207 protein-coding genes, 9 tRNA genes, 4 rRNA genes, 1 other RNA gene and 1 riboswitch (2 of these 222 only partly in view) are annotated in these 230,686 nt (G+C 49.4%); of the genes, 84 read left to right on the top strand and 137 right to left on the bottom strand.

Features of this window, described 5'->3' with window-relative positions; genetic code table 11:
• Window positions 1-1,414: the 5' portion of a transcription elongation factor GreA gene (gene greA / locus SPIBUDDY_RS07055; protein ID WP_013607058.1), read on the bottom strand. It extends 1,307 nt beyond the left edge of the window; 1,414 of the gene's 2,721 nt are visible here — the first part of the coding sequence; its start codon is at window positions 1,412-1,414; its stop codon lies beyond the left edge, outside the window.
• A gap of 227 nt (window positions 1,415-1,641) precedes the next feature.
• Between greA and rpe the strand changes: the two genes are divergently transcribed.
• From rpe to SPIBUDDY_RS07005, 10 genes are all read left to right on the top strand, one after another.
• Window positions 1,642-2,310, top strand: a complete 669-nt coding sequence (rpe, locus tag SPIBUDDY_RS07050) for a ribulose-phosphate 3-epimerase (RefSeq protein ID WP_013607057.1) — start codon at window positions 1,642-1,644, stop codon at window positions 2,308-2,310.
• On the top strand, window positions 2,307-2,744 hold the full coding sequence (dtd, locus tag SPIBUDDY_RS07045; RefSeq protein WP_013607056.1) for a D-aminoacyl-tRNA deacylase: 438 nt from the start codon (window positions 2,307-2,309) through the stop codon (window positions 2,742-2,744). Before rpe ends, dtd begins: the two co-directional genes overlap by 4 nt.
• Before the next feature lie 66 nt (window positions 2,745-2,810).
• Entirely contained in the window at window positions 2,811-3,896 is a 1,086-nt protein-coding gene (gene recA / locus SPIBUDDY_RS07040; RefSeq protein WP_013607055.1) for a recombinase RecA, read from the top strand.
• Between the two features lie 75 nt (window positions 3,897-3,971).
• Window positions 3,972-4,943 carry a segregation and condensation protein A gene (locus tag SPIBUDDY_RS07035; protein WP_245523823.1) on the top strand — a complete coding sequence of 324 codons (972 nt, stop codon included), beginning with the start codon at window positions 3,972-3,974 and terminating at the stop codon, window positions 4,941-4,943.
• A gap of 11 nt (window positions 4,944-4,954) precedes the next feature.
• Window positions 4,955-5,560, top strand: coding sequence for an SMC-Scp complex subunit ScpB (gene scpB / locus SPIBUDDY_RS07030; protein WP_013607053.1), 606 nt, complete (start codon window positions 4,955-4,957; stop codon window positions 5,558-5,560).
• Window positions 5,557-6,309 (top strand): pseudouridine synthase, encoded by a 753-nt coding sequence (locus SPIBUDDY_RS07025; protein ID WP_013607052.1) that lies wholly within the window; start codon window positions 5,557-5,559, stop codon window positions 6,307-6,309. The genes scpB and SPIBUDDY_RS07025 overlap by 4 nt, the downstream gene beginning before the upstream one ends.
• Complete coding sequence (cmk, locus tag SPIBUDDY_RS07020; RefSeq protein WP_013607051.1) at window positions 6,303-6,947, top strand: (d)CMP kinase; 645 nt, start codon at window positions 6,303-6,305, stop codon at window positions 6,945-6,947. Before SPIBUDDY_RS07025 ends, cmk begins: the two co-directional genes overlap by 7 nt.
• Before the next feature lie 30 nt (window positions 6,948-6,977).
• A complete protein-coding gene (locus tag SPIBUDDY_RS07015) occupies window positions 6,978-8,693 on the top strand; it encodes a 30S ribosomal protein S1 (protein ID WP_013607050.1) in 1,716 nt (571 codons plus the stop codon).
• A 70-nt stretch (window positions 8,694-8,763) separates the two neighbouring features.
• Window positions 8,764-9,453 carry a tetratricopeptide repeat protein gene (locus SPIBUDDY_RS07010; RefSeq protein ID WP_013607049.1) on the top strand — a complete coding sequence of 230 codons (690 nt, stop codon included), beginning with the start codon at window positions 8,764-8,766 and terminating at the stop codon, window positions 9,451-9,453.
• 53 nt (window positions 9,454-9,506) lie between these two features.
• Window positions 9,507-10,271, top strand: a complete 765-nt coding sequence (locus SPIBUDDY_RS07005) for a hypothetical protein (protein WP_013607048.1) — start codon at window positions 9,507-9,509, stop codon at window positions 10,269-10,271.
• 111 nt (window positions 10,272-10,382) lie between these two features.
• Here SPIBUDDY_RS07005 and glmS read toward each other — a convergent pair whose 3' ends face one another.
• The 4 genes from glmS to SPIBUDDY_RS06985 all read right to left on the bottom strand — a co-directional run bounded on the left by glmS (window position 10,383) and on the right by SPIBUDDY_RS06985 (window position 14,086).
• Window positions 10,383-12,182 (bottom strand): glutamine--fructose-6-phosphate transaminase (isomerizing), encoded by a 1,800-nt coding sequence (gene glmS / locus SPIBUDDY_RS07000; protein ID WP_013607047.1) that lies wholly within the window; start codon window positions 12,180-12,182, stop codon window positions 10,383-10,385.
• A gap of 71 nt (window positions 12,183-12,253) precedes the next feature.
• On the bottom strand, window positions 12,254-12,859 hold the full coding sequence (locus SPIBUDDY_RS06995) for an ABC-2 transporter permease (protein WP_013607046.1): 606 nt from the start codon (window positions 12,857-12,859) through the stop codon (window positions 12,254-12,256).
• On the bottom strand, window positions 12,856-13,707 hold the full coding sequence (locus SPIBUDDY_RS06990; protein ID WP_013607045.1) for an ABC transporter ATP-binding protein: 852 nt from the start codon (window positions 13,705-13,707) through the stop codon (window positions 12,856-12,858). The genes SPIBUDDY_RS06995 and SPIBUDDY_RS06990 overlap by 4 nt, the downstream gene beginning before the upstream one ends.
• A gap of 1 nt (window position 13,708) precedes the next feature.
• Complete coding sequence (locus SPIBUDDY_RS06985) at window positions 13,709-14,086, bottom strand: GntR family transcriptional regulator (protein ID WP_013607044.1); 378 nt, start codon at window positions 14,084-14,086, stop codon at window positions 13,709-13,711.
• A gap of 107 nt (window positions 14,087-14,193) precedes the next feature.
• On the opposite strand from SPIBUDDY_RS06985, the gene mazG reads away from it, so the two are divergent.
• Together mazG and SPIBUDDY_RS06975 are read left to right on the top strand one after the other, a co-directional pair.
• A complete protein-coding gene (gene mazG / locus SPIBUDDY_RS06980) occupies window positions 14,194-15,030 on the top strand; it encodes a nucleoside triphosphate pyrophosphohydrolase (protein WP_013607043.1) in 837 nt (278 codons plus the stop codon).
• Window positions 15,031-15,037: 7 nt separating this feature from the next.
• On the top strand, window positions 15,038-15,679 hold the full coding sequence (locus SPIBUDDY_RS06975) for a GntR family transcriptional regulator (RefSeq protein ID WP_013607042.1): 642 nt from the start codon (window positions 15,038-15,040) through the stop codon (window positions 15,677-15,679).
• Here the strand turns inward: SPIBUDDY_RS06975 and SPIBUDDY_RS06970 are convergent.
• From SPIBUDDY_RS06970 to SPIBUDDY_RS06940, 8 genes are all read right to left on the bottom strand, one after another.
• Complete coding sequence (locus tag SPIBUDDY_RS06970; protein WP_013607041.1) at window positions 15,668-18,148, bottom strand: TIGR03936 family radical SAM-associated protein; 2,481 nt, start codon at window positions 18,146-18,148, stop codon at window positions 15,668-15,670. The genes SPIBUDDY_RS06975 and SPIBUDDY_RS06970 overlap by 12 nt on opposite strands.
• 13 nt (window positions 18,149-18,161) lie before the next feature.
• On the bottom strand, window positions 18,162-18,929 hold the full coding sequence (locus SPIBUDDY_RS06965; RefSeq protein ID WP_013607040.1) for a hypothetical protein: 768 nt from the start codon (window positions 18,927-18,929) through the stop codon (window positions 18,162-18,164).
• 25 nt (window positions 18,930-18,954) lie between these two features.
• An RNA gene (gene rnpB, locus SPIBUDDY_RS15955) (RNase P RNA component class A) lies at window positions 18,955-19,295 on the bottom strand.
• Window positions 19,296-19,304: 9 nt separating this feature from the next.
• Window positions 19,305-20,123, bottom strand: a complete 819-nt coding sequence (locus tag SPIBUDDY_RS06960; protein ID WP_013607039.1) for a zinc ribbon domain-containing protein — start codon at window positions 20,121-20,123, stop codon at window positions 19,305-19,307.
• 17 nt (window positions 20,124-20,140) lie between these two features.
• Window positions 20,141-22,198 carry an RNA polymerase sigma factor RpoD gene (gene rpoD, locus SPIBUDDY_RS06955; protein WP_013607038.1) on the bottom strand — a complete coding sequence of 686 codons (2,058 nt, stop codon included), beginning with the start codon at window positions 22,196-22,198 and terminating at the stop codon, window positions 20,141-20,143.
• Between the two features lie 22 nt (window positions 22,199-22,220).
• The gene (gene dnaG, locus SPIBUDDY_RS06950; protein WP_013607037.1) at window positions 22,221-24,017 is read right to left on the bottom strand and encodes a DNA primase; all 1,797 of its coding nucleotides are present in this window, start codon (window positions 24,015-24,017) and stop codon (window positions 22,221-22,223) included.
• An 8-nt stretch (window positions 24,018-24,025) separates the two neighbouring features.
• Window positions 24,026-24,466, bottom strand: a complete 441-nt coding sequence (locus SPIBUDDY_RS06945; RefSeq protein WP_041381181.1) for a YkgJ family cysteine cluster protein — start codon at window positions 24,464-24,466, stop codon at window positions 24,026-24,028.
• 62 nt (window positions 24,467-24,528) lie between these two features.
• A tRNA-Tyr gene (locus SPIBUDDY_RS06940) sits at window positions 24,529-24,610 on the bottom strand.
• A 132-nt stretch (window positions 24,611-24,742) separates the two neighbouring features.
• Between SPIBUDDY_RS06940 and SPIBUDDY_RS06935 the strand changes: the two genes are divergently transcribed.
• Window positions 24,743-24,814 (top strand) — tRNA-Thr (locus tag SPIBUDDY_RS06935).
• Window positions 24,815-24,851: 37 nt separating this feature from the next.
• Here the strand turns inward: SPIBUDDY_RS06935 and SPIBUDDY_RS06930 are convergent.
• From SPIBUDDY_RS06930 to SPIBUDDY_RS06895, 8 genes are all read right to left on the bottom strand, one after another.
• Entirely contained in the window at window positions 24,852-25,910 is a 1,059-nt protein-coding gene (locus SPIBUDDY_RS06930) for a LacI family DNA-binding transcriptional regulator (protein WP_013607035.1), read from the bottom strand.
• Window positions 25,911-25,912: 2 nt separating this feature from the next.
• Window positions 25,913-27,205 (bottom strand): 3-phosphoshikimate 1-carboxyvinyltransferase, encoded by a 1,293-nt coding sequence (aroA, locus tag SPIBUDDY_RS06925; RefSeq protein WP_013607034.1) that lies wholly within the window; start codon window positions 27,203-27,205, stop codon window positions 25,913-25,915.
• Entirely contained in the window at window positions 27,202-28,689 is a 1,488-nt protein-coding gene (locus tag SPIBUDDY_RS06920) for a tripartite tricarboxylate transporter permease (RefSeq protein WP_013607033.1), read from the bottom strand. The genes aroA and SPIBUDDY_RS06920 overlap by 4 nt, the downstream gene beginning before the upstream one ends.
• A gap of 12 nt (window positions 28,690-28,701) precedes the next feature.
• The gene (locus tag SPIBUDDY_RS06915; RefSeq protein ID WP_013607032.1) at window positions 28,702-29,145 is read right to left on the bottom strand and encodes a tripartite tricarboxylate transporter TctB family protein; all 444 of its coding nucleotides are present in this window, start codon (window positions 29,143-29,145) and stop codon (window positions 28,702-28,704) included.
• Window positions 29,146-29,153: 8 nt separating this feature from the next.
• On the bottom strand, window positions 29,154-30,182 hold the full coding sequence (locus SPIBUDDY_RS06910) for a Bug family tripartite tricarboxylate transporter substrate binding protein (protein ID WP_013607031.1): 1,029 nt from the start codon (window positions 30,180-30,182) through the stop codon (window positions 29,154-29,156).
• A 203-nt stretch (window positions 30,183-30,385) separates the two neighbouring features.
• A complete protein-coding gene (aroH, locus tag SPIBUDDY_RS06905; RefSeq protein WP_013607030.1) occupies window positions 30,386-30,754 on the bottom strand; it encodes a chorismate mutase in 369 nt (122 codons plus the stop codon).
• A 12-nt stretch (window positions 30,755-30,766) separates the two neighbouring features.
• Window positions 30,767-31,108, bottom strand: a complete 342-nt coding sequence (locus SPIBUDDY_RS06900) for a hypothetical protein (protein ID WP_013607029.1) — start codon at window positions 31,106-31,108, stop codon at window positions 30,767-30,769.
• A 16-nt stretch (window positions 31,109-31,124) separates the two neighbouring features.
• A complete protein-coding gene (locus SPIBUDDY_RS06895) occupies window positions 31,125-31,757 on the bottom strand; it encodes a thiamine diphosphokinase (protein ID WP_013607028.1) in 633 nt (210 codons plus the stop codon).
• Window positions 31,758-31,835: 78 nt separating this feature from the next.
• Between SPIBUDDY_RS06895 and SPIBUDDY_RS06890 the strand changes: the two genes are divergently transcribed.
• Window positions 31,836-33,155 (top strand): DUF1015 domain-containing protein, encoded by a 1,320-nt coding sequence (locus SPIBUDDY_RS06890; RefSeq protein WP_013607027.1) that lies wholly within the window; start codon window positions 31,836-31,838, stop codon window positions 33,153-33,155.
• On the opposite strand, the gene SPIBUDDY_RS06885 is transcribed toward SPIBUDDY_RS06890, so the two are convergent.
• Window positions 33,152-33,721, bottom strand: coding sequence for an L-threonylcarbamoyladenylate synthase (locus SPIBUDDY_RS06885; protein WP_013607026.1), 570 nt, complete (start codon window positions 33,719-33,721; stop codon window positions 33,152-33,154). The genes SPIBUDDY_RS06890 and SPIBUDDY_RS06885 overlap by 4 nt on opposite strands.
• The gene (locus SPIBUDDY_RS06880; RefSeq protein WP_013607025.1) at window positions 33,714-34,166 is read right to left on the bottom strand and encodes a septum formation initiator family protein; all 453 of its coding nucleotides are present in this window, start codon (window positions 34,164-34,166) and stop codon (window positions 33,714-33,716) included. Before SPIBUDDY_RS06880 ends, SPIBUDDY_RS06885 begins: the two co-directional genes overlap by 8 nt.
• A gap of 74 nt (window positions 34,167-34,240) precedes the next feature.
• Between SPIBUDDY_RS06880 and SPIBUDDY_RS06875 the strand changes: the two genes are divergently transcribed.
• The gene (locus SPIBUDDY_RS06875) at window positions 34,241-35,146 is read left to right on the top strand and encodes a hypothetical protein (protein ID WP_013607024.1); all 906 of its coding nucleotides are present in this window, start codon (window positions 34,241-34,243) and stop codon (window positions 35,144-35,146) included.
• Here the strand turns inward: SPIBUDDY_RS06875 and SPIBUDDY_RS06870 are convergent.
• The 15 genes from SPIBUDDY_RS06870 to rsxC form a co-directional block, all read right to left on the bottom strand.
• The gene (locus SPIBUDDY_RS06870) at window positions 35,143-36,066 is read right to left on the bottom strand and encodes a ribonuclease Z (RefSeq protein ID WP_013607023.1); all 924 of its coding nucleotides are present in this window, start codon (window positions 36,064-36,066) and stop codon (window positions 35,143-35,145) included. The two genes, SPIBUDDY_RS06875 and SPIBUDDY_RS06870, sit on opposite strands and share 4 nt — an antisense overlap.
• Before the next feature lie 26 nt (window positions 36,067-36,092).
• Entirely contained in the window at window positions 36,093-37,241 is a 1,149-nt protein-coding gene (locus SPIBUDDY_RS06865) for an ABC transporter permease (protein ID WP_245523821.1), read from the bottom strand.
• Window positions 37,242-37,261: 20 nt separating this feature from the next.
• Window positions 37,262-37,960 (bottom strand): ABC transporter ATP-binding protein, encoded by a 699-nt coding sequence (locus SPIBUDDY_RS06860; RefSeq protein WP_013607021.1) that lies wholly within the window; start codon window positions 37,958-37,960, stop codon window positions 37,262-37,264.
• Window positions 37,944-39,173 (bottom strand): ABC transporter permease, encoded by a 1,230-nt coding sequence (locus SPIBUDDY_RS06855; RefSeq protein ID WP_245523820.1) that lies wholly within the window; start codon window positions 39,171-39,173, stop codon window positions 37,944-37,946. Before SPIBUDDY_RS06855 ends, SPIBUDDY_RS06860 begins: the two co-directional genes overlap by 17 nt.
• Complete coding sequence (locus SPIBUDDY_RS06850) at window positions 39,115-40,077, bottom strand: hypothetical protein (protein ID WP_013607019.1); 963 nt, start codon at window positions 40,075-40,077, stop codon at window positions 39,115-39,117. Before SPIBUDDY_RS06850 ends, SPIBUDDY_RS06855 begins: the two co-directional genes overlap by 59 nt.
• Before the next feature lies 1 nt (window position 40,078).
• On the bottom strand, window positions 40,079-40,954 hold the full coding sequence (ftsY, locus tag SPIBUDDY_RS06845) for a signal recognition particle-docking protein FtsY (RefSeq protein WP_013607018.1): 876 nt from the start codon (window positions 40,952-40,954) through the stop codon (window positions 40,079-40,081).
• Between the two features lie 20 nt (window positions 40,955-40,974).
• Window positions 40,975-42,237, bottom strand: coding sequence for a hypothetical protein (locus tag SPIBUDDY_RS06840; RefSeq protein WP_013607017.1), 1,263 nt, complete (start codon window positions 42,235-42,237; stop codon window positions 40,975-40,977).
• Window positions 42,238-42,240: 3 nt separating this feature from the next.
• Window positions 42,241-43,345, bottom strand: a protein-coding gene (gene prfB / locus SPIBUDDY_RS06835) for a peptide chain release factor 2 (RefSeq protein ID WP_013607016.1) whose coding sequence is annotated in 2 segments (ribosomal slippage) — window positions 42,241-43,275 and window positions 43,277-43,345 — 1,104 coding nt in all. Because the reading frame shifts where the segments join, the coding sequence is not laid out codon by codon here.
• A gap of 20 nt (window positions 43,346-43,365) precedes the next feature.
• Window positions 43,366-45,165: an alpha-amylase/4-alpha-glucanotransferase domain-containing protein gene (locus SPIBUDDY_RS06830; protein ID WP_245523819.1), complete on the bottom strand. Its 1,800-nt coding sequence runs from the start codon at window positions 45,163-45,165 to the stop codon at window positions 43,366-43,368.
• Between the two features lie 105 nt (window positions 45,166-45,270).
• A complete protein-coding gene (locus SPIBUDDY_RS06825; protein WP_013607014.1) occupies window positions 45,271-46,071 on the bottom strand; it encodes an RnfABCDGE type electron transport complex subunit B in 801 nt (266 codons plus the stop codon).
• 10 nt (window positions 46,072-46,081) lie between these two features.
• Window positions 46,082-46,675, bottom strand: a complete 594-nt coding sequence (gene rsxA / locus SPIBUDDY_RS06820) for an electron transport complex subunit RsxA (protein ID WP_013607013.1) — start codon at window positions 46,673-46,675, stop codon at window positions 46,082-46,084.
• A gap of 1 nt (window position 46,676) precedes the next feature.
• Complete coding sequence (gene rsxE / locus SPIBUDDY_RS06815; protein WP_013607012.1) at window positions 46,677-47,306, bottom strand: electron transport complex subunit RsxE; 630 nt, start codon at window positions 47,304-47,306, stop codon at window positions 46,677-46,679.
• Complete coding sequence (locus SPIBUDDY_RS06810) at window positions 47,303-47,860, bottom strand: RnfABCDGE type electron transport complex subunit G (RefSeq protein ID WP_013607011.1); 558 nt, start codon at window positions 47,858-47,860, stop codon at window positions 47,303-47,305. The genes rsxE and SPIBUDDY_RS06810 overlap by 4 nt, the downstream gene beginning before the upstream one ends.
• Entirely contained in the window at window positions 47,857-48,951 is a 1,095-nt protein-coding gene (locus SPIBUDDY_RS06805) for an RnfABCDGE type electron transport complex subunit D (protein WP_013607010.1), read from the bottom strand. The genes SPIBUDDY_RS06810 and SPIBUDDY_RS06805 overlap by 4 nt, the downstream gene beginning before the upstream one ends.
• The gene (gene rsxC / locus SPIBUDDY_RS06800; protein ID WP_013607009.1) at window positions 48,948-50,258 is read right to left on the bottom strand and encodes an electron transport complex subunit RsxC; all 1,311 of its coding nucleotides are present in this window, start codon (window positions 50,256-50,258) and stop codon (window positions 48,948-48,950) included. The genes SPIBUDDY_RS06805 and rsxC overlap by 4 nt, the downstream gene beginning before the upstream one ends.
• A gap of 138 nt (window positions 50,259-50,396) precedes the next feature.
• Here rsxC and SPIBUDDY_RS06795 point away from each other — a divergent pair, with 138 nt between their 5' ends.
• Both SPIBUDDY_RS06795 and SPIBUDDY_RS06790 read left to right on the top strand, forming a co-directional pair.
• Window positions 50,397-51,701 (top strand): ISL3 family transposase, encoded by a 1,305-nt coding sequence (locus SPIBUDDY_RS06795; RefSeq protein ID WP_013605953.1) that lies wholly within the window; start codon window positions 50,397-50,399, stop codon window positions 51,699-51,701.
• A 72-nt stretch (window positions 51,702-51,773) separates the two neighbouring features.
• Entirely contained in the window at window positions 51,774-52,649 is an 876-nt protein-coding gene (locus tag SPIBUDDY_RS06790; RefSeq protein ID WP_013607008.1) for a peptide ABC transporter ATPase, read from the top strand.
• Here SPIBUDDY_RS06790 and SPIBUDDY_RS06785 read toward each other — a convergent pair.
• Window positions 52,646-53,914 carry a tRNA nucleotidyltransferase/poly(A) polymerase-related protein gene (locus tag SPIBUDDY_RS06785; protein ID WP_013607007.1) on the bottom strand — a complete coding sequence of 423 codons (1,269 nt, stop codon included), beginning with the start codon at window positions 53,912-53,914 and terminating at the stop codon, window positions 52,646-52,648. The two genes, SPIBUDDY_RS06790 and SPIBUDDY_RS06785, sit on opposite strands and share 4 nt — an antisense overlap.
• Before the next feature lie 118 nt (window positions 53,915-54,032).
• Between SPIBUDDY_RS06785 and hisS the strand changes: the two genes are divergently transcribed.
• The gene (gene hisS / locus SPIBUDDY_RS06780; RefSeq protein ID WP_013607006.1) at window positions 54,033-55,367 is read left to right on the top strand and encodes a histidine--tRNA ligase; all 1,335 of its coding nucleotides are present in this window, start codon (window positions 54,033-54,035) and stop codon (window positions 55,365-55,367) included.
• Window positions 55,368-55,377: 10 nt separating this feature from the next.
• A complete protein-coding gene (locus tag SPIBUDDY_RS06775) occupies window positions 55,378-57,870 on the top strand; it encodes a helicase-related protein (protein WP_013607005.1) in 2,493 nt (830 codons plus the stop codon).
• A gap of 1 nt (window position 57,871) precedes the next feature.
• Here SPIBUDDY_RS06775 and SPIBUDDY_RS06770 read toward each other — a convergent pair whose 3' ends face one another.
• Window positions 57,872-58,936, bottom strand: a complete 1,065-nt coding sequence (locus tag SPIBUDDY_RS06770) for a 3-dehydroquinate synthase (protein ID WP_041380627.1) — start codon at window positions 58,934-58,936, stop codon at window positions 57,872-57,874.
• 93 nt (window positions 58,937-59,029) lie between these two features.
• Here SPIBUDDY_RS06770 and SPIBUDDY_RS06765 point away from each other — a divergent pair, with 93 nt between their 5' ends.
• From SPIBUDDY_RS06765 to SPIBUDDY_RS06740, 6 genes are all read left to right on the top strand, one after another.
• A complete protein-coding gene (locus tag SPIBUDDY_RS06765) occupies window positions 59,030-60,169 on the top strand; it encodes a cysteine desulfurase family protein (protein WP_155816073.1) in 1,140 nt (379 codons plus the stop codon).
• Window positions 60,166-61,365: a tRNA uracil 4-sulfurtransferase ThiI gene (gene thiI, locus SPIBUDDY_RS06760; RefSeq protein WP_013607002.1), complete on the top strand. Its 1,200-nt coding sequence runs from the start codon at window positions 60,166-60,168 to the stop codon at window positions 61,363-61,365. The genes SPIBUDDY_RS06765 and thiI overlap by 4 nt, the downstream gene beginning before the upstream one ends.
• Before the next feature lie 85 nt (window positions 61,366-61,450).
• Window positions 61,451-64,378 (top strand): acyl-CoA dehydratase activase-related protein, encoded by a 2,928-nt coding sequence (locus SPIBUDDY_RS06755; RefSeq protein ID WP_013607001.1) that lies wholly within the window; start codon window positions 61,451-61,453, stop codon window positions 64,376-64,378.
• Window positions 64,375-65,631, top strand: a complete 1,257-nt coding sequence (locus tag SPIBUDDY_RS16430; RefSeq protein WP_013607000.1) for a 2-hydroxyacyl-CoA dehydratase — start codon at window positions 64,375-64,377, stop codon at window positions 65,629-65,631. The genes SPIBUDDY_RS06755 and SPIBUDDY_RS16430 overlap by 4 nt, the downstream gene beginning before the upstream one ends.
• A gap of 48 nt (window positions 65,632-65,679) precedes the next feature.
• A complete protein-coding gene (locus tag SPIBUDDY_RS15640) occupies window positions 65,680-66,312 on the top strand; it encodes a 6-phosphogluconolactonase (protein WP_013606999.1) in 633 nt (210 codons plus the stop codon).
• Window positions 66,313-66,319: 7 nt separating this feature from the next.
• Entirely contained in the window at window positions 66,320-67,693 is a 1,374-nt protein-coding gene (locus SPIBUDDY_RS06740; RefSeq protein WP_013606998.1) for a glucose-6-phosphate dehydrogenase, read from the top strand.
• Here the strand turns inward: SPIBUDDY_RS06740 and SPIBUDDY_RS06735 are convergent.
• From SPIBUDDY_RS06735 to ileS, 8 genes are all read right to left on the bottom strand, one after another.
• Window positions 67,656-69,137 (bottom strand): phosphohexomutase domain-containing protein, encoded by a 1,482-nt coding sequence (locus tag SPIBUDDY_RS06735; RefSeq protein ID WP_013606997.1) that lies wholly within the window; start codon window positions 69,135-69,137, stop codon window positions 67,656-67,658. The two genes, SPIBUDDY_RS06740 and SPIBUDDY_RS06735, sit on opposite strands and share 38 nt — an antisense overlap.
• Window positions 69,138-69,139: 2 nt before the next feature.
• Complete coding sequence (locus tag SPIBUDDY_RS06730) at window positions 69,140-70,255, bottom strand: ABC transporter ATP-binding protein (RefSeq protein ID WP_013606996.1); 1,116 nt, start codon at window positions 70,253-70,255, stop codon at window positions 69,140-69,142.
• A gap of 12 nt (window positions 70,256-70,267) precedes the next feature.
• Window positions 70,268-72,070 carry an ABC transporter permease gene (locus SPIBUDDY_RS06725; RefSeq protein ID WP_013606995.1) on the bottom strand — a complete coding sequence of 601 codons (1,803 nt, stop codon included), beginning with the start codon at window positions 72,068-72,070 and terminating at the stop codon, window positions 70,268-70,270.
• A gap of 66 nt (window positions 72,071-72,136) precedes the next feature.
• Window positions 72,137-73,288, bottom strand: coding sequence for an ABC transporter substrate-binding protein (locus SPIBUDDY_RS06720; RefSeq protein WP_013606994.1), 1,152 nt, complete (start codon window positions 73,286-73,288; stop codon window positions 72,137-72,139).
• A gap of 185 nt (window positions 73,289-73,473) precedes the next feature.
• A complete protein-coding gene (gene trpS / locus SPIBUDDY_RS06715; RefSeq protein WP_013606993.1) occupies window positions 73,474-74,466 on the bottom strand; it encodes a tryptophan--tRNA ligase in 993 nt (330 codons plus the stop codon).
• Between the two features lie 5 nt (window positions 74,467-74,471).
• Entirely contained in the window at window positions 74,472-74,651 is a 180-nt protein-coding gene (locus SPIBUDDY_RS06710) for an FmdB family zinc ribbon protein (RefSeq protein WP_013606992.1), read from the bottom strand.
• A 21-nt stretch (window positions 74,652-74,672) separates the two neighbouring features.
• Window positions 74,673-75,557 carry a hypothetical protein gene (locus SPIBUDDY_RS06705; protein WP_013606991.1) on the bottom strand — a complete coding sequence of 295 codons (885 nt, stop codon included), beginning with the start codon at window positions 75,555-75,557 and terminating at the stop codon, window positions 74,673-74,675.
• A gap of 4 nt (window positions 75,558-75,561) precedes the next feature.
• Window positions 75,562-78,690 (bottom strand): isoleucine--tRNA ligase, encoded by a 3,129-nt coding sequence (gene ileS, locus SPIBUDDY_RS06700; RefSeq protein WP_013606990.1) that lies wholly within the window; start codon window positions 78,688-78,690, stop codon window positions 75,562-75,564.
• 122 nt (window positions 78,691-78,812) lie between these two features.
• Here ileS and SPIBUDDY_RS06695 point away from each other — a divergent pair, with 122 nt between their 5' ends.
• A complete protein-coding gene (locus SPIBUDDY_RS06695; RefSeq protein ID WP_013606989.1) occupies window positions 78,813-80,171 on the top strand; it encodes a CCA tRNA nucleotidyltransferase in 1,359 nt (452 codons plus the stop codon).
• Here SPIBUDDY_RS06695 and rnc read toward each other — a convergent pair.
• From rnc to SPIBUDDY_RS06635, 12 genes are all read right to left on the bottom strand, one after another.
• Window positions 80,144-80,890 carry a ribonuclease III gene (gene rnc, locus SPIBUDDY_RS06690; protein WP_013606988.1) on the bottom strand — a complete coding sequence of 249 codons (747 nt, stop codon included), beginning with the start codon at window positions 80,888-80,890 and terminating at the stop codon, window positions 80,144-80,146. The genes SPIBUDDY_RS06695 and rnc overlap by 28 nt on opposite strands.
• Window positions 80,891-80,904: 14 nt before the next feature.
• A complete protein-coding gene (gene acpP, locus SPIBUDDY_RS06685) occupies window positions 80,905-81,144 on the bottom strand; it encodes an acyl carrier protein (protein WP_013606987.1) in 240 nt (79 codons plus the stop codon).
• A gap of 21 nt (window positions 81,145-81,165) precedes the next feature.
• Complete coding sequence (gene rpmF / locus SPIBUDDY_RS06680) at window positions 81,166-81,351, bottom strand: 50S ribosomal protein L32 (RefSeq protein WP_013606986.1); 186 nt, start codon at window positions 81,349-81,351, stop codon at window positions 81,166-81,168.
• 60 nt (window positions 81,352-81,411) lie between these two features.
• On the bottom strand, window positions 81,412-81,912 hold the full coding sequence (gene coaD / locus SPIBUDDY_RS06675) for a pantetheine-phosphate adenylyltransferase (RefSeq protein ID WP_013606985.1): 501 nt from the start codon (window positions 81,910-81,912) through the stop codon (window positions 81,412-81,414).
• Complete coding sequence (locus tag SPIBUDDY_RS06670) at window positions 81,909-82,400, bottom strand: hypothetical protein (RefSeq protein ID WP_013606984.1); 492 nt, start codon at window positions 82,398-82,400, stop codon at window positions 81,909-81,911. The genes coaD and SPIBUDDY_RS06670 overlap by 4 nt, the downstream gene beginning before the upstream one ends.
• A gap of 105 nt (window positions 82,401-82,505) precedes the next feature.
• The gene (gene rplS / locus SPIBUDDY_RS06665) at window positions 82,506-82,862 is read right to left on the bottom strand and encodes a 50S ribosomal protein L19 (protein WP_013606983.1); all 357 of its coding nucleotides are present in this window, start codon (window positions 82,860-82,862) and stop codon (window positions 82,506-82,508) included.
• Window positions 82,849-83,601, bottom strand: coding sequence for a tRNA (guanosine(37)-N1)-methyltransferase TrmD (gene trmD / locus SPIBUDDY_RS06660; protein WP_013606982.1), 753 nt, complete (start codon window positions 83,599-83,601; stop codon window positions 82,849-82,851). Before trmD ends, rplS begins: the two co-directional genes overlap by 14 nt.
• Window positions 83,598-84,104, bottom strand: a complete 507-nt coding sequence (gene rimM / locus SPIBUDDY_RS06655; RefSeq protein ID WP_013606981.1) for a ribosome maturation factor RimM — start codon at window positions 84,102-84,104, stop codon at window positions 83,598-83,600. The genes trmD and rimM overlap by 4 nt, the downstream gene beginning before the upstream one ends.
• A gap of 3 nt (window positions 84,105-84,107) precedes the next feature.
• A complete protein-coding gene (locus SPIBUDDY_RS06650) occupies window positions 84,108-84,341 on the bottom strand; it encodes a KH domain-containing protein (protein WP_013606980.1) in 234 nt (77 codons plus the stop codon).
• A 15-nt stretch (window positions 84,342-84,356) separates the two neighbouring features.
• Window positions 84,357-84,611, bottom strand: coding sequence for a 30S ribosomal protein S16 (gene rpsP / locus SPIBUDDY_RS06645; RefSeq protein WP_483475650.1), 255 nt, complete (start codon window positions 84,609-84,611; stop codon window positions 84,357-84,359).
• Window positions 84,612-84,648: 37 nt separating this feature from the next.
• Window positions 84,649-85,983 carry a signal recognition particle protein gene (gene ffh / locus SPIBUDDY_RS06640; protein WP_013606978.1) on the bottom strand — a complete coding sequence of 445 codons (1,335 nt, stop codon included), beginning with the start codon at window positions 85,981-85,983 and terminating at the stop codon, window positions 84,649-84,651.
• A 62-nt stretch (window positions 85,984-86,045) separates the two neighbouring features.
• Window positions 86,046-88,895, bottom strand: coding sequence for a chromosome segregation SMC family protein (locus SPIBUDDY_RS06635; RefSeq protein ID WP_013606977.1), 2,850 nt, complete (start codon window positions 88,893-88,895; stop codon window positions 86,046-86,048).
• Between the two features lie 79 nt (window positions 88,896-88,974).
• Here SPIBUDDY_RS06635 and SPIBUDDY_RS06630 point away from each other — a divergent pair, with 79 nt between their 5' ends.
• Window positions 88,975-89,604: a ribonuclease HII gene (locus tag SPIBUDDY_RS06630; protein ID WP_013606976.1), complete on the top strand. Its 630-nt coding sequence runs from the start codon at window positions 88,975-88,977 to the stop codon at window positions 89,602-89,604.
• On the opposite strand, the gene SPIBUDDY_RS06625 is transcribed toward SPIBUDDY_RS06630, so the two are convergent.
• Together SPIBUDDY_RS06625 and SPIBUDDY_RS06620 are read right to left on the bottom strand one after the other, a co-directional pair.
• Window positions 89,601-90,062 (bottom strand): GNAT family N-acetyltransferase, encoded by a 462-nt coding sequence (locus SPIBUDDY_RS06625; protein WP_013606975.1) that lies wholly within the window; start codon window positions 90,060-90,062, stop codon window positions 89,601-89,603. The two genes, SPIBUDDY_RS06630 and SPIBUDDY_RS06625, sit on opposite strands and share 4 nt — an antisense overlap.
• A gap of 49 nt (window positions 90,063-90,111) precedes the next feature.
• A complete protein-coding gene (locus tag SPIBUDDY_RS06620; protein ID WP_013606974.1) occupies window positions 90,112-90,354 on the bottom strand; it encodes a DUF3276 family protein in 243 nt (80 codons plus the stop codon).
• 120 nt (window positions 90,355-90,474) lie between these two features.
• Here SPIBUDDY_RS06620 and SPIBUDDY_RS06615 point away from each other — a divergent pair.
• From SPIBUDDY_RS06615 to SPIBUDDY_RS06605, 3 genes are all read left to right on the top strand, one after another.
• Window positions 90,475-90,545 (top strand) — tRNA-Gly (locus SPIBUDDY_RS06615).
• A 108-nt stretch (window positions 90,546-90,653) separates the two neighbouring features.
• A complete protein-coding gene (locus SPIBUDDY_RS16010) occupies window positions 90,654-91,841 on the top strand; it encodes an aminopeptidase (protein ID WP_041381164.1) in 1,188 nt (395 codons plus the stop codon).
• 10 nt (window positions 91,842-91,851) lie between these two features.
• The gene (locus SPIBUDDY_RS06605) at window positions 91,852-93,075 is read left to right on the top strand and encodes an aminopeptidase (RefSeq protein ID WP_013606972.1); all 1,224 of its coding nucleotides are present in this window, start codon (window positions 91,852-91,854) and stop codon (window positions 93,073-93,075) included.
• On the opposite strand, the gene SPIBUDDY_RS06600 is transcribed toward SPIBUDDY_RS06605, so the two are convergent.
• The 7 genes from SPIBUDDY_RS06600 to SPIBUDDY_RS06570 form a co-directional block, all read right to left on the bottom strand.
• Window positions 93,072-93,833: a type III pantothenate kinase gene (locus tag SPIBUDDY_RS06600; protein WP_013606971.1), complete on the bottom strand. Its 762-nt coding sequence runs from the start codon at window positions 93,831-93,833 to the stop codon at window positions 93,072-93,074. The genes SPIBUDDY_RS06605 and SPIBUDDY_RS06600 overlap by 4 nt on opposite strands.
• A 9-nt stretch (window positions 93,834-93,842) precedes the next feature.
• Window positions 93,843-95,480 (bottom strand): ABC-F family ATP-binding cassette domain-containing protein, encoded by a 1,638-nt coding sequence (locus tag SPIBUDDY_RS06595; protein WP_013606970.1) that lies wholly within the window; start codon window positions 95,478-95,480, stop codon window positions 93,843-93,845.
• Between the two features lie 74 nt (window positions 95,481-95,554).
• Window positions 95,555-95,626: transfer RNA gene (locus tag SPIBUDDY_RS06590), tRNA-Glu, on the bottom strand.
• Window positions 95,627-95,631: 5 nt separating this feature from the next.
• Window positions 95,632-95,702: transfer RNA gene (locus SPIBUDDY_RS06585), tRNA-Gln, on the bottom strand.
• A gap of 66 nt (window positions 95,703-95,768) precedes the next feature.
• Window positions 95,769-96,302, bottom strand: coding sequence for an adenine phosphoribosyltransferase (locus tag SPIBUDDY_RS06580; protein ID WP_013606969.1), 534 nt, complete (start codon window positions 96,300-96,302; stop codon window positions 95,769-95,771).
• A gap of 11 nt (window positions 96,303-96,313) precedes the next feature.
• On the bottom strand, window positions 96,314-97,333 hold the full coding sequence (tsaD, locus tag SPIBUDDY_RS06575; RefSeq protein WP_013606968.1) for a tRNA (adenosine(37)-N6)-threonylcarbamoyltransferase complex transferase subunit TsaD: 1,020 nt from the start codon (window positions 97,331-97,333) through the stop codon (window positions 96,314-96,316).
• Complete coding sequence (locus SPIBUDDY_RS06570) at window positions 97,330-97,617, bottom strand: hypothetical protein (RefSeq protein WP_013606967.1); 288 nt, start codon at window positions 97,615-97,617, stop codon at window positions 97,330-97,332. Before SPIBUDDY_RS06570 ends, tsaD begins: the two co-directional genes overlap by 4 nt.
• 137 nt (window positions 97,618-97,754) lie before the next feature.
• Between SPIBUDDY_RS06570 and SPIBUDDY_RS06565 the strand changes: the two genes are divergently transcribed.
• Window positions 97,755-97,826, top strand: a tRNA-Thr gene (locus SPIBUDDY_RS06565).
• Window positions 97,827-97,913: 87 nt separating this feature from the next.
• On the opposite strand, the gene ppdK is transcribed toward SPIBUDDY_RS06565, so the two are convergent.
• From ppdK to SPIBUDDY_RS06535, 6 genes are all read right to left on the bottom strand, one after another.
• The gene (gene ppdK, locus SPIBUDDY_RS06560; RefSeq protein WP_013606966.1) at window positions 97,914-100,625 is read right to left on the bottom strand and encodes a pyruvate, phosphate dikinase; all 2,712 of its coding nucleotides are present in this window, start codon (window positions 100,623-100,625) and stop codon (window positions 97,914-97,916) included.
• 368 nt (window positions 100,626-100,993) lie between these two features.
• Entirely contained in the window at window positions 100,994-101,797 is an 804-nt protein-coding gene (locus SPIBUDDY_RS06555) for a gluconate 5-dehydrogenase (RefSeq protein ID WP_013606965.1), read from the bottom strand.
• A 5-nt stretch (window positions 101,798-101,802) separates the two neighbouring features.
• The gene (gene kduI, locus SPIBUDDY_RS06550; protein WP_013606964.1) at window positions 101,803-102,645 is read right to left on the bottom strand and encodes a 5-dehydro-4-deoxy-D-glucuronate isomerase; all 843 of its coding nucleotides are present in this window, start codon (window positions 102,643-102,645) and stop codon (window positions 101,803-101,805) included.
• A 10-nt stretch (window positions 102,646-102,655) separates the two neighbouring features.
• Window positions 102,656-103,393: a GntR family transcriptional regulator gene (locus SPIBUDDY_RS06545; protein ID WP_013606963.1), complete on the bottom strand. Its 738-nt coding sequence runs from the start codon at window positions 103,391-103,393 to the stop codon at window positions 102,656-102,658.
• 155 nt (window positions 103,394-103,548) lie between these two features.
• Window positions 103,549-104,430 carry a sigma-70 family RNA polymerase sigma factor gene (locus SPIBUDDY_RS06540; RefSeq protein WP_013606962.1) on the bottom strand — a complete coding sequence of 294 codons (882 nt, stop codon included), beginning with the start codon at window positions 104,428-104,430 and terminating at the stop codon, window positions 103,549-103,551.
• 232 nt (window positions 104,431-104,662) lie between these two features.
• A complete protein-coding gene (locus SPIBUDDY_RS06535) occupies window positions 104,663-105,118 on the bottom strand; it encodes a hypothetical protein (RefSeq protein WP_013606961.1) in 456 nt (151 codons plus the stop codon).
• 221 nt (window positions 105,119-105,339) lie between these two features.
• Here SPIBUDDY_RS06535 and SPIBUDDY_RS06530 point away from each other — a divergent pair, with 221 nt between their 5' ends.
• The gene (locus SPIBUDDY_RS06530; RefSeq protein WP_013606960.1) at window positions 105,340-105,612 is read left to right on the top strand and encodes a co-chaperone GroES; all 273 of its coding nucleotides are present in this window, start codon (window positions 105,340-105,342) and stop codon (window positions 105,610-105,612) included.
• Between the two features lie 106 nt (window positions 105,613-105,718).
• Here the strand turns inward: SPIBUDDY_RS06530 and SPIBUDDY_RS06525 are convergent, their stop codons facing one another.
• From SPIBUDDY_RS06525 to SPIBUDDY_RS06500, 6 genes are read right to left on the bottom strand one after another with little or no spacing between them, the layout of a single operon-like run.
• Window positions 105,719-107,815, bottom strand: a complete 2,097-nt coding sequence (locus SPIBUDDY_RS06525; protein ID WP_013606959.1) for an ATP-dependent DNA helicase — start codon at window positions 107,813-107,815, stop codon at window positions 105,719-105,721.
• Window positions 107,802-109,163, bottom strand: a complete 1,362-nt coding sequence (locus tag SPIBUDDY_RS06520) for a sigma-54-dependent transcriptional regulator (RefSeq protein WP_013606958.1) — start codon at window positions 109,161-109,163, stop codon at window positions 107,802-107,804. The genes SPIBUDDY_RS06525 and SPIBUDDY_RS06520 overlap by 14 nt, the downstream gene beginning before the upstream one ends.
• Window positions 109,153-110,346 (bottom strand): two-component system sensor histidine kinase NtrB, encoded by a 1,194-nt coding sequence (locus tag SPIBUDDY_RS06515; RefSeq protein ID WP_013606957.1) that lies wholly within the window; start codon window positions 110,344-110,346, stop codon window positions 109,153-109,155. The genes SPIBUDDY_RS06520 and SPIBUDDY_RS06515 overlap by 11 nt, the downstream gene beginning before the upstream one ends.
• Window positions 110,343-111,524: a DNA polymerase III subunit delta' gene (locus SPIBUDDY_RS06510; protein ID WP_013606956.1), complete on the bottom strand. Its 1,182-nt coding sequence runs from the start codon at window positions 111,522-111,524 to the stop codon at window positions 110,343-110,345. Before SPIBUDDY_RS06510 ends, SPIBUDDY_RS06515 begins: the two co-directional genes overlap by 4 nt.
• Window positions 111,517-112,044 (bottom strand): CvpA family protein, encoded by a 528-nt coding sequence (locus tag SPIBUDDY_RS06505; protein WP_013606955.1) that lies wholly within the window; start codon window positions 112,042-112,044, stop codon window positions 111,517-111,519. Before SPIBUDDY_RS06505 ends, SPIBUDDY_RS06510 begins: the two co-directional genes overlap by 8 nt.
• 3 nt (window positions 112,045-112,047) lie before the next feature.
• Entirely contained in the window at window positions 112,048-113,118 is a 1,071-nt protein-coding gene (locus SPIBUDDY_RS06500) for a UDP-N-acetylglucosamine--N-acetylmuramyl-(pentapeptide) pyrophosphoryl-undecaprenol N-acetylglucosamine transferase (RefSeq protein WP_013606954.1), read from the bottom strand.
• Between the two features lie 176 nt (window positions 113,119-113,294).
• On the opposite strand from SPIBUDDY_RS06500, the gene secA reads away from it, so the two are divergent.
• Window positions 113,295-116,060: a preprotein translocase subunit SecA gene (gene secA, locus SPIBUDDY_RS06495; protein ID WP_013606953.1), complete on the top strand. Its 2,766-nt coding sequence runs from the start codon at window positions 113,295-113,297 to the stop codon at window positions 116,058-116,060.
• A 76-nt stretch (window positions 116,061-116,136) separates the two neighbouring features.
• Here secA and SPIBUDDY_RS06490 read toward each other — a convergent pair whose 3' ends face one another.
• Complete coding sequence (locus SPIBUDDY_RS06490) at window positions 116,137-117,255, bottom strand: M23 family metallopeptidase (RefSeq protein WP_013606952.1); 1,119 nt, start codon at window positions 117,253-117,255, stop codon at window positions 116,137-116,139.
• Window positions 117,256-117,296: 41 nt separating this feature from the next.
• On the opposite strand from SPIBUDDY_RS06490, the gene SPIBUDDY_RS06485 reads away from it, so the two are divergent.
• On the top strand, window positions 117,297-118,964 hold the full coding sequence (locus SPIBUDDY_RS06485; protein WP_013606951.1) for a peptidoglycan D,D-transpeptidase FtsI family protein: 1,668 nt from the start codon (window positions 117,297-117,299) through the stop codon (window positions 118,962-118,964).
• On the opposite strand, the gene SPIBUDDY_RS06480 is transcribed toward SPIBUDDY_RS06485, so the two are convergent.
• The 19 genes from SPIBUDDY_RS06480 to deoD form a co-directional block, all read right to left on the bottom strand.
• The gene (locus SPIBUDDY_RS06480) at window positions 118,961-119,953 is read right to left on the bottom strand and encodes a flagellar biosynthesis protein FlhF (protein WP_013606950.1); all 993 of its coding nucleotides are present in this window, start codon (window positions 119,951-119,953) and stop codon (window positions 118,961-118,963) included. The two genes, SPIBUDDY_RS06485 and SPIBUDDY_RS06480, sit on opposite strands and share 4 nt — an antisense overlap.
• Before the next feature lie 8 nt (window positions 119,954-119,961).
• Window positions 119,962-121,341: an ATP-dependent protease ATPase subunit HslU gene (gene hslU, locus SPIBUDDY_RS06475; RefSeq protein ID WP_013606949.1), complete on the bottom strand. Its 1,380-nt coding sequence runs from the start codon at window positions 121,339-121,341 to the stop codon at window positions 119,962-119,964.
• 3 nt (window positions 121,342-121,344) lie between these two features.
• Window positions 121,345-121,881: an ATP-dependent protease subunit HslV gene (gene hslV, locus SPIBUDDY_RS06470; RefSeq protein WP_013606948.1), complete on the bottom strand. Its 537-nt coding sequence runs from the start codon at window positions 121,879-121,881 to the stop codon at window positions 121,345-121,347.
• On the bottom strand, window positions 121,874-122,767 hold the full coding sequence (gene xerA, locus SPIBUDDY_RS06465; RefSeq protein WP_013606947.1) for a site-specific tyrosine recombinase/integron integrase: 894 nt from the start codon (window positions 122,765-122,767) through the stop codon (window positions 121,874-121,876). Before xerA ends, hslV begins: the two co-directional genes overlap by 8 nt.
• On the bottom strand, window positions 122,760-123,620 hold the full coding sequence (locus SPIBUDDY_RS06460; RefSeq protein WP_013606946.1) for a DNA-processing protein DprA: 861 nt from the start codon (window positions 123,618-123,620) through the stop codon (window positions 122,760-122,762). The genes xerA and SPIBUDDY_RS06460 overlap by 8 nt, the downstream gene beginning before the upstream one ends.
• Before the next feature lie 31 nt (window positions 123,621-123,651).
• Complete coding sequence (locus tag SPIBUDDY_RS06455) at window positions 123,652-124,395, bottom strand: TSUP family transporter (RefSeq protein WP_013606945.1); 744 nt, start codon at window positions 124,393-124,395, stop codon at window positions 123,652-123,654.
• On the bottom strand, window positions 124,392-125,294 hold the full coding sequence (locus SPIBUDDY_RS06450) for a tyrosine-type recombinase/integrase (RefSeq protein WP_013606944.1): 903 nt from the start codon (window positions 125,292-125,294) through the stop codon (window positions 124,392-124,394). The genes SPIBUDDY_RS06455 and SPIBUDDY_RS06450 overlap by 4 nt, the downstream gene beginning before the upstream one ends.
• Window positions 125,294-126,535, bottom strand: a complete 1,242-nt coding sequence (gene ftsZ, locus SPIBUDDY_RS06445) for a cell division protein FtsZ (RefSeq protein ID WP_013606943.1) — start codon at window positions 126,533-126,535, stop codon at window positions 125,294-125,296. Before ftsZ ends, SPIBUDDY_RS06450 begins: the two co-directional genes overlap by 1 nt.
• Window positions 126,536-126,562: 27 nt before the next feature.
• Entirely contained in the window at window positions 126,563-127,861 is a 1,299-nt protein-coding gene (gene ftsA, locus SPIBUDDY_RS06440; protein WP_245523818.1) for a cell division protein FtsA, read from the bottom strand.
• Window positions 127,839-128,594 (bottom strand): FtsQ-type POTRA domain-containing protein, encoded by a 756-nt coding sequence (locus SPIBUDDY_RS06435; RefSeq protein WP_013606941.1) that lies wholly within the window; start codon window positions 128,592-128,594, stop codon window positions 127,839-127,841. Before SPIBUDDY_RS06435 ends, ftsA begins: the two co-directional genes overlap by 23 nt.
• Window positions 128,591-129,826, bottom strand: coding sequence for an FtsW/RodA/SpoVE family cell cycle protein (locus tag SPIBUDDY_RS06430; protein WP_013606940.1), 1,236 nt, complete (start codon window positions 129,824-129,826; stop codon window positions 128,591-128,593). The genes SPIBUDDY_RS06435 and SPIBUDDY_RS06430 overlap by 4 nt, the downstream gene beginning before the upstream one ends.
• 4 nt (window positions 129,827-129,830) lie before the next feature.
• The gene (locus tag SPIBUDDY_RS06425) at window positions 129,831-130,766 is read right to left on the bottom strand and encodes an MraY family glycosyltransferase (RefSeq protein WP_013606939.1); all 936 of its coding nucleotides are present in this window, start codon (window positions 130,764-130,766) and stop codon (window positions 129,831-129,833) included.
• Entirely contained in the window at window positions 130,759-132,144 is a 1,386-nt protein-coding gene (locus SPIBUDDY_RS06420; RefSeq protein WP_013606938.1) for a UDP-N-acetylmuramoyl-tripeptide--D-alanyl-D-alanine ligase, read from the bottom strand. The genes SPIBUDDY_RS06425 and SPIBUDDY_RS06420 overlap by 8 nt, the downstream gene beginning before the upstream one ends.
• The gene (locus SPIBUDDY_RS06415) at window positions 132,141-132,485 is read right to left on the bottom strand and encodes an FtsB/FtsL family cell division protein (protein WP_013606937.1); all 345 of its coding nucleotides are present in this window, start codon (window positions 132,483-132,485) and stop codon (window positions 132,141-132,143) included. Before SPIBUDDY_RS06415 ends, SPIBUDDY_RS06420 begins: the two co-directional genes overlap by 4 nt.
• Before the next feature lie 12 nt (window positions 132,486-132,497).
• Window positions 132,498-133,388, bottom strand: coding sequence for a 16S rRNA (cytosine(1402)-N(4))-methyltransferase RsmH (gene rsmH / locus SPIBUDDY_RS06410; RefSeq protein WP_013606936.1), 891 nt, complete (start codon window positions 133,386-133,388; stop codon window positions 132,498-132,500).
• Complete coding sequence (mraZ, locus tag SPIBUDDY_RS06405) at window positions 133,388-133,843, bottom strand: division/cell wall cluster transcriptional repressor MraZ (RefSeq protein WP_013606935.1); 456 nt, start codon at window positions 133,841-133,843, stop codon at window positions 133,388-133,390. Before mraZ ends, rsmH begins: the two co-directional genes overlap by 1 nt.
• 243 nt (window positions 133,844-134,086) lie before the next feature.
• Window positions 134,087-135,682 (bottom strand): glycoside hydrolase family 57 protein, encoded by a 1,596-nt coding sequence (locus SPIBUDDY_RS06400; protein WP_013606934.1) that lies wholly within the window; start codon window positions 135,680-135,682, stop codon window positions 134,087-134,089.
• Entirely contained in the window at window positions 135,682-136,413 is a 732-nt protein-coding gene (locus SPIBUDDY_RS06395) for a DUF4912 domain-containing protein (RefSeq protein WP_013606933.1), read from the bottom strand. Before SPIBUDDY_RS06395 ends, SPIBUDDY_RS06400 begins: the two co-directional genes overlap by 1 nt.
• 90 nt (window positions 136,414-136,503) lie before the next feature.
• Window positions 136,504-137,211 carry a purine-nucleoside phosphorylase gene (gene deoD, locus SPIBUDDY_RS06390; protein WP_013606932.1) on the bottom strand — a complete coding sequence of 236 codons (708 nt, stop codon included), beginning with the start codon at window positions 137,209-137,211 and terminating at the stop codon, window positions 136,504-136,506.
• Window positions 137,212-137,305: 94 nt separating this feature from the next.
• On the opposite strand from deoD, the gene SPIBUDDY_RS06385 reads away from it, so the two are divergent.
• Window positions 137,306-139,645, top strand: a complete 2,340-nt coding sequence (locus tag SPIBUDDY_RS06385) for a DUF3536 domain-containing protein (protein ID WP_041381156.1) — start codon at window positions 137,306-137,308, stop codon at window positions 139,643-139,645.
• Here SPIBUDDY_RS06385 and SPIBUDDY_RS06380 read toward each other — a convergent pair.
• The 9 genes from SPIBUDDY_RS06380 to SPIBUDDY_RS06340 all read right to left on the bottom strand — a co-directional run bounded on the left by SPIBUDDY_RS06380 (window position 139,632) and on the right by SPIBUDDY_RS06340 (window position 148,712).
• Window positions 139,632-139,901: a GNAT family N-acetyltransferase gene (locus SPIBUDDY_RS06380; protein WP_013606930.1), complete on the bottom strand. Its 270-nt coding sequence runs from the start codon at window positions 139,899-139,901 to the stop codon at window positions 139,632-139,634. The two genes, SPIBUDDY_RS06385 and SPIBUDDY_RS06380, sit on opposite strands and share 14 nt — an antisense overlap.
• Before the next feature lie 2 nt (window positions 139,902-139,903).
• Window positions 139,904-141,577 carry a DNA repair protein RecN gene (recN, locus tag SPIBUDDY_RS06375; RefSeq protein WP_013606929.1) on the bottom strand — a complete coding sequence of 558 codons (1,674 nt, stop codon included), beginning with the start codon at window positions 141,575-141,577 and terminating at the stop codon, window positions 139,904-139,906.
• Window positions 141,570-142,433: an NAD(+)/NADH kinase gene (locus SPIBUDDY_RS06370; protein ID WP_013606928.1), complete on the bottom strand. Its 864-nt coding sequence runs from the start codon at window positions 142,431-142,433 to the stop codon at window positions 141,570-141,572. Before SPIBUDDY_RS06370 ends, recN begins: the two co-directional genes overlap by 8 nt.
• A 10-nt stretch (window positions 142,434-142,443) precedes the next feature.
• Window positions 142,444-143,475 carry a DegT/DnrJ/EryC1/StrS family aminotransferase gene (locus SPIBUDDY_RS06365; RefSeq protein ID WP_013606927.1) on the bottom strand — a complete coding sequence of 344 codons (1,032 nt, stop codon included), beginning with the start codon at window positions 143,473-143,475 and terminating at the stop codon, window positions 142,444-142,446.
• Window positions 143,476-143,571: 96 nt separating this feature from the next.
• Window positions 143,572-143,684, bottom strand: a 5S ribosomal RNA gene (gene rrf / locus SPIBUDDY_RS06360).
• Between the two features lie 97 nt (window positions 143,685-143,781).
• Window positions 143,782-143,894 (bottom strand): 5S ribosomal RNA (gene rrf, locus SPIBUDDY_RS06355).
• 72 nt (window positions 143,895-143,966) lie between these two features.
• Window positions 143,967-146,900 (bottom strand): 23S ribosomal RNA (locus tag SPIBUDDY_RS06350).
• 51 nt (window positions 146,901-146,951) lie between these two features.
• A tRNA-Ala gene (locus tag SPIBUDDY_RS06345) sits at window positions 146,952-147,025 on the bottom strand.
• Window positions 147,026-147,169: 144 nt separating this feature from the next.
• A 16S ribosomal RNA gene (locus tag SPIBUDDY_RS06340) occupies window positions 147,170-148,712 on the bottom strand.
• Together the 16S, 23S and 5S rRNA genes with 1 tRNA gene alongside form the textbook arrangement of a ribosomal RNA operon.
• A gap of 458 nt (window positions 148,713-149,170) precedes the next feature.
• Here SPIBUDDY_RS06340 and SPIBUDDY_RS06335 point away from each other — a divergent pair.
• The 4 genes from SPIBUDDY_RS06335 to SPIBUDDY_RS06320 all read left to right on the top strand — a co-directional run bounded on the left by SPIBUDDY_RS06335 (window position 149,171) and on the right by SPIBUDDY_RS06320 (window position 152,154).
• The gene (locus SPIBUDDY_RS06335; protein ID WP_013606926.1) at window positions 149,171-150,511 is read left to right on the top strand and encodes an MATE family efflux transporter; all 1,341 of its coding nucleotides are present in this window, start codon (window positions 149,171-149,173) and stop codon (window positions 150,509-150,511) included.
• 24 nt (window positions 150,512-150,535) lie between these two features.
• Window positions 150,536-151,900: an ATP-binding protein gene (locus SPIBUDDY_RS06330; protein ID WP_013606925.1), complete on the top strand. Its 1,365-nt coding sequence runs from the start codon at window positions 150,536-150,538 to the stop codon at window positions 151,898-151,900.
• A gap of 78 nt (window positions 151,901-151,978) precedes the next feature.
• Window positions 151,979-152,051 (top strand) — tRNA-Lys (locus SPIBUDDY_RS06325).
• A 31-nt stretch (window positions 152,052-152,082) separates the two neighbouring features.
• Window positions 152,083-152,154, top strand: a tRNA-Glu gene (locus tag SPIBUDDY_RS06320).
• A gap of 251 nt (window positions 152,155-152,405) precedes the next feature.
• On the opposite strand, the gene SPIBUDDY_RS06315 is transcribed toward SPIBUDDY_RS06320, so the two are convergent.
• Entirely contained in the window at window positions 152,406-153,671 is a 1,266-nt protein-coding gene (locus SPIBUDDY_RS06315; protein WP_013606924.1) for a cation:proton antiporter, read from the bottom strand.
• Window positions 153,672-153,693: 22 nt separating this feature from the next.
• Window positions 153,694-153,771: riboswitch (Fluoride riboswitch) on the bottom strand.
• 86 nt (window positions 153,772-153,857) lie between these two features.
• Between SPIBUDDY_RS06315 and SPIBUDDY_RS06310 the strand changes: the two genes are divergently transcribed.
• The 3 genes from SPIBUDDY_RS06310 to SPIBUDDY_RS06300 are packed head-to-tail and all read left to right on the top strand — an operon-like array spanning window position 153,858 to window position 157,260.
• Complete coding sequence (locus SPIBUDDY_RS06310) at window positions 153,858-154,922, top strand: M42 family metallopeptidase (protein ID WP_013606923.1); 1,065 nt, start codon at window positions 153,858-153,860, stop codon at window positions 154,920-154,922.
• Window positions 154,923-154,967: 45 nt separating this feature from the next.
• On the top strand, window positions 154,968-156,338 hold the full coding sequence (locus tag SPIBUDDY_RS06305) for an aldehyde dehydrogenase (protein WP_013606922.1): 1,371 nt from the start codon (window positions 154,968-154,970) through the stop codon (window positions 156,336-156,338).
• Window positions 156,339-156,357: 19 nt separating this feature from the next.
• Window positions 156,358-157,260 (top strand): hypothetical protein, encoded by a 903-nt coding sequence (locus tag SPIBUDDY_RS06300; protein ID WP_013606921.1) that lies wholly within the window; start codon window positions 156,358-156,360, stop codon window positions 157,258-157,260.
• Between the two features lie 35 nt (window positions 157,261-157,295).
• Here SPIBUDDY_RS06300 and SPIBUDDY_RS06295 read toward each other — a convergent pair whose 3' ends face one another.
• Complete coding sequence (locus SPIBUDDY_RS06295) at window positions 157,296-158,768, bottom strand: L-fucose/L-arabinose isomerase family protein (protein WP_013606920.1); 1,473 nt, start codon at window positions 158,766-158,768, stop codon at window positions 157,296-157,298.
• Between the two features lie 14 nt (window positions 158,769-158,782).
• On the bottom strand, window positions 158,783-159,481 hold the full coding sequence (locus tag SPIBUDDY_RS06290; RefSeq protein ID WP_013606919.1) for an L-ribulose-5-phosphate 4-epimerase: 699 nt from the start codon (window positions 159,479-159,481) through the stop codon (window positions 158,783-158,785).
• 113 nt (window positions 159,482-159,594) lie between these two features.
• Here SPIBUDDY_RS06290 and SPIBUDDY_RS06285 point away from each other — a divergent pair, with 113 nt between their 5' ends.
• The 5 genes from SPIBUDDY_RS06285 to SPIBUDDY_RS06265 all read left to right on the top strand — a co-directional run bounded on the left by SPIBUDDY_RS06285 (window position 159,595) and on the right by SPIBUDDY_RS06265 (window position 167,923).
• Window positions 159,595-160,863 carry a chloride channel protein gene (locus tag SPIBUDDY_RS06285; RefSeq protein ID WP_172634188.1) on the top strand — a complete coding sequence of 423 codons (1,269 nt, stop codon included), beginning with the start codon at window positions 159,595-159,597 and terminating at the stop codon, window positions 160,861-160,863.
• 123 nt (window positions 160,864-160,986) lie between these two features.
• Window positions 160,987-163,095, top strand: coding sequence for a heavy metal translocating P-type ATPase (locus SPIBUDDY_RS06280; protein WP_013606917.1), 2,109 nt, complete (start codon window positions 160,987-160,989; stop codon window positions 163,093-163,095).
• 53 nt (window positions 163,096-163,148) lie between these two features.
• On the top strand, window positions 163,149-165,179 hold the full coding sequence (gene fusA, locus SPIBUDDY_RS06275) for an elongation factor G (protein ID WP_013606916.1): 2,031 nt from the start codon (window positions 163,149-163,151) through the stop codon (window positions 165,177-165,179).
• A 165-nt stretch (window positions 165,180-165,344) separates the two neighbouring features.
• Window positions 165,345-165,668 carry a helix-turn-helix domain-containing protein gene (locus SPIBUDDY_RS06270; protein WP_013606915.1) on the top strand — a complete coding sequence of 108 codons (324 nt, stop codon included), beginning with the start codon at window positions 165,345-165,347 and terminating at the stop codon, window positions 165,666-165,668.
• A 170-nt stretch (window positions 165,669-165,838) separates the two neighbouring features.
• On the top strand, window positions 165,839-167,923 hold the full coding sequence (locus tag SPIBUDDY_RS06265) for an elongation factor G (protein WP_013606914.1): 2,085 nt from the start codon (window positions 165,839-165,841) through the stop codon (window positions 167,921-167,923).
• Window positions 167,924-168,017: 94 nt separating this feature from the next.
• Here SPIBUDDY_RS06265 and trmB read toward each other — a convergent pair whose 3' ends face one another.
• Window positions 168,018-168,755, bottom strand: coding sequence for a tRNA (guanosine(46)-N7)-methyltransferase TrmB (trmB, locus tag SPIBUDDY_RS06260; protein ID WP_013606913.1), 738 nt, complete (start codon window positions 168,753-168,755; stop codon window positions 168,018-168,020).
• Between the two features lie 8 nt (window positions 168,756-168,763).
• Complete coding sequence (gene mfd / locus SPIBUDDY_RS06255; protein ID WP_245523817.1) at window positions 168,764-172,045, bottom strand: transcription-repair coupling factor; 3,282 nt, start codon at window positions 172,043-172,045, stop codon at window positions 168,764-168,766.
• Window positions 172,046-172,079: 34 nt separating this feature from the next.
• Here mfd and SPIBUDDY_RS06250 point away from each other — a divergent pair, with 34 nt between their 5' ends.
• Window positions 172,080-172,886: an inositol monophosphatase family protein gene (locus tag SPIBUDDY_RS06250; RefSeq protein WP_013606911.1), complete on the top strand. Its 807-nt coding sequence runs from the start codon at window positions 172,080-172,082 to the stop codon at window positions 172,884-172,886.
• Here the strand turns inward: SPIBUDDY_RS06250 and SPIBUDDY_RS06245 are convergent.
• Genes SPIBUDDY_RS06245 through SPIBUDDY_RS06235 form a run of 3 tightly spaced genes read right to left on the bottom strand, consistent with a single transcriptional unit; the run spans window position 172,879 to window position 174,716 of the window.
• Complete coding sequence (locus SPIBUDDY_RS06245; RefSeq protein WP_013606910.1) at window positions 172,879-173,574, bottom strand: queuosine precursor transporter; 696 nt, start codon at window positions 173,572-173,574, stop codon at window positions 172,879-172,881. The genes SPIBUDDY_RS06250 and SPIBUDDY_RS06245 overlap by 8 nt on opposite strands.
• A gap of 4 nt (window positions 173,575-173,578) precedes the next feature.
• Window positions 173,579-174,067, bottom strand: coding sequence for a nucleoside-triphosphatase (locus SPIBUDDY_RS06240; protein ID WP_081454621.1), 489 nt, complete (start codon window positions 174,065-174,067; stop codon window positions 173,579-173,581).
• The gene (locus tag SPIBUDDY_RS06235) at window positions 174,057-174,716 is read right to left on the bottom strand and encodes an ACT domain-containing protein (protein WP_013606908.1); all 660 of its coding nucleotides are present in this window, start codon (window positions 174,714-174,716) and stop codon (window positions 174,057-174,059) included. Before SPIBUDDY_RS06235 ends, SPIBUDDY_RS06240 begins: the two co-directional genes overlap by 11 nt.
• A 235-nt stretch (window positions 174,717-174,951) precedes the next feature.
• Here SPIBUDDY_RS06235 and nrdR point away from each other — a divergent pair, with 235 nt between their 5' ends.
• The gene (gene nrdR / locus SPIBUDDY_RS06230; RefSeq protein ID WP_013606907.1) at window positions 174,952-175,416 is read left to right on the top strand and encodes a transcriptional regulator NrdR; all 465 of its coding nucleotides are present in this window, start codon (window positions 174,952-174,954) and stop codon (window positions 175,414-175,416) included.
• Here nrdR and SPIBUDDY_RS06225 read toward each other — a convergent pair.
• A complete protein-coding gene (locus tag SPIBUDDY_RS06225; RefSeq protein ID WP_013606906.1) occupies window positions 175,413-176,564 on the bottom strand; it encodes a deoxyguanosinetriphosphate triphosphohydrolase family protein in 1,152 nt (383 codons plus the stop codon). The two genes, nrdR and SPIBUDDY_RS06225, sit on opposite strands and share 4 nt — an antisense overlap.
• Window positions 176,565-176,629: 65 nt before the next feature.
• On the opposite strand from SPIBUDDY_RS06225, the gene SPIBUDDY_RS06220 reads away from it, so the two are divergent.
• Genes SPIBUDDY_RS06220 through SPIBUDDY_RS06200 form a run of 5 tightly spaced genes read left to right on the top strand, consistent with a single transcriptional unit; the run spans window position 176,630 to window position 182,237 of the window.
• On the top strand, window positions 176,630-177,103 hold the full coding sequence (locus SPIBUDDY_RS06220; RefSeq protein WP_013606905.1) for a hypothetical protein: 474 nt from the start codon (window positions 176,630-176,632) through the stop codon (window positions 177,101-177,103).
• Window positions 177,104-177,105: 2 nt separating this feature from the next.
• Window positions 177,106-177,636, top strand: a complete 531-nt coding sequence (locus SPIBUDDY_RS06215) for a shikimate kinase (RefSeq protein WP_013606904.1) — start codon at window positions 177,106-177,108, stop codon at window positions 177,634-177,636.
• 1 nt (window position 177,637) lies between these two features.
• Window positions 177,638-178,687 carry a chorismate synthase gene (gene aroC, locus SPIBUDDY_RS06210; protein ID WP_013606903.1) on the top strand — a complete coding sequence of 350 codons (1,050 nt, stop codon included), beginning with the start codon at window positions 177,638-177,640 and terminating at the stop codon, window positions 178,685-178,687.
• Entirely contained in the window at window positions 178,687-180,348 is a 1,662-nt protein-coding gene (locus SPIBUDDY_RS06205; protein ID WP_013606902.1) for a DNA repair helicase XPB, read from the top strand. Before aroC ends, SPIBUDDY_RS06205 begins: the two co-directional genes overlap by 1 nt.
• Complete coding sequence (locus tag SPIBUDDY_RS06200) at window positions 180,336-182,237, top strand: hypothetical protein (RefSeq protein ID WP_013606901.1); 1,902 nt, start codon at window positions 180,336-180,338, stop codon at window positions 182,235-182,237. Before SPIBUDDY_RS06205 ends, SPIBUDDY_RS06200 begins: the two co-directional genes overlap by 13 nt.
• A gap of 1 nt (window position 182,238) precedes the next feature.
• Here SPIBUDDY_RS06200 and SPIBUDDY_RS06195 read toward each other — a convergent pair whose 3' ends face one another.
• A complete protein-coding gene (locus tag SPIBUDDY_RS06195) occupies window positions 182,239-183,723 on the bottom strand; it encodes a type I 3-dehydroquinate dehydratase (RefSeq protein WP_013606900.1) in 1,485 nt (494 codons plus the stop codon).
• A 112-nt stretch (window positions 183,724-183,835) separates the two neighbouring features.
• On the opposite strand from SPIBUDDY_RS06195, the gene SPIBUDDY_RS06190 reads away from it, so the two are divergent.
• The 12 genes from SPIBUDDY_RS06190 to rseP all read left to right on the top strand — a co-directional run bounded on the left by SPIBUDDY_RS06190 (window position 183,836) and on the right by rseP (window position 196,308).
• A complete protein-coding gene (locus tag SPIBUDDY_RS06190; RefSeq protein WP_013606899.1) occupies window positions 183,836-185,782 on the top strand; it encodes an ABC-F family ATP-binding cassette domain-containing protein in 1,947 nt (648 codons plus the stop codon).
• A complete protein-coding gene (locus SPIBUDDY_RS06185) occupies window positions 185,775-186,359 on the top strand; it encodes a Maf family protein (RefSeq protein WP_013606898.1) in 585 nt (194 codons plus the stop codon). The genes SPIBUDDY_RS06190 and SPIBUDDY_RS06185 overlap by 8 nt, the downstream gene beginning before the upstream one ends.
• A gap of 192 nt (window positions 186,360-186,551) precedes the next feature.
• Window positions 186,552-187,574, top strand: a complete 1,023-nt coding sequence (locus SPIBUDDY_RS06180) for a TRAP transporter substrate-binding protein (protein ID WP_013606897.1) — start codon at window positions 186,552-186,554, stop codon at window positions 187,572-187,574.
• A 75-nt stretch (window positions 187,575-187,649) separates the two neighbouring features.
• A complete protein-coding gene (locus SPIBUDDY_RS06175; protein WP_013606896.1) occupies window positions 187,650-188,318 on the top strand; it encodes a TRAP transporter small permease in 669 nt (222 codons plus the stop codon).
• Window positions 188,318-189,736 (top strand): TRAP transporter large permease, encoded by a 1,419-nt coding sequence (locus tag SPIBUDDY_RS06170; protein ID WP_013606895.1) that lies wholly within the window; start codon window positions 188,318-188,320, stop codon window positions 189,734-189,736. Before SPIBUDDY_RS06175 ends, SPIBUDDY_RS06170 begins: the two co-directional genes overlap by 1 nt.
• Window positions 189,737-189,899: 163 nt before the next feature.
• Complete coding sequence (rpsB, locus tag SPIBUDDY_RS06165; protein WP_013606894.1) at window positions 189,900-190,790, top strand: 30S ribosomal protein S2; 891 nt, start codon at window positions 189,900-189,902, stop codon at window positions 190,788-190,790.
• 11 nt (window positions 190,791-190,801) lie between these two features.
• On the top strand, window positions 190,802-191,653 hold the full coding sequence (tsf, locus tag SPIBUDDY_RS06160; RefSeq protein ID WP_013606893.1) for a translation elongation factor Ts: 852 nt from the start codon (window positions 190,802-190,804) through the stop codon (window positions 191,651-191,653).
• Between the two features lie 60 nt (window positions 191,654-191,713).
• Complete coding sequence (gene frr, locus SPIBUDDY_RS06155; protein ID WP_013606892.1) at window positions 191,714-192,268, top strand: ribosome recycling factor; 555 nt, start codon at window positions 191,714-191,716, stop codon at window positions 192,266-192,268.
• Window positions 192,269-192,967, top strand: coding sequence for a polyprenyl diphosphate synthase (gene uppS, locus SPIBUDDY_RS06150; RefSeq protein ID WP_013606891.1), 699 nt, complete (start codon window positions 192,269-192,271; stop codon window positions 192,965-192,967).
• 5 nt (window positions 192,968-192,972) lie between these two features.
• Window positions 192,973-193,803 carry a phosphatidate cytidylyltransferase gene (locus SPIBUDDY_RS06145; protein WP_245523816.1) on the top strand — a complete coding sequence of 277 codons (831 nt, stop codon included), beginning with the start codon at window positions 192,973-192,975 and terminating at the stop codon, window positions 193,801-193,803.
• Between the two features lie 7 nt (window positions 193,804-193,810).
• Entirely contained in the window at window positions 193,811-194,926 is a 1,116-nt protein-coding gene (gene dxr / locus SPIBUDDY_RS06140; protein WP_013606889.1) for a 1-deoxy-D-xylulose-5-phosphate reductoisomerase, read from the top strand.
• Entirely contained in the window at window positions 194,923-196,308 is a 1,386-nt protein-coding gene (gene rseP, locus SPIBUDDY_RS06135) for an RIP metalloprotease RseP (RefSeq protein WP_013606888.1), read from the top strand. Before dxr ends, rseP begins: the two co-directional genes overlap by 4 nt.
• Here the strand turns inward: rseP and dnaB are convergent.
• The 6 genes from dnaB to rpsF are packed head-to-tail and all read right to left on the bottom strand — an operon-like array spanning window position 196,298 to window position 200,383.
• Complete coding sequence (dnaB, locus tag SPIBUDDY_RS06130; protein WP_013606887.1) at window positions 196,298-197,683, bottom strand: replicative DNA helicase; 1,386 nt, start codon at window positions 197,681-197,683, stop codon at window positions 196,298-196,300. The two genes, rseP and dnaB, sit on opposite strands and share 11 nt — an antisense overlap.
• A gap of 4 nt (window positions 197,684-197,687) precedes the next feature.
• Window positions 197,688-198,260 carry a 50S ribosomal protein L9 gene (rplI, locus tag SPIBUDDY_RS06125; RefSeq protein WP_013606886.1) on the bottom strand — a complete coding sequence of 191 codons (573 nt, stop codon included), beginning with the start codon at window positions 198,258-198,260 and terminating at the stop codon, window positions 197,688-197,690.
• Window positions 198,261-198,272: 12 nt separating this feature from the next.
• Window positions 198,273-199,241: a motility associated factor glycosyltransferase family protein gene (locus SPIBUDDY_RS06120; protein WP_013606885.1), complete on the bottom strand. Its 969-nt coding sequence runs from the start codon at window positions 199,239-199,241 to the stop codon at window positions 198,273-198,275.
• Window positions 199,242-199,256: 15 nt separating this feature from the next.
• The gene (gene rpsR, locus SPIBUDDY_RS06115; protein ID WP_013606884.1) at window positions 199,257-199,547 is read right to left on the bottom strand and encodes a 30S ribosomal protein S18; all 291 of its coding nucleotides are present in this window, start codon (window positions 199,545-199,547) and stop codon (window positions 199,257-199,259) included.
• 42 nt (window positions 199,548-199,589) lie between these two features.
• Complete coding sequence (locus tag SPIBUDDY_RS06110; RefSeq protein ID WP_013606883.1) at window positions 199,590-200,078, bottom strand: single-stranded DNA-binding protein; 489 nt, start codon at window positions 200,076-200,078, stop codon at window positions 199,590-199,592.
• A gap of 23 nt (window positions 200,079-200,101) precedes the next feature.
• On the bottom strand, window positions 200,102-200,383 hold the full coding sequence (gene rpsF, locus SPIBUDDY_RS06105) for a 30S ribosomal protein S6 (protein WP_013606882.1): 282 nt from the start codon (window positions 200,381-200,383) through the stop codon (window positions 200,102-200,104).
• A 507-nt stretch (window positions 200,384-200,890) separates the two neighbouring features.
• Here rpsF and SPIBUDDY_RS06100 point away from each other — a divergent pair.
• Entirely contained in the window at window positions 200,891-202,216 is a 1,326-nt protein-coding gene (locus tag SPIBUDDY_RS06100) for a Mur ligase family protein (protein WP_013606881.1), read from the top strand.
• Here the strand turns inward: SPIBUDDY_RS06100 and SPIBUDDY_RS06095 are convergent.
• Window positions 202,182-203,216, bottom strand: a complete 1,035-nt coding sequence (locus tag SPIBUDDY_RS06095) for a lipid II:glycine glycyltransferase FemX (RefSeq protein WP_013606880.1) — start codon at window positions 203,214-203,216, stop codon at window positions 202,182-202,184. The genes SPIBUDDY_RS06100 and SPIBUDDY_RS06095 overlap by 35 nt on opposite strands.
• A 74-nt stretch (window positions 203,217-203,290) precedes the next feature.
• The gene (gene metG, locus SPIBUDDY_RS06090; protein WP_041381147.1) at window positions 203,291-205,507 is read right to left on the bottom strand and encodes a methionine--tRNA ligase; all 2,217 of its coding nucleotides are present in this window, start codon (window positions 205,505-205,507) and stop codon (window positions 203,291-203,293) included.
• A 131-nt stretch (window positions 205,508-205,638) separates the two neighbouring features.
• Here metG and hflK point away from each other — a divergent pair, with 131 nt between their 5' ends.
• The 3 genes from hflK (at window position 205,639) to SPIBUDDY_RS06075 (ending at window position 208,372) form a co-directional block, all read left to right on the top strand.
• Window positions 205,639-206,622, top strand: coding sequence for an FtsH protease activity modulator HflK (hflK, locus tag SPIBUDDY_RS06085; RefSeq protein WP_013606878.1), 984 nt, complete (start codon window positions 205,639-205,641; stop codon window positions 206,620-206,622).
• Window positions 206,619-207,623 (top strand): protease modulator HflC, encoded by a 1,005-nt coding sequence (gene hflC / locus SPIBUDDY_RS06080; protein WP_013606877.1) that lies wholly within the window; start codon window positions 206,619-206,621, stop codon window positions 207,621-207,623. Before hflK ends, hflC begins: the two co-directional genes overlap by 4 nt.
• Before the next feature lie 77 nt (window positions 207,624-207,700).
• Window positions 207,701-208,372 carry a haloacid dehalogenase-like hydrolase gene (locus SPIBUDDY_RS06075; protein WP_013606876.1) on the top strand — a complete coding sequence of 224 codons (672 nt, stop codon included), beginning with the start codon at window positions 207,701-207,703 and terminating at the stop codon, window positions 208,370-208,372.
• On the opposite strand, the gene SPIBUDDY_RS06070 is transcribed toward SPIBUDDY_RS06075, so the two are convergent.
• On the bottom strand, window positions 208,354-210,009 hold the full coding sequence (locus SPIBUDDY_RS06070) for a hypothetical protein (protein ID WP_013606875.1): 1,656 nt from the start codon (window positions 210,007-210,009) through the stop codon (window positions 208,354-208,356). The genes SPIBUDDY_RS06075 and SPIBUDDY_RS06070 overlap by 19 nt on opposite strands.
• On the bottom strand, window positions 210,006-210,746 hold the full coding sequence (locus SPIBUDDY_RS06065) for an ABC transporter ATP-binding protein (RefSeq protein ID WP_041380613.1): 741 nt from the start codon (window positions 210,744-210,746) through the stop codon (window positions 210,006-210,008). The genes SPIBUDDY_RS06070 and SPIBUDDY_RS06065 overlap by 4 nt, the downstream gene beginning before the upstream one ends.
• Before the next feature lie 219 nt (window positions 210,747-210,965).
• Here SPIBUDDY_RS06065 and SPIBUDDY_RS06060 point away from each other — a divergent pair, with 219 nt between their 5' ends.
• A complete protein-coding gene (locus SPIBUDDY_RS06060) occupies window positions 210,966-212,186 on the top strand; it encodes an argininosuccinate synthase (RefSeq protein WP_013606873.1) in 1,221 nt (406 codons plus the stop codon).
• A gap of 84 nt (window positions 212,187-212,270) precedes the next feature.
• A complete protein-coding gene (locus SPIBUDDY_RS06055; RefSeq protein WP_013606872.1) occupies window positions 212,271-212,741 on the top strand; it encodes a nucleoside deaminase in 471 nt (156 codons plus the stop codon).
• A gap of 1 nt (window position 212,742) precedes the next feature.
• Here SPIBUDDY_RS06055 and SPIBUDDY_RS06050 read toward each other — a convergent pair whose 3' ends face one another.
• Complete coding sequence (locus SPIBUDDY_RS06050) at window positions 212,743-213,069, bottom strand: ArsR/SmtB family transcription factor (protein WP_013606871.1); 327 nt, start codon at window positions 213,067-213,069, stop codon at window positions 212,743-212,745.
• 173 nt (window positions 213,070-213,242) lie between these two features.
• On the opposite strand from SPIBUDDY_RS06050, the gene SPIBUDDY_RS06045 reads away from it, so the two are divergent.
• Together SPIBUDDY_RS06045 and SPIBUDDY_RS06040 are read left to right on the top strand one after the other, a co-directional pair.
• Complete coding sequence (locus SPIBUDDY_RS06045; protein ID WP_013606870.1) at window positions 213,243-214,538, top strand: citrate synthase; 1,296 nt, start codon at window positions 213,243-213,245, stop codon at window positions 214,536-214,538.
• Window positions 214,525-215,190 (top strand): HAD family hydrolase, encoded by a 666-nt coding sequence (locus tag SPIBUDDY_RS06040; RefSeq protein WP_013606869.1) that lies wholly within the window; start codon window positions 214,525-214,527, stop codon window positions 215,188-215,190. Before SPIBUDDY_RS06045 ends, SPIBUDDY_RS06040 begins: the two co-directional genes overlap by 14 nt.
• Here SPIBUDDY_RS06040 and icd read toward each other — a convergent pair.
• The 3 genes from icd to SPIBUDDY_RS06025 form a co-directional block, all read right to left on the bottom strand.
• Window positions 215,182-216,411 carry an NADP-dependent isocitrate dehydrogenase gene (gene icd / locus SPIBUDDY_RS06035; protein WP_013606868.1) on the bottom strand — a complete coding sequence of 410 codons (1,230 nt, stop codon included), beginning with the start codon at window positions 216,409-216,411 and terminating at the stop codon, window positions 215,182-215,184. The genes SPIBUDDY_RS06040 and icd overlap by 9 nt on opposite strands.
• A complete protein-coding gene (locus SPIBUDDY_RS06030) occupies window positions 216,411-218,348 on the bottom strand; it encodes an aconitate hydratase (protein WP_013606867.1) in 1,938 nt (645 codons plus the stop codon). The genes icd and SPIBUDDY_RS06030 overlap by 1 nt, the downstream gene beginning before the upstream one ends.
• Before the next feature lie 61 nt (window positions 218,349-218,409).
• Window positions 218,410-219,597, bottom strand: a complete 1,188-nt coding sequence (locus SPIBUDDY_RS06025) for an MFS transporter (RefSeq protein WP_013606866.1) — start codon at window positions 219,595-219,597, stop codon at window positions 218,410-218,412.
• A gap of 82 nt (window positions 219,598-219,679) precedes the next feature.
• On the opposite strand from SPIBUDDY_RS06025, the gene SPIBUDDY_RS06020 reads away from it, so the two are divergent.
• From SPIBUDDY_RS06020 to trhA, 6 genes are all read left to right on the top strand, one after another.
• Window positions 219,680-220,144 (top strand): divergent PAP2 family protein, encoded by a 465-nt coding sequence (locus SPIBUDDY_RS06020; RefSeq protein ID WP_013606865.1) that lies wholly within the window; start codon window positions 219,680-219,682, stop codon window positions 220,142-220,144.
• A gap of 91 nt (window positions 220,145-220,235) precedes the next feature.
• Entirely contained in the window at window positions 220,236-220,985 is a 750-nt protein-coding gene (locus tag SPIBUDDY_RS06015; RefSeq protein WP_013606864.1) for a basic amino acid ABC transporter substrate-binding protein, read from the top strand.
• 175 nt (window positions 220,986-221,160) lie between these two features.
• A complete protein-coding gene (locus SPIBUDDY_RS06010; RefSeq protein ID WP_013606863.1) occupies window positions 221,161-221,943 on the top strand; it encodes a basic amino acid ABC transporter substrate-binding protein in 783 nt (260 codons plus the stop codon).
• Window positions 221,944-222,110: 167 nt separating this feature from the next.
• On the top strand, window positions 222,111-222,971 hold the full coding sequence (locus SPIBUDDY_RS06005; protein WP_013606862.1) for an amino acid ABC transporter permease: 861 nt from the start codon (window positions 222,111-222,113) through the stop codon (window positions 222,969-222,971).
• Window positions 222,964-223,707, top strand: coding sequence for an amino acid ABC transporter ATP-binding protein (locus tag SPIBUDDY_RS06000; RefSeq protein WP_013606861.1), 744 nt, complete (start codon window positions 222,964-222,966; stop codon window positions 223,705-223,707). The genes SPIBUDDY_RS06005 and SPIBUDDY_RS06000 overlap by 8 nt, the downstream gene beginning before the upstream one ends.
• Before the next feature lie 125 nt (window positions 223,708-223,832).
• Window positions 223,833-224,498 carry a PAQR family membrane homeostasis protein TrhA gene (gene trhA, locus SPIBUDDY_RS05995; RefSeq protein WP_013606860.1) on the top strand — a complete coding sequence of 222 codons (666 nt, stop codon included), beginning with the start codon at window positions 223,833-223,835 and terminating at the stop codon, window positions 224,496-224,498.
• Here the strand turns inward: trhA and SPIBUDDY_RS05990 are convergent.
• Window positions 224,485-225,171, bottom strand: coding sequence for a TlpA family protein disulfide reductase (locus tag SPIBUDDY_RS05990; RefSeq protein WP_013606859.1), 687 nt, complete (start codon window positions 225,169-225,171; stop codon window positions 224,485-224,487). The genes trhA and SPIBUDDY_RS05990 overlap by 14 nt on opposite strands.
• 9 nt (window positions 225,172-225,180) lie before the next feature.
• Window positions 225,181-225,852: a cytochrome c biogenesis CcdA family protein gene (locus tag SPIBUDDY_RS05985; RefSeq protein WP_013606858.1), complete on the bottom strand. Its 672-nt coding sequence runs from the start codon at window positions 225,850-225,852 to the stop codon at window positions 225,181-225,183.
• A gap of 62 nt (window positions 225,853-225,914) precedes the next feature.
• Between SPIBUDDY_RS05985 and SPIBUDDY_RS05980 the strand changes: the two genes are divergently transcribed.
• From SPIBUDDY_RS05980 to SPIBUDDY_RS05965, 4 genes are read left to right on the top strand one after another with little or no spacing between them, the layout of a single operon-like run.
• Window positions 225,915-226,703 (top strand): RsmB/NOP family class I SAM-dependent RNA methyltransferase, encoded by a 789-nt coding sequence (locus SPIBUDDY_RS05980; protein ID WP_013606857.1) that lies wholly within the window; start codon window positions 225,915-225,917, stop codon window positions 226,701-226,703.
• Entirely contained in the window at window positions 226,700-227,818 is a 1,119-nt protein-coding gene (locus tag SPIBUDDY_RS05975) for a DUF362 domain-containing protein (RefSeq protein WP_013606856.1), read from the top strand. Before SPIBUDDY_RS05980 ends, SPIBUDDY_RS05975 begins: the two co-directional genes overlap by 4 nt.
• An 11-nt stretch (window positions 227,819-227,829) precedes the next feature.
• Entirely contained in the window at window positions 227,830-228,312 is a 483-nt protein-coding gene (locus SPIBUDDY_RS05970; protein WP_013606855.1) for a COG2426 family protein, read from the top strand.
• 6 nt (window positions 228,313-228,318) lie between these two features.
• A complete protein-coding gene (locus SPIBUDDY_RS05965) occupies window positions 228,319-230,337 on the top strand; it encodes an ATP-dependent helicase (RefSeq protein ID WP_013606854.1) in 2,019 nt (672 codons plus the stop codon).
• On the opposite strand, the gene SPIBUDDY_RS05960 is transcribed toward SPIBUDDY_RS05965, so the two are convergent.
• Window positions 230,334-230,686, bottom strand: the final stretch of a protein-coding gene (locus SPIBUDDY_RS05960) for a hypothetical protein (protein WP_013606853.1). The gene runs 847 nt beyond the window's last position; the window shows 353 of its 1,200 coding nt (coding positions 848-1,200); the start codon falls outside the window, past its right edge; its stop codon occupies window positions 230,334-230,336. The two genes, SPIBUDDY_RS05965 and SPIBUDDY_RS05960, sit on opposite strands and share 4 nt — an antisense overlap.

Below are 230,686 nucleotides of genomic sequence, written 5' to 3'. Positions count from 1 at the left end.
TCAGACTCTTGATCTTGTCGTAGAAATCCTTTTCACCTCGGAATACAGAGAGTTGCTTCTCCTCGTAACTTACCGGAGTAGAGCGCAACAGATACGTGTCTGTTTCATTATTGGAAAGATCGAAAAGGGGATTGGTCATCAGTTCTTTCTTTGCCTTATTGAGCCAAGGAGTCCATTCCTTGGCATCAAGGATGGAAGGAACAAGTTCGTTCTTCATTTCCTTGAGGTTGATTTTCCCACCGTTGCTAAGCATCAGCGTATTCAGCGTCCAGGGAATATCCTCTTGTACTTTTTTGTTCAGTTTCTCTCTGGGCAGAGCACTCTTCAGAACCCAGATATGACTCTTTGCAAGGGCCTGAAGACTCTTGAACGCCATTGCGGTGGAAAGACGGGCCCCTTCCTTGGAATTCTGACCGGCAAAGTCGACAATTACATCAGTCTCATCAATTGAGCGTATTCTTCCGATGCGGTTTGTGCTGTTCTGGAACACAAAGGTTCCCTTATCAAAAGCAATATTCGTCTCAAAGTCCTCGATACTGTGCAACACATCGCGGGTGAAATTGCTTGTCAGAGCACTGCTTTCGAGGCAGTTCTTCAACCGTGAATGATTCTTATACTTGGACTTGTAGCTCCTGATCAGATTCTCTCTGGCAAAGGTATCTTCACGATCGAGGAGAAGCATTTTCTTCTGGCACTCAATCTGCCGATCAATATCGTCCTTGTTTGCAAGTTCAAGGTCGCGCAACAAAGCAATGGAAGTACTTTTGCTGATGACGGACACCTGGTCTGCAACAGACATGAAATATCCAAAATTCTCGCCATCAAGCTCAAGCAGCGATGCAAAAAGACTACGTACCGACGTGACGTCCTTACGTTTGACCAGACGATGAACGGCCTTCTTGTAAAAACCGACGGCCTTATCCTTGTTGCCTTTCTGGTTTGCGTGTATTGCGAGGTGCCTGACTATGTCAATTTCTTCATAATCAACCTTTACCAAACGTTCCCACAATGCAAATTTTTCCTCCTCTTTCCCTGTCTGCTCGTAGCATGAGGAAAGGAGGCGTAAAGCGTGCTTGTTTTCACCGCGGCTAAGGATTTTGGCGCAAAGCATTTCCACTACATTCCACTTCTTATTCTCCATGAACATCTCAATCAAATTGAGAAGCTGAAGATAGTCATCAGCACCTTTTCGTTCCAATTGGATGGAACCACTGAGGTACATGGCAATGATACTATTGCGCTCTCGCTCTGCGAGGTGCTTGTCACATAGGTTTTTCGCCTCGGTTTTCTGCTCCTCATCCAACTCTTTGATTTGCGTATCTAGAGTCTGAAAGCTGTTGACCGTATAGGTTTGCACCGTAGTTCTTGTCCACTGCTCTTCTTTCAGTAAGTTCTCAATCTCCTGGAATCCCATGGCTTCCTCCAAACATATTTATCCATATTCTCAGACGTAAAAGAAACCGGGCAGACCGGGTCATAGTCTGCTCGGGTTTGTCATTTAAATCAGCGTAATTAACTATACCATGCTTTGAAAAAACTAGCAATTGATTTTCAAAAAGGCCCAAAACATATTAACAAATATATAGTATTTTTGCGATAAATGACATTGCAAAACAGCCGGCTACCTGCTATAACAGGAGTATGGAAAAAACTTCTCTGATTATAGCTCCAAGCATGCTTTCCGCTGATTTTTCCCGTACTGCCGAGGAAGTTGAAAGCATTAACAAAAGCGGTGCACAGTGGGTTCATCTTGATGTCATGGATGGCATGTTTGTACCCAATATTACATTCGGCCCAAAGTTCATCAAGGACTTGCGCTCTCATTCTGATTTGGTATTCGATACTCACCTCATGGTGGATAAGCCAGAACGCTATATTACCCATTTTGCGCAGAGTGGCAGCGATTATATCACCGTACATGCAGAAGCTTCCGTTCATTTGCATAGAACGCTTCAGATGATCAAGGACAGCGGATGCAAAGCCGGGGTTTCACTCATACCATCCTCGTCGATTACATCAATCCTGCCCATCCTGGATATGGTTGATCTAATTCTGATAATGACAGTCAACCCAGGATTCGGCGGTCAAAGCCTTATTCCCTCAACCTTGGAAAAGATCAGTGAACTTGCATCCATCAGAACCCAAAAGGGATACAAGTATCTCCTGAGTGTCGACGGTGGCGTCAACCTATCGACGGTAAACATGATCGCCGAACGTGGTGCGGATGTTGCTGTTTGTGGTAGCGCATTTTTCTGCGAACAAGACCGCTCTGGTTTTATCCAGGCGATGTGGGACAAAGCTAGGCAATGAAAGCAGTCATCCAACGAGTTAAGAATGCTCACGTTACTGTTGACCAACACATGGTTGGGAGTATTGAGCATGGCTTGTTGGTATATTTGGGTTTTGGGAAAAGTGATACACACCAAAATCTTTCCTGGTTATGCCAAAAAATAGTGAAGCTACGTCTTTTCTCCGATGACCTGGGCAAGATGAATAAAGCACTCGATGAGGTGGGCGGACAATTATTGGTAGTAAGCCAATTTACGTTGTTGGCTAACCTGCGCAAGGGCAATCGTCCTTCCTATGATGATGCGGCAGATCCCAAAGAGGCGGAAGCCTTATACGAAGCGGCTCTGTCACTCTTTAGGGCAATGGGATATACAGTGGCCAGTGGTCGTTTTGGAGCACATATGGACGTTTCCTACACGAATGATGGACCGGTTACCTTTGTGCTGGAAGCATGATGTGAAGCAATTACGAACAGCCTCTTCCTTGTAAGGAAAGGGCTGATAGAGCCTGAGGAGCATACTATGGCAAAGAGCAAAGAGACGTCGTTTCCTACCGACCTTAATCAGAAACGAGAAGCATTGGAAGCAGCAAGAATCCAGATCGACAAGCAATTCGGCAAGGGTTCACTGATGAAGCTGGGTGACAGCGATGAATCCTTGGATATCGGATACATTTCCTCAGGTTCATTGTTGCTGGATGAGGCTCTGGGTATCGGCGGATACCCCAAGGGTAGGGTAATTGAGATCTATGGACCGGAAAGCAGCGGTAAAACTACGTTGGCCCTGCATGCAATCGCCGAAAGCCAAAAAGCAGGGGGCATCGCAGCCTTTATCGATGCAGAACATGCAATGGATCCCAGTTACGCCAAGAAGTTGGGAGTAAATATCGATGAGTTGTGGATCAGCCAGCCGGATAGTGGAGAGCAAGCTCTTGAAATTGCAGAATCCTTGGTTCGCAGTGGAGCCGTTGACATCATAGTTGTTGACTCGGTTGCTGCTTTGACTCCCCAGGCGGAAATTGATGGGGATATGGGTGACAGTCATATGGGCTTGCAAGCCCGCTTGATGAGCCAAGCGCTCAGAAAATTAACCGGCCTTTTGAGTAAAAGTAATACCACAATAATTTTCATCAATCAGATTCGTATGAAAATTGGTGTAATGTTTGGCAATCCTGAGACCACTACCGGTGGTAATGCCTTAAAGTTTTATGCTTCGGTGCGCATCGAGGTTCGCAAGATTGAATCGCTGAGCAAGGGTGCTGATGATATTATCGGCAACCGCGTTCGCATCAAGGTTGTGAAGAACAAGGTATCCCCCCCATTCAAGAAAGTTGAATTGGATTTGTTGTTCGGTGAGGGTATCAGCTACGTCGCAAGTGTTCTGGATGCTGCGCTCAAATACGAGATGCTTGAAAAAAGTGGCTCCTGGTACTCTTTCAATGGAGAGAAAATCGGGCAGGGCAGGGATAAGACTTTGGACTTCCTCAAGGATAATCCGGATGTTGTTGCCGACTTGGATGTAAAGTTGAGAGCTCTCATGTTCCCTAAAAAGGTACGAGAGTCCAAGAAAGACAGAGAAGCAAAAAAAGAGGCAGCCGCTCTAGAGTAAGGAAGGTTGAAGGAAGCGTTCGTCAAGAACGCTTCCTTGTCAATGTGTCTCTGCTTGGGTATACTCGTTCAAAGGGTGATCACAGTGCAGAATCAAGAGAATGAAAAAGAGATACAAGGGAGTGGGAAGACGTTTCATACTCCCATTTTTGATGGTCCGCTGGACCTTCTTCTTTTTTTGATTCAAAAGAGCGAAATCAACATCTACGATATCCCCATCAGTGATATCACCGAACAATTCCTTGCTTACATAAAAAATGAGAAATTTACGGAACTTGCTGATCTTACGCAATTTTACAAAATGGCTGCAGATCTTCTCTATATCAAGAGCAGAATGTTGCTCCCCGTCGATCTTGAGTTCGATGAGGAGTATCAGGATCCAAGACAGGAACTGGTAGAACGGCTGTTGGAGTATCAAAAGTTCAGGAAATATACCGAATTACTCACGAATACGTCAGGTTCCTCAGAGTTGTTCATCAGTCGCAAGAGTTCTCAATTCCGTTTACCTTTTGGCGATGAAGAACTGTTTTCCGAGGTTTCCTTGCAGGATCTTCTTGCAACATTTTCCCGTTTGATGACTACCATAACACCGAATAAGGTGTTCAATGTGTATGAGTCTGTTACCGTCAATGAGAAAATTGCCTTGATGCAGGAATTGTTTGAAACCAAGGAGTACATCAGCATCGAGGATATTATCATTCACCTGGATGTTGCACTCCACATAATTTGTTCCTTTATGGCAATTCTTGATGCGTGCAAGCTTCGCATGATTATGTTGGTGCAGACAGAGCCCTTCGGCCCTATACTTATTCGACGACGGGATGAGGCTTTCGCACTTGATTATGACCAGCTGTATGATGGGGATGCGGACCAAGAATTAGAGGTTCTTACTGATCTTCCCATAACCGAAGAGGAAGAACTGGAGTTTTTTGCAGAAGATTCTCAGCAAGATGCAGATTCTTCATGTACAACTACTGACGACGGTCGCGTTTTTCTATATGATGATGAAAGTGAGGTTGAGCAAATCAATCTCGACGATGAAGAATAGGAGCATTGGTAGTGGATAAGAAGAGGCAAGCCGGCAATGAAATGCTGCAGCAAGGCCCCCTCTTGAGTACAGAGGCCCGTTTAGTGGAAGTTATTCTCTTTTTGGAGAATGAACCAGTGAGCTTGGAAAAGTTGATGAAAATGACCTCCTTCTCGCAAGAGACAGCTACGGCTGCTTTGTCGGAAGTCAAAGAGCATTATGCACTCTTTCTCCATGGGCTCGATCTTGTTGAGAGCCAAGGTTCCTATCACTTTCTTCCGTCTTCCGATTTACACGATAACTTGCGTTCCTGTTACGGCAAGCGTGTCGATAGGCGCCTTTCCCGTGCGGCTCTGGAAACCCTCTCCATTGTTGCCTACAGCCAACCGATCACCCGTAGGGAGATCGACAATATCCGTGGGGTTGCCAGTGACACAATCATCCGGCTGCTGAGGGAACGGGAGTATATCAAAGTGGTTGGCCGAAAGGACGTTCCAGGCCATCCCTGTTTGTATGGAACGTCAAGAAAATTCCTCTTCGAATTCAACCTGAGCAGCATAAGCGCTCTACCCAAGCTTTCGGATATTGACCGTTTGCGGTTTGAAACGGAGACGACACAGGAGACTGAAGAAGTATGAAACTAGAATATCCGATCCGCCTACAAGCCTATATGGCTAAAAGTGGCTGTGGTTCACGCCGGTTCTGCGAGACCCTGATCACAGCAGGAAGAGTCACAATCAACACAAAGCGTGTGACCGAACTTGGCACCAAGGTCAATGAGGAAGATGTGGTCATGGTCGATGACCAGCTCATAGAACCCGCCGATAGGACGTATTACTACGCCTTGTACAAACCACGTGGGTATGTCTGCACAAACTACGATCCCAATGAGAAACTCTATGCCCGCGATCTCATCGATATTGCCGACAAGAATCTGCTCTTTCATATCGGTCGACTCGATAAGGAATCCAGTGGTCTCATTCTGTATACGAATGACGGCGATGTTGCCCAGAAGATAATGCATCCATCACGTGAGATTGAAAAAGAGTACTTGGTCAGTTGCTCCACCGAAGTAAGAAGGGAAGACCTTGAAGAGGCTCTGAAGGGCATTTATATCGATATCCCCCAGCCATATCGTATCAAGCGTTTTGAAATTCTTTCCAAGAAGTGGGTAAGAATTATCCTTACTGAGGGAAAGAACCGAGAGATTCGAAAAATCTTCAGTTACTACGGGTATGATGTAAAGCAGCTCGTACGCATGAGAATCGGCTGCATTGAACTTGGGGAAATGCAACCCGGGCAATATCGTGCACTTTTCTCCTCCGAGATTGAAGCGATGCTGAAAGGTGAAACAGAACCGGTCAAAAAGAGAAAAGTCACATGGTAGTGGCGATAGACGGACCTGCAGGGGTAGGCAAGAGCACCATTGCCAAAATGATTGCGCAAGAGTGCAATTTTTATTATCTGAACTCGGGCTCTTTTTATAGGGCCTATACATACCTGCATGTGCAAGAGGGAAAGGATCCCATGGATTTTCCCTCAGTGCTCCAAACCGCCAAACACTATGTCCTTACCGTTGATGAGGGACACATCTGTGTCGATGGCAAAAATATCGAGGACCAATTGCATACCAGGGATGTTGATCGATATGTTGCAAAAGTTTCTGCATACCCTCCTTTGCGAGAGTTTGTGAATGAACAGCTTAGAAGAATTTCCAAGGATATTGATGTCGTGGTCGAGGGAAGAGACATTACTACGGTTGTGTTTCCTGATGCAGAACTCAAGTGCTATTTCGATGCCAAGCCTGAAGTACGGGCCGAACGAAGGTACAAACAGCATCCCGAAGGCCAAGATTATGAATCAGTGCTCAGAGAGATCATAGAACGAGATCATATCGATAGAACAAAGCCTGTAGGGGCTCTGCAAGTGGCCCAAGGGGCTCTCTATATCGATACCTCGTACTTGACTATGGGGCAAGTTTGTGAGAAAGTGTTATCTGCTATTTTTACGCTTAAAGGCGAGTAAATAGGTAAATTTAGGATCAGGAGAAATCAAGTGGCTGAAGAACAAGAAATGGATGAAAAGAAGACCAAAATGCAGGATATGCTGCAGGAGGAGTATCTTAAATCTCTTGATGGAATCGAAGACGGTCAGCTCGTGGCCGGTACTGTTGTCCAGGTAAACAACGAGTATGTATTCGTGGATGTCGGTTACAAGAGCGAGGGAAGAATCTCTCGTGATGAATTCGCATCTATTCCCGAAGTTGGTGAAGAAGTAAAAGTCGTCATCATCAATAAGGAAGGGAAGGGCGGCCAGATCGTCGTTTCCAAGAAGCGCGCCGATTTCAAGGAACGCACTGATGAATTGAAGGCTGCGTCTGAAAACCGGTCTCCGATTTTGGGCAAATTTGAGAAAGTAATCAAGGGTGGCTTCGAGGTTGATCTCGGAGGCGAGTACAAGGGGTTCTGCCCCCTCTCCAAGGCTGACGTTGTTCGTGTCGAGGAACCTGAGACATTGATCGGAGTAACAGATTACTTCATCATTGACAAGTTCCACGGCGGTACCAAGCTCAAGAGCGTGGTAAATAGACGTGAGTATCTTGACCAGAAAATTAAGGAAAATAAAGAAAAGTTCTTCTCAACCGTACAGATCGGTGACGTTGTCGAAGGTGTGGTCAAATCATTTACCTCCTTCGGAGCTTTCATCGACCTTGGTGGTTTTGACGGACTGTTGCATATCAACGACATGAGCTGGGGCCATGTCACCCGTCCCAAGGATTTTGTAAAGAAGGGTCAGGTTGTACAGCTCAGACTCATCAATATCGATCCTGAGACACAGAAGATTAATCTTTCGCTGAAGCACATGCAGGAAGATCCCTGGACAACCTTCGAGCAGAAGTACAATGTCGGTGATACCATCAAGGCTCCGGTAACCAAGATTACCACCTTTGGTGCTTTCATTGAGATTGAGCCTGGTATCGAGGGTCTTGCCCACATTTCCGAGCTGTCTTGGACCAAGAGGGTCAACAACCCCAAGGAAGTCCTGGATGTAGGTGATGTTGTCGAAGCAAAGGTTCTTGGCTATGACTTGGATAAGAAGCGTGTTTCCCTCGGCCTTAAGCAGCTTGAGGAAAACCCATGGGATACCATTGTTGATCGTTACCCTGTCGGAATGACACTCTCCAAGCCGGTTGTGAAGATCACCAATAGCGGTGCATTCGTCAACCTCGAGGAAGGGATTGACGGTTTCTTGCACATTGATGACATTTCCTGGACCAAAAAGGTCAAGAACATGGCTTCTTTCTGTGCAGAAGGTGATGTGATTGAAGTCGTAGTCATCCGCGTCGAACCCGAAAACCGCAGAATCCGCCTTGGCGTAAAGCAGCTTGAGGGCAATCCTTGGCAGACTCTTCGCCACGACTATCCGAAGTTCAGCACCATCAGCGGTGTTATCACCAACGTGACTGACTTTGGCGTTTTCGTAAAGGTCATTGGCGACATTGAAGGCCTGATCAGCAAGTACAACTTGGTTGGACCGGATGAAGAGTATACCGATGAGATCCTCAAGAAGTTCGTAGTTGGTGAGCCTATCACTGCTATGGTTGTAGAATGCAACCCCACTACTCAGAAGCTTTCTCTCTCCGTCAAGGAGATGGTCAAGCGTTCTCAGCAGTCTGAGATTGCAAAATACATCCATGAGGATAATGACAGCGATACCTTCTCCCTTGCAGACATGATGCGTTACAAGGATGAGGACAGGGAAGACAACTAAGGTTGTGTTCCACCATACCAGGCGGCACATTGCCGCCTGTGTTTTATACCCTTGATAACGGAGAAGAACCATGAGTAAAAACAAAAAGGATTCAGCTGAAATTACTTTGACTGAAAAAATCGAAGGATCATTGAATAGCTTTCTAGCTCGTAACAAGAAAATTGCCATTATTGTTTTGGCAGTTGTTGTTATCGGTCTGGTAGTACTGGGAATCGTTACTTCGGTCAATCAGAAGACGTTGCAGACGCAATTCAACTCGATTGATTTGCTGGAAACATCCTATTCTGAACTACTGACCATGGGCTCTGAGGATGAGGGTTATCAGGCAAAGTACGATGAACTCGTCGCTGGTTTGAATGACTTGGCCTCCAAAGGCAAAAACTATCCCAGTCTTAAGGCTCAATACTTGGTTGGTATGGTAGCTTTTGAAAAAGAGGAGTATCAAAAAGCTCTTGATAGCTTTGTCTCCACTTACACGAATGCAGGAAAGATTTATCTTGCATCCTTGGCATTGAACAATGCCGCTGTAAGTGCTGAAGAGCTGGGCAATGACTCCTTGGCACTTGAATACTATACCAAAGTCATTGATGAATTTGGTTTGACTGCTGCCGAAGCTCCGAAAGCCTTGTTCGGACAAGCTCGTCTGCAGGAAAAGAGCGGTAATACCGATCTTGCTAAAGCAACATTCCAGCAGCTTGCTGACCAATTCCCAACTTCGGAGTTTGCCAAGATTGCAACCAATAGACTTGCACTTTTATAAGCAAACGGGGTAGGGTAGACTAGAACCCACCGTGAAGAGAGGAGACAGATGCCATGAAGATGAGAATACACATTCTTCGATTGGTGTCTGTCTTTTTTCTTGTGCTGGTGCTGGTTGGTTGTGGGATTGCAGTAATTTTTTATATTGATTCATACATCGATACTAATGAAAATGATACCCCGACAACCCTATCTGGTACGTATAGAGTAACAAATGACAGTTTTAACAATATAGCTCTCATCGAGGATGATACTGGACCCTCCCTTTGGCTTGGATATGTTGTCAGTGATTCATCAACCTTATCTGCTTCCGGTAGTATTATTTCCAAATTCAATGAAACATATGTAAGAAGACCAAACGGGCGTACCATCGATCCTTTCTCCGAATCAGATCCAGCTGTACTTACCTTAAGTGATAATTCATATGCACTCTTTCAATTTTCAGATACCAATCGATTAAACGATTATGCCGCGCCTTTGTACCATGCCACAGCAGTCGATCATACCAGTCCCGAAGACACATTCACCATCACAAAATCAGATGTTGATGCTACGCATGTTCAGTTTACCCTTGCTTTTGATAACGCAAAATTTGTCAGTCATATAGATGATGGAATACTTCGTAGATATGACGGAACCCAATTTCGCAACGATGTACCGTATAGTGAAAAAGGGTCTTTTCCTGATTACTTCTATTCTAAAAATCCTTCGAACGAGTTATATTGTCATATTTTTGCTGCCATAACGGTAACTGAAGGTTCTTTCTCCAATATCTATTGGACAAATTTGGCATATTTGGGAGTATTACAACTCGATTAAGCCCAATAGGGTACCTACTCTCTTAAAAATCGGATTCATTATAATCTGTGTATAATATATATTCTGTTAACTAGAAACCTTTCCAAACAATACTGTCTGGAATTCTCTTGGTTATTCAACAGTAACAGACTTGGCCAGGTTTCTCGGCTTGTCGGGATCGTTGCCCTTGAGCACTGCACAATAGTATGCGTACAGCTGGCTGACAATCACACTGAGGATCGGACTGAACAACGGATGGGTCTGCGGAAGCCTGAAAATGGCATCGGCCGTATCATCAAACGTATGAACATCCTCGAAGGTAATAACCAAAGCTGCTGCGCCTCTGGCTTTCACTTCCTTGATGTTGGAATCCATCTTTGCATACAAGGATGGCTGGGTGCACAATGCAACCACCAAGGTTGACGTATCCACCAGAGCAATCGGCCCGTGCTTCAGTTCACCAGCTGCAAACGCTTCACTATGGGTATAGCTGATTTCCTTGAGCTTCAATGCACTTTCCAGGCTGATCGCAAAATCGACAAGCCGACCCATAAAGAATACTTTTGTCTTGTTGAACTGGCTGGATGCGAATCGTTGTATGTCCTCTTGTCTGTCGATGAGCAATTGCGTTTTTCCCGGCAACAGTTCCAAAGCCTCCAGCAAAGCAGATCGTTCTTGCTTGGCAACCAATGCAGCGATGGTAAAGAGACTCAGCAACTGCGTTGTAAACGCTTTTGTTGAGGCTACAGCGATCTCTGGACCAGCTTGGGTATACAGGACCCAATCCGCCTCTCTGCTTAGCGTGCAGCCCACTACGTTAGTGAGCGCTATGGTAGGAACTCCCAGTTCCTTGAGCAGACGCAAGGAAGCAATCGTGTCAGCTGTCTCACCGCTTTGGCTGATCAGAAGACAGACTTCTCCTTCCTTGCGAATATGCAATCGGTAACGGAGCTCACTGGCAACAAGCACTTCAACAGGAAGGCCTGCAACCTGTTCAATAACATACGATGCAACCATGGCAGCGTGGTAGGCCGTACCACAGCCGGTGATCAGCAGATGCTTGCAATTCACCAGGAGATTCTCAACCTGTGTAGGAAAAGACAGTGAACCATCTTTGTACCGCACGCGAAGCGTATCACGCAAAGCCTTGGGTTGTTCACAAATCTCCTTAAGCATGAAGTGCTCATACCCGCACTTCTCAGCTGCTTCCATATCCCACTCGATCGTCTGGATTTCCCTCTCGATCTCATCACCATCGAGATTGTAAATATGCACCTCGTCCTGAGTAAGTGTTGCCACCTCCATATCCTCAAGGTATTGCACCTTCCTGGTATGGCACAGAAGCGGCGGCACATCGCTGGCAAGCATGGTTGAAGAAGCTCCGCGTCCGATTACCAAAGGGCTGTCCTTTCTTGCCACAACCAACATTTCCGGGTGTTGCTTGCACGCAACCGCTATGGCATAGGATCCCTCAAGACGCTTTACGGCTTCAGTTACAGCAAGCAGCAAATCACCGTTGTAATGAAAGTCGATCAAATGGGCGATAACTTCGCTGTCCGTCTGGCTGACGAACGTAACCTGATGGCGTTCCAACCACGTGCGAAGCTGTGCATGATTCTCAATAATACCGTTGTGTACAACTGCAATGCTCTTTGACACATCGGTATGAGGATGGCTGTTCAGGTCTGAGGGCTCCCCATGGGTTGCCCAACGGGTATGGGCAATGCCGCACTTGCCCTGTATGGGCTTTTGCTGCACAAGTAATTCCAAGTTTGAAAGACGACCCTTGATCTTACGTACCTGTAGTTCGTTCTTCTCATCGACCATAGCTATACCGGCAGAATCATACCCGCGGTACTCAAGCTTTCGAAGCGCTTCCAAGAGAATGGATGAAGCTTCCTCGGTTCCGACATATCCCACAATGCCACACATACTCCACCCCCATACGGTCTCTTTAAAGCTGTAGTAGCATGAAATGTGCTGTTTCTACTAGAGTTTTTGCATCATGAACCTGAAAATTCCTTATTTTTCATAATGGAAACAGACAAGGTATAGCTGATAATCAGACAAACTACGGCGATACTGGGCAACACAAACGCCAAGGAAGGTATTGAGTTATTTCCTTGGAGCGGAGAAAGTGCCGCTCCAAATGACATCAGCACAACCATAACCAAAATATAGTACAGCCTACTCTTCTCAAAACCAAATTTAAGAATCAAAGGATAGTTGATTGCTACAAAGAAAGCTCCAAACGTGAATTGGGTTATTGCACTGCCAATCAATTCATGCATCGGCAAGGCCCTTGCAATCATACCAATTGCAAATATGACTACAATCGAAAGGCCGATGAGTAAAAGTGCCAGAAAATATTTACTTTGTATGATGTGTTTTCTGGAAAATGGAAGTGCTGCAGCAAAGGCCTCCCAACCATCGCTTTGGTCGTAAGCCAACGTAGTGAAACTGAGCATGAGCGGCATCATGGTCGCCATGATGGTATTCACCAGCCCACCCTGGACACCTGCAAGAAATGCAAAGATTGCAATCGCCAAAAGCATGATTCCGCTGCGCTTACGCATCAAAAACAAATCCTTGAGCAGCAAGGCATTCATACTGTACCTCCTTTCCTAGATAAGAGAATGATCAGCTCTTCCAGATTCAGTCTCCGTGATTCAACAAAAGCAGGCACATCCTCTGTTTTCATCAACAGTTCCACTTGGAAAGAGCCCTCACGTCTTGCGAGTATTGCATCGCTGTCCATATCTAATTCTTTTTGATGCGTGGTTTTTACCAAACGATACTGCTCAAGCAATTCATCCTTTTCGCAGGTGAACCGAATCGAGCCCTGCTCCAGGAATGTGACATAATCACAAAGCTTTTCCAAATCGCTGGTAATATGGCTGCTGATGAGAATGGAATGGTTCTCATCCTCCTTGAACTCTGAGAGAATGGTGATGATCTCATCGCGTGCAAGCGGGTCCAAACCACTCGTGGGTTCATCGAGAATCAACAACGATGCATGATGACTGAGCGCGATAGCCAACTGAAGCTTCACCTTCATACCGCGGGAATACTTTCGATACTGCTTTTTTACATCCAACTGAAACTGCCTAAGTAATGTTTCATAGTAGTCTTGGTCCCAGTTGTCATACACGCGCTTCAGAACTGCAGCGATTTCCGATGCATTCAAGAGACTGGGAACCGATGCATCTTCAACAATGAAACCGATGTTCTGCCTAACCTCGGCATCGTTGGCAATCCGGTTCGATCCCAGAACCGATAGTTCTCCCGAATCAGGAAACAACAAACCAAGCAGCAACTTGATCGTAGTCGTCTTACCCGACCCATTTGCTCCTATCAAACCATGTACAGTTCCCCTAGTCACGGAAAAATCCTTGATATCCAAAATAAACGATCCATAGGATTTTTTTACCTGACTGCATAGTATGGCACTATCCATCTTAGCTCTCTCCCTCTCTGAGCAGCTGATACATCATTCCCAATTCCTCTTCGCTAAGTCCTATGAACTGTGCTAGCAGATGAATCGAACGCATATGCTCCTCAATTTTTCTCAAATATTCTTCTTTCAATTGTTCATGACTGCGAGTCGCAACATAGCTCCCCTTGGCAGCTATAGTCTGTATGTACCCTTCCCGCTCAAGTTCATCGTATGCACGCTTGGTAGTGATCACACTGATGCGAAGTTCCTTAGCCAATGAACGAATCGAGGGCAACAATTCACCTTCTTTGAGAATGCCAGAAACTATTTGGGCACGCATTTGCTGGGCTATCTGCTCATAAATTGGGTCTGGATTAGCATTTGAAAGGATTATGTCCAATGGTTGCTCCTTCTGTATATGTACAGTATATACAGTTATAACATCATGTCAAGAGGTTCAACTATTTCCTGTTCTCAAGATTGCCGGGAACAGGTATACTCGTATGCATGATTGACTTCACCCTTGAAAAGAAAACAACCCTTAGTGATGCCCTGATGCAACTCTTTGCTATCGTCAGCCTGCTACGCAGTGAACAAGGCTGTCCATGGGACAGGGAACAGAGCCCCAAACAAGTCTCTACCCATCTCATCGATGAAACCTATGAGTACCTCGATGCTATCCTTTCTGATGATGACGAGGGACAACAGGAAGAACTTGGTGATGTGTTGCTCAATGCCATGATGCTCCTGGAAATGCATCAAGAAACAGATGCAAGTGCAAGCATAGAAGCACTGAATCAGGTTTGCGAGAAGCTTATCCGCCGACACCCGCATGTCTTTTCCGACCAAAAAGTCTCAAACAGCAAAGAAGTCATCGATGTATGGAATGCCATCAAACAAAATGTGGAAGGAAAGACTCATGAGAAAGACGATTTCTTCAGCCGGGTTCCCCCTTCCCTTCCCCCTTTGGAAATGGCTAATGAAATCCAGCAGAAAATTCGTAAGGTTGGCTTTGATTGGCCCGATGCCCAAGGGGTATTTGAGAAAGTTGCAGAAGAACTTAAGGAAGTCAACACTGCTTTTGAGCATCAACAGGACAAGAACGAGGACCTGGAGATGGAGTTGGGAGATTTGTTGTTTGCTGCGGTGAATCTTGCCCGCTACCTTGGATTCAACCCCTCATTGGCACTTCATCGATCGAATCAGAAAATGAAACGACGCTTTAATGCGTTATACAAACGTTCCCAAGACCAAGGCATTGCATTGCATAAGGACAACCTGAGTGAAATGGATCGGCTTTGGGAGGAAATCAAAGCAGATGAACGATCACAAAGCGAGGAGTGAGCAAGTGATGGAACCACTGCAACCCAACCGACCAAAAAAACGGGAAACGAGTGCCATCTATGAACGCATTGCAGTCGACATTGCAAAACGAATCTCAAATCATGAATTTGCCGAGGGAGTCAAGCTTTCCGGTAGAACTCTGCTCAGCGGCGAGTATGGAGTCTCACCGGAAACCATCCGTCGGTCATTTGCCCTGCTTGAAGAACAGGGTGTTGTTGAGGTAATGCAAAACAGCGGAGTACGCGTTCTGAGCAAAAAGCAAGCTAAAGCTTTTATGGAAACGTATGAAAAGCACGATGAGTCAAAACACCTGCTTCATCGCATGCGAATTCTTATGGATGAACATGAAGCATTGGACCGAGAGTTATTTTCTCTTGCCAAGGATTTATTCTCCATACATAGCCACTTTGCCGAGTCAAATCCTTTTCCCCTTTTCAGCTATGCGGTACCTCAGCAAAGCAAAGCTATCGGCAAGTCCTTGGGTGAATTGCGATTCTGGCAGGAAACGGGAGCTACAGTGGTAGCTATACGGAGGGAGGGGTCCATCACCCTCTCCCCGGGTCCGTATTTCCGTCTGCAAGTAGAAGACACGCTGATGATGGTAGGGCCTCAGGAGGCCCTGCCACGTATCGAACTTTTATTGGTCTGATCCTTGCTTTTGCATCATTGCAGTGAAGAACTCAGGATAGGAAACACCCCAGGAACCTGCATAGAGCGCTTTTCGGGTAATGCGTAGCCGACTCGCCAGTTCGAACTTGTCAGTTTCATTGCCGAAAAGCAACTTTACCAGATTCTTCTCACCTTCCAGCCGCACAGAGAACAGCGTATCGCCTTCCTTATGCACTACGATATCCTTCATGTCCTGCATACAAAACGATTCCAGCAACAAGCGGCTTTGCTCATCCTCTCTGGTATCAATCGTATAGAGGCTTCCCTTCAGATACTTTGCCAAGGAATGTTTCTTTTCGAGTCGTAGGAACAGGACCTGGTCAAGCTCATACCCTGCGTTCAAGGCTGCCTGTAACTTTTCTTTCACTGCCTGCTCGGTAAGATCAGGGCCATCGATAAGCTCGGCAAGCATCACCTCCTGTTCACCGGCTATGCCGACAGAGAGAGGATTGACAAACTCAAGCTTGGGCTTGGGATTGAAGCCTTGGGTGAACTGCACCCCTACTTTAGATCGCTGAAAAGCCATTTCAAAATTGCGCATGGCATGAATGTGACTGATATACAGTGATTGCCCAAAGCGACGGTAGGTAATTACCGCTTGTACGGTTTTTGCTTGTACCTCAATCTTTGGTTCGATAACCAAGGATTTGTCTCTCACCTGTTCAAGAATCGGATCCTTGTGGGTGGTGTCAACAACTTCAGCAACTTTTGAGCAGACTCCGCAAAGATGATCGCACGATTCTAGGCATCTCTCGGTCAAAAGAAGGCTCTTGGCCATCTCATACTCATCCTTGAAGAATTTCTTGCTTACCCGCATGCTCACCGAGTCCCAAGGAAGGTCCTCCTCCAAACCATATGGTTCGAATATACAGGAATTCGGATCGTAATCAGCCTCAGCTATAGCTTGCATCCAGAGATCGGCCCGCATATGTTCATCCCAGGCATCGAGGCGGCATCCCTTCTGGTATGCTTTCTCGATTACATCTGCATAGCGCTCATCACCGCGGCTGATCAAACCTTCCAGATAGCTGATGTTCGGCTCATGGTAACTCACCTTGCAGCCCCTGATGCGTTCGTTGATCGCCTTCTTCAGCGAAGAAAGCTGTTCATACGACTGCTGGGGAGTTATCTGGCTGCACCATTGAAATGGTGTATGGGGCTTTGGAATGAAGGTTCCGATATTTATATTCATTGAAAGGCGGGTAGCATCGTAAATCGCCCCCACATAATCGACGATTGCCTGGTTCTCAACTTCCCGGTCGACAAAAGGAAGACCAACCATGAAGTAGAATTTTGCCAGTTTCCAACCACGACTTTTAGCCTCACGGGCGATTTCGATCACCTGCTCCAGTGGCACTTCCTTGTTCATTGCACGTTGCCAAGCTGCCTTGGGAGTCTCAATGGCAAACGTCAAACCACTCTTGCGAACTTCGGAAAGCTGTTCAAGTATCCCCAGCGAGAACGTGTTGACTTTCAGACTGGGAAGAGAGAAGGAAACATGACGATTGGAGTATTCCTTGTTCAGCGTCTCAATCAACTCCTTGATATAGGGATGATCGCCGCTTGAAAGCGAAGAGAGGGTTACCTCACGATAGCCGAAATCGCTGACGTGCTGCTCAACCTGCTCAACCATGGTGCTGTACAATTTCTGCCGATAGGGCTTGTAATACTGCCCTGCATGGCAAAAACGGCAACTATTGGGACAGCCGCGCATAATCTCCACCACACCATTATCCTGGGCTACCTTGAAGTTGGGTACCACATAATGACCATAGGTATGGGAACCAGAAGAAGCGAAGGTAGTGTCAATGAATCGTGATGCTAGCTTTTTACCCGGGTACCAGAGATAGGAAAGCTCCTTAAGCAACGCTATCTTCTCGGCTCTTGTCTTGTGTTGCTTTTTCGCATCAATCAGCAGTTGTGTCAAATCCTCCAGCCCACCTTCAGCTTCCCCGATGTAGACAAAGTCCATGAAGGGGGAAAACGGAAGAGGATTGGTTACGGCAGGACCTCCACAGATGACAATCGGATGTTCATCGGTACGGTCGCAAGCGTGTAGTGGGATTCCTCCAAGTTCGAGGACTTGCAGGATGTTTGTTGCACATAGCTCATAGCCGATGGAGATTCCAAGCATATCGAGCTGTGAAAGCGGCATATGCAAATCCAAGGTATAAAGGGGAATCTGTTTACCCCTCAGCAATTGTTCAAAATCAGAAGCAACAGAGAATACTCGGTCGCAGTAGACGTCTTCCATAGTGTTGAGCAAGTCGTAAAGGATTCTCACTGCATTGTTGCTCATTCCTATCTCATATAAATCAGGAAAGCAAATTGCTGCGTGAAAATTCACTTTTGACAGATCTTTGTCTCCATAATGGAATTCCCCACCCGTATAGCGGGCAGGATTCTGAATCAACAACAGGTCATCGGCAATCGTATCTAAAATCTGCATATCATATCCTTGTTCATGGTAATGGTTGGGCCAAGCTTTGGTACTTGTTTGCCTGGACCCTAAGATCAGCTTGGCTTGCGAATCGGGCAAGAGAAGCATACAACACCTGTTTCTGCTTCTCATCAAGGTTCTTACGCTCATACGTAATGGCGTAGCTGTAGTAATCAAACGAACGCTGCATGCCCAGCTCGGTACTGCTGACAGACAAGAGCAGATTTACAGCATCCCCAATAGGCAACGCATCGAGTGCCTGCATGACCAGCGAGAAAGAAGCCTGCGCTTCAATCAACACTTTTGCATAGGAAAGGCCATCGAGTGTCCCTTTCAAATACGTTGAGAACACTCTATGGGCATCCTCAATCCTTTTGTCTGCAAGCAATGCTTGGTACAATTCTTTTGCTGTTGTCTCGTTCAGTGCTTGTTGTTCTTCGAGCAAGAGACCCATCTCGATGACCAAAGCCGAATCTCCTGCACGATTTCCCACCAGGACAGCCAAGTTCTTAGCGGCTTCTGAAGAGCCTTGTGTCCCTGCCAAAGCCAGATAAAGCCTCAAACTTAATGCCGCTTCTTGTACGTTGCCTTGTCGTTCTTGTGCCAATGCTACATAAAAGAGCGAACTTTTCTGGTACGTTCGGGAAAAATCGTCAGAGGCTATACGTTCCAAAAGTTCGAACTTGCCTTGCAGTGCAAGTTCCTCAAGGTTCGATTCAGATTTTTGGCAGCCTACAAAAAGCAAACAAAAGGAGAACAGAAGAAGGGTGCAATAACGCGTTCTCATCATCTTCTGTTCTCCTATACCATCAAAAAAAACAAGGCAGGCAATAAGCCGGGTTCTGTATCGGATGATCATCTATCCACGCTTCTTGTTACCAAGACGCTGTAGCAACCGACCCGCAGGCTCAAGGCGGACAACCCAACCTGCTGCTTGGTTTTGCTCCTGACGAGGCTTACCCTGCCACCCCTGTTACCAGTGGTGCGGTGGGCTCTTACCCCACCATTTCACCCTTACCGAATAATCGGCGGTATATTTTCTGTGGTGCTCTCTATAGCGTCGCCGCTCCCGGGTGTTACCCGGCATCATGTCCTATGGAGCCCGGACTTTCCTCAAGCGGTCTTTCGACCGCCCGCGATCATCTCGCCTACCTTGTAAAAAAGCCTAGAGAAGGTCGTCGAATTCGCTGGAATCGACAAAGTCGGAAAGTCCGCCTTCCTCGATCTCAACATCCTCGATTCTCTTGCGGAACTGCTCATCTGCTCCCTCAACCTCTTCATAATAGAGAATGCGGCTGCAGTACGGGCAGAACTCAATGTCCTTTGCAGAACGGACATCGTTTACAAACTGAATGGGAAGCACAATGTGACATCCCTGACAGACCAAACCGTGAATGGGCACGATACCCTTGCCCTTCTTGTTCTTTACAATATTGCAAAACTTATTGTACAGATCTTCGGTGATATCACCGGTGATGTATTGTACGCATTTAGTCTCGAGCTTTGAAAGCTGATTTCTCTTCTCGGAAAGCAAGGCTTCAATCTTGCTGGCCTCGTTATCTACTTCCTGCTTCTGCAATATCATCAGCTGCTCTTTTTCCGTAAGACGGTCACCAAACTCATGGACCTGCTTCTCTTTGACGTGCAACTGCTTCAAAAGGTTTTGTTCCTTGGCTGCAGCATCCTTGATTTCCTTCTCAAGCGCTTCAAACTCACGCTGGGTGGAAATCAATTCCATCTGCTTCTCAGAATTTTCACGGGCATGTACGGCATCATCGTACTGGATGCGCAGACTCCTCAAGTCATCCTTGGCAGCTTCACTGTGAGCATGTTCATCAATATATTCCAAGTTGATCTTGTCCAGCAGTTCCTGCTTGACCTTCAGATCTCTTGGCAACTTGACAATCTCATCCTCAAGGGCAAACCGCACAGTCAGGTCTTCCTGCAATTGGCTGAGTTTTGCAAATACTTCTGCTTCTTCCATCATCTTCTCCCTGTATCTCAAATGAAATCCTTCAATTTTCTACTACGCTTAGGATGTCTGAGCCTTCTGAGTGCCTTGGCCTCGATCTGGCGGATACGTTCCCTAGTCAACTCAAAATACAATCCAACTTCCTCCAGTGTCAATGAATATCCGTCCTCTAGGCCGAATCTCATCTTCAGGACCTCCTGCTCACGTGCCGGAAGCGTTGCAAGTACATCCTTAAGTTGCTCCTGGAGCAACGAATAAGCGGTCTGGGTGGCAGGATTCTCCACTTCCTTGTCCTCGATGAAATCTGAGAGCAAAGAGTCTTCTTCCTCACCTACCGGAGTCTCCAGACTGATAGGTTCACGGGCGACATTCTTGACTGCCTTTACCTTGCTCTCAGTCCAGCCAAGCTTCTCAGCCACTTCCTCATCGGTAGGTTCGCGACCCAGCGACTGCATCAACATCCTCGACTCCCTGACCACCTTGTTGATCTGTTCGATCATATGCACGGGAACACGGATGGTACGGGCCTGGTCGCTGATTGAGCGAGTAATCGCCTGACGGATCCACCATGTGGCATACGTGGAAAATTTAAAGCCCTTGCGGTATTCAAACTTCTCTACTGCCTTGATCAATCCAATATTGCCTTCCTGAACCAAATCGAAGAAATGGAGACCACGGTTGGTATATTTCTTGGCAATGGACACTACAAGCCTGAGGTTGGCACGGATCAAACGATCCTTGGCATCCTTCATCATCTTCTGTCCATACTTGATCTTGGTTGAGTGCTGGAGAATATTTTCACACGTCTCCTCGAACTGATACTCAATCTGTCTCAAATCCTTATCGGTAAGTTGCAACTCACGGATAAGATCCTTGATGGTATCACTGGAAAGGTGGAGTTCCTCTTCAATTTTTGCACTTCTGGACTGGGTGGCGAGGTCACGGCCAAGCTGTCGCAATTCCTTGGCGGAGGAGATATGCAATTTATTCTCAAGCTGTTGCTTTTTCTCCTTGTAGGAGCGGATCCTATTTTCTGCATCGACGAAATCGTGGGTGAACGAAGTAATCTCCTCAGGCTGCAGATCTACTTTTGCAAGTTTTTTCAGCAATGCTATGCGAGTCTTGATCAGCGTCTCATCATGCAACACATCCTCGCCGCTGCTGATCATTTGCTCTTTCTTTACAATATAATTCTTCAGGCTGGCCTGAACATCCTTCAGCTGTTCCCGGTAAAACTGGGTGAACCGCTTCTGGTTGGTAACCAACTCCTTGTAGTCCTTGGCGTTGTACTCTTCTTCCTGACCTTCAATCTTGGTATTGAGTGTTTTGATGATATCATAGAAACGGGTAATCATTACCCCGCTTTCCTGAATGACTTCCTTGATGATCAGAGCACCATCTTCCATCTTCTTGCTCAGTTCAACTTCTTGGTCAGCAGTAAGCAGATTTTCCTTGCCGATTTCTCGAAGATACAGGCGGATCGGATCGTCACCGCTTGAATCACTCTTATCTGTTCCTAGAATTGTATTGTGGCGGATATGGTCGATATCCCCGTCATGGTCATCGAGGCTGGAGATGTCTACAAAGTGGTCACTGCCACCTACGGTATCATCATCGGTGCCCATGCCGCTCCAGGGATGTTTTATCGAGGGAGATTGTTCATCCTCATCATCAAGGACAACATCGTCTTCCTCTTCATCATCCTCGCTTTCCTCGCTGCCGCCCTTCTTCGATTCTGGTTTTTCATCGTGATGATCAGCAAAGTTGTCAAGCAGCACATCAACAGAGAGGTCATCCTCCAGATCATCTTCCAAAAGGTCGACGTCATCCGGTTCCTCATCCATGTCCGTATCAATCTCATCCTCGGAAGGACCATCAGAGAAAAGCGCTGCAGAAGGCACTTCATCGCTTTCAGTGACGACTATTTCCAACTCACTGAGGGTCTGCATGATTTCATCGACAGCCTCATCCGTGGCATTCTGTGGAGCAAGAGCCTTTCTGATGTCCTCTTTCGTCACATGTCCGGTCTCTGCTGAACGCGCCACCATGTCTTTGACTATGGCCTGCGAAATGTTTTCATCAAGCATCTGTATTATCTACCTACCCTGTTTAAATATCCTGCTCGAGAGCTTTTCTGAGCTGCGCAATCTTTGCGTCAATCTCAGTTTTCTCCCGCAGCAATTCTTCGATTCCCTCATCCCCGGTACCGTCAAGCAGACTGATATCCAAGAGCCGTTTATTACTCAAACGCTTTTTTTCGTACGTCCTTAATTGAATTCGATTCACCGCTTCATTAATCACCCTTTGAGGTGCAAGCTTGAACTCCTCCATGGTAAAGGATGAAGCGACATCACTGCGAAGTTGCTCATCTCCTATCATCTGCAGGATATATTCATCATGCTTCCCAACTTCTTCCCTGGCAGCTTCCTCCAATACGTCATACAGCGCTTCTGCTTCTGCATCTTCCAAGTCTTCAACAGCGATTTTGTACCGCGTTTGCAGGTACAACTCCCTATTGTTGACCAATGTCAACATCGCATACAAATCCACGGAAATTATTGCAGGATTGAGAGGTTTGACCCGCATCTCCCCCACAGTCGCAACCACCTTGACTTCGGCAGGAGCGTTCCGTGAATAATCGTCATGAATCGACGATTCGTCAACATTCAACACTGCAGCCAACCTCTTGATTAAGTCTTGCTTCTCAATAGATGATGCAGTGGCGTCCAAATATGGTCTCACAGCGTTAAATACTGCGGATTTGCCTTTGGGCGTCAGTATATCATACTGGTTTACGGCATTGTTTACAAGATAACGAAACCCTTGCTGTGGCTGTTGTAAGGCTCTTTTCAGTGCCTGCTCTCCCTCAAGCTGCACAAGCTCTGATGCATCCTTGGCATTGGCAAGTGTCAACACCGAATTCTCCATTCCCAAATTCTGTGCAATCACCAACGATTTGGCGGTAGCACTTTGCCCGGCCTTATCGCTGTCGAAGAGAATTTCCACTGAAGTGCAATACCGTCTGAGAAGCTTGGCTTGCTCTTCGGTAAAGCTTGTCCCCAAAGGAGCCATGGCATTGGTGAAGCCGCTTTGATGTAAGGCAACTACATCGAAGTTCCCTTCGCATAGGATTGCCTTCTGCCCTTTCTTGATTGTCTCAAGGGACTCAAACAAACCGAATAAATGATGTTTTTTACTATAAATCGCAGTTTCAGGAGTATTGATGTATTTGGCTTTGGATGTGAAGGTTAGGTCGCGGCCGCCAAAGGCAACGGTTTTACCCTGCCAGGAACGAATCGGGAACATCAGACGATCACGGAATAAGGGATAGGCTGCATTGTTTTGGCTGAACAAACCGCTTTGGGCCAGCAAATCATCACTGTAATGCCGTTTCTTGAGGAACGAATACAACCACGAACTGTCCTGCGGTGCATAGCCTAGGTTGAAGGTCTCCCACATGTTCTGTGCAACATTTCGCTTGCGTAAATATTCACGTGCATGTTCCCCTTGCGCAGAGGAAGTCAAAAGGAAATGAAAGGAACCTGCTATCTTGTCATACAAATCATAGAGTGTTTCGTTGAGGTCACGGGACTTTTTGTCCTCAGGGCTCTCTTCAGCAATTTCAACGCCTGCTTTTTTTGCAAGAATCTTTACCGATTCAATGAAAGGGACCTTCTCCATCTCCATGACGAAATCAAACATGGAACCACCTTTCTTGCAACTGAAACAATAATAGAACCCTTGATCGTCAACAACTGAGAATGAGGCGGTTTTTTCTTGGTGGAAGGGACATAACCCCCACAACCTTCCCCCACGAGCGGAGAGTGTCACATAGTCTGAGACTACTTCACTGATGGGAATGCGTGCCTTGATCTGCTCAAGGACTGAATCAGACACTTTTGCCATGGAATACCCTACAAACGGATAATCGGTTCTTGACCGGTCTGCTGACGAAGAATCTCATCGATTTCCGCCTTCGAGTAAACCTTGCCTTTACCGATTCCAGGGCACGATGCCTTCTCTGCTTCCCAACTCTCTTCGTTTTCCATTACGCTCCTCCAGAAAGGATAGGTGCGACATTGCCTAGGCCGTGCGTTATAGACCGAGCAACCCTGTTTCGTAAGGAAAATACAGTCGTAATTCTCTCTCTCCAGTAAACTGACCATGTGAAAGGCTCCCATGTTTACCAGACGACAATAGGTGCGGATGAACTGATCCTCTTGCATCGAAGTAAAGGCGCATAGTTTTTCCAGATCCTCTTGAGAAAGGAATACATAACCCGGCTCACAACTGCAACAATAGTTGCAACCTTGAACACAGGTAAATGCCAGACCTTTCTCATAAAAACAACGCATTAGCACCTCTTTCTTCATAGACAACGGAAAAGAGGCCTTCCTCAAAGAAGAAGGCCTCCAAGTGGAGAGAGAAGGATTCGAACCTTCGAAGGTGTAACCAACAGATTTACAGTCTGCCCCCTTTGGCCGCTCGGGAACCTCTCCATGCCAAAAGACAAAGGTACATTACAAACTATTATATCTTTTGTCAACCGCTGTTGAAAAAAAACTGGTATCACAGACTTTTTCACACGACTTGACAGAGAGTTTTTCTGCCGGTATATTGCAACAGTCCAAGCCGACTTAGCTCAGCGGTAGAGCACGTGACTTGTAATCTCGGGGTCGTCAGTTCAATCCTGACAGTCGGCTCTCAAACGGCATATCAGAAATTTCTGGTATGCCCTTTTTATGGCAACTCCCGCATCCGCGATGAACTACGAATCTTCAAAGTTGGCTGGAGTACAATATCCCCACCATGCTTACCAGCCATACGTTCCCATATCTGCAAAAATGCTTTTGTTCCAAGAAGACGCGGATCCTGATGGATGCTGCTGAGTGCCGGTCGGGCAATCTCAGCGAGAAAAGAGTCATCATAGCCGAGAATTGAGACCTGTTCGGGAACAGCAATGCGCTGCTCATCCAAAGCTTGCAGTACGCCGGCGGCAACTGCATCGTTGCAACAGATGATGGCATCGAAGTCACAAAGGCGAGACAAAAATTCTTTTGCTGTAGTATAGCCGCTGGAAAAATCATAGCCCGTCATGCATAGCAGGGATGGTTCCAGCGAAATTGAGTATTCTGCCAAAGCCCGCCTATACCCTTCCATTCGGTCAAGCGAGGAATAACTGCCACGGTTGGGATGGTCCAGGTATGGTATCAGCTGATCCACACCATCCATCGGACTCTGCCAGAAACTTGCGAAGAATGCTATATGCCGATGGTTGCTTCTAAGCAAATACTTGGCAGCGAGATACCCTCCTTCCACATTGTTGTAATAGATATGATTTGCATGTTTCAGATAGTCTCTCCGATACACTATCAGCAAAGGGAAATCCGGTGCAAAAAGCGTTGGAAGCAAGGTTGAGGCGGCGTCGGAGAGCGGACAGAAAAGAAGCGCCGAAACGCCAAGGGAAGCTGCTTGGATTAGGCATTGGGCTTCCTGGTCGGCACTACCATTCGCTGAGTACACAACTACATGGCAACGTGCCCGATTCGCCTCCTTCATAACCCCTTCAACCACGGCTGAAAAAAAGTGGTTTTCCAAGTTTGGTACAAGTATGGCAAGCAACGATATCTTCTGCTTCTTGACCGAAGGAACATATCCAAGCTTTTTCATTGCCTCCCGAATCAAGTTTTCAGAAGCAGCGTCGACATTGCGTGCATTATTTATCACCCGCGATACGGTCGCAATGGAAAGTCCGGCCTCTTTGGCAACATCGGTTATTGTTACTTTCTTGGTATTCAAAGCTACTCCTCCTGTATGGACAGGTCAGCACCACATTCGGCCAATTTTGAGAAAAAGCCTGGGAACGATACATCGGCACACTGCGCATCGGTTACTACAATCTCACCCTGAGCAGCCAAACCAGCAACTACGAGCGCCATGGCAATGCGATGGTCATCCGACGAGGACACAATACCCGATTGAATCCGAGTCGGTCCTTCAACTACCAAACAATCGTTTTCCATCCGCAGGTTGCAACCAAGTGCATTCAGTTTCAGAGTCATTTCCTCAACACGGTCGGTTTCTTTCTGCCTGACGTGTTCCAAATTGATAAAAACCGTCTGTCCTTCAGCCTGAGTGGCCAAGACGGCCAACGCAGGCAGGGCATCAGGTATGTCGGACAAATCAATCGTCAAACCACCCTGCAAGGGAGCATTCCCCATAATGCGTAACTCCCCTTCTCCCTGCCTCTGGATATTGGCCCGAAACGAAGTGAGTATTTCTACAATCCGCTTATCACCTTGGGAGTCTGAAAAATCCAGGCCGGTAAGCACCAGATCGGAGTTGGTTATTGCAGCAGCCACCAAGGGAAACGCTACAGCAGACCAGTCGGCTGGAATCAGAAAATTCCCACCGTGATACCTTTGTCCCCCTTCAATGGTGAACCGAGTGTACTGTTCAGGGTTTTCCACCTCTACACCAAGTCGTTTCATCCAGTCAAGCGTCAGTTGGACATAGGGTTTTTCCAGTGCATTGTGGACATGTATGACGGTAGTGCGCTTGGCTAACGGGGCTGAAAGCAAGAGGCTTGAAACATACTGACTGTTCTTTCCCTCTATGGAAACCTCACCACCCTGCAAAAGACCTTTGACCACCACTGGTGGACAGCCTTGCTTCGGTCTGGTTAGGAAAGCAGTCGCTCCCAAGGTATTGAGTGCCTCGACCAGACCCAGAATCGGTCTTCTTCGAATTTGTTCATCACCGGTAATAACCGTATAGCCATCTACCAGTGCGGCCACCGATGTAAACAGACAGGTGGTGGTCCCCGAGTTTTTCGTATCCACCACATCTTGCGGAACCAGCAGATTCCCTCCCCTGCCTTGCACAACCCAACGTTGCTGACTTTGGTCGACAATCGCACCAAACGCACGTGCAGCGCGTAAGGCACTCAGTCCATCGCCGCTGGCCAGCGGGTTCTCGATGCAAGTCTGCCCTTGGGCAAGCGTGGCCAACAATACCGATCGAATGGTATGACTTTTGGAACCGGGGACTTGGATTTTCCCCTTCAGGGGACCTGGTTTTACCTGTACATTCATGGATGATTCCTCTTACGCGTAAAAACAGAGCTGTTTGAAACAAGGGTGCCTAGCACAAGAAGGAGAAGGATAATCGTTATCGGCCTTCCAAACAAAGCAAAAAGCACGTGATCTTCGCTGGAAGCAAGACTGACAGCCCGTCTGAAGTTGGAATCCATCATACCACCCAGTACGATGGCCAGTGTCATCGGAGCTACAGAATAGGAACGACGACGCATGGCAAAACCCAATAGACCGAAGAAAAGCATCAGAATGACATCGAATATCCTATTGTTTGCTGCAAACGAACCAATGACGCACAAGACAGTTACCAAGGGAAGCAACACCCGTTTGGGAATGGTGAGCACTTTGCTGATCCTCGGGGCAGCCAGGTATCCCAGCAGCAACAAAAAGAAGCTTCCAACAAAACCGCCTGCCACAATGGCCTGAAACATATCACCACTGGTTTGAATGAACATAGGACCGGGACGCAGACCATGCACATAAAAGACCGAAAGAATAATGGCTGTTACCGCATCACCGGGAATTGCCAAGGTAAGCATGGGTATCATAGCACCCCCGATACAGGCATTATTGGCCGTCTCACTGGCAACAATGCCTTCCACGGCTCCTTCACCAAACGGTACAGAGGGGTTTTTGACCACCCGCTTGGCCTGGCTATAGGCCAGAAAGGCAGCTACAGGCCCTCCGGCGCCGGGCAATGCTCCTACAAATACACCGATAGTGGCATACCAAAGAGAGAGAGGAAAATGGCGAAGCAACTCTTTCAATCGAATAGGCGTTTTTGATACCTTACTCACTTCCCCGTCTTCAAGTGAAGAAGAGATGCTCATCAGGACCTCAGAGAATCCAAACAAACCCACCAAAGCCGGAACAATGTTGATACCAGCCTGCAGATTGCGTATTCCAAAGGTCATACGAGCAGTACCCATGACCGAATCGATACCGATCATACTGAAAAGCAATCCCAAAGCTGCACTGATCAAACCTTTGGAAAATTGTTTGCTGGTCAGCGAGCCTACGGTGGTCAACCCGAATAAGGCAAGCAGAAAATAATCCATCGGAGTAAAGCGCAGGGCAAGCGAAGATATTGGTTTTGCTACGAGAAACAGTGCTATGAAGCCAAAAATGGTACCTACGAAAGAGTACACGATAGCATAAGACATTGCAGCATACGCCTGTCCACGCTTTGCCATGGGAAAGCCGTCCAAGGTGGTCACCACCGAGGAGGGAGCTCCAGGAATATTGATCAGTATTGCTGAAAGCGCTCCTGAGAAAACACCAACAACATACACGCCCATTATGGTCGCCAGTGCATCGCTAGTCTGCCACGAGTAGGTAATCGAAACCAACAAGGCTGTTGCCATGGAAACCGATAAACCGGGTATCGCTCCTACAAACAAGCCGGCCACCGACCCGACAAAAACCAAAAGCACAAAACGAATATCCAAAGCAAACGAAAGAATTCCCATCAGATCAGCCATTACTCCACACTCCTAAGGCAACATAACATGCAGAAGCATGGCAAAAAGCACATACAGCACCACAGGGAATACCAGAGACAGACCTATGGACACTGCCCATCGCTTTTCCCCCAAGTAACGTATGATACACAAAAGAAAGAGAAAGGTACTGGCAACAAAACCGAGAAACCCCATGCTTGCTATATACAGTGTTGTTGCCAAGATCATGACCAAGGTTGGCTTACCTTGGAATTCTTCATCTTTGTGTGCAGATTCCCCCAAACCCTGTCTCATTATTGACAGGGAAAGGGGAAGCAAGAATAAGGCAATCAACAGGGGGAATAGATACGGGGATTGTCTCCACTCAATGTCTGCTTGCATATGATGTACAAGTGCATATACACAAAGACCACAAGCAAGAAGAAGGAATCCAATCCCTTCAAAAAAGGTCGTACTGCGTTTCTGATGCGTTGCCATGCAAGCTCCTAATAATCCAATTTCTTGATACCGAACTTTTCAGGACTGATTTTTGCAGCCCCATTGTCATACAACAGCCAAGAAACAAGTGACTCCCATTCTGCATAGAAAGAGCGCATGGAATCTTCATCGGGATATTTCTCATAGAGTTTATCCAAAGAGTTGGCTGCTACAAAATCCTTCCATCCCTGTTCTTGCACAGCTTTCTTGGCCGCAGAACGCAAAGCATCAACCACCGAAGCAGGAACATCGGCCTTTACCAGCAAGGAGAGCGGTGTAAAGGGATTATCCAGATACTTCTCAGAGCCGACCAGAATTTCCGACAGCGTTGGAACCTCGGGATGAGCTGCAAGTCTCTGCAACGCAGAAATACCCAGCAATTTAAGATCCCCGCTTTCGAGGTATCCGGTCACCGTAGAGTAGTTTGAATTGGTAAATTCAACTTGCTTGCCCAACACAGCCACAATGCAATCAGCTCCACCCGGGTAGGCAGTCAAAGCCATATCCAACCCCATTTTGTTGTAGATGAGGGCCTGAACGTGTCCAGAGCCACCGGGGCCTGTATAGGACATTTTCACCTTACCAGGTCGGTTCTTTATGTCATTCACCAAATCCTCAAGCGTCTGATACGGAGAGTCCTTGTGTACAACGATGACTTTTGGGTCATTGACAGCCACCATGATGGGAACGAAATCATCGTAACTCATTTCACTGAGGCCCATGACACGCTGGGTGCCCAATGACTCTGCGGTGAAGAGAACGGTGTACCCGTCACTCTTTGCATCCAGAACTGTTCTCGCTCCAATGGAACCGCTTGCCCCACCCTGATTGATTACGGTAATACTTTTGCCGAGGTGTTTTTCCAACTGTATGGCCAACTGTCTTCCACTGATGTCTGTAGTACCTCCTGCACCATACGGAACTATCATGGTGATAGGTTTCTGTGGATACGCGTTTTCCTCGTTTTCAGCAACCCCTGTTGCAAACAGACCCAAGGTACAGACGAGCATGAGAGCGATAACAATACGACGATGCATTGGAGCCTCCTAAAGAATTATGTGTAAATTATCAATTATTATGCTTGTTTTTAAATATTTATGCAATATTCATCCAAATATTTATCATCATTATAGCTAACTTATGGATTAATAATGAGTAATTGACATAACTTTTTACCAATATGATTGTAAATTTACATATTGTTGTACAATAAAATGCCATAGAGTGAGAATTTTTTTAGTTATTTCAATAAATCGGGACGCAGACGCTCAGCCCCATCCAGGAATACCGGCTTAGTATGCTTTGAATGGTAATTCAGTATGAGAAGCATGCGGATAACCTTACCAAGCATTCCGTCGATTTCCAACTCTTGCATACAAAACAGAGGGGTACTGCTGCAATAGCCCCCTTTACGAAGCCCGGTTGCTGGATTCCTGCTCTTCAAATCACTGGTCTGGGTGATGAGCAAACTCACAACATTTGTCTCGGATAGTCCATTTTGTTCAAGAATGGATGCATAGAGCTTACAGGCGGCAGCCTCAATGAGAGCCGGTTCATCACGCTCTACACAGATTGCTCCACGAATGGCACATATGGTTGGTTCTTGCATACTACTCCTCACTCAACTGACGATCAGACCTCGCTGGAACAAGGTCTCCAAAATGGCTACCACAAAACTCAAGGCAAGTATGCAGAGCATTCTTACCATAGTCAGCAGCACGGCAGAAAGCGGGAATACCCGGTCCGCCGCCCACACAATACAGGAAAAGACCAATATCCAGAAGCCGAACAACAAACTGGTCCAGCTGATGAAATACAAGAAAAATTGGAGAAGGGAAACAAAGTTTTCTGTCACAGAAAAAAAACTGCCCAACAAGTACACAAGAAAGAAAAATAGATATAACAGGAGTGTGTAGGTATGTACCCGGCTGGAGAACGCCAGCAAGCGTCTGGTCTGCAACATAGACAGAGAATACCATCTACCTTGGCTTGTCTGCAACCGGGAAGCTGACAAAGAGCATTCCCCCTTGCTTGGCAAATACATCCAAAAACGTATCGGTTGTACGGTTCGAGAGAGAAAGGGTTCCCATCGACAACCGATAATTTTCCAGGGGCCACTGCAACTGTTTCGCTGTTACCGAAACATCCTTGGAAAAACTTGCAGGAAAGAGGCTGACATGCTGGCCTGCCTTCAGACCCTCAAAACGCTGGTACCCTCTCACAAGATGCACAGCCTCATATCCTGTATACCATGCTTCAGGCGGTCCGTAGAGATCGAATAGGGCAAAGGTAGCAAAGAGGTGATCCATGCGAAACCCTCCCCCCCCAATCAGCAAATACTGCTGAAAGCCTTTGCTCAGTACCTTTTTTATTGCAAGCTCGGTGTCGCTCTCATCCTTGTCCCTCAGGCTTCGCTCATGGGCTTTGCTTTGTATTTCGGATGGGAAGAGGGTTGAATCAAAATCCCCGACGCACAGGTCAACCGATAAACCCAATGCACGTGCAGTATCATAACCGCTATCCGCTGCTACGATGTAATCACCATCCTCTATAAGTCCAAAAGGGAGAAGACTCGGAGCTCCTCCACCTGTGCATATAATCGCTTTGCTCATATTTTCTCACTTTATGTTGCGATTCAAGCAATATTGGAATAGTATATTACCACATCCATAAATCAAAGAGGTTATAGCATGTCCAACGTTGCTCAACATCTGGCCCAGTATGCACTCAAATGTGCCGATATCATGATTCCCAAGGCAGGAACTGACTTAACCAAATGGGCAGTCGTTGCTTGTGACCAGTATACTTCAGAACCCGAGTATTGGGAACAAGCAGCCGAGTATGTCAAAGACGCCCCGTCGACGCTGAATCTGATTTATCCAGAAGTCTATCTGGAGGAAGAGCAGCCACAGAAACGCATCCAATCAATCAATGCCACTATGCAAGAGTATATGAAGAAGAAAATCTTCACCACGTATCCAAATTGTTTTTTCCTCGTACACCGTACGACTAAGGAAAATTCACAAGGTCGATGGGGTTTATTGGTCACCCTCGATTTGGAACAGTATGATTATGCCAAGGATTCCCGCACCCTGATCAGGGCGACCGAGGGTACCATTCTCAGCCGTATTCCTCCCCGAAAGGAGATCAGACGCAATGCTCCCCTGGAAGTTCCGCATATCCTGGTTTTAATCAACGATGAGAAACGCTCGGTTATTGAACCCTTAACAAAGAAGATAAACGCCCTGCAACAGGCTTACGATACTCCTTTGATGGCAAACGGTGGGCACCTCAGCGCTTGGGTGGTCGACAAGGAAGAAGATCTTAGCGCAATTGCCCTGGCCGTCGAGGCGATGTATCAAAAGCTGGATCCATCAAACCCTCTGCTTTTTGCCATGGGAGACGGCAATCACAGTCTTGCAACAGCAAAAAGCTGCTGGATGGACATCAGGAAGGGACTGAGCGAAGAGGAAATGCAACAGCATCCCAGTCGGTATGCACTCGTTGAACTGGAAAACATATTCGACCCCGGCTTGGAATTCGAGCCCATCCACCGTGTATTGTTCAACCTGGACAAAAAGACATTCTTCCATGAAATTGGGAAAGTCTGCCTCGAATCCACGAGCACGCCTGTCTCAAATCTGAAGGAAGTCGAAAGTCTCATCAATCTGCAGGATGGAAAACAGAAATTCGGGTACTGTGATGAAACAGGCTATTATGTTGTAGCCATGGCAGAGCCCAAAGCATACATTGCTGCCGGTACGTTGCAATTGGTGATCGATTCCTTGCTTGAGCAGAAGAAAGCTACCGTGGATTACATTCATGGCGTTGAAGTAACTGCCAATCTGGGAAAGAAAAAGGGAAATATCGCCCTCATTCTTCCCGATGTTTCCAAAACCACATTCTTCGATACCATCATCAGCGACAACGCTTTACCAAGAAAAACCTTTTCCATGGGAGAAGCGCATGAGAAACGGTTCTATATGGAAGCTCGCAGAATTCAGAACTAACTGAGCAGGGCGGATGCATCATAGGCACCGCACCGAATAAGCTCATAGGGTTCTTTTGTACAATCGATCAGGGTGGAGGGAGTATCCCTTCCTCTATCCGGATCGATGACAATGGCTTGCACCTTTTGCTTGTAGGTAAATATGATATCGGTGATGCTGGTGATGGCGAATCCCGCATCGTTTACGCTAGTTGAGTAGATAGGCTTTCCGAGTTTGTTCAGAATCTGCTGGGTGAAGGGGTCGTCGGGAACCCTGATGGCAGTACTCCCCTCTCCGTTTTGATTCTCCAAAATGACTGTAAGAGCACAAGGCCAATGCTTTTCAAGAACTGGGGGAATCTTGCACAAATGATGAGCCTGCATAAGAGTGGCGAGAACGATAAACTGATGCTGCCCTTTCTTTTGCTTGAGCGAGCACAGTTTTTCCAAAGAAGTATTGTATTGACCGCTCAAACCGTAAATCGTATCACAAGGAAGAACCAGTATTTTATTTTCCTGTAAGAGCCTTACCACTTGGTCGACAGTAGTATCCACTGTCTTGTAGAGCAACTGTGCTTCTTCAACCATCCAACCCACTCCGCTTTCTCCGTTTGCGTTTTAGCAATGCATAGCATACCGTAAGAAGGCTTGAAAATGCTAGTGCCATAAAAAATACAATGAGACTGGACAATCCTTCAAAAGAGAGTCGTCCTGAAGGCGCGGGTGCTGTAATCGGTATATCCAAAGCAGCGTCTTCTCCTCCATTTTCAAAATAAAATACTTGTTCCCCCTCAGTCTGGTAGCCATATTTGAATGCGGCATCCCGAAGAGCGTCCCGCCCGCCCATGAGTTCTCGTTGCTCTTGCAAGGAATCCACCTGCAATGAGAGAACCTGTTGTGAATAGCGCAGCCGCTCAATCTCGGTACGCAAGGCTTGATTATGTAAAAAACCGCCTTTCCCAAAAACTGAGAGCAGCAGAGGGAAGGAAATACCTAGGCTCAAAGTGAATATCAACGGGAATTTTCTTGTCATGCAATCCTTCAACCTCTATAATAATTATGATACTATAGCTATAGTATCGGTGTAAAGTTTGCTTGGAGGTTGCGATGTCTGAAAACAAACACTATGGACGGCAAATCATATTGAGCTTGTTTCTTACCGTTTTTCTTTTGCTTGCAGTCCTCTATCTGGCATCGAGATTTCTCCTTCCGCTGTACGACATCAATCAAGAGTTGCTGTACGGCATGCTCGTCAAACTTTTCCCACTTCTCATCGGACTGGTAATGATTGAGATCGGTGTCATGGTTGCCAGGCGCAGGGACGAGGATTATGCAGATCAGGTGGACAAGCTGCCACCGAATGCCTATGACAAACCATTTTACAAGCTACCCAATGACGACCCTTCCCATTTACATAGTGAGCAGCTCGCATTCGGTCAACAAAAAGTTGAACCTATCCAAGAAAGAATGCAATCATCTGATATACAAGAAGAGAAGCTTGAAATAGACCCGATAAAGCCAATCCAGCCTGTATTCAGCGTACAAGAAGCTCCTAAGGCTGTAGTTCGTAGTGAAGAGGAACCAGTAGTTCAGAACGTTGCAACGGTTGAGAAACCGGTTATGCCCATTGTTGAGGAAATCGTCTATAAAACTGACTTCGATACGATTCTTTCTGTAGAACTGGATAATTCGAAGGATATGGATTACGACCTGACCTTGGTCCTGATAGAAGTAACTGAAGGTCCCGCTTCCTTGATCGCAAACAAATTGATGATGCTGAGCGGGGAATTAGCCTATAGCTTTTCTCTGGAAGGAGGGAAAATTGCCATGGTCCTTCCCTTCTACAATGCAGATGAATCTCGTTCCTTTACGCTTGGCATGATTGAAAGTTGCAAGAAGGAGTTCTCGGGCTCTTCACTGCAAATTGGGTTTGCTTCACGGAATGGAAGAATGATTGACAGCAGGCAGTTGCTTCATGAAGCGGAAGCTGCCTGCAACATCCAGGAAGACTAGTCTTTCAACGGAATATCAAAACACATACGGTCTTTGGTCAGGATTGTCGGACCAAAGACTTTTTTTGCATCCTTGAGCAAGTATTTTAGCTCGCGGTCGCTGTATCGGGGGCTGTAATGCAACAAGCCGAGCTGCGCAACCTCAGCTTCCTTGGCAATACGGGCAGCTTGATCGGCTGTCATGTGCTTCTTCTCATAGGCCGTCTCAGCCATATCGGCAGTAAACATGCCTTCGCAGAGTAAGAGATCACTCTTTTTTACATGCTCAGCAATTGAAGGAAGATACACGGAATCGGTGACATAACTGAATTTCCGTCCTTCCCGCTTCGGTCCGATTACCTGATGGCTTTCTATGATCGTTCCGTCGCCCAGGGTAATCGAAAGTCCTTTTTGCAGTTTTCCCCACATCGGTCCCATGGGAACTCCCAACTGTTGGGCCTGCTCGGGATGAAATTCCCCCGGACGATCTTTCTCCTGCATTACATATCCCACACAAGGTTTTGTGTGATGCAAAGGGAAGGCAGAAATGGTGAAATCATCAGTCTCGAGGATAACGCCGCTCTCTGCAACCTTCACAACAATTTCATAGTTGATATACATATCCAGAATACGTCGATTGGCATCGATATACTCCTTCAGTCTTGCAGGGCCGTAAATAGTCAAGGGTTCATTTCGGTCGACCTGGCTTGAAAGCATCAGGATCCCTGGAAGTCCGGTGACATGGTCGGCATGCATATGACTGATGAATATGGAATGGATCTTCTTCCATTTGAGATTCAACATCTTCAACGAAACCTGGGTCCCCTCTCCACAATCGAAGAGAAAGAGTTCCCCATCCCGGCGAACCATAGCACTGGTAAGATACCTATTGGGAAGAGGCATCATGCCGCTGGTCCCCAGAACAAATACTTCAAAATTCATGCAGTCAGTATAGCTGAAAACCACACTTAGTCAAAGTGTGTACAGGAAAGTGGTTCAATTACCTTCACCCTTCTGAGACTCCACTGCACTGAAGCCATGCTTACACCGACCAATACCAGAATAATGGTGAGAATATCCTTCGGGGGAATGACTATGGAAAAATCCAGCAGATAATAGGAAAGGGAGGGGATCGACTTCTCTGCTACATAGGCGAGAATCGGGCCGAGGTTGCTTGCCAGCACGATACCCAACACCGTTCCCGCTATGACCGAAATAAGAGTAACCAGCATAACTGTTGAGAAATATACGTTTCGGATGAACACTTTTCTGGCCCCAAGCAGCGTAAGCATTGCGATTTTGTGCTTGTCATCCTCCACCAACTCCCGGGAGAGTTCACTGATGAAATACCCGCAGAGTATGGCCACCACCATCATTACCCCAAGCACAGCCTGCCGACTCGTATTGAGATTCGTAGATACGCTGTAGTTCTCCTCATCCCAGGAGGTTACCATATACCCTTCGAGGGCAAGATGCTGCTTGATGGTTTCAGTCAGAGTCTGTTCCACCAGCAACTCATAGTAGGTTTCTTCTTTCCCGGCAAAGAGTCTGTGCATGAGATCGTAATCACAAAAGACTAAGTTTGCATCAAGTTCCTGGTAGCCGGAGTCATAGAGATTGCGAATCACACACAATTGCGGACGGATACTACTTTGATTGACGAGCATGAGGGCTACCCGGTCCGAGATACCCACGCCCAGTGATTCAGCCAAGGTTGTACTGAGCAGGATTTGCGGGAGATTGGTTGTTTCGATGTTCTCTTGCTCTCCCATCGTGAGTTGGGAAAGACGCATAGCATTGAAATAGGAGGGGCCTACCCCTTTGAGGCGTACCATTTTGTTTGCTTTTGGGCTGTAAATCAGAGCAAAGCTTTGTGCTACCAACTGGGTATCGAGCAGTCCCTCGATGGGAGCAAGCTCAAGACCCGGCTTTTCATGCAGCTGCAGATGGCCATTTCCCAAGAGTGCGTACTTGTCGGCTATGCCGCGGCTCATAGACACGACAAATATCTGGGCAAACACCAAGGAAGCAACGACCAAACTGATGAGTAGGACATTGAAAAGTATTCGTTTTTTTGCTGCTCGGCTTCCTCGATACCCTAGTTTTCTGGATACCATGAGGTGTAGGAGAGAACCTTTCAAGCGTCCACCTCCAGATTTCGGTTATGCAGGTGGTACACTATGTCACACCGGCTCGCAAATGCATTGTTATGGGTGATAAGCATGAGAGAGAGTTTGCGCTTTGAAACAAGGTCAAGAAGCAAATCCTCCACCAACTGAGCATTTCGTTCATCCAAAGAGCCGGTAGGCTCATCGGCAAAAATGACCGCAGGCTCATTCACCAATGCTCGAGCAATAGCGACCCTCTGCCGCTCACCACCGGATAACTGATCGCTGGTGTGATAGAGTCGGTCTTCAAGACCTACCGTCTGCAGCAACTTCAAGGCACGTTTTTGGGCTTCTTTCTCGGAATATCCAGCAATCATGGCAGGAATCTGGACGTTCTCCAAGGCATTGAAATCGTCGAGCAACAAACTGCTCTGAAAAATGAATCCCATCCGCTTACAGCGCAACATACTCAGCTTCGCATCATCCAAATCAGAAAGTTGCCGGCCTTCAAACAACACGTGCCCGCCATCGCATGAGAGCAAGCCTGCACTGATTTGTAAAAGGGTAGATTTTCCGCTTCCACTTCGCCCGGTAATGGCAATACTGGTAGATTGACAGAGACAGAGATCCACCTGCTCAAGAATTTGGATCGGCTGGCCACCCCTCAAGGTTGCAGGAAAACTTTTTGAGACCTGTTGTAGCGTCAATACTTCAGCTGACTTCATCATGCGCAAACATCTCCATAATATCGGCTTTCAGAATTCTATGCGTCCCTTGCAGCGACGCCAATACGCTGAAAACCAGGATTGAGACTACCAAAATAACCACTTCGTAGGTTCTGATTTCAAGAATGAGATGCACACCCATGGATTGATACACCAGCTGCGAAAGCATCGGATAGAATGCTACCGCCGTGTAGGACACAAGCAGACCTAACACGCAACCGATGAGGGTAACCAACAACGATTGCAGGATGAACAACGCTTGGACTTTCTGCTTGGTCAAACCCATGGAACGAAGCATCGCTATCTCCCGCTGTTTAGCAAGCAACAGACGTCTGCTGCTGCTTCTGATATGCACAAGCACGACAATTACCATCAAAAACAGCATAAGGGTCATCATTTTTTGCTCAAGTTCCATGGCACCATATAAGGAAGCATTCACCTCTTTATAGGTAGCAACGTCGGCATAGCCCAGATCTGCTATCTGCCTTTTTACCTCAAGCACATCGCCTGAAGTGAAAATTCCCACTTTAAGCGGTGCATCAGGATTCAACGAAAGCAAGGTCTCTACATCACAGAGGAAGGTAGAACGGTCGAAATCATAACTGGAGGTGTAGTACAGCGAACCGATTACCATGCTTCGTTGACTTGGAATTACAGTGGCCTGCCTGCCTTTCTTCAGCAACGTCACCTTTATCTCATCCTTAAGGCCGTGAGTACGGCTGTTTGAGTAAGAAGAAGCAAGCATGCCTGGTACAAAAAGCTCGCCACGGTAACTGTTCAGCTGGGAAAGAAGCCTACCCTCTGCCTCAAGGCCTCGAATTCGTCCGGCTATTGTGCTGCCGTCGGCGGCTTGGGTAATGACGGGAATGTCGGCATAGATAAAAGCTGCGTCCACTGATTCCAGCCCTTCTATCTCCAATGCAGCCTGAAAGGCTTTGTCCTCATCATTCGTCGCAAGTGCAACTTGTACGTCAAAGGATTCAAATGTCCTGATATCCTCAAATTGATCGCGTTGCAGTGCCTGCATGAATGATAAAACTGCAATGATTGCGAACAGGCAAAGAGCAAGGCCGATAGTTATTCTAATACTGGTCCCCCGATGCCGGTTCTGTTTGGAGAAGGCATAGCGGGTGCAAAGGAGCAGCAGTACTCGCATGTCAATAATAGACGATGGAAAGAACGCGTTTTCCATCAACTGCATAGGTGACGTCAGCATACGGTTTCCCCTCACTATAGAGAGTCTGTATACTGCTTCCATCTTCATTGTATCGGGTATGCTTCACGCTCTGGCCCTGTATCTCCTCAATCGCTGAAACAAGGGACCCACTCTCGTACATCTTGATCATCACCCTACCATCCATTTCCGTAATTCGTTGCTCAGTGAGGTCTCGACTTTCATTATACCGGTATTCAGTGAGATAGGAAGGAGTTTTGGAAGAAACCAACAATCCTTGGGCGTCGTACCGTTCCAGGATTTCACCCTCAGGTTTTCTTCTGATGAGGGAGAAACTGCCATCCTCGTAGGTGACAACCGAAATTTCTTCCGCTTTTTCCTCCCCTACCCAGAACTCGGCAATTGTTCTCCCATTATCCAGAGTGGTAAACAGCTGCCCGCCATCCTGATCATAGAAGGAAAAGTAAGCAAGTTCCTTGAGCATCCCAAAGGTACGCAGATTGCTTTGCCCAGGGGTAACCGTAAGGATTGATGACAGAGACCCACCGGCGTAGCTATAGATTCTGGCACTCTCAAGCTGTCCACCAATCAACGTAGTCAGCTGCGAGAGAAGGCCATCGGTTGCGTAATGGTAATACACAACAGCCGAACCCGATTGCATCTGCATCAAGAGACCATCCTGATACACCTCGACCAAGTCAGGTTTTCCATCTGCATAGCGCGTAACCTGTACCTGACGGCCTTCCTCATCGAACGTCTGCTTTGTCCACACCAAACCATCGGGTCCATACAGCTGGGTCTGATTTGGCAGCAGGGCCAAACGGAATGCACCCTCGCCTGTCCAGACACCCCTGTCTTGGCCGATACTGTTGGAAAGCCGTAGACTTCCAGCAATAAGACTGCCAAGACACAAGAGTATGGCGCAAGCGAGCAGTAGACGTTTCATCTTATTCGGTAAGCCCCACCAAGGTATCCAAGAATTCATCCTTGTCAAAGAGATGGATATCCTTGTATGTTTCTCCGGTCCCGACAAAGGCGATGGGGATGTCCTGCTTCTCGCCGATTTGTACCAAGGCTCCGCCTTTGGCAAGACTATCATATTTGGTGAGGATCAAGGCGTCGAGCTTTACTGCTTGGTTGAATAGTTCAGCCTGGCTGATGCCATTCTGCCCGGTTGTAGAGTCGATAACTAAAAACTTCTTGTAATGGACATCGTCAATTCCCCTACCCTTGACAATTTTATCAATTTTGGAGAGCTCACGCAGCAGGTTTTCCTTGTTGTGCATCCTTCCTGCAGTATCGACAAGAATGAGATTCTCGCCTTTGGCCTGGGCTGAGGTAATGGCGTCAAAGACCACCGAGCCGGGGTCACTGCCGCTTTTCTGTTTGACGATTCTACATCCAAGCCGCTGGGCATGAACTTCCAACTGGTCGATGGCTGCGGCACGGAAAGTATCTGCTGCAGCAAGCAACACTTGCTTGCCTTGATTCTGGTAGTACTTGGCTAGCTTGGCTATGGAGGTGGTCTTCCCAACCCCGTTCACCCCAAGGATGAGGAAAACCGTCAGACTTTTAGGATCGAGATTTTCATCGAAGGTTCGAATTTTGTCTGCAAGCAGACGCTTAACCAGCAATTGCAAATCCTTCTGCGTCTTGGTTTTCTCACTTTTGGCAAGCTTTCGCACCTCTGAGGTAATATCCATGGCAAGCTTTGCACCCAAATCTCCCTCGATAAGGAAGTCCTCAAGCATTTCAAAGTAATTTTCATCAAAGGTATTCATTCCAAAGAGCGCTTTCAGTTTCGCTCCAAATCCTTTCAGCATATATAACTCCTAATTACAATTTACATGCCCGAGTCTGCTCGGGATGCATATGAAGCAAGTTCCATAACCAAGGCGACCGAAGAGACAAGTGCAATCGAGCTGGTTCCCACCAGGCCCACCTGCCAGAGGGCATTTGAGGTATCGTACATCTTTGACAAAGAGGCACAACCCACATAGGCTCCAAACAATAAGATAGTATTTCTCAACCGTTTATAAAAGTCCTTCTGACTGTCAAGCAAGAGTACTTCGTCAGAGAGAAGCTCGTTTTTGAGCTGTACCGTCAAGGAGCGGGTTGGTTTGTCAAGCTGGAGTATACGGTTCGAGAATCCTTTTTTGGTTCCCGTGAGAACCAATGGATACGTAGGATCGGCAAGCGAAATGGAAAGGCTTGTCCCTCTCTCTTTTCCGTCAACAAACCAAGTCACAGAGCCGCTTCTTCCCTGAATGTACAAATCTGGATGCTGCACCTTGGTTAATGCAAACGTCATCCGCCGAATCTCGCCGGGTTCCAACCTCACCGAAAGATTCTGATTTGTGTAGCCAGCAGCTGAGATACTAAGGTCATGGTTACCGCTTTCAAGAAATAGTGGGGATGAATCGACAGGAATCTTTGCTCCATCCACCAGAATGGAAAAGGAAGCAATCCCCTTTTCAAATACCAAAGCGCTCAGTGTAGGGGCTGCCATCACCTTGAAAATTTGTGCCTCCAATTCTTGGACAAGGCTCTGATAGGCACCGTATTGCACCAGTCGATCGAGCACCACTGTCCTGGATGTGGAAACGAATTCGATTCTCACCCGTTCAAAATCACCTAAGTTCTGAGACTGTAAAAGAAATAGAGCATCGTACTGTTGTCTTTCTTTGTACCAGGCCAAGGCCTCTTCATCAAAACGAAGCAACAACGAGACATCACCATCGTAGGCTTCGATGGAATATTCACATACAATATTTTCTGGGATCTCATCGGGGTAAGTTTGTTCATTCTTTGCAATTGAAGCTAATTTCTTGGCATCTTGATCTTGGTATGCACCGTGCAACTGTAGTGCATCAGCCTTGAGCAACGAGGACTCTTGTTGTTCGAATACGGCTTGTTTGCGTTGTGCATCAAGAAAGATAGATTTGCCATAGGTTCTTGCTGCAGTTTCTACAACATCTGAGAGGCCTTCAAGCTTCGGGTCAAGCGCAACAAGACCAACCCGAAAGGTTGGACTTGCCGCTGCAACTACAACAAGGGGAAAAACGGTTAGCATAAGGAGTGTCAGCAAGGCATAGCGCCTGGCCATAAGCTACTCCTCCTTTTGGGCCCATTGGAGATAGCCTTCAATGAAATCCCCGATCTCCCCATCCATGACTGCTTGGATGTTACCTACGGTCACGCTTGTCCTATGGTCTTTGACCATGGTATAGGGCTGAAACACATAGGAGCGTATCTGGCTTCCCCACGTAATTTCTTTCTTCTCAATAGCGTCCTTCTGATGTTCTTTTTCCTTCAGCTCACGATAATACTCATAGAGTCGGCTTTTAAGCATCTTGAAGGCAACGTCCTTGTTCATAACCTGACTGCGTTCATTCTGGCATTGAACGACAATACCGGATTCATAGTGGGTGATACGTACGGCACTGTCGGTCTTATTGACATGCTGGCCGCCGGCACCGCCCGCCCGGTAGGTATCGAGGCGGTAATCCTCGGGTTTCAAGTCAATTTCAATGGTGTCATCGATGACAGGTGATGCATAGACACTGGTAAATGAGGTATGTCGGCGCTTTTGCGAGTCAAAAGGACTAATTCGGACAAGGCGGTGTACGCCTGCCTCGCCCTTCAGATACCCAAAACTATACGGACCCGAGACCCTGATAGTGGCACTCTTAATGCCACCTTCGTCCTCCAACAGATCGAGGACTTCGCTCTTGAATCCGTTTCGCTCGCAATACCTAAGGTACATGCGCATCAACATATTGGCCCAGTCACTGGCTTCATTTCCTCCCGCTCCAGCATGAATGGTCAAGAAACAGTCGTTCTTGTCAAACTTGCCATCGAGCAGGGTCTTCAGCTTAAGTTGGCCGTATTGTTCTTTCAATTGGGTAATCTGGGCGTCGATCTGTGCCTCTTCCTCCGGGTTATCCGGTTCATCAGCATAGATTTCCATAAGCTCAGCCATATCACCAAGAGAATCAATCAACTCTTTCCAGGGATAGTAGGAATCCTTGAGACCATTGAGTTGTGCAAACAGTTGTTCAGCACCCTTTCGGTCATCCCAAAAGCCTGCCTCTAGTGTTTTTGTTTCCAGTTTCTGGATTTCAGAGAGCATCTTATCCGGGTCAAAGACGCCTCCATACGGTATAGGCTTCTTCTTTTACACTTTCAAACATAGATTTATTCTGGAAATACATGGGCTCACTCCTTGAGATGGTTATTTTCGTTCCACCCTGAGTCCAAGGGTAATTTTTTTCTCCGCTCCGCTCTCCAATTGGATGGGCCAAGAAGTCATGAACAACGTATGTTGATACAGTTGTTCCTCGCCGAGGACGGTGGCAATTTCAATAGTATAGTCTTCTTTGAGTAAGGTAAAGCGGGTATCAGCAACCAATGTAAGGGAAGTACTGTTTGGTTCATCAAACATCCGGATTGATTTCACTTGCTTTAAGATAATCTCAGCTTCATCATACTGTACATTCTTCTTATTTTCGAGCTGAAGGAAGGAAATCGGACTTTTTAGGGATGCAATGGAGAGAGGTATTTCACAACCATACAAAAAGCTGACAGGATGGTCACTCAGGTTGGACAAGGTGACATCGAGCAACACAGTATTCTGTCGGAGCTTGAAATGTTTGGAAATCTCCAACTCCCCTCCGATGATATCTGATTGACCGGTACAGGCCACCGCACGGTATTCGGTATTCCTGCGATCAAGAACACAAAGGTTGTATACAGTCGAACTCATATCCAGACAGTGATGCTCCTGTACCTTCGAGTATTCATCCAATACTGCCTCAGAGGAAAGAAACACATCACTGAACAGGCGTTGTTTCTTTCCAGCGATGGAAGGATGCTGATTATTCTTGCTGCTGCCGAACCCTTGCAAAGGAGATAGACCATCCCCATAGTTATACAGTGAAGGCAGATACGTCAATTCAGCAAGACTTCCGCCTTTGGAATCAACCACACAACTCAAGTACTTGCCGATAACCAAATACTCATCAAGTTCATCATGGTCAAAATCAGTAACGACCGGATAGGAATAATCCTTCAATGATGAGAGGATGCTGTCAGCTTCGCTGATATACCGCCAGAATAACTTTCTTACTGAACTTCGAAGCATGGATGCATTTGCATCACACAAATACACCGTTCCTGTAGAGACTTTCTGAATCAATTGCTCAAGGCGCTTTCGAACATCTTTGTCTTTCTTGTAGGTGCGGGCGCACTCAACCAGCGAGGTATACCTGCCATACAGATAGGCAAAGCTTTCATCTTTCACAAACAGGTCATTGATGCAGCAAAGATTGGTTTTTATTGAATCAAAGCCATACCACCCTGCCTGTAAATACCCTTTCTTCGGAATAGCTTCCAAGGTATGCACTTCTTCGATAGTTTCAGGCCCGTAGTTCATCAGCAATCGGAACAACTCAGTCGTCTGTTCCTCATTGATGCCACCCTGCATTAGTTGGTCCAGATTGATCATTGCCATAAGAAAAGCGGGTTTCCTATCAAAAACAGACTGTATTTGGTCCAATAGATTTCCAAAACTGATTTCTTTGCGTGCATAAGTATATACAAGGGCATTGATCGCCGTACTGGTTGGAAAAATTGAAATGGACTTGCCCATCTCCTGCATGGAAAAAGGCTCGGAAAACTCTTGCTTCGGCTTATCGCAGTCGTAGGAAGAAATAACCAAGTTGTCAACACAACACAAATTCATCGTATTGATATACTGAGGATTGAATGCCTGTGCATAACAGAACAAGGTTTTTGAACGCTGACCATATCGCTTACGCAGATAGGTTGTAGTAAGTTCAATCTGGTTGGAACGGTCCTTCGGGGAGAGCAGGCTGAGAATGGTTTGGTGATAGGAGCCGGTCAAAAGCTCAACCTTGCCGCTTCTGGCAAGATCGGCAAGCAAAAGGTTAACCGGCTGTTGAGTCAACTCCAGCCACTCCAGCACCGGTATACCCAGTGAAAGTTGCAGGGATGAACCCTCTGTATGGTGCATAAGTGTAAGAAGAGGCTTGAATACAGTAGCAAGTGCCCGCTCGAATGCGGGCACTGGAACACCTTGGCTAAGTTGACTATAGGCACCTATCAGTACTTTCATCCCTTACCGCTTAATGATTATTTTGGTCGGACACGCCTGGGCAGCCTCTTCTATTTGGCCATGCGGGAGCATCTGATCAAAGGTAGAAAGGAATCGATCGACTTTGCATCCGGATTCGGGATACTTGGTTTCACAAATCTTACATCCTATACATCCAACCGTACATTGTTTTCGAACCTTTCCACCCGGCTCATGACTATTGCAGTCGATTACATATTCACTATCCTCATAGATCATCTGCATGACCCCATTCGGACAGATTGCGACGCACTTCTCACAGCTGATGCAAAGTTTTTCATCAACTATGATATACCCATCCTTATCCTTGGAGATAGCCCCAACAGGACAAACTTTTATACAACTGCCCAAATGCATGCATCCGCTCTTGCAGTTATTATCTCCTGCAAACAACAAGGACGCAGCATTACAGTCAAGAAGTCCTTCGTAGTTGTAATCCTTTACCGTAAATTCAGTGTTACCCTTGCACATGACGTGGGCAACCTTACGGCGAGTATCGCCACCGGCTTCAATCTTTGTTCCCATGATTTCAGCCATTTTGGCCACCAAGGAAGAACCACCGGGGCTGCACAAGCCAATTTCGGCTTCGCCCAAAGCAACCGCTGCCGCATACGCATTGCATCCAGCATACCCACAGACACCACAGTTGGCACCGGGCATAAGGGGTTCAAGGGCGAGTATTCTCGGATCCTTCTTGATTGCAAGTTTCTTTTCCGCATACGAGAGGCCGAATCCAAATATGCCGCCAAGGACGGCTACCACAATAATTGCAAAGAGAATATTCACAGCTCCCCCCTTATACGAGATGCAGGTTGGTGATCAAGGACTTGTCGAAGGCCATGAATGCCAAGGCCATCAAACCTGCACTGATGAAAGCAATAGGCATGCCGCGATACGCTCTGCGTACCGGTTGTAGATCAAGACGTTCACGAATATTGCTCATCAACACAATAGCAAGGGTGAATCCAAGACCTGCTGCCAGACCTGCCGTAAAGGCTTCCATCACATTATAGGAATTGGAGATGTTGATTAATGCGATACCAAGCACTGCACAGTTTGTGGTAATGAGAGGAAGATATATTCCCAGTGCCTTATACAAAGCAGGGCTGATCTTTTGTATCACCATCTCAAGCAGCTGTACCAAACTGGCGATGACTAAAATGAAGGTCAACGTCTGCAGGTACTGCAAATTGAAAGGCACCAATAAAAAGTAGTAAATAGCCCAAGTAACCACTGAGGCTACCGTGGTCACGAAGGTAACCGAAGCACCCATACCGATGGCATTCTCGCTGTTCTTGGAGACACCGATGAACGGACACAAGCCCAAGAACTGCACAAGAATGAAGTTATTGATAAAAATGAATGTGAGTAGTATTGCAATGTAGCTCATCTTACCTATCCTTCTTTCGTGAGGTGTTCCAGTCGAAGAAAGCCTTCAAGAAACCCATAAGCAATAATGCACCAGGGGCGAGTGACAGAACACGGATCGGATTGTCATAGAACCAGGGAATGTTGATAACACCACCGAAGGTTCCAACAGGAAACAAGGTAATGGTCCCTGAGCCGAACAGTTCACGAATGAGAGCGATCAAGGTAATACCCAAGGCAAACCCGATCGACATTCCCAATGCATCCAGGATGGAATCGAGAACAGTATTCCTGCTTGCAAAAGCCTCAGCCCTTCCAAGAATGATGCAGTTAACAACAATCAGGGGAAGATAGACACCAAGAGCACTGTACACTGCAGGGACAAAGGCATGCATCACCATCTCGATGATGGTAACCAAACTTGCAATGATGACAATGTAGGCAGGAATATGGATGCTTGCAGGAATCACTTTGCGTAAGGCTGAGATGAAAATATTGCTGAACAGCAGTACAAACATAACACCTGCCGACATGCCGATGGCATTTGACACCTGTGTGGATACGCCCAAGGTCGGGCACAATCCAAGAACAATGACAAACACCGGATTCTCTTTGAAAATTCCTTTGGTGAACTCTTTTACGTTAGCTTTCACTTTGCACCTCCAAGACCTTTCACATACTCACTGCCGCCACTGATCGCCTTGGCTATCGCTGTGAAGGTTACAGAAGAACCGCCGACAGCCTGGGCATCGCTATCGCTGAGCATGGTCTTGCTGGTTGGCACCGGTTTTGCGGCACCGGTTCCTTTGAATTTGTCCATATAGCCCTCATTCTCTGCCTTCTTTCCAAGACCCGGGGTCTCTCCATGGGCCAAAAGCTGAGCAAAGAGCATTTCACCTTGGGTAGTATAGGAAGCTACCAACGTCATTGCTCCACCATACCCTGCGGTTTTTAGGCCCAAGATATATCCGGCGACATTGGAATTATCTTGCAGCTCAATGGTGTAGGTTACATACGCATTATCAGAGACCTCTTTCTGGTCTCCAATTACATACCCTGCACTCACCGCTTCAAGAGCCTTGAGTCGATTATCGGCATCTATTTGGGCGATCACCGGAGAGGTAATCGAGTTGGTAAGAGCAAGAGCAAATGCACTGACCGCGCAGATGGAAAGAAGTATCAGTGCATACTTTATATTCTTTGTCATACTTTTTCCTCCTTCTGCTTCTTCCTCAACTCCTTGGTATCACCGAACTTGCGAGGAATTATATATCGGTCGATGGTGGGCGTCAGGATGTTCATCAAAAGGATGGAAACCGAGACCGCTTCAGGCATACTACCGAAATATCTGAACAGGAAGGTAAAGAAACCACACCCAAGTCCATAGACAATCTGAGCCTTGTGCGTTATCGGGCTGGTGACATAGTCGGTTGCCATAAACAAAGCACCAAGCATCAGGCCGCCGGAGAACATCGAAGGGAAGAAGGCGCCACTGAAGGCTCCTCTTGCAGCAGGAATGCCTCCAAAAATCCAAGAGAATACGCCGACACTCAACAGATAGGTTACCGGAATATGCCAGGTAATAATCTTGGTTGCCAACAGGAAAATTCCACCGATAAGCAAAGCCAAGGCACTCACCTCACCGATACAACCGGCCACGTTACCCAAGAAGGAGTCAATGCTGTATGCACTGAGCCCGGTCAGAGAGGAAAGCGACTGAGCAAAGGAGGTAACTGGATAGGAGGCAGATTGCAGCAAGGCATTTGCGTCCATGCCCAGGGTACCTGAAGCAATAGCAGTCTTTGCGAACCCCAGAGGGGTTGCCGAAGCAAGTGCATCAGGCATTGCAGAGGCAAGGGTTCTGGGAGTCACATAACTGGACATCGGTGTCGTGAAGGAAAAGAAAACAAAGACACGGCCGGCAAGAGCCGGGTTGGCCCAGTTTGCACCCAAACCTCCAAACACCCACTTTGCAACAAAGATTGCGAAGGCACTTGCCAAAAAGGGAATGAACAAAGGAACCGACGGGCTCATGTTCAAACCAACCAGCAAGCCTGTAAGGAATGCAGAGCCATCCCACAACGTCGATTCTTTGCTGACTTTTCCCAACAAGAATTCACAGAGCAAAGAACTCGCTATAGCAACCGCCAGCACGAGTGCAGAACGCAATCCGAACACATACACACCCCACAACGTGGCAGGGGCCAAGGCAAGTGAGACAATCCACATAATGGATGCGGTATCCGTCTTCGCATGTAGGTGTGGTGAAGAGGAAACCGTCAAAGTAGGTTTATTCATTTCTTCTTTCTCCCCAGTTTCTTTCCGGTCTTCATGGTATGCACAAGCGGAAGATGTGCAGGGCACACGAAGGAGCAACAACCGCACTCCTTGCAATCCATAAGACTGGTCTGCATCGCCTCTTCGTAATGACCATTGTTTATCAGGCGATACAGTTTAGCCGGCATGAGTCCAATCGGGCAGGCGGCAACACAACGACCACAGTTCAGACAGGCCGTTGTACGCACCTTTTTCTGAGGAGGTAATGCAAGCAGTCCGCTGCTTCCTTTGGTAATAGGAGTTTCCGTATCAAAGAAGGAGAATCCCATCATGGGACCACCGCTGACCAATTTCTCAGGTTCGCTCTTGAAGCCGCCGCAAAATGCGAGCAAGTCGCTTACCTTGGTCCCAACAGGGGCAAGGATATTCTTGGGGTTGGCAATACACTCACCGGTCACACTGATGACCCGTTCGTAGAGACTTTTCCCAAGGACAATTGCTTCATAGATGGCATTACAGGTTCCGATGTTCGCTACAACTGCACCGACATCAAGGGGAAGCTTGCCTGAGGGGATTTCCCGATGTATCGTAGCTTTGAGCAGCTGCTTCTCATCACCTTGGGGATATTTAATCTTCAAGCCCATGATTTCAATCGGATAACCCTTCTGCTTGATGATTTCATTCAGGTGAGCGATACAGTCAGGCTTGTTCAACTCAATGCCGATGATAACTCTCTGAGCCCCGGTAATCTTGGCACAGATCATGGCTCCCTCAAGAGCCTCTTCACCCTTCTCGAGCATGATGCGGTAGTCGGCGGTCAAATAGGGTTCGCACTCTACCCCGTTCACGACAAAGGCCTCAACCTTCTTGTCCCGGGGAACGGAGAACTTCACATGTGCCGGGAAGGTGGCTCCACCCATACCGACAATACCCAAATCCTTGATTTTCGCCAATAAATCAGCACTGCTTTGCTCCTTCCAATCAAGCTTCTCGCTTTGTTGGTCCGGTTGCTCGGCATCGGGAACTATCACAAACGCATCGCATTGGACGCTGTTGGCGAGGGTTACCCGTCTAATTTCCTTTATAACGCCGCTGACAGGTGAGTGGACATCAGAGCTGATGAACCCTGCACTTTCGCCTATCTTTTCTCCCTTGAGTACGGTATCGCCCTTGGCCTTGATGGCTTTCGCCGGTGCACCAAGGTGCTGTGACAGTGCGACGATCAACTCCGATGGCATTGGTAGTCTTTCAATCGACTGGGAACGGCTATATACCTTCTTGTCATCAGGATGCACACCACCCTTGCTGAACGTAGGTACTTTCTGCATGCATAACGCTCCTTATGTAGATGATTATCAGAACAGATTGAGAATTTTAGGTTATTCGCTGTTTCTGGTGGGTAAGACTCAATTGGGTATTCATGAATAGAGGGTAATTTGCTATGTTTAGAGCAAGGAGCAAAGCAGATGATCGATCCGCATATTCAGAAACTTTTCAGCCTCGGATTGGGCCTTGAGGAACCTTGGCGCATCACTTCACTGGAGATGGTTCCGTCCGAGAAGCAGCCAACGCTGTTGGAACTCCACATACGGATCGATTTTGAGGAAGGGTCGAGTTTCCCGTGTCCAGGCTTCGACCAGGGCTGCAAGGTCCACGACACACGGGAGAGAACCTGGAGGCATCTCAATTTCTTCCAGTATCGCTGCTACATCACGGCGAGGGTTCCCAGGATCATCACGCCCGACGGCAAGGTGAGGACCGTCCCGGTGCCCTGGGCAAGAAGCGGCAGCGGCTTCACCTTGATGATGGAGGGGGTGATACTCACCCTGGTGAAGCATATGCCGGTCAGGACGGTTGCCCGTGAGATCGGGGAGCACGACACCAAGCTGTGGCGCCTGATCGATTACCATGTGGGGGAGGCCCTCAAGGACCAGGACTTCTCGGATGTCAGTGCGATAGGGGTGGACGAGTACAGCCACAAGGGTCACAACTACATCACGGTATTCCTCTCCCATCCCGATGTCGTCACCGATGAGGCTGGAAGGCGCAGGCAGGCGGGGAAAGCGAGGGTACTCTTTGTGACGGAAGGAAAAGACAAGGATGCCGTGAAACGTTTTCTTGAGCGTTTCAAGGAGAAGGACGGAAAACCCGGGCAGGTGAAGGTTGCCACCAGCGACATGATCCACGGCTACCGCAGCGTCCTGGGGGAGAGCTTTCCCGAGGCCGTCGTCACCGTGGACAAGTTCCATGTGGTCAAGAATTGTTCGGATGCGGTGGACAATACCAGGAAACGGGAAATGCGCAGCAAGAACGCCGCAAAGACAAAGGACCTGAAAGAGACGCGGTACATCTGGCTGAAGAACCCCGACAACCTCACCGACAGGCAGCGGGAGCGGCTCGGCCAACTGCTCCAGGTCGAATATCTGGATACGGTCCAGGCCTACAGCTGCCGTCTTGAGCTGCAGGATTTCTATGAGACCCACAAGGCCTATGACGAGGACATGGTGTCTGACTTTGAGCGGCTGGCCATCAGATTCGCCAACTCGGCGGTCATGGAAATCCGCAAGTTTGCACAGTGCCTGACCAGGAATGCGGTGGAGATTCTCAACTACTTCCAGACCCTGAGGACCAATGCAATCCTGGAGGGGTTCAACTCGAAGATAAGCATCATCAAGAGCCGTGCGAGAGGCTTCAGGAACATGAGGAACTTCATGAATATGATCTACTTCGTCTGTGGAGAATTGTCCCTTCCCCTGCAGCCAATCATGTAGAGCTACCCACTATAAACAGCGAAAGGCCGAATTTTAGCAAATACAGTTCTATTGTACAAGAATTTCGGTATAATGAAAACCATGAATCGAGTTTTTAAGTATGCCTTCTGGAAACTGAAGGGAATTAAGGTATATGCGCTGGTCGGAAAGAGCGGAACCGGCAAAAGCTTTCGTTCCAAGCTGGTTGCCCAGAAATATCATATAGACATAATCATAGATGACGGTCTTCTTATACGAGGGGATCGTATTCTTGCGGGTAAATCAGCCAAACGTGAGGAAAACGTCCTTTCTGCGGTGCGAACGGCTGTTTTCGATGATTTGGATCATCAGAAACAAGTCAGGGAAGCATTAACTAAAGAGAAATACCACAAGATATTAATCATCGGAACCAGTGAGAAGATGGTGTATAAAATTGCTTCTCGTCTCAACCTCCCCCAACCGGAGAAACTATTTCGAATTGAAGATATTGCCACCAAGGAACAGATTGAGACAGCGATGCGTATCCGCTACTCGGAAGGCAAGCACGTCATTCCTGTCCCTTCCATTGAGATTACCCGGAATTATCCTCAAATAGTCTACGATTCCATGCGGGTATTTCTCAATAAGAAAGGAAACAGGGTTCCCTTCAAGCGGAGAAATGTCAGCTTTGAGAAAACCATTGTACGTCCTGAATTTTCAAAATACAGTAAAGTGACGGTCAGCGAAGCGGCCCTGACGCAAATGGTTGCCCATTGTCTGGATGAGTTTGATTCCCAAATCAAGGTAAAGCGGGTACAGGTTCAGATCAAAGCTGAAGGCTATGCACTTACGGTCAAACTCAGAGTCCCCATGCAACACCAAATCTCGACTACACTGGGAGAACTACAGGAATATATCGCCGACAGCTTAGAGAAGTACGGCAGTATTTTTGTCTCCAGTGTCAATATCGAAATCGAGGAATGGGGTTAAAGATCATGCACCTCGGCACTGGTCTGAGCAACGCTCTGTTCATTCAGTGCTTGAGAATTCGCTGAAGATCCCGTGCTCTTCTTGGGCCCCCGGTTTCTGGTTCTCCGTTTCTTTGCACCTTCAGCCGATACTTCAGGCCTTGCTTTACGCTGGGCGGTAGCAAGAGGAGGTCTGCGACCAGGAATCCGATTGGCGGGACGCTGTACTCGGACACAGTTTCTGGGAGTCTTGAATCCACGCTCGCACAACAGGCGTTCGCTCGCCAGTTCAATGTCATAATTGGAAGGCGTCATGGGGCTGATGAGCACCTTGATCTGCCTGAAGGTCTCTTTGAAACGCTGGTCGATGGTCAAAGCTTCATCGGTGAAGACAATCAAGGGATCCACTAAAGCCTTGAGCATATCAGCCAACAACACCTCACTCCCCTTTCCCTGCTTGGCAAGCAGTACTTGCTTGTCAAGTTCCTTGAGGCTTGATTGGACCTGGGGATAACTGCTGTAGATGGAGAAGGCAGGCAGCATAAAGACGAGAAGCTTATACCGTTTCAGCTCATTGAAGATTTCGCAACTGTGACCGCTTGCCAAAATCTTGTTCACTTCCTCAGTTAACCGACTGGTCGATACACGTGACAATTCGTTGGAATACTTGCGGATGGCCATTTTTACGCTCCAACGCAGCGAGAACCCGGTGGAAACGGAATATTTGATAGCCCGCACCATTCGTACCGGGTCCTCCTTGAAGGACTCGTCCAAGTCTATGATGGAACTGATCTTCTTTTTCTTGAAATCCTCCATGGCATGGTTGAAATCAAGCAATTGTCCGGTGGAAGGGTCATAATAAAAACTGTTGATGGAGAAATCTCGGCGCTTTGCATCCTGATCGATGGAACCAAACACATTGTTGTTCCCATCCATCGCTTCCTCTCCGCTACGGAAGGTTGAGACCTCCAGGACTTTGTCCTTGAACACGAGGTGCACCAGCTTGAAGCGCTTTCCTATGATTCTGGCATTCCAGAATAATCTCTGGATTTGGCGCGGAGATGCACTGGTGGCAATATCGAAATCCTTGGGGATGGTTCCCAACATCATATCCCGAACGGCGCCCCCTACCAGGTAGGCTTCAGCACCGCTGGCTTGCAGCTTCTTAATTGCCCATAAAGCGTCCTTGTCAAGCAAGTGGGCCGGAATCTTATGTTCCGATTGGGTGTAGATGTTGGCAACAGGCAGGGTCTTTCCTAGTTCGTCTTGTTTGTATCGTATCAGCATATCGCTCTCAAATGAAGTTGTATGGTGTGGAAAGAACCGCGTATTGCAGTGAACAAGCGATTCGTTATACACTCTTTGTACACCATCCACTCTAAAAACACAACAGGAGCATGAATCAATGAGTGACAAAACAAAGGCAAGAAGCATCATAGAACCTAGAGTTCTCAAAGGGTTCCGCGACTTTTTGCCGGCCATGGAAATCCCCAAGAAAGCAATCATCAGCAAATTGGAAACCCACTTTTCCTCCTATGGTTTTGTCCCTATCGATACTCCCGTCCTTGAATACACAGAGGTGCTCCTTGGCAAAGGTGGTGGAGAGACCGATAAACAGATTTTTCATTTCAAGGATAATGGAGAGCGCGAGGTTGCCCTTCGCTTTGACCTTACCGTCCCCTTCGCCCGCTTTCTCGCCCAACATCAGAGTGAGCTTGCCCTCCCCTTCAAGCGTTTTCATATAGATAAGGTTTGGCGTGGAGAGAACCCACAGAAAGGAAGGTTCCGGGAGTTTACGCAGTGCGACTTTGACATTGTCGGTGTCGATAATGCCGAGGCTGATTTCGAAATACTCTCTATGATGAATAGCTCCTTCTCTGTCATTGGTATCGAGGATTATCAGTTCTGCATCGCGCACCGGGGCCTATTCAATGCATTTTTGTCCCACCTCGGGGTTTTGGACAAAAGTACGGAAATACTCAGAACGGTGGATAAGCTCAGAAAAATCGGAAAACAAGAGGTAGCTTCCCAACTTGCTGAAATAACCACGAGCAGCGAAAAAGCTGAACAAATCCTCAGCTATATCCACAAGGAAGATGAGAACGAGAGTTTCCTTACCACACTCAACCGGCTGAGCGTGCTTGCAGGTAATGAAGAAGTTCACACCAAACGGATGCAAACCATTTACTACTATCTGAAAAATGCGGGAATTGAAAGCCACTTTGTTTTCGACCCTTCCATAACTCGCGGACTCGACTACTATACGGGTATTGTCTATGAGACCTTCCTTACTGATTTACCCAATTTCGGATCGGTCTGCAGCGGAGGACGATACAATGACTTGGCAAGCCTCTACACCAAGGAGAACTTACCTGGAGTTGGATCCTCCATTGGACTGGACCGTTTGCTTGCCGCCCTTGAAGAGCTCAAGAGTCCCATCGTAGCGTCCACCAGCTCTGCCGATGTCGCCATTCTTAACACAGATATGACATCGTTCGCTTACTATGACACCATCGCGAGAGCACTGAGGAAAACCGGTTTGAGAGTCTGTGTCTATCTCGCAGACAAAAAGTTGGCAGCCCAGTACAAGTGGGCGGAAAACAATGCCATCACCTATGCCATTCTTGCAAGCAAGGAAGAGGAAGAAGAAAATCGGTTCACCCTGAAAAACCTGGGGAGCCGGGAAAACTATCCTTCTTTGACACTAGAAGAGGCCCTATCCATACTACAAAGGAATTAATTTGAAAGACATGAAACATTTGCCGGTGTATCTACATCGACAGGAAATTCTTGATGGACTTGCAAAAAACCAAGTCATCATTGTCGAAAGTCCCACCGGAAGCGGAAAGACTACACAAATCCCCCTGATCCTCCACGAGGCTGGGTACGCGGACCAATTACAGGTTGGTATCACCCAACCCAGACGCATTGCGACGCTCAGCGTCAGTGAGTTCATCAAAAACCAGGTGGGCAAGGACGACAGTTTCGTCGGCTACAAAATGCGTTTTGAAGATACGACCACTCCCAATACCCGCATCAAGGTCATGACCGACGGCATTCTGCTCATGGAGTTGAAAGCCGACCCATTGCTTCGCTCCTACTCAGTCATTCTGGTCGATGAGGCACATGAACGCTCGCTGAACATTGATTTCATCCTGGGACTTCTGAAGGAAGTCATGGTGCAACGACATGACTTCAAGGTCATCATCTCCAGCGCCACGATAAATACCAAAATTTTCAGTGAGTTCTTCGACAATGCACCGATTGTCAGTATCGATGCCCGCATCTATCCCGTCCAAGTCATCTATAAGCCGTTGGAGCGGGAAACGCTCGACTATCAGATACAAGCCATTACCTCGATTGTCATGTCAGAGGCAAAACGCCGTTCCGGTGATCTCTTGGTTTTCATGAGCGGGGAATTTGACATCACCACGTGCGTCAACGCCTTGTATATGGCTGACACTGACCACCAGCTGGAAATCTACCCGCTCTTCGGACGGTTGAGCAAGGAGGAGCAGGAGTCTGTTTTCAATGAAACAGGCGTCGGCAAAACCAAGGTCGTCGTTGCAACAAACATAGCCGAGACGTCGGTAACCATCGACGGCATTTCCACGGTCATCGATTGCGGCATAGCAAAAATCAACTTCTACAACCAAAAGGATTTCACCTCTTCGCTTGTACCGTTGCCCACCAGCCGTTCCAGTTGTGAACAACGCAAGGGACGGGCGGGACGAACGAGTCCGGGAGTATGTTACCGCCTCTACGGTGAGGAAGACTATCAGAGCCGTTTGCCCTACGGAACCGAGGAGATACTGAGAACCGATCTGAGCGAAGTCGTATTGAGGATGAGTGATCTTTCCATCTATGACTATGAGCACTTTCCTTTCATCACCCGCCCCAAGCACAGTGCGATTACCAGTGCCGAGGATACACTGCGTTTCATCGGTGCAATCGATGAATACCGCAGGCTCACCTCCATCGGGTCCCTGATGTGTCGATTCCCCTTGCTTCCCCGTCATTCACGGGTGATAGTCGAGGCGATGATGAACCACCCCGATGTATTGGAGGAAGTGTTGATTGCTGTCTCCTTCCTTTCCACCAAAAATCCGTTTTTGATGATCCCCGGGGAGGAGGAACTCAGCCGAGCAGCCCACAAGCGCTTCAATACCTCCGAATATGGGGATTTTGTCTCCTACCTCAACCTCTATCGCCAGTATACGGCAAATGTCGGCAAGGAAGCCAAACAGAAGTTCTGCAAGCGTAACTATCTCGATTTCCAGGGAATGCAGGAGATCGTCCACGTCAATGAACAGTTGGGTGAGATTTGCACTGACATCGGCTTCCCGATTTCCAGCGGGGGTACGGTTCGCGAATACCTGTGCTGCATCGCCAGCGGTCTCATGCAGTATGTCTGCATCAAGGCGAAAGGCAATATGTACAAGAGCTTGACAGCCGACCAGGTATTCATACACCCCGGAAGTGCCTATTTTAAAACCCTTCCCCAATTCATTATTGCGGGGGAGATCGTGCAAACAAGCCGTCTCTATGCCCGCAGTGTCAGTCCGTTGGAGAAAGCTTGGCTTGATGATATCTCAGTGGAGCTCTATCCCAGGCTTTCGGCCCTTGCCAAGGGAGAAAAACCTTCAAAGAAGGAAGAACGGGAGGAGAAAAAGGGACGCGTCGAGGAGAAGGGAAAGGCAACCATCACCATTTACAAGCGGACCTACCCTACTCTGGTCATGGGAAAGAAAAAGCAGAAGCTGGTGGCCATCATTCCTCTCGAGGATCTCGGCTATCTAGTCCAGGCAAACGAGAAAGCTCCGAAGCGGCCAAAGAATTTCCCCGCAGCCCTCATGCACAACGGATTCTACATCCATTACGGCGACAAGTTCTTCTCAATTCTGGAATTGTACGGAAAACTGAAGATCGAGCAAGGCATTCTGGACAATCCCCCATCGGGTATCTATACCCTTGAGGACGCAGATATCTTAGTGGACAATTTGATGTGGCTGCTCGCTTTCACGAAGAACAAGAAGGACCGTAACCACTTGAATTTTGTTGCTTTGGAAGAGAGCGGAAATGGCAATTATCGTTTTACGGGAGTCGAAGACTGTTTTGATGCCTTGGACACTTCATTGTTCACGTTGCTGCAACTCGCCGAAAGCTTGGATGGAGCTGGACAGAAGCAGCTGGCCAAGCGTGTTGACAAGGTGTATGGAGCATTGCTGAAGCTGGTCGAATAACCTAGAAGATCGGCTTTGCTATTACGAGATGCTGGATCAACGGCATTTCAAGCGGACGGAGCACGCCTTTTCCCTGCCCTTCCAGGAGGACAAAAAGGACCTTGCCGTCCGCTTTTTTCTTGTCCTTGAGCAGGTGGTCACGGAATTCAATCCAATCGCCGCGGCCGATACGGTGATCGATATCGTAGCCATAGCTCTTAAAAAGTTTTGCAGCACCTGTTGCATAAGCTTTTTCGGTTACCTGCAAGGCAAGGCCTGCTTCCAAAGCCCGGCAAGAGCCCCATGCAACGGCAGCGCCATGGCTCCAACTACCGAAGTGGGAGGAAGACTCCAGGGCATGGGCAAAGGTATGTCCAAGATTGAGTATCTGCCTGATGCCTTTGGTTTCGGTTGGGTCCTGCTCGATATACCACTTCTTTACATCCAAGGAAAGCTCAACCAAGGTTGCAAGGGTTTTAGGATCGCGACTGAGTATTTCGTTCTTTTTCACCAGGAGGAGTTTATACAGCTCCTCATTCTGACTGAGCAGGGCGTGCTTGATAACCTCGGCAAGACCGTTGAGAAACTCCTTGTCGCTGAGCGTTCTCAGTGTATCGATGCATACCAGCACCTCGCTGGCTGGGTAGAACGAGCCGACCATGTTTTTCATTCCCCGAAAATCTACCGCTGTTTTCCCCCCTACTGCGGCATCGACCATCGCAAGCAACGTGGTGGGAACAAGGGTGAGCCGGCAACCACGCATATACACAGAAGCAGCAAAGGCGGAGAGGTCGCAGACCACACCACCGCCGAAACCAATGATGCGACCGTCACGTGCCAATCCTTCATCCAGGGAGGTGGACAGGATTCGCTCAAGCGAAGCGAGATTCTTGGAACTCTCCCCACTCTCCAGAACGACATGGGCCGGGGGCAGCTGCTTGAATAATTTGGCCGTATTGGTATCAAAAACCCACATGACCGAACGACCATAACTTCCGAGGTGAGTTGATAAATCCTTCAAATCGTCAGCAAGCAGAATATCCGTTGTTTTACCTTGGTCGAGGGTAGTGGTTGTTAATATCTTCATAGCCTTGTTATACCCTACGGCAGGGGTGCAAGACAAGAACCAACACGTAGGCCGTGCTTGCAAAAATCCTTGCATTGTCGCACAATGTGGGCCATGCACGAGATACGTTATTTTGATAATGCAGCCACCACTGCAATAAGTGAATCCTCACTTGGCGCATATACGAAGGTGGTACAACACTATAGAGGCAATCCATCATCCCTCCATCGGGAAGGAAGAGAAGCAAAAGCCTTACTCGAGGAGATTCGACAGGACATCGCCTCACAGCTGGGTGTCGGAGCAGAAACCTTGACATTCACCGGTGGGGCGACCGAAGCCAATGCAATCATCCTGAACAGCCTTATTTGGAAGGAACGCAAAGGCCAAGTCATCCTCAGCGGCATTGAGCACCCCTCGGTCTCCGAATATGCACGATTGCTGAAGCAGTTGGGTTGGAAGATAGTCATACTTCCAGCGCCTAAGGGATTCGTCCAAAAAGAGGATTTGCTAAAAGCCCTGACAGCGGATACACGACTTGTCAGTGTCATGCTGGTCAATAATGTCGTTGGTTCAGTACAGGATATTGCAACTTTGGTCGAGGTGGTTCGTTCTTTCGAAAAAGAGCACAACAACCGCAAGATTCACTTCCATACCGATGCAACCCAAGCTTTGGGAAAAATCGGGTTCGACCTTCGCTCCCTTGGGGTGGACAGTGCATCCTTCAGTGCCCATAAACTGCATGGACCACGGGGTGTAGGGTTGCTCTACAACACCAATGCCGGCATCGAAAGCCTTTCACGCGGAGGGGACCAGGAGAAAGGGCTGAGGGCGGGTACCGAAAATCTCGGGGGAATTGCAGCGATGCATCAGGCTATCAAGGATGCGTATCTGCATCTGCAGAGCAATTATGATCAGGTGATGAGCCTGAATGCATATCTACGCGAGCATCTGGCCTTTTTACCCATTCTTTCACCGCAGAAGGATTGTTCGCCTTATATCCTGAACGTGGCCCATCCTTCACTCCCTAGCGAAGTATTCACCCGAATGCTGTTCGACCAAGGTTTCTGTGTCTCCAGTGGATCGGCGTGTTCCAACAACGCCAAGCAGAAGTCGCAGGGAGTATTGTCCTCGATGTTGTTCTCACCCCAGCTTGCAAAGAACAGCATCCGCATATCACTATCCAAGGAAACCACCCTGCTAGAGGTCCAAGCCTTGGTTGGAGCAATTACACAACTTTACCGGGAGAACGCATGAACGACGCTACATTGTATTTAGTTAGATTGGGAGAAATCTCCCTCAAAGGTTTGAACCGTGATTTTTTTGAAAAGCGGCTTAAGATCAATATCAAGAACAAGCTCAAGGGATACCGCACCCAAGTCTCCAAGCAGAAAGGCCGAATTTTCTTTGAAATAGAGAACAGCTGCCCAAAGGAAACGGTAGAAAGGGCGTTCAGTACCACGTTCGGAGTGGTGGGGTATTCGAGGTGTCTTCGCTGCGCCAAGGATATTGAAATCATCAAAGAGACTGCCCGTCTTCTGATGGAGGACGAACCCTTCAGCAAGGGTGTCGGCACCTTCAAGTCCATTACCAAACGGGCTGACAAGAATTTTGCACTAAACAGCTACCAAATTGACTGCATACTTGGTGAGGTGGTCCACAGCGTTCATCCAAACCTTACCGTCGATGTAAAGAATCCGGACATGACGATCAATTGCGAGATCAGGGACAAGGCTTACCTCTTCACCTCTGCAAAAAGCGGACCGGGGGGACTTCCCGTCACCACTGCCGGCAAGGGCATGCTTCTGCTTTCAGGAGGCATCGACAGTCCTGTTGCAGCCTATCGCATGGCCCAGAGGGGACTGAAAATGGAGTGCATCTATTTCCACGCCTATCCGTACACCAGCGACCAAGCCTTGGAAAAGGTGAAGACACTGGCATCGATCATAGCCCCCTACCTTCAGGGGACGAGGTTGCATGTGGTTCCCTTCACCGAGGCCCAATTGTGGATAAAGCAGCATAGCCAGGAAGATGAGACTACCTTGATGTTCCGCGCCTCCATGATGAAGGTAGCCAATGCAATTTCGTTGCAGCAGGAAGGTAATTGCATCGTTACCGGAGAAGCCCTCAGTCAGGTAGCCAGCCAAACACTGGAGAGCATGTCCTTTACCGATAGTATGAGTGATCAATTGGTCCTCAGACCTTTGGTGGGTATGAACAAGCAGGAAATCATGGACCTTGCCAAGCGCATCGGGACCTACGAAACTTCCATTCTCCCCTATGAGGATTGCTGTGTAATTTTCAGCCCCAAGCACCCGTTGGTCCGTCCGAACAAACAGATAGTGACTGAGCACTACGTGACGATGGGCATTGAGCCGTTGCTTCAACAGGCAATTGCCGATACACAGGTTTTTGACTTTGGACCTGATGGTCAGTTGCGTATTCAGACATAATCACTGACAGTGTCCAAATACAGTGTTAGTTCACTGTACCATTTTCCTAAAATTACGTATGGTTTGTATATTCGGAGGCTTCTCGGTGAAAATCGGTTTGGATGTAGGCTCCACTACAATGAAATGCGTAGTACTCGATGAACAACAGCGTGTTGTTCATCGTGCATACCGCAGACACTATTCTCAAATACCCCAGACTGCTGTACAGATGCTGACACCCCTGCTTCAAACGCTTGGTGATCAGCAAATTTCTGCGACTCTATCCGGTTCGGCCGGAATGGGGCTTTCCCAGCAGCTGCATCTCCCGTTCGTCCAAGAAGTCTATGCTACCCGTATTGCAATCCAACACTATCTGCCGTCAACCGATGTCGTCATCGAGCTCGGCGGTGAGGATGCAAAAATCCTGTTTTTGGGAAAGAACATGGAAGTGAGGATGAACGGAACATGTGCAGGGGGAACCGGGTCGTTCATCGACCAGATGGCCAGCTTGCTGCATATCGACCAAGAACAATTGGACACCCTCGCCCAACAGGCAAAACAAAGCTATACCATTGCCTCCCGCTGCGGAGTCTTTGCAAAAAGTGATGTTCAGCCTCTCATCAACCAAGGAGCGGAAAAAGAGGACATAGCCCTTTCTGTTCTTCAATCGGTAGTGAATCAAACCATTGCAGGTCTGGCACAGGGACGTCCGATCAAGGGTCAGGTTGTGTACCTGGGAGGACCGCTCACATTTCTTTCTTCACTACGCAAGGCTTTTGACCAAACCTTGGGACAGGAAGGCATATGTCCGGAAAACTCCCTCTACTTTGTGGCTTTGGGAACTGCCTTGGCGAAGGTGGAGCACTATCTCTCGCTTTCCGACTTGGTGTATCAACTCGAACATTACCACATGGACAAAGCCTTTACTTCAATTCCTCCCCTTTTTGAGGATATTGGACAACTTGAGGCATTCCGAGCCCGTCATGATCTGGCCAAGCTGCCCAAAGCCGATGCCCTCTCATACAGCGGCCAAGCTTTCCTGGGGGTCGACGCTGGTTCCACCACCGTCAAGGCCTGTGTCATCGATACCGAGGGAAAGCTTCTGTACAGCCGATATCAGCAGAACAATGGCAATCCCGTGCAAGCAGTTAAGGAATTTTTAACCAGCTTTTTGACCACCTACCCCAATATTCAGATTATCAAAGCCTGTTCTACCGGATATGGGGAACTGTTGATCAAGAACGCTTTCGACTTCGAATACTCCTTGGTTGAAACCATGGCACATTACAAAAGTGCACATACCTTCCTGAACGAAGTGGATTTCATCATCGATATCGGAGGTCAGGACATCAAATGCTTCAAAATCGAGAATGGCGTAATCGACGACATATTTCTCAATGAGGCATGCTCATCCGGATGCGGATCGTTTCTGCAAACCTTTTCCAATGCGTTGGGCTACTCTCCTGAAGAGGCTGCCCAGCTGGCCCTTACTGCACAGAATCCTGTCGACTTGGGAAGCCGTTGCACGGTTTTCATGAACAGTTCGGTCAAGCAAGCGCAGAAGGATGGTGCGAGTGTCGCCGATATTTTTGCAGGACTTGCCATCAGCGTGGTGAAAAACGCCCTGTACAAAGTCATCCGTTCCACCGATCCCTCACTTTTGGGCAGGCATATCGTCGTACAGGGAGGAACCTTTCTCAATGACGCAGTACTGCGTTCCTTCGAGATGGAGTTGGGCTGTGAGGTTATCCGCATTGACGAAGCCGGTTTGATGGGCGCCTACGGTTGTGCACTGTATGCACGCGAGCAGCACGACAATGATCACAAGGCCAGCACCACATTGAGCCTGGCGCAACTCTCCTCCTTCTCCCATCGTACGCGCACCGTGCATTGCAAAGGATGCACCAATACCTGTCTGCTAACCATCAACAGTTTCGATGGAGAACGCAAGTTGGTCAGCGGCAACAAGTGTGACCGTATTGTACGACCTGAGAGTTTTGTCAGCAATCCACAAAATCTCAATGTGTACGCATTCAAGCAGCAGTATCTTGCATCGTTGCAGCCCGGGAAAAACAAGAGAGGCAAAATCGGACTTCCCCTGCAGCTTTCTTTCTATGAGCAGCTTCCCTTCTGGCACGCATGCTTGTCCAGTCTGGGCTTCGAGGTTGTCGTCTCCAAGCCTTCTACCAGAAATACCTACCTCAAAGGACAATCCACCATCAGCAGCGATACCATCTGCTATCCCGCAAAACTGATGAACGGTCATATCCAGGAGCTTATCGATGAAGGTGTCGATGCCATCTTCTACCCCTGCTCCAGTTACAATCTCAAGGAAGAAAAGGGGGACAATCATTTCAACTGTCCGGTGGTTGCCTATTATCCGGAGGTGCTCAGACACAATATACCGGCCTTGCTTGAACAGAAGGTCCTGTTCATCAACGACTACCTCAGTCTCGCTGACGAGCGCTTTCTCCCCAATAGACTGCACACTGTTTTGGGCGAGCACTACCACGTTACGAAAGCCGAAGTAAAAAAGGCCTGCAAAGACGGGTATGAAGCGCTGAGCTGCTATCAAATGGCTGTACGGACCCAAGGAGGAATCATCATCGAGGAGGCACGAAGGCGCAACTGGCCGATCATGGTTCTGGCCGGACGGCCTTACCACATCGATGGAGAAGTCAACCACGGTATCGACAGCCTTTTGCTCCAATGCGGATGCGCCGTCCTCAGCGAGGACAGCATCAGCCATTTGGTGCAAAAACAAACGCGTACGGTGCTCAACCAATGGACCTATCATGCCCGGATGTACGATGCTGCAAGGTATGTAACCACGCAACCCGACATGCAAATTATCCAGCTTGTCTCCTTCGGTTGCGGACTGGATGCGGTAACCAGCGATGAAATTCGGGACATTCTCAGACGAACTGATAAAATCTATACCCAGATAAAAATCGACGAGATTGCAAACTTGGGTGCAGTGAAGATCAGAATCCGCAGTCTTCTCGCAGCCCTAGGGGAGTCCTCAAGCCTATGAGTACCGTATTTACCAAAGCAATGAGGAAGGATTACACCATCCTCATTCCCAATATGTCACCGGTTCATTTCAATATTGCGAAAGAAGTCTTCGCAAACCACGGGTATAAGGTTGCCTTGTTGGAAAACCAAGGACCGAATGTCATTCGCGAGGGACTTAGGTATGTGCACAACGACATCTGCTATCCTGCCCAGCTTGTCATCGGCCAATTGATCGACGCAGTCAAGAATGGCAATTTCGATACACACAAGGTCGCTCTTGCCATAACCCAGACCGGGGGAGGTTGCAGGGCGAGCAACTATTTGTTTTTGCTTCGCAAGGCACTGGAAAAGTGCCAACTCTCCCATATTCCCGTAATCAGTCTCAATCTCAAGGGTATGGAAAAGAACCCGGGGTTCAAGCTCACCTTCTTCATGTTGCTGCAGGCTTACAGTGCGTTTATCTATGGCGACTTGCTGATGGCTCTCTCCAATCAGGTACGTCCCTACGAGATACGCAAAGGTGAAGCCGATGCCTTGGTTGCTACCTGGAATCGCTACCTCAGTGAACGATTTGCACACAACAAGGGATACATCGGTTGGGCGATGAAACGCAACCTCAATGAGATTTGCAAGCAGTTTGCAGCCATCCCAGTCAGAAAAGAGGAGAAAATCAAAGTTGGCATCGTCGGGGAGATTTATATGAAATACTCCCCGTTGGGCAACAACAACCTCCAAGCCTATCTGGAGGAACAAGGCTGCGAGGTCATGGTTCCTTCCATGATGGGGTTCCTCTATTATGGGGCTGACAATGCCATTACCGATAAGACGTATTACGGCGGCCGTATTCTCAGCAGCATCGTCACCCAATTCATTCTCAGACAGTTATTCAAGGTTGAGAACATGTCCCGTCAAGCCATGCAGAAATCCGGCAAATTCAATGTACCCATTCCGTATTCCGAGATGAAACAACTGAATGAGGGCTTGATCGACTACGGGGTGAAAATGGGTGAGGGGTGGCTCTTGACCGCTGAGATGCTCGATTTGGTACACGCTGGCTATACCAATATTGTCTGTACACAGCCTTTCGGCTGTCTTCCCAATCATATTTGTGCGAAAGGGATGATCAGGGCGGTCACCGAACGTGCACCCCAAGCCAATATTGTACCCATCGATTACGATCCATCGGCGACCCATGTCAATCAGGAAAACCGGATCAAACTGATGCTTGCAATAGCAAAAGAACACCTCGATGGCAAGAAAAATCCTGAATGAGGGCATCTCCTACTATTCTACTTCCAATTCTTTGATTACATTGGAAGCATGAGAATAGAACGCATTGCACAGCCAAAGGATCTTTCGCGCTTTGTAGCACAGGACCTCATCAGTCTCGCAAGGCAAAAAGAAGGCACGCTTCATATTGCGCTGCCAGGGGGTAGAAGCGCACAGTACCTTGTCGAAGGCCTGCTCTCACTGGACGCCTCTATTCAGAAGCGTCTGCAACTGTATCTGGTCGACGAGCGGCTTGACGGGGAAACAAATCTGGCTACTCTTTTACAAGCAGGCTTTGAAGAAGCCTTTGATCTGAAGCAGCTATCCATCCCCTCCACAACAGACCGGCTTTCATCATCGCTCTTTGACAGGGTGTATTTGGGTGTAGGTGAAGATGGGCACATAGCATCCCTGTTCCCCCATCACTGGCCGGAAAAGAGCCAGGTCCAGGTCGCGGTTATCGAGAACAGCCCCAAGCTTCCGAGAAGAAGAGCCACCCTTACCTTTTTTGGGTTTTCCACGTTGGCCGAGGAGGCAAAGATTTTCCTTTTGTTTCTCGGAGAGGGAAAACGAGAGGCGCTGAATCGACTCTTGGCAGGTAACGAACAAGCAGATACACTACCTTGTATGTTTTTTGCAGACCCGCAGTTCTCTTCTGTGATCATCACAGACCTTAAGGAGTAAGAAGGCCATGAAACGAATCATCATCCAATACGGTGGAACCGGAGACCTTGCACTGAAGAAACTCTACCCTGCATACCAGAACCTCATGGAAAAACAATTCCCCTTCTCTGTACTTGCGCTTGGACGACGATATGCCTCCCGCGAGGAATTTCTGGCAAACTCTGTACCCCAAAATACACCCGCATCGTTTACCGACAACCTTGATTACCTGAACTACGATATGGGTGATGCCGAAGCGGTATCCATCCTCACCGGCAAGCTCAGAACAATGATTGCAGGAAACACAGAAGTCGAGTTCATCTATTATTTGGCACTGCAGCCCTCGCTGTATGAGGATGCAATTCACCAAATCAAGGAAATCGATGCTTCGCTTGACTGTATGTGCACGCTGACCAAGAAAATCGTAGTCGAAAAACCTTTCGGATTCGATCTTGAAAGTGCACTGCGCTATAATGGCATTCTTGAAGAAGCGTTCACGGATAAGGAAATTTTCCGTGTCGATCATTACCTTGGTAAAGAGTTCATGCAGAATTTGCTGCTCATGCGCTTTCATAATGACATCATCCGCAGAATCTGGGACAACAGAACCATCGAATCGATCCAGATTATTTTTGATGAGACCCATGGAGTCGACCAACGTCTTGGTTTCTATGAGAAAATCGGGGTGGTGCGCGATACCATCCAGAATCATATCATGCAAATCATCACCTACCTGACCATGAGTGAGCCGGCTAGCCTGTCACCCGAGGACATTGCCATCGAAAAGGTAAAGGTGCTGCGTTCTATCTCCCCCATCCAAGAGTTCCATATGGGCAGGTATGAATCACTGGGGGTGAACAGCGGTCATGTGGTGCAGACACCCACCTATGCTGCACTGAAGCTCTTCGTAAATACCTATTACTTTGCCGATATCCCCATTTATGTGCGCACAGGCAAAATGCAGAACGAGGCGAAGTCACTTATTTACATCAAATTCAAGAACACCACCAAACAGGTGATGCACGATCAGAGCATTGCAGAGAACGGAGTGATCATCACCATCCATCCGGAGCTGACCATCGATATCTGCATGAACCTGAAAATGCCCAACACCAGTTGGAAATCGAAGCCGGTACGGTTCCGATTCAATCAGAGCGAGACCTTCGGGGCGAACACTCCCGAGGCGTATGAGCAGATCGTGCAAAAAATCCTCATCGGCGACAAGAGCCTCTTTCCTTCCATGAAGGAAATCACTGAATCTTGGAGAATTGTCCAGCCGATGCTGCAAAGCGACTTGGTTGGTGAAGTCTATCCGATCAGAACCCTGCCCCGATTTGCCAGCCAGTTGGCCAAGGACAACGACTTTACGTGGTTCGATGAGACGCAGATTCCAAATCCTTGATGGCTTTTGCTATTTCTTGGCACAACCCCTGATCTGAAGCAAGCACCTCAAACCGAAGCAGGTTGTCCTCGCTCTGGCTCAGTCGCTGGAATACCTGAAACCAGACTCTGTAGATCTCTGTTTGGTCAAGGCCGTATCGGTAGAGATTCGCTCCCAATGAGTTTCCTTGTGCATCCACCGACAGCGTGGTTGCTCCTTTCGATGCCAACAGCATCCCTACCTTCTTGAGGAATACAGCTCGCTCGGAATCATCCTTGATGGAGACCGACCATTCGCGCTCACGAAAAAAACTATCCTGAAGCTTTCGTGCGTTTTCAAACAACGAGGGATTGCGCTTATACGCTTTGAGAATCAGCAGCGTATAGAACAGCGTATTTTCCGAAGCATAGCGCTTACAGTCCAGTCCCTTCAGCTGATAGTAGTAATGAGCCGACTCTTCCACTGCACACAGGTAAAAAGCTTGCGTACTGCTGTTCATCAGCTGTTTGATCGCTGAGTGGCCCGGTTGGACAATTGCAACCTTCCTTCCATGTCGCTGCATTTCGGCAAGCAAGGGAGGCGAAGCCTTTACATCGAAGAGAAAGATAGGATTAGAATCGGATTTGTTCAATTTCGCAAGTTCGTCAGCAATACTGAGCATGACCAACGAGGGGGAAAGCTGTCTACCTTTGTAGAGCAGGTCCATTCTGTCTCCGTCCCCATCGTAGGCGAAGAACAAATCAAGCGGCTGCTCTGTAAGAAAAGCTTTCGCATCGCGCATACTTGTCTCTATGCCTGGATTGGGATCGCCTTGGGGAAAATTCCCATTGGGAATCAGATGCAGGGCCGTGTAGTGAACTCCCAGTTCCCCGAAAGCCCTCGCAATTGCAGGCCCTGCGCTCCCATGCTGAAAATCGCATCCGATCGAGAGGCTATCGACATCACAAGCCTCTACCTGTGCAAGATCCGCCGAATAGGCGATGAATGAAGAAAGGGTATCCAGAACATGAACGTTCCCCACTCTGAGAGGTTTGCCGATAGGCACTTCCTTCTCATAGAGTTTTTGTACTTCCTCAAGCCCGCCAAGCTTTCCATGGCCCATGCTGATCACCTGCAGATTTGGTCCAACAAGCTTCATGCCCAAATAGGAAGCAGGATTGTGACTGGCCGTCACCATGACTGCAGCAGCCTCGGCATGACTCAGACACGCATAATAGAATTGACAGGTGCCGACTGGATTCGGCTCCACGTATACATCCAAACCAGCATTACTGAAAACTGAAATCAACGTCTGTTGAAGCTCTGCTCCCCCCAACCTTGCATCACGGGCAAGCACGACTGAAGAGACGCTGAGGGTATGAATAAAATAGTGGGCTAAAGCGGTACCAAGGCGTACGCCTTCTGTACCGGCGAACGCCTCCCGTTTTGCCCTGATGTCATGTGCTCGGAACAAGGTGTATTGCATTCCTAGGCCCTTGTAAGTGTTCCCTGACCAAGATTGTTGCCGCTTTGTTTGTCAAAGAGGTTGAAAACCCCATGGCCGAAGGAAAGTCCCACACTTTTTCCAACCTCAAAATCTATATCGCCGAACACTACCGAATGGAGACGAATCCCATCCATGGAAAGTGCGATGATGGTCTCCATGCCTGAAGGAAGCGAACTCAGAATTTCTGCTTCAGCATCCGCTTTAGCCTCGGCAACCGCGATATGCTCGGGTCTGAGCCCCAGTACGATGGCCTGCCCTGCTTTAAGGGTGAACTCTTGCTTGGGCGTATACACAAACCGTACATGCTCGCTAAGTTTGAGGATGAACGGATTGCACTGCTCGACCACACCATCGACAAGATTGATGTTCGGAGAACCGACAAAGTCGGCGGTGAAGGTATTGGCAGGTTTGCGATACACTTCAAGCGGCGGTGCATATTGCTGCATATAGCCGTTCTTCATCAGACAGACCATGCTCGAAAGCGTCATAGCCTCAAGCTGGTCGTGGGTTACATAGACAAACGTTGAGTCGGTTTCCCGATGCAGCCGCTTCAGCTCCGAGCGCATTTCCATACGAAGCTTTGCATCGAGGTTGGAAAGAGGCTCGTCCATGAACAGAACCTTCGGCCCGGTAGCCAACGTTCTTGCAATGGCTACCCGCTGTTGCTGGCCTCCACTGAGTTCTGCAGGATACCGTGCGGCAAACTCGCTGATCTTAAGCATTGCGAGCAATTCCTCAACCCTGGTTTTAATGGCATCCTTGGACCATTTAAGATTCTCAAGGCCGAATGCAATGTTCTTATACACAGTCATATGCGGCCATAGGGCATAGTTCTGGAACAAAAAGCCAACATCGCGCTTGTCCGGGGGAACGTCGATACCGTCTTCGCTGGAAAAGACAACCTTGTCGTTGATGGTGATGATTCCCTCCGAAGGGGTTTCAAGGCCGGCGATCATCCTCAAGGTTGTGGTTTTTCCACACCCTGATGGGCCGAGTAAGGTGACAAACGAGCGATCCTCGATGACCATGTTCAAATCATCAACGGCAACGAACTTTCCAAATTTCTTGGTGATATGCTTCAATTCTATCCTAGGCATGAGTTACTCCTCTTAGTTGTTGCCGATTCCCTTGTCGATCGAGGCACCGGTCAGTTTGTTGATCAGCAGGTTGAATCCAACCACAATGACGACGATCATCAGGTTGATGGCGTTGGCGTACTGATTCCAACCTTTTTCGTTGTACTGGAACAGCAAGGTGGTGAGAATCCTGGTCGATGGCGATACAAGCAGGATGAACAATGAAAGCTCGCGCATGCAGCTGATGAATGGCAAGAGATAGCCGCTGATGAACGTGGTTTTCTGGATGGGGAATATGATTTTTGTCATTCGCTTGAACCAGCCGACTCCCATGATCGTTCCTGCTTCCTCAATCTCACCGCTGAGCTGCAGCATCGCGTTGATGCCGCTGCGTGAAGCGAAAGGAAGGTACTTAACCGCACCTACTATGACCAAGAGCCAGAACGAGCCGTACATGGCGGGAATAATGCCCCTTCGAACCGCAAACATTGAAAGGAAAATGGCACCGAAGGCCATGGAAGGCATGAGGTAGGGGAAGAATGTAAGGTTGTTGACCCATGTGGAAAGTTTAGATCCCCTTCTCTTGGCTATGGCATAGCCGCAAAGCATGCCTACCGTTCCCGCAATCAGGCTGATGATGATTGAAAGCTTCAGACTGTTGGTCAGGCCCAGCCAGATGGATGGATTCCGAAGAATGCCCGGCTCGCTGTTGGCAATGTCCGCCCTGCCCTTCCCAATCCAGAACTCGGTGGTGAAGTTGGAGAAGGAGTAGTCACCCGGAGCCATGATGAAGGATTCAATGGCAAAAGAGAAAAGCGGCAGAATGGCGATCATCATCAGAATTGTTACCAGAATGACGGTAAGTGGAGTACGAGCTTTTCTCAAGTTGAAGAGGCTGATGTTCGAGCTCTTGCCGGTGATGGTAGTGTAGCTCTTGCGTCTGCCGGTAATTTTCTGATTGAGCATCAGGATTCCTACACCGATGACAATCATCACCAATGCCATGATGTATCCGTAGCCGGGATTCATGCCATTGAGGGTGCGGTACATCTGGGTTGTCAATACTTGGTAGCGCACCGGGCTGCCCAAGAATGCAGGGACGGCGAAGGCGCTCATGGTAGAGGAAAAGACCAAAAGGAACGTAGACAACAATGCCGGTCGTACGATAGGCAGGGTCACCTTCTGCATGATCTGCCATCGATTGGCATGCAGCAGCATGGCTGCTTCCTCAAGGTTGGCATCCATGTTCCTCAGAATTCCCCCGATGAGGATGTAGGCAAAGGGTGCATAGTGCAGTCCTTGCACGATGACAATGGGAAATAGGCCGTAGGCAAACCAGTTGGGAGTTTCCAAACCGGTGAATACGGTGAAAAGACCGGGGGCTCCCCCGATTCGTGAGTTGCGAAAGAAATTGAGCCAAGCCATGGCCAACGTCCAGGCGGGCATGATGTAGGGAAAAACAAAAACGGTGGAGATGAATGCTTTCGCCCTGATATTTGTCCTGGTTACCGTCCAGGCAAAAAAACCACCGATTATAATGGCAAGAACACAGGAAAGAAAGGCGACCACCATGGTGTTGACAAACGGTTCATAGAAGGTCTTCTGACTGGTAATACCGCTGGCAAACATCTTCGTCCAGTGATACAGCGTAAGCGATCCCACAGGTTTCTTCACAAACCTGGCTTCGCTTGAGTGGACCGTAACGGTATCGAGGATGATGGTCAAAAGCGGTACGAGGGTAAGGTACCCCAATACAACCAGCATAACCACCAGGATGATATTGTGCGGCTTCCTGAAAAAAGCCTTGATCTGATTGAGTTTGCTTTTGGCACTCATGCGTGTATTCCTTTTCAAACAGCCTGCAGGAAAACCTGCAGGCTACATTCCGATCTGGGTGAACGATTAATAGATATACTGATTGAGGAATTCTTCGACTTCTGCACGATTGTCGAAGCAGTAAGCACCTTCCTCTTCAACCAAGAGTGGCATCCATACTTCGAAGGGGAAATCGATGTCTTCCTGAATCGGGTTGTTGGGATTGGCACTGTAGGTTCCACAGTCTGAACCCCAAGGAGAGAACCCTTCCTCAGTGAACAGGTACTCGATGAACAGCTTTGCAGCATGGGGATTCTTTGCACTTTTGGCCATCAGAGCATACAGGCTGTAGTAGAAACCGGAGAACGGCTCCATTTCCATTACCGGCTTGAGTGCAAGGTTCTTACTGGTTGCATACCGGGCCTTGCTGAATACAAACAATCCTACCGGAGGATTTTCGCGCTTTGCATTCTGACCTTTGATTCCGATGTTCTCGGCAATGGTGGTGTCACTGGTACCGACGATCAGGTCGTTCTCATAGATGGCTTTGATCCATTCAAAACCAGCATTTGCAGTGGTAAGGGTTATATCCTTTCCATAGTATGACTTATAAGCATCTGCAATTTTCTTGGACCAATACTCATTGGTGATCATGGTCAAGAAGTTTGCATTGACACCCTCTTGGAACGGATTCTTGAACTGAAGCAGACTCTTGTACTTCGGGTCGGCAAACTGCCAGATATTGTAGTAAGGGCTCTCGGTAAGGCCTTCATCGTTGTAGATGAACACCTTGTTGATAGCAAAAGCCTGCAAGGGATTCTGCATGTTCTTGGGAATCACATCCTTGAATGTCGGGGGTACATAGTTGTACAGGTATCCGGGCTCGATAAGCTCTCCGACGAGTCTTCCAGCATCCTGGGCAAGCACAAAGTCGGCTCCGCTGACTCCAGCCTGGGCTTCCTTGGCAACTTTCTCAATCAGCTCGAAGTCCTTGAGGTTGGAACTTTCAACCTGGATGCCATAGAGCTTGGTAAATCCATCGGCAGCTTTTGCGATACGACTGGTGGTAGCATAGACGACTACCTTTCCTTCTTCCTTGGCACGGGCGACCAGCTCATCGTGGCTGAGTTCCTGAACAACAGGAGCCGGCTCTGCAACGGGAGCTTCCTTCGCACCGGTGGCAAACAAGCCGAGCGGTAAGAGGGCTGCAATGAGAACTAATGCAAGCAGTTTTTTCATAGTTTTCTCCTTTTGGCAGGAGCACACCTATCTCTCCCACCAACAACTACTATAGCATTGCCTCAACAAGCTTGATATGCAAGGTTCTTGTGTTTTTTACCACCAGTTTTACCTGAAATACAAAACAGCCACCAAAAAGGAAGCTTTTCCTCTCTGATGGCTATAAAATTACATTTGATTCAGTACTAAATAAGCACGTGCATCTTTTCCTTGATCGCATGCAAGTTGTCGTTGCCCACCTGGTTCGCCCTACGCGTTCCTTCAATAATCAGTTCCCTGACTTGCTCGCGGTGGCCCTCGTAATAGGCCCTTCGCTCACGAATGGGATCGAGCAGGGAATTCAGTACTTCATTGAGGCGTTTCTTACAGGCGACACATCCGATTTGTGCGTTACGGCACCGGTCGGCAATATCATCCTTCTCATCAGGATTGAACACACAATGGTACTTGTACACATTGCAGATTTCCGGGTGGCCGGGAATCTTGATGGTAATGCGGGCGGGATCGGTAACCGCATTACGTACACGGTCCCAAACTGTCTCAGGAGTATCGGAAAGATAAATGGCGTTACCCAGGCTCTTTCCCATTTTTGCATTGCCGTCGAGGCCGGACAATCTTCCGACTGCGCTGAGTTTGGCCTCGGGTTCCACAATCGAGGTACCATACAGGTCGTTGAACTTGCGTACGATTTTTCGAGCCAATTCAATATGGGGAACCTGGTCCTCGCCGACGGGAACAAGGTTTGCATTGCAGAACGTTATATCAGCTGTCTGACTGACCGGATAGCCAAGGAACCCATAGGTGAGGTCGGCATAGCCATAGTTTTTCGCTTCAGTCTTGATCGTCGGATTGTGCCTGAGTTGGTTTACAGTCACAATCATGGAATAGAAAACCGTCAACTCTGCAATCGAGGTAATCTGGCTCTGTTGCACAAACGTAACCTTAGCAGGGTCCAACCCGACTGCAAGGTTATCCATGGTCACATCGTAGATGCTGCTGTTGATCAGCTCGGGATGTTCAAAGTGAGTCGTCAACGCCTGGACATCTGCGAGCAGAATGAACGTATCGTAACTGTCCTGCAGTTCTACCCTGCTTTTCAGCGAGCCTACATAGTGCCCAAGATGCAAGCGTCCGGTGGTACGGTCGCCGGTCAGGATTCGTTTCTTGTTCTGTTCCACCTGTCTCACTCCTTCTCTTCATCTACTTCCTGTACAGGAATGGCCGAAGAGGGAATGTTGACCCGCATCATGGTGTGCTCAATGTTGCAGGAAGGACAAACGGCTGGAGCCTCGTGCTTGTCCAAGGATTGGACCAGTTCAACTCGTGCCTTGCAAAGCTGGCACTCATACTCATAGGATGGCATCGTATGTATCTCCTCTATGGCTTACAGCATGCCGGTCAGACTTTGTCTGAGAGCCTGCATTTGCTCTTCGCCCAATTCCATATGTTTGATCGTTACTCGATCATCCTCAATCAAAAACATCTGCATCAGGTCTGCAATCTTATAGGGAATCTTCTCCCGCTTCAATCGGGCTATATACCCCGATCGAACCATCTGGGAAAGGGTGGACGCAAGCTTGGTGGTATCCATGGTGATAAAAGCATCCAAGGTGTATGCTCCTGCTTCGTTCTGATTAACAAGCAGCAACATCACCTTCGCCTGCTTGATCACCGTCTCAGGCAAGCCCAATCCCAAATCAAAAAAAGTTTCAGGATGCAGTGAGTAGACGGCGATGGAAGCGTGTGCCATCTGCATCGCAGTCTGGTCGTCGATCAGCCGGTTCTTTGCCTCAAAAGCAGCGTAACTTTCCTCATACGAGGTATTGGTGAACAGGAACTTGTCGTTCTTGGGTGTGTACAACGACAAGGTTCCCTCTTTTTGGGCAAACCACGTAAGTCCATCGGCATTGCTTTTGCGTTCAAACTCTTTGGCGTACATCATGCCGGTATTGATCAAAAACTTAGGGTAGTCACCATCCACCACGCCAAAGGCCGATAGATTGCCGGTTTCCAAGGGATAAGCATCGGAGACGGGCTTCAGGGAAAGAGAGATTCTTCGGGAACGGCGAGCAAACTCCTCGAGGCCGGAAAAAGCACCAGCTACCAAGTCCTGCTCTTTCTGCGCATCGACAGTCACTACGATGATGCCCTCTTCTCCCATTGCTTGGAAGTCATAGTAGGGTCTCCCCTTCTCTGCGGTTGAAACGCAGGAGGAGAGAACAATGACTACCAGGAAAAGAGAAGAAGCAACCTTGAAGAATCTGACCATGCACTTAATCCTTTTCTACTGACAACCTTACCAAATGATCTCCACAATCAATTGCCTCAGTCTCTAGTGTAGCAAAGCTCATCGAGTTGGACAATGTCTCTTTGGCTATCGTCTGCCCATAGTGCTCAAAGACTCGCTGGACCATTTCATCACCGTCCCATGTCAGTCGAATCCTATCGGAAACCTCGAAACCGCTTTCCTTGCGCAGGTTCTGAATGGAACGCACGATATCACGGGCAATTCCTTCCTCAAGCAATTCCTCGGTCACCTTGGTATCGAAGCCAACCGTCAAGTTTCCATCGTTGAGGACTTTTACACCCTCCATCTCGGTGCGTTGTACGATAATTTCGTCCTTGGAAACGGCGATCTCTCCGTTGCTGTACGAGACAGTGTGTGTCCTACCGTCAAGCATGGAGGCAATCACCTTTCCGTCAAAGACGGCAATGAGAGAGGCAACTTCCTTCATATCCTTGCCGAGCTTGCTTCCCAGTACCTTGAAATTCGCCTTTGCACTGTAATCGACCAATTCTGACTCATCGGCACTCAGATGCACTTCCTTGACGTTCAGCTCTTCGGCGATGATGTCCTGCATTGACCTCAAAATCTCCCGCTCGGACTCTTCCCGGTCCACCAAAAACAATGTCTTAAGCGGCTGGCGGGTCTTCAGGTTGTTGGATGCACGCAGAGCTCTTCCCATGGCAATAGCCTTTTGGGTCAAGGACATCTGGCTTTCCAACGTAAGGTCACGCTCCTCGCCTGCATAGTCGGGATACATACAGAGATGGATGCTCTGAGGCATATCGTCGGTACGCAGATTCTGGAAAATTTCTTCGGTGGTGAACGGAATAATCGGGGCAACAGTCTTGATGAAGGTCATCAGTACCTTGTACAGGGTATCGTAAGCCTGTTTCTTGTCCGTATCATTCTCCCCTCTCCAGAACCGCCTGCGGCTGCGTCGGATGTACCAGTTGTTCAGTTCATCGATGAACGGAACAAAGAGTGAACATGCTTTCTGGATGTCATAGGCATCGAAGGCTGCAGTCACTTCCTGGACAAATCGCTGCAAGGCACTGGTTATCCACCGGTCCATGGGATTGGTCAGATCATCGAAAGCCGTCTCTGAGGCCTCATAGCCATCGATGTTCGCATAGGTCACGAAGAACGAGTAGGCATTCCACAAGGGGATGATCAGAGTCTTGAGCACTTCCTTGACCGATTCCTCGCTGAACTTCAAATCCTCGGCCCGGACTACTGCGCTGTTCATCAGAGCGAAGCGGAGTGAATCAGCCCCATAGAGCTTGACAATCTCCATCGGGTCGGTGTAATTCCGCTCGCTCTTGCTCATCTTCTTGCCTTCGGCAGTCAGGACAATGCCGTTGGTAATACAGTGGGTGAAGGCAGGCTTCTCCCAGAGACCGGCGGCGATGACGGTGAGGGTGTAGAACCAACCACGGGTCTGGTCAAGCCCTTCGCAGATGAAGTCTGCAGGGAAATGCTGTTCGAAATATTCCTTATTCTCAAACGGGTAATGCTGTTGGGCGTAGGGCATGGAACCCGACTCAAACCAACAGTCAAGCACATCGCCGATGCGCCGCATGGTACCCTTCCCATCCGGGCTGGGCCAAGTCAAGTCATCGACAAAATGCTTGTGCAAGTCGTCAACCTGCTTGCCGCACTTTGCCTCGAGCTCTGCACGGCTGCCGATAACTTCGATATAATCACTGCCATCGCATTTCCATACAGGAATCGGGTTACCCCAGAAACGATTGCGGCTGATAGCCCAGTCGCGAGCCCCTTCCAGCCACTTGCCGAAACGACCGTACTTGAGGTGTTCGGGCATCCAGGTGATCTGGTCGTTGGAGCTGAGCATATATTCTTTGATTTTGTTGATGTCGACAAACCAACAACTCATAGCCCGGTAAATGAGCGGTTTCTTGGTGCGGTAGCAGAATGGATAGGAGTGCAGATAGTTCTCACGCTTGACCAAAAGGTTGTGTTCCTTGAGGTAGGCGATGATATCCTTATCCGTGTCTTTGACAAAACGACCCTCAAAGTCGGGCACTTCACTGGTGAAGCGACACTCAAGATCGACAGGGCAGACTACAGGAATTCCGCTGCCTTTGAGCACCTGATAGTCATCCTCACCAAAACCGGGAGCGGTATGAACAATACCGCAGCCGTCTTCGGTTGTTACGTAATCACCGTTGACACAGACAAAGGCTCCCTGATCCTTCAGATTGGCAAAATAGGGGAACAGCGGTTCGTACCGCATGCCTTTATAGAAGGAGCCTTTCTGCTCATCTACAATCTCATACGAAGCAGGGTCCTTGTAATAATGCTCCAGACGGGCCTTACCAAGGATATAGTAGTTGTCGTCACTCTTGTCATGCACCTTCACATAGTCGACTTCAGGCCCAAAAGCCAGAGCAAGGTTGGAAGGAAGCGTCCAAGGAGTGGTAGTCCATGCCAAAAAGAAGGTATTCTTTTGGCCGTCGACGGCAAAACGAACCGTAACAGCCTGGTCAACCACATCCTGGTAGCCGCCGAGATTCACCTCAAAATTTGAAAGTGGACTCGCGAGAGCCGGGCTGTAAGGAAGAATGTTATACCCTTCATAGATATATCCCTTATCGAAGAGTGTCTTGAATACCCACCAGATCGATTCCATGTAATTGGTATCCATCGTTCGGTATCCATGATCCCAGTCGACCCAGCGACCCATGCGGTTGATGGTATTCTGCCACTCTTTGGTATAGCGCAGAACAATTGAACGACACTGCTCGTTGAACTTGGCAACACCGTATTTCACAATGGCTGAATGTCCACTGATACCCAGGGACTTCTCCATCTCATATTCAACAGGAAGGCCGTGACAATCCCAGCCGAATCCACGACGAACGCGCTGGCCTTTCATGGTGTGATACCGGGGAATTGCGTCCTTGATAGTTCCGGGAACCAGGTGTCCGAAATGGGGAAGGCCTGTAGCAAACGGAGGCCCGTCGTAGAACACATATTCGTTTTCTGGGGACCTCGATTCGATCGATTTCTTAAAAATATCCTCTGCCTGCCAGAATGACAAAACGTTCTCTTCCATCAGAGGGAAATCCACTTTGGTTGTTACTGGACGAAACATACTCACTCCTTGCATATATGCAATCGCATGAGTGCCATTCTATTCATATCTGCTAGAAATGACAACCTTTGTGAGTGGTTTTTCCCGTTGACGTTCTTTAGTATGCACGCTACTGTCTGAGTATGAATGTATTCCCGATTTCGCCTGGTATACGCAGGTTTGCAAAACACTTCATCGATGGTGGATTCTCCCTCTATATTGTAGGAGGGGCCGTCCGTGACCATCTGTTGGGGTTGAAAATCGAGGATTATGATTTCACCACCGACGCCCTACCCGACCAGGTGATGCATCTTTTCAAGACCGTCATTCCCACCGGTATCGAACATGGGACGGTTACGGTGCATTTTGAGAAGCAAAGCTTCGAGGTGACAACCTTCCGAAGCGAAGCCGAGTATTTGGATGGAAGGCACCCGAGTTCCGTCTCCTTCATCCCCAACCTCGAGGAAGATCTCAAGCGACGCGACTTTACCATCAATGCATTTGCAGCAGATTGTACAAACGGACATATATTGGATTTCCATGGCGGGAAAGAGGATTTGAAGAACAAGACCATCCGAGCAATAGGGAATCCCATACAACGGTTTGAAGAGGATGCACTGAGAATACTCAGAGCAGCAAGAATTGCGGCCAAACTGAATTTCTCCATTGATGATCAGACCGTATCGGCCATGCAAGAGATGAAAAAAAACCTGTCCAAGGTAAGTGCTGAACGCATTCGCGATGAACTGTTCAAGCTGGTCCTCTCCAATCATCCCGCCACCGGCCTTACCTACCTCAGAACCCAAGGAATCCTTACTCTCATCATTCCTGAGTTCAAGCAAGCTGACGGGCTCTATCAGGGGGGAATGCACCACGAGGATGTGCTTTCGCACTGTATCTCGGCCTGTCAGGCTTCGGTGTTGGTTGCATCGTCCTTGGAGGTACGGCTTGCATGCTTGTTGCATGATATCGGAAAGAGTGAAGTGGTTGTTGCATCGGAATCAAGAAACACCTTTGCAAAACACGAATTGGTCGGGGAGAACATTACCCAGACTATTCTCAAGCGCCTGAAGGCAAGCAATGAGCAGATTCATGCAGTCTCCCATCTGGTTCGCCACCATATGTTCGACTATCAGAGCAATTGGAGCGATAGTGCGGTTCGCCGTTTCATAACCCGTGTGGGGCTAGCATTCATTCCCTTACTTTTTCAAGTCAGAATTGCCGATCAAATCGCCATTCACGGCAAAGCGAACACGCTCTTGCTTGATGAGTTGAAACTTCGCATCGAAGCTATACTGCAGTCTCATGATGCCCTGTCCATCAAGGACTTGGCGGTGAATGGGAATGACTTGATGTCCGTGGGAATTCCAAAGGGTCAGAGAATCGGGACAACCCTCACCTATCTTTTGGAGACGGTACTCGATGACCCTAGGCAAAATACGCGTGATACGTTACTCAAACTAGCAAGCTCGTATCAATCCTTATTGGGTTTCACCAGCTGATCATACGCAAGTTTGGCGGCCATCTGTTCTGCTTGTTTCTTATTGGCCCCACTAGCCGGGCCGAATACTTGGCCATTGACATCGACTTCAACAAAAAATGTAAAGTCATGCTCGGGTCCCGTTTTCCTAACCAATGTATAGGAAGGTACCTTGCGCCAACGCTTTTGCATGTACTCCTGCAGGCTGGTCTTGTAGTCGCGATGATAATCATCGTCCAAAACTGCCTGGATTTGCTGTTCGAGATAAAGCATCACAAACGACTTGGCGGCTTCAAAACCACTGTCCAGATAACAAGCTGCGAATAATGCTTCCATGCAGTCGGCAAGCAGTGCTTTCTTATCCCTGCCACCGGTGAATTCCTCACCCTTTCCGAGAAGCAGATACTTGTCTACAGAAAGTTGTCTTGCAATCATTGCAAGACTGTCTTCACTGACCACCACACTTTTAATTTTTGAGAAATCACCTTCTGCTTTAGCCGGAAAATTCCTAAAAAGCCAATCAGCGACACACATTCCCAGAACGCTGTCCCCAAGGAATTCAAGCCGTTCGTTGTTGTCAACCGAATCGGATGTCTCATTGGCAAAGGATCGATGGGTGAAGGCAAGGTTCAACAGCTCAAGGTTTGAGATGGTAATTTTGCTGTCTTTGATAAATACAAGAAGCTCCCGCTCTCTATCTGATGAGATGGCGGGAGCTCTCATGAAGAGTGTGCTCTCCATTGAACTAGTATGCCTTAGAGTTGGGTTGCAAGGAAATCTACTGCGTCCCTAACCGTTTCGAACTCATTGGCCTTCTCATCAGGGATGGAGATTCCGAGTTCCTCTTCAATGGCATAGACCAATTCGTAGGTATCCAGGCTATCTGCTCCAAGGTCCTTGCGGAATGAGGCATCTATGGTGATCTTGTTATCGTCGATCTCCAGCTTCTCTGCAATCAAAGACTTTACTTTTTCAAAAACTTCCTTGCTATCCATCTCGCTTCTCCTGAGTATTACTTATTTGTCCTGCAGCTCGATGACCTGCACTCCACGATAGAATCCGCACTTAGGGCACACGCGGTGAGGCAGAACCATATTTCCACAGGTACCACACTGGGAAAGCGTGGGAGCAGCAAGACGCATGTTGGCAGCCTTTCTGGAAGCGGCACTTGCCTTTGAAGTCTTATATTTGGGTGTTGCCATGTTTATATCCTCTTACACTATGCAAAATTTTGACACGTATGGAAGAATAACGGAAAACCCCTAAAGCGTCAACAACTTGATTCGATTTCTCATCATTTGTACAACAAGAGGGGGAACCATCGGGCTAATATCGGCCCCATACGCAGCCATTTCCTTGATGGCACTTGATCTAAGCTGAAAATATTTCGGACTGGTCGGCATGAACAGCACTTCCAGATTCGGATTGAGTTGCTTATTGGTCATGGCCAGTTCGAATTCATATCCGAAATCAACCAATGCGCGGACACCTCTGATCATTACCCCAACCTGATGGTCACGTGCGAAGTCGACTACCAGTCCGCGATAACTCACCACCTCGATGTTCTTATGGTCACAGAGAATTTGGCGCAGCATATCCATACGTTCTTCTGCAGTGAATAGACACTGCTTCTGTACATTTTCTGCTACGACGACATAAAGTTTCTCATACAGTCGTGCACTACGTTCAATAATATCGATATGGCCGTTGGTCGGTGGATCGAACGAGCCTGGAAGTATTGCAGTTCTGCTGAGCACACTCATTGCTTGACCGCCTCCACGAATTTTTTCATTTGTTCGAACGTCTCGGCATTCTCCCAGACAACACGCCTGAGAAAGGTAAACGTTCCATCCTCTTTCGTCTCCACCACCGCAAAAGTACCTCTGCCGATGTAACTCACCTTTTGATTCTCAGCAAGCGGTTGTTCAGAGGCGATTTGATTCAGGACACAATCAAAATGACAGAACCCGCCTTCCGGGTGGGTCAAAGCACTCGCAATGACATCAATGACTTCACCGCAAATCTTGCAGTTCTCAAGCGGCTCCGATACTCGTTTGACCGGAAGTTGGGGAAGATTGCTGTGAAAAACTTTCTTTCCTTGTTCAGGCAACAAGGTATTCTTGGGTTTGGTGGCTATCTCTTTCTGTGCAAGTTTAGCCTTGGACTGCTTCTTGGATCGGTTGCGCTTGTCCTTACGGCTTTTGTCCCGCTTCAGCTGCCCTTGCTCGTTGACTGGTTTCTCTATTTCCATCCTCTACCTCGCATAGTCTAGCCTACCTTGTTTTGGCAAGGAGGGCAATACAACAGAAAAGGACGGCTAGTTGCCGTCCTCCTGAATACGCTTGTCGAACGACGTTTAGGCGTTCTTCCTGCGGATAAGTTCCTTGACCTTTGCCTTCTTGCCGACCTTGCCACGGATATAGTAGAGCTTAGCTCTTCTGACACGGCCTTTGCGGATGACTTCAATCTTCTCGATACGGGGAGAGTGCAAGGGGAAAATTCTTTCCACACCCACGCCGTATGAAATTTTGCGGACAACAAATGTTCTCCGAATTCCACCATGGTTCTTGGCAATTACCAGGCCTTCAAATACCTGGACACGCTCATTGGTACCTTCAATAATCTTGAAGAACACTTTAACGGTATCGCCAACGCAGAAATTCTCTGCATTTTCCTTCATCTGTTCTGACTCTATAGCCTTAATTACGTCCATCGTCTACGGTCCCCTTCGCACTATGTTCTTTCAATGCATTCAAAATCTTTCTGGAGTTCGCATCCAAGGATGCCGTCTCCAACAAATCCGGCCGATGTGACAAAGTCTTCTCCAACCGTTTCTGCAGTCGCCATTGGCCAATTTTGGCATGATGTCCGCTCAATAATACATCAGGGACACCTTTTGAGCAATAGGTCTCAGGCCTTGTATACTGGGGATATTCTAGCAAATTGTCATGAAAACTCTCTTCCGAAAGTGAGTCGCTGGATATCACACCGTCAAGCAGACGGTAGACAGCATCGACAATCACCAAGGTAGAGACTTCCCCACTGCTGATAACATAATCCCCAATACTAATCTCGTCATCAACATATAGGTCAATCACCCGTTGGTCAATACCTTCATAATGACCGCAGATAAAGACCAGTTCAGCTTCCTTGCTCAAGTTCTCGGCATAGTGTTGGGTGAAGCGTTTGCCAGAGGGCGAAGCATACACAACGCGTTTGGACTCTGCCTTGATGGAAGAGAGTGCTTTGCATAGCGGATCAGTCTTGATCACCATACCAGCCCCACCACCATAGGGAACATCGTCACAACTCTGATGCCTGTCGGTTGCAAAGCGGCGGAAGTCAATGATTTCGTACTCCACACATCCGCTTTGTACAGCCCGCCTCATGATTGAATTCTTGAAAAACCCCTCTACCATTTCGGGAAAAAGGGTGACAATCTGAATCTTCACGCGAGGATCCAAGGAGTCTTCAACTCAATCGTTCGGTTTTCCAGATCGACCTCTCCAATATACTCCTTCAAGTAGGGTACCATATAGAGCTGATCTTCCGCCGTCCGCACTTCCAGCAATACCGCCTGGGCGCCATCAATGCTGCTGACTACTTCTGCAATAAACTTGCCATCGTGCATCATGGAGCAACCGATGAGGTCATTAACATAGAATTGGCCCTTTTTCAAAGGGGCTGCCTTACTGCGCTCAACCATCAGGTGCTGTCCATTCAAAGCCCTTGCAGTTTCCGGATCATCAAATCCAACAAACTTCATTATAGGCTGAGAACCCATCATCCTGAAACTTTGAATGGTAAGCAGCTGCTCTGTACCATCCTTTGCACAGAGAATAACTTCCTTGAGTTTGCCAAGGTACGAGCAATCCTCATTATGCGGATGAATTTTCACTTCACCTGCAATCCCAAACGGGCTCTTTACGGTAGCAGTCCAGAGCAACTTTTCCATACGTCAGTCCAAAATTTCGAGCACGGCACGCTTACCACCCTTGGTGGCTGAGGCACTCAGGATAGTCCTGATAGCCTTTGCTATGCGTCCTTGCTTGCCGATCACTTTGCCGACATCCTCGCTGGCGACCTTCAGCTCAAGGATCGTGGACTTTTCGCCCTCGACCACATTGATGCTGACTTCGTCAGGGACATCAACCAGTGATTTCACAATGTATTCAACAAGATCTTTTTCCACAACTATCTCCTGGAATTATTCCTGGACAGTTCTGGTTACGGTTACACCATTTCTGTTGAGCAGGCTCTTTACGGTATCGCTGGGCTGTGCACCCTTTGAAAGCCAATCCTTAATCTTCTCGACCTGCAATACAACCTGCTTGTCCTTCTCGGCCAAGGGGTGGTACTGACCAACCTCATCGAGGGTTCTGCTCTGGGTGTTTGCCCTTGAGTCCATCACCACGATACGGTAGTCAGGTCTCTTCTTGCTGCCAAATCTTTTCAGTCTCATGCTTGTGCTCACGTCAATTCCTCCTACGAATTCAACTCTACATACCCATCTGTTTCAGCATTGCAGCCTGGTATTTTTTATTTTTTGCCAACTTCTTCATCGTAAGTCGCATTTTCTCAAACTTTTTCAGCAAACGGTTTACATCGGAAACGGTTGTACCGCTACCACCTGCCACCCGCTTACGTCTGGTCGGACCCATTATATGGTAATTTGTACGTTCCGCATAGGTCATCGAAAGAATAATTGCTTTCTCCCTGCGAATTTCCGCCTTATCAATGTCGTCCTCGCTGATCTGGCCTTTGGCTCCCGGAATCATCTCCAAAAGCTGTTCCATCGAGCCCATTTTATCCATATTGTTCAACTGGTCAAGATAATCCTGCAGGTCAAAGGTGTTCTTCGCCATCTTCTCCTGCATTCTCAAAGCATCCTTCTCATCGATGGCGCTTTGAGCCTTCTCAACCAAACTGACAATATCACCCATGCCAAGGATGCGGCTCGCAATACGCTCCGGATAGAACGGCTCAAGGTCATCCATCTTCTCACCGACACCGATGAACTTGATGGGCTTGCCCACAACCGAGCGCAATGAGAGTGCGGCACCACCGCGGGTATCACTATCGAACTTGGAAAGCACGACACCCGAAATGCCAACTTTCTGCTCAAACTCTTGCGCGATGGCTACAGCATTCTGTCCGGTCATCGAATCGGCAACAAAAAGTGTCTCGTCGGGCTTGATCGCATCGCGAACCCGTTGGATCTCATCCATAAGAGTTTGGTCGAGGTGCATACGCCCGCTGGTATCGACTATGAGGATATCGCGCTGGTCTTTCTTAGCCTGTGCGAGTGCTGCCTTTGCAACCTTGGAAGGGTCTTTCTCCCCTTGGATGCTGAAAACCGGGACACCAACCGACTCACCCAGAACCTGCAGCTGCAAAATGGCCGCGGGTCTGACAAGGTCGGCGGCAACCAACATGGGTCGCCTACCCTCGCGCTTGAGCCGGGCGGCAAGCTTCGCACTGGTCGTTGTCTTACCAGAACCCTGCAAACCCATCATCAATATGACTGAGGTGGTATCGGGACCTTTGAGTAAGAGCTTCTGATTTTCCTCATCTCCGAGCAACGCAACCATGCGGTCGTAGACAATCTTCACGAACTGCTGACCGGGGTCGACGGCCTTGAGGACTTTCTCCCCAAGAGCTTCTTCCATGGTTCCATTGATGAAGCGTCTGACGACCCGAAGGTTTACGTCAGCATCCAGGAGTGCCACCTTGATTTCTTCAACGGCATCCTGGATATTCTTCTCGGTTATTTTGGACTTGCCGGCCAGCGTTCGCATGATGCCGGAGAACTTATCACTTATTGAATCAAACATTACCTTACTCTACTATAAATTTCGCTCAAGTTACATCTTATACCGTACAGAACTCTTTTCTGTCAAGAAGTGGCAAGCGTCTGACCTTCATCATCGAAGACTACAGCCTGCTGTTCCTCATTGAGGATGACCTGTTCGCCTTCAAAGTTTCCAATACGATAGCTGACCATCGTCGATACCCCGGCCTCCATCTGCGTCACCCCAAGCAGTGTCCGGCTTCCCATGACGGTATGCTTGTTGTGGGTGATAATGATGAATTGGCTCCTGCGGGCAAATTCATCCAATACCGAGAGGAAATACCCGATGTTGCGATCGTCGAGGGCAGCATCGATTTCATCCAAAATACAGAAGGGAGAAGGTTTGACCAAATAGGTTGCAAACAGCAGGGCTACGGCGGTCATCGACCGCTCTCCTCCACTGAGCAATGCCAGGTGAGTCAATTTCTTCCCCGGAGGCTGGGCAAGAATATCGATGCCGCTTTCCAAGACATGTTCAGGGTCGACAAGTGTCAGTTCAGCCCGACCTCCACCGAAAAGACGGCGGAACATTTCCTGGAAGTTCTGACTGATTTGCTTGTAGGATGCCAAAAAGAGCTCTTCGCTGCGGCTCTTGATCTGAATTACCACTGCATCCAAATCGGCTTTCGCCCTGTTCAAATCATCCAGTTGCTTCGTTAGGAAGTCATATTGTTCCTTGACCTCACCAAACTCTTCCTCAGCCATTTGGTTGATATACCCCATTCCCTCAATATTTCTTCTCACTTCCTCAAGTCGTGCCTTGAGAACAGGAATGTCGAGCGTCTCTTCACTCATACGGCCTTCAAATTCCTTCAGGCTCTTGCCGTAATTATCAAAAAAGTTGGTATAGAGAAAAGAAATATTGCTTGCAAGCTGGTCGATCTGCAGTTCAAGTTTCTCTTTTTCCGACCTCAGGTTCTGCAATTCCTCATAGCGTTCGTTTTTCTGGTTCTGCTTACTGCGGATTTGGTTGCTTTGCTCTTCGATGACGAGTATCAAGTCCTTCAGGTCGGCATTCAGTGCGGCGATACGGCTCTTGCTCTCTTTGACTTCACCCTCAACGCTGCGGATATCCTCCTGGGTCTCATAGATTCGCTCCTGAGCTGTCTCAGCCAACTTAAGGGCATCCTTGTACTGGTACTCCTGCTCGGTGACAGAACGCTGCAGCTTGGCCACCCACTCTTTGGCAGCACTCTTTTGTGCAAGCAACTGATTCATGGCAACCTTCTGGTCGCTGATATTCAGTTGGTAGCGCTCCATCTCCCCTGCAAGCCTGGTGTTCTCATCTCGCAGATAGGCAATACGTTCCCGGTTGATCTGCACCTGCTTGCGAATTTCAAGCATGCGGTCATCGAGTCGATGTTTCTCGGAGATGGTCCCCTCAGGGGAGATAAGCTCGTCGAGAAAGGATGGCTGCATCGATTCATAGGTCTGGAACAGCGTTTGTATGCGCGACAGGGCAATTGACAAGCTCTGATAAAACTGAATCTGCCGTTCAACCAAATCCTCCGAGGACAAGGTAGTGTGGGACAACTGCTTGAGGAACTGCATCTGTTCCTCGAGGCTTTTCTTGACATGTTCAATGCCGCCGACCAGATCCGCCCGTGCAGATTCTTTGTTCTGCAGGTTGTATCCACTTTGTTTCAACTTCTCTTCAAGCTGGATCACAATGATATCGGTCAATTCCTTGATGCGCAGTGAGAGCTCTTCCAGATTCTCATCATAACTGAGGTTTTGTGCTTCGAGATTCGCAATTTCGCCATTGTGGCTTAGCAGCATTGAACGGGTTGCATCCAACGCCTTCTGGTTGCGTGACATTTCCTCTTCAAGCTGAATAACGGAAGCATCGATGTCTGCAACCTCGTCCAATTTTTCATCAATTTCTGCAGTATCACGCTCGATATGCTCTAAAATGACCTGACTTCTTGAAGATGCCTGGTCTTTCTGCACCAAGAAGTCCCGAAACCGCTGGGTAAGCAAGTCCAGTTTATCGGCCTTACCCTTAATCGCCTCATCGAGGCGCTGTAATTCTGTCTGCATGGTAATGCGTTCAGAACCAAGAGTCCGAAGATGATCCTGCATCTGCTCAATTTCTTGGTCGCAGTTGGTCAAGGAACCTTTTTGTGCTTCATACTCACGTTCATGGCGCTCTTTCAGTTCAATCTTGTTCTCACGTAGCAAGAGGTATGACTTAAGGGTGGACAGCTGGACATCCACTTCGAGGGAAAACTGTTCTTTCTTGAGCTCGCGGTACGAAATTGCCTTGGCTGCTTGGTTCTTTTTGGTCTCGTAGGTACGTTTCACCTCTTTGAGGATGGTCTCCACCTGCAGAATATTCTCATCTGTTTTGGCAAGTTTACGTTCTGCTTCCAGACTTTGGACCTTGAACCGCGAAATACCTGCCGCTTCCTCGAATATATAGCGTCGGTCTTCAGGTTTGGAAGAAAGTATCTGGTCGATCTTTCCTTGTTCGAGAATGGAATAGGCACTCTTACCTACCCCGGTATCATAGAAGAGTTCGCGGATATTCTTCAGCAGCACCCGGTTGCGATTCAGGTAATACTCACTATCACCATTGCGGAAAATGCGCCGCTTAATCTCAACTTCAGCTTCCTCGATGCCGAGGTGGCGCTCTTCATTGGAGATGACCAGCGTTACTTCGGCTACTTGCAAAGGTTTACGGGTATCGGTACCGTTGAAGATTACATCTTCCATGCGACCGGCCCGGAGGGTTTTTGTGGATTGTTCACCAAGAACCCACTTGATGGCATCCACGATGTTGCTTTTACCACATCCGTTGGGGCCTAGAAGGCTGGTAATTCCATCAGAAAATTCCAAATTCACTTTGTCGGCAAAGGACTTGAAACCATATATTTCCAGGCTTTTTAGAAACAAAATTCACCCTCTTTGTGCTTGACGCAGTAATGGAGGGATTATAGCATAGGTTGGTCGTCGGTAAAAGTAGGAGAAAAAGATGGAAGAATCTCTGTTGTTTTCATTCGAGGCCGAAAACCAAGTTCTTTGCGGTTTGGATGAAGCAGGCAGGGGCCCGCTTGCCGGTCCGGTGGTAGCAGCTGCAGTCATTTTGGGGCCGGACTTTCCTACTGAAATCCTCAACGACTCCAAAAAATTGAGCGAGAAACAACGCCTTGAGGCTGAGATTGTCATCAAGCAGAAGGCACTCTACTGGGCTGTAGGTCTGGCGACAGCTCAGGAGATCGACAGAATCAATATTCTGCAGGCTTCCCTGTTGGCGATGAAGCGTGCGTATGAGAAAATCAGCTCACAAATCCATGTAGATGTTGCTTTGGTAGACGGTAATCAACGGCCCAATCTCGATTGCATCACCCAGGCTATTGTCGGTGGGGATGCCCTGATTCCCCAAATTATGGCTGCCAGCATTCTTGCAAAGAACCAGCGAGACCGTTACATGGTGCTTTGTCACACCAAATGGCCTTTTTACAATTTTGCCAAACATAAAGGGTATCCTACCGAGGAGCATCGATCAGCGTGTTTGCTGTACGGACTTTCACCCATCCACCGTCGAACATTTCATATTGAACAAAGAAATGCTGAATCACCAGTGCAGGCGACACTTTTTTAAAGCAGCCGTATCATCGGCACAAAGGTAATACCGTTTCTTTGCTGAACTGAATCAATGGTCTTGAACCCTAGCCGCTGGTAGGTTGAAACAGCGGATACTGCGGCATTGACGCTGACAGCAGCAATATGCGGATCAAGCTCACTGCAACGCGTAAGGGCCAGATCCACGAGAGCATGAGCCAACCCTTGCCGTTGATAGAGTGTATGGGTAAAGAGTAAACAAATATGTGAGTTATTGCGTATTTCTATGTGGGAGACTATTGCTTTACTGCTTTCAGCGACAAAGCCCAAACCGCCTTCATGCATTCGAGTGCGCATTGCTTGCGGTTCAATATATGCATAAAACGTACGATTTCCCTCATCGGTATATGTAGAGGAAAGGTACTCGTCAAAGACAGTTTTCACAAAGGCGCAGACAGCAGGGACATCTTGCATTTGCATCTCTCTGATTTCGATCATCGTTGGCTCCAATAAATAGGAAGGCAGCCGTTTGGCTGCCCTGCTTGGTTTACTTCTGTTTGGTGTTCTGCTTAAGGAAATCCAAGGATTTCTGCAGTTCCTTTAAGAATTCTCCCAAATCTTCCTGATAGACAATAATTGATTGTCTGATGAACTTATCACTATCGGGAGTACCTTTACTCTCAACTAGGTTGAGGAACATGTCCCCATAAATGTTCTCTTTCACATTAAAGAAATAGGTCCTGTCATTCTTGACAAGCCTCGTTGAATACACTTCTCCACGCTGTCCCACGCTAATAACCTCGCTTGTATCGCTATATGGTACTTGTAACAGTGTTTATGCTTCTCTGTCAACTACAGGTACTTGACGAAGAATTCAGAATACTTTATAAAAACACCGTACTGACCGACTGCGCCTATCGTATAATGGTATTACCTCAGCCTTCCAAGCTGAAGAAGCGGGTTCGACTCCCGTTGGGCGCTCAAGCAAAACCCACACAGATGCGTGTGGGTTTTTCCTTGTCTGACCTGTATATTGGGTGTATTCCGTCTGACAAATTTGCTATAGTATTGAATGGTATTGGAGGATTCATGGAACTCTTACTCAAAAGGTATGCACAACTCATTATCAAGGTGCAACTTAAACTGACCGAAGGCGACAGTCTGTCGATCAACACCGAAGCAAATACTATGCAATTCGCCCGCTTATTAGCCAGGGAGGCTTGTTTATCGACTCGCCAAAGCGTGACGATTGTTGAAACCAATCATGGAAAAGTTGTTCAAGCTTACCCAATAGATCCTGTTGAAAAAGAAATATTCCGACCCGCCATCCACACAGTGGTCATGTGCCATCTTTTCGATCTCGATGCAAATCCCTATTTGGTAGATAGCAATCTGCTTGAGGCTACCTCGGAAGTAGGTACCATTTCAAAATTCGGGCACCTCAGCGATCCTGTCTTTCTCGATCGCCGCATCGCCGTTCCCTGGGCAAATATCCCCTTTCCCGGTCTTCGTTGGGCTATGGAACTATTGGGCAAAGCGGCAAGTGAAGAAGAGATGTGGAAGCTGTTCAGTTCCTTATATCGTCTTGATGGTGAATGGGCTTCCTCATTCTGGGAGGAGCAGGGAAATTTGCTGGAATATCGCAAGCAATCTTTGAACAAGCTCGGCCATGCTCATGTCAACTTTGTTTCCGATGGTTGGCAGCTCGAAGCTGAGATTGCCAGGGATACCGTATGGGCCGGAGGACGAACCGTGTTGGCAAGCAAACGGTACTTCCTACCCCAGCTTCCCATCCAAAGTCTCCATGCATCCTTGGACTGCTTTACCGCCCAAGGCAGTTTCGCGGCTTCCCGGCCTTTGTATGTGTTGGGAACCGAAGTAACAGGTGCAAGATTTACCGTCCAGGACGGTAAGGTTACCGATTGGCAAGCAGACACAGGAAAACCGGCCCTCGATGCCTTCTTCAACATCGACGAAGGGGCGAGGCATGTCAGTGAACTATCGCTTGCCGACAACGATACAATTGAAAGCAGGTATCTGCAAAAATCCATTCACCCGCATTTTGGCAAGGAAATTACCACAACCATAATTTTGGGAGGGTTCTCCCTCGATACCCTGACCGGACAGAGTGATGATGAGGATATCAAGAAGAGCAAACTTTGCGAATCATTGGTGAGACTGGAGATTCCGGTGGGAGACAGCCAGCTTGCCATCAATCTTACGACCGATGACGGTCAAACCCATGAAGTCATGATCGACGGGGTTTACAATCTTTAGGAGCACAGACATGGACCAAAAACTCATTTCTACCTATGCAGACCTTATTATTGAGAAAGGCATCAATCTTCAGCAAGGCAAGAACGTATTCATCCTGACCGGACCCGGAACCTACTACTTCGCCCGAGAGCTCAGCAAATCAGCGTACAGGCATGGAGCAACTTATGTGCAGGTAATTCTTGATGACCTGGATGTGCTTTCCTCACGGTTGCAAGCCCAGAACGAGGAGCAACTGACGTTCAATCCGGCATACATGAAAGCACTCGACTATGAGATGTGCACCGAAGGTTGGTCCTATATTCGCATTGATTCCACTGAGGAGCGTCTTGATCACGCCGAGCTCGACCAGGCTAAGAATCAAATACTGGGCAAGGCCAAACGCAGGTTCCATGAAGCCCGCAGCAAAAAACTCATGCGCAGCCAACTTGCTTGGTGTGTGTGTTGTGCTCCCGGCCCATTGTGGGCAAAGCAGGTGCTTGGAGACAACGCCACTACCGAGGACCTCATGGACGTCCTTACGCCTATTCTTCTGCTGGATACACCAGATCCGGCTCTTGCTTGGGAACAGAAGAAAGCAATGCTCGACCGACGTCGGGGATACCTCAACGAGCAGGGCATCGAAGAGTTGCACTTTAAAAGCAGCAAAACCGACCTTACCATCGGATTCACCAACCAAGCTCGCTTCACCGGTGGAGCTGAGTCCATGCAGGACGGGCTTCAATTCTTTGCAAACCTTCCTACCGAAGAGATTTTCACCACTCCCGATAGAATGCGTGCACAAGGGTATGTGACCACTACCAAGCCCGTAACCGTGTTGGATGTTAAAACCGAGGAAGTAAGGTTCGTATTCGAAGAAGGGAAAGTTGTTGACTATTCAGCAAAGGAAGGGAAAGAAGCTCTCGATTCCTTCTTCTCCATCGATGAGGGAACCCGCCGACTCGGGGAAGTGGCTTTGGTGGATGAAACAAGTCCCATTGCACAGAGCAATCTCATCTTCAACTCAATCCTGCTGGATGAGAATGCCAGTTGCCACCTCGCCCTTGGGGACGGCTACCCCACTGCCTTGGCTAACGGATCTGCACTTTCGACCGACGAGCAACTACACGAAGCTGGATGCAACACAAGTCTGATGCATATCGATTTCATGATTGGTTCGAAAGATATGGATATCGATGCAACCACGTTCGACAAAAGAAGTTTTGCCGTAATGAGAAAAGGTGTCTTTGTCTTCTAGTTTAATTCGCTGATCAAACGCAGCCCATCAAGGGTATGCATTACCGAGATATGATTGATCCGGTCGATCAAGGGAGCAATGGTATGGGTAAGGCCTCCGGTCGCAATGACGAAGACCTCCCGTCCCAGCTCCTGTTCGGTACGCTCTATAATGGCTTTCACCATACCGGCATACCCGAACATAATACCGCTTCGGATTGATTCCTGACTGTTTCTTCCGATTGCTGTAGCAGGGATTTTCAACTCGACCTGGGGCAATTGGGCGGTATTGCCGAACAAGGCATTCACCGCAGTCACCAAACCAGGGGCGATGGAAGCACCAAGGACTGAACCGTCGCTGTCGACCGTGGTCAATGTAAGGGCGGTACCGAAGTCAACAACAACCACAGGTTCGTTGGGATGCATGTAATGCGCCTGCGCCGCATTGGCAAGCAAGTCGCTTCCCAATTCTGGAGGAATCGTCTCTTTCCTCAGTCCCGTCTCCACACTATGATCAACCATCAAAGGTTGGACATCGAAGAGCCGGGTGATGTTTTTCTGCATGGAGCGGGTCAGATTCGGTACAACCGAACTGATCACCGCTTTATTGATATCATGCTTATGCAGGCCTGCATGACTCATCAGGCTATCCAGGACGACAAAATACTCATCACTGGTTTTTTTCTGGTCGCTGTAGATTCGAAATGATTGCACCCACTTATTTCCATCATGGACCGCAATGACTATGTTTGAGTTTCCGATATCTACCGCTACCAGCATACAGCCTCCCTAGAGTGCGATTGCGTGGTGTGATCCGCTGTACTTCTCATCACGCAGAGCCTTAATGGTATCATCACTGAAATACTCCTCAAAGCTCATCATCCTGTCAATGACACCATTTGGAGTGAATTCAATAATACGATTAGCAATGGACTCGACAAACTGGTGGTCATGGCTGTTGAAGAGCAACACGCCGGTAAAATCAATCAGACCGTCGTTGAGCGCCGTGATAGCCTCCAAATCCAAATGACTGGTGGGTTCATCGAAGATGAGACAGTTGGCCTGCTCGAGCATCATGCGCGACAGGACACATCGGACTTTCTCTCCACCGCTGAGAACCGTACAATCCTTCAACGCTTCATCACCACTGAACAGCATACGCCCAAGGAATGATCGGATGTAGGTATCGTCCTTGTCCTCGCTGTAGGTGCGTAGCCAGTCGGTAATGGAAACATGTTCGCTGAACAGATGGCTGTTGTTCTTGGGGAAATAGGAAAGACTGGTGGTTACACCCCAGGTAAAGGTACCACTGTCAGGTTTGATGTTGCCGGTGAGAATTTCAAAAAGGATTGTCTTTGCATAGTGATTAGGACCGACAAAGGCCACTTTATCACCACTGTTGAGCACCAAATCGAAGTTGTCGAGGATTTTCTCTCCTTCGATCACCTTGGTAAGGCCCTTGACCTCCAGGATGTTCTTACCGCATTCGCGAAGCGGCTTGAAGGCCACATAGGGAAACCTGCGACTGGAGGGTTTGATGTCATCGATGGTGAGCTTGTCGATCAGCTTCTTTCTGCTGGTAGCCTGCTTGGCTTTTGCCACGTTGCTGGAGAAGCGGAGAATGAATTCTTTCAGTTCGGAGATTTTCTCCTCACGGCGCTTCTTATCGTCCTTCATCTGCTTGGCAGCCAGCTGACTGGACAGATACCAGAAGTCATAGTTGCCGACATAGAGCAGGATTTTGCCGAAGTCGATGTCTGCAATATGGGTACAGACGGTATTGAGGAAGTGACGGTCGTGGCTGACAACGATAACTGTATTATCGAAGTTGGCCAAGAAGTCCTCAAGCCAATGAATTGACTCAAGGTCAAGGTGGTTGGTCGGTTCGTCCAACAAAAGAATGTCAGGGTTTCCGAAAAGGGCCTGGGCAAGCAGAACACGGACCTTGATGTTGTCTTCAACGTCACTCATCTTTTTTTGCTGCAAATCAGTTGAAATTCCCAGTCCATCGAGCATCTGGGCAGCCTGTGCATCAGCTTCCCAACCGCCCATGTCGGCAAAATCTCCCTCGAGTTCCGCAGCCCGAAGGCCGTCAGCCTCGGTGAAGTCTTCTTTTGCATAGATGGTGTCCCGTTCCTTCATCACGGAATAGAGCTGTTCATACCCCATGACGACGGTTTCAAGGACTGTATAGTCGTTGAAGGCGAAGTGATCCTGCCTGAGGACGGCCATACGCTGGCCGGTTGAGATGATGATTTCACCGGTATCGGACTCGATCTCACCGGAGAGGATCTTCAGGAAGGTTGACTTACCGGCTCCATTGGCACCGATGATACCGTAGCAGTTGCCCGGAGTGAATTTTATGTTGACTTCCTTAAAGAGAACCTGTGTTCCGTAAGAAAGACCGATATTTGACGCTGTAATCATAGTATGTGGTTCCTCATGCGTAGTATAGCGATAAAAAAGGGCAACCTACAAGGTTGCCCCTTCCTCATTCGTTTTAGTTCCTAGGGGAATCGAACCCCTATTTAGAGACTGAGAATCTCCTGTCCTAACCATTAGACGAAGGAACCGATGCCTGGGATGGAGGGATTCGAACCCCCAAAGGCAGAACCAGAATCTGCAGTGTTACCATTACACTACATCCCAATTTGAAAATCCTGTGGTAGGATACGGAAATGCGTATGCTTTGTCAAGGGGATAGGAAAATTATTCCTACTCCCCGTGATAGACTTGCAGCACTTCCACCGGGTACGGGGCAAGGGCTCGGTCATAGTTGAGGAACGGCAGCCCGATGACTCCCAAAAACCCTTCAACCTTGGCTCCATGCTCTTCAAACATGGAAGCAGCAGCCCTTAAAGTGCCTCCTGTTGCAATCAGGTCATCGACAAACAGAACACGACTACCCTTTTGGATGTCCACTTCCTGGACGCATACCACATCGCAGCCGTACTCCAGCTCGAAGCTCTTTGTATACACCTTGTTGGGCAGCTTGCCCATCTTTCGTACCAAGATCATGGGTATACCAAGTCGTTCGGCAAGCGGTGCGGCAAATATGAAGCCACGTGCCTCTACTGCAGCTATCGCATCGATGGTGCGATGCTTGCAAAGCTGCTCCATCCGGTCGATGCAGTAGCTAAACGCTTCCGGTACTGCAAGAATACCGGTAATGTCATAATAGAGGACTCCCTGCTTGGGGAAGTTTGGTACCTTTCGAATTACACTGTCTAAATCGTAATGTGCGTCCATAGGGCCTCTCGTCAGGAATATTGTTTTTTAAATGCGGTTACCCGAGCACTTGCCGACTCGGAAAAATCTGATCGAATACCATCGCTCAAATAGCGATATGCCAATGCAGCAATCATTGCTCCATTGTCAGTACATAATTTCAGGGACGGAAAAGAAACCTCATAGCCGCCTAGCCTGAGTGTTTCCAATTCACTTCTCAGGTAGCTGTTTGCAGCAACCCCGCCTCCTGCACTCAATCGTTTCAGGCCTGTCTCTTCCAAAGCAGCTTTCACCCGCTTTATCAGCATGTTTACTGCACTGCGCTGGAAGGATGCTGCAATATTTTCAGGACTTTTTTCGCTCTTCCCATCCCAAAACGTATCCAGCTGGTTGATCGTTGCAGTCTTCAACCCACTATAGGAAATATCATACGGATGGTCCTTGGTATGCAACGTAGGACCGGGAAACAAAAAAGCGAGAGGATTACCCTTCTTGGCCAGACGGTCAATAGCCACTCCGCCCGGATATCCAAACCCATAGTGCTTTGCAACCTTGTCAAAGGCCTCGCCGATGGCGTCATCGATGGTTGTACCAAGGACTTCAATTGCATCATACCCATCGACTCTGCAGATGACGGTATGACCACCGCTAACCAACAGCCCCAAGTAAGGATACTGCAAGGGGTGTTCAATCTGGGAGGCATATAAGTGTGCTCGGATATGGTCGATGGTGATAAAGGGTACCCCAAGGGAAGCTGCATAGCCCTTGGCAAAGCTCAAGCCTACCAAAAGAGAGCCCAACAGACCAGGTCGGTTGGTTACGGCAACTGCATCGATGTCATCTGAACTAAGGTTGGCTTTCTGAAGGGCGGTTTGCACCACCGTTCCAATCCACTGGGTATGCAGACGCGAGGCTAGCTCTGGAACAACCCCTTCATAGGGTTTATGGAGTTCGATCTGGGTGGCAATAATGTTGCTCAGGATGGTATGTCCGTCCTCTACGATTGCAGCAGAGCATTCATCGCAAGAAGTTTCAATCCCCAGAACTCTCATAAAGGGTCGTCCTCATCGTCGTCAAATTCATCTAAAAAATCATCGTCATCAAGGAAATCAAAGTCCTCATCATCGAACGAGAACTCATCCTCGCTGACCAGCGGGGCAATGTCACTGAGCTGCAATCCATATTCCAAGGCGTCCGGAAACATATCCAACAAAAACTGGGCAACATCAGGTTGCCAGCTCAATCCTACCTTGGTTCCGACAGCATGTTTTTCAGTATTCAGCAAAACAACCACCTCCTGGGCGACAGCATGGCTGAACGATGTTTGTGTTTTCAATGCACTCCCTCTTCAGTTGCAAGCGTACTAGACAAAAGCCTCCAAGGTCAAGGCAAGATTATGGAAGTACAATAACGGAAATACCATCTTTACCTTCTTTCCTCTTTCGGGTAAAATGCACCTGTTTTACCTACATTGCCAAAATAGCTCAGGGGTAGAGCAGCTCACTCGTAATGAGCAGGTCAAGGGTTCAATTCCCTTTTTTGGCTCTCACGGTTCCTTCGGGAACCGTTTTTATTGCCCGAAGACAACATCACCCGGGCCGAAGCCCGGGTGATGTACTGATTTGCAATCGCTTACTTAGCCTTTTTGGCGGCAATGGATGCCTGGGCTGCTGCAAGACGGGCGATGGGAACTCTGAACGGAGAGCAGGAAACATAATCCAAACCGACCTTATTGCAGAACGCAATAGTCTTGGGATCACCACCATGCTCGCCACAGATACCCAGCTTGATGTCCGGATTGGTGGAACGACCAAGTTTTGCAGCCATGTCCACCAGCTTGCCTACACCTTCAATATCAATGGTGGCAAACGGATCGTAGTCATAAATCTGCTTATCTGTATCGTTCACATAGGGACCGAGGAAGGATGCTGCATCGTCACGGCTGAAACCACAGGTCATCTGGGTCAAGTCGTTCGTACCAAAGCTGAAGAACTCTGCCTCACGAGCAATTTCGTCAGCGGTGATTGCAGCTCTGGGAACCTCGATCATCGTTCCAATCTTGTAATGTACCTGCATTCCCTGTTCATTGAAAATCTTCTCAATGACCTGAAGTGCATGTTTCTTACAGAACACAAACTCCTTGTAGTTGCCTACCAAAGGAATCATGATCTCGGGCATTACATCCACTCCCTTGCGCTTTACATTGATGGCTGCTTCAATGATCGCCCTCACCTGCATCATGAGAATTTCAGGATAGATGATGGCAAGTCGGCAACCACGGAAACCGAGCATCGGGTTGAACTCATGCAAAGCACTGGACTTCTGGGCAACTTCCTCAACAGTCAGACCCATCTGCAGGGCCAACTCATGGCGACTGGTGTGGTCGTTGGGGAGGAACTCATGAAGCGGCGGGTCGAGCAATCGGATTGTTGCAGGCCTTCCCTCCAGTGCAAGGAAAATTGCTTCGAAGTCACCTCTCTGCATCGGAAGCAGTTCAGCCAATGCTTTCTCCCGCTCCACCAGATTGTTTGCAAGAATCATCTTGCGAATCGACATAATGCGGTTTCCACCGAAGAACATGTGCTCGGTACGGCAAAGACCGATACCCTCAGCACCGAAGGCGACAGCCATTTCGGTATCGTGGGGCGTGTCGGCATTTGTATAGACACCAAGTCTCTTCAGCTCCTGCACGTAGCCCATAAAGGTCTTGTAGTTATGAAAGAGGTTGGATTCACTCTCTTTCATATGGCCGTTGAGCACTTGGACAATCTCAGAGGAGCGCACGGGAATCTTGGTTCCATAGACGGCTCCGGTAAACCCGTCGATGGACATGTAGTCACCTTCACTGAGGTAGGTTCCATTTACTTCAAGATTCTTTTTTGCTTCATTGATATGAATATCACCGGCACCGCTGACACAAGGACAACCCATACCACGGGCGACAACAGCAGCATGGCTGGTCATTCCACCACGGCAGGTAACAACACCCTTGGCAACAGCCATGCCCCCAATATCCTCAGGACTTGTCTCTGAACGGACAAGAATGACATCCTTGCCCAGGGCAGCCATTTCCTCAGCCTTTTCAGCAGTAAAGTAAATCTGTCCGCAGGCACCACCGGGAGATGCATTCAAACCACGGGTAACTTCATTCAAACCATTGTCGCGGATATACTTGGAGTCAAGAATCGGAGCAAACAGTTTGCCGAACTCGCCGGCAGGAACTCTGGATACTGCAGTTTCCTTATCGATCAAGCCTTCTTCAACCATGTCAACCTGGGAACGGAGCCAGCTGAAAATCGTGCGCTTGCCGTTACGGGTCTGCAGCATGTACAACTTGCCTTCCTGAATGGTGAACTCTATGTCCTGCATGTCCTTGTAATGCTTCTCCAAAATGGAGCGGATTCCTACCAACTGGTCGAAGACTTCTGCATTGACTGCCTTCAAGGTATCGATGGACTGGGGAGTGCGGATACCGGCGACAACGTCTTCACCCTGGGCATTCATCAAATACTCACCGTAGAACTGGTTTTCTCCCGTGGAAGGGTCACGGGTAAAAGCGACACCGGTGCCGCTGGACTCGCCCATGTTTCCAAAGACCATGCTCTGAATATTGACAGCAGTACCAAGCAATCCACGGATATCATTCATCTGACGATACTTGATGGCTCTCTCATTATTCCAGGACTGGAAAACAGCGTTGATGCTCTTAAAGAGCTGGTCGATTGGATCAACGGGGAATTCTTCACCGGTATAACGCTTGTATAGCCTCTGATACCGGGTGATTACTTCCTGCAGGTCCTTGCTGTCAAGTTCGGTGTCGAGCGTCTTTCCCTTGGAATCCTTCACATCCTGCAGGGCACTTTCATACTCGTGATGGGGAACACCCATGACAACATCACCGAACATCTGCATGAAACGGCGGTAGCTGTCCCAAGCAAAACGTTCGTTGTTGGTCTTGGCGATCAAAGCCTTGACACTGTTAGGATTCAGTCCAAGGTTGAGGATGGTATCCATCATGCCGGGCATGGACTGTGCAGCACCACTGCGAACCGAAACAAGCAAGGGATTTTCATTGTCCCCAAGCTTGGCACCCATCAAGGTTTCAAGCTTGGCAAGATTCTCAAGCACCTGTTCTCTCAGGCCCTCAGGATAGGATCCCTCATGGGAACTATAATACGCACACGCTTCAGTGCTAATCGTAAAGCCCGGAGGCACGGGAAGACCAATACTGGTCATGTCGGCGAGGTTTGCACCTTTACCACCGAGCAGCTCTTTCATTTGAGCTGTCCCTTCTGCCTTGCCGGAGCCGAAAAAATAGACATACTTTGTTTTTTTTACTGCCATACTTGACTCCTGTTCTTTCTCATACTAGACGAACAAATCCTATCTGTTCGGCGGACACCTGTCAATCAAATCACGGAATAAAACGGCAATAACGGGTAATCAAGTTCTTATTAGATAAATATTTGTTCAATTGTTTTTTGGAACAATATTCCAATTTTCTTGGATACAAGATAAGTTTTCACAACAAACGCATTACAAAATTTTTAGGCTTTTTGCAAGTTTTTTTCTACAATTCATGGATTACGTAGTTTCCCCTATATGAACCAACAGATTCCGCAATTTATGCAACAAACAGCAACAAACAGAAAAACACCCGCCATTGCTCACTTGGCAATAAACGGGTGCAGAGTATTTGGGAGAGACCTAAATCAGGGCTGCTTGCCGATATAGGCAAGAATGCCACCGTCGACATACAGCACATGGCCATTGACGAAGTCACTTGCCTTGCTGGCGAGGAACAGGGCCGGACCCTCAAGGTCCTCGGTGTTTCCCCATCGCTCGGCCGGTGTCTTGGCCACGATGAACGAGTCAAACGGATGGCGGCTGCCATCGGCCTGCCGTTCCCTCAGGGGGGCGGTCTGGGGGGTTGCGATATAGCCGGGCCCGATGCCGTTGCACTGGATGTTGTACTTGCCGTACTCGCTGGCGATGTTGCGTGTCAACATCTTGAGCCCACCCTTGGCCGCTGCATAAGCACTGACCGTCTCGCGTCCCAGCTCGCTCATCATCGAGCAGATGTTGATGATCTTGCCCGTCTGGCGCTCCATCATCGAAGGAAGCACCGCCTTGGCGACGATGAACGGGGCGGTAAGATCGATGTCGATGACCTTGCGCCAGTCGCTTGCGGCCATTTCGTGCATCGGGATGCGCTTGATGATCCCGGCGTTGTTCACCAGGATGTCGACCGGCCCGAGGTCCTTGGTGATCTGGGCATTGGTCCTTACCACGGCATCCTCATCGGTTACGTCACATACATAGCCGTTGGCCTCAAAACCAGCTTCCTTGTAGGCAGCTGTTCCCTTGTCCACCAAATCCTGGTTGATGTCGTTGAATGCAATCTTTGCACCCGCTTGGGCATAGGCGCTTGCAATCGCAAAGCCGATCCCATAACTTGCCCCGGTTACCCAAGCCACTTTCCCCTTCAGGGAGAACATCTCTTGCATGTTTACCATAGTTCTTACCTCAACTCCTCAGTTGCTACCCAGTCCATATCGGTATAGGTGCGGTTTTCCCCACACATTGCCCAAATGAACGTATAATTGCTTGTACCCACTCCACTGTGAATCGACCATGACGGATTGATTACCGCTTCCTCATTGCCTACGGCGATGTGTCTGGTTTCAGTGGGTTCTCCGAACAGGTGGAACAATGTCTGCTTCTCCTTGATGTCGAAGTAGAAGTACACTTCCATTCTCCGTTCATGGGTATGGGCCGGCATGGTGTTCCATACGCTGCCCTCATCGAGCTGGGTCAACCCCATTGACAACTGGCAGGTATCCAGTACATCCGGGTGAATGTATTGGTTGATCGTTCGCTTATTGCTGTCGGCTACATTGCCGGCGCTTACATGCTTGGCTGCAGCAAATACTATGTGTTTTGCAGGAAAAGCCTGATGGGCAGGGGTGCTGCTCATATAGTACTTTGCCGGGTTTTTGGCATCCTTGCTAGCCAAGCTGACCTGCTTGGTTCCCATGGGAAGGTACAGACCATCGAAGTGCACCAGATTGTACGTCACCCCATCGGCCTGCACCACCCCGTCGCCGCCGATGTTGATGATTCCCAATTCGCGGCGCTCCAAGAAATAGTTCACGCCGAAGTCCTTCATTGGGTCGATATTCTTCGCAAGATCAACTTTGTTGTTCACCGGCATGGCCCCAAGGGTCACAATTCTGTCGATGTGCGAGTACACTGCGCTCACGTCGTCTGCAACAAAGATGTTCTGAATTAAAAACTCTTTGCGCAGCTCACCGGTTGTCATGTGCTTGAACGCCTCTTTTCCTGTTGAATAACGAATGTCCATGTAATTCCTCCTACTCTGAAAGACAATCCGGCCGCTTGAACGACAGTACTCTGTCAAGGTACGACCCGATGGTTTGTGCATCACTGAAATACGAACTGAGATCCGACTGCAGCATATGCTGCATACGACGAATCCCACCAAATAAATGATAGGTTATTACCCCTTCCATTTGATCATACTGCTGTGTTTCCAACAGCGAAAGCAGTACTGCATGCTCCTGTACGATTTCCTTGAAATTATGCATCTCCACAATGTCAAGCATACGAAAACGTGTGTAATAGACTTCCGAATCCTGAATGGCATCCCAGAACAAGGGAAATCCAACTTCGTTGAACCACGTCTGATGGAGTGCTGAATCGATTGCATAGAACACTGATGGTTCAAATTGGTCACTGGCAAGCAAGATTTCCTGATTACGCAGCATGTGACGGCAACGCTCCAGGGCGAAGGGGTCCGCCTTTTGGGAAAACTGCGTAAGGACCTTGGTCTCCAAAACCGTGCGCATCATAATAATCTGATAAATAAAGGAGAACTTTAGCAAGGTAGCCCGCACTCCCTTGTAGGGGACGAACTCCAAGAGTCCTGCGTCGCAAAGCCTCTCAAGTGCAACATGTACCGGAGTCCTACTAGCCTCAAATCGATCACAAATATCCTGTTCCCGCATCATTTGCGCCGGGACGATGGTAAGATTCAGGATTTCCTTGCGCAAGGAGGTATAGACATGGTTCGCTGTATCTTTAGCCCGCATCAACAACCTCCTTTGTTTCGCATACAAATTTAATTATTCGCATGCGAATTTCTTATCTGCATCCTAACATGGACGAAACTCTCTGTCAATACGAAAAAACCGGACACATATATGCCCGGCTTTTTCAATCTATATTGATACACCCTAGGGTGCTGTTATGCGATATAGCTTTCCACCATCTTACTTTTTGACGGATTTCTCAAGCGCTCAAGTGCCTTCTTCTCAATCTGGCGGATGCGCTCTTTGGTAAGGTTGTACAGCTCGCCGATTTCCTTCAGAGACATCGGAGTCTTTCCCTCCAGGCCGAAGCGGAGCTCGATAATATCGCGTTCCTTGTCACTGAGGGTGGCAAGCAGAGAACGAACATCTTCCTTCAAGGAAGCATCCAGCAAGGATTGCTCGGGGTTCTGGCTCTCATCTTCAATGAAATCGCCGATATTGCTGGCACTACCGTCGGTAAAAACCGGGGCATCCAAGCTTATCAGATCGCGGCTGATGGAGAGAAGGTTGGAAACGTGCTTTGGGTCAAAACCGGTAAGGGTGCCGATCTCTTCCATACTCGGGTCGTCGGTGCTCAAATCCTTCATCAACGAACGTTGTGCCTTATGCATCTGCAGCAATTCATTGGTCCGGTTCAGCGGAAGACGCACCGCCCTGCTCTTTTCATTAATGGCTTTCATAATCGACTGGCGAATCCACCAGACGGCATAACTGATGAAATGATATCCCTTATCGGGATCGAATTTCTCCAAGGCTGTCATCAAGCCGATGTTTCCCTCATTGATTAAATCAACCAAAGGCATACCCTGATTCTGATATTTCTTGGCTACATTCACGACAAAACGAAGGTTGGATTCAATCATGCGCTTGCGGGCGAATTCGTCACCCTTTTGGGCGCGCTTGGCAAGGACAAGTTCCTCTTGGGGGGTAAGCAAAGGAATTTGGTTGATTTCCTTCAGATACATACTCAGTATATTTGCATCGTCATAGGCATAAGAATCATCGGTATGGTTAAGCATGGTGCGTTTCGTTTTCATGTTGCATTCTCCCTTTTGGGTCGTTGGAAAGGTAAATGCAACTAACGTGCCAAGTTTTATATAAAACTATTATTTCTATATTTTATATACTTTTAATTAATTGGGTATAATTTCAAATGGCAAATTTCACCAAATACAACGAGGAAAACGAGTCCAAACTGGTCTATTTTGACACATCGGCAAAAAGTTCCCCATATTCCGGTTCATTCTGACCCATTGTGAACACAAAAGCTCAACCAACCGACCATTTCGGATCACAATCACCCACCAGCCACGGGAAATCGAGCTCGATGGAGGCGAACCACTGGGTTAGATTCTCTGAAGCAAAGGGAAGCTCACTCTCCTGGAGTTGCTCCTTGAGCTGCTCGTACTCCATCTTCAGAAAATCGTGAATCATATCCCCTTCACTCAGGGAACAGGTGATGCAACGCTTGCCCATCAGGTACATCGCAAACTGGCGACGGAAGAAATCGAGCCATTCCTTATCCGGGTTGAACATTTCATTTCCCCTGATCAGAAATACATCGATGAAACAGTTCAGGCTGCTCGCCATATCCTGTGATTTGGCAAAGAGATGAGCAAGATTATAAAAATGTCTCCAAATCTGCTCAAAGCTTGCATTGGCACTGAGAAAAACATATTCTTGCTGTTTCATTAGCTGTGTAGTAAGTTCTCGTTGTGCGTCCATTCCATATTCCCTTTTCATCGTACACAGAATATAGTAAAGGCTCCTAATAACGGCAAGCTAAAGAGCGTTGTTTTTTCGCAGTGCGCATGTTCTGCACACGTTACATGCGTATTGCACAAATCAGCTTGCCTGTCTTGCTTCTTTTGACTATATTATCTGAAGCGAAGGCGAAGCCCTCGTAATAACACTATCACATTTACCTATGGTTGGAGGAAGATACAATGACCATTAAGCCTTTGGCAGACAGAGTATTGGTGAAAATTGAAGAGGTGCAGGAGAAGACGGCAAGCGGTCTGTACATCCCTCAGACAGCACAGGAAAAGACCCAGATCGGTACTGTTGTTGCAGTCGGTGAAGGGACTGACAAGGTCAAGATGACCGTCAAGGAAGGCGATCGCGTCATGCACGACAAGTATGCCGGAACTTCTGTGAAGTCGGATGGCAAGGAATACCTAATCCTCAGCATGAAGGATGTCCTGGCAATCATCGAGTAGCACAAGCGAATACGAGAAGCAGGTGGGAAGCAATTCCCACCTCTTTTTTATGTTTCTCTTGTCATTTCAATGTATCTCGTCTGAAAATTGTCAGAGCCTTTCGTTTTCAACCATACAGAAAGTTCTCAATTTTATCACAGAGTCCCTCGGTCATCGTCTCAGGATGAAAACTCTCGGGAAGTGAACGCAGCATGTAGACTCCGTAATTCTTCGTGACAACCCTGCTGTCGAGAATCAACACGACACCTCTGTCTGCAGTACTACGCAGCAACCGGCCAAATCCTTGCTTGAGTTTCATGGTTGCCGACTGCAAAGCCAGCTGGTAAAACCCACTGCCGCCGGACTTGTCAATCGCCTCACACCGTGCCTTGAATACCGGATCGGAAGGAACCGTGAACGGAAGCTTGACAATGATAACCATCCGTAGCGTATCGCCGGGGGCATCCACCCCCTCCCAGAAGGATGAGGTTGCAAAGAGCGTACTGTCCTGTTCTGCTATGAATCGATTGAGCAGGGTGTAACGGTCCAGGTCTCCTTGCGCCAACAAGGTAATACCCGCTTGTTCAAACTGGGAAGCAAGCATGAGCTTGATTTGTTTGAGCATTACGTAGGAGGTAAAAAGAACCAAGGACCCTCCGCCTGCACTATGCACTGCTTTGAAAATAGTCTGAGCCAGATATTGGATATAGGGATTCTCCATCTCCTTGGCGGGAAGCGGAGCATCAGAGGGAGTCAAAAGCATCAAATGACTCTGATAGTCGAAAGGAGAGAGAAATATGCCCTTCAAAAATGGGCGCCTCTCGTCGTACGGCAGCCCCACCCGACTCGCCCAGAAGGCAAACTGATCACTCAAGTCCAAGGTTGCAGAGGTGCAAACCACGGTATCCAATTTGGTAAAGAGTGCATCTACAAGCAACGGAGCGATTGATAGAGGGGTAATGCGAACCTGTACATTCCGGTCACGGTTGTTCGATTCGGCATTGAACCAGTGGACCTCATCCTGCCATAACTCAAAGTTGCAGAAACGGGTGAGCACTTCGCTCATCATGGAAATTCTCGTCCCGCGTACTTTCAACTCGGCAAGCTTCGAATCCAATTCCTCGGGGGCTTTATTGTGTTCAAGAAATACATTGATCTTTGCTGCCAACCGACCGCTAGCCTCGGCAACCGAGGCGGCTGCCTTCACAAAATCAGCAAGACGACCCTGTTGTTCCACCTTGATAAGAACAGGTTGGAAGTCATTTTTCTGAAAGACGGCAAGCAGGTATTGGTCCAGGGTACCGACTTCCTGCATAAACAGGTGAATATCATCCTGAATGCGGTCGATGATGTCCACTTCAGTGCTGTACTCGCCGAGTTGTTCGAGCAGGGACTTACTGCTGTACTTTCCGGTACGCTGGATTCGGTGAATCTGACGCAACATTTCCCTGGAGTCATACTCATCGGTAAAATACTCAGTGGCATTCGATTCAATATTGTGAGCCTCGTCAATGATCAGGCGATTAAAGGGGGGAAGAATCATTTCCTCTGTGTAATCCACATCGCTGATATACCTGCTCTGGGCATCGGTAAAGAGCAGGTGGTGGTTGCTTACAATGATTTTTGCTTCCTTGGCCTTTGCTTTGGCCTTGAAGAAGAAGCACTCCTTGAAATACTCACAACTATGATTGGGACATAAATCCCCATCACAGCAAATTTCAGAACGCAGCTCAAAGCTCAACCGTGAAGGATAATCGGCAAACAGGCCTGTCTCTGCTTTCTTGATCCACTGCCCGACCTGATAGAGTTCACTCATCGGATCCTGGCTGAGCAAGCTGGCTTCGGCGCGAGTCTGTACGAACCTGAGAATGCACACATAGTTGCTCCGACCGACGGCCAGGGCAGTCTTGCACGAAAAGCCGAGGTACCGAAAGAGCATCGGGATGTCCTTTTCGTACAACTGCTTCTGCAAGTTGATCGTGCTGGTTGCAATGACGGTCCGCTCATCGGGACTGCTCATCGCATTGTACAGAGCGACCGCCAGGTACGCAAAGGATTTACCGATGCCGGTTCCCGCCTCAATGGCCGAAATGGCATTGGTCTCATAGCTTTCTCGAACCATTTCAGCCATCAAAAGCTGGCCTTCCCGGTATTCGTACCCGGGAAAGTTCTTCTCAAGCAGACCTCCCTTATCGAAGATCTCGTAAATGTCATGCTTCGTCAATGTGATATTCCTGTAGCTTGCGGTGCAAGGTTTTGCGTCCGATACCCAATACTTCGGCCGCTTTTGTCTTGTTCCCTGCACACGAGGCAAGGGTGGAGATAATCAACTGTTTCTCTGCTTCGGCAAGAGTGATGCCGACTTCCAGTGAAACGCTGCTGGTGTTCTGGGCCTTGCCGATATGCACCGGCAGGTCCTCAATATCAATAATGGTCGTCCTAGCCAATACTACGGCACTTTCTATGCAATTGCGCAACTCCCTGATGTTTCCCGGCCACTCATAGCTGAGTATTGCTCGCTTGGCCTGATTGGAGAAAGCCTCAATGCTTCTTCCATTTTCTTGGTTGAACAGCTGCAGGAAACTGGTCATCAGCAGGGGAATATCATCCTTGCGTTCCCTCAGGGGGGGGACTTCAAGGTGTACTACGTTCAAGCGGTAGTACAGGTCCTCACGAAAGTTTCCCTTCTCAATTTCTTTGGGCAGATCACGGTTGGTGGCGCATACGATGCGAACATCAACGGTGATTGACTTCTCACCCCCTACCCGCTCAAATTGCTTCTCCTGCAATACCCTGAGTAGTTTGACCTGGGTCGGAGCGTCGATCTCCCCGATTTCATCGAGGAAAATCGTTCCCCCGTCGGCTAGTTCAAATCGTCCCTTTTTCTCCTTGACCGCTCCGGTGAAAGAGCCTTTCTCGTGTCCGAAAAGTTCGCTTTCCAACAGACTTGCGGTAAGGGCGGCACAATGCACCTTGATGAACGGACCCTTGCTGCGGTTGCTGAGTTCATGAATGGCGTCGGCGACCAGTTCCTTGCCCACCCCGCTTTCTCCGGTGATGAGAACTGAAGCCTTGGTCGTAGCCACCTGGCTGACGGTATCCATCAACTCCACCATTTTCTGGCTTTTGCCGATAATGCGGTCATAGCGGTTGCGTGCCCGTAATTGTTCCACCTCTTCCTTCAGTCGTTCATGTTCAGCATAGAGGTCGGTATCCGAGAGGGCTTTTTTGACAACCAGCGACAGCCGGTCCAAATCCACGGGCTTGGTGAAGAAGTCGACCGCCCCACCCCGCATTGCTTCAACAGCGGTTTCGATGGTCCCATGCCCGGTAAGAATGATCACCGGCATGCGCGGGTAGGCTCCGCTTATTTTTTTCAGCAGGTCCTCTCCGCTCATTTTGGGCATCCGAAGGTCGGTGATGACCAAGTCCACCCCCAATTTGTTTATTTTCTCCCAAGCTTCCTGGCCATCGGAAGCCTGGACGCTCTCATACCCTTCGAGCTCCATTGCCATGGCCAAACCGCTTCGGATATTTTTCTCATCATCACAGATAAGGATGCTACGCTTCATAGTTTGCCTCCGTCATAGCCTGACTGTCCAAAGCGAGCCGCTCGCTCTTGGGTACTGGAAAGTAAAGGGTGAAAGTGGTTCCCTCTCCCAACTTGCTTTGGACCGTGATATCGCCTTTATGTTCCTTCATAATTTTATACACGACAGTCAAGCCAAGGCCTGTTCCCGTTGCTTTGGTGGTAAAGTAAGGTTCAAAGATTTTTTGTTGTGTCTGCTCATCCATCCCGATTCCGGTATCGATTACCTTCAGAAGGACCTGGTTTTGGTCATGCCGTACTTGAAGGATGATCATGCCGCCTCCTTCCATCGCATTCATTGCATTCTTGATAAGGTTTAGGAGGGCTTGCTTGATCAGATGCTCATCAAATTCCAATTTAGGCAACGAGGTTGGAAGATCCAGCTTCATTCGTACATGATGCTCAGAGAGCTCGGGCATCACAAAGTTGGTGACTTCCTCGAGCGTACGCGTAATCTGAGCCAAACGCAGACGGGTATCCATGGGCCTGACGGCAAAGAGGAAGTCCACCACAATTGAATTGAGCCTGCTTATTTCCTCATCCAGAACGTCCAGGTACCGCTGGGCATCGTCCAAGGTAAGTGATTCCTTTCGGCCGAACGCCTTTCGCAGCAGTTGCAAGTGGATGGCCATGGCAGCCAAAGGATTCTTGATCTCATGCGCGACACCGGCTGCCATGGTGGTCATTGAAGCAAGGTTTTCGCTTCTTCTAAGTCTGGCCTCATTGGCATTATGTTCGGTGACATCACTGAACATAACCACATAGGACGATCGGATACGCTCGTTATTGCTCTTATAGGAAAAGACCGTTACGGCGATGGTCTGAAGCGTATCGCCTTTCTGGAACGTAAACTCATTATTCTCGTCAGCTGCCTTCTGCTGCACCGAAAGGTTTATATACCGCAAGACATGCTCGTCATCGAGCACTTTGGAAAGGGCGAACCCTTCATAGGAGCGAAATCGAGCCATGGGTACAAGCGTTCTACAGTTGGAATTTGCATACAGGACAGTCAGCTTCTCGTCGGTGAGGATCACCCCGTCGTGAATCGATTCCAGGACATTCTCCAACATTTCGACATCGCCTGCCTGGGAGCGCATGATGTCTACAATCTGCTTCGAATCGAGTTGGTCAATCTTCTGGATTGCCCGTTGGACAAAGTTTTTCATCGCGCCTCCATCAAACGGTAGTACAAGGACTCCAACATCAGACGCCCGTTCTGATTGTACAACTGCCCCTCCGAAAAACTGCTGCTCACCAGATTGGAGAGCTTGTAGGCCAAATCTGTGGCAAGGTTTCCCTCTTCCAGTTCAAGCGAGAGCTGGTCCAAAAACGATCGCAACACGTACTCATAACTGTCCATGTCATCAACATTGGAGAGTAACTGCTGTAAATCGCCAAGGCTTATATACCGGTTGCTCTGTACTGATGAAAAAATCATGCTGGCGATCTGGCGATTCTTTTGGAGGTCCATACCCCCGCCTTCAAGGTAGAACTGTTCCAAGCTCTCATATTCCTTGTCATGGAGGTAATACGGCTCTAGATAGCGGCCAACCGCTTCTTTTCCCAACGGAGGGAATGCATACCTTCTCACCCGAGAAAGGATGGTACTCATAATACGGTTGGGAAATTCGCTGATAAGAAAGAAATAAGTATCCTCCGGCGGTTCTTCCAAAATCTTAAGCAGACTATTGCGCGCAGAGACATTGGTCTGTTCCATCGCTTCAAGAATAATGAATCGCTTGCTTGAGCCCATGCTGGTTTGGTTTACCCATTCATCCACCGCCCGTACCTGACCGATGGTGATCGTGGTATTCTTGCGGCTGGCCGCATACAGACTCTTGAGGGCAGAACGAAGGTCGTCAGCCCATTTTTTTGCTTCCTTGGGTCCCAGATCCTTTTCTTGGCTGAGGGAAATGAGCAACTCATTGACTGCAGCGGCTGCATCGAAAGCAGTATTCTGGGTAGGGTTTGCCGGAGTGAAAAAGCTATTATACTGAAGTAGTAGGATGCGAATGCTCCGAATTACCTGGATTTTTGAAAACTCGTTGCATTGACGCATGAAGGCGGACAGGTTGGTCTCGATCATGCTTTTGTGATCCCGCTGGCTTACCACCAAGACATTTGAAGCAGAAAGGGTTGCAAATTTACGGCAACTTCCACACGTACAACCTTCCAGGCCCTGATCGTTGCAGGAGAGAATGCGGGCTGCCTCCAAGGCAAAGCTCATTCTGAGACTGTAGCGTGGTCCTCCGAACAAATTCACCTGACTGAATGTACCGCCTTCAATCTGCGTGCGCATCTGTTCCGCCAAGGCGCGCTGAAAGGGTTCAAGCTTTTCAAACATGGGCTACCTGTAATGAGGATGAGAACCAATTCACTGTGTCGGGTACCAAGGGTCGGACGATATTGATCACAAACTGGCTTGCATCGAAAATCGGTGAGAGGTCAAATACTTTTTGCAACTCAAGCACATAGATGACAACACTTGCAGCGATAACAACCTCGATGACACCCCACAAAAACCCAAGAAGCCCATTCACTGCCTTAAGACCGGTGGCATTGAGGGCGGTTTCCAGCAGATTGCCAACGATGCGCGTCAAGCCGTAGCCGATAAGGAACAGGATAACAAAGGCGATCAAGCTGGAAAGAAGCGGCGGCAAGGCAAAGGACTGAGTGAACAGGTCAGCAATAATGCGGGTGAACATAAGACCAGAGAAAAATCCGACGATGTACCCGCTGCGGTGTGAGAATGCATCGGCGAACCCGGTAAGGGTATCTGCAATGCCCCCAATAATTGCCAGTACGAAGACAATGATGTCAATTGAGTTGAAATACACGGATCCGATGGTCAATCCCCATTGCATACCTTACTCCTTCATGCTGCAAAGCAGCTCTGCTATACGATGTGCACAATCTTTTTGTGCCAACTTCCTACTATTCTCAGAGAGCATTGTGCGCTTTTGCCGGTTGTCCAGCAAGTCTTTTACTTCATCAACAAACCGATTGAGGTCTGTTTCAGATACGAGCGTGCGGGCGGCATCCAGAGAGGCAAGGTGGAGTGCATTATCTATCTGGTCTCCCCTGCTATATTCCCGCCCCAAGGGTATGAGCAGGCTGGGACAACCAAAGAGTGCAAGTTCGGCTATGGTATTCGCCCCTGCACGGCTGACTACCAAGTCTGCACGTTTGAGCAGCGACGGCAACAAGTCCGTGATGAAAGCAACTTCTGTGTAGCGCTCAAATCGGAGGTTTTGTACATCCTTGGAGCCGCATTGATGATACACATAGGCCATCTGGGTCAAGGCTTCAAGATGGGTACGGACCAGTGCATTGATTTGCTGTGATCCGCTGCTGCCCCCAAGGACGAGAAGCAGCTTGTCGTCCCTGCCGATAAACGGTAGCTCCGTTTCATCATAGGGGGTATCGGCCTTTTCAACCAGACCGGAACGGATCGGATTGCCGGTAACCACACGTTTGGAAGCCTTTATGCTTTCAAATCCTTGTGCAAACGGTACACAGACATAGCGTGAGAAATGGGCATTGATACGGGTCGCCAGGCCTGCACTCGCATCACTTTCATGACTTACTACAGGAATTCCCAGGAAAAATGCTGCCAACACCGGTGGCACGGAAACGAAGCCCCCCTTGGAAAAGAGTACATCGGCTCTGTTGCGCTTAAGAATGAAGAAGGCCTGCCAAAATCCGGACAGGACATTGCCTATGTCCAGTAGATTCTGAATCGACCGATAACGTCTCAACTTCCCACTGCGGATGGCAAAAAAGGGAATACCCTGCTTCTGGACCACTTCCCGCTCGCTGTTCTCGTCCCTGCCAATCCAGAAAGCCCGATACCCTGCATGCTGTACAAGCTCTTCGTGTACGGCAAGTGCAGGGTAGATATGACCGAGGGTACCGCCCCCTGTATAGCAGACAACCATGCCTTGACTATACCATGTCAGACGGTAAACGACTAGTGATTTGTATCATCTTGATACAGTGTGGGTAGATTTGTCCCACCTTTTTCTCATGGTTTCACTTTTCTTGGCCTGCGAGAATGAGTATACTGGGAAGGAGGGGCCAAGCTCCTCAATATTTGCATGCAAGAGAGATATCCATGGGCAGCTCATTTTTTACAAAATTGTTCGGAACCAAGCAAGACAAGGACTTGAGGTCACTCGTCCCCCTCGTAGAACTGGTAAACAAGGAGGAAGCTTGGGCCTCGGCACTGTCCGACGATCAGTTTCCCGCGCAGACTGTCCTCTTTCGGCAGCAAGTTGCCCAAGGCGCCAGCTTGGAAAGTTTGTTGCCCAAGGCATTCGCCTTGGCCAGGGAAGCAGCAAAACGGGTGTTGGGCGAACGCCATTACGATGTACAGATCATGGGAGCGGCAGTACTCCATCAAGGAAAAATCTTGGAAATGAAAACCGGTGAAGGCAAGACGCTCACCTGTGTTCCCGCCGCCTATCTGAATGCGTTGGAAAATAAAGGGGTGCATATTGTCACCGTCAACGACTACCTAGCCGGACGTGACGCTTCCTGGATGGGACCCATTTATGAGTTCTTGGGCCTTTCGGTTGGAGTCATTCTCTCCGATATGGACAATGAGGCCAAAAGACGGGCTTACAGCAGGGATGTTACCTACGGAACAAACAATGAGTTTGGTTTTGATTACCTCAGGGACAACATGAAATGGTCGGCCCAGGAGAAAATCCAACCCAAGCACCATTACTGCATCATCGATGAAATTGACTCCATTCTCATAGACGAAGCAAGAACGCCACTGATCATCAGCGGCCAAAGTGAAGACGATTCAGCCCAAGTGCTGGGAGCTGCAAAAATTGCTGCTTTCTTGGTTGAGTGTGATAAGGATCCGGAGACCGGTGACTACTTTGAGCAGGACCCGCTTTCACGCTTCGAACGCAATGCAAAACCGTTTGAGGAACGCGGCGATTACAAGCTCGATGAGAAGCAGAAGAAAGTTTCCTTCACCAATCAGGGTATGCTCCACATGGAAGAGCTGCTCAACAAGCACCATGTCATCAACGGTTCAGTCTATGCCGATGAGAATTTTGAGTATGTGCACTATGTCACCCAGGCTGTGAAAGCACTGCGCCTGTATAGCAATGATGTCGATTATGTCGTAGTTGAGGGACAAGTCCAGATTGTCGACGAATTCACCGGCCGCATCCTGCATGGAAGACGGTACAGCGATGGACTGCACCAAGCGATCGAAGCCAAGGAAAAAATCAAGATTCTTGGGCAGAACAAAACACTGGCTACCATTACGTTCCAAAACTTCTTCCGCATGTACGACAAGATCAGCGGCATGACCGGTACTGCAGATACCGAAGCCCCGGAATTCCTGAAAATCTACAACCTCGATGTCGTCGTAATCCCTACCAACAAGCAAGTTGTCCGTAAGGACTTCCCTGATTTGGTTTATTACAACGAGCAGTTCAAATTCAAGGCAATCTGTGAGGAGATCGAGCGGGTACACAAGACTGGACAACCCATTCTGGTAGGTACCATCAGCATAGAGAAAAGTGAACTCCTATCGCTTTTACTGCGCAGAATGGGCATCAAGCATGAAGTGCTCAACGCAAAGAACCATGCTCGCGAGGCCATGATCATTGAGGAGGCCGGCGCCAAGGGGGCCGTCACCATCGCTACAAACATGGCCGGTCGAGGAACAGACATCAAGCTCGGAGGCAGTATAGATGCTAGGGCTCGCAGACTATGCGGCACAGAAGCTTCGCCTGAAGAGTTTGCAAAGGCACTCAAGGAAGTCTTCCCTTCCTGGAAAAAGGATTATGAAGAGGTAAAGACACTCGGAGGGCTCTACATCCTTGGAACTGAAAGGCATGAGTCCAGGCGTATCGACAACCAGCTCAGGGGACGAAGCGGCAGGCAGGGGGATCCCGGTGCAAGCCGTTTCTTCGTCTCGTTGGACGATCCTCTGATGAGGCTCTTCGCATCGGAAAATCTGAAGAACATCCTGGGGAAAATCGGTATGCAGGACGGGGAGCCCATCGAACACCGTATGCTCTCCAATGCCATCGAGAAAGCCCAGAAACGAGTGGAGGACCGCAACTTCGAAATCAGAAAACATCTGCTCGATTATGACGATGTGCTCAATGAGCAGCGCAACTTCATGTATGCAGAACGTGATGCGATCCTTAGCGACGAGCATTTGCTTGAAAGAGTCAGGGCAATCTGCCATGAAATCAGTTTCCAGATTGTCGACACGGTTTTTGCAAATGTCAAAGATGACCAGAAAGGCGTGAAAATCCTTTCAGAAATGCTGACCACCTTCCAGCTTGAAGTCCCTGTCTTGGACGAAAAAGCGACCAGTGAGGCATATAAGCAGCATCTTCAACAGTGCATTGATACGGAAATTGACTCCAAGGTAGCACTGACAGGAGAAAAGCCTTTCAACGATTTTCTTCGGTTCAATTACCTCAGGCAGGTCGATCTTCGCTGGCAGGATCACCTAACCACCCTTGAGGACCTTCGCGACGCTGTGAGCTTACGCTCCTACGCCCAGAAGAATCCACTGGTGGAGTACAAGGTCGAAGGTTTTGAAATCTTCAATGAGATGCTTGAAGGTATCAAGCACTTCATGGCCCAGACGTTGGTACGGGTACAGATAACCCGTCCCGAGCAGTCGTATCAAAGGCCGAGCAGCAAGGCGAAAATGGTTGAATCCCATACGGCAAAAGGGGCGTTCGCCTCGGAGTCGCAGCCCAATAGGCGCGTTCAGGGCGGCGGCGATGTGGCTGCAGTCACAATCAGGCGCGACCAACCGAAGGTCGGACGCAACGATCCGTGTCCCTGTGGAAGCGGAAAGAAATACAAGCAATGTCATGGAAAGAATAGCTGATAGATTGGGACCGGATTTCCGGTCCCTTTTTTGTTTTTTGTTTCTAGAGTTCTTTGCTTATTTGATTATTAGTTTTCTAGAAGAACTGTGTCGGATCGAGAGCGATACCCGATTGTTCAATGCTGAAGAAAAGCGTAGGCCGATCATAGCTGGTTCCGCTGGTACCGATGCTGCCGATCGTTTCACCCTTGGAAAGAGTCATGCCGATACGGACCTCAACATTCTCCAAATGATAATAGCTGGTACGGTAGCCACCCTCATGACTGAGTACGACAAACCTTCCCCTGCCCTTCACCTCGTAACCGGCATCCACGACTTGACCGCTTGCGGATGCCACGACGGCCGAGCCCCAATTACCAACCAACAGGATACCCGTTATGCTTTCGCTTGTACCTGTTGCCGGGTTGATATAGGGTTGGCCAAAGAGTGTGGTAATCGTGCCTGAGGCAGGTTTCTGGAATTGGATGGGAGCTACATCAGTCAACTGGCTGGTGGATGCAGAAGAAGTGTCGGGAATAAACAGCTGCTGACCGACAAGGATGTTCTCACTCTTCAAGCCGTTTATTTCCTGCAGCGTTTTCCATCCAAGCGAAGGACTGTACTTGCGGGCGATGGTTGAAAGCATATCCCCTTCCCGAACGGTGTACAGTTGTCCATCGCGGTCGGGGATCTTGAGGGTTACACCCTCGCGGATAGCCTGGATATTGCGAATTTGGTTGACACTGATCAGCGTCTGGGTTTTCAAAGTATACATGGCTGCGATGGATGCCAGGTCCTCGCCTGCGGCAACAAGGTGATCGGCATATTGGATGGTAACCGAGTTGGCTGAGCGGACCGGTGCAGGTCGGTCGGAAAGAGAGCGAGCTTGGGTATCGATTACTGCAGCATCGGCTATGGATCCTGCAACAGGAGTAGATGGGGGTTCAGCTGAAGGGGCCAGCACCGGTACAACCTCAGGGGCATCACTAATTTTCTCAACCGTAGGCAACAACTCTACAACGGGTTTGGAACCTTCGCCGCCCTTGGAATCCAGCGCTGGGAAAAATTGATACCAAATAACAATCACCACCACGCAAATGGCAATGCCCAATGCAATGGTCCAAATCAGACCACGGCTGGGTTTTGTTCGCTGACCCTCCGTTTTGGCACGCCAGGAAGATCGCTCCTGCATATCATCATAGTAGTCTTTTGCCATAGCTCGACATTACCTTTCCTACATAGTAGTATAAAACAATCATGGCTACCAGTCCAAAACATTCCTATATCAGGCTCTTCTGCCTTCTATGTATCACATTTTTGGGAATAATTCTGCTCAGATTGGGCTTTTTAATGCTTTTTGAACGAAGAAGCGTTACATCCTATACTGACCCAAAGGTTGCGAACCAAGTAATCAGAGGCACTATTTACGACAGGAATCAACAAATTCTTGCCATCCAAACACCCTATTGGGGAGTCTATCTCCATTTGAATGCCATCAAGGATCTGCAGCTGGTAAGCGAAGTCATTGCACCCTATGTCCAGATGAATCCCGACGAAATCCAAAAAAAAGCGGCTGCATATACAACCTATGCACAAATCAAGGAACGTATCGACGACCGAATGGTCCAGCCGCTTATGGATGCCATCCAGAAATATTCCCTCAGAGGCCAAGTGAATGTCGAGAAACGGATGGGAAGGACTTACCCCGCCCAATTCCATGCATCACAGACCATCGGCTTCATCAATACAGAGGGAGAGGGAATCGAAGGAATCGAGCTGAGTCAGGAAACGTATCTGAACCCCTATCCTGCACTGGGTGATACCCATACCACCTATGGACAGGACATCACCCTCACCCTGGATTTGGATATCCAGTATACCCTGGATGTCCAATTACAGCAGATTGCCGACGAACACATGCCCGATTATGCAATGGCGCTTGTACTGGATGCCTCTAACGGTGATATTCTGGGGATGAGCAGCTACCCCTGGTATGACGTGAATGCCCTTTCCTCATCCAATGAGGAACAGCGTAAAAACCATGCAGTGAACAACCTGTTTGAACCGGGTTCAGTCTTCAAGCTCTTCAGTCTTGCCGCAGTGCTCAAGAGCGGGGAGGCCCACACCGAAGAAAGCTTTGAATGTGATGGCACCTACACCTTCAAAGCGGGAGAGAGCAACATCACCATCAACTGTACTGCAGTACACGGTCTGGTCGATCCTGAAACGATGATCAGCAAATCCTGCAACGGGGCAATCGTGCATTGGGCACTACAGACCGATGCAAAGGCTTTCTATGACGTGCTCAACAGCCTGGGCTTCAACACGTCCTATGATATCGGGCTTCCCTCTCGGGCGCGATCGCAGATAGCTCCCCCTTCCACATGGTCCGGTCGGTCTCAGGCGACTATCTCGTTCGGTCAGGAACTGCTTTCCTCAGCTCTTCATCTGGCAACCGCCGCCACAGCGTTATGTCCCTCAGGTGAGCTATTGCGCCCCAATCTGATTCTCCGACGGACTTCACCGGTCGATGGAAGCGTTCTCTATGAACGTGAGCGTACCGTGTTGGAAAAGGTGTTGGACAGCGAGACAACCGCACTAATCCGTAGCGGTATGCTCAAGGCAACCCAGCAAGGCGGTACAGGAATTCGGGCACATGTTGCAGGAATTGACTTGGGAGTAAAAACTGGAACAGCACAAATCCTCAATCCGCAAACCAACAGCTATGAGGATGGAACCGTGTTGGCTTCGACCTTGGCTTTGGTCCCCATCGATAACCCCAAATACATCGTGTATGTTGGGGCCGGCAATCCAAAAGGCGACACTATCTGGGGTTCAAATATTGCAGCACCTGCAATTGCAAACATCGTGCAAGCTTTGATAAGTCAAGGCAAGCTGATAGGCAAGAATACAACAATTCGCTAAAGGGATGGGAAAAACTGGAGTAGGTCCAGGCTGAAACCTTGAAGCCTGGTCATCAGATAGGCTGCTGAGGCAGGATGAAAGTCCTGGGGGATGGTCTGTCCATCGGCAAGGAAGAGCAACGGTACATCCGACTTTTGTACAAAGCTCAAGAGATTACCGATACCACTGGTTTCATCGAGTTTCGTACAGATAATCGCTTTCACCCTTTGTTTTGCAAAGAGTTGTTGTTGTGCTAGCAAATCGCTTTCCTTATGGGAAGCACTCACCACCAAGTAGGTACTGCACCCTTGGAAGGGAAGTACGGCAAGCATGCCATCCAGAAAGGCCTTGAGCTCCTCATCTTTTGCACTACGCCCACTGGTATCGACCAGGATATGGTCGAATCCCTTAAGGGAAGCAAGCAAGCCTGCCAAAGCAGACTCATCGGAGGCTTCATACAAAGGAAGGGCAAACTCATGCGCAAATTGCCGAATTTGCTCCACCGAGCCGGTCCGTTGCGTATCGAAGCTCAAGAGTGCAACTTTCTTACCCTTCTGAGCACGCAAGTACAAGGCAGTCTTGACCAAGGTCGTAGTCTTTCCTACACCGGCAGCACCCACGAATATGGCAAACTTGGATCCAATTTCATCCTCAAACTGTATTCCTTCAAACAGGCTTTGCAGCAGCTGAACCTCAATTTCGGTTTGGGAATGCTCGATCTTGCCTGCAAATACTTTCTCATGAAAAGACAGAGGGATGTCGTTGGAGGTTAGCAAATTGGCAAGGTAGGCTTCTGCATTGAAAACCTTCACCTCAACAGGCTCAGGTTCCGGTGTCAGTGCTCGTTCCTTTACCAGATAGTAGGTGATTGCACAACGCTTCTGTTTTGCCAGCAGAGAACCTTTGGAAAAATCCTTACGGGTATGAATGCGCACGGCATTCCCGTGTTCGCTACGGGCCTGCCTGAGTGCGCTTTCATAATCACTTGCTTCAAGGCTAAGGAATTCCAAATCCGCTCCTAAAGGATAAACTTCGAAAGGTCCTGATTCTGAATAACATCGCCGAGTCGTTCATCCACGTAGGCTCGGGTGATGGGGATAGTCTGTCCGGTAAGCTCATCTGCACTGAAGCTCAATTCCTCAAGGAGTTTTTCCATGATGGTAAAGAGCCTTCTGGCACCAATATTATCATGACTTGAGTTCACCTCATAGGCAATTTCACTAATTCTCCTGATGGCCTCATCCTCAAAGATTATCTGCACACCCTCGGTCTTGAGCAATTCGCGATATTGCATCGTAATTGCATTGGCCGGTTCAGTCAGAATCCTATAGAAATCGTCAGCTTTCAGGTCATCCAATTCTACGCGCAGCGGAAAGCGTCCCTGCAATTCAGGAATCAAGTCGCTGGGTTTGGAGACATGGAATGCTCCACTGGCGATGAACAGAATGTGAGTGGTGTCAATCACGCCCCATTTGGTGGAAACGCTGGTCCCTTCGATGATGGGTAGGATATCACGCTGGACGCCTTCACGGGAAACATCGATGCCACCGCCCGATCCGCCGCTTTTGGCAACCTTGTCAATCTCATCGATGAATACAATACCCATCTGTTCGACCCGTTCCTTCGCTTCGTCGATGGCTCGGTCGGTGTCAACAGCCTTGTCGGTCTCTTCCTCGGTGAAAATCTCCCTGGCCCGCTTGACTGTCAGCTTGCGGTTGTGGGCTTTGCCATTGCCGAAAATGGAACCGATGCTTTGCATCGCCTCCTGCAGCTCCTCCATATTGGGTTGTCCAAGCACCTCGATGCCGACGCGCTTGCGGCTTTGCACATTGATCTCAACCTCGCGTTCATCGAACTTGCCATCGCGCAACATCTGCCGAAACCGCTCACGGGTGACTTTCTGGCTGTCGGTATAGCTGCTGCCCACTGCTATGATGTCCACCGACGGGTCTTCCTTTACCTGAGGCAGCAGAATATCCAACAACCGCTCTTCCACCCGGTTCTGGACCTTTTCCAGTTCACGTTCGGCAAGCTCAGCTTTTACCTGCTGTACAGCAATGCTCATCAAATCACGGATGATTGATTCCACATCCCGACCGACATACCCGACCTCAGTATATTTGGTCGCCTCAACCTTGATGAATGGGGCATTGGAAAGCTTCGCTATTCGGCGAGCAATCTCAGTTTTTCCCACCCCGGTGGGCCCGATCATGATGATATTCTTTGGAGAAACCTCATCCCGAATTTCCAGCGGCAGGCGTTTGCGGCGGGTCCGGTTGCGAATCGCAACGGCAATCGTCCGTTTTGCCTGCTTCTGACCGATTATGTACTTATCGAGTTCCTTCACTATTTCGGAAGGCTTGAGCTCGTCAAGCTTCTTGCTTGCTGCATATGCCATCTCTTACAATACCTCTACATTGATTGAATCGTCGGTGTAGATGCACAGTTTCGCTGCGATTTCCACACTCTTGCGGGCTATCTGCTCCGCACTCATCGTCGGGCTCGCCTCAAGGTACGCCAGGGCCGCACTGAGCGCATAGTTTCCCCCGCTGCCGATGCCGATGGCATCGCGTTCAGGATCGACAACATCCCCTGCCCCGTTGATCAGGAAAATCCGCTTACCGTCGCTGACCAGCATCATAGCCTCAAGCTGTCTCAGTTGCTTATCAACTCTCCATTGTTTGGCAAGTTCCACAGCAGAACGGGTCAAATCACCGTTGAACTGCTTCAGCTTCGTTTCAAACAGCTCGAAGAGCGTGAAGGCATCGGCAGTGGTACCGGCAAAACCGGTGATGACTTTGCCATCATACAGCGTGCGTACCTTATGTGCGTTCGACTTGAGAATGGTATCTCCGGCAGTTACCTGCCCATCGCCGGCTATTGCTACATGACCGTCCTTTCGGACTGCTACGATCGTGGTTCCTTTAAAACTACTCATCCTGTTTCCTTCCATGAGGATGGCTATACGCATATACGTGAGCCAACCTCTCTTTTGATACGTGGGTATAAATCTGCGTTGTCGAGATACTCTGATGACCGAGCAGCTCCTGCACCAGACGGATATCAGCCCCATTGTCCAGGAGATGGGTGGCATAGGTGTGCCTCAACACATGAGGGGTGAACGGTTTTTGCCAACCAAGTCTACTTCTGTACACAGCAAACATACTACCAACGGTACTCATCGGCAACTGTTTTCCCTTGTTTGAGCAAATGAGAAGAGGATTCGAAAACCGCTCGTGCTTCAGACTCAGATAGGAGGAAAGCAAAGAGGCGCAGTGATCGGTGAAAAAAACATATCGGCTTTTATTCCCCTTTCCCAGGACACGGACTCTTTTCGTCTCCCACTCAATATCACTTTCCTTGATCGAAAGCAGTTCACTGATACGACACCCTGTATCGTAGAGCAAGGTAAAAACAGTCATATCACGGGTGGAGGGAAAATCAGCATAGGGCAGACTGAGCAACGCTGTTACTTCTTCGACGGTGAGTACCGAGGGCAACCTATCCATCTGGCGGTGTACAGCAATGAGGGAGAAGGGATTGGATGCAATTCTTTCTGCTTTCAGCAAGGAAGAATAAAAACTTCGGGCACAGCTGATCTTGCGGTTGATGCTCGATTGCGCATAGCTGCTATCCTTGACCAAGTATCGCACAAACATGCGTGCATCCTCGCGTGAAGCCTCGAGCAACGGTACTTGCAGTGATGTAAAATAGCTCTGCAGTTGCAATAAGTCCCGTTCATAGGCACAGAGGGTATGTTCGCTGAGACTGCGGATACTTTTCTGCGTAGTAAGAAACGTTGCGATCAGATTCTCTTCATGCATGGTCTAGACTATAGCATGAGGGCCCAAAACGGTACAATGAGCCGGCTTGGATCCTTGCCTGGACAGGCCAGCTTCGCAAAGCAGCAATCTGCTGATACCCATCAACAATTTCACAGCCCATTTCTGCAAGGCTGCGTGAACCTGCATTCAGACTGCCACCCCGAGTTCCCAGACTGTGTACATACACATCCCTTCCGAGATCGAGGGCGCAGGTGGTACAGTGAAGCGCCCCTGATTTGAGCGGTGCCTGCACTACGAGTGTAACCTCAGCCAAGGCAGTAGAAAGAACATTGCGGCTGAGACAGCGAAACCGAAGAGCCTCATCGTCGGGCTCATAGGGAGAGATCAGACAAAAAGCCGAAAGCAAAGCGTTGTTTGTAATACGATTCACCGCCAGCCCACAGTCGCAGACAACGACTGCCCTCTTGTTGCTGTCCTTCAGGGCATACAGCGCACAGCGGTCAATGCCTCGGCTATTGCTGGTCACCACAATGGTATCATTCGCTCCCGCTTCCAAGGCAAGCTCATAGGAGCTCTGGCTGCCAAGCCCGTCAGCATAGCGGGTTCCACACACCAAAAGCATCCGCTCGGTTTGGGTCGGCAAATCCTGCGTATACATGAGCCGGAAAGGAGGGTTTTCCAATTGGTAGAATTGTTTGGGGTAGGATGGCATTCCATAAAAGACAATCCGCGTCCGGCCTTGTGCAAGGAACGAAAGCATCCGTTGTGTTTTTCCAGCAATCGCCCCGGCTTTGGCCAAATCTGAAGATGAGGGATTGCTGTAGGCAAGATTCAGTTTCTCATCAGCGCTGAGAGAAAGTTGGCTTATGGATAAAAGCGTCGAAAGTTTCATACAACAAAGGCCGCGTTGTTGATGGTTTGCTTCAGAACAGGGAAACAGCGACCTTCACCAAAAGCAACAACAAGACAAAGAGCATGACCGGCTTGACCACATTTGCACCAACCTTCAGGGCAAGTCTGCTCCCAAGGTATCCACCTATCACCGCACTGACTGCACAGGGGATGGCGATGGAAAAATCTATCACCCCGTGATAGAGGAACATCGCAAGGGCGGCAACATTGGAAGCCAGATTGACAATACGGGCTGTACCGCAGGCTTTCAACAAATCCATACCCAAAACCGAGGTGAAAATGACGGTGAGGAACATACCGGTTCCCGGTCCGAAAAAGCCATCGTAGCAGCCGATTACCAATCCGGTGATCGAAGCCAAAGAATAGAGGAAAAGTCGACTTTTCTGTTGAGCCTGACCGAAATCGGGCTTGAAAATCATAAAAAGGGCTAATGCAGGAACAAGAAATACCAAAAGGTAATTCAGATAGGTATCGGCATAGCGGGTTGCAAGCGCCGAACCCATGGCTGAACCAATGAAGCTGAAAAGTGTTGCAACCAAGCCGATGGAAAGGGAAACCTGGGAACGTCGAAGGTACTGTATGGAGGCGACCAACGTACCGCTTGCCGAAGCAAACTTGTTGTTGCCCAACGCAGTCTGGGGAGGAAGACCGACAGCTACATACGCGGTAAGGGTTATCAAGCCGCCTCCACCTGCAATTGCATCCACAAAGGAACCAAAAGCAATGATGGGACACAAAAGAAAAAGTATGTTCATTGGTCTTCCTTGTCGTGGATGCCGGCATGAAATTGCTCGTAGGCTTTTTGCAGTTGCTTGGTGTCAACATGGGTGTAAATCTGGGTCGTCTTGATGTCACTATGCCCCAAGAGTTCCTGTACGCTTCTGAGGTCCGCCCCGCCTTCCAACAGATGGGTGGCGAAGCTGTGCCGCAAGGTGTGTACCTTGGCATCGAGGCCCGCCACATCGCAATAGGCGATGAACCGTTTGTACATGGCCTGCCTGGTCAATTGATGCCCCCTGCGTCCTACAAACAGGGCTTTTGTCGAGAGCCTCATGCCAATAAGCTTGGGCCTGATATCCTTGAGGTAGGCATCAACCCACATGCGGGCTATTTCCCCTACCGGAATAATGCGGATCTTATGACGTTTTCCCACCACCCGGATGCTGGTCTTTTGGTAATCGGATACCTGTAGCGTACACGCTTCGCTGATTCTCAGGCCGCAAGAGTAGATAAGCTCGAAAAGCGTGCGGTCACGAAAGCCCAGAAGGTCCGAGGTATCGATGCTTTCCAAGAGAGCATCCACTTGTGCAACCGAGGCTACCTGGGGGAGACTCTGCTTCTGCCTGCCGCGCTGGATAAGCAGTACCGGGTTGTCCTCCCTGATTTTGCTCATCTGCAAAAACGAGAAAAAAGAACGCAAGGCTGATAAAAGCTTGGCAACACTGCGTTCACTGAGGTGACGGGTTTGCACCTGTATTACAATATAGGCCTCAATCAAGCTCGCAGTAATCGTTTCATAGTCAGAACCTGCAGCGAGAAAAAGAGCAAGCTCATGTGCATAGACAGACTGCGTCGCCTCTGAAAGGCGACGCTGCATTGCAAGATAATCGGTATAGTCCTCGATCAATACCCTGTCAGAGGAATCACTGTTCATCAGTTCTCGTCCGTTTTGTTGCGTGAGTAGCGAAGTACAGCAGGAATGGTGTAATCATTTGCATTGGTACTCGGCCCCTTGCCGAGCTGTTTCTGCAAATCCTGCCAACGGTTAACCTGGATGGAGGCGACATCGGCCTGATCATCAGGCTTCTTTGCCGGCTGTGAGGAGCCTTCATTCTTGCCTTCATCCCGCTTTGCCGAAGCATACCGGCGCTTGACCATATCCATGTCGGCAAGTTCGGCTCCAACAACCTCTTCCTTGCGTTCAAACCCTGTTGCAACCACGGTAACCTTGATTCGGTCACCCAGCTCGGGGTTGAACGCTTGGCCGGCGATGATCAGGGCGTCATCAGCACAACGCTCGGTCACCAGTTCGACGACATCCTGATATTCCTGCAGGGTAAGATTGTCACTTCCTGCAAGGTTGACCAACACACTCTTTGCACCCTCGATGCTGGCGTTCTCCAGCAAGGGATTGCTGATGGCCTGACGAGCGGCATCCACAGCCCGATTGGCACCCTCACCAAAGCCGATACCCATCAGGGCATCGCCCTTGCCTTTCATAACGGTACGAACGTCGGCAAAATCGATATTGATTTCACCGGGTTCGGTGATAAGTTCACTAATACCCTGCACACCCATGTACAATACTTCGTCGGCCATCAAGAAAGCCTGTTTGATCGGAGTATTGTTTTCCACCACTTTCAGCAGGTATTGGTTGGGAATGATGATCAAGGTGTCGACCTGCTTGCGAAGCTTCTCGATTCCGGCCTGAGCAAGCATGAGTTTCTTCTTGCCCTCAAAAGCGAAAGGCGTGGTAACCACAGCCACGGTCAAAGCGTTGCAGCTCTTGGCAATCTCGGCGACCACCGGAGCGGCACCCGTCCCGGTTCCCCCTCCCATGCCGGCGGTAATAAAAACCATGTCGGCATTCTCTATCTCGCGTCTGATATCCTCTTTACTCTCTTGGGCGGCCTTCTCTCCAACCTCGGGAACACCACCGGCTCCCAGACCCCCTGTCAGTTCCTTGCCGATGGGTATCCGAATTTGGGCATTGGACCGCTGGAGGGCTTGCATATCGGTATTCATGGTGACAAAATGCACCTTCTTCAAGCCACTGGCAATCATGCGATTCACCGCATTCCCGCCAGCGCCACCCACCCCGATTACTTTGATGATCGTGGAGGTGGCTTGTTCGTCCTGGACCATGTCCTCTACTTCAAACATTCCAAAATCCATAGCATATTCCTTTGCCCTACGGCTCACTTAAAACAATGTTCTGAAAAATCCACGGAGCTTGGAGGCGGCTCCACCCTCTTTTCGGTGCACTCGTTCCTTGCGCGACTTGGTTGAAGTTCCCGTTTCACGCACCTTTCGGGCCTCACTCTTGAGCAATCCCAAAACGGTTGTATATTGCGGACTGATATAGCTGCGGTCCAACCCGCCGATGGCCTCGGGAAACCCAAGTCTGGCAGGAAGGCGGAAAATCTCACTTGCAAGTTCAGTCACCCCGCTCAAAAGAGCACCTCCACCGACCAAAACCACCCCACCGCCGAATGAACCTTGGATTTGAGCTTTTTCCAAATCGCTTTGCAGGCGTGAGAAAATCTCAGCCATGCGTGGCTCAATGACCTTGCTCAACTCCTTCTTCGGCATTTTTATGGCAGGAAGTCCTCCGACTTGTGGAATGAGGATCATCTCTTCGCTGGAGACTGAAGGGACATAACTGTGCCCGCTTTCGCATTTAATCTGCTCGGCTGCAGCACGGGTCTTATTGAGAATGTATGCAATATCATTCGTAACAGCCTCTCCTCCAAGGTTGACACCGCCGGTGTACACGGGAGCTCCGTTGGAATAGGCAATCATATTGGTGATGCCGCTGCCGATATTGATGAGGATGGTCCCCATCTCCTTCTCTTCACTGCTCAGCACCACCTCGGAATCCGCAAGACTCTGGAGAACCAGACGTTGGACTATGAGGCCCGAACGCTGGATGCATTTTCGTTCATTCTGACACATGGAGGAGGCGGCGGTGACGATAAGCACCCGACTCTCCAAACGGTGTCCAAGCATGTCAATCGGGTCCTTAATGCCCATTTGGCCGTCGATTTGGAAATCCTGGACCAAGGTGTGGAGAATTTCACGGTCCTGGGGAAGCTCGAAAGCCCGTGCCACTTCCAGGCTCCTGAAAATGTCTTCCCGCTTGATCTCCTGGTCCTTGCTATTGATACCGACAACACCGGTACTGGCAATGCCGATGATATTCTCCCCTCCGATGCCGATGATAACTTCGTTCATCTCAGCCCCAGCTTGGAGCTCGGCCTCGTTGATCACCGTTTGGATGGTCTTCAAAGTCTGTTCAATATTGACGATGGAACCGGCACGCACTCCTTCGCTCGGATGTTCGCAGATGCTGTCGACCATCAACTGGCCGTCCCGGCTCACTGAGCCGATTACGCATCTGGTCCGGCTCGAGCCGATATCCAATCCCATCAACATCTTTTCACCAGCCATTACAGCAACCCCCTTCTGGTCGGTCTCATCACCTGCGTACCAAACCCTCACGATAGAGGTCGTAACGCCTAGCTTGCGAGCTGAGGAAAGAGAGTGCATTCTTCTGGTCCTGCTGGACCAGTGAAACAGCGGCACTTACATGCGCCGCACCTACAGGCTCCCTCACCCAAATTTGGGCATTCAGGGACGAGAGTTCCAATACCATCTTTCCAAAGCTGTTACTACTATTATTATCGTATTTTATCTTAGTTATCAAGGTAGTTTTTCCCTCTAGCGACCTAGCCAACTCCATGACCTGATGGAATGAGTCATCAACCCCGTAGTTTACCATCATCTGTGCATAAGAAGAAGGGACTTCGATGGTGACTGTAACGCTTTGCCAAGGGACTACGTCATCTGGGTGCAGGACCTTCAAATGAAGATTGTCAACCAAATAGGCTTTGCCGGACGCTTCTTCCTTGATCAAGGCTGCAGCGTCTACGAGGGTGAGGCTCGCCAACAAGGAAGAAGGAAGTTTTCGTACCAGTTTTACGTTTTTAACACCGGTAATCGTTTCGAGGCTTCTCGAGTATTTGGCAAGATTGATTGCGAACAGTGAAGTTCCCACCAGCTCTGAGAGTTTTTCTTGTACCGCGACCGGGACCACCTTGCTGCCTCCCTGTACCTGGATCTGCACCGACCGGAGGTTGAAAGCGGGTATCGAGCGAAGCAGCAATACACAAAGAAGGATGGCAAGGGGGAGGATCAACAAGGCAAGTTTCACCTTGATATCCAGCTTGCTCATAAAAGTCCCCCTTCATCGGGAAACAGGATGGCTTTGCGTTCTTTGCTTTTCAGCGAGCTTTTTGCAAGCGGGAGTTTCCCGCTGCTGATCAAAAGAATCCTATAGAGCAAGGCACAGCTGCAAAGTACCACGAAAAGGTTCGTACCCCCCTGACTGAAGAATGGCAAGGGTATGCCCGTAGGCGGCAGCAAAGCCGTCACAACAGCCATATTGAGCAGGGTTTGAAAAAGAATCATGCTGGTCAGGCCGAAAGCGCTTATACTGAGGAACCGGTCACGACTTTGCATCCGGCTGGCAGCATTGTACCCAAGGATGGCGATCATGGCAAAAAGAATCAGAATAAAGGCACTGCCGACAAACCCGATTTCTTCGCACACTGAAGCAAAAATGAAGTCACTCTGCACTTCGGGAAGCAAGCCAAGCTTGAATTGTCCATTGCCCAACCCCACCCCGAACATCCCACCCGCCTTGATGGCTTTGAGGCTTGTCGATACTTGGTAATTCATGCCGGCAGGGTCAAGCGAGGGAAACAGGAACGAGAAAACCCGTTTAACCCGGTAGCTCTGGCTGAACATGGCAACCAAGGCAGGGGTTGCAAGAAAGGCGAGCAATATGAGCAAATGTGAGAGTTTGAATCCGCTGCATACCAGTAAGGCGAAACTCAAAGCAAGAAAAAGCAATGCGGAAGAGTAATCCCGTTGGGCGAAAATCAAACCGGTGATGACAAGGCTCACACCGATAGGCAACCCGAAACGCCTGGGAACGGACTCAGCGCTGCGGTCTTTTTGATTATATGCCGCATAGAACAGGATAACGGCAATTTTTGCAAACTCCGATGGCTGAAGAGAGGGAAGCGGCCCGATTTCGAGCCACCGCCTGGAACCGAGGCGCTCAACACCGAACGGTGTGAAGAGCGTCATCAACAACAACACTATCGAAATGGCAAGGATTGGATACGAGAATGCCTTGAGGGCGGACAAAGGTATGTAGCGTATGACAACGGAAGCTACAAGGGCAAGAGCTACAAATATCAGCTGACGGGAGAAAAAATAGTAGTGAGGCAGTTCATGAATCAATGCTTCATTGTAGGATGCACTGTATAGCATGATCAGCCCCAGGGTGGTTATCAGCAAAATGAGGCACAAAAAGGTGAAGGCACTTAAGTTTCCGCCCATCGTCTCCAAGGCTTCTTCATGTTTCTGCCAATCGTCAAATTCTCGTCGTATATCCATGGCATCACCTGCTTATCAAGAGCGAGACAAAAGCGAACGCCCAAGAGGCCAAGGTAAAGAAGGTCACGATTCTCCCCTCGGCGACGCCTTTCAACTCGTAGGCATGATGCAATGGGGCAATGGTAAATACCTTGCGCCCAAACCGTCTGATGGAAATTATCTGAATCAGGCTGGTCGCCAGCTCAACCAAGAAAAGACCGCTTGCAAGAAAGACCACTACCTCAAATCTCATCAGCAATGCGCTGATAGCAATGTAGGCACCCAATGCATGGCTGCCGCAGTCACCCATGAAGTACTTTGCCGGTTTCCTGTTGAAAAGAAGAAAAGCCAGCAATGATCCAAGTAAAGCAGTGGAAGCTATGCCATTGCTTCGATTACCAAGCAGGAGCAACAACACCAACAGCGGCAGGCTGGACCCTGCAGCCAAGGCATCCAAACCGTCGGTGATATTCACTGCATTTACGAAGTACAGGATATAGAAACACGCAAAAATGTAATACGCAAAACTCAGTTCAATGCCGAATGAGCCAATTTCCAGGCGGGTGTCGATCAAAGCTTCCCTGCCGAGAAGAATCAAAAGCAAGAGCGCGCCTTGGGCCTGCAAGGCCAGCTTGAAAAGACTTGGAAGGCCGTCACCGTTGCCCGATCGAAGCTTCATACGGTCATCCAACAAACCGATGAGGCCAAAGAGCAGCAATGCGATCAATGGATATGCAACACCAGGTTCACCGAGAAATGGGTCAAAAAGCGAGATGCATAGCGTCCCCAGACAGAAGGCAATGCCTCCTAGTACCGGGGTGCCTTGCTTCATTGCCTGCGTGGCCATCAGCTCCGGCTTGATTGCAACCTTGCTCTTTCCCGTTACAGACAACAGGACCTTCGATAGGACGAAGGTCGCAACAAACGAGGAAAAAAGGAGGATGGGATATCTATCAGGCATATCCAAGCGACCTCCTTTGGATTGAGGGAATCAGTCGTTCCATGGCCACCGACCGGGAAGCCTTGAGCAGGAAGAGGTCGCCCCCCTTCAATTGCTTTTGCACCATGCTTTCGAGTTCCTCAAAATCCTTGGTGTATTTGACCTGGCCGCGATACCCGAGCTTTTTCAGCTCCAAAGAAGCTTCTTCCATCTCCGATCCAAAAAGATACGTTTGATTGAAGGATGAAGCAGCGACAGTTCTGGCTACCATGCGATGCGCTTGTCTGGAGAGTTTTCCCAGTTCCTTCATTGGTCCAAGGACCACCTTCTTCGACCCTTTCCATGAGAGGCCGGAAAGGTAGGTAAGAATGCTGTTGGTCGAATCGAGACTGGCATTGTAACTGTCGTCAATAATCGTCACATCGCTTCTATGGACGAAAGAGCGACCGTGCATTGGTTCAAAGCCTTCCAACGCCTCAGCAATATCGCCGGCATTTGCCCCAAGGTAGCGTCCTACCTTGATAGCTCCCACCACATCCTCAAGAAGGTGGCGCCCCACTGATTTCACAGTAAAGGTATGGCCCTCATAGGTGAGTTGCCATCCATCGAGGCCCAAGTCAACGGCCGAGATTTCCTTGGCATCGTAGCGTACCAGCGAGCGAGCAGCGATGGTTTGAATGAGATCGAGGTGCTTGCAGCTGCTGCTGACAAAACCGGCCTCGAGTCCTGGATGGAATATCCTGGCCTTTTGTTCTGCTATGATTTCTTGGCTTCCCATCTTTTCCAAGTGAGAAATACCGACATTGGTAAGCAGGGCAATCGAGGGCTTGAGCATTCCGACCATCCGGTCCATTTCGCCCACATGGTCGATGCCCATTTCGAACACCCCGTATCGGGATGTTTCATCAAGACCGAAGATGCTCAAAGGAAGGCCGTACTCGCTGTTGAGATTTCCCGGGGTCTTTGCAGTCGAACCCAATACCGCGGTAATGCGTGCAAGTGCTTCCTTGGTTGTACTCTTTCCGCAACTGCCGGTTATGCCGATTGTTTTGACAGAGGGAAATCGCTGTACATAGTTTTGGGCGAGTTCGTGCAAGCTCGAAAGGACATCTTCTGCAGCAAGGACTGGACACCTCACACGTGCGAGGGCCTCGGCGGCTCGACTTTTGGGAACCACCACTGCGGCGGCTCCCTTCTTGGCGACGTCCTCAAGGTACGCGAACCCATCGCTTTTCTCACCTTTCAAGGCAAAGAAAAGGGAGCCCTTGGTACACAAGCGGCTGTCGAGCTGTACATCGGCAATACGCTTGCCGTTTGGATTCAGGCAATCTGCTTTCAACAGGGGAGCAATGGAGGAGGCTGTAAAACGGCAGGTGTCGATATGTTGGTATTCACTCATATACGGCTCCTTGCGACCATCACGACAGTTTCGGCTTTGATGGGCTGGAAGGCAATATCCTCCCTCCAAGCTCCGTTGACCAGGGCTTCTGGCATGCTGAGGCTGGAAATACTTGCCTTGAGAACTTGCTGCTGCTCTTCCAATGCTTGTCGGTTCTTGAGCAGGGTTTGGTACTCAACTTCAAGGGATCGGTTTACGCCACGCTGCCAAAGGGGTACAAAAATGGCACCCATGACGCAAAGAAGCATGAATACGACAACGAGCTGTTCCACATGACGGCCACGGCCTTGCTTTTGCACCGGTCGTTGCTTGAGATCAGTAGTATACCAGTCGTTGCCCATACTCCACCCCCATTAGCGTTTTTCGATAATTCGCAGTTTTGCGCTCCTGCTTGCCGCATTCTCCTCTCGTTCCTGATCCGTCGGAATCAGGGGTTTCTTCGTCAAAATGCGTATTGCCGGCTCATCACCCTCCGCCATACCTTTGAACAGCCACTTTACCTGCCTGTCCTCCAAGGAGTGAAAGCTGATGACCGCAATACGGCCGCCGCTCTTGAGTGCTTTGACAGCGCCCTTCAGAGCCGGCTCAATGCGGTCCAGTTCCCGGTTCACCTCTATGCGGATAGCCTGGAACGTACGGGTTGCCGGATGAATGTGCCCATAGCGGTAGTTGGGCGGAACAGCCTTGTAGATGATCGATGCCAATTCTTCGCTGGTTGAGATTTTTGCAAGCTTGCGGCGCTCAACAATCGATCGGGCTATGCGTCTGGAGTAGCGTTCCTCCCCAAAGTTGAAAATTACATCGGCCAACCGTTCTTCCTGATACCCGTTGACCACATCGAAGGCGCTGATGGAAGCACTCTCATCCAAGCGCATATCCAGTACTTCGTCCTTTCGGAACGAGAACCCTCTGTGCGACTCTTCGTAATGAAAACTGGAAATGCCCAAGTCAAATAGAATCAGGTCGTACACATTTTCTTCACCTTGGGCGAAAAAATCGTTGAACCAGATATTCTTTGGTTCGAAACGGCTTCCGAATTCCTTCATCCGCTCGATGGCTTTCTGCTGTATGGTTGTGTCCCGGTCCAAACCGATGACTTTCAGATTTGGATGGGTTGAAAGAAAGAGGTGGGTATGCCCTCCCTCACCGCAGGTACAATCGACCATGGTAGCCTCTCTACCTTCGGGGACAACCAAATACTGGAGGACTTCCTGTGCCATGACTGAATAATGCACATATTCCATTATTGTTCCTCCCGGATCATCTCACTGAGCGATTGGGCTGCATCGAGGAACTCTCCCATGCTTGCCTGCAAGTAACGCTCATATTCATTCTTGTTCCAGAGTTCCAGATAGTTGCCGGTGCCCAGAAGGACAGATTCTTCCCTCATTCCAAGACCGGCACTTTCCCTGAGGCTTGAGGGAATGTTAATTCTTCCCACCTTGTCGAACTCACACAGCTGGGCGGGGGCGATCATACCGCGTTGCAGGATACGCAACTTACGGTCGAACATCGAACCAGGCCCATTCATGATCGTGTTTTTCAGTTTCTCAAAATCTGCAGGAAGCATCAGCCACAGGCAATTCTCCAGGCCCCGAGTCACATACAGGGCATCTCCTTCGAGTGCGGTACGCAACCGAGAGGGGATGAGAATGCGACCCTTGTCGTCTATGGTGTTGTAAAATTCACCAGTCAACATGACCTTGCTCCTATAGAAATACCACTTTATTGGGATTTTTTCCCACTTGTACCCATAAATGTACACTCCTTACCACCAGAGTACAACCAACCGTTTCCCCGTTTCATAGTCCAATCGCTACAATGTTTCACTCCATCGCTTAACAAGCGTAGAGCGTTATTGGCAATTTTGAGGATTTCATCGCTACATACAACAAAAACCCCTTCCTGGATGAGGAAGGGGCTGATACCAAGCAAGAAGCTCTTATCGGTCAGGATTAAAAATGTTGTAATCCATATCGCTGAAAATGATGTCACGCTTTTCAGCTTTCACCAACCATTCAGTATTGACTGCATTCTTGCACATGTTGCCATATACAACGTTAAAGTTTTTCAGGTGATCGCGCACCCGTTTCTGTGCGTATTCAGTACTGCTCTTGTTGAACAGGATGAATGGCCAGTCGCTTGCCATGGCAAGCAAAACTTCCCTTGCAGCCTGGTTGAGGAACCGCTGCTTCAGGCTGATTTGGTCGCTGAACCGAACCGCCAATTCTTCCATCCGTTCGATGGCCTTGTGGATGTGCCGGTACGTCCATGCATTGGAGCCGTCAAGCCACACTGCACTATACCCGCCCTGACCCCAGGAAGAGAATGCCGGACGTGCGGTCTGCAACGCAAAACCTTCCTTGGACAAAAAGTTCGAAGGCGTAACCAAAGCGATATCTTCCCCTTGCTGAGCCACAAGTCTGATGACCTGCTCCAGCCAATCGATTCCCTCGAACCACCAGTGGCCGAATAATTCAGCATCGTAGGCAAGGGTGAACAGGGGAGCCACATCCATGGCCGATGAAAGGCTTTGGCCCTTCTTCTTCAAGCTATAGATGAAGTTTTGGGCATGTTCGGCAATTTTCTGCTGTGCAAGCGCACGCTGATAGGGAACCTTTTGGTCGGTATGACCGGTGATGGCCCAGTATTTGTAGCCGGTAAAGACACGAACCTGCGGTTCATGAATATAGGGTTTTATATACTCCATCGGTAAGTCATAGCCGATGTCACGATAAAATTCCCGGTAGGCCTTATCGGTCGGATACCCGCTGGTATTTGACCAAACAAGACTGGTCCCCTGAAAATCACGGGGGAACGCTGCCACACCGTTGGGACAACGAATCGGACGGTAATCGCCGTATTGGACTTTGTCCGGAGAAAGCAACATGCTCTGGCTTGCTGTTTGGAACCAGGAAATGCCGTGGTATTTGAGATTCTCCTCAAGCCCCGGATAGTAGCCGCATTCGGGCAACCAGAAACCCTTGGGCAGATGTCCGAAGGTGGTCAAAAACGATTGAACGCCGAGTTCGATCTGAGCGTTGATCGCCGTAGGATACTCTTTGTACAAAGGAAGGTAGGCATGGGTGGCTGCAGTGGTGATCAGTTCCAGATGGCCGCTGGTCTCCAATGCCTTGAACCCATCGAGAATATTGGTGCGGTACAGGTCCTGGTAGTCGGATAGATTGCGTTTGGCCTGGTCGAGGTAGAATTGGGCCATTTCAAGAAACTCAGGCTGCTCTGTTCTGCAACGCTCGACTTCTTTCTCCCCCAGTTCCATGAGCCGTTCCAAGTACTGTACAAACCGCTCCTGCAGAACAGCATCGGTTAGCATGCCGCAGAGCGTGGGAGAGAGACTGATGGTAAACTTGAAGGGGATTTTCTCCGCCTTGAGTTTGTTGAACATCCTCAAAAGCGGAAGATAGCTCTCACTGATGGATTCGAACAACCAGTCTTCCTCAAGAAAACGGGGGTATTCAGGATGTCGTACAAAAGGAAGATGGGCATTCAGGATGAAAGCAACGGAATTGACAGGCATTACAGTACCCCCTTGCTCAAAGCTTGAGCGATATCACGAAGCACTGCATTGTCAACAATCTCTCCTTCCTTGGTTACCAAAGAAGAGAAGTGAATGGTAAACAGGTCTTCATCCAGAGCAAGTTGTTCCACATTGTCCTGCCAGTAAGAGGGATAGGTCTCAACACTCTTGCTCTGCGCCAGGGACATTTCGTTGCCCTTTTGGTCACGGTAGCACAGGTCTACCAAATAGGAGGAACCCATATTCGGCAGGTTGATATTCCACTGGTTGTCATCGCCTTGGATGCTGATGTCAAAGGTCTTGGTTTCTTTGCTTGCCAGCATTGTCTCCTGCACCCGCAAAAAGAGAGAGCCGTCCAATTCCCCATCCTCACCAAACACGGAATGAAGGGCCGACGGGGAGAGAGACCAGTAGGCATACGCCCACTGAGGGTCGCGAAGCAAGAGATGAATCGAAGTATCCAGATAACTTTCAGGAAGCTCCTCCACTCCGGGCAACCCATTGATGTGCTGCATGTTCCCCCGGTAATCGGTGAGGGAGTTGCAATAGCGGTTTCGATTGATTTTGCCTTTCAAAGCGGCGGGCATTTCATCATCCTGATCTTCAAACGCTTCTTCAAGCGCATCGATGAGCTCTTCGCGGTCAAGTGTCTGCCAGGTAGCAAGGCCTTCTTGTTGGGCTATGTACTGCAGCTCGGTAGTAGACAAAGAATCAATATTGATGAGAATCATGCTTACTCCCGCAACGCATCCAAGCGGATGTTCTTTCTTTCAATCGTAAAAGAATCATCCATCTTAGTCAACACAGCGGAGTTGCCTGCACTAGTCGAAGAGCGTGAGCAAAGCCAGGTCCACCATGGCATCGAACGTACTTTGCCGCTCCTTAGGATTCACCTGTTCCCCGGTCAGCAAGGAATCGCTGACGGTCAGCAACGTCAAAGCCTGTACGCCTTTCAAATGGGCAAGCGTGTACAGTTCACAGGTTTCCATGTCTATGGCCATCGTCCCCACCGATTGGGCGATGAGCTTTTTCTGCTCGCCGTGCAGGTCGTAGAACTGGTCGCTGGTGAATACGTTGCCCACCTGAAAGCCGACCTTGGCAGCCTTGGCATGTTCATAAGCTTTACAAAGAAGTTCGAACGAGGCGGTCGGTGCATACTGGTAGGTGCCGAAACGGCTGGCATTCATGGCGCTGTCGCAGTCGGCCGCCTGGGCGATCAGAATATCCTTGAGCTGGAGTTTTTTACTCATGGTTCCACAGGTTCCAACCCGCACCAGGCGATTGGCACCATACGAATCAATCAGCTCATTGGCATAGATGGAGAACGAGGGCATACCCATCCCCGTTCCTTGTACGGAAACTCTGTTTCCCTGCCAATAGCCGGTAAATCCGAACATTCCGCGTATCTCGTTATATTGGGTTACTTCAGTCAAGTAAGTCTGGGCGATGTGTCTGGCCCTCAAGGGGTCACCCGGCAAGAGGACGGTAGGTGCAATGCTTCCTTTTTCAGCAACAATATGGATGCTCATATTTTCCTCCTACCATATTCTCGACCAGAAAGGAGTAAAGTGCAAGATGCATCTATTATCGATTTGTGCGCTATGCTATACTTCGCCCTGCAATATGAATATACAGCAACAAGAGAAAACCTCACTTATCCTGCATGGGCATTTTTATCAGCCCCCCAGAGAGAATCCCCAGACTGGAATCATCGGGAAGCAACTCTCTGCCAGCCCTTTTCCAGATTGGAACGAACGGATTCATGCTGATTGCTACAGTGCAAACAGCCATTCGCGCTATCTCTCGGCGTATCGCAGAATCTTGAGCATGACCAATAATTACGCATCCATAAGTTTCAACTTCGGCCCCACCCTGCTCTCTTGGATGCAGAAGCAGCACCCTGAGACGTACGAACTGATCCTCCAAGCGGATCGTCAAAGTGTAGAGCGGCTTGGATTCGGCAACGCCATCGCCCAGGCTTTCAATCACTCCATTCTCCCGCTTTGTACAAAAGAGGATGCAAGAACCCAAATCCTTTGGGGTTTGGATGATTTCAACCGACGTTTCGGCAGGGCCGCCCAAGGCTTGTGGTTGTCTGAAACTGCTATCAATCCGATGGTCATCGACCTGCTGGCGGAAAGCGGTGTCACCTTTGTGATTCTCTCCCCCTGGCAATGCAGAGCCATATCCAAGGACGAGTCGAGCATCCAAGGACTGAACGGCAAGCCGGCTCCGTATGACAGGCCTTTTTTACTGCAAGGCAAAAGCGGAAAGACCGTCAATGCCTTTTTCTACAACCATCAGTTGGCTGAAGGAATAAGCTTCGGGCATTACCTCAGGGACGCAGACCAGCTGTATGAACGGCTTCTGACGATCAAGACTGAGGAAAAGGCGCAACTCATTCATACCGCCACCGACGGGGAAATCTACGGGCACCACGAACCCTACGGCGATATGGCCCTGGCGGCCCTCATCAAGAAGGTTGAGGACCGAGACGATTTTTCCTTCACCAACTATGCCGCCTACCTGAGCGAACATCCGGCAACCGAGTGGGCTCACCTGCACGAAGGCGAGGAGGAGAAGGGCACAAGCTGGTCCTGCTCCCACGGGGTGAGCCGTTGGTATCGTGACTGTGGTTGCCATACCGGTGGGGATGAGAGCTGGAACCAGAAATGGAGAACTCCGTTGCGAAAGGCGTTCGACCATCTCAGCCAGAACATCGATACTATCTTTTTTACAGAAGTCAAACGCCTGCTGGGACCTCAGGTCGAGGCATTATCACTTTTATATGCCTTTGCACCGGTCGCTTCCGGACAGATGGAAATGGAAACATTTTTGGCAGCGTACAGCAATGATCCATCGGTCAGGGAACAACTGGCGCAGTTGCTGTTGGCACAAAAGTACAAACACTTCGCCTACACCAGTTGCGGTTGGTTTTTCAACGACCTGGCAGGCCTGGAACCCAGGCAGAACATTACCTATGCCCTGATGGCTGTACAGCTGTGCCAACGGTTCTCCACTGATGAGCTGATGATGACGTTGCTGGACGACCTGAGCAAGGCAAAGGCCAACAGGAAGCAAGACGGCAACGGCCAAAACCTTGCTATGGAGAGCCTGCAACAGCTGCGCGGTGAAGTTGAGGCTGCCCTGTTTTTCACCCTCAACCGACGTATAGCCAAAAGCGACGACTATAGGGACTCGTATGGATACTTCACCCTTGAGTCCTACTCCCTGCTTGAGGACCAACAGGTTGTGCTGACACTGCTCAACAAGCAATCCCTGGTCCGTTATATCTGTACCGCCGTTGATCTGCATCCGGAATTGATGCAATTGGAATACTCCATCACCGTCCAGAATACAACCGAGGGTGAAGAGCAGACCTATTATCTGGATCATGATGATATACACCTACGCATGCGGGATGCTTTGTTCGACCAAATCGATCGTACCGTCTGTTCGCTCGACCAGAACCAAATCAAGCAACTCTCCCGCAATCTGTATCACTATGCGAGTTTGGCAACCAATATCCCCTATCTACCGATGGGTGCACTGTACCAGGAGTTGATCGGATCCACGCTGCAGGCAATAAAGAGTCTTTTCATGTATGGAAGTCTCTCGATGTGGGATGAGTTCAAGAAGGATTTTGAGCTGATGCTTGACTTCTTTCTCAAGTACGGCAAACAGCCGGACCTTGATCTGATAAAAACCATCTTCGATACGCAGATGTGGTCGCTGGCGGAGAAAATCCAGACGTTCGGACTGTATGACCAGAACAGCCGTTTCATCCTGGAGTTCTTGGAAATCATTCGAAAGCGTGGGTATCAACCTGATCTGACAGCCATCCAGGATGCAATATATCCCTATATGAGCATGCAAAAGAGGCTGCCACCATCCACTGATGCAAACCTGATCAACACCTTGGGCACTATGCTGAACTTTGAGCTAACAATCAAAGAAACGTAATAAGCTCGGAAAGAGCAGGATTTTCATTGAGTACTCTTGCCGCATAGGAACAGAGGGGGACGATCAAACGTCCCTCTTTTTGTGCCTGCTCGACGGCTAGCAACACCAGCTGGCGGGCGATGCCCTGCCCTCTGAGCTCGGCAGAAACATAGGTGTGATCGATCGCAAGCTTATCAACACCGATCCGACGCGTTACGATTCGTGCTACAGGAGGCTTGCCATAGGCAAAACCATTCTCAGTCTGGTAATACTCCATACTCAGCTCCCCTTCTCCAATAATTTCCTAGCGTGGCCCAAGCTCTCTATGCTGGTGTCGTCACCGCTGAGCATACGGGCAATCTCTTTCTGACGTTCGGCATCCTTGACTGCTTTGATGGTTGAGTAGCTCATTCCACTGCGAATTTCCTTGCTTACCACCAGATGATGGTCTGCCTTGCTGGCGATGGAAGCAAGATGCGTTATCACAATTATTTGATGTGAGACTGCAAGATGGACGAGCTGCTCGGCTACGGAAAGGGCTACACTGCCGCCGATACCGGCATCGACCTCATCAAAAATCAACGTGGGGACGGCATCGCTTTGTGCAAGCGAAGTTTTGACTGCAAGCATGATGCGGCTGAGTTCACCCCCGCTTGCAACATCCTTGATGGAGCGCATCTCAAGTCCCGGGTTTGCACATATTTGGAAGCTCACCTCATCGATGCCGCTTGCTGAAGGACTGGTCTGGGCGAAAGCAATGGAGAACACCGCCTCCTTCATTCCCAAGGTTCTCAGTTTTCCTTCGACTTCACCGGCAAGGAGCAACGCAGTTGCTTTGCGCTTCTTTTGCAGGGCTACGGCCTTTTCCATCAGTGTTTCATTGGCAAGCCTAATCTGTTTCTCCAACTTACTCAGTACAATTTCCCCTTGTTCCGACAAGCTGAGCTTCTCTTTGCTTTGAACCAGAAACAAGAGGACAGCATCCAGAGTCGGACCGTACTTCTTTTTCAACCGCTGCAGCTGGGCAAGCCGACTTTGCAGGCGGTCGAGCTCGGTTTCGCTGTATGTCATGCCATTCAGATAATCGCGGACGCTCTCATAAATATCCTGTATCTCAATTGAAGATGATTCAAGACGTTCTGCAAGGCTGGACAAGGAGGAATCTGCCTTGCATGCGATGGCAAGCTGTGTTTTTGCCTGATGAAGCGAGGCTAAGGCACTCAGGCCTTGTTCTCCGCCGTGCAACAGGGAAACCGACTGGCTTAGTGCTTCATGAATATGCTCGAAGGAAGCGATGAGTTGCACCTGGGTGGCAATCTCCTCGTCTTCACCGGCCTTCGGATCAATCTTGGTGATTTCATCAACAGCATAACTGAGGTAGTCCAGCTCCCGTTTGGTTGCATCCAGTTGGGCTTGTTTCTGCTCAAGCTCGGCTTTCAGGCTCTGAAAAAGTTCGTACGCGCTTCGATATGCACCTTTTTCAGCTTCGCAAGAGCCGAATGCGTCGAGAACGGAGAGCTGATGGGATGTGGATAGGAGACTTTGGTGGTCGCGCTGGGCGCTGATATCGAGTAGTTCGCTGGTGATGAGGGCAAGCTCCGATCGTGTAGCCAGCCTTCCTTGGATGGTAATGGAGGAACGACCGTTGCTCTTAATGGTTCTGCTCACTACAAGCGTTTCTTCCTCCAGTTCCAATTCCTCTCTTTGTAGATACGCTGATAGGTGTGCTCCCATCGGCGAGGCGACATAGAACGAGGCACTGACGGTTGCAAAGTCGCAACCATTGCGTATCGACTGCACTTCTGTTTTCTCACCGAGCAACAGGGACAATGCTCCCAAAATTATGGACTTTCCTGCACCTGTTTCGCCGGTGATGACACTAAACCCATCCGAAAATTCGATGGTGCTGTCCTCAATGAGTGCGTAGTGATGAATCTCTAGCCGTTCAAGCATGGAGCCCTCCTCCTGACCAATTCAGTTTATCACGGAGTACTTCTATGAAATTACGCCTTTCGCTTGTGACCAAGAGGGCTTTGCTGCGCGATTTCTCCACAATAATGACATCCTCCTCCATCAAAGGGAAGGTCTGTTGTCCATCGAGGGAAAGAACGAGGCCGGTTCTCTGCCCCTTGGGGATGGTAAGGGTAACCCGCGACTCGCCACTGACCACCAAAGGACGGTTGGAAAGCGTAAACGGACAAATCGGGGTTATAATCAGCGAGGATAGGTCCACATCGAGAATCGGGCCGCCGGCCGCAAGACTGTAGCCGGTGGAACCGGTCGGGGTCGCAATAATCATTCCATCGGAACGGAAGAATCCTGCATCGGTATCGCCGATACGAAGAGCCATGCTGATAACCTTGCTGATTCCACTGGAGGAAACTACCATCTCATTCAAGCCATGGGCGGTGAATACCTTCACCCCTTCACGCAGGACCGAGGTGCGGATCATCAAACGCCTGCTGATGCAGTTCTTTCCCGATAAATAGAATTCAATGGCTTCCTGCCATTCATCAACCGATATCTCGGTAATAAAACCAAAGGTTCCCAGGTTGATGGCAAGAATGGGAATTCCAAGATCCTGCAGATAGCGAGCACAATAGAGAACGGTTCCATCACCACCGAGACAGATAACCAGATCGGTACCTTCGTCTACGAGCAGGGGTTCATCCTCCGCATTGGTACGAAAAATTGAGCTCGTAATACCCTTTTGCGTCAGATATTCAGAGATGGTTTGCGAGAGAGCATGGGAAGCTTCCTTTCTCCAATTAGCAATTATCAGTACGTGCCGCACAAGCCTCTCTTCCATGGTGGTCTCCTTAGCTCAAGTGGGAAATAACTTTTATCAGCAGTTCAACTTCAGACTGTTTGAGAAACGGGTAAATGGGTAATGAAATAGCTCTGAGAAAGAGCGGAATTGCCTTTGGGTAGAGATCGAAGCGATCGCTCGCTTGACTGGCAAGCGTATCGGTGAAAGTCTTTTTGGCCGAAACCTGGTACTTGTTGGCAAACTTTATGGCATCTTCAGGTTTTGAATCCAGAGCAACACAAAAACCGTATCCGTTGGGCTGGAAATCGATATTCCCAATGCCAAAGACACGATGCGATGTCTTAAGCAGCGATTTGGCGAAGAGGCCGTACAATTCCCGACGCTTTGAAAGTTGCTCAGGCAACGCTGCCAACTGAATCATACCCAACGCTGCATTCATATCGGGTAATTCGATGTACGGTCGAACATGCTGGGCAAAAGCTTTCACCATAGGTTGATAGGAATCCTTGGTATAGACAATGGCAGCACCTCCAGCGGTACTGACAATGCTATCCTCCTCAAAGGCGCAGAGAACCATATCCCCGTAGCCTCCGGATTTTTGCTCTTCGTACTCGCTTGCAAGACTTTGTGTGATGTCCTCGATGACTGGAACGCCCAGCTGCTTGTAGTCGCAAGCAAAAGGGATTTGGCACATGGGTTGGTGAATCAAAAGGGCACTGCATCCTTGGTCGACAAGTCGCAAAGCTTCTTGTTGCGCAAGGCATCCGTGTTCCGCTTCTATGTCACCACACACAAGTTCAAAACCCAATGCATCCGCAACGTTCTGATACCAGGAGGGAGAAAGAATGCTAACCCCGATTTTTGCATGGGGTCCGAGATTGCAGGAAACCAATGCACAACTGAGGGCATCCACATAGGAGCGCAGGGCAAGACCGCCTTTGGCTCCGACCATTTCACAAAACTGGTTGAGAAATACATTCTTTCGTTCACCGGGGCCTATACGTTCATCGACCATGGTTTGCAAAACAGCATCCATATCTTTTCTGCGTAAGGTGGGTTTATAGAAAGGAATCAATGCCACAGTTGCCTCCTCGGGCAAGTATAGCCGTATTTGGCTGCAATAGGAAGGCTAAAAAAGGCCCTCCTGAAGAAGGAGGGTTGGTTAAAAAAAGAAAAGGTCCGGCGGCTACCTACTCTCCCACGGCTAACCGTAGTACCATCGGCGTGAGGGTGCTTAACTTCCGTGTTCGGGATGGGAACGGGTGTGTCCACCCTGCTGTGGCCACCGGACCGGACCAACGCCTGGGAGCGCGAGAATCTCGCACGACCGGCCTTGGCAGTCCAACTAGACTGGAAGGACAAAAAACAAGGAAGGAAAAAAAAAGAGGCCCGGCGGCTACCTACTCTCCCACGGCTAACCGTAGTACCATCGGCGTGAGGGTGCTTAACTTCCGTGTTCGGGATGGGAACGGGTGTGTCCACCCTGCTGTGGCCACCGGGCCGGCCAACGCCTGGGAGCGCGAGATAACTCGCACGACCGGCCTTGGCAGCCCACGGGACTGGAATAATGATATGGTCAAGCCTCTCGGATGATTAGTACCGGTGGGCTGAACGCGTTGCCGCGCTTGCACCCCCGGCCTATCGAACAGGTAGTCTCCCTGTTTCCTTGCGCCCGCTTGTGCGGGTGGGATGTCTCATCTTGGGGAGGGCTTCCCGCTTAGATGCTTTCAGCGGTTATCCCTTCCGAACGTAGCTACCCGGCAGCTGCCGTTGGCACGACAACCGGTACACCAGAGGTTCGTCCACTTCGGTCCTCTCGTACTAAAAGCAGAACCCCTCAAACATCCAACGCCCATGGCAGATAGGGACCGAACTGTCTCACGACGTTCTGAACCCAGCTCGCGTACCGCTTTAATTGGCGAACAGCCAAACCCTTGGGACCTGCTCCAGCCCCAGGATGCGATGAGCCGACATCGAGGTGCCAAACCTTGCCGTCGATATGAACTCTTGGGCAAGATCAGCCTGTTATCCCCGGAGTACCTTTTATCCGTTAAGTGACGGCGCTTCCACTCGCAACCGCCAGATCACTAAGACCTACTTTCGTACCTGCTCGGCTTGTTTGCCTCGCAGTCAAGCCACCTTGTGCCTTTACACTTGCCGGATGATTCCCAACCATCCTAAGGTGACCTTCGCGCGCCTCCGTTACTCTTTTGGAGGCGACCGCCCCAGTCAAACTTCCCGCCTGGCACTGTCCCGCTGCCGGATGACGGCAGCGGTTAGAAAATTGGACAGGCAAGGGTGGTATTTCACCGACGGCTCCGCGCAGGCTGACGCCCACGCCTCGCGGCCTCCCACCTATCCTACACATCCCTGCCCAAGTCTCCATGCCAAGTTGAAGTAAAGGTTCACGGGGTCTTTCCGTCTAACCACGGGTACCAGGCATCTTCACCTGGACTTCAATTTCACCGGATTTCGCGTTGAGACAGCGCCCATATCGTTACACCATTCGTGCGGGTCGGAACTTACCCGACAAGGAATTTCGCTACCTTAGGACCGTTATAGTTACGGCCGCCGTTTACTGGGGCTTGGATTCGCTGCTTCGATCGCTCTGACAACTCCTCTTGACCTTCCAGCACCGGGCAGGTGTCAGTCCATATACTTCCCGTTGCCGGTTCGCATGGACCTGTGTTTTTGGTAAACAGTCGCATGGGCCGTTTCTCTGCAACCCCCTTGCGGGGGCCATACTTATCCCGAAGTTACGTATGCATTTTGCCGAGTTCCTTAACGCGAATTCTTCCGTGCGCCTGTGCATTCTCAGCTCGCCCACCTGTGTCGGTTTGTAGTACGGTCCCCCAGGGCCGTTCCTTAGGGATTATTTCTCGGCACGACGACTACGCGCACTTCGCTGCACCGTGATGCAGCTCGCTCGCGGCTCGCCTCGGCCCCCGGATTTGCCTGGGGGCCTCGTCGGCTCGCCGTTTCGGCCGGGACTACCGTCGCCCGGCTGCGTTTCGCCCTATGCGTCATCCCATCGGAACCCTGGGAGGTGCGGGAATGTTGACCCGCTTCCCATCGGCTACGGCTCTCGCCCTCGCCTTAGGGGCCGACTGACCCTTGGGTAGATTGACTTTACCCTGGAAACCTTAGGCTTTCGGCGGACGGGGATCTCACCCGTCTTTTCGTTACTCATGCCTGCATTCTCTCTTCCGTCCCGTCCACGGGCGCTCCCGCCCCCGCTTCTTCCGTACACGGAATGCTCTCCTACCGACAGCATTGCTGCTGTCCCGCGGCTTCGGTGCCGTGCTTAGCCCCGTTACATTATCGGCGCATGACTACTCGACCAGTGAGCTGTTACGCACTCTTTGAAGGGGTGGCTGCTTCTGAGCCAACCTCCTGGCTGTCTGTGCAATCATACTTCCTTTCCCACTCAGCACGACTTTGGGACCTTAGCCGGCGGTCCGGGCTGTTTCCCTCTTGACGACGGCCCTTATCAGTCGCCGTCTGACTGCCGCACATTGTATCGCGGTATTCGGAGTTTGGTTAAGCTCGGTACCCAGTGACGGGCCCTCACCTATCCAGTGCTCTACCTCCGCGACAGTCCATGCGACGCTAGCCCTAAAGCTATTTCGGAGAGTACCAGCTATCTCCAAGTTTGTTTAGTCTTTCGCTCCGAGCCACAGCTCATCCCAACCCTTTTCAGCGGATTTAGGTTCGGCCCTCCACAGGATTTCACTCCTGCTTCAGCCTGGCCATGGCTAGATCACTTGGCTTCGGGTCTACCGCACGCGACTGAACGCCCTGTTCAGACTCGGTTTCCCTGCGGCTCCGGGACTCCCATCCCTTAACCTTGCCGCATACGGTAACTCGCAGGCTCATTCTACAAAAGGCACGCCATCACCCTCTCGGGCTCTGACCGCTTGCAGGTCCACGGTTTCAGGTTCTCTTTCACTCCCCTCCCGGGGTCCTTTTCACCTTTCCCTCACGGTACTATGCGCTATCGGTAGCTGCCGAGTATTTAGCCTTGGAGGGTGGTCCCCCCAGTTTCCGGCAGGATTTCTCGTGTCCCGCCGTACTCAGGTAACGCGGCCATGCAGCTGCAAGCGTTTCGCGTACGGGGCTTTCACCCGCTCTGGCCGGCCTTCCCAGGACCGTTCCGCTACACTTGCAGTTTCTGACTGCACGGGGTAACCCCCGCCGCATCCCTACAACCCCGCGCACCCGAAGGCACGCGGTTTGGGCTCCTCCCCGTTCGCTCGCCGCTACTGGGGGAATCTCAATTGATTTCTACTCCCGCTGGTACTTAGATGGTTCACTCCCCAGCGTATCTCCCATGCACGGTATTTTATTCGCGTGCATGTGCATGTCATCCAGACATACGGGTTACCCCATTCGGAAATCCGCGGATCATCGGGTATTGGCCCCTTCCCGCGGCTTATCGCAGCTTATCGCGTCCTTCTTCGCCTGGCAGCTCCTAGGCATCCTCCGTGGACCCTTATTCACTTGACCATATCATTCTTCCAATCCCTGCGCTTGTACTGTAAAAAACCTTCCGACTCATGGAGGCAAGGGGATTCGAACCCCTGACCCTCGGCTTGCAAAGCCGATGCTCTAGCCAGCTGAGCTATGCCCCCGGCTAAAACAAAAAGGCGTACGGGAAGGGAGGAAAAAGAGAAGTCCGCACCCTAGAGGGGCACTTTGTTGCAGGACTTGCACCTGCTGGTCGACGACCGTTGACGGCTGCGGCTGTGAGAGCCGCCGCCAGCCTTTCTTCTCAGAAAGGAGGTGATCCAGCCGCACCTTCCGGTACGGCTACCTTGTTACGACTTCACCCCCCTCACCGGACGTACCTTCGGAACCGCCCCCCCCTTGCGGGTTGGGCTGGCGACTTCGGGTACCCCCGACTCGGATGGTGTGACGGGCGGTGTGTACAAGGCCCGGGAACGTATTCACCGCGCCATGCTGATGCGCGATTACTAGCGATTCCAACTTCATGGAGTCGGGTTGCAGACTCCAATCCGTACTGGGACCGGCTTTAAGCGATTCGCTCCGCCTCGCGGCCTCGCTGCGCTCTGTACCGGCCATTGTAGCACGTGTCGTAGCCCAGGACATAAGGGCCATGATGACTTGACGTCGTCCCCACCTTCCTCCGGTTTGTCACCGGCAGTTCCGCCTGAGTCCCCACCTTCACGTGGTGGCAACAGACAGCAGGGGTTGCGCTCGTTGCGGGACTTAACCCAACACTTCACAGCACGAGCTGACGACAGCCATGCAGCACCTGTACGCCGGCCGCAAGCGGCACGCACCTTTCGGTGCGCTTCCAGCGTATGTCAAGCCCTGGTAAGGTTCCTCGCGTACCATCGAATTAAACCACATGCTCCACCGCTTGTGCGGGCCCCCGTCAATTCCTTTGAGTTTCACCCTTGCGAGCATACTCCCCAGGCGGTGCACTTAATGCGTTAGCTACGGTACCGGGGGTCGACCCCCCGCCACCTGGTGCACATCGTTTACTGTGCGGACTACCAGGGTATCTAAACCTGTTTGCTCCCCGCACCTTCGCGTCTCAGCGTCAGTACATGGCCAGATGCCTGCCTTCGCCATTGGTGTTCTTCCAGATATCTACAGATTTCACCCCTACACCTGGAATTCCGGCATCCCCTCCTGTACTCAAGCCCTGCAGTTTCCAGCGCGTCCCCCCGGTTGGGCCGGGGTATTTCACGCCGGACTTGCAGGACCGCCTGCACGCCCTTTACGCCCAATGATTCCGAACAACGCTCGCCCCCTACGTGTTACCGCGGCTGCTGGCACGTAGTTAGCCGGGGCTTATTCCGGGATTCACGTCATCCCGCGGCCATTCCCTGCCACGGTTGTTCCCCCTCCCGAAAAGAACTTTACAACCTCACGGCCTTCTTCGTTCACGCGGCGTCGCTCCGTCAGGCTTTCGCCCATTGCGGAAGATTCTTAGCTGCTGCCTCCCGTAGGAGTCTGGACCGTGTCTCAGTTCCAATGTGGCCGTTCACCCTCTCAGGCCGGCTACCCATCGACGCCACGGTGGGCCGTTACCCCGCCGTCTAGCTAATGGGACGCAGACTCATCCCCCGGCGGCGCCGTAGCGCCTTTCCCGGATCCCGCCCTCGCGGGTCCCGTCTCATCCGGTATTAATCCAGGTTTCCCTGGGCTATCCCGGACCGGGGGGCAGATTGTCCACGTGTTACTCACCCGTCCGCCGCTCTAGGGGCCCGAAGACCCTTGCCGCCCGACTTGCATGCTTAAAACGCGCCGCCAGCGTTCGTTCTGAGCCAGGATCAAACTCTCCGTCATAGGAATCCCGCCCCCGAAGGGGCGGGCTCTATTCCTTCAATAGTTCGCCCTGTCATTCCTCGCAAACGAACGTAGCTTTTATACTACCGTTCATCATTTCTTTCTTAGGTAATTGACTGGGAAGCCCCTCGCGGTTGCTTCCTTCTCTTTCTCTTTCCCTTCCCTAACGCTCGTTGTTTCAATAATCCAGGGATAGCCGGCACCAGCCTGCTTCCCGCTCCCCCTCTCGGAGGCGCTCGACCAACTTACCCGATTTGGGTCCCTTCAGTCAAGGGCTTTCTTCCCTTTTCCTCATTTTCCCGCCTCGGCTTTACCGGCCGACAAGAAGGCACTATACGGGCTTTCCTCTCCTCTGTCCAGTAGCTTCCTCACCTTTTTTTATAAATTGTGAACGAAGCTATGAGGATGCTTGCCCAAGCAGGGTTTCAAAGATAGGATGCATCACAGGAGAACGATCCATGGAACACGACATGAGCAGTGGAAAACCCGCTCGCTTGCTATTCTTCTTTATGTTGCCGATTCTCGGCGGAAACCTTTTTCAACAATTCTATTCAATGGTCGATACATTCGTGGTTGGCCGCTATGTAGGCGTCGATGCACTTGCAGCGGTGGGAGCCACCGGTTCGATGACCTTTCTCATTCTTGGCTTTGTAGTAGGCCTTACTGCAGGCTTTTCCGTAATCATCAGCCAAAAGTTCGGGGCAAAGGATCCAGTAAGCATGCGAAAAGCAGTTGCCATGAGCATACTCAGCGCCTGCTTTCTCTCGGTAGTGGTCTCAACACTTGCCTTACTGACGGCCAGACCTCTTCTGGTCATGCTCAAAACCCCTTTGAACATCATCGACGATTCCTATGCATACCTGATCATCATCTATATAGGAATTGTGGCAACCATCTATTACAACCTTCTAGCAGCCATTCTCCGAGCCCTGGGAGACAGCCGCTCTCCTTTGTATTTTCTCTTGATAGCATCCGCACTCAACGTCGCAGGCGACCTCATCGCCGTCATCGGCTTACAGATGGGGGTGAAAGGTGTTGCCATAGCCACCGTCCTAAGCCAAACAATTTCCGCGCTGCTGTGCCTTATCTATATCTATAAGCGGTATCCAAGCCTCCATCTGAGCGCCCAGGACTGGAAAATCGATTGGTCCATGATCAGCAGGCTGCTTCGTATTGGACTTCCCAGCGCTCTTCAGTTCTCCGTGTGCGCTATCGGGGTAATGATCGTCCAGTCGGTAATCAATCAAAGCGGAAGTGACACTGTTGCTGCCTATTCGGTAGGGGTAAGGATAGAACAACTGGTTACCCAGCCTTTGGTAACCCTCGGCTTGGCCATGGCTACCTTCAGTGCTCAGAACCTAGGGTCGGGACACCTCGATCGCGTCAGACAGGGAGTCCGCAGCGCCGTTCTCTTATGCGTACTCTTCAGTATGATTGCCCTGGGTTTGATATTCCTTTTTGGAAAACAACTTGCACTGTTGTTTATCGAACCGTCGGAAATACTGGTGGTGGAGCAGACTGTTCAATACCTGCATATCATTTCTTACTTTTTCATTCCACTAGGGATGATTTTTGTCTTCCGCAATACCTGTCAAGGACTCGGCTCAGGCCTCATCCCCATGCTCTCATCCATCCAGGAGCTCATTTTTCGAGGCTTGGTTGCCTTTACCTTACCCCCGCTCATCGGGTATATCGGCATCTGCCTGTCCAGCCCCATTGCATGGATATCCGCAGCACTGTTGCTACTGATCGCCTACAGACTCCAATACGCAAAACTTTCGCATCTGCTGAAGCAATAGCATGCACACCCTTACTTAGGGAGCATGCTTATCTATGGATACCAAAGCCAGGGCTTTACGGGCAACCTTATACCCATCGTCCTGGCGCAAAACACTGCCGAACTTACGATTCTTGGCCCCTCGCTGGCAAAACAGCGAGAAATAAGAATACTGCTGAAAACAATACTACCCTCCTTGCCCAAGGTGACCATACAGCTGCCTAATTCAGTAACCACGCAAGAAATCCTTGCACCGCTGAGTCTCGCCCTACTTGCTTATGAGAGACACCTTCTTACCTTGGATTGCCCAGCAGTACTTTGCTATGGTGAAATCGGCCTTGGTGGAGTACTGAAGCCAAGCCCTTCACTGAGGGACATCCCCCTACGTTGCACAGACCAGGCAATTGGCTTGGTTCTGGTAGGCAGGCAGACCCTGCTCCCATCCAGATCGGGAAATTTTGAACTCTGTGAGTGTGAAACCATACAGGATGCAGGATCTCAACTTTGCAAATACTGCCTCCAACATCAGGGAGAAAAAGCCTCTAGCGAGGAGAATACGACAGGCGCTGAGTCCTTAAGCGATCCGTTTTCCAACATCATTGGATTGAAAAGGGCAAAACAAGCACTGCTTTACGCAGTGGCAGGAAACCTGCCGATACTATTCTATGGGCCGCCTGGTTCCGGAAAAAGCCTACTATTAAGCCGAATCGCGTCATTGCTGCCTGCGCTGACCTCAGAATCCCAACAGGAACTATCTGCCATGCAAGCGCAGAGAATCGACAAACCGCCGGTATTTGAGATACACCCCGGAACCAAGGAAGCCGATCTTATGAAGGGGGTTGTACCAGCAATTTGCAAAGCCCATGGAGGCTCTCTTATTGTCGACGAACTTTCCCATCAAAAGCCCAACATACTTACCCTGCTTGCCTCCGTGATGGACAGCCGTACCTTCTCTGGCTATCCAGTGAATACGCTCGTTGCCTGCGCCACCAATGCATGCAGCTGTGCAAACCTTGGATCTGTACAGGGCGTCTGCCATTGCAGTGAAATGCAAATTGACAAATTCTGGGCAAGGCTTGGGTATCCCCTGCTCGACCGCTTTGCCATAGCCCTTTGCTTGCACAGTGAAAATTTGCTGGTCAGCGAGGTCAATGCACCTACCTTCGACTATGAACGTATACGAGAAGTACGAAAACTGCAGAAGCAACGAAGTGAACAAGAAATCAGGCGTCTACTACCGCTATACACGAAGATTTCCTGCAATACCCAGCTGAGTTTCAGACGTTCATTGCTTTGTTGCAAGCTTGCCAGGACCATTGCAGACTATGAAGGAAAAATTTTGGTAACACAAGCAATTATGCAAGAGGCCGAACAATTATACCTTCTTCCCAAAGACCGACATTATCACTAGATTCGCCTTCTCTGGTTTTTTTCCTCCAAGGTAGTTGACACCCTTTCTTGCTCTCTGCTATAGTCCTTTACGTTGCAGGGGCCGCTAGCTCAGTTGGTAGAGCAACGCCCTTTTAAGGCGTGGGTCACAGGTCCGAATCCTGTGCGGCTCATCTTGCCACTGTTTTTTGAACATGCAGAAATGTCTCCTTCGTCTAGTGGTTAGGACAACGGGTTTTCATCCCGTCAACAGGGGTTCAATTCCCCTAGGAGATGTTATATCGGGAGCCTGTCATCGTACAGGTTCCCTTTTTTATTACCGACAGGCTGTTCCTTCACACTGTAGGAAACGTACGAAACAGATGGCCAGAGCATACCATTGACTTCTGGTAGAACTCGGTATACAAAGAAGATAGAGGATGGTATACCGATAGCATCATATCTCCCAATCAGCTACCTACCATCCTTGTGATGTACCCTTCTTCCGGGCTGCAATCTAGGGATGTTGTATCCACACCCGCAGCGCTTTAGGTTGCAGCTCCCTCATGTTGGCTCTCCTGTATCGCCTGCAGGCTGCTGAAAGTCTCTCTGGTATCGATTGACAGCAGGTGATGGCCTGCCCAATTCAGGGCGATAGCCCCCAAGGGTGCTGTAAGTACAATACTCATAACTGCTACCGCCAAGATCACCTGCCCTGCCCCGGTAGGCATGCCGTGCATGCCCATCACAGCAAGAGGGGTTGCCCCAATGGCTGCCTGTACCGTAGCTTTTGGAAGATAGGAAATAACGATGAAAGCCTTTTCCTTTGCAGTAAAGCCACTTCCCAACGTACAAAAATAGGTGCCGACGCTTCGTCCGGCCAGTGCAATGAGAATCAAAAGAATTCCCTTGACGCCTACCTCTTGCGCAGCAGCAAGATCGACTTGCGAGCCTACCATGGCAAACAGCAAAATCTGGGCGAAAATCCAGATTTTTCCCAGTTTGGAGGACAGCTCATGGGCCATGTGCTCCCGCTTCTCCAGAATTATGAAGCCGATGGCCATTACCGACAGCAACGCAGCAAAGGGAATATGACGGGAGTCAAGAACATCACCGAGGTGCACTAACAGTATGCAGATCATCAGCATGGCCAATACCCGTTTGGTCGCACGCGGGTTGAACTGTTCAAATATCCGTATCAAAACAAGGCCGATTGCCAAACCGATGACTATTCCGAATGCTATTGAAAGGGGAATACCTGCCACGGTCCACGCCAAGTTCACGGTATCGCCTACATACAGGCCAAGAACGATGCTGAAAGCTACAATGACGGTGACATCGTCCATACTGGCTCCGGCGAGCACAAGGGTGGGGATTCCTTTCTGTGTGCCTCGCTTCTCCTGGATGAAGGTCACCATCATAGGTACCACCACAGCAGGTGATACCGCGCCCAGAACACAGCCAAGGATGGCACTCTCAAGAAGTGAGAGTCCCAAAAAATAGGGGCCGATGAGCATGACGGTTAGGGTTTCAAATAAAGCGGGAAGAAAGGAGAGAAAGATGGCCTGCAGCCCTACTTTATGCAGGCTCTCCCGGGAGAGTTCCAACCCCGAGCGAAGCAGGATAACTATCAGGGCGATCATCCGCAAGTCAGAGCCTACAGCAAGCAGCGAGCTGTCCAATATGTTCAGGACTGCAGGACCGAAGAGCATGCCCACAAAAAGCATGCCGATGAGTGCAGGTACGTGCACCTTGGTTAAAAGCCAATCCAAAAACAAACACAACAAAACCACGGAAGCAAGACTGAAAGCCATACAAACCTCCCGAGAAACGTAGTTTATTTCTGGAGTTATCAGCAGCTTTCAGAACTCTGCGGTTTTCATTATGAAGGCGAACCCCATCGCCCATTCAGATTTTAGAAAGTTGCTCCTCTGCAGTCAAGGCGGGTGTACAAGAACTACAATCTATGAATAATGAAACATCGTCAAAGGAGCATGCAAATGAGTCAACTTTCCAGAATACAAAAAATTTGTGATGCCAACGGTATCAGCGGTTTTGAGGATGAAGTCGTCCTGGCAATTCGACAGGAAGCTGGGGAACTCGGTCATTTTGCCGAGGATTCACTGAGGAATCTCTATCTCTATCGGACAGAGAACACAGAGAACAAGCCGGTGGTATTGCTGGATGCCCATACCGATGAAGTAGGATTCATGGTCAAATGCATCAGAGACGATGGCATGCTGGAATTCATACCGATCGGTGGTTGGGTCTCCTCCAATGTTCCGGCGCACTTGGTGAGGGTACAGACCAATCTTGGAAAAACCATTCCAGGCATCGTAGGATCAAAACCCCCTCACTACCAGAGCGAGTCAGAACGCAAGAGTGCTCCCGATATCGCCTCAATGTATATCGATATCGGTGCCAGAAGTGTAGAAGAAGCCCTTAGCATGGGCGTGGATATTGCTAGTCCCATTATTCCTGATGCAGTATGCATCTACAATGAGAACAACAATCTGCTCTTCGGCAAGGCTTTCGATTGCCGCCTTGGTTGTACCACCATTATCGATGTGCTGGAGGATTTGAAAGGTGAACAATTGCAGGTCAACCTGGTTGCTGGTTTTGCCAGCCAGGAAGAAGTCGGTTGCCGGGGAGCTCAACTTACTGCACGCAAAGTGAAACCCGACGTGGCTATTTGCTTCGAGGGAAGTCCAGCCGACGATACATTCCTGCCTCCCTATCAACAACAGACGATTGTCGGTAAAGGCCCCATGCTCCGGTTCATCGACTCAAAGATGATCACCAATCCGCGTTTCCAGCAGTTTGCTCTGGATATTGCAAAGGAATTTGACATACCCGTTCAGAAAGGTGTACGCAACGGAGGGGCGACAAACGCATCCGCCCTCCATTTGTCGGAGCAGGGAATCCCAACCATCGTCATCGGAATCCCGGTACGGTATGCTCATACGCATTGGGGAGTAAGCAGCCTCGACGATGTTCAGAACTCTGTCAGGTTGGGCCGTGCCATTCTGACTCGCCTGAACGAACAAATCATCGCAACATTTTGACAAATCCATACTCTGGGTGTCATACTGGCTGAAAGGGGGAGGAGCATGAATGAGATCCAGCTTTGTCTGAGTGAGATGCAGACGTTTTTCCAAAGCGGGGCTACACTGAGCATCACTTGGAGGAAAGAGCAGCTGCGGCGCCTCAAGGAAGGCATTCGTTCCTATGAAAAGCAAATCCTCAATGCTCTGCATGAAGACTTGGGAAAAACCGACTTCGAGGGGTTTGCCACCGAATTGGGTATCATTTATGCAGAATTGGACGAACATCTGAAGCATCTGGATACTTGGTCGGCTAAGCATCGCGTCAAGGGCAGTATCCTTTCCTTCCCCTCCAAAGCCTATACCATCGCACAACCGTTGGGAATTGTACTGATCATGAGCCCTTGGAACTATCCTTTCCAGCTCACCATCGCCCCATTGATCAGTGCAATTGCCGCCGGCAATTGCGTCATCCTCAAACCCTCACGGTACAGCACCCATACTTCCCAGATAATCGAGGAACTCCTTTCCAAACTTTTCTACAGCAACCATGTGGCCACGTTCCAAGGCGGAGCGGAGATGAATCAGGAGTTGCTGAAGCATCGCTATGACCATATTTTCTTCACCGGAAGCCCCCAAGTGGGCAAGCTGGTTATGGAGAGTGCTGCCAAGACTATCACCCCGGTCACCTTGGAACTGGGGGGGAAGAGCCCGGTTATCGTCGAAGCAGATGCAGACATTCCTTTGGCGGCACGACGCATAATATGGGGCAAGTGCCTGAACGTAGGACAGACATGCGTAGCTCCCGATTATGTCCTGGTCGAACGAAAGGTCCACAATGCCTTGATCGAACAGATGAAAATCGCCATCACAGCGATGTTCGGTTCAGACCCTTTGCACGCAAGCGACCTTGGACACATCATCAATGAAAAACACTTTTCCCGGCTCATCGGCCTTTTCGAGTGCGGAACGCTTGCATGGGGCGGACAGATTGATCCAAGAACACGGCGCATCGCACCTACCATCATTACCGAACCGAAGCTTGACTCTGCACTGATGCAGGAAGAAATTTTCGGTCCCATTCTTCCCATCATCGCCTATGATACCTTTGAACAAGCCCTTGGCTTTGTACAGAAGAGGGAACATCCTTTGGCTCTGTATTTCTTCTCCAATAACAAGCAACACCAAAAAACCGTCCTCTCCTCGGTCAGCTTTGGCGGTGGTTGCATAAACGATGTCATCATGCACCTTTCGAATACCGCCCTTCCCTTCGGGGGTGTCGGCAACAGTGGCATGGGGTGCTATCACGGCAGAGAGGGATTCAAAACCTTCAGCCATACAAAAAGCATCCTTGAAGGTAAAACTTGGCTTGAAATTAAGCTTCGGTATGCCCCGTATCGTGGTAAGCTATCACTCATCAAACGACTATTTCCCTGATTGAACATAAGGAGGTTCCATGAGCGTGAAACGTTTGGCATCGCTGACAGTATTTTTGCTGATCGGCAGCCTTGTATTTTCTGCAATCGATGTGAAAGAAGCTGATGACTTCTATGATCAGGATGCCTTTACCCAGGCTGAGCAAGCCCTGCTTGTGCAACTGGACAAAGCAGCGAACCCTGAAGAGGAAGCGCAGATTCTCTGGCGGCTTGCCCGTGTGATGGTTTCCTTGGGAGATGACTTGGACAAGGAGGACAAGGCAGGGCGCTTTGCCCTCTATGAGAAAGGCGAAGCCTATGCGTTGTCTTCCATAGAGAAGAACCCCACCCCCTTCGGGTACCTTTGGAAATCCTCCAATGTGGGGCGATGGGGACAAACAAAAGGTCCTTTGAACGCTCTAGGAAAGGCGAAGGGAATGCTCGAGGACCTGACGGTCATCGTCAACAACCTCAATACCCTGGACTCCAGCGAGACTTGGTATGTTCTTTCCAGTCTATACGATGAGTTGCCGGGGGGCATGATTTCCTTTGGAAACAAGGATTGGGCGGTCAGCTACATGCGCATGGCAATGGACACCATTGAATCCAGCCTGCTCTATCCCGGACACTACAAAAAACTCGCCGAAGAGCTGTACGCAAGAAATTGGAGTGCATCCAAGCGCTCCAAGGAACTGGCTAAAATGCAAAAAGATTGGCAGAAAGCTTCCACCAATCTGGAAAAATATCGCTATTACGAAGGCAAGGACGCTGGAGCGACCAAACCGTTCTACTCATCGGTCACCCTGAAACAGATGAGTGACCGCCAAGAAGCGGAGATGGTGCTTTCGTATGTCTTGGAGAAAGCCAAGGTATTCAGGCCGATCAAGCCAACCGATACCAAGGAAATCAAGGAGATTGAGAAACTGAGAGACTCCTGGATTTAGGCATGTGACTATGTGCTGAGAGCCGTCCCTTCAAGCTAATGCTTGAAGGGATTTTCATTTGCATAGGGGTGCTCTGGTTTCTGGTTGTACGCGATATCCTCGATTCCCAAATAGCGGAAGACATCGAACAGCGCTTTCCCCGCATGCCTGAAGGCAACTGCCGTATGATGTGGATAGGCTTTGGCTAAAAGCACATAGCGATAGAATCGTGCCATTTCATCAATGCCGATAATCCCGATGCTTCCAAAGCTTGAGGTGGGAACGTCAAGCACTTCGCCTTCAGCAATATACGCTTTCAACTGTCCTCGGGCATTCGATTGCAGCCGGTAAATGGTAACAGGACCACTGATCAGGTCCCCTTCCATGGTTCCCCGCGTGATATCAGGATGCTTCAATTCAGGTTCAAGATCTCGCTTCATGATCAGCTGGTAACCCATGTGTGGATTCCTAAGTAACGAGCAAGCAGTATTGCCGCAATGAAAACCCATAAACAGATCGTCGTTGCGATACGGACGCTTGGTCCTGATGTGTTCTTCATACATTGGCGCGGGGACGGTGTTGTTGATATCCAACAAGGTGACCGGAATTTCGGTGACGCACAAACCGATATACTCACTTAAAGCACCGTAAATATCGACTTCGCAACTGACGGGGATGCCCCGTTCAGTCAGACGACTGTTCACATAACAAGGAACAAACTTGAACTCGGTCTGGAAAGCCGGCCAGCATTTATTGGCGAATGCAACATAGTCCCGCTCACCCTTGTGCTCCTCGGCCCAGTCAAGCAAAGTCAACTCATATTGAGCCAAGCGATCCAGAATCCCGGCATAGGGGCTGGAACCGATTTGGCTCTGCATTTCTGCCACCAATGAAGGTATTCTCGGATCATCGGCATGCTTATTGTACGCAACAAGAAGATCAAGCTCACTATTCTCTTCTATCTCCACCCCCAAGTCAAACAATCCCTGGATAGGGGCGTTGCAGGCAAGAAAATCCTGCGGTCTGGGCCCAAAACTGATAATTTTCAACTTTTTCAGCGAGAGAACCGTACGGGCAATCGGAACAAAAGATTCTATCATGTCTGCGACCTCGCGGTCGGTTCCAATCGGATACTCGGGGATATATGCTTGCAAGGAACGAAGCTTGAGATTGTAGCTGCAGTTGAGCATGCCGCAATACGCATCACCCCTGCCATCATGCAAATCCCCATCCCCTTCGGCTGCAGCTACATACATAACCGGCCCTGCAAAATGTTTTGCCAACAGTGTTTCCGGTGTTTCCGGTCCGAAATTTCCCAAAAACACTACCAAGGCATTAATCTGATGCTGTTCCAAATCCTTGAGGGCGCCGAGCATATCCTTTTCGTTTTCCACGATGACAGGGCACTCATACAAATCACCTTTGTAAGCCTTTTTTACCGCTATTCGTCTTTTTTCAGACAACATTCGAGGAAAGCAACTTCTGCTTACCGCAACCAAGCCCAACCGAACGTGTTCCATATTGTTCATGACATCACTCCTCGTTACCGGTTCTGACCATAATATGCCTGAGCACCGTGTTTTCGTAAATAATGCTTGTCCAGCAGATACTGATCCATAGGCTTTTGAGTGGCGTCTTTAAGCAATATCGAGTGGTAAGCCATCATTGCCACTTCCTCGAGCACCACCGCATACTCTACGGCCTTGACGGCATTATCCGCCCAACAGAACGGCCCGTGGCTGTGTACCAGAACTGCGGGAATGCTTTTGGGGTCGAGTTTCGAAAAACGTTCAACAATCACCTTGCCTGTCTCTCGTTCATACTCTCCCTGGATTTCGGCGCTTGTAAGGGCACGGGTACAGGGAATCTCACCATAGAAATAATCGGCATGGGTTGTACCCAGTGCTGGAATACCCCTTCCCGCTTGGGCAAAAATGGTAGCCCACCTGCTATGGGTATGTACAACGGCATTGACTTTTTCAAAATGATTGAACAGATAGCGATGTGTCGGGGTGTCGCTGGAAGGATTGTAGGTACCCTCCACTTGCTTGCCGGTTGCCAGCTCGATCACTACCATGGATGAGGGAGTAAGCTCAGCATACGGGACCCCTGATGGTTTGATGACCATCAACTCACGGTTCTCATCGACCTCGGAGACATTACCCCAGGTAAAGGTGATCAACTTATAGGTTTGCAGCAGCAAATTTGCTTCACAAACTCTTTCTTTCAACTCTTTGAGCATGACTTCTCCTTCTTTATCAGAAGCAAGTGTGTGCCAACCTTTGTGTGTTGTCAAGGCAAAATAAGGCTCTCTTGAGGTTCCAAGAAACAAGAAAACCCCGTATGATGTGCAGTATGGACCATACAAGACGCAATATCTCAATTCCTCTACTGGCTTGGACTGTACGAGCTTTACTGCTCGGCTTATTGGTTGGACCGATCATCAGCTTGTTGACCTTCCTTGTAGCAAAGGCAGGTGCAATCAGATCCGATTATCCCTGGATTCTCTTGTGCATTCCCCTCGGCGCCCTACTCACCGCCCTTCTCTATCAGAAACTCGGTCCTTATCTGAAGGACGGTGGCTCTCAAGTGATCGACCTGATCAACCAGGGGATTCTCGATATCGCCCATCCAACCAGCATCGGCTATGAGAACGACCGCGATGTTCACAAACAGAGAATATCCACAAAAATGGCACCCTTGCTGCTTTTCAACACCTTCATCACCCACCTTGTCGGAGCATCGGGCGGCAAGGAAGGGGTCGGAGTGCAGTTAGGTGCATCCATCGGCAGCTATGTCTCCCGTCTCGAACAGAACATATTCAGGCATCCCCAAAGCATCCAACAGAAGGGAATCTGGCTGATCAGTGGGGCAGGAGCTGCCTTCGGCGCCCTATTCAACGCCCCGATTGCAGGTACCCTGTTCGGGATGCAGTTCTCCAACCCCCGCGTCAACCGTACTGATGCCCTGCTCCCCTGCCTGATTGCCTCATTCACCGCCTGCCTGGCAAGCCAAGCACTGCATATGCACACCTTGGTTCCTGTACGTGCCGAATCCTTTCCAATCGACCTGCGCACCCTATTGATCCTCCTGGTGCTCTCCATGATGCTCGGATTGGCAAGCAGACTCTTCTGCCATCTGATCCACCTGACCAAAAAGCTGTTTTCCCGTATTACGCCTAATCCTTACAAAAAAGCTTTGCTTGCAAGCATGCTCCTATTGGCAGCTTCCCTAGCCATCTATGGCATTACCGGTTCATTTGCCTACAACGGTCTCTCCCTTGATTTAATCATCCAAGCCGAATACGGCACTACCAGCAAATTAGCTCCGCTCTTCAAGCTTCTGCTTACTGCCCTGACCATCGGAAGCGGTTTTGTCGGAGGTGAGGTGATTCCCATCCTTGTCATAGGAGCAACCACCGGTGCAATCTTCGGATCGTGGTTGCCCATTCCTGTTTCGGCACTCTCCATGTTTGGGGCCATCGGCATGCTCAGCGGCAGTACCAAATTGCCCCTTGCCTGCTTTGTACTGGGACTTGAGCTTTATGGCTTCGGCAATCCAACTTCCCTCTTTTTTTGTTTGCAGTATTGCCTACCTTTTCAGTGGACGGCTCTCAATCTATGAACGGCAAATCATTCCGGAAGTCATGGATCCCTCTTGGGATGTCTGATTAACGAGCTTGACAAGGATACCAATACTCCCTAATATATGAACATGTATTCATATATTGATATTTCAGGAGTTCCCATGAAGCCTATATCGAACACCGACAGAACAGAACCTCTCTCTTTCACCCAAGAACGCAGCTATGCGTTCGAGGGTGTAGACTGTCCGGTCTGCGCAGCAAAGATCGAGGACCGCATCCAGCAGATCGGAGGGGTTGCCTCTGCACGTGTAGACTTTTCCCGCAAGCAAATACACATCACCACCACCGATACACAGCAGGAACCCTTTTTCGCCAATCTTATCAAGGAGGCGAAACGAGTAGAGCCCTCAATGCAAGTCAGGCCCCTTGAAAATCAATCTCAGGAAAAGGATAGTTCCCTACGCTGGAATCTGATAAGAATCCTCGTATCGGTTCTCAGTTTTGGATTTGCAATGTATTTTGATACTAAGCTGTTGTATATGCTGAGCTTTGTAGTCAGCGGATACGATGTGCTCTTTACAGCCGGCAGGAACATTCTGCATGGCAAATTATTCGATGAAAATTTTTTGATGAGTGTTGCAACCCTTGGGGCTTTGGCTATAGGTGAGACCGGAGAAGCTGCTGCGGTTATGCTTTTCTACCTTATCGGCGAATACTTCCAAGCCCGTTCGGTGATGCAAAGTAGAAGGTCCATCCTTGACGCCCTGGATCTGAAGGTGCAACAGGCAAGGCTCATTCAGGGGCAGGATACGTCCATGGTATTGGTTGAAGAGGTTGTTCCCGGTTCAAGCATCCGTGTACTTTCAGGCGAGAAGATCCCCCTCGATGGCGTTGTCATCAGCGGCAGCTCAAGTGTAGACATGCAACATTTGAGCGGGGAGTCTATTCCCCGATCAGTAAAGGCCGGCGATGAGGTCCTGGGAAGCTCGATCAACCTAGGGGGAAGTCTGGATATCAGGGTAAGCAAAGTGTATGAGCAGAGCACTGCAGCAAAGATATTGCACTTGGTGGAAGAGAGCGCAAGTAAGAAAGCACAAACCGAGCGTACTATCACTGCTTTTGCCCGCTACTATACTCCAATCGTTGTGTTCTTTGCTTTGGGCCTCGCCATCATTCCTTCCCTCATCACCGGATCGTGGCAGACCTGGATGTATCGTGCCTTGGTCTTCTTGGTGGTAAGCTGTCCTTGTGCGCTGGTCATCAGCGTTCCGCTCTCCTATTTTGCCGGTATCGGACGCAGCGCTAAGGGCGGCATATTGGTCAAGGGTGGCAACTATCTGGAAGCGCTCGCAAAAACCGATACCTTTGTTTTTGACAAAACGGGAACCCTCACTACTGGCACGTTCAGCCTTATTGAAGTGCGGATGACTTCTCCTTCTCATCTAGAGACTTCGTATGCACAAAATCTGGCAGCCTCCCTTGAGAGGAACAGCGCCCATCCGCTGGCAAAAGCATTTTTGGAGTTGGATGCACCGTTTGCAGTCTCTCAGGTGTCGGAAATTGCCGGCAAAGGCTTGACGGGCATTGTGGATGGAAAGGATGTTGTTGCAGGAAACAGGGCATTGCTTGAGGAAATGGGAATACCTGTATTCTGTGAAGCAGAGGATGAGGCTACCGTTCTTCTGGCAGTGGAGGGAAAGCATGAAGCTTCTTTCGTTCTTCAGGACACTATACGAAAAGAGGCAAAGCCTATGATCCAACGGCTTAGAAAGCTTGGGATCAAACATCTGGCCATGATAAGCGGAGACAGCTTGGTACATGCGAACAGGGTGGCACGTGAACTTGGCTTAGACGAAGTACATGCATCCCTTTTGCCGGATCAAAAACAGGAACGAATGCTGGCGATTGCCGCAAAACGAAAAAACCTGGTGTTTGTGGGGGACGGAATGAACGATGCTCCCAGTCTTGCGGCAAGCAAGGTGGGCATTTCCATGGGCAATAAAGCAAGTGATGCCGCCATGGAGAGTGCCGATGTAGTCATCCTCACCGATGACTTGCATGAGGTGGCAAACCTGATTGAGATAAGCAGGCAAACCGCAAGGATTGTCAGGCAGAATATCAGTTTTGCCCTGCTGGTAAAGGTATTGGCCCTTGGGCTGGGGGCATTGGGGTATGCCTCGATGTGGATTGCGGTGCTTGCCGATACCGGGGTAACAATCATAGCAATTCTCAATGCCCTTCGCATCCTCCTCTTCCGTCCTTCACGTTGATTATCGAATCCATCTATGGTATTGTTCCACAGATTGTTTGAAGGATTTATAGCATGAACGAGAAGATGACACGCAATATCGGCATTATGGCACATATCGATGCAGGGAAAACTACTACCACTGAGAGAATTCTCTTTTACACCGGTGAGAACCATAGAATCGGTGAAGTTGACAATGGCGAAGCAACGATGGACTTTCTGGAACAAGAGCAGGACCGCGGCATTACCATTGCAAGTGCGGCTACCACCTGTTATTGGAAGGAACATCAGATCAATATCATCGATACTCCGGGCCATGTGGATTTCACAGCTGAGGTCGAACGCTCGCTCAGGGTTCTGGATGGAGCTGTTATGGTTGTCTGTGCCGTCGGTGGTGTTGAACCTCAGACCGAAACGGTATGGAGACAAGCCGATACCTACCGGGTTCCCCGTATTGCCTTCATCAACAAAATGGACCGTCTGGGTGCAAACTTCGAAGAAGCGGTCAATGAATTGAAAATAAAATTGGGTGCAAATCCCATTCCCGTATTCCTGCCTGTCGGTTCTGAGGGCAATTTCAGCGGCATTATCAATTTGCTTACCAAGAAATATTTGGTATTCAGCAATGAAGACCAAGGTAAAACAATCGAAGAGCTGGAAATACCGTCTTCGATGCAGTCTGAGGTTGCTAGTTGGTATGAAAGGCTGATCGATAGCGTATCGTCATTCAGCGATGAAATTACCGAGCTGTATTTTGATGGGAAGGAAATCGATGCCGCTCTCATCAAGCAAACCTTGAAGAAAGCTACCATCGAACGGATGGCATTACCGGTATTCGTGGGCTCCTCCTTGAAGGATATCGGAGTACAGGCATTGCTCGACGGAGTCATCGACTACCTTCCTTCCCCCTCGGAAGTACCCCCCATCATGGGCATCCATCTCAAGACTGAAAAGCAAGTGGAAGTGCCCTATTCCAAGGACAAGCCGCCGTTGGCCCTGATTTTCAAGATTCAGGTCGATCGTGAAGCCGGAGCCATGGATTTTGTCCGTGTCTACAATGGAGTCATCCGCAAGGGAACATCCTTGATGAACATCACGAAGAAGAAGCGTGAAAGGGTCAACAGGATTCTCAGGATGCACGCAAACCGCGCCGAGGAAGTAAACGAACTCGAGGCTGGGGACATCGGGGTGATCATCGGCTTCAAGGAAGGCAGAACCGGCGACACCATCGGCAGTGAAGGAGCGCAAATTCTGCTTGAGCAGATGCACTTCCCCATCCCAGTCATTTCCGTCGCCATTGAACCCAATACACTCAGCGATGGCGACAAACTACGAGCCGCCCTTTCCTTGCTTGCTCAGGAAGACCCTACCTTCACCTATCGGGATGATGAGGAAACAGGTCAGTTGGTCATCAGCGGCATGGGTGAACTCCACCTCGATGTGTTGGTCACCCGACTGACCAAGGAGATGAAAATCCAAGCCAGGGTCGGAAAGCCGCAGGTCACCTACCGGGAATCCATTTCCAAAGTTGCCAGTGGTTCTGAGACGTTCTCCAAGGTGTTGGCAGGAAAAGAGAATGCTGCCGGACTTAGTATTACCGTCAAGCCCCTGCCTTCGGGAAGTGGGACCAAGTATCGGCAGAGCGCAAAAGTGCGCGGTATCGATGAAATATACCTGGAGGCAGTAAAACGCGGTATCACCAATGCTTTCAAGGGTGGCATCCAGTTCGGCTATGAAGTATGTGATCTTGAAGTAGAGGTAACGGAAATCGTTTTCCATGAACTGACAGCAAGCGAGTTTGCCTTCGAGGCATGTGCCGCCATGTGTTTTGACAAGGTTGCCCAGGCTGCCCAACCGGTACTGATGGAACCGGTGATGAAAGTTACGGTTGTAGTGCCGTCCCAGTATGTCGGGGAGGCTATCTCAAGCATTACCAGCCGGGGTGGATTGGTCAACAGCATTGAAAGCAGAACAGCCAGTGAGCACATCCATGCCCAAGCTCCGCTTTCGCAACTTTTCGGATACTCCACGGTACTGAGATCCGCAACTCAGGGACGGGGAACGTTCGTAATGGAGTTTGACCATTACGAAGCAAAAACCCGCTAATGGTATGGAATAATTAAAAAACACGGGGCTAAAACCTTGCGAAAACTAGTGTTCCATGCCTAGAATGTATTGAAACAGTTCAGTTTTTAAGGCTGAAGGAGGATGTTTATCATTTCCTTAATCATATAGGTTTATGGAATTGCAATTACTTAAGAGGAGTACAACATGGCTAGAACTTACAATTTGCAGGACATTTTCGCGAGAAATCTGAAGGAGCGCAGACGTAAACTCTCTTTGACCCAGGCACAGCTTGCTGAAAAAATCGGGGTTTCCACCTCTTTTGTCACTGAAATCGAAACCTCGAGAAAGGCTCCTTCCTTTGCTACAATCGAGAAAATCAGTGCTGCGTTGGATGTACCTTGCTGGACATTCTTTTGTGAAGATGGCGACAAGCTTCCCAATGATGTTACCGTGATGGACCAGTTTGCTTATAAACTGAAACAGGACATCAGTCATATCATCGATGTGAATGTAAGCTTGACACGCTAACGATACACGCTCTTTTCTTCTTTCCTGCATTTTCAGGCAGATGCTCGTTTTTGAGTGTCTGCCTTTTTTTGCATACAAAGAATTCTTTTGACATATGAGATTATGGAGCGTACCATTGACGCATGCGTTCTGGATCACCATAAGAAGCAGAGGTGATCGAAGGAGGAATTATGAGCGTTGTCAGCACTGACTTAAGGAATGTTGCCATCATCGGCCACAACGAAACCGGGAAAACCACCTTGGTTGAACAGATGTTGTTTTATGCCAATGTGATTTCCCGGCCAGAGACCGTAGCTAGCGGTAAGACCACTAGTGACTATACGGAGGAGGAAATCAATCACAAGATTTCCATTCACGCTTCCCTCGCATCCATGAATTGGGATGGCAGGACTCTCAACATTCTCGACACTCCGGGAACAGCCGGTTTCATCGGCGAGACCATTTGCGGATTCCGTTCTTGTGAATCTGCGGTCATGGTCGTAGACGGACGTGACGGGGCCCAGATAGAAACCATCAAGCTTTGGCGGTATCTCGATGAACGCAACAAGCCGCGCGCAGTCTTCATCAACAAGATGGACCGCGACCGTGCAGATTATTCCAAAGTATTGGAGAACTTGAAAGAAACTTTCAAAACCACCTTTGTCCCTGTCACCATTCCCATGGGAAACGGCAAGGAATTCAAAGGAATCATCAATCTTATTGAAAATAAAGCATATTTCATGAATAGAGGGGAGAAGGAAACTGTCGGAGATATTCCAGCTGAGTTTGCTGATTATGCAGATGAATTCCGCAATTCCCTTATCGAAAACGCCGCCGAAGGTGCCGATGACCTGATCGAGAAGTACTTCGATGCAGGCACGCTGGACAGCGAAGAAATCCGCAGGGGCCTGAGGGAAGGTATGGAACAGAACCGGGTCGTTCCTGCATTCTGCGGTTGCAGCGAGGGGGGCAGTGGTATCACCAGCCTTCTTACCTTCATTCGCAACAACTTCCCAAGACCTCTGGGTAAAAAGGACTGGGTTATCGCCGAAGATGGGACTGCCAAGGATTTCATCATTTCTGCTGAAGGAAGTGCTGCGGCTGTAGTATTCAAGACCACCATCGACCAGTTCAGCGGCAAGCTCAGCTTCATCAAGGTTCTCAGGGGCACCATCAAAGGCGATACCGAGTTGATGAATGTTGATATCGGCAAGAAAGAGCGTCCCAACAAAGTATACCGCATGGTGGGCAAGAAGTTGGTCGAAACCGATTGTTTGCCTGCCGGTGATATCGGGGTCATTGCCAAAAGCAATATTGCATCAACCAATTCAACCCTCGTAGAGGGATCGGATCAGAAACTCAAGTTCAAACCGCTGGCCTTCCCCCAGCCTATCTACAGTCTGGCCATCAGCAGTGATGATAAAAAGAGTGAAGTGAAGATGAACGAGTCCCTGCACAAGGTCACCGAGGAAGACTTTACGTTCAGGATCAAGTTCAACGAGGAGACCAAGGAGAATGTGGTAGCCGGCATGGGCGAACTGCATTTGAATATGATTCTTGACAAGGTGCGCGAGAAACAAAAGGTCACTATTGAGACCAAGCTCCCTCGGGTCGCCTATCGCGAGACAATCAGCCATAAGAGCGGAATTGCCGAGTACTCACACAAGAAACAGAGCGGCGGCCACGGACAATATGCCCGCGTCCTGATCGAGATTGAACCGCTGGAACGAGGATCCTACTACTCCTTTACCAATGCAATCAAGGGAGGCTCGGTAAGCAAGGGCTATATTCCCGGTATTGAGAAGGGCTTGCACGAACAGATGGAGGAAGGTTTTCTGGCCGGTTATCCAATGATGGATATCGGCATCACCCTCATCGACGGCAAGGAACACCCGGTCGATTCAAGTGAAATGGCTTTTAAACTTGCTGCAAAAGGAGCCATGAAGATGGCCCTCACGAAAGCAGGGGCAGTACTACTTGAACCTATCATGAAACTTAGTGTATATATTGAGAACGATTACCTGGGCGACATCCTCTCCGACCTTTCCGGCAAACGGGGGCGGGTGCTTGGCCAGGAGGATATGGGACTCCTGCAATTGGTCAAAGCGTTGGTTCCCCAATCCGAACTGCTCAACTATGCCATCGATCTGAAGTCGATGACCAGTGGAACGGGAAGTTTCGAAATAGAATTCGACCATTATGAACCACTGAGCGGCAAGTTGGCTGACGAGGTGATCAAGGCCTACAAGGAATCCGTAAAGGAAGAAGAGGAGTAGGCGAGGTGAAACAATCAGAAGCATTCTGATTGCTTGAGAGTGAATTTGTGAACCTTGGAAGGGAGCGTGCGGCGGCAGGCTCCCTTCCCTCTTTTTACCGCTTTTCGAACCAAACCTCATTGATGGAGTGCTGTTTTGCAAGCCCCTTCTGTTCGAATTTGGTCGTATCCCGCCAGCTGATGGGAGGACAGAAACCCTCATAGGGATTAACGAGACCTTCGGTATGGGAGAAAACATCCAGCATCTGGTCGGCATACTCCTCCCAATCGGTGGCACAGTAGATATATCCCCCGCTTGAGAGTCTAGAGCTGAGCAATCGGGCAAAGTCTCCTTGGATCAGACGTCGTTTCTGCTGTCGCTTTTTCGGCCAAGGATCAGGGAAGAATATGTGAAAGCCGGCGACACTGAGCGGTGCAACCATGTTGGTCAGCACCTCAACGGCATCAAACCGCATCAGGCGCACATTTTCCAACTGTTCAGTTCCCACGGTATGCAATAGTTTTGCAAATCCTGAAATGAAGACTTCCAAGCCGAGGTAATTATACTGACTTCGTTCCTTTGCAATACGTGCCGTTGCCGTACCCATGCCGAATCCGATCTCAATGATCACGGGTTTGTCATTGCCAAAAACTTGCTGCCAATCGAGCTCCTGCTTGCGAAAGGCAATGCCGTAGCTGCTGTAATAACGGCGGACCGCTTCCAATTGGTATGTTCTCAGGTATGCCCCTCTGAGCACATAGCTCTTAATCGGCCTACCCTGCCCTTCTTCCTTGGTTTCCACCCATTCCAATTCCGGAATATCCTGGAAAATCGTTCCTTGGTTTTCCTGCATCAATGCTCCTATACCAGACGTTGCAATTTCTCCATCAAGAACAACGCTTTATCCTTGAGAGAAACCGCATCAGTTTTCAAATACATGACATTCATACGTCTCATATCAAGCCAAACAGTTTTATTGCTCAGCGAAATGAGATTCATGACCTTGTTTACATTCAGGTCTGCAACTTTGCCGAATTCAACGGCCACCACACCCTTGCGGTCGGTCAGGTGGATGATGGAAAGCTTGCGGCAGATAATCTTGATCTCGGCAATGAAGAGCAGGTTTGCAACTTCCACCGGAGGAGGGCCGAACCGGTCGGATAATTCACTTGCAAGACCTTGCAGTTGCTCATCGTTCACGATTGAGGATATTTTACGATAAATATCAAACTTAACGGAAGGTGCCTTGATATAGGTATCAGGAATGAAGCCGGTATAATCGAGCTCCAAGAAGACTTCCCGCTCCTCGTCCTTGACCCCCACATTCTGCAAATCCCTGATCGCCTCATCCAGGATACGGATGTACATATCCAGTCCGACGGTGGCCAAGTGGCCGCTCTGTTCCCGCCCGAGCAGGTTGCCGGTCCCCCTCAGTTCCATATCCTTCATTGCCACCTTGAAACCGCTTCCCAGTTCAGTGTGCTCACTGATGATCTTCAGCCGTTTCAATGCAATTTCACTGAGGGCGCTCCCCTGCGGGTAAAACAGGTACGCATACGCCTGACTGTCGTTGCGCCCCACCCGCCCGCGCAGCTGATAGAGCTGGCTGAGTCCATACCGGTCGGCACGGTCAATGATGATGGTGTTTACATTGGGGATGTCGATACCGTTTTCGATGATGGTGGTGGAGACCAGGACTTGGATTCCTTCATGAATGAACCGGCGCATGGTATCCTCAAGTTTGGTGCTATCCATCTGGCCGTGGGCACTCTCGATAATGACATCAGGCAATAGCTTGGTCAGCTGGAAAACCACCTCGTCCTGGCTCTCGATTCGATTGTGCAGGAAGAATACCTGGCCTTTGCGTTCAACCTCGTCTCGGATGGCTTTAACAATAGTCTGTTCATTGTACTCTCCGATGTACGTTTCTATCGGTCTTCGTGCAATCGGGGGTGTGGCAAGCAGGGACATGTCACGAATTTTAAGCAAGGACATGTATAAGGTGCGGGGAATAGGAGTTGCACTGAGTGACAATGAATCGATGCTCGCCCTGAGTGTCTTGATCCGTTCCTTGTCCTTGACACCGAAACGCTGTTCCTCATCTACAACCAAAAGTCCCAAATCACGGTACATGATGTCTTTCTGCAAAATCCTATGGGTACCGAACAGGACATCCACCTTACCCTCGGCCAATGCCAAGAGTGTCTGTTTTTGCTCCTTTTTGGTGACAATACGGGATAACTGTGCACAACGGACAGGAAAGGTACCCAGACGTTTCAAAAAATTCTGATAGTGCTGTTCTGCCAAAATGGTAGTCGGTGCAAGAAATGCCACCTGCTTGCCACCCATTACCGCCTTGAATACTGCACGGAAGGCAATTTCCGTTTTCCCATACCCCACATCCCCGCAGACGAGGCGATCCATGACGATGGGTTTTTCCATGTCATCCTTGATATCCTCGATGCAGGACAGTTGGTCTGCAGTCTCATCGAAGGGGAAGGAAGCTTCAAACTGCAACTGCCAATCGGTGTCCTTGGGGAAGGCATATCCGATGCTGTTCTTGCGTTTGGCATAGAGGGTGATAAGATGTTTGGCCAAATCCTCGGCGTTCTTGCGGGCCTTGGCTTTCTTGTTCTCCCACCCTTGGCCCCCGAGCTTGTCTTTTTTCGGCAGGCCCGTATCGCTGCCGATATACCGCTGGACCAAGTTGGCCTGCTCGATGGGGACATAGAGCATTTCATTGTCTGCATACGCAATTTTTATGAAGTCACGTTCGCGATCGAAACTCGATACGCGATCGATCTTTACAAACTGCCCCACCCCGTAGTTGACATGTACGACATAATCGCCTTCATTCAAGTCGACAAAAGAGTCCAGGGGCGAAGACTGGGTGTGCTGCAACGTTTTGACAACCTGACGCCGCCGCCCAAAAATCTCATGCTCGCAAATGGCAACCACTTTCAACGAAGGGATGGCAAACCCACCGGAAATTGCACGATCTTCCCACCCGAGGAAAGGAAAAGCACTGAGCATCTGCATCAGACGCTGTTTCTGCAGTTGATTTTCTGTAAAGACAACCACATTCCAGCCTTGTTTCTCCAAACTTTTCAGGTCTTCCTTGAGCAAGGTAAAGTTTCCAAAATAGGAGCGCGGTCCCTCAATATCGAACCGATAGACATCCTGGCCTTGGCCGACAATGTCGAAAACTGTCAACGAATACCGGCACTTCTTTTGAAAAGCAGGAAAATCAAAGAGAAGTGCATCGGGTTTTATTGCTTCCCGATCTTGAAGGAAAGCCTGCCGATACAAGGCTTTTGCCTCTATCTGCAGGCTGTGAAAACTCGTTGCCAGTCTTTGGTCACCAATGAAGCAAAACAGGTCGGAATCAGCAAGATACTCCCCGACCGAAGAGGTAGCCATTTCACCGGTTGCATCGACCAAGGACAGGACCAGCTTTCCAACAGTCCCGATACTCTCCTGGGTTATGGGGTTGTACCGAGCAATTTTTCCAACGGTATCCCAGTCGGCATAGATTCTATACGGGTACTCGCTTTCATACGGGAAAATATCCAACACTTCGCCGCGCAAAGAATATTCTCCCATCGCAGAGGTGGAAACCGTATGGACATAGCCTGCATTGGTAAGCAATTGGGAAAAGGATGAGCTCTCAAAAGCATCCCCAACCTTGATGGTCAGCGATGAGCTGCTCAAGGTTTCGGGACTGACCAAAGGTGATACAAACGGCCTGAGATGGGTAATGACCAGTCCCTCTTTCAACTCCTGAATCTGCATCAGGCGACTGAGCTGGTCATACTCGACATTGTCGGCATTGAAAGGGGTGTATAGTTTTCTCCCATTACTGGGTAAATAGACCATTCGGCCTTCGCCATTGGAAGAGGCAGCACCATCGCCACAAAAGCCGCTGTCTTTGAGCAGTTGCAGGGCGCTCTCTTCAGTAGGACAAACTGCCCAGACCCGTCCTTTTTGTTTGCGACTGAGCAACCTGAGGAATTGGGCCAACGGATAGCCCTCAAGTCCGTGGATGTGGATGTGGTTGGTCTGTGCCCCATATACCTTGTATGCACTACTGGTTTTGATATACGATTGGACAAGGGTGGAAATTGGCGTTTGCATAAGCGCCATTACCCTATCATGAGCAAGAAGGTTATGCAAGACAATGGATAGAGTACTCGACCAAAAGGCATTGGATACACTCGCTGTGGCTGTACAGGATGCAGGCAGATACGCTAAAGAACAACAACAATGCATCCACCGTTCCTATAAAAGTGACGGGACAGTGATTACCGAAACCGATCTGGCAATTTCTCGAAAGATTTTGGGCGTGGTTTCCCAACTGTTTGAAAATGTAAATATCATCAGCGAAGAAACCCTCACCCCTTTCGATCCCGATGCTCCCTTTACATTCGTTCTCGATCCCATCGATGGGACGGACGTCTATTCGCAAGGATTGCCCTCCTGGGCGGTGGCTTTGGGAATTCTGGATAAGCAAAGGAACCCCGTAGGAGCCATGATCAGTGCTCCTCGCTGGGGCCTGGGAGAGGACGAGCTCTTCTTGCGCCTGGATCCGGGTAAGGAATTGTTGATTAATGGGAAACCCTTCTCCATCAGAACCAACAAGGATTTTCCCCACCAGATCACCATGGGGTCGAGTGGTCAACGGTTGATGGATTTCACGCATTTCGAGGGAAAGATCCGCATATTCGGTTCTTCAATTCTCCATATGCTCAGCCCGGTGCTCTATGACCATATCCAAGGCTGTGTGAACCAGAGTTGTTATGTCTGGGATATCACTGCAGCCCACGCCGCATTGCTCAGCGTGGGTATGGATATCGAGTATGTCGATGGGACGCCTTTTATATACGATGACGCGTTTTTACTGGAACGCAAACCTTTCTCCCCTTCCTTCTATGCAGGAACCAAAGATTGCATCCAGGCACTAAGAAAGGTGCTTCCCGCTAAATAGTAGGAGTAGGAAGCACTCCTTTATCATACCAATGCCTGGCCAGGTACATGAACGGGGTATCGAATACAGCCACCACCCATTTCAAAAGATAGGTGGAAATCATAATCTGAATTAATACACTGCTTGGATACACACCCCAGAAGGCAATCAGGGTGAAGAGCAGTGTATCGATGAATTGGCTGACAAAAGTGCTCAGATTGTTGCGAAGCCATAGGAAATTGCGACCCGGCTTTTTGCGCTTCCAGAAATCGAAAGCCCAGATGTCGTGCAGATTGCTCACCACATACGCGATGAGTGAACCGAGGGCGATACGCGGCATCAGACCAAAAATCTGTGCCAGCGAAGCCTGGGAAAGGTCCGAGGAAGCAGGCTCAAAAAAGAGTGCCACTTGCATGAGAATGGTCATCGTGAGCAAACTGAAAAAACCGATGGCCACCGCTTTTGCAGACTCTTTCTTCCCATAACACTCACTGAGGATGTCTGTTGCCAGAAATCCGGTGGCGTAGACGATGTTTCCCAGCGTAGCTTCCAAACCGAAGAGCATGACATTTTTGGTGACCTGGATGTTGGCGACGATGACACTGATGGGGACCCAGATATAGAGACCCAGCTTTCCCCATTTGCGGAATGCAATCATGATAAGGACGAAATTACACAACAACATCACAAACCAGTAAAGTTCATTCATTCTACTACTCTTCCTTCTCTACCTTCACAATCGATAGGTGGGAGGCGTCGATGGCAAAACACTTGAGAACAGCTTCGACATGCTCATCCCTGACCGAGGCAAGGATGTTGCATGACGTTTCATCAAGGGCTTTGCGAAACGAAGGGGCCAATCCACCTCCTTGCAGTTCCAGCTTCCCAATTTCATCAAAGACGATAAGCTCTGTTGTCGCCATCGATTGCTCGATCAGGGCATTGGCCCAAGCAAAAACATCAGAGCTGATACTGAATCGTCCTATACGTTCTGTTCCCAGGTTAATCTGCGAACTAAGGGCAAGCCTACTCTCCGTACTGGACAGGTCCTTGAGTCTATACCAAGTTTTTTCAGGATTTGCAAGAGCAATCACTCCACTGACTTTCAGACCGGCATGCTGTGCTTGCTCGATCAACTGCTTCAGGCGGGTAGTCTTTCCTCCATCACGGGCGGCAACCACGAATGTCAGCCTAGTTTGCACTCAAAAAGCCCTGCAGAACATCGAAGGCTTTCATCGAGTCCTCTCGCTTGATGACAAACGTAAGTTCATTCATGGTGGAGACTATTTCGATGACATTGATCTGTTCCCATGCAAGGTGACGGACCGCTTCATACACGATACCCGGAGTTTGGAGGAAATCACCGGTGAAAACAAGGGAAAGGGCCACCAGGTCATCCATCTTATTGAGCACTTCCTCATCCTTTGCAAGCTCATTGACCAGACTGCGATACTTCTCGCTTACGGCCAAGGAAACCTCATGACTGCCCAAGGTTATGTTCAAGAAATCACCCTTCTCGGTGGAAATCTGGCCATACAGGACGCCAAGCTTGCTGATGAAGCTGTCCCTGCGTACAAGGTTGAGGTCGAAAATATTGGTCTTCATGACAATGCCGTACTCGACATTACCCACGTTCTTTTTTTGGCTTCCCTTGCGCAATTCCTCAGCATAGCGTCGCAATGCCATTACAATGGCGCTGGATTTGACTTCCTTGCCGTATGCTTTCTGAACCTCGCCTTGAATCGAGGATGCGTAATTACTGAAGGAGAGAATTCCATTGATCAGCATCTCATGGATAAAAGGTGATCTATCCACAATCCGTTTTACACAACTACTCACTGAATCAGCCATAGAGCCTCCGTTATGTTATTATTATCACAAGTGGTAATAATTTACAACAAATTTACCTTGAATACTGAGGAATTTATACAGTGAAAACTATACATGCTACATTCACGAATATCCATATTTAGCGTAAATCTTCTCTTCTAGCAACCACAATGGTATCATTGTGACACCATTTGGTACTATTTAGTTGAGAACACCCCAGCCAGTGTGTATACTATCTGCTTGAGGAGGAACTTGCATGAGATGTCCCCACTGCTCACAGATGGATGACAAGGTCTTGGAATCAAGGCAAAATTCCAGCGGCTCAACAATCAGACGAAGAAGGGAATGCAATTCCTGCGGCTATCGATTTACCAGTTATGAACGCATCGAGGACAAGCCGCTTATGGTCATCAAGCGTGACGGCCGGCGAGAACCTTTTGATTTGAACAAACTCGGGAGGGGAATTCGATCCTGCACCGAGAAATTAAAAATCAGCGAGAACCAAATCGATACACTCTTGCAGAGCATTGAGGATGCCATCATGCTCAAGGTGGGAAGCAAACGTGAAATTGCCTCGTCCGATATCGGCGATGAGGCTTTGAAACAGTTGAGGGAAGTGGATTTGGTTGCGTATGTACGGTTTGCCGCTGTCTATAAGGCTTTCAACGACCTCGGCCAATTCATTGCGGAAATCCAAAAATTAGGAAAGGAACTCGGCTAACGTGCATCGAACCATTTGCCGGTGAGTGAATGTTCGATGCTGTCGTTTAAGTGTTCCGGTTTGAGAATCTCATTGGCGCAATCCAGGCAGAAGGTATCGCTCATTCCTCCGATGTAATCGAAAATCAAGCGATCAAGGTTGCCATCCTTTTGCAGATAGGCCTCCTTCATGTCCATGAGATGCTGATAAAAGCCCATGGCAAGCATATTCTTTTCCTGCACATAGAGCTCTTCCTTGAATCCATAGGATGAGACAAGGAATTCCAAATAGTCAAGAATGAGCGTGAACAAACGGGTGAAGTACCGCTCGTACCCCTCCAGCATAGGACTCTTGTAGATGCGCTCATAGTTGAAGGCAATCATTTTTTCAATAGAAGGAAACAGCTCGTCACTGAAACTGATGCCTTGCTCACCGCCGGAGTGTTCTATTACATCGACAACCAAGGTATCGATAATCTGTGCGTTGCGGTTTCCCAGCTTTTTCTCGACATCCGAAGGAAGCTCTTTCTTGGAAATAAGACCGAGGCGGCAAGCATCCTCAAAATCGCGGCCAAGGTATGCGATGGTATCGCACAGGCGCACTACAGCGGCTTCATAGGTTGCAGGCAACAACCCTTTGCGTTCGGTTACTGCATCCAAGTCCCTGATGGCGAAGGTGGGTTTGATGGACTGCACCAATCGCTCACCATTGTGACAGACAATCCCATCCCTGACCGCATAGGTAAGATTGAGGCCTTTGCCTTGATTGGAGAGAAAATCCACCACCCGAAGGCTGTTCAGCTCATGTTCGAACGGGCCGAACCCCGCCATTTGCATTTTTGAGGAAAGAATTTTTTCACCGGTATGGCCGAAAGGGGTGTGCCCGAGGTCATGGCCCATGCCGATCGCCCACGCCAGTTCAGAATCCAGGCCGAGGCCGCGGCAGATGGAGGAGGCAATCGAGGCCACATGCAGGCAATGCTCCATACGGGTGCAGATATGATCGTTGCTTGGGGCGAAAAATACTTGGGTCTTATGCTTCAGCCTTCGGAAGGCCGAGGAGTGGATGATGGCTGTGGTATCGCGGTAATAGGGGCCGCGTACATCTTCCTGCTTGTCGGTCTTTCGCTTTTTCAGCAACTGCTCGGAGATCTGATTCTGCAATTCCATTGTTATTCCCCAAATTGTTAGCCTATGGTATCATAGGAAAAGACTCTTTGGATAGCGGAGGTTCCATGGTTGAAATGTATGCTCTTCCCCTGGTTTGCCTGCTCTTGAACTTTCTTGCCTTCGCCGCCTGCCTGCGTTTCCTGTTTTCACGGCAAGGCTTGTATTGGATTGTCCCGCTACTTTTAACGCTTTTCATCCTTTGGCCCAATTCGCTGAACCTCTACCGGGTTGCCAGCAACCCTGCATCGGTAACGCTTCCCTACACCTATTTGGATTTGCAGCCACTGCTGCTCTCCCTCTTTTGGTATGCAATGATCGTAACGTTCCACTTCGCCCTGAAAAAGACCGTACGAATCAATCACTATGAGGAACAGGTTCGGAAGAATCTCTATGAAGCCCGCTATCAGATGGCAGTCGACACGCTGGTTCACCAGCAAAAGGAACGGCGCAGGAAACATTTCTACACCAAACAAGCAGCAACCGTTCCGTCGACCGGTGCCTATGAAGAACAGTGGATTGAACTGTTCGACCAGCACTAAGCATGAAGGACCACCTATTTTTCTGCGGCATCAAGCATAGCGGGAAGTCCACACTCGGAGCCTTCTATGCAAGGGCCAACAATCTTGCGTGGGTTGACTTGGATGACCTGATCCTGAAGGCCATTGCCCCCTGGACTTCAGTGCGCGCTTATTACAAACAAGAAGGACAAATGGCATTCCAGGCGCAGGAAGTTGCTGCCCTTGAGACGTACCTTTGCTCCCATCACGAGCGGACGGTCATCAGCCTCGGGGGAGGAGCCTCGGATAACGAGGCATTGCTGAGCCTGGCAAAAAGCCGGGGCAGACTCATCTACCTCATGGTTGAGGAGGGAGTGCTATTCAGAAGGATTATCTCAGGTGGGATTCCTCCTTTTTTGGATGAATCCGATCCAAAGGCATCATTTCATGCCCTGTATGCAAGAAGACATGCAATCTATGGAAACATCTGTGATGTTTTGGTACAATTACCAAATTATCCCGATATCCGCGATACGGCAAGCTTCCTTGTCGAAACACTCAAGAGTGAGGTATGAAATGGGCCATAACAGCTTTGGGAATGCATTTACCGTCACTACCTTCGGCGAGTCTCACGGCCCTGCCCTCGGTGTCATCATCGATGGGGTGGAAAGTGGTTTCAAGATTGACAGGGAAGCGTTGCAGGCTCAGATGAACCGCCGTCGTCCCGGTGGCAACCCTACAGGGACAAAACGCAACGAGATCGATGAGCTCTCCATACTCTCGGGGGTGTACGAGGGATACACGACCGGCACCCCGATCGCCATGATTCTGTATAGTACCAACCAGAAGTCGACCGATTACGACCATCTCAAGGATGTCTTCAGACCCGGTCATGCTGATTGGACCTTTTTCAAGAAATATGGGATACGTGATATTCGCGGTGGCGGCAGATCCAGCGGCAGAGAGACCAGTGCAAGAGTAGCAGCCGGTGCCCTTGCCATGCAACTGCTTGCCAAACGAGGAATTTCCATACAAGCAGGAACCGTGCAAGTCGGGTCTGTGAAAACCGAGAATCGAAATTGGGATGAAGCCGACAATGTCATGAGCTGCCCCGACCGAGTGGCTGCAAAACAGATGATTGCTTTAGTCGAGCAGGTCCGTAGTGAGAATGACAGCATCGGCGGTATTATCGAATGCAGGGTCAACGGCGTACCGATAGGTCTGGGAGAGCCGGTCTTCGGCAAGCTGCAGGCATTGCTCAGCCATGCAGTCATGAGCATCGGGGCGGTGAAAGGGATCCAATTCGGTTCAGGCTTCGCTTGTGCTTCCATGCGCGGCAGCGAGTGCAACGACCAGAGGACCCAAGAGGGGTTTCTCTCCAATCATGCCGGGGGAATCCTCGGTGGCATATCAAGCGGGCAGGAAATTGTTTTCCAGGCTGCCATCAAGCCCACTTCCTCGATTTCGCGACCCCAGCTGACAGTAAATACAAACAACGAGACGACTACCTTGGTGGTAGAGGGCAGGCATGACCCCTGTATATGTTCCCGGGCGGTGGTGGTAGTCGAATCCATGGTGGCTATTACATTGCTTGACCTCTATTACACCGCATTTGGAAAAAACTGATGCAAGACACTCCTCTGATTGTACAAAGTGACAAGACGTTGCTTCTGGACGTCCACCATAACCAAAGTGAGGCCTGCCGTGCCGATCTGGTCCGATTCTGTGAATTGGTCAAGAGTCCGGAGCATATGCATACCTATGCACTCTCCCCTATTTCGCTGTGGAATGCAGCCTCCTCAGGTTTTCCGGTAGCCTCGGTCATCGATTGCCTGAATCGCTGGTCACGCTTCCCGGTACCTGAAAGCATTCTTTTCTATGTCAATGACATGGCCTCCAGGTGGGGCAAGGTCCGCCTTACCGAATATGAGGATCCACGGTATTATCAGCTGTTCGTGGAAAGCAAGCGAATCAAAACAGAGTTGATGCAACGCAAAGCCCTGTCAAAGATTCTGGTGGTCAAGGACGAGCACTCCTTCTTGCTGGAAACTTATTCCCGCGGAGAGGTTAAGCTTCAGCTGATTAAAATCGGGTATCCAGTGGATGACCAGGTTGTGCTCCAGAAAGGTCCGCCGGTACCGATAGCGCTACGGTCCGAAACGCTGGGTGGAAAACCCTTTGCGGTACGACCCTACCAACAAATGGCGGGCGATGCCTTGCTGGGAGATCTTGGACCGGGCTGCGGTTTCGGCACCATCGTTCTTCCCTGTGGATCGGGAAAAACCGTAGTCGGCATGCATATCATGCAACGCCTTTGCACCCGGGTCCTGGTGGTTACCACCAATGTGGCTGCCGTACACCAGTGGATGCAGGAAATCTTGGACAAGACCACCCTGACCATCGACCAAGTTGGCGAGTATACCGGTGCGCGCAAGGAACCTAAGGAAATAACAGTCTGCACGTATCAGGTGCTCACCTACCGACCGGACAAAGAGGGCCCTTTTCCGCACTTGGAGTTGCTTACCAAAAGCCAATGGGGCCTGATAATCTACGATGAAGTGCATATGCTTCCCGCTCCGGTCTTCAAGATTACTGCAGAGTTGCAGGCTGTCTACCGTGTTGGATTGACTGCCACCCTGATCAGGGAGGATGGCAGAGAAGACGAGGTTTTCAGTTTGGTCGGTCCCAAACGCTTTGATGTGCCTTGGATTGAATTGCAGCAGCAGGGCTTCATAGCCGAAGCCTACTGCCATGAAATTCGTCTCGACCTACCCCAAGAGCTGGAGATTCCGTATGCACTGGCAAATAAGCGGGAGAAATACCGCATGGCCAGCGAAAATCCCTTGAAGCTTGAAGTGGTAAAGGATCTGGTCAGTCGGCATCCGGACGATTTCATCCTGATCATCGGCCAGTACCTGGACCAGCTTGCGATGATCGCCGATGCGTTTGGATTACCCATCATCACCGGCAGCACCCCGAATGCAAAGCGGGAGGAACTCTATCGAGCCTTCAGGGACGGCGATTGCAGGATTCTGGTCGTCAGCAAGGTTGCCAACTTTGCCATAGACCTTCCTGATGCATCGGTTGCCATCCAGGTTTCCGGCACGTTCGGCAGCCGAAGTGAGGAAGCCCAGCGACTGGGGAGAATTCTCAGGCCGAAAAACCGTTCCAGTTTCTTTTATTCGGTAGTGACCCGTTACTCCAACGAAGAGGAATTTGCGGCAAACCGACAAAAATTCCTTGCCGAACAAGGCTACTCGTATGAGATAGAGGTATGGAAGAATTGACTGAACATGCACAACAGCAATTTTCGGCCTTACTGGGCCGGTACAGTGAAGACTCGTATTTCTACTTGGCTCGCAATTATTTGGGAATAGTAAGTACACCGTTCCACAAGCCTCAGCTGACAGCCAAACTCTGCCAGTTCTTCAGCCTTAAGGCGCATCAAGAGAAGATGCTCGAATTGCTCGATGAACTGGACTTGGTCATACTCAGCCTGCTTTCTGTCACCGGGCCCCTTGCCTCGGAAGTGGTCATGGATCTGCTCAAAGGCTCCTATAGTTATGGAACGATTCTCAGGCGGGTGGCAAACCTGCAGGAACGATTGATTTTGCTCACCGATGAGGGAAAGCTTGTTTTCAATCCCCTCCTTGAAGCAGAATTATCCAAACGTTGCAGCCTGAGGCCGTTATTTGGCAGCAATGAGATACTGAATGCAAATACGCCTTACTGTAGTCCGGAGTTTCTGAGAGCCTATTTCTCACTCATAGCAAAAGAAGGGAAGATTGCGTTCCGTGAAGAGTACACCCGATTGTTCCCAAGTTTTGAAGCAGGACGTCTTGAACAGCTGTTCAACGCACTTGCCCACGTACTTTCACAACTGCTCATCATCACCGTCGACAAAAAAGTCACCATCGATTACACCAAGGCCCAGCAATTGCTGCAGTTGGATGATCATCAGCTTATATGCTTGCTGCTTGCCCTCCAATCGAGTTCCTTGAAGAAAGAGCATGCCCTTGCCTTCTGTTCGGACCTGCTGTCGTACCTTGAGGCATTGGCACAGGTCGATACACAATCCCTGAAACTTCTGATCCGCTCCCTTTCAATCAAGCATGGCATACCCTATGACGCAGAAATGCCGACCCATCTTTCCACTTGGGGTGTGATTACCCTGGACGGAGTCTGGAAGGTTGCCGATATTGAAGCGGCTCAACCTCCCAATCCACTGTTGATCGACAGCGACCAGACAATAAGCTACCTAGGAAGCCGAAACGCAAACGATATTCTCTACCGCTTCTGTTTCATCGAGGTACTCGACCGCCAGAAACGGTATCATCTGACCAAGGAGAGTTTTCTTTGTGCCCTGGATTCGGGACTTACCTTTACAGACATCGAGCAGTACCTGAAAGAGAACAGCAGTGCTGCAATGCATACCTTGCTGCTCAAGCAATTACGCATGGTGCATGAACGCTATCAAGCCATCAGCATCTATGATGGTCTTGTCCTGTGCTGTGATGAAAGAACGGCATATGTCGTACAGAATCTTCCCGCCCTTGCTGAGCATCGGTACCGAAACCTCAGTCCGACCATTTTTCTCATGCGCCGTGATACTGAAGAGAATTGGCGCCAAATACTTTCCGCTGCAGGACTGTTGGCAGGTTCCACCAAGTCGTATGAAAAAATTGAAGTGCTCAAGCGCCAGAACTCCCTCTCCCTCACTCTTTTGCTTGATGGCGCAACCCGATGCCACCCTTCGGCTACGGCCAAGGTGCAGAGTGAACTGCATGCAGTACACAGCGATGATGAGCTAAGGCAGGCAATTGAGAATGCGCCGTTCACCGGTGCCCAGAAACAAGATTTGTTACACCGTTTTCAAGCCAAAATGATTCTCTCACCCAGCCAGATAGTTGCCCAGGTTATCAATACGGTGATCGAAGCCGGAGGCTTTGACTACCAAGGCAAGGTAAGTCTGGCCCGTCAGGCTGTCGGACGCAAGGATGTAGCTCTGCAATTGCAGCTCACCGACCAAGAGTTGGTTGTCCAAGCGCTCGAGGTAGCCTATACGGTCCAACGGGAAGCGCTCCTTAAGGTTGCGGTCATGCCCACGATGGAAGTGAAGATTCTGCCTATCAGCAAAATCTTCCTTATCCGCTTCGTGCGCTTTCATGTCTCCTGAATCAGATGTCTGCTTGAATCCAATGGGGGTAGTGGTAGCCGGTGAAGGCTTCGAACTGAAGCTTGCCCTGCTCCATCAACATCTGTGAGCCTCCGATGATGGTACACCCCGCTTCCATAGCCCGCTTGAGAAAAAGAGTCTCCTTGGGGTTGTATACCAACTCATAGGCAATTTCCTTCCCTGTGAAGTTGAAACTGGGAATGCATTCCTCATTGCCGAGGTTGCCCATGCCCACACTGGTTGTCTGCACAACCAACTCACAGTTGCCATTGTACAAGTGAGCATTCTCCAGTGTATCGAACGTGCTCATCGTTTCAGAGGCAAGCGTTCTGGCATGCTCCATGCTGCGATTGAGAATCGTAACCTTCACCCCGTGGTTGTGCAGTGCCCAGACTACGGCCCTTGCAGCCCCCCCGGCCCCGACGACCAGGGCGTTCTTGATTTCACCTTTGCCGAGTTGCTCGGAGATCGGGGCCAAGAAACCATAGTAATCGGTATTTGTACCCTTCCACATGTTCTGGATGCGAACAACGGTATTGCACGATCCGATTTGCTTCACTTCGCGGGTAATCCTGCCTAGGTACGGCTGGACGCTGCGCTTATGCGGAACGGTCACGGAGAAACCGTGAATCTGCAACATTTCGGCCAGCTTGAAGAAGGCACGCACCGAATCGACAAGGAAAGGTACATAGACAGCGTTGTACCGTATGGCCTCAAATCCTGGATTATGGATTTTTGGGCTTGCTGTATGATAGACGGGATTGCCTATGATGCCGAAAATGTGGGTTTTCTCATCCAGCTTGTCTGCACGATACAGTGTGCTCATAGTCTGGGCGCTCAGGTGGCCGGGGGCCGCCTGGCTGTCGGAGCAGAAGCTGAGAAAAGAGCCGCACTTCTTGTACAGTATGCGGGTGCAAATGCCATATTCACCCATTCCGATGACAATTTTCTCTTTGAGATTTGCAAGTTCCTGCTCAACCCTGAACAGCGTAATGACATCCATCATGCTTTTGGGAGTGACCGCCACCTTGGGAATGTCCCCTTTTGCGGCGAGCTTGCTGATGCGCCCAAAGATGTCGGCGGGAACGCACTCAAAGTTATGGTAGGAGCGGATGATTTTTATGTGCCGTTGTTTCAGGCTTTGCTCCAAGTCTACTTTCTGCTCGAACAGGGGATCCTTGAACTTCAAGTCTGTTTTCTTAACATCGTCTTCGATATCGACATAGGCGAAATCACCCTTTGCAGCTTCATACAGCAGTTGCAACCGCTGTTTTTCGCTCAAGGTACAGGATCCACCATCACTGCTGCGCCGCAAGGTAAGAATTACCGGCACATCGACGGTGGAAGGAAAGGAGGAGGCAATCTTCTGTTCATCCGGATGCAAATAGTCGAGTCGAAGCTCTGCAAGGGAGATCCATTTGCGGTTGCGTTCAACTAAAGCCCGGTTCTCCTCCAAGGTCGAGCCGGTAAGTGTAAGGCAAAGCACTGAAGACCTCCTGACTTGGGGTGGATTGTCACCGAATACACGCTTGTGTTAAGGTAATCATAACGTCATTTAACGGGCTTTTCAACTCCCGTTTGGAGAAAGGGGAACGAGTGTGGCAACCTTGCAGGTTCAACGGGTCCAATTAGCTTTTGCCGATAGGGATATTTTGTCGGAGATCTCCTTTACGTTGTCGGAAAAAAGCCGCAGTGCACTTGCCGGGGGCAATGGAAGCGGCAAGTCGACCCTGCTGAAGGTCATCAGCGGCCACATGAGTGCCGACGATTATGCATTCTCTGCTACTAAAGGGATGAGAATCAGCTACCTGCCGCAAAGCGACATCGTATTTGAGGACGGGACTGTCTATCAGGAAGTCGAGAAAGCCTATGCTCGGTTTGATGAAATGCTGGAAGAGCTGCATGTTCTGGAAACAAAGCTTGCATCCGTCAAAGAGGAAGCGAAAACCGAAACGCTTTTGCTTCGCCTGCATGAAATCCAGGAAGCATTGCTCAATGACGGGTACTACAGTAGGAAGGAACTCATCCAGCAAGTCCTGTTCGGCCTGGGGTTCTCAGCTCTGGATATGGATCGCCCGACCCGGGAGTTTTCCGGCGGATGGCAGATGCGTGTCGCCCTGGCAAAAATTCTGGTGGAAAATCCTACCATCATGTTGTTGGACGAACCGACCAACTATTTGGATATCGAAGCTCGTTACTGGTTGAAGAACTATCTGAAGGTTTTCGACGGCGGGGTGATGATAGTCAGCCACGACCAAGGATTTCTTGACGATACGGTCAATGAAGTGTATGAACTCTTCCAAGGCAAACTGCATCGCTATAGCGGCAACTACACCCAATATGTGAAACAAAGAGAGTTGGAAATCGCACAATTGGAAGCTGCGTTCAAGCTGCAGCAGGAGCAATTGGAGAAAACTGAGCAGTTCATCGAGAAGTTTCGGTATAAGGCCACCAAGAGCAAGCAAGTGCAAAGTCGCATAAAAATGCTTGAGAAACTCGATATGGTGGAAGTGCCATCCCATCTGAAACAGCTTTCCTTCAGCTTCCCCCCTGCCCCGCACAGCGGAAACGATGTACTTATTATTGAAAATCTTGTAAAGCGCTACCCCACCCTCGAAATTTTTTCGGACTTCTCGCTGTTGGTGAACAAAGGTGAGCGTTTGGCGGTGACGGGAAAGAATGGAGCAGGTAAATCCACACTGCTGCGAATCATAAGCGGTCAGGATGCAGAATTCAGCGGAACGGTTCGACTGGGCAGCAATGTCAGCGTAGGCTATTTTGCCCAGGATACGGAAAAGACCCTTACGCCCACAAATACCGTGCTCGAGGAAATCGCCAGCATTGCATCGACAGCGGACCTCCCCAAGCTGCGCAATTACCTCGGTTCGTTTCTGTTTGGCGGCGATGATGTATTCAAATCCGTTTCGGTACTCAGTGGCGGGGAGCGAAGCAGACTCGCCCTGCTCAAGATACTGATGCATCCGGTGAATCTGCTGGTGCTTGACGAACCTACCAACCATCTGGACATCAACGCAAAAGAGATGCTTCTCAAAGCTCTCAAGCAATACGATGGTACGATGATTTTTGTCAGCCACGATTCTTACTTCATCGAACATATCGCCACAAAAATTCTCTATCTGACTGAAGATAATCCTCCCGAGCTGTTCGATGGGGACTATGAGTACTTCATCTACAAGCTTGAACAGAAGGAAAAGGTTGAGGACCGCAAAAAAAAGGTGCCAACGAGTACCGTAGAACCGGCTGCAAAATCCGCTCTCTCCTACAAGGAAGCAAACCGAAAGAAGAATCGGCTTAGTACGTTGCGCAGGCAGTGCGATGAGCTCTTGAAAGCCCACGAATTGCTCTTGGAGAAAATCGAGCAGACTGAACAACTGATGGCGCTTGCGGAGAACTATAGCAATGCCGAAAAGATTACCGCCCTGGTCCAGAAAAAAGAGAACCTACATTTGGCTATGGAACAGGAAGAAGAGTCTTGGCTTTCGCTGACGATGGAAATAGAAGCATTGGAGGACGAACTTGCCTGAGTTGGCGTACCTGTTACCCAAGGTTATCCTTGCAAGCCAGTCGGTGGCACGCAGGGCTTTGCTGGAAGAGCTGGGAATTGAGGTGGTACCATACCCCACAAACAGCGATGAGACACATAGCTTGAACAATCCGGCAGAAGTGGTGGCCATGCTTGCCCTGCGCAAGCTGCAAGCCTACCAAAACGAGCACCCAGCCTATAGTCTGCCGGTTCTCTGCTGCGATACGCTCATTTTTTTTGAAGGCAAGCTCATCGGAAAACCTGAAAATCGAGCAGAAGCGAAAAGCCAGCTGCTCGCATTCAATGCAAAAGCACAAGAAGTACATTCCGGATGGGCTCTTTGGTATAACCAATCCATACTTACAGGAACTGATCGGGCAATGGTATATTTCAAGCATCTGGATGATCAAACAATAGAAAATTACCTTGATACCTTGGAGTACATGGGGGCTGCCGGTTCCTATCGGATCCAAGGAAAGGGACAGAGCCTGGTCGACCACATTGAAGGAGACAAAGGGACTGTTATCGGTCTGCCGGTCAGGCAACTATCGCATATGCTTGCAGATTCCTGTAAGTAATACAGCAGTTCCCATTCTACAGATTTGTTGCAATATTTCACTGCAATTCCGCCAGTGCAACAATATATCGGTTTTTTTCAAAATTATGTCGCTTTTGTCCTTCTATGTAGATGCATTTTTGTTGCAGTTCGCTTCGGCTAAATCTATTATGTATTTGAATGTATATTCAATATCACACATGGAGGATTTGGTATGAGAAAGCGACTTAGTGTTCTGTTTGTACTTTTGTTCGTTGCTTCAGTGCTTGTGTTCGCCCAAGCGGCCCCTGAAGCTGCTGCAGTCAAGCCGGTAGTCCTTAAACTATCAGAAGTCCACGCCGAAGGATATCCGACATCCCTCGCCGACCATGAATTCGCCCGCTTGGTGGAAGAGAAGACCCAAGGAAGGGTCAAGATTGAAGTCTATACCGGCGGAACGCTCTACGGACAGGAGACGGCTTCCATCGAAGCCCTGCAGATTGGTGATCTCGCCTTTGCCCGTGTTTCAGCTTCACCGGTTGCCAGCTATGTACCGGCACTCAATGCCATACAGATGCCGTATCTGTACAACAACGGGGCTCATATGTGGGCTGTTCTCAATGGGGAAGTCGGACAAAAGATGCTCAGTGACATCGAGGCTTCCAAGTCTGGTTTGATCGGCCTTTGCTACTACGATGCAGGCTCCCGCTCATTCTACCTGACCAAGCCGGTAAATCGAGTGGCTGACATGAAAGGATTGAAGATCCGCATGCAGAACAATCAGATGATGGTTCGCATGGTTGAATTGCTCGGTGCCACCGGTGTGACCGGCATTGGACCGAACGATGTATACTCTGCCATCACCCAAGGCGTCATCGATGGCGCAGAGAACAACTGGCCGACCTACCAGAACATGGGCGACTACGAAGCGGCCAAGTACTACATTCTTGACCAGCATACCCGTGTTCCAGAAATTCTGCTTGGCTCGGTAGAAGCGTTGAAAAAGGTCAGCAAGGAAGACTTGGCGATCATCAAGCAAGTTGCTAAAGAGACCCAGGAATTTGAGATTTCCGAATGGGCCAAGAAAGAGGCTTCCTCGGAGCAGATTGTCCGCGCTGCCGGTACTACGGTCATTTCCCTCTCACCCGAGGCTTTTGCTGAATTCCAGAGCAAAATGGCTCCGCTGTACCAAGAGTTTGGCTCTGCGTACACTGATACCATCAATAAGATCAAGGAAATCGGCAAGCAGTTCAAGTAAGCCTTGTCTGTTTCACAACCATGGGGGGACGAAATGTCCCCCCAATGCAATACCCCACAGCGTGAGGGCTTGTCCATGAGAGAAACTAAATCACCTTACTCATCAAAGGTTCGTTCCTATCTGGTCTCGAACCATTTGATTGTTGATGTTGCGGACCATAAAGGGCTGCATTTGATTCCTGAACTGCTACGAACCCTCAATCACTGGACCCATAAGCTAATTCTGTATATTGCCCAAGTCGCACTGGCATTGATGGTGGTACTGGTAATACTTACTGTTGTCCTGCGGTATGTGTTCAATACAGGCATCGGCTGGGCGGAGGAAGTTCCCCGATTGCTCGTCACGCTGTTCGCCTTCCTCGCGTGTGCCATCGGAGTACGCGACCATATGCATATTTCTGTAAATATCCTATACAACTCCTGCAAAGAAGGCTCCTGGGTACGGAAAGCCCTAGTGATTTTCACCGATGTCTGCATTCTCCTTTGTGGCTTGTTCCTGCTTGTCTATGGATGGCAGTATACAAAACGTTTGATGAGTCTGCCTGGAACCCTTCCGATGACTGGTTGGCCTACATTCATCCAATATATTCCCGCTCCGCTTGCCGGGTTTGTCATGACCTTCGACTCATTGCTGTTTTTGACAGGAATCCTAGATCGGGAAGAACTTTTGTATTCCGAGAAAGAAGTGGACTACACGAAAATTGTAAAACAGCAACATGAAAATGTTTCGGAAGGAAGGTCGTGATGGATGCAACACTACTTTCAACCATTGTTTTACTGGGTGGTTTTTTTGTACTGATGTTTGTAAAAGTCCCGGTAACATTCGCCTTGCTTATCTCCACCTTGTGCTCTGCTTTCATCAGCGGGACCAATTTCACCGTCATGGTCCGGATGATGATTGATGGAGTGAACAACTTTACCTTGCTTGCAATCCCCTTTTTCATTCTGATGGGTGAAATCATGTCGGCCGGCAAGGTGTCGGACAAAATCATCGATTTGGCAAATCTCGTGGTCGGCCGCTTCAAGGGCGGACTGGCGTATGTGAACTGCGTCGACTCGATGTTCTTCGGAGGTATCAGTGGATCGGCGGTCGCCGACGTCTCCTCCTTAGGGTCTGTGGTAGTTCCCTTGATGGTAAAACAGGGGTACAGCCCCGAGTTCTCCGTCGGCCTTACTGTCGTCACGTCCTGTCAAGGAGTACTCATACCGCCAAGCCATAACATGGTCATTTATGCCCTTGCTGCCGGGGGAGGTATCTCGATTGCCCGTATGTTCATCGGTGGTGCCATTCCCGGAATATTCCTTGGGCTGAGTCTCTTGCTCTATTGCTTCCTGTTTCGCAACCACTATCGCTTTCCCGAGGGGATGCGAATCGGTAAAGGTGATAGTGTACGCTGGCTCAAATTCAGTAATACAATGGACAAAAAATGGAGGTACACCAAGAAAGCCGAAACGTTCTTGATCATTTCAACTCCACTTTTTACGCTGGAAATGGGCAAATGCATCCAGATTCTGCTTAATGCAATCCTGCCGATGATGACCATTGTCATTATCATGGGCGGAGTTGCCACCGGAGTTTTCACCGCAACCGAAAGTGCAGCCATTGCATGCCTTTATACATTCATTCTTACCTATTTCATCTTCAGAACCGCAAGGCTTCGTGATTTCGGGCACATCCTGAAGAACACCCTCAAGACGCTGGCAATTGTATTGACGTTGATTGCAACGGCGAAAGCGTTCAGCTATATGATGACCGACCTGAGGATCCCCGATCTTATCACCCGTACGTTGGTCTCCATTACTGACAATAAATATGTATTGCTGCTGATCATCAACGTGTTGCTGCTCGTCCTTGGTTGCTTCATGGACATGGCTCCCTTGATTATGATTATGACTCCGATTCTCCTGCCGATTGTCACCAATGAGGTAATCGGGATGAACCCGATCCATTTCGGCATCATGCTCATCTTCAACTTAGCAGTCGGCTTATGCACTCCGCCGGTAGGCAGCGCCCTCTTTGTCGGCTGTGCGGTCGGGAAAACCAGTATTGAGAAAACCAGCAAAGCCATGTTGGGTATGTTTGTAGTGATGCTTGCCTGTCTGATGATTATTACCTATATTCCAGCATTTTCACTCTTTTTACCCTCCATATTGGGTATCTGATGCGTTTCATACTTGCCATACTTTTTAATTTCTGAAATACTTAGCGGTACCGGTCTGTGTATACAGAGCGGAATCTCCGCCCCTAGGGGTGAGTAAGAGTAGAAGGGTGACGCACAGTTAAACCTGTCCCGTTGGGAGAGGTGTGTCGTCAGACAGGAGGATTATGTCCGTAGTTACCATGAAGAGCCTGCTCGAGTCAGGCGTGCATTTCGGCCACCAGACCAAACGGTGGAACCCCAAGATGGCCCGTTTTATTTTCAGTCAGAGAAACGGAATTCACATCATTGATCTGCAGAAGACCTCTGCATGTATCGTTGAAGCTTATGACGCTGTTCGTGCAGTCGTTAAGCAGGGCAAGACGGTTCTGTTTGTAGGAACCAAGAAACAGGCCCAGCAGGCTATTGAAGCCGAAGCTAAAAGATGTGGCATGCCGTATGTCAATAACCGCTGGCTCGGTGGTATGTTGACCAACTTCTCAACCATCAAGAAGTCCATTGCAACCCTCAAGAAGATTGAGAAGATGGAAATCGATGGAACCTTTGATTCCCTTACCAAGAAGGAAGTCTCCTTGCTTACCAAGCAGAAGATCAAGCTTGAGAAGAACCTCGGCGGTATCAAGGACATGAAGGATCTTCCCGGAGCACTGTTCATTATTGACACGAAGAAAGAAGCAATTGCCGTTACTGAGGCAAAGCGCTTGGGTATTCCTGTAATTGCTGTCGTCGACACCAACTGCGACCCTTCCGATATCACCTACCCCATTCCCGGCAACGATGACGCCATTCGTGCCATCAGCCTCTTTGTTGAAATCATCGCCAACGCTGTAGTTGACGCTGACAATGAAGCCGGCATCCAGATCATTGAGACTCTGGGCAACGAAGACGAAAATGATGACGTTTCCAAGAAGGACGAGGAAGAGGAAGCCATTGTCTTCTCCACCGATGAAGGTGCTGATTTCTCCAAGTTCGAGGAGAAGTCTGTAGAGAAGAAGGATGAGGAAGAGGGCGAGGAAGAGGACCTTCTCGTTGATGAAGAGACTCTGTACAAAGACTAAGGAGAACAAGCATGGCAATTACCGCTGATGTAGTAAAAAAACTGCGCGACCTTACCGGCGCAGGTATGATGGATTGCAAGAAGGCATTGACTCAGGCAGATGGTGATTTCGCTGCCGCCGAGAGATTCCTCAAGGAAATGGGGCTTGCTGCAATTGCAAAGCGCCAGGACCGTGCAACCGACAACGGTCGTGTATTCGTTAAAGTGCAGAAAGACAAGGCTGTGATGGCTGAGCTTTCCTGTGAAACTGACTTTGTTGCTTCCAATGAGCAGTTCGCCGAACTCGGAAACAAGATTTGTGATGTCGCCCTTGCCAAGGGATATACCCAGGTCAACGATGAGCTGACCGGTATGGTCAACGATCTGATCGCCATCATCAAGGAAAACATGGGTCTGAAGAACCTGTGTGTGTTCAACCTCGGTGCTAATGAATTTGCTTCCAGCTACGTTCATGGGAATGGTTCTTTGGGCGTGTTGGTTATTTTCAAGGCAGACAAGACTGAACTGTTCGAAAACGAGCTGGTCAAGGAGTTTACCAACGATTGTGCTCTGCACGTCGCTGCCTTCACTCCTTCCTATCTCACTACTTCTGCTGTCGACCAGGCATATGTCAAAGAACAGACTGAGATTTTCAGTGTTCAGGCTGCAAAGCTCGACAAGCCTGCCAAGGTGCTGGAAGGGATTGTCAAGGGCAAGCTGAGCAAGCACCTTTCTGAAATCTGCTTCCTCCAGCAGCCGTTCGTCAAGGACGACTCCATGAGTGTTGAGAAGAAGGTCGCCGAAGTGGCAAAGAATGCGGGCGGCAAGCTCGAGATTGTCAACTTCTCCTTCCTTCGTGCTGGCGTGGCTTCCTGCAGCAACTAACTGCAATCGACCTATACCCACCGCTCACCCCTGTGAGCGGTAGTTTTATTGGAGATGTCTATGCAACAGGTACTTGATACGTGCGAAAGCAAGATGCTTAAGAGTCTTGAGAGTCTTTCCAAGGATTTTGCCGGTCTCAGAACCGGAAGAGCTTCGGCTTCCCTTTTGGATAAGATTCGTGTCGACTACTATGGATCTGAGACCCCCATCAACCAAGTCGCGACCGTCAGCGTGCCGGAGGCGCGGATGATCGTCATCCAGCCTTGGGACAAAAGCGTATTGAGCGCTATCGAAAAGGCAATTCTGAAGAGCGACCTTGGACTCCCCCCGAACAATGACGGAAAACTGATTCGTCTCAACTTTCCCCCATTGAACGAAGAGAGGCGCAAGCAACTGGTCAAAAGCGCAAAGAACACTGCCGAACAGAGCAGGGTTGCAATGCGCAATGTCAGGCGTGAAGCTATGGATGAGCTGAAGAAACTGCAAAAGAGCGGTGACATCAGCGAGGACGAGCTCAAGGATGCCGAAAGTAAAATCCAGAAAATGACTGATTCCTACATCACACAGATCAACTCCCTCTCTGATGAGAAGGAGAAGGAAATCATGGAGATCTAGATGGAAGACAAACCCGTTGCCCCGGTCCACCTTGGCATAATCATGGATGGAAACGGCCGTTGGGCTAAGAAGCGATCGCTTCCCCGCACAGCCGGTCATGCAGAGGGATTGAAAGCCCTCAAGCGAGTGATATGCGAAGCAGCGGCCCAGGGTATCGGGTATGTCACTTTCTATACGTTCTCTACCGAGAATTGGAAGCGAAGTGAGCAGGAAGTGGCGTACTTGATGCACCTCTTCGTTGCCAAGATTCATGGAGAACTTTCGTTCTATAACAAACACGGAATACGCATCCTTGCCAGGGGTGATTTGCAGAAGCTTCCCATGGATGTCCAACAAGCTATAGAAAAAACTGTCTTTGAGACGCGTAACAACACTACCATTACTGCAATAGTCGCGATAAACTATGGGGGACGAGATGAGATTTGTCGTGCGGTAAACAAATGTATCGCCCTCAATCCCGGACAGGACATCACGGAAGCCTCCATTGCAGATAATTTGGACTTGCCTCAGGTGCCTCCTGTCGATATGATAGTGAGAAGTGCGAATGAGAAGAGGTTGAGTAATTTCCTCTTGTGGGACAGCGCATATGCTGAACTTGCTTTCTATGAGAAATATTGGCCTGACTGGAACGAAGAAGATGTCCGTATTGTCTGCCACGATTATAGTCAGCGGGTAAGGAAATTTGGGGGAATCGAATGACATCCATGGCAAAGAGGGTTCTTACCACCGTAGTTACGCTTCCTACCTTGTTCTGCATTATTTTGTTTCTCCCCCACTATTCATACGTTGCCCTCTCCTTCCTTGCTGTGCTCACGGCAATCTGGGGGGCAAAAGAACTGAAAGATCTCTATCAGAAAAGCGAAGGTGTCACCGTACATCTACCCTCGTATGTCGTCGGGTTGCTCCCTCTTGCACAGTGGATTGAGATGGGGTATTACCCCAACCTTCCGTTGGTTGATTTGGCCGTTGTACTGATGGCGTTGGGATTCTTCTCCAATGAGCTGGTCTTCGGAGCGAAAGACTCGTTTACCAAATCCCTTTCCCGCATTGCTGGACAGAGCCTGTTGCTGCTCTATCCTGGCCTTTTGATCACCTTCATCCAACGTATCTCCATCCTTGCCTATCCTTCACAATCATTTTTACTCTTCTTCCTACTCGTGTTCGGCAATGATATTTTTGCCTTTGTCTTTGGCATGTCATTCGGCAAGACCAATAAGGGCTTTGTTAAAGTCAGTCCAAACAAGAGTATTGCCGGCTTTGTCGGAGGGACGCTCTCCACCATCCTACTTTCAGTGCTTTTCTGCCTTTTTGTTCCAGGAATCAATGAACATATTTCACTCTTCCAGGCAATCATTCTGGGCTTGGCAACAAGTGCAGCAGCAAATATCGGTGATTTGATCGAGAGTGCCTTCAAGCGCTCTGCTCATGTGAAGGACAGCGGAACGCTCGTACCGGGCCGCGGAGGCCTTCTGGATTCCATTGACTCCATGTTGGCAAGTGCTCCAATTTTCTGGATACTGCTCTCGCTCTTCTAGGAGTTCTATGAAACGGGTCATCATCCTCGGGTGCACCGGTAGTATCGGCAGCACAGCACTTGAGGCCATTCGAACCAAACATCTCGATCTCCAGGTAGTTGGGCTATCAGCTCATACCAATGCCCCGCAATTGATTGCCTCGGCTCATGAATTCTCAGCTCAGGCAATCTGTCTTACCTCCACCACCCTTGAAGAAGTGTCTTCGCTCAACACCTATAGCTATTTCAGCGGGCTTGAGCGCATGCTCCACTCCCTTGATGCCGATATTGTCCTGAATGCCATCGCAGGTTTTGATGGACTTAGGGCGTCCCTGGCTGCCCTCGAATGTGGATTCGATCTCGCACTCGCCAACAAGGAAAGTGTTGTCTGTGCAGGACCCTACCTTTTTGAAATTGCAAAAAAATACGGTTCCACAATCATTCCAGTGGACAGCGAGCACTCTGCCATTGCAGAGCTGCTCAAAGGCCATGAACGGCAGCAGGTCCAATCCTTGATAATCACTGCGAGCGGAGGACCTTTCAGGACTCTCGATGCAGATCATTTTGCCGCCATCACCGTTGAGCAAGCCCTCGCCCACCCTACGTGGAACATGGGAAAGAAAATCAGCATCGACAGCGCAACCTTAGCCAACAAAGCGTTGGAAGTGATTGAGGCTTCGCATCTTTTTGGGTTCGATGCCGATCATATTGAAGTGGTGGTTCATCCTCAGTCGATAGTCCATTCAATGATCAGAACCCGTGACGGGGCGGTCTATGCCCAGCTTGGCAATCCCGATATGACGCTGCCGATAGTCAATGCACTCTGCACAGGAAGCCCCTCGTTGGTCAAACCCATGGATTTCACCAACCTTTCACTCACGTTTGAGCAACCCGATTTCAAGCGATTTCCTCTGCTTGGCCTCGCTTTTGAGATTCTCAGACGAAAAGGCTCGAGTGCCCTTGCCTTCAATGCGGCGGACGAGGTTGCGGTTCATGCTTTTTTAGCCCGTAAAATCTCCTACCCTGCATTGGTCCAAATAGTCATGAGGACCCTCGATCAGAAATGGGATGAAGAAATCGATTCGTTTGAACACATTCTGGCCTTGGATGCCAAAGCCCGAATGGTTGCAAGAAGCCTGATATGAGTGACATCGCCGCCCTCTTGGTAAAATACCTTATAGGATTGGTAGGTATTACCATTGTGGTGGTCATCCATGAAATCGGTCACCTTGTAGCGGCAAAAATATATGGCATTGAGGTGGAAATATTTTCCTTCGGTCTCGGGCCAAAGCTATGGGGTACACCCTATAAGGGAACCGAGTACCGAATCAGCCTCTTTCCTTTGGGAGGCTATTGCCGACTGAAGGGTTCGGATGATCTCAGCCAAGCCCTTATCGGCAAACAACGCGTCTTTACGCATACCGAGGAGGGATCGCTTTTCTCGGTTCATCCATCCAAACGGGTAATCACCTACCTTTCAGGACCTTTGGCCAACCTCTTGTTCGCCATCCTTCTCTATGCCTTGCTTGCCACCATCCCCCTGCAGGTAGTCTCAATGCCGAGTATTGTGGCAACAGTAGATGACTACCCACAATTATTCGGCGACACTGTGAGCCCTGCTTCTGATGCAGGAATACAAACCGGGGATAGAGTACTCAAGCTCAATGGGCAGGCCATTGTAGACTGGGAGGATTTGGAAAATCGATTGCTGAACTCAAAAGGCAAGGAAATCTTTACCATTGAGCGAGATCAAGAAGTGCTGGATATAACCGTTTTCGGTCAAAGTACCGACCAAGGGTCCTTCCGTTACGGGCTGTCCGTACTGCAGGATGCTGTGGTGGGGAGCGTCAGACCCAACTCTGAAGAGTATCGTGCAGGCTTACGGGAAGGCGATAGGATTACCGGGGTAAACGCTGTTCCTGTTGCCAATCATCTGCAGCTGCTCAGTGCGCTCGATGCTGCCGAGGATACATATTTGCTGACCGTCCTGCGGAACAATGAACAGCTGGATATCCAATTCAAGGCAAAAACCGATGAACAAGGCAAAGCAGATTTTCAGTTCTCGATTGCTGCCGATACAATAAAACGAGCCGGAAAAAGGTTCAATCTGCTTGATGGATGGAATAGTACAGCCGGAATTGTAAGGCAGACATTTACTATGATTGCGGGTCTGTTTGCCCGGGATGAAGAGAACCTGAGAAGCTCAGTAACCGGTATGGCCCGCTCGGCATTGCTCATCGGTGATATCACCACCCTGGGCCTTGAGCAGAATACACAAAGCGGGCTCTATGCCCTCTTCTACCTCATGGGCGGTGTCTCCATCTCGTTGGCCATAGCAAATCTCATCCCCTTGCCGGCGTTTGATGGCGGACAGGTCGTAATAGCCCTTGCCGAATGGGTCAGCAAAAAACAGATACGTCCAAAAACCTACTACATACTGCAGCTTATGGGAATTATTTGTATTATTGGGATTTTTTTACTGCTGACACTTGTTGATATTCGTCATTTTCTGGCGATCAGGCGTTAGGATTATTACCCGCAACATATTTGCGGCTGAATTCCATTTCCTCAAATCGTACAATATTGCTGACAAATGCAAGCGAGAATACTCCCGTCTCACCGTTTCGGTTTTTGGCCATGATGATTTTCGTTTCCTGGATGTTGTTCTTCTCGCGTTCCGCTTCATCGTCGGTTCGATTCTTGCCGACATCGCGATGTAAGAGGACTACTACGTCCGCATCCTGTTCGATTGAACCGCTATCACGCAAATCACTGAGCTTTGGTTCCACACCATCGGCTTGGCGGCCTACCTGACACAAGCAAACCACCGGCAGATCCAGTTCACGGGCAAGCTGCTTCAGCGAACGGCTGATGATAGAAATCTGTTCATGGCGGGGGATGCGGGCATCCGCCTCGGCATCGATCAGGCCGATGTAATCGATGTAAATCACCTGGATGTCATGCTCAAGCTTCATCCTGCGGGCCTGAGCCCTCAACTCCATCAACTTCATGTTCGGAGTATCCTGGATATACAGTTCAGCTTCATACAACGCTCCGGAAGCATCGATGATGGAGCTCATCTCACTGTTCTTCAGGGTAGCTTTGCGGATATGGGAAAAATCGACACGGCTGTGACCGGTCAACAGGCGTTCCATGAGGCTTGAAGCACTCATTTCAAGAGAGAAGAACCCCACCCGATACTTCTTCTTCACAATCATATTGAGTGTCAAAGAGAGGGCAAAAGCAGTTTTACCAATGGACGGTCGAGCTCCAACAATGATGAACTCCTGCTTCTTGAAACCACCGGTGATGGAGTCGAGCGGGAGGAAACCTGTCTCAAAACCATTCTTGATACCACTGGTACTGCGCATCTCGATGTCGCTTATGGTGTTTGTGATCAGATCCTTTATCGAGTAGTAGCTGTCACTGCCGGCAGTTTCATTGCTCAATGAGGAAAGGGACTGCTCCCCTTCATCGATGACTTTCTGAATATCCTGCGACTCGTCAAAGGCATTGTCCTTGAGCTTGGAGGCAAACAAAAGAAGTTTGCGCCTTTGGCTGAGGGCTTTAAGAATCTTTGCATAGTAAGCGGCGTTCGTTGTGGTGGGAACGTCACTGGTGAGGGTAGAAATGTAGGAGAGTCCCCCACACTGCTCAACCAGGCTCTTACGCTTCAAATAGGAACTGAGCGTAATAAGGTCGAGGGTTTCAGAACTCTCCTGCCTGAAGGCAACAATGGCACCGAACAGTTGCTGGTGGGCTACTTTATAAAAGTCGTCCTTGCCCAAAAAGTCGGTCACTTCTACAAGGACCTTCTCATTGAGCAGGATTGCCCCTAAGACAGCACGTTCGGCCTCCTCATTCTGGGGGGGAACGCGCCCGAGCATACTATTCGACGCCATCTACTTACTCGTTGGCTTGAGCCTGGGCGGCAAGGGCGGCAGCCTTTGCAGCTTCAGCTTCGGCTTTGGCAGCTGCCTTTGCAGCCTCGGAAGCAGCTCTTGCTTCTGCAGCTTGGCGAGCCTTGACAATCGAGTCACTCTCGACTACCAACTTCACCTCAGCACTCTCGTCCTCATAGAGGCGAACACGGACCGAGAAAGTGCCAACCATCTTGATTGCATGGGTGGGAACCTCAATCTTCTTGCGCTCGACCTCAATACCCTGCTTTGCAAGGGCTTCCTGGACCATGGAGGAGGTGACAGAACCGAACAACTTGCCGCTTTCACCAGCAGAAACAACCATGGTGAGTACAACCTTGTTCAGTTTCTCTCTCAAGCTTGCGCTAGCGTCGCGCTTCTCGATCTTGCGCTTTTCAATGGCAGCAGTACGGGAAGCAAAAATGGCCTGATTAGTCTTACTGAACATCACAGCCATGCCGGTAGGAAGCAGATAGTTACGGGCATACCCGTCCTTTACAACTACAACGTCTCCCTCTTCACCGAGGTTGACGACATCCTGATTGAGAATGATTTTCATAGGGAAAACTCCTTACTCATTACGTCTATACACAATCCAAGTCTCCGTAACACCCAACAAAGGCAGTACAAAGACAACCAGCAGGTTCACCCCAGGTATCAGAAAAGCCAGCAGAAAAGTTGTAGTAACCAACCTTCCAGTATTGACGGCAATGCCCTTTCGTAACATGAAATGCGTCACGATAGCCATACCTTGCACAGCATACAACACGGCACTGCCCAGAGCAACCTGAAGGGCTAAAGCCCGAACAAGATACCCTGCCTTGGCAAAAATCAACAGAAGCACAATGGTCCAGGAGGCTAGGAAAATCCAGATCAAAAGATCGGGAACCTTCCAGGCGGACACCCGAAGGGAAAAGCTACTGTCAAACCGCGCTTGGTAACTCATTGCCATAAAACTGGCAAATCCAACCAACGCCATGCACAACGGAGCCAATATTGCTCCTATGGTCAATACCGACATGTGATACACGCTTTTAATGGCATCATCTGCCATCGGAAGCACTGAATCGGTCGTGCCGGATGCCTGTCCGAGAATGAGGCGGAAGGTCTCATACATTGCTGAGTTTACCCGCATCAATGGCTCGGTCGGCTTCGAAAACCAGATAACTACCGTAAAAGAGGCGACCACCCCAAAGAGGCAAGCAGCCAAATAACGGTTCACTGTCCGTTGTTTTGCCAATGCAATCCATACTGCACAAGCCACCAACAATACAGCGGGGATGAACAATCCAATCACAAGCAGGATTCTCCCTTCCTCACTACCCAAGGCATTCCTTGAGCGAATCAACTCGGTGAGCAGAATCAACGCACCTACCAAGATGACGGGAAGCAGTTCTCCTTTGCGATCGGAAAACTTCGGGGCAAGAACCATCAAGGGTATGGTGAAGAGGAAATTGCCGACCATCAAGCGGGAAAGCACATAGCTGACACCCACTGCGATCAACAGGAATTTCATAGCTTCACGATTCTTCTGGTTCATAGCGCCCAACACAGATTACTTCTTCTCGAACGGAAGGTATGCGAGAACGCGGGCCTTCTTGATCTCGTTGGTAACTGCTCTCTGGTGCTTTGCACAGCAACCAGTGATGCGGGCGGGAAGAATCTTGCCACGCTCGGTGATATAGCGCCGAAGCATCTCAGGATTCTTGTAGTCGGGAGTAAGGTTCTGGGTGCAAAACTTGCAAACCTTCTTACGGAAAGCGGGCTTGCGACCCCCTGTCCGTCTGTCTCTTCCATTCTTTCCATCCATATCATTCATCATGGAATCATTATCGTCATCACGCATGCATATTTCTCCTTGCAACATCGGCTGCCCTCGGGCAGCGTTTTAGAATGGGATCTGGTCGTCGTCAAATTGCTCAGGACCGGAGATATCCATTACAGGAATCGATTCCGGCTTGGCATTCGAACGAGGGCTGTATGACCCCTGATTTCTTGCTACAGGCTGTTCGCCAGAGCTTCTCTCGCTTCTACCATCGGTAGAACCGGGACTGGAAAGGAGCTGCAAAGAATTAACGGCAATCTCAACTCGGCTTCGGCTTTGTCCGTCCTGTTCCCAGCGACTCTGCCTCAGTTCACCGATGATGGAGACCTGCCTGCCCTTCTCCAGATACTGGTTGATGGACTCAGCACTCTTGCCAAACATCGTGCAGTCAAAAAAGTTGGCCTCATCCTCCCATTTATTGTCAGCCGTCCTCTTTCTCCGGTTGACTGCAAGGGAAAAACGACAGATGGCCATGCCTCCATTGGAATAACGAAGCTCGCTCTCCCTCGTAAGCCGACCCACCAACGCGACTACATTCATGTCATTTGCCATTCTTTTGCTCCATTCGTCTTAGATTATTTCTCAGTGTTTACAAACAGATACTTCAAAATGTTGGCGTTCAAGAGGAATCCTCGTTCAAATTCGAGGATAGTGCTTGGGTCAGCCTTCAGTTCGAAGTAGACATAGTGTCCCTTTTCCTGTTTCTTGATGTCATAGGCCAGATACTTGACGCCCATGTCGTCCTGCTTGGTAATCTCTACCCCGGCAGTTGCAAAGGTGCTGGTCACATACTCTAGGCCAGCGGTTGTGTTTTCTTCATTTGCATTGAAGATAACGGTGAACTCATAATTTCTCATGGTTCCTCCTTACGGACTAAATGATCCGCCCTCAAGAGCGGATAAAGAGGTTCTCAGTAGCGTACCATACTTTTTACAACTAGGTCAACAAAGCCAACAAGATATCTCATAATGCAATAAGGGCTTGGATGATAAAAAAACCGCCGGAGCGACCGACGGTTTTTTTGCTTTGGTACCAAGCTAAAGATTACCAGAAAAAACTATTTGTTCTTGTGTCTATTTTTTCTGAGCTTTTTCTTTCTCTTATGAGTAGCAATCTTATGCTTTTTTCTTTTTCTTCCACAAGGCACTGTAGAGCTCCTTACCATCCGGCTCTTTTTTCGGTTGGTACCGAATCCGGGTGGTTTTGTAATTACCGTACTATTATGCGTGTATGCCAAACCAAGGTCAAGGGGGACAAGGAGAAAATTCATTCCTATTTCTGAACAAGATTTCCCTACGAAATAACACCGATTCGTCTTGCTCTGTTTGCTCTTTCTTCCTACTATAGAGCTAAGGGGAGGCTCTATGAAGGTTCTGATCTTCGGATTGGGAATGCATGGTGGTGGATATTCCGCCGCTTCCTATTTTCTCGACCATGGCGATGAAGTGAGAATTACCGACCTGAAAGGAGCCTGCGATTTAGGTTCTGAAATGGAAGCGCTCACTCTTCGAGGTGCCTTGTGCATATCGGGAACGCACCGAAGTGAAGATTTCCTATGGGCCGACATCGTCGTAAAGAACCCTGCCATCCCACCCAATCATCCAATGCTTGCCCATGCCCGCATGGTAGTCAATGACTTTGCTTGGCTTTTTTCCTCTCCTTGGTGTGAACAAGTCAAAATTATTGGGATCACGGGAACCAAGGGGAAAACGACAACCAGTGCCGCTGTAGCACATGTATTGACGCATGCAGGGTATGAAGCGATGCAATGCGGCAATATGGGCATCAGTGCATTTACCGTACTCAGGGAGTGGGAACGACGCCATGAACAGGGACGGAGACTTCCCGATTTTTTGGTGGTTGAGTTCTCCTCCTGGCAGATACGTGACTCAGTACAGGCCTTGCATGGACAACTTCCCATCATGGAAGTATGCGCCCTCACCAATTTCTACCCTGATCACCTGAATTCATACCAATCCATCGAACAGTATCTCGAGGACAAACTTGAGTTGTTCACACCATCCATCCATATGGCCGTAGTTCCCGATGTCATGATGAAGAGAATCCAAAAGCAGACGAAGCTCGACCGACGGCACATCAGGGGCATTGACCGCTCATGCCCGAAGGAACTGGAGCAGCAACCGCATCTGCAAAGTGCGTATGCAATTCTGTTGGCGCTGGGCCTCAAGTACAAAAGCATCCTCAAGGCTTTGGAGAGTTTCCAAGGCGTCCCTCACCGCATTGAGCAGGTGGGGTCGCTTGGCTCCATTCTCTTTGTCAACGACAGCGCGGCAACCATACCCGAGGCGGTACACTTCTCCTATGCCAAATTTCGTTCGATGGCGGTACACTTGATATGCGGGGGAACGGACAAGAACCTGAAAGCTGATGCCATGCTCGAGGAAGTGAAGCATGCAACCAGCATCTCCTTGCTGGATGGAAGTTTCACCCAGAACAAACTGCTCCCACTACTGAAGCAGCATGATATCCCCTATAGGGGACCATTCAAGTCCATGGGTGATGCCTTGCAGGCGAGTTACGATGCAGCACAGGCAAAACAGCACGATCTGCCTGACTTGCCCCAGGCAATCCTGCTCTCACCAGGCAGTGCATCGTTTGAACTCTTTGCCAATGAATTTGATCGGGGCAACCAATTCAAGAATTTGGTTGGGCTCCTTCTTGAGGCTTGACCCTGCGCTTGAACTTGTATCTGACATACTCTGAAATTGCGTAGAGTTTCCAAGGAAGAAATGCATAGACATAGTCGGTGGACGGTGTACGATAATACGCCTGTCCCCCGAAGGAAAGCTTGAAAACCTCCAAACCCGCCAAATGGCTGCCTCTTCCCTTCGGACCAGAAATCCCATACAGGTCATAGGTGGCGCATCCTTTTTCACAGGCCATCTTGATGGCGTAATCCTGTAAAACATGCGAGCAAGACAATGAATCAAACCGTTGGGAAGCCCCATACAGATACACAGCCTCGGTTTTGGAAAACAAAACAATGATTCCACCTACAATTTTTCGTTTCTCAGTAGCCAACAGAAGCTTGCAATCTACATCGCCGGAGACTTTACCATCGAGGGCCAAGAGGGCCTTCAGATACTTGGCTGGGCGCGGGGAAAAACCATCTCGCTTTGCTGTTTCCAGATAGATTTCATACCACCGCTTGAACGAGGCTCCATCGGAACCCCAGAGCCCGACTTCGAAGACTTGGCTTGCCTTGCGCAGCGCACGCTTTGCCCGGTCGCGATAGCCCAGGGTCACTGCATGGTATCCCCAGTGGAGATCAATGCGTACCGTACCTTCGGGTTGTACACTTTCCCTGCAGGTCTTGAAGCGTGGGCCATTGATCAGCATGACGTTCTGGTCATTGACCTCCTCGAAGGGAAGATCGAATCGCAGGGCGAAAACGGAAGAAGGAAGGCTCTTGCGCAACGCCTTCGCAAGGTGCTTGAGAAGTTCTCCGACCTGGGAGGAAAGCGGCGGCCCAAACGGTATGTAGGCAATTTTCAGCAGGGGCATCACCTGTTTGACGAGCACCAAAACTGAAAAAGTCCTGTCTTCATCCTCAACTTCAAAAGCATACGGTATCCATCCGGTACCGTGTTTCACAGCAGCCCAGAAGCTGCTCTGCAATACCGATCCGGTGCATACAAACTTTTTATAATCAATCGACCGGACAACCATCCTTCCCACCTTCCCTTTATGAAACAATGGGGGCCCCCACGGCCCCCAGTAGTACTAGATACGCGTATGGGTACTCAACCCACCGGACCGTCCAGGTACTGCTTGGAGGTTAGGTACACTCCATCTTTCCCGACACTCTTGCCGTCGATCTTCACCACCCCACCTTCCGTAACGATAGGTATGGAGAAGAAATGATCAGCCTTCACATATGGCAAGGCTTCAGTTGGTGCTTCATAGCCCTCAGGAGTAAGCATGGTGCCTACTGCAAACTGAGGAGCAAACAACACTTCGCACGTAGTGTGTTCCTCTGCCTGGGGATCACTTGCAGCAAGCAACATTCCACAGCTTTTCACACCGCGGAAATTGGCAGGCTTGAGGTTGCTCACCACCACGATATGCTGACCCTCCAGTTGCTCAGCGTTGTAGTACGGTACTATCGAACTGACAATGGTCCGGCTTTCCTCTTCCTTCATATCGAGGGTGAGGATGTACAACTTATCACCCTGGGGGTGTTTTTCAACATTGACGATTTTCGCAACCTTGAGAATGACTCTCTTGGCAAACTGTTCAGCCAGGCTTACCTGGTCTTCTTTTTGTTCCATTTTCTTCTCCAACAACGTGGTTTGTTCTTTTAATTTGCGTTCTTCCTGCGATCCGCTGAAACGAGTTCTCAGACTCTCAATACGTTCATCCTCGAGCTTGGTGAAAAGCAATTCGGGCTGGGTGAACGCTCCGATTCCCTCAGCTTTTCCCAAGTCGGTCCAACGAGCGTTTTCAGAACCCAGGAAAGCGAGAATGCGAGTACTGGTGGTCGGCATGTAAGGCTCGACCATAATACCCAAGTCCCTGATGAGATAGATCAATGTCTTGAGTAGACTCATAGCTTTTTGGGGATCGCTGTTCTTCAGTTTCCAAGGCTCCCCATCCTGAAAGGCTTTATTACCGATTGATGAGAGGGCGAGAATCTGGCGCAAGCCTTCACGCTCTTCGGCACGCTCGAGCAGTGCATCAATCTCAGCTTCCTTAGCAATGACCTGCTTCCACAGCTCCTCATCGAGAGAAGCCTTAAGAAGGGATGCATCCGGATAGAACCGCTGGATGAACGTAAGGGTTCGGTTCACCAAGTTCGAAAGATTGCCGATAAGCTCTCCGTTGACCTTCTCCTGGAAATCTGCCCAGGTAAAGGTAACATCGCTCTTCTCGGGACGGTTGTAGAACATATAGAATCGCCAGACATCTGCAGGAATGCCTGTGTCCTGTACATCGTTGCCAAAAATACCGATACCGAGGCTCTTGCTGAACTTTCCACCTTCATAATTGAGGTACTCAGTACTGCTCATGTGGTGCAGCATGGTCCAAGTCTCGCCGGATGCCAATTGGCAAGAGGGGAAAATTACTGTGTGAAAGGGAATATTGTCCTTGCCGATGAATTGAAACAACTCGGTGTTTTCTGGATCCCCCCACCACTTCTTCCAGTCCTTGGTTGCATTGGCACTGATGGAGACATACCCGATCGGTGCATCGAACCAGACATAGAATACCTTATCCTCGTACCCCGGCTTGGGTACAGGAATGCCCCACTTCAAATCACGGGTGATACAACGTTCCTTCAGACCGTCACGAATCCAGGACTTGGTAACCTGAATGGCATTGTTGGCCCAAAAGCCCTCTTTGCTTGCCTTCTCCATCCAGCCTTCCAGAAGCGGCAAAGCTTTGGGGAGATCTATATAGAGGTGTTTTGTTTTCTTCGGAACAGGACGGGTGCCGCATACGCCGCACCGGGGGTTTATCAACTCGATGGGATCAAGCAGGGTCTGGCAGCTGTCGCACTGATCCCCCCTTGCTCCTTCTGAATGGCAGTGCGGGCAGGTGCCCTCAACGAAACGATCGGCCAAAAAGCGTTGGCATGAAGGGCAGTAAAGCTGCTCCAATTCATGCTCGCTGATGTACCCGGCAGCATCCACTTTAGTGAAGATGTCCTGCACAATCTTGGTTTGTTCCGGGGTACTGGTTCTGCCGAAATAATCGAATGCTATGTTGAACCATGCGTAAATATCACGATGAATCGCATGATAGCGGTCGCACAATTCTCGGGGGCTCACCCCTTCTTTCAAGGCGCGGGTCTCGGTTGCCGTACCATACTCATCGGTACCGCAGATGTAGAGGGTCTCATACCCTTTGGAACGGCAGAAACGTGCAAATACATCAGCTGAGAGAACTTGGGTCAAGTTTCCCAGATGCGGGATATTATTAACATACGGAAGTGCACTGGTTACGAGTCTCTTTTTCATAGGGGACATCATAGCCCTCAAAAGCGTTTATTTCAATGGCAAACTGGACATTGTTACCAAGATTACGACCTTGACGATACCCAACTGTATGGGTACATTGAAAGAGTGCTACGGCACCAACAGGAGTTATTATGGATACCATGCAGCAACCACCGAGGCCTGCGCGAAAAGTGAACAATATCAGCCCTAAGCTAGTAATCTGGGTTATTGTCGCAATCGTGCTCGTCATGTTGGTTCTCAGCAGTTTCTTCGTCGTCGACCAGACTGAACAGGCAGTTGTGCTTCGCCTCGGCAAGTATAACAGAACCGTCGGCCCAGGCCTTCAGACCAAGATTCCCCTGGGAATCGAGGCTAGTTATAACGTTCCAACGCAAGTTGTGCAAACCATGACCTTCGGGTATCGCCAGAACAGCAGTACCTCTTCGCTGTTTGGGAACACCGACTACACCAATGAGTCATTGATGCTTACCGGTGATTTGAACATCATCGATGTACAGTGGATTGTGCAGTACAAGATTGAAGACCCTGTAAAATGGATGTTCAACGTTGAGTCCAGGGAGACCACCATCCGTGATATCAGCCAGAGCGTCATGAACAAACTGGTTGGAGACCTTCCCATTCTTTCAGTCATGACCAGTCAGCGTACCCGAATCGAGGTAGAAGCCCAGGACAACATGCAAAAGTTGTTCGATGATTTCGGCTTGGGAGTAAGAGTTGTCACCGTTAAGCTGCAGAACATCGTTCCTCCCGTGGGGCAGGTACAGGATGCTTTTGAGGATGTAAACAAAGCAATCCAGGACATGAACCGCTTAATCAACGAAGGTAAGCAGAACTACAACAAAATCATTCCTTCAGCCCGCGGTGAAGCCAACCAGGTCATCCAGATTGCAGAAGGCTATGCCAGTGAACGCGTAAACCAGGCAACCGGTGACGTAGCACGTTTCAACAGCGTGCGAGAAGTGTACGAGCAGAGCAAGAATATTACCCGTACTCGTCTCTATATTGAAGCGATGGAGTCAATCATCAACCCCACCAGCGAAGGTTCGGTCACCTTGGTTGATAAGAATTTGGCCAACTTCCTTCCGATCCAGATGCTTGAAGGAGGTACAAAATGAAAGCACGTACCAACAGAAAACTTATTACCACTTTGGTAGTTGTAGTTGTATTCTTGGTGGTGTTCATCCTGCTCGGCCCCTTCTACATTCTGTATGAAGGCCAGCAGTCGGTTGTCACCCGCTTCGGCAAAATTGTTGATTCTGCGAGTGACTCCGGCTTGAAGTTCAAAATGCCGCTCATCGACAACGTAATCATCTATCCCAAGAAAATTCTCAGCTGGGACGGCGCTGCACAGCGTATCCCCACCAAAGAGAATCAGTTCATTTGGGTTGATACCACTGCACGTTGGAAAATTTCAGATCCAGCCAAGTACTATGAGACGGTGAATACCGTCAACAATGGTCTTTCCAGGCTCAATGACATTCTTGACTCTTCGATTCGCACCATCATCAGCGAGAACTACCTCAATGAAGCTGTACGAAACACCAACCAGATCAATTCCATGGTTGTAGAAGAACAAGTACAGAGTCTGGATGTTGAGAGCAACGAGGATGCTGAGACGCTGAGAAACCTCACGGTCACCCAATCCCGGCAGGAAGTCATCTCCATCGGTCGTGATGGGCTTTCAACCAGGATGTACAATCAGGCAAAGCCGTTTACTGATGGATTTGGCATTGAGCTGATCGATATCGTAGTCCGTCAGATTCGCTACAGCGACGACCTGACAGAGAGCGTCTACCAGAGGATGATCAAGGAACGTAATCAGATCGCCGAGGCATACCGCTCGTATGGACGCGGTCAGCTTGCCCAGTGGCAAGGCAAGACCGAGAGCGAGCAACGCCAGATTCTTTCTGCTGCATATGCAACCAGTGAAACGAAAAAAGGTATCGCTGATGCGAAGGCTGCCCAGATTTATGCCGAGGCCTATGAAGCCGATCCTGAGTTCTTCGAGCTGTGGAGAACCCTGGAGTCGTATCGCAAAACCATTCCTGCCTTGAATAAGATTCTGAGTACTGATATGCAATATTTCGATATGCTTTATGGAAAAGACTTTATCTAGGCTACTTGATTCCGATTGTTTGGAGGAAGGGAGAATATCCCTTCCTCTTTTTTTGCCCATTTGCTACACTTTCACGCATGAGCAAGCGAGATTGCATACTCTTCGACTTCGATGGGACCCTCTACCCTATTGCTCCCTATGACAGCGAGCAGCGATTACTACGCAAGAATGCCGAGGGCAAGGGGACGCTTTTCAGGATGAGGACCAAGCGACTCATCGCACAAGACCAAGCCGGAAAGCTCCTTGATGGAGCTTTTCATCGACAGTATGCCCGCCTCATTCGAAGTGTCACCCCACAGATGATTGAAAATGTCGCCCATGACGTATCCTCCCTGGTTACTGATTCAGATGTGCAAGCCTTATCAGATGTAGCCAAGCAGGCAGACCTTGCGGTGCTGACCTGCGGTACGGAGAATCTGGTGGAAGCTTTTTTGAGATACGTAGGCTTGGAAAACCACTTCTTTCTTATCAGGGGCAAACGAATAATCTGGGATGAAAGCGCAAAGGCTCAACTGATTGTGGACATCGACAGGCCCGAAGCCAAGGCAACAGCCTTGGAGGAACTGAGGCTTACCTACCGCTCGATCATTGCCGTCGGTGACGGTCCTACCGATCTGCCTATGTTGCAGGCCTCAGATTTTGGCCTGATCATCGATTGGAACAAGAAACAGAGAGACTACCCATTTGAGACGCATAGCAGTCTTAGCAGCATTTGCACCCGTATCCTAACCTACCTTGACAGGGCTTGAGACGCCTGGTCGACACACAGACGATAGGCATACCGCACAAGCAGCAGGACAAGGGCAAAGAGCAGGCATGCAAAATATATGAAGGGGATATTCACAAGGGAGGGAAGAATGAGGAAGGCGGCTGCCACCACCTCCAGCACAAACGAGATTCCCAATCCGATCAATCCATTGGTGTTGCTCTTCATTGCTTGCTGGGCCAAGGTCCAATCGAGTTTGGGATGTTGGTAATCAATGCCAAGATGCAAAATAGAAGATAAGAGAATCAAGGACAGTGATAGAGGGGCCATCCAGATCAGATGAAACAAGCTCAATTTGAAAAAAACCAACGACAAGCTTATATAGACCAAATTGGGAAAACCTACCAGCAAAAGGTGCAGCAACAACTTTGCCTGTACATAGACTGAGGGAGAAACAGGATACAGCCGGTCATAGATGAACATGCGCCCCTGTCTGGAAACGCTGGTGGAACTGAGCATGCCTAGGTTTGCCACCAAGAGCATAATCAGAAAGAGAAGCTGTGCAAAGAAGGGAAACGCCTTGAGGGTGTCAGCCATTACAGCCATCTCATCCATAACACCGGTCAGCATATAGACAACAATCAGGATAACGGGGATGAAAAGTTCGCCGGCTAATTCAAAAAGAAAACTGGAATTGGATCGGATGACTACCAGCTCCCGCTTGAGCAGTGCGGCCATCTGACTGGTTGCTTTGAAAGCAACAGCACCACGTCTGCGTGAGCGGGCGCTCTGATTGCTTAACAGCTTGGAGAGATTCGCCTGATACGTGCCGACCACCAAGAAGCCTACCGCCCCAAGGCAGACCAAGGTAAGGGCTAGGGTCTTGAGGACGGAAGCAAAGGAGAAAAGCTGCTCCGACTGCAGTTTGAACAAGGTCAGTTTCTGTTGCAGGGTAGTAAGAAGCGGAGCAAGATTTGTCAGCATGGCCTCATATTGGAAGTCCAACAATGAGTCTTGGCCGAGATTTCTGGTGAATGAAGCACTCATTCCTACAATGAGGGCCACCAGCAAGACCATCGGACCGATCTCCTGGAGAAACCGAAACCGCTTGCCCCCGCTTATGACGATAAACAGCAGGGAAAGGGCAACCGAGCAACAAAGCGGCAGTATGGGACCGATTAACAAATGCAGGATACCAAAGAGGACATAGCTCAGGGAAATACCTTGGATGAAGGTTCCAATCACAAGCGAAGGTAGCGTGATAAACCAATACAGTGGTGCGTAGTGAAGGTACAAGAGTATCAAACGGCTTATCGACAGGGAGGATTCGGACACCTTCAGCGAACGAACCAGCAGAATATCCTTGGCGGTATACAGAAAATCATGGATGGATGTCATGCTGAACAACAGAACAACAAAAAATGAGGTAGCTGATCCTAAAAAAAGTCCCAACAGTGGGGTATCCATCAACATTCCAAGCATTTGGTACCCATAATAATTGACCCCAAGCAACAGTGAAAAGTAGACAAACATGACAATGAGCATCAGCGTAAGCAGTACGGAAAGCAACTTGGACCTGCTTCCTTTCTTTGAAAAACTCAGACGCTCAAGAGCACTTGCAATCGGTTTGTTGCCCAACCAATAGGCCTTGACCAAAAGAATAATGGTTTTCCCGTTCATGAGAGCTTCCCTTCTTCGGTCAACTCCAAGAAGAGTTGCTCAAGGTTTTCCGTCCCCTCCCCTTTCTTTGCCTGCAACGCTTCAAAGGTGCCGCTATAGAGCAGCTTTCCTTTGGAGATAATACCCAAGGTATCACACAGCTGCTGGGCGACTTCAAGGACATGGGTGGAGAAGAACACGGTGTTGCCCGCCTGTGCATAATCTTTGAGCAACTGTTTAAGGATATAGGAAGCCTTCGGGTCGAGACCGACCATTGGTTCATCCAGGATCAACAGCTTGGGAGAGGGAAGCAACGCTGCAATTACCGAGAGTTTTTGTTTCATCCCATGCGAATAGCTGGAAATCTGATCAGAGAGCGCATCATACAGCAATAAGGTCTTTGCCAAGGTTTCAATGCGTTCCTTGCGAATAGTCTGCTCCACTTCATAAATATCAGCTATGAAAGAGAGATGCTCCATCCCGGTCATCCGTTCATAGAACACCGGCTCATCGGGGACATACCCGATATTCTGCTTGTAAGAAAGAGCGTCGGTTTTGCTATCCTTGCCATCAAAGAGGATGGCTCCCTGATCAGCGGTCAACAGACCGACCAGCATTTTAATGGTGGTACTTTTTCCGGCTCCGTTCGGACCGAGAAAACCGAAAATCTGGCCACTTCCGATGGAAAGCGATAGATCATCAACCGCATTCCTTTTCTGATTTCCATAGCGCTTAGTAAGGTGTTTACATTCCAACATGCCTGCAGTATAGAAGGGAATTATTACTTTGACAAGTTCTATTTCGATAATTTTCGAATTAGTTTTATTGAATATTAATTCATGATTATTAGGAATATTTTCTGATAAAACTGCATATTTCAACCATTTATAGAATATTTATGCAAAAACCTCTTGTCATTCTTATCGCTGTTTACTACACTACATCCAGATTAAACATACCGAACAGGGAGAAATCATATGAACAAGGAAAAAATCATTCTTGCGTATAGCGGAGGGCTGGACACCTCTGTCATCCTCAAGTGGTTGGCCAATAAAGGCTTTGACGTCATCGCCTATGTTGCCAACGTCGGGCAGAATGAGGATTTTGCCGCTATCGAGAAAAAGGCACTGGCCACAGGCGCTTCCAAGGTCTATGTTGAGGACCTGCGCAAAGAATTGGTAACCGACTATATTTTCCCTGCCTTGAAAGCAAATACCATCTATGAAGGTACCTATATGTTGGGGACTTCCTTGGCCCGGCCGATCATCGCTAAACGCCAGATTGAAATCGCCCGCAAGGAAGGGACCGTCTATGTAGCACATGGTGCTACCGGCAAGGGCAACGACCAGGTTCGCTTTGAGTTCGGCTATTACATGCACATGCCCGAAGTCAAAATCATCAGCCCTTGGAAAGACCCTGAATGGCTCAGTCAGTTTGAGGGAAGAAGCGATATGATCGCCTATGCCCAGAAATATGGCATCCCAATCAAGGCTTCCACAAAAAAGCCGTACAGTGAGGATGAGAATCTCATCCACATCAGTCATGAAGCAGGGATTTTGGAAGATCCCTCCAAGAGATGCGAAGAGGATGTGTTCAGTTTGACCCTCAGCCCCCAGAAAGCCAATGACAAAGAAACCCTACTCACCTTTGAGTTCAAGGATGGAATTCCTGTCTCTGTGACCAATGAGGAAGACAAAACTGTGGTTACCGATCCGCTAGAGATGATTCTCTATCTGAACAAGCTCGGGCACGACAATGCCATCGGTCGCGTTGACATGGTTGAAAACCGCTACATCGGCATCAAGAGCCGCGGTGTGTACGAGACTCCTGGTTGCGAAATACTGTGGAAAGCCCATCACAACCTCGAAGGCATAACCATGGATAAGGAAGTGATGCACCTGCGTGACGGCCTCATCAGCAAATATGCCGAGCTCATTTACAATGGTTACTGGGGAGCACCTGAGTTCAAAATGCTTACTGCCGCCTTCGAGCAGAGCCAAAAGAATGTCAGCGGAACCAGCAAGGTTGTTCTGTACAAGGGCAATGTCATCTTCGCCGGAATCTCGAGCCCCGTTTCCCTCTACAATGAGGCACTCGGTTCCATGGATAAGGCTGGAGGATACCAACCGGTGGACTGTAAGGGATTCATCAACATCAACGCCATCCGCCTTATGGCAAGTGCCAAGCGGGATTCCTAGAACCTCTACCGCCTCTTCTCGAGGCGGTTTTTTTATGGAATTGCCGGCCTTTTTCATGGTACAATTCCCGTACAAGGAGCTTTCATGGATGAGCGCACGTACTTGATCCAAGCAGTAGAGAAGGCACGAGAAACAATGCTCCAAAATCTGGGGGGACCTTTTGGGGCTCTGCTTGTCGATACCCAAGGCCAAGTGTTTGTCGCTTCCAATACAGTATTGGGAAGTAACGACCCGACAGCGCATGCCGAAGTAAACGTAATCAGACAGGTATGCAAGCAGAAAGGGACCCATGACCTGCAAGGTTGTATTCTCTATACCACCTGCTATCCCTGCCCCATGTGCCTGTCAGCCTGCATTTGGGCAAACATCAAGGAAGTATATTACGGCTGTACCGCCCAGGATGCCGAGGCCATTGGATTCCGCGATGATTTCATCTATCGGTATATCAACGAGGGATGTGATGATCCTTCAGTACTTACACTCAAGCAGAGCGACCGGTCGGCTTGCCTTGTACTATTTGAGGAATATGCAGCGCTCGACAAAACGTTGTATTGAGTTACTGCAATTCCTGATAGTGCTCGGTTCCCAATGCCAAAATTTCGTGAATGTGTTCGTCGTTGAGTCGATACAGAACGTTGCGACCATCCTTGCGAAATCGAACCAAACGGCAAGCCCTCAGCAGTTTCAACTGTTGGCTGATGGTACTCTGTTGCATGCCAAGCTCCTCACTGATCGCGTTCACACCCTTCTCCCCTTGTTCCAGCAGAAAAAGGATCTTAAGGCGAGTCGGGTCTCCAAAGACCTTGAAGAAATCGGCAATATCTACAATTTCTTCTTCCAACGGTAAAACGATTTCTTCTTTTGTGGCATTCGGTGTGTGCATATAAATAGTATATAGTGTGCAAATTGAAATGAAAAGTAAAGGATTCAGTGCAGCTGTATTCTCAAAAACCGGAATTTAGGATACATTTTTGACATATCGTGTCCAGTGGTAGGCCGAAAGATCTCACTTTCCCGCGAATTATATGCAACAGACCCCCTAAAGGAGGCAGGTATATGGATATTCAGAAAGAAGCTGCCAAGCTTGTACTTGGCGACAAAGAAGTGGACCTCACCGTCATCACGGACAATATGGGAGGAAAATCGATTGATATTACCTCCCTGCGCAAACAAACAGGTTTCATAACCTATGATCCCGGATTTGTAAATACCGGCTCCTGTATGAGCTCCATTTGCTTCGTTGACGGTGAACGAGGCATTCTTCGCTATCGCGGATACGATATCGAGGATTTGGTGGATAACTGTGACTTCGTCGAGGTTGCTTACCTGCTCATCAAAGGAGAACTTCCGACTCTGGCTCAACGGCATACGTATGCCGAAATGCTCAACCGCCATTCTCTGCTGCACGTGGACATGCGCAATTTCTTCCGCGATTATCCGCAGGAAGCCCATCCGATGTCGATTCTTTCAGCCATGGTTGCTTCCCTATCGGCATTCTACCCCGAACTTGAAGATGTAGATCCTGAGGAAAACGTCGACCTCACCGTCAGTAGACTTCTTTCAAAAATGAGAACCATTGCCGCTTTCAGCTATCGGCAGATGAACGGTTTGGATTTCGTCGACCCTTCCTACAAGTTCTCCTACTGTGAGAACTTTTTGAACATGATGTTCAACACTCCGGTAAATGCCTATATTCCGGACCCCTTGCATGTAAAAGCTTTGAACATTCTTTTGATTCTTCACGCCGACCATGAGCAGAACTGTTCCACCAGCGCAGTACGCCTGGTTGCCAGCAGTGAAGCAAATCTCTATGCCTCGGTTGCCGCCGGTTGCTGCGCATTATGGGGAAGCAAGCACGGTGGGGCCAACCAGGCAGTGATGCAGATGCTCAACCAAATCTATTCCGAAGGCTTGAGTATCGAGAAGGTATTGGAGTTGGCCAAGAGCAAAGACTCAACATTCCTGCTCTATGGATTTGGGCATCGTGTCTATAAAACCTATGATCCAAGGGCCAAAATTGCCAAGAAGCTGTGCCAACAAATCCTTGGGGCTGACAGCCAAACCGATCCTTTACTGCAAATTGCCATGGAGCTCGAGCAGGCGGCTCTCAAGGACCCGTACTTCATTGAACGCAATCTCTACCCCAATGTAGACTTCTACACCGGCATCATCTTTCACGCCATGGGAATTCCCGAATCGATGTTCACGGTACTATTCGCCATGGGCAGGCTTCCTGGATGGATCGCCCATTGGTTGGAGTGGAGGCACGATCCCTACCAGAAAATCGGCAGACCCAGACAGGTATACTCGGGCCCGCTTGTGCGTAAGGTAGTTCCGCTTGAGGACCGATAAGGCTCTGACTTTCGACTTCAATGGTACGCTGTTCTGGGATACCGAATATCATCGGATAGCCTGGAGCAGCGTCTCCGTCCTCTATCGCAATAAGCCGTTATCACTCGCTGAAAGTCATTACCTGAATGGAAGAACCAACAGCGAAACCATCGCCTACTTGTTGGGACATATGCCCGATGCTGAGCAATTGGCACGCATCAGTGAAGACAAAGAGTTGCTGTATCAAGAGATTTGTATGAAGAATCAGCCTTTGCTCCTTGCTCCAGGGTTTTTGGATTTGGTAGTTCGTGCCAAAGAGCAGGGAGTAAGGATGGCCATCGCCACCAGTGCAGGCAAGTCCAACATTGAGCGATACAAGGCTTGGTTCAAACTGACCGACTTCATCGATGAGAATCTGATCATATACGATAACGGCCTGCGCAAAGGGAAGCCAGAACCCGACATCTACCTCGATGCCTGCAAGGCACTGGGAATGGAAGGGCGACAATGCATTGTCTTTGAGGATACCAAGGCCGGCATCCTGTCAGCCCAGGCTGCAGGAATCGGCAGTATTTGGGCAGTTCTCAGCCCTGGCAGTGATACTCAGACAATTAAGGCCATGGAGGGTGTCCATGGCCTACTAAACGACTTTTCGCAATTTGCCTTAGAGTAACGCAACCAACCTTTGGCCGAAAGCTTGCGTCCCCAACTGGGTGCAGGCCCTTCCTTCCTTGACCATCGCTTGGTAGAAATCAGACGTTACAGCGCCAGCCTCAATGGCCTTTCCAACCGCACACTTGATCAGGGAAGCAGCTTCATCCCATCCCAGATAATTGAGCATCATCACTGCCGAAAGGACCAGGGAGAGCGGGTTGACCAAGTCTTTGCCTGCAATATCGGGGGCTGTCCCGTGAGTAGCTTCAAAAATTGCATACCCATTGTCATAATTGATATTTGCCCCTGGAGCAATACCGATCCCCCCTACTTCCGCCGCCAAGGCATCGGAGACATAGTCACCGTTGAGGTTCAAGGTGGCTATCACATCGTAGGCCTCAGGCTTGAGCAGGATATTCTGTAAAAAGGCATCACAGATGCAGTCCTGGATATATAAAGGTTCTCCCTCTGTTCGGGGAATGAATACGCGTTTCTTCGCATCCTCCTGGGCACCAAACTCACGTTTGGCAAGCTCATACCCCCAGGCGTTGAACCCTCCTTCTGTAAACTTCATAATGTTACCCTTGTGCACCAGCGTAACATTGCGTCGGTTGTGTTCAAGGGCATAGGTAATCGCCGAGCGGATCAAACGTTCACTGCCCTCACGGCTTACGGGCTTTATGCCCAGTGCACTGCTGTTGGGAAAGCGAATGTTTTTCACCCCCATCTCATCGGTAAGAAAGTTCAGAACCTTCTGTACACCACTGCTTCCCGCCTCCCACTCGATACCGGCGTAAATATCCTCAGTATTCTCACGGAATACCACCATATCGACCTTCTCAGGGTGTTTCACTGGTGAGGGAACACCGGCAAAATATTCCACCGGCCTCAGGCATACATAGAGGTCCAGACTTTGGCGCAACGTTACATTCAGCGATCTGATACCCTTGCCGACCGGGGTGGTAAGCGGCCCCTTGATAGCTACCTTATAGGTATTGACTGCTTCCATAGTCTCTTCGGGGAGGTAGGTGCCTACGGTATCCTTGGCTTTTTGGCCTGCCAGTACTTCGATGAATTGGATCGAGCGCCTTCCCTGGTAAGCTTTTTGAACAGCTTGGTCGACAACGTTTTTCATGACGCTGGTGATCTCAGGACCGACACCATCGCCTTCAATACAGGGAATGGTTACGTGATCGGGTACCGAAAGCTTACCGTTTTCTATGCTAATCGCTTTGTCCATCAAGCTCTCTCCTTCAAAATGTTGAGCAACCCACCGCTGATGAGCATGCTGCGCTGTTCATCGGTGATATCGCAACAGAGGGTGATCTCGGTACTCCTTGTCTTGTTTTTCAGTACCACTTCACCGCCTTTGATTTGCTCTTTCACGTTTTCCAGCAGCAATTCATCGTTGGCTTCAAATTTTGCATAATCCTCTTCATGGAGGAAGGTAAGCGGAATGATGCCGAAGTTGCAGAGATTGTTCTGGTGGATGCGCTCGATCGAAACAGCGATGACTGCCTTCACTCCCAGGTACATCGGACAAATGGCGGCATGTTCACGACTGGAACCTTGGCCGTACGAAGAACCGGCAACAATGAAGTTGTCCTTGCCCCTGTCCTGATTTTCGGTACATCGCTGACTGAAGTGTTCATCGATCGGTTCAAAGACATACTTGGAGTATACGGGAATATTGGAGCGGTACTTGAGTCGACTCCCCGCCGGCATAATATGGTCCGTGGTGATTTTGTCCCCAACCTTGATGGTTACGTACCCCTCCAAATGCTCTTTCAATGCAGTATTCTTGGGAGGTTCGCCGATATTGGGACCGCGGAAGATTTCCACCTTCGAGCCATCCTCTGGGGGAAATACAATCATGGAGTCATCAACCAGAAATTGGGTCGGATGCACTACTTTCGGGTAAGGAATACCGTGATCACTGAGCGGGTCGGTGAACACCCCGGTAATTGCCGCCAAGGCAGCAGTCTCGGGACTTACAAGGTAGACTTGTCCACTCTTGGTGCCGCTTCGTCCTTCGAAGTTTCGGTTGCTTGTCCTCAAGCTCACCCCTTCGGTTCCGGGGCTCTGATGGTTGCCGATGCAAAACCCACAGGCACTTTCGAGAATGCGTGCACCACTTTGGATGAACTTGCCCAACGAGCCGTCTTTGCTGAGCATCAACAGTACCTCGCGGCTTCCGGGTGCAATACCCAGACTCACATGCTCTGCTACCGTGTGGCCATCCAAAATATCGGCTACCTTCTTCATGTCTGCATAGCTTGAGTTGGTGCAGGAACCGATAAGAACCTGCTCGACACGCTTGCCGGCAAGCTTGGAAACCTTCTCAATGTTTCCCGGTGAATGCGGACAAGCCATTTTGGGTTCAAGCGTCGATAGGTCGATCTCAAAAAGGCCGTCGTAGGAGGCATCCTCATCGCTAGATAAAGCAACCCAGTCCTCTTCCCTGCCCTGGGCTTTGAGGAAGATCCTGGTTTTCTCATCGGAAGGGAAAATACTGGTGGTAACTCCGCACTCGGCTCCCATATTGCAGATGGTGGCGCGCTCAGGCACTTCCATAGAGGCAACGCCTGTCCCGGTGTACTCGAAAATGCAATTCACATTGCCTTTCACCCCGTAGTGTTCAAGAACGGTTAGGATTACATCCTTTGCAGCCACCCAAGGGCGTAGTTTTCCGGTAAGCCTGATTTCGATAACCTTGGGGCTGATGAGATGGAAGGGACCACCGGCCATGGCGACTGCAACATCCAAGCCTCCGGCTCCGATGGCGATCATACCGATGCCACCTCCGGTAGGAGTATGGCTGTCGCTTCCAAGCATGGTCTTACCGGGTTTGCCGAAGCGTTCCAAATGAACCTGATGGCAGATGCCGTTGCCCGGACGGGAGAAAATTACGCCTTTTGCGGCTGCTACCGTTTGCAGGTACCGATGGTCATCGGCATTTTCATAACCGACTTGAATGGTATTGTGGTCGACATAGCTTACTGCCAGTTCATTCTGCACACGGGCCAAGCCCATTGCTTCAAATTGGAGATACGCCATCGTGCCTGTAGCATCCTGGGTCAGTGTTTGGTCGATGAGAATGCCTATCGGCTTTCCAGTCTCAAGCGTTCCCTCCTTCACGTGTGAAAGAAGAATTTTTTCTGTCAGCGTCTTGCCCATATACCACTCCTATCTCAGATGATGCAACCATTGTATACGAATCAGCTGCATTGTGTAAAACCTAATGCTTCCTCCGTTCCCAAAACAATGCAATTGCCATCTCAACACTCACCAAAACAAGCGCGCAGATGGCGACCACGAATAAAAGCCGTGAAAAGGAAAGATGTTCATACACATACCCTCCCCCCACAGCTCCCAAAATGGTGCCGATGGTAAGCAGAACCTCGTGGATTATCATGCGCTGGGAGCGGTTGACACTGCCGCTTGCACCATGAAACATGCTTTGGTCGTAGGCGAAGGCAAACAGAAAACCGAATACCAAAAAGAAGAACGCGTACGGAATCGGGGATGTAAAGCTGGTAGCCAGAAGACAGAACAGGGCAAAGAGAATCTGAACCAGGAAAATATAGCGCTTTTTGAAATGCCAGAACTCAAGCTTTCCCAAAGCGAGAAAGGAGAGGCAGGTTGCCACACCGCGTATGAGCAGCAGCAGGCCGGTCTGGCTTTCACTGATGCCAAGCACATCCTGGGCATAGAGAGGGAAAATGGTAAGAATTACGCTCATGCCACTGTACAGGGCGATAATTCCAGCCCAGGCATAAAAGCGAAACGGGGTGCTCTGATCGATTTTGGAATTGGTTTTGTTCTCGGTGTGCTCACTCTGAACAGCTCGGATACCCGGCACCAAAGCACTACTGATTGAAATGATGAGATAGACGACACCGAATATTGCCAAGCCGACAAAAAACGGCATCGTCGTGGAAAACTCAACCAAGAGACCTGCAATATACGAGCTTACCCCCACCCCGAAAGACCAGGAGAAATTGAACGCATTCGCTACCCTATTGAGGCTTGCCCCTTCTTTCCCACGGGAAAACCATCCTTCAATCTGCGGCCATAAAAGGCTCATGAAACCGCCATAGAGCGCCAGGGCAAGATAGGCAACCGGCAAAGAATGCGTGCTGACAAAGAGGTATACTGCAAAAGCCATGCCCAACAGTGACAGTTGTACCAAGTGGCGTGGCCGGTAATGAATAGTATAAGGAGAGAGAAGAATGCAAAATACAAGGTAGGTGGCAGGGCTGATGGAAGCGGCAAGGCCGATACGGTCTGCACTTAGGGCGAAAACACGTCTGAGGTGGTACACCAGAGCAAGGTTGACCATGGCAATGGTCAATTGTGCGAGAAAAGAGGAGACGTTCAGGACCCAGAATTGGATGGTGTCTGTTTTTGAGGACGATAGGTACATGGTTGGCTCCAGATGATGATACGGACACTGTATAGCGAAGAGTGATTATTGCGCAAGCAGGAAAAACAGGCTACTGTAGGGTATGAACAACGACTTGTTTGGCAATGCCCCCTTTCTTTCAGCAGCCCTCTCATTTTTCCTTGCGCAACTGCTCAAGCCGTTCGTCAATGCCTTGTTTGAGCGCCGCTTCGATTGGCATTTGCTTATCAGCACAGGCGGGATGCCCTCCAGTCATACGGCAGGAGTCATCGCATTGGTGACCAGCATCGCCCTCACCCAAGGCATCGGGACCGTCTACTTTGCCATAGCAGCAACCTTCGCTGCAGTTGTCATCCACGATGCCATGGGTATCAGAAGGGCGGCAGGCAAGCAAGCCGAGGTCATCAACGAATGGAGCAGAATCCTCAGCGATATCCATCGGGAAGGCCAATTCACCCCGGAGAATCTGAAGACCATGTTGGGCCACTCTTTCAGCCAAGTGCTGGGTGGAACCTTTCTTGGCCTTATTGTGGGTTTATTCATCACAAACGCCATCGTAGGGTTGTAAAGTCTATGTTTGCATAGATATTCACCTTTGCTTGACTTTTAGTGCATATGTATGCATGATGCCTTGTAAGACACTCGTACAAGGAGTTTTTATGAAAAAAACACTACTGATCATCTCAATCCTCGCTCTGGCGACCACGTTGATGTTCGCACAGGGAAAGAAAGAAGATAAAAGCGGATATATCTTCGCATCCGACGCTACCTGGCCTCCCCTCGAATTTGTGGAAAATGGGCAGCTCACCGGCTTTGAAGTCGAGCTGATGCCTCTTATCGGCGAGAAGGTTGGCACCCAGATGAGCGTGAAGAATATCCCTTGGGACACAATTTTCGCAGGGCTGGCAAATGGGGCGTATGATGGAGTCGCCAGTGGAGTAACCGTGACAGAAGAACGCAAGGCTTCCATGGATTTTTCCACTCCCATCCTTACTGCCGGTCAGGTGGTAATCATCCGAAGCAGCGACAGCGCCAAGGTAAAGGGTATCGGCGACCTCACGAATAAGAAAATCGGCGTACAGATCGGCACCACCGGTGACTTTGCCTTGGAGAACTACCCTGTTCAGAGAAAAGCCTATGACGATATCGGGCTTGCCATCGAAGACCTGTTGAACGGCAACGTTGATGCAGCGGTGTGTGACTCCCTGATTGCAAGTGACTTTGTCCTTGCCAATGAGAACTATAAGAATCGCTTGATGGTTGCAGGTGCTCCGTTTACCGAAGAGGATATCGCCATTGCTGTTCAGAAGGGCAACAAGACCCTTCTTGATCTGATCAACAAGGGTCTCGAACTTGCCAAGGCTGATGGTAGCTTCGACGCATTGAAGCAGAAGTGGAATTTGCTGTAAGTACTGCAGGTGCAGGATGAGGGGAGCTTTTGCTCCCCTTTTTTCTGTCAAAATTCCGCATTTTTGTTCAAAGATATTCAAATAATGCTATTTTTTATGCATATTTATTCTCTTATAGTTGACATTCAATGTATAAGTATGCATTATACGCATATCCAAATTAAGGAGTTTTACCATGAAAAAGCTTGGAACCCTCGCTCTGATCATTTTGCTCGTAGGCTCTGCATTCCTTTTTGCCCAGGGGCAGAAAGAGAGCACAAAATCGTACGTCTTTGCAGCAAACTGCGCTTGGCCTCCGCTCGAGTTCGTCGATGAGAAAGGGGATGTCGTCGGCTTTGAAATCGATCTGGTCAATGAGATTGCAAAGGTGAACAATGTACAGATCACCATCCGCAACGTAGCATGGGAAGGCATTTTTGCAGGTCTCGCAAACGGTGCTTACGATGCAGTGGCAAGCGGTGTTTCGGTAACCGAGGAACGCAAGGCAACCATGGACTTCTCCACTCCCATCATGATCATCACCCAGGCTATCCTGGCACCGATTGCAGACACAACACTCTCCAATACCGCAAGCCTCAACGGCAAGGTCGTCGGCGTTCAGCTTGGTACCACCGGACATATTTTCCTCGACGATTTCATGAAGCAGAATCCTTCCTTCAAGGCTACCATCAAGGCGTATGACGAGATTGGCTTTGCCATCGAGGATATGCTCAACGGCAATCTGCAGGCTGTGGTCACCGACAGTGTCATTGCAAGCGACTTTGTATTATCCAATCCCAACTATGCCAGCAAACTGAAGGTGGCGGGAAGTGCAAGTGACCTTGGAGATCCCGAACCGATTGCCATCGCCATGCTCAAGGGAAACAAGGAAGTACTTGATTTGGTGAACAACGGTCTGAAGCAGATTGAAGAGAGCGGCAAGATGGCCGAACTGAAAAAGAAGTGGAACATCCTGTAATAATCTGAGTTCCGTTGTTTCGAGTGCAAGCCACCTTCGGGTGGCTTGTTACATTTAGGAGGGAAGAAACTTGGGATTGCTTGAATAATTATGCATCATAGCTTGACTTTAACTGTATAATTATGTAGTACTACCCTGTATCAAAAATTCTTTCCCTGTGAGTATATATGGAACATACACCTACTGATATTGACGAGTACAAACTGCAAGCGGTTCGAAAGAAAGTAGTTTCCGTCGATCCCAATGCCCAAAAAAAGAAACCTCTCACCATCCAGATGACTGATGGAGTGCTCATCCCCCGCAAGGACGACGGGCACATACTCAACTCTTGGAGAATTACATTCTTCAGTGCGATTGCTTTGCTTGCTGCACTGGTTATTTTCAAACCCAAACCGTACATGGATATTTTCCTGGTAACAATCAAGGGTGCACCGGTAACCTTCCAAGCAACCATTTTTGCCATCATCGGGGCCTTGGTCATCGGCACCATCACCGGCCTAGGATCGGTGAGTAAGAAAAGATGGGTCAACATGGTAAGCGGCGTATATGTCGAACTTATCAGAGGCATCCCTCTTTTGGTCCAGTTGATCTTCATCTATTACGCAATGGGAAGGTTCTTCAAGATTGAAGGCATGATTGCAGCCGTTGTGGCCCTGTCAATCTGCTTTGGCGCCTATATGGGTGAAATTGTACGAGCAGGCATTCAGGCTATTCCCAAAGGCCAGATGGAAGCCGCAATCGCTTTAGGGCTGTCCCGCTCGCAGGCGTTCCGGTATGTAATACTTCCCCAGACCATCAAGGTCGTCCTGCCGGCAATAGGCAACGAGTTCATCTCCATGCTGAAGGATTCCTCATTGGTTTCCACGATTGCACTGAGCGACATCCTGCGCAAAGGCAGGGAGTATATCTCCAGAACCTTCCTTTCGCTTGAGACCATGTTGGTCGTTGCCCTCATCTATCTCATCATCACCCTCCTGCTCTCCCGCCTGGTTGGCATGCTGGAGGAAAGGTTGCACGAAAATGGCTAGAATACGCATTGAAGATCTCTCCAAAGATTATATTACTACCAACCATACCGTGGTGAAGGCTGTCAGACATGCCAACCTAACGGTTGAGCACGGGGAGGTTGTGGTTATCATCGGACCTTCGGGCAGTGGGAAATCCACACTGCTGCGCAGCGTAAATAAACTCGAACATCCTACCGGAGGAAAAATCTTCATCGATGAGGATGAGGTGACCGATCCCGATGTCGACCTCAGAAAAATTCGTGAGGAAGTAGGCATGGTATTCCAATCCTTCAACCTTTTTCCTCATCTTTCGGTGATGGAGAACATCACCCTTGCTCCGCTTAAGGTTAAGAAGCTCTCCAAAAAAGAAGCTGAGAAGCAAGCCATGGATTTGCTGAGGTTGGTCGGACTTGAGGAAAAAGCCCAAGTCTACCCTCCCCAGCTCTCCGGAGGGCAACAACAGCGCGTAGCGATCGCCCGGGCTTTGGCGATGCAACCAAAAGTAATGCTCTTTGATGAACCGACCAGTGCATTGGACCCGGAGATGATCAAGGAGGTTCTGGATGTCATGCTCAAGCTTGCCAAGAGCGGCATGACGATGCTGTTGGTTACCCATGAAATGGGATTCGCCAGGGCTGCCGCAGACAAGGTGGTCTTCATGGATGAGGGAAACATTGTTGAGATCGGCAAACCCGATCAGATGTTCAGCAATCCCACGAACGAACGCACCAAACTTTTTTTGGAGCATATTCTCTGAAAATGGGGCCGCAAGGCCCCTTTTTCATAGCTGATAGATTTCTACTAGTGGCATAAGGGTTCAAATCTACCATTGATTCAAGGAGCTGGGAACACTATCGTATGCCCCAGAGGAGATTTCACGGTATGACATTCACGCAATGGCTCGAAAAGCATATTACTTTGCATACGTATGACGACCCGAACGCTGAAAGGGAGAACGCAATCACCCACGTGGTGGGCGTCGCTTTGGCATGTGTTGCCTTTGTGGCAATTCTCTTACGGCTGCCATCGATAGAGTCACCTGCACTACGCTTGGGCATGGTAGTCTGGGCGCTTAGCATGATACTGCTGTATGGAGCCTCAGCGCTCTATCACGCTCTTCCCTACGGTAATGCAAAGCGCATCTGCAGAATTCTCGATCATAGCAACATCTATTTCCTCATTGCCGGGACCTATACACCCCTGATGCTCTCGATCAACACGAGCATAGCATACAAGGTGGTTATTCTGGTCTGGGCGATTGCCCTGCTGGGAATAGTATTCACCCTTGTTTTCTGGGGAAAGCTGAAAGCCTTGCATGTACTCTTATACTTGGCGATGGGTTGGTTGATCGTAATTTTCTGGAAGGACATCGTTCCCTTTCTGCCACAAGGGCTCTTGGGTTGGGTGATTGCAGCTGGATTGACCTACAGTATAGGAGTCATATTTTACGCAAGCAAACGCATCCCCCACTACCATGCCATTTGGCATCTGTTCTGTATCGGGGGAAGTGCGCTGTTCTTTGCGGGGTATATGATTACTCTTGTGTAAGCAGGCTATCCAGGTTTTCCTGAAGAACTGACTCACTTACAAAACCCAAATATCCATTTGCCAACGTACCATCAGCATTGATGAACACTGTTGTAGGTAGGCTGTTGGTCTGGAATATATAGGCAAAAAGGCCTTCATCGTAATAGACCGGTCCGGTAAACGGGAAGTCGCGGATGAAGGCCTTTACCGTCTCCAGAGTCTCTCGCTGGCCGTCTAGTGCATCCAGGAAAATAAAGCTTATTTGGTCCTTATAGGTGTCGTATTCTTTCTGGAAATGGGGAAGTTCCTGCTTGCAGGGTGGGCACCACGAGGCAAAGTAGTTGATCACCACGGGCTTTCCTTGGCTGACTTGCGCAAACGTAGTCTCATTCCCATCCAAGGTGAACAGAGGGATATTGGGCATTCTGGGCTCTTCTTCAGGGCCTTGCGTCGTAGCCGTTGGCTCTTGTCCTACCTCTTTGGTCTGTATCTCCTCAGCCTTTGCAGGGACAGGCTCGGAAATGTTGGTTTGGACCTTTGGTTTCGCATCCGAGCCGGGTACTGCTACCACCTGGGGCGTAAATGATACGGAGGGTGTACTGTCACGCAACTGGTTGTAGGCCACCGAGGCAACAACAATGAGAGCGACAAACGAAAGGACCAATATAATCAGATTGCGAGATTTCTTATGCATAGGAGACTCCTATAAAAAGAGTGCGGCTGGGTTGAATCCAAGGGTCAAGGCAACGCCGAAGGCCAAAAGGAACAGTCCGCTTATGATGGTGATGAGTTTGGCATGCTTCTTGATGGTTGAAAACACACCTTCGAGCTGCTCCAGCAAAAGGGCTGAAAAGAGAAAAGGAATTGCCAACCCCATTGCATAGAAGAACAGGGTGAGCATCCCCTTATACACAAGTTCTGCATTCGCAGCCATCATGAGGGCCGAGCCCAACAGCGGCCCGACGCACGGAGTCCATCCGATGGCGAACACCAGACCGAACAACATCGATTTGGGTATGTTCATATTTTTCAGACTTTTCATCTGGACTTTGTGATTATCGTTGAGAGCCGGAATGAGGACGAATCCCAGATTATTGAGGGCGAAAAGAATGACAAGAACCCCGCCGATGCGGTTGAGCAGCAACAGGTGTGTGCTTAGGTACTTTCCTACCGTTGTCGAAGCTGCCCCGAGGGCAACAAAAAGAATCGTGAACCCGACGACGAAGGCAATGCTGTTTTTAAGCAGAACACCCTTCTCTTGGTCTTTCTGAACCACCCCGCCTGCAAGGTAGGAAAAATACAGTGGCAGGATGGGCAGAATGCAGGGACTTATGAAACTGATTATTCCTTCGAGGAATGCGGTAAAGTATGCCATGGCTGAGCATAGCATAGGTCAAAAAGGTTCACAAGAGCCCAAAAAGTTGATACAGTCAGTCCATGGCCAAACAGAAGGGAAAACAGCAAGGTTTTGATGCATTTGAATCGTACTATGCTCAGTTGTATCAAGGACGGTGGGAGTCACTGAAGCAAGCGTTGCTGCTCGAGCGGAAACCGATCGCTTTTGAAGAAGGATTAACCCAACCCTACTATCTTGATGAAGCATCAGTCATTGCTGCAAAGTTGCTCGGGGTCCAGGATGGAGATTCTGTACTGGACATGTGTGCCGCCCCCGGAGGCAAGTCACTGGTCATGGCGGCTGCTTTGAAAACACAAGGAAGTCTGGTCGCCAACGACCGTTCCGCGACTCGTAGGGGACGCTTGAAGCAAGTGCTTAAGGAGCATTTGCCTGAAGAGCTATTCACCCGAATTATGGTTACCGGCCACGATGCAACGCGCTGGTCGCTCTACGAGCAAAACAAGTATGACCGGATTTTACTCGATGCTCCGTGCTCGAGTGAACGCCATGTCCTCTCAGACCCTAAGGCTTTGGCCATCTGGTCTCCATCGCGGCCGAAGCACCTTGCCATCCAGCAATTTGCCATGCTTGCTTCAGCCTTGGAAGCGGTGAAAGTGGGGGGCTATATCCTGTATAGCACCTGCTCGATCAATCCGATGGAGAATGAGATGGTGATCGATAAGCTGTTCGACAAACGCGAGGGTCGATTTACCTTGGAAAAACTTGATCCCCCCTCGAGCGAAAGCTGCCGTCATGGTTCCATTATCCTCAGCGATACTGCTTCGGGACGGGGACCTCTCTATTTTTGCCTGATCAGGAGAACAGTATGAGCACTGTCGCCATTGTACGTTGCGAGAGTTATGACCAGATTGCAGTCGATGCCGCCGTACACGAGGCTTGTCTGCTAGCCAATATGCCGAATGTTGCAGGAAAGACCATCCTGCTCAAACCGAATATCCTTTCCGATGCCAAGGAAGACCGCTCTATCACCACCAATTCCCAGGTGGTTCGATCGATGGTGAGGCTGTTGAAAGAACAGGGGGCAAAGCGGATTCTGATCGGCGATTCACCCGGTTTGCAAAAACCTTCATTTCTGCCCAAGGCCTGCGGCATCTACGAAGTCTGTACACAGGAAGGAGCCGAATGGGTCGACTTTACCAAGCAACCCCGCCTTACCTCCATCCCCTATACCCATGGCAAGCAGTTGCCGCTTGCTTCCATCCTGGATGAAGTGGATATGGTGTTCTCTCTTCCCAAGTTCAAGACCCATCAACTCATGTATACCACAGGGGCGGTAAAAAACCTTTTCGGGTTGGTTCCCAACCTCTACAAAAGTCCGTGCCATGTCCAATTTCCCACCAGGGAGCAGTTTGCCGCCCTGATGGTCGGCATCGCTACGGTAGTAAAACCTTCCTTCAGTCTGATGGATGGCATTATCGGTATGGAAGGCCCCGGTCCTGCCAATGGGAGACCGCGGCATGTAGGACTGCTGCTTGCCAGCTGCGATGCTCTTGCCCTTGATTATGCCCAAGCCACCATCATGGGGTATGAGCCCAAGAGCATTCCCATCATTGCCGAAGGGCTCAGACGCTCGTTGGGTTCGGCTCCTACCGTCTATCCTGCTTTGGATGCAAGACAGCTCATTCTCCCCGATTTCCTTCGCATTGAGATGGATAAAAAGACTCGGTTCTTCCACTCCCTGATCATTCCCTTCCTAGTAGGCAAATATGTCCGCTGGAAGGTAAAGCGGGAGCGCAAGGCCCCTGTTTTTCTTCCCGATCCGTGTATCCAATGCCGTAAGTGCATTGACATCTGTCCTGCAAATGCCTTGACGATGGAGCATAAACGCATCATTATCGACCCAAGTGTATGCATACGTTGCTATTGTTGTCATGAGGTCTGCCCGGCATCAGCCATCGCTGTCGATGAAGTCATTACCTCCTAAAGGATTGCTTTATGGAACCATCCACACTTTTTATCAGTATCCTGCTTTCCTTGCTTCCCATCAGTGAGTTGCGCGGGGCTATCCCGTATGCCTATTTCAACGGCGTCTCCTTGTTCCTTGCCGCCCCGTTGTGCATTTTTGTCAATGCTCTTGTAGCACCGATCGCCTATACGTTCTTGGCTACCCTCCATAAGGTCTTCCATGCCCATTGGCTCTGGTACGCTTCGTTCTTCGACCGTTTTGTCGCCAAAGCCCAATTGAAAGTGAGCCCAAAGGTCAACAAGTACGGATACTGGGGAATTTTGCTCTTCGTTGCAGTTCCCCTTCCGGTAACCGGAGCGTGGACGGGGACCTTGGGTTCCTGGATTTTGGGTCTTGACAAGCGAAAGACCATGATGGCAGTATTCGGCGGTGTTATCGTCTCCGGTCTGATTGTCACCTCGTTGGTAGCGCTTGGGGTAGGAATCGATTCGGTATTTATCAAACGAATCTGAGGTATCATGTATTTCAATATAGAGAAGGAACTCAATGACCAGCAGTGCAAAGCTGCTGCAACCCTATATGGCCCGCTGCTTGTCATTGCAGGAGCCGGCAGCGGGAAAACCCGTATGCTCACCTATCGAATCGCCAACATGCTGCAGAACGGCATCAAGGAAGAATCGATACTCGCCCTCACCTTCACCAATAAGGCAGCGAAGGAGATGGGAGAACGAATCCGTTCACTGACCAATCTCAAGCTGAAGAAGCTGACGACCACCACTTTCCACTCGTTCGGCATGGGCGTATTGAAACAATACATCCAATATCTTGGTTTCAAAAACAACTTTACCATCTATGACACCAATGACCGCATGGCTTTGATCAAGGAGGTTATCCAGAACCTCGATTACGTGGTCGAAACCTTCGACCTGTATGAACTCTCTTCGCTTTTCAGTGATATCAAGACGAAACGCAAGGTTTTTGGGGCAAATGCTTCAGACAAAATCAAGAACCTCTATAGTGAGTACGAAAAACATCTGAAGGCTTACAATGCGCTCGACTTTGATGATTTGATCATGAAACCATTGGACTTGTTTGAGAAAAGACCCGAAGTCCTTGAGGCTTTGAGAAGCCGGTATACCCACATCCTTGTTGATGAATTCCAGGATACATCGCTATCCCAGTATCGCATGGTGGAATTGCTCGCCCAAGAGAGCCGCAACCTCTGTGTTGTAGGTGATGACGACCAGAGCATCTATAGTTGGCGTGGAGCGAACTACGAAAACCTGGTGATGTTCGAACGGGACTTCCCCGAGCGTCTTGAGGTCAAGCTGGAGCGCAATTATCGTTCGACCGGCACCATTTTGGAGGCAGCGAACTCCCTGATTGTAAACAACCAGGTGCGCAAGGAGAAAAAGCTGTGGACCGACAGCGGCAAAGGCTCCTCAATCCGTTTGATCCACCCCGCCAATGATGAGGATGAAGCTTCCGTCATCGCCGATGAGATTTTGATGATACATAAGAAAGAGGACCGACCTTTCTCCGACTTCGGGGTTCTGGTGAGAACCAACGGCCTCATCGATTCCTTGGAAACCAAGTTTACCGAACGCGGTATTCCTTCCCAGGTAACCGGCGGGCAGAGCTTTTTCGACCGTAAGGAGATTCGTGACATCATCAGCTACCTGAAGGTAATCGCCAACCAGGACGATGATATCAACCTTCTGAGGGTGATTAACACTCCTAGACGGGGAATCGGACGTACAACGCTGGAAAAGATGCGCAAGGTGGCCGATGACCACCACTGTTCGTTGTATAGTGCATTGACGCTCATGTCGGTTGCAACCGATGGGCAGATCAAGGAAGGGATGCAGAAAACCCTCAAGCGGTTTGCCGACTTCATTGAGGAGTATCATCACCAACTCTTTGAGACAAGAACACAGCGCAACATGGTGCTTCGCACGCTTATCCAGGAAATCGGATACAAGGCATATCTTGAGGCTGAGCATCCGGACAACGAGAACGTTGTTGCCTATAAAATGAAGGGCATCAACATGTTGTGCGACATGCTTGCTCGATGGGAACGCAACCCCGAGAATGCAAAGGCCTCAATTTTCGATTATCTGAACCGCATCAGTCTCGCCGGCAAGGAGAGTACTGAACAGGAGGATGCAGGCAAGATAGCCCTTATGACCATCCATGCTTCAAAAGGACTCGAGTTCGATACCGTGTACTTGGCTGGGGTGGAAGACCAATACATACCCCACGCACGGGCCATCGAGGAGAATCCTGCCAATATTGATGAAGAGAGACGCCTGTTCTATGTGGCTATTACCCGTGCACGCCGCAGCCTGATCATCAGCACGTGCGAAAAACGCAAGAAAGGGCATGATGAGGTAACCAGCCTCCCCTCCCGCTTTCTCGAGGAGATTCCCAAGGCCCTTTTCGATGAGGAGGACCCTGCCAAGGAACTTTCCTCCGAACAGGTGGTCGACAAGCTTAGGCTGTTACGTGAGCGGTTGACATCGAGAAACGGCAGTTAGTTGGGCGTAGTGATTGTCACGGTTATCGTGCCCTGATAAATCCCACTCGCTCTCGAATCAACCTCTGTTTGACTGATTTCCCCGATTATCAGGTCCTTTGAATTACTGCCATACGTCAGATTCTCCCAGGTGTAGGGAGTGCCCTTGATAATGTGTTGAGTATCGAGAAAAAGTTTGTAACTAATTGGAAGGCCTTGCCCATCGAGAGGCAGGAGTAAAAATTCTGGGTTAGTAGGGCTGTTATCGTTGAAAGTAAGTATTTGCGTGTAATAAGTCCCTGACACTCCATTCAGTACCTCAATTTTTGCTTGATTCACTACTGACCTCTGATTACTAATTGCTGACTCTA

The organism is Sphaerochaeta globosa str. Buddy, from assembly GCF_000190435.1.
Lineage (GTDB): Bacteria > Spirochaetota > Spirochaetia > Sphaerochaetales > Sphaerochaetaceae > Sphaerochaeta > Sphaerochaeta globosa.
Note: the sequence above shows the minus strand (reverse complement) of the source record. Positions and strands in the feature narration are given on the sequence as shown.

Bases quoted from the DNA above. Each gene is read 5' to 3' on its own strand.
- rpe (WP_013607057.1), top strand. From the start codon at position 1,642: ATGGAAAAAACTTCTCTGATTATAGCTCCAAGCATGCTTTCCGCTGAT.
- dtd (WP_013607056.1), top strand. From the start codon at position 2,307: ATGAAAGCAGTCATCCAACGAGTTAAGAATGCTCACGTTACTGTTGAC.
- recA (WP_013607055.1), top strand. From the start codon at position 2,811: ATGGCAAAGAGCAAAGAGACGTCGTTTCCTACCGACCTTAATCAGAAA.
- SPIBUDDY_RS07025 (WP_013607052.1), top strand. From the start codon at position 5,557: ATGAAACTAGAATATCCGATCCGCCTACAAGCCTATATGGCTAAAAGT.
- cmk (WP_013607051.1), top strand. From the start codon at position 6,303: ATGGTAGTGGCGATAGACGGACCTGCAGGGGTAGGCAAGAGCACCATT.
- SPIBUDDY_RS07010 (WP_013607049.1), top strand. From the start codon at position 8,764: ATGAGTAAAAACAAAAAGGATTCAGCTGAAATTACTTTGACTGAAAAA.
- SPIBUDDY_RS07005 (WP_013607048.1), top strand. From the start codon at position 9,507: ATGAAGATGAGAATACACATTCTTCGATTGGTGTCTGTCTTTTTTCTT.
- glmS (WP_013607047.1), bottom strand. From the start codon at position 12,182: ATGTGTGGCATTGTGGGATATGTCGGAACCGAGGAAGCTTCATCCATT.
- SPIBUDDY_RS06995 (WP_013607046.1), bottom strand. From the start codon at position 12,859: ATGAATGCCTTGCTGCTCAAGGATTTGTTTTTGATGCGTAAGCGCAGC.
- SPIBUDDY_RS06990 (WP_013607045.1), bottom strand. From the start codon at position 13,707: ATGGATAGTGCCATACTATGCAGTCAGGTAAAAAAATCCTATGGATCG.
- mazG (WP_013607043.1), top strand. From the start codon at position 14,194: ATGATTGACTTCACCCTTGAAAAGAAAACAACCCTTAGTGATGCCCTG.
- SPIBUDDY_RS06975 (WP_013607042.1), top strand. From the start codon at position 15,038: ATGGAACCACTGCAACCCAACCGACCAAAAAAACGGGAAACGAGTGCC.
- SPIBUDDY_RS06970 (WP_013607041.1), bottom strand. From the start codon at position 18,148: ATGCAGATTTTAGATACGATTGCCGATGACCTGTTGTTGATTCAGAAT.
- SPIBUDDY_RS06965 (WP_013607040.1), bottom strand. From the start codon at position 18,929: ATGATGAGAACGCGTTATTGCACCCTTCTTCTGTTCTCCTTTTGTTTG.
- SPIBUDDY_RS06960 (WP_013607039.1), bottom strand. From the start codon at position 20,123: ATGGAAGAAGCAGAAGTATTTGCAAAACTCAGCCAATTGCAGGAAGAC.
- rpoD (WP_013607038.1), bottom strand. From the start codon at position 22,198: ATGCTTGATGAAAACATTTCGCAGGCCATAGTCAAAGACATGGTGGCG.
- dnaG (WP_013607037.1), bottom strand. From the start codon at position 24,017: ATGGCAAAAGTGTCTGATTCAGTCCTTGAGCAGATCAAGGCACGCATT.
- SPIBUDDY_RS06945 (WP_041381181.1), bottom strand. From the start codon at position 24,466: ATGCGTTGTTTTTATGAGAAAGGTCTGGCATTTACCTGTGTTCAAGGT.
- aroA (WP_013607034.1), bottom strand. From the start codon at position 27,205: ATGAATGTACAGGTAAAACCAGGTCCCCTGAAGGGGAAAATCCAAGTC.
- SPIBUDDY_RS06920 (WP_013607033.1), bottom strand. From the start codon at position 28,689: ATGGCTGATCTGATGGGAATTCTTTCGTTTGCTTTGGATATTCGTTTT.
- SPIBUDDY_RS06915 (WP_013607032.1), bottom strand. From the start codon at position 29,145: ATGGCAACGCATCAGAAACGCAGTACGACCTTTTTTGAAGGGATTGGA.
- SPIBUDDY_RS06910 (WP_013607031.1), bottom strand. From the start codon at position 30,182: ATGCATCGTCGTATTGTTATCGCTCTCATGCTCGTCTGTACCTTGGGT.
- aroH (WP_013607030.1), bottom strand. From the start codon at position 30,754: ATGCAAGAACCAACCATATGTGCCATTCGTGGAGCAATCTGTGTAGAG.
- SPIBUDDY_RS06900 (WP_013607029.1), bottom strand. From the start codon at position 31,108: ATGTTGCAGACCAGACGCTTGCTGGCGTTCTCCAGCCGGGTACATACC.
- SPIBUDDY_RS06895 (WP_013607028.1), bottom strand. From the start codon at position 31,757: ATGAGCAAAGCGATTATATGCACAGGTGGAGGAGCTCCGAGTCTTCTC.
- SPIBUDDY_RS06890 (WP_013607027.1), top strand. From the start codon at position 31,836: ATGTCCAACGTTGCTCAACATCTGGCCCAGTATGCACTCAAATGTGCC.
- SPIBUDDY_RS06885 (WP_013607026.1), bottom strand. From the start codon at position 33,721: ATGGTTGAAGAAGCACAGTTGCTCTACAAGACAGTGGATACTACTGTC.
- SPIBUDDY_RS06880 (WP_013607025.1), bottom strand. From the start codon at position 34,166: ATGACAAGAAAATTCCCGTTGATATTCACTTTGAGCCTAGGTATTTCC.
- SPIBUDDY_RS06875 (WP_013607024.1), top strand. From the start codon at position 34,241: ATGTCTGAAAACAAACACTATGGACGGCAAATCATATTGAGCTTGTTT.
- SPIBUDDY_RS06870 (WP_013607023.1), bottom strand. From the start codon at position 36,066: ATGAATTTTGAAGTATTTGTTCTGGGGACCAGCGGCATGATGCCTCTT.
- SPIBUDDY_RS06865 (WP_245523821.1), bottom strand. From the start codon at position 37,241: ATGGTATCCAGAAAACTAGGGTATCGAGGAAGCCGAGCAGCAAAAAAA.
- SPIBUDDY_RS06860 (WP_013607021.1), bottom strand. From the start codon at position 37,960: ATGATGAAGTCAGCTGAAGTATTGACGCTACAACAGGTCTCAAAAAGT.
- SPIBUDDY_RS06855 (WP_245523820.1), bottom strand. From the start codon at position 39,173: ATGCTGACGTCACCTATGCAGTTGATGGAAAACGCGTTCTTTCCATCG.
- SPIBUDDY_RS06850 (WP_013607019.1), bottom strand. From the start codon at position 40,077: ATGAAACGTCTACTGCTCGCTTGCGCCATACTCTTGTGTCTTGGCAGT.
- ftsY (WP_013607018.1), bottom strand. From the start codon at position 40,954: ATGCTGAAAGGATTTGGAGCGAAACTGAAAGCGCTCTTTGGAATGAAT.
- SPIBUDDY_RS06840 (WP_013607017.1), bottom strand. From the start codon at position 42,237: ATGGCCAGGCGCTATGCCTTGCTGACACTCCTTATGCTAACCGTTTTT.
- SPIBUDDY_RS06830 (WP_245523819.1), bottom strand. From the start codon at position 45,165: ATGCACCATACAGAGGGTTCATCCCTGCAACTTTCACTGGGTATACCG.
- rsxA (WP_013607013.1), bottom strand. From the start codon at position 46,675: ATGAGCTACATTGCAATACTACTCACATTCATTTTTATCAATAACTTC.
- SPIBUDDY_RS06810 (WP_013607011.1), bottom strand. From the start codon at position 47,860: ATGACAAAGAATATAAAGTATGCACTGATACTTCTTTCCATCTGCGCG.
- SPIBUDDY_RS06805 (WP_013607010.1), bottom strand. From the start codon at position 48,951: ATGAATAAACCTACTTTGACGGTTTCCTCTTCACCACACCTACATGCG.
- rsxC (WP_013607009.1), bottom strand. From the start codon at position 50,258: ATGCAGAAAGTACCTACGTTCAGCAAGGGTGGTGTGCATCCTGATGAC.
- SPIBUDDY_RS06795 (WP_013605953.1), top strand. From the start codon at position 50,397: ATGATCGATCCGCATATTCAGAAACTTTTCAGCCTCGGATTGGGCCTT.
- SPIBUDDY_RS06790 (WP_013607008.1), top strand. From the start codon at position 51,774: ATGAAAACCATGAATCGAGTTTTTAAGTATGCCTTCTGGAAACTGAAG.
- SPIBUDDY_RS06785 (WP_013607007.1), bottom strand. From the start codon at position 53,914: ATGCTGATACGATACAAACAAGACGAACTAGGAAAGACCCTGCCTGTT.
- hisS (WP_013607006.1), top strand. From the start codon at position 54,033: ATGAGTGACAAAACAAAGGCAAGAAGCATCATAGAACCTAGAGTTCTC.
- SPIBUDDY_RS06775 (WP_013607005.1), top strand. From the start codon at position 55,378: ATGAAACATTTGCCGGTGTATCTACATCGACAGGAAATTCTTGATGGA.
- SPIBUDDY_RS06770 (WP_041380627.1), bottom strand. From the start codon at position 58,936: ATGAAGATATTAACAACCACTACCCTCGACCAAGGTAAAACAACGGAT.
- SPIBUDDY_RS06765 (WP_155816073.1), top strand. From the start codon at position 59,030: ATGCACGAGATACGTTATTTTGATAATGCAGCCACCACTGCAATAAGT.
- thiI (WP_013607002.1), top strand. From the start codon at position 60,166: ATGAACGACGCTACATTGTATTTAGTTAGATTGGGAGAAATCTCCCTC.
- SPIBUDDY_RS16430 (WP_013607000.1), top strand. From the start codon at position 64,375: ATGAGTACCGTATTTACCAAAGCAATGAGGAAGGATTACACCATCCTC.
- SPIBUDDY_RS15640 (WP_013606999.1), top strand. From the start codon at position 65,680: ATGAGAATAGAACGCATTGCACAGCCAAAGGATCTTTCGCGCTTTGTA.
- SPIBUDDY_RS06740 (WP_013606998.1), top strand. From the start codon at position 66,320: ATGAAACGAATCATCATCCAATACGGTGGAACCGGAGACCTTGCACTG.
- SPIBUDDY_RS06735 (WP_013606997.1), bottom strand. From the start codon at position 69,137: ATGCAATACACCTTGTTCCGAGCACATGACATCAGGGCAAAACGGGAG.
- SPIBUDDY_RS06730 (WP_013606996.1), bottom strand. From the start codon at position 70,255: ATGCCTAGGATAGAATTGAAGCATATCACCAAGAAATTTGGAAAGTTC.
- SPIBUDDY_RS06725 (WP_013606995.1), bottom strand. From the start codon at position 72,070: ATGAGTGCCAAAAGCAAACTCAATCAGATCAAGGCTTTTTTCAGGAAG.
- SPIBUDDY_RS06720 (WP_013606994.1), bottom strand. From the start codon at position 73,288: ATGAAAAAACTGCTTGCATTAGTTCTCATTGCAGCCCTCTTACCGCTC.
- SPIBUDDY_RS06710 (WP_013606992.1), bottom strand. From the start codon at position 74,651: ATGCCATCCTATGAGTATGAGTGCCAGCTTTGCAAGGCACGAGTTGAA.
- SPIBUDDY_RS06705 (WP_013606991.1), bottom strand. From the start codon at position 75,557: ATGGTCAGATTCTTCAAGGTTGCTTCTTCTCTTTTCCTGGTAGTCATT.
- ileS (WP_013606990.1), bottom strand. From the start codon at position 78,690: ATGTTTCGTCCAGTAACAACCAAAGTGGATTTCCCTCTGATGGAAGAG.
- SPIBUDDY_RS06695 (WP_013606989.1), top strand. From the start codon at position 78,813: ATGAATGTATTCCCGATTTCGCCTGGTATACGCAGGTTTGCAAAACAC.
- rnc (WP_013606988.1), bottom strand. From the start codon at position 80,890: ATGGAGAGCACACTCTTCATGAGAGCTCCCGCCATCTCATCAGATAGA.
- acpP (WP_013606987.1), bottom strand. From the start codon at position 81,144: ATGGATAGCAAGGAAGTTTTTGAAAAAGTAAAGTCTTTGATTGCAGAG.
- rpmF (WP_013606986.1), bottom strand. From the start codon at position 81,351: ATGGCAACACCCAAATATAAGACTTCAAAGGCAAGTGCCGCTTCCAGA.
- coaD (WP_013606985.1), bottom strand. From the start codon at position 81,912: ATGAGTGTGCTCAGCAGAACTGCAATACTTCCAGGCTCGTTCGATCCA.
- SPIBUDDY_RS06670 (WP_013606984.1), bottom strand. From the start codon at position 82,400: ATGGAAATAGAGAAACCAGTCAACGAGCAAGGGCAGCTGAAGCGGGAC.
- rplS (WP_013606983.1), bottom strand. From the start codon at position 82,862: ATGGACGTAATTAAGGCTATAGAGTCAGAACAGATGAAGGAAAATGCA.
- rimM (WP_013606981.1), bottom strand. From the start codon at position 84,104: ATGGAAAAGTTGCTCTGGACTGCTACCGTAAAGAGCCCGTTTGGGATT.
- rpsP (WP_483475650.1), bottom strand. From the start codon at position 84,611: ATGAGACTGAAAAGATTTGGCAGCAAGAAGAGACCTGACTACCGTATC.
- ffh (WP_013606978.1), bottom strand. From the start codon at position 85,983: ATGTTTGATTCAATAAGTGATAAGTTCTCCGGCATCATGCGAACGCTG.
- SPIBUDDY_RS06630 (WP_013606976.1), top strand. From the start codon at position 88,975: ATGGAAGAATCTCTGTTGTTTTCATTCGAGGCCGAAAACCAAGTTCTT.
- SPIBUDDY_RS06625 (WP_013606975.1), bottom strand. From the start codon at position 90,062: ATGATCGAAATCAGAGAGATGCAAATGCAAGATGTCCCTGCTGTCTGC.
- SPIBUDDY_RS16010 (WP_041381164.1), top strand. From the start codon at position 90,654: ATGGAACTCTTACTCAAAAGGTATGCACAACTCATTATCAAGGTGCAA.
- SPIBUDDY_RS06605 (WP_013606972.1), top strand. From the start codon at position 91,852: ATGGACCAAAAACTCATTTCTACCTATGCAGACCTTATTATTGAGAAA.
- SPIBUDDY_RS06600 (WP_013606971.1), bottom strand. From the start codon at position 93,833: ATGCTGGTAGCGGTAGATATCGGAAACTCAAACATAGTCATTGCGGTC.
- SPIBUDDY_RS06595 (WP_013606970.1), bottom strand. From the start codon at position 95,480: ATGATTACAGCGTCAAATATCGGTCTTTCTTACGGAACACAGGTTCTC.
- SPIBUDDY_RS06580 (WP_013606969.1), bottom strand. From the start codon at position 96,302: ATGGACGCACATTACGATTTAGACAGTGTAATTCGAAAGGTACCAAAC.
- tsaD (WP_013606968.1), bottom strand. From the start codon at position 97,333: ATGAGAGTTCTGGGGATTGAAACTTCTTGCGATGAATGCTCTGCTGCA.
- ppdK (WP_013606966.1), bottom strand. From the start codon at position 100,625: ATGGCAGTAAAAAAAACAAAGTATGTCTATTTTTTCGGCTCCGGCAAG.
- SPIBUDDY_RS06555 (WP_013606965.1), bottom strand. From the start codon at position 101,797: ATGGTAAACATGCAAGAGATGTTCTCCCTGAAGGGGAAAGTGGCTTGG.
- kduI (WP_013606964.1), bottom strand. From the start codon at position 102,645: ATGGACATTCGTTATTCAACAGGAAAAGAGGCGTTCAAGCACATGACA.
- SPIBUDDY_RS06545 (WP_013606963.1), bottom strand. From the start codon at position 103,393: ATGCGGGCTAAAGATACAGCGAACCATGTCTATACCTCCTTGCGCAAG.
- SPIBUDDY_RS06540 (WP_013606962.1), bottom strand. From the start codon at position 104,430: ATGAAAACGAAACGCACCATGCTTAACCATACCGATGATTCTTATGCC.
- SPIBUDDY_RS06535 (WP_013606961.1), bottom strand. From the start codon at position 105,118: ATGGACGCACAACGAGAACTTACTACACAGCTAATGAAACAGCAAGAA.
- SPIBUDDY_RS06530 (WP_013606960.1), top strand. From the start codon at position 105,340: ATGACCATTAAGCCTTTGGCAGACAGAGTATTGGTGAAAATTGAAGAG.
- SPIBUDDY_RS06520 (WP_013606958.1), bottom strand. From the start codon at position 109,163: ATGAAGCGTAGCATCCTTATCTGTGATGATGAGAAAAATATCCGAAGC.
- SPIBUDDY_RS06515 (WP_013606957.1), bottom strand. From the start codon at position 110,346: ATGAAAAACTTTGTCCAACGGGCAATCCAGAAGATTGACCAACTCGAT.
- SPIBUDDY_RS06510 (WP_013606956.1), bottom strand. From the start codon at position 111,524: ATGTTTGAAAAGCTTGAACCCTTTCAGCGCGCCTTGGCGGAACAGATG.
- SPIBUDDY_RS06505 (WP_013606955.1), bottom strand. From the start codon at position 112,044: ATGCAATGGGGATTGACCATCGGATCCGTGTATTTCAACTCAATTGAC.
- SPIBUDDY_RS06500 (WP_013606954.1), bottom strand. From the start codon at position 113,118: ATGGTTGTCTGCTATACAGGGGGCGGTACCCTCGGTCATATCTACCCT.
- secA (WP_013606953.1), top strand. From the start codon at position 113,295: ATGGGCAGCTCATTTTTTACAAAATTGTTCGGAACCAAGCAAGACAAG.
- SPIBUDDY_RS06490 (WP_013606952.1), bottom strand. From the start codon at position 117,255: ATGGCAAAAGACTACTATGATGATATGCAGGAGCGATCTTCCTGGCGT.
- SPIBUDDY_RS06485 (WP_013606951.1), top strand. From the start codon at position 117,297: ATGGCTACCAGTCCAAAACATTCCTATATCAGGCTCTTCTGCCTTCTA.
- hslU (WP_013606949.1), bottom strand. From the start codon at position 121,341: ATGGCATATGCAGCAAGCAAGAAGCTTGACGAGCTCAAGCCTTCCGAA.
- hslV (WP_013606948.1), bottom strand. From the start codon at position 121,881: ATGAGTAGTTTTAAAGGAACCACGATCGTAGCAGTCCGAAAGGACGGT.
- xerA (WP_013606947.1), bottom strand. From the start codon at position 122,767: ATGCATGAAGAGAATCTGATCGCAACGTTTCTTACTACGCAGAAAAGT.
- SPIBUDDY_RS06460 (WP_013606946.1), bottom strand. From the start codon at position 123,620: ATGAAACTTTCGACGCTTTTATCCATAAGCCAACTTTCTCTCAGCGCT.
- SPIBUDDY_RS06455 (WP_013606945.1), bottom strand. From the start codon at position 124,395: ATGAACATACTTTTTCTTTTGTGTCCCATCATTGCTTTTGGTTCCTTT.
- SPIBUDDY_RS06450 (WP_013606944.1), bottom strand. From the start codon at position 125,294: ATGAACAGTGATTCCTCTGACAGGGTATTGATCGAGGACTATACCGAT.
- ftsZ (WP_013606943.1), bottom strand. From the start codon at position 126,535: ATGGATTTTGGAATGTTTGAAGTAGAGGACATGGTCCAGGACGAACAA.
- SPIBUDDY_RS06435 (WP_013606941.1), bottom strand. From the start codon at position 128,594: ATGAGCAAGCTGGATATCAAGGTGAAACTTGCCTTGTTGATCCTCCCC.
- SPIBUDDY_RS06430 (WP_013606940.1), bottom strand. From the start codon at position 129,826: ATGGATATACGACGAGAATTTGACGATTGGCAGAAACATGAAGAAGCC.
- SPIBUDDY_RS06425 (WP_013606939.1), bottom strand. From the start codon at position 130,766: ATGCCTGATAGATATCCCATCCTCCTTTTTTCCTCGTTTGTTGCGACC.
- SPIBUDDY_RS06420 (WP_013606938.1), bottom strand. From the start codon at position 132,144: ATGAGTGAATACCAACATATCGACACCTGCCGTTTTACAGCCTCCTCC.
- SPIBUDDY_RS06415 (WP_013606937.1), bottom strand. From the start codon at position 132,485: ATGGGCAACGACTGGTATACTACTGATCTCAAGCAACGACCGGTGCAA.
- rsmH (WP_013606936.1), bottom strand. From the start codon at position 133,388: ATGGAATATGTGCATTATTCAGTCATGGCACAGGAAGTCCTCCAGTAT.
- mraZ (WP_013606935.1), bottom strand. From the start codon at position 133,843: ATGTTGACTGGTGAATTTTACAACACCATAGACGACAAGGGTCGCATT.
- SPIBUDDY_RS06400 (WP_013606934.1), bottom strand. From the start codon at position 135,682: ATGCCTGTCAATTCCGTTGCTTTCATCCTGAATGCCCATCTTCCTTTT.
- SPIBUDDY_RS06395 (WP_013606933.1), bottom strand. From the start codon at position 136,413: ATGATTCTCATCAATATTGATTCTTTGTCTACTACCGAGCTGCAGTAC.
- deoD (WP_013606932.1), bottom strand. From the start codon at position 137,211: ATGAGCATCCATATTGTTGCTGAAAAAGGAAGCATTGCACCTACCGTC.
- SPIBUDDY_RS06385 (WP_041381156.1), top strand. From the start codon at position 137,306: ATGAATATACAGCAACAAGAGAAAACCTCACTTATCCTGCATGGGCAT.
- SPIBUDDY_RS06380 (WP_013606930.1), bottom strand. From the start codon at position 139,901: ATGGAGTATTACCAGACTGAGAATGGTTTTGCCTATGGCAAGCCTCCT.
- recN (WP_013606929.1), bottom strand. From the start codon at position 141,577: ATGCTTGAACGGCTAGAGATTCATCACTACGCACTCATTGAGGACAGC.
- SPIBUDDY_RS06370 (WP_013606928.1), bottom strand. From the start codon at position 142,433: ATGGAAGAGAGGCTTGTGCGGCACGTACTGATAATTGCTAATTGGAGA.
- SPIBUDDY_RS06335 (WP_013606926.1), top strand. From the start codon at position 149,171: ATGGAACACGACATGAGCAGTGGAAAACCCGCTCGCTTGCTATTCTTC.
- SPIBUDDY_RS06330 (WP_013606925.1), top strand. From the start codon at position 150,536: ATGCTTATCTATGGATACCAAAGCCAGGGCTTTACGGGCAACCTTATA.
- SPIBUDDY_RS06315 (WP_013606924.1), bottom strand. From the start codon at position 153,671: ATGGCTTTCAGTCTTGCTTCCGTGGTTTTGTTGTGTTTGTTTTTGGAT.
- SPIBUDDY_RS06310 (WP_013606923.1), top strand. From the start codon at position 153,858: ATGAGTCAACTTTCCAGAATACAAAAAATTTGTGATGCCAACGGTATC.
- SPIBUDDY_RS06305 (WP_013606922.1), top strand. From the start codon at position 154,968: ATGAATGAGATCCAGCTTTGTCTGAGTGAGATGCAGACGTTTTTCCAA.
- SPIBUDDY_RS06300 (WP_013606921.1), top strand. From the start codon at position 156,358: ATGAGCGTGAAACGTTTGGCATCGCTGACAGTATTTTTGCTGATCGGC.
- SPIBUDDY_RS06295 (WP_013606920.1), bottom strand. From the start codon at position 158,768: ATGAACAATATGGAACACGTTCGGTTGGGCTTGGTTGCGGTAAGCAGA.
- SPIBUDDY_RS06290 (WP_013606919.1), bottom strand. From the start codon at position 159,481: ATGCTCAAAGAGTTGAAAGAAAGAGTTTGTGAAGCAAATTTGCTGCTG.
- SPIBUDDY_RS06285 (WP_172634188.1), top strand. From the start codon at position 159,595: ATGGACCATACAAGACGCAATATCTCAATTCCTCTACTGGCTTGGACT.
- SPIBUDDY_RS06280 (WP_013606917.1), top strand. From the start codon at position 160,987: ATGAAGCCTATATCGAACACCGACAGAACAGAACCTCTCTCTTTCACC.
- fusA (WP_013606916.1), top strand. From the start codon at position 163,149: ATGAACGAGAAGATGACACGCAATATCGGCATTATGGCACATATCGAT.
- SPIBUDDY_RS06270 (WP_013606915.1), top strand. From the start codon at position 165,345: ATGGCTAGAACTTACAATTTGCAGGACATTTTCGCGAGAAATCTGAAG.
- SPIBUDDY_RS06265 (WP_013606914.1), top strand. From the start codon at position 165,839: ATGAGCGTTGTCAGCACTGACTTAAGGAATGTTGCCATCATCGGCCAC.
- trmB (WP_013606913.1), bottom strand. From the start codon at position 168,755: ATGCAGGAAAACCAAGGAACGATTTTCCAGGATATTCCGGAATTGGAA.
- mfd (WP_245523817.1), bottom strand. From the start codon at position 172,045: ATGGCGCTTATGCAAACGCCAATTTCCACCCTTGTCCAATCGTATATC.
- SPIBUDDY_RS06250 (WP_013606911.1), top strand. From the start codon at position 172,080: ATGGATAGAGTACTCGACCAAAAGGCATTGGATACACTCGCTGTGGCT.
- SPIBUDDY_RS06245 (WP_013606910.1), bottom strand. From the start codon at position 173,574: ATGAATGAACTTTACTGGTTTGTGATGTTGTTGTGTAATTTCGTCCTT.
- SPIBUDDY_RS06235 (WP_013606908.1), bottom strand. From the start codon at position 174,716: ATGGCTGATTCAGTGAGTAGTTGTGTAAAACGGATTGTGGATAGATCA.
- nrdR (WP_013606907.1), top strand. From the start codon at position 174,952: ATGAGATGTCCCCACTGCTCACAGATGGATGACAAGGTCTTGGAATCA.
- SPIBUDDY_RS06225 (WP_013606906.1), bottom strand. From the start codon at position 176,564: ATGGAATTGCAGAATCAGATCTCCGAGCAGTTGCTGAAAAAGCGAAAG.
- SPIBUDDY_RS06220 (WP_013606905.1), top strand. From the start codon at position 176,630: ATGGTTGAAATGTATGCTCTTCCCCTGGTTTGCCTGCTCTTGAACTTT.
- SPIBUDDY_RS06215 (WP_013606904.1), top strand. From the start codon at position 177,106: ATGAAGGACCACCTATTTTTCTGCGGCATCAAGCATAGCGGGAAGTCC.
- aroC (WP_013606903.1), top strand. From the start codon at position 177,638: ATGGGCCATAACAGCTTTGGGAATGCATTTACCGTCACTACCTTCGGC.
- SPIBUDDY_RS06205 (WP_013606902.1), top strand. From the start codon at position 178,687: ATGCAAGACACTCCTCTGATTGTACAAAGTGACAAGACGTTGCTTCTG.
- SPIBUDDY_RS06200 (WP_013606901.1), top strand. From the start codon at position 180,336: ATGGAAGAATTGACTGAACATGCACAACAGCAATTTTCGGCCTTACTG.
- SPIBUDDY_RS06180 (WP_013606897.1), top strand. From the start codon at position 186,552: ATGAGAAAGCGACTTAGTGTTCTGTTTGTACTTTTGTTCGTTGCTTCA.
- SPIBUDDY_RS06175 (WP_013606896.1), top strand. From the start codon at position 187,650: ATGAGAGAAACTAAATCACCTTACTCATCAAAGGTTCGTTCCTATCTG.
- SPIBUDDY_RS06170 (WP_013606895.1), top strand. From the start codon at position 188,318: ATGGATGCAACACTACTTTCAACCATTGTTTTACTGGGTGGTTTTTTT.
- rpsB (WP_013606894.1), top strand. From the start codon at position 189,900: ATGTCCGTAGTTACCATGAAGAGCCTGCTCGAGTCAGGCGTGCATTTC.
- tsf (WP_013606893.1), top strand. From the start codon at position 190,802: ATGGCAATTACCGCTGATGTAGTAAAAAAACTGCGCGACCTTACCGGC.
- frr (WP_013606892.1), top strand. From the start codon at position 191,714: ATGCAACAGGTACTTGATACGTGCGAAAGCAAGATGCTTAAGAGTCTT.
- uppS (WP_013606891.1), top strand. From the start codon at position 192,269: ATGGAAGACAAACCCGTTGCCCCGGTCCACCTTGGCATAATCATGGAT.
- SPIBUDDY_RS06145 (WP_245523816.1), top strand. From the start codon at position 192,973: ATGGCAAAGAGGGTTCTTACCACCGTAGTTACGCTTCCTACCTTGTTC.
- dxr (WP_013606889.1), top strand. From the start codon at position 193,811: ATGAAACGGGTCATCATCCTCGGGTGCACCGGTAGTATCGGCAGCACA.
- rseP (WP_013606888.1), top strand. From the start codon at position 194,923: ATGAGTGACATCGCCGCCCTCTTGGTAAAATACCTTATAGGATTGGTA.
- dnaB (WP_013606887.1), bottom strand. From the start codon at position 197,683: ATGGCGTCGAATAGTATGCTCGGGCGCGTTCCCCCCCAGAATGAGGAG.
- rplI (WP_013606886.1), bottom strand. From the start codon at position 198,260: ATGAAAATCATTCTCAATCAGGATGTCGTCAACCTCGGTGAAGAGGGA.
- SPIBUDDY_RS06120 (WP_013606885.1), bottom strand. From the start codon at position 199,241: ATGAACCAGAAGAATCGTGAAGCTATGAAATTCCTGTTGATCGCAGTG.
- rpsR (WP_013606884.1), bottom strand. From the start codon at position 199,547: ATGCGTGATGACGATAATGATTCCATGATGAATGATATGGATGGAAAG.
- SPIBUDDY_RS06110 (WP_013606883.1), bottom strand. From the start codon at position 200,078: ATGGCAAATGACATGAATGTAGTCGCGTTGGTGGGTCGGCTTACGAGG.
- rpsF (WP_013606882.1), bottom strand. From the start codon at position 200,383: ATGAGAAATTATGAGTTCACCGTTATCTTCAATGCAAATGAAGAAAAC.
- SPIBUDDY_RS06100 (WP_013606881.1), top strand. From the start codon at position 200,891: ATGAAGGTTCTGATCTTCGGATTGGGAATGCATGGTGGTGGATATTCC.
- SPIBUDDY_RS06095 (WP_013606880.1), bottom strand. From the start codon at position 203,216: ATGGTTGTCCGGTCGATTGATTATAAAAAGTTTGTATGCACCGGATCG.
- metG (WP_041381147.1), bottom strand. From the start codon at position 205,507: ATGAAAAAGAGACTCGTAACCAGTGCACTTCCGTATGTTAATAATATC.
- hflK (WP_013606878.1), top strand. From the start codon at position 205,639: ATGGATACCATGCAGCAACCACCGAGGCCTGCGCGAAAAGTGAACAAT.
- hflC (WP_013606877.1), top strand. From the start codon at position 206,619: ATGAAAGCACGTACCAACAGAAAACTTATTACCACTTTGGTAGTTGTA.
- SPIBUDDY_RS06075 (WP_013606876.1), top strand. From the start codon at position 207,701: ATGAGCAAGCGAGATTGCATACTCTTCGACTTCGATGGGACCCTCTAC.
- SPIBUDDY_RS06070 (WP_013606875.1), bottom strand. From the start codon at position 210,009: ATGAACGGGAAAACCATTATTCTTTTGGTCAAGGCCTATTGGTTGGGC.
- SPIBUDDY_RS06065 (WP_041380613.1), bottom strand. From the start codon at position 210,746: ATGTTGGAATGTAAACACCTTACTAAGCGCTATGGAAATCAGAAAAGG.
- SPIBUDDY_RS06060 (WP_013606873.1), top strand. From the start codon at position 210,966: ATGAACAAGGAAAAAATCATTCTTGCGTATAGCGGAGGGCTGGACACC.
- SPIBUDDY_RS06055 (WP_013606872.1), top strand. From the start codon at position 212,271: ATGGATGAGCGCACGTACTTGATCCAAGCAGTAGAGAAGGCACGAGAA.
- SPIBUDDY_RS06050 (WP_013606871.1), bottom strand. From the start codon at position 213,069: ATGCACACACCGAATGCCACAAAAGAAGAAATCGTTTTACCGTTGGAA.
- SPIBUDDY_RS06045 (WP_013606870.1), top strand. From the start codon at position 213,243: ATGGATATTCAGAAAGAAGCTGCCAAGCTTGTACTTGGCGACAAAGAA.
- icd (WP_013606868.1), bottom strand. From the start codon at position 216,411: ATGGACAAAGCGATTAGCATAGAAAACGGTAAGCTTTCGGTACCCGAT.
- SPIBUDDY_RS06030 (WP_013606867.1), bottom strand. From the start codon at position 218,348: ATGGGCAAGACGCTGACAGAAAAAATTCTTCTTTCACACGTGAAGGAG.
- SPIBUDDY_RS06025 (WP_013606866.1), bottom strand. From the start codon at position 219,597: ATGTACCTATCGTCCTCAAAAACAGACACCATCCAATTCTGGGTCCTG.
- SPIBUDDY_RS06020 (WP_013606865.1), top strand. From the start codon at position 219,680: ATGAACAACGACTTGTTTGGCAATGCCCCCTTTCTTTCAGCAGCCCTC.
- SPIBUDDY_RS06015 (WP_013606864.1), top strand. From the start codon at position 220,236: ATGAAAAAAACACTACTGATCATCTCAATCCTCGCTCTGGCGACCACG.
- SPIBUDDY_RS06010 (WP_013606863.1), top strand. From the start codon at position 221,161: ATGAAAAAGCTTGGAACCCTCGCTCTGATCATTTTGCTCGTAGGCTCT.
- SPIBUDDY_RS06005 (WP_013606862.1), top strand. From the start codon at position 222,111: ATGGAACATACACCTACTGATATTGACGAGTACAAACTGCAAGCGGTT.
- SPIBUDDY_RS06000 (WP_013606861.1), top strand. From the start codon at position 222,964: ATGGCTAGAATACGCATTGAAGATCTCTCCAAAGATTATATTACTACC.
- trhA (WP_013606860.1), top strand. From the start codon at position 223,833: ATGACATTCACGCAATGGCTCGAAAAGCATATTACTTTGCATACGTAT.
- SPIBUDDY_RS05990 (WP_013606859.1), bottom strand. From the start codon at position 225,171: ATGCATAAGAAATCTCGCAATCTGATTATATTGGTCCTTTCGTTTGTC.
- SPIBUDDY_RS05985 (WP_013606858.1), bottom strand. From the start codon at position 225,852: ATGGCATACTTTACCGCATTCCTCGAAGGAATAATCAGTTTCATAAGT.
- SPIBUDDY_RS05980 (WP_013606857.1), top strand. From the start codon at position 225,915: ATGGCCAAACAGAAGGGAAAACAGCAAGGTTTTGATGCATTTGAATCG.
- SPIBUDDY_RS05975 (WP_013606856.1), top strand. From the start codon at position 226,700: ATGAGCACTGTCGCCATTGTACGTTGCGAGAGTTATGACCAGATTGCA.
- SPIBUDDY_RS05970 (WP_013606855.1), top strand. From the start codon at position 227,830: ATGGAACCATCCACACTTTTTATCAGTATCCTGCTTTCCTTGCTTCCC.
- SPIBUDDY_RS05965 (WP_013606854.1), top strand. From the start codon at position 228,319: ATGTATTTCAATATAGAGAAGGAACTCAATGACCAGCAGTGCAAAGCT.